This is a genomic window from Gilvirhabdus luticola, assembly GCF_040117515.1.
Classification (GTDB): Bacteria; Bacteroidota; Bacteroidia; order Flavobacteriales; family Flavobacteriaceae; genus Gilvirhabdus; species Gilvirhabdus luticola.
In genome coordinates this window covers 1-230,686 of sequence record NZ_JBEEEN010000006.1, presented here as the reverse complement: position 1 = coordinate 230,686, position 230,686 = coordinate 1, and the positions used below count along the sequence as shown (strand labels likewise).

The following is a 230,686-nucleotide window of genomic DNA, read 5'->3' as shown; positions in this document are numbered from 1 at the left end:
AAACCAAGAGTTCCAATTGCTGCTAAATTGGTGGCCAAGATGTTAGAGGCTGCAGGTGCGACAAGGATTATCACAATGGACTTACACGCAGATCAGATTCAAGGGTTTTTTGAAAAACCTGTTGACCATCTATTTGCTTCTACAATCTTTTTACCATATTTAAAAGATTTAAATCTTGAACAACTTACTATAGCTTCTCCAGATATGGGAGGCTCCAAAAGAGCTTATGCTTACAGTAAGGCTTTAGGAAGTGATGTTGTTATTTGTTATAAGCAAAGAGCAAAGGCTAATGCTATTTCTCATATGGAATTAATTGGTGATGTAACAGGAAAAAATGTTGTCTTGGTTGATGATATGGTAGATACCGCTGGTACTCTGACAAAAGCGGCCGACCTCATGATAGAACGTGGAGCATTAAGCGTTAGAGCAATTTGTACGCATCCTATATTATCAGGTAATGCTTATGAAAAAATAGAAAAATCAAAATTAGAAGAACTTATAGTAACAGACTCAATTCCTCTAAAACAACAAAGTGATAAAATTAGAGTCTTAAGCTGTGCAAAATTATTTGCGGGCGTCATGTACAATGTGCATCACAATAAATCTATAGCTTCAAAATTCATAATGTAAATACATAATTAATATAAACACAAACAATGAAATCAATTACAATCAATGGATCTCAAAGAGAAAGCGTGGGCAAGAAAGCAACAAAAGCCTTACGTAATGCTGGTCAGGTTCCTTGCGTATTATACGGAGGAGATAAGCCAGTACATTTCTCCGCAGACGAACTGGCATTCTCTAAACTTGTATACACGCCTAATGCGCATACAGTTGTGATTGCTTTAGATAATGGTGAAACTTTTGATGCTGTACTACAGGACATTCAGTTTCATGCAGTAACAGACAAAATTCTACATATCGATTTTTATCAATTATTTGAAAACAAGGAAATTGCATTAGACATTCCTGTAAATCTAATTGGAAACTCACGAGGTGTAAAAAATGGAGGTGTATTAAGACGTAACAACAGAAAACTACGTGTTAAAGCGTTACCTGTAAACTTACCAGACTTTATAGAAATTGATATCACACCTATGAAAATTGGCGATAAAGTTGCTATAGAGGATTTAAAAACAGATAAATATACTTTCTTGCATTCAGACAATACAGTTGTATGCCAAATTAAAACGGCTAGAGCTGCGATTGTTGATGAGGTTGATGAAGAGGAAGAAGGTCTTGAAGGAGAAGAAGGAGCAGAAGGAACAACTGCTGAAGGAACAGAAACTGCTGCAGAAGCTACTCCAGCTCAAGAAGCCACTCAAGAATAAATTTAGATTCTATTTTATAATGAAAAGCATCTTGTTAAAATCAGGATGCTTTTTTTATTTTTACAAAAAACAAAGTATAAATGTTTAATTGGTTACAAAATTTTTTCAGAAAGCCTAATAAAACATTTAGTGTAGAAGAAAAAGATTCTATGAAGAAATTTCTTATCGTTGGTTTAGGGAATATTGGTGAAAAATATCAAAATACACGTCATAATATTGGCTTTAAAATCCTTGAGCATCTTGCTACTAAAAATGATTTGATCTTTGAAACTCATAAACTGGGAGACCTAACCAGTTATAAATTTAAAGGCAGAACTTTTATTTTGCTTAAGCCAAGCACGTTTATGAATTTAAGTGGTAAATCGGTTTTGTATTGGCTCACAAAAGAGAAAATTCCATTAGAAAACTTATTGGTTATCACAGACGATTTAAATTTACCTTTTGGAACACTGCGTATTAAAACAAAAGGAAGTGATGGTGGTCATAATGGATTGAAAGATATTCAGGAAAAATTAAATACAACTAATTATAATCGTTTTAGATTTGGCATTAGCGATGCTTTTGGTAAAGGACAACAAGTGGATTATGTATTAAGTAATTGGACTGAAGAGGAAGAAGAAAAGCTTTCTGAACGTTTAGACAAATCTATAGAAATCATAAAATCTTTTGGTACTGCAGGAATCAAACATACCATGAATGATTATAATGGTAAATAAAAAAGTGGCTGAAAAGCCACTTTTTATTTAATACAATGTTACTACTATTTAACAATTACTTTTTTCACTTGAGTACTTAATCCATCAGAAACGTGTATCAAATAGATACCTGATTGTACCTGCCCTAAATCAATAGCTTCATTAAAATACCCAAACTGCTCAAAACGGTTATTATAAATTTTTCTACCTCTTATATCATAGGCATTAATAGTTATAGCTTCACCAGAAGTAGAATTTAAACGCACATTAAACTCACCCCTATTTGGATTAGGATAGACAGAAAAACCAGTTAACGTATTATTTTCTATTGAGAGTGGTTGGTCTTCACATAACTCAATAGTAAACTCATCTATAGAACCACCATCTCCTGCTTCTAAATCTTCAACAGTTAATGTCCAATCGCCTGCGGACATTTCACCATAAATGGTTGAAAGATCACCATCTGGAATAAATGTGCCATTAAAAGGAGGTGAACCACTTGCAATTGGCGTTGTAGCTTCTTGATCAAAAACTGTAACGGAATAATTAAGATTTGGTCTGCTATTATTTCCATGCTTATCTGTAAGAATTACATCTGTACCATTGGGACTAGTTAGAGTAATCACTAATTCTTTAACCCATGTATGAGAGATATCAATAGTGACATTTATATCTGCTATAGAAAAATCTTCAGCAACTGTAATAACAGACTCAAATGTTCCTGGGCTTGAAGTTCCCATAGCTATTGGAGTGTCCGTAGCAGTGTATGGGTTACAATCCAAATTAACGGTAGTGAAACTATATGTTGGTGATGTAGTTCCAGTAGCACAAGTATTGGAAGGTGTTACACGCCAGTAATAGGTCGATGCAGTATCTAACTTGTCAGTGGTAAAACTATTAAAAGGAGTATTACTGGTTTGAACAATATTACTAAACCCACTGTCTGTAGCTATTTCTAGTAAATATGAAGTTGCATTAACATCTAAATCCCAAGAAAGTTCTGGTTTAATCCAAACACCACCTGCGCCATTAATTGGGCTAGATAATGTTGGTGCCGAAATCGTAGCGCCAAATACATTAAGAGTAAGACTAATATCACGAGTAACAGCACCAGAATCTCCTGTAACTGTAAGAATGTATTCCCCAGGTGCAGCACTTCCAAAATTACTTAGCGACATGGTGGTGGTTCCATTTGCGCTCAAAGACGTTGGCGAAAAACTAGACGAAACACCAGTCGGTAAATTAATAACGCTAAAGTTAGCTGTCCCTGCAAATGCACCTATAGTATTAAGATCTATGTCAATATCAATATTGGAGTTTGTACATACTTCATAACTAGCACATAAATCTGACTTATCTATTAAGAATGAAGCCGATTTAGGTGAAGTAATTTGTAGATCTGCGTCAGAAATATCAAAGAAAATATTATCGGCTGCTTCAACCATAATGCGGCATGCTGCACTAGCATTGTTGGGCACAACAATGGGTTCTGAACCATCATTTGGAGTATCACACGCCAATAAAATAGGATAGGTTAAACCACCATCGGTTGATAATCTGATATTTATTTTTTGACAGTTTATAATCTCATTTGCTGTTTCACCTACATCCCAAGTAATTACTTGTTCAGTACCAGGATCCCATTTTATTCCTGGAGTATTTTGTGAAGTCATGGTAAAAGGTGTGCCATCAACAACCGTTATTTTCATGTTATCAAAACTTGATTGGCCACCTAAACCCATGGCTGTGGCTTCTCTATCTCTTACTGTTAATGCCCAATTTAAATCTCTCGCAACTGTAGAAACAGTTTCCCAATCACCACCTGATGGAGGATTTATTTCGGTGAGTTGACCAGCAACTACTCTATTTATATTTGGGATATAACGATCTGAAGATGTTGTTGGTGGTAAGGACCTAGTCATAGTACCTGATGTCAAAGTTGGACCAAAATTGGCAAAAGTTACTTGACCATTATCGGTCTGTTCCCAACAGTACATTAAGGTATCACCACCATCAGGATCGATAGCAGAACCTCTTAACACATAGGCTGTACCTTGTGGTATGACATAATCTTTTCCAGCATCAGCATTAGGAGGATTATTGGATATTGGTGTACTTGTCCAACAGGTTCTATTATCAAAATTATCGGTTATTTGTTTAAGACTATGGTAGTGAAAATATGGATCTGCGGTTGATTGTACAGCAGGAGGGTTTCCAGCGTAACTCATTATGGTTGATCCTGTAGAAGGTTCTGAGTTTGTTCCAGCACCTTCTACAACGTCTGAAAATGTGTGTGTGGCCCCTAATTGATGACCTAATTCATGACTTAATATTTGAATATCAAAATTATCTCCTTCAGGCACTCCACTTCTAGACCAGGCGCTTCCTTTAATATTATCTACACAAATACAACCAATACAACCAGCATTTCCTATAACACCATTTCCAGCTAATCGAGCAAACAAATGCCCAATATCGTAGTTAGCCTCTCCAATCGTACTTGTAAGTGTAGTTTGCACATCTGAATTCCATGTACCTTGTGAATCAGGATATGGGTCAGTCACAGCACTTAAGAAAATAACATCTTCAGTGTTAGCAACAACCTCTAAAGTTAAGGCAACGTCGGTCTCTAAAACTTCGTTGGCTCTAGACACAGAGGCATTAATTCCTGCAAGGGCACCAGCTTTGGTGCCACCAAAATATGCAGTATATTCACCATTAGTTGAAACAGCTAATCTTAATTTTCTTAGTAATTGATCTTCTGCAGCTTTATTTGACAAAGCCCTGTTACTACTATCATTTTTATGAATTATTTCATCCAAAGTACCACACTCAAATACATCTTCAGAAGTTGTTTTAGCATAATTGTTATAAGAGACATGATTTTTAGAACCATGTGAAACAGGCTGCATATATAACGTTGGCTTATTAGGAAAAGACACCATGGTTTGCACACCTAGGTGTGACACACTCATGCGCAATCTCATGGATGGATTATTTATACTAAAACCAACATAGGATTTTATTTGAGGATATTTTGCAGACAATTCAGGTGCCAAAACAGGAGCTTCGTAAATTCTAAAAGTTTCAAACACACCATCATAAACAGGTATTTGAACAAAGGTTTTAGAGGGTGATATTTTGTTATTAGATGTATTATCTAGTTGACGTAAAGGAGCACCTTGTAAATCTTGCTTTAAAGATTCAAAATCGAGTTCATAAAATTGGGTTTTATCCTTATCTATATTATAATTTAAGAGATTTTCAACATTAGACACATTTTGTTTTGGAATCCAATTGTTTGTTTGTGCATGAATTAAAAAAGAAGACAAGAAAATAGTATAGCATAGCGCTTTGAGGAGTAGTATGTTTTTCATAGTAAATTTTTAAAAATTAGGCCGTTAGAACCTAGCTAACAAATTTAATCTTTTTAATTGAAAATAAAAAGAGGGCCGAAACCCTCTTTAATAGTTTTATAGGAAGTTTTTAATTAATGATAATTTTTTTACTACCATTTCTTTCACCATCACTTACATGAACCAAATACATTCCAGATTGTAGATGGTTTAAATTCATGATTTGACTGAAATTAGATGAGTTCTTATAGTCGTTTGTAAACAATTTACGGCCTCTCATATCGTATACAGCAACTTTAATATCATTATCTGAAAACGATTTCAAACTTATAGTAAATTCACCATTGTTTGGGTTAGGGTAGATTGAAAAATTAGCCAAATTAAAGTCATCAATACTTAAAGGAATAAATGCATCATAACAAATCGTAACTGACCACCCATTCAATGTGCCGGTATCTCCTGTGCCAAAATCACCCACACCAATAATCCAAGATCCAGAGACTTCTTCTCCATTCCAATCGCTTAAAGACGCATGTGTTGATTGCATAGAAATATCACTACCTGTTAGATTACAATCAAAAGCCACTCCATCATCATCAAATGTAACGATCAAATCATCTTGTTGTTGACATGGATTAAAAGGGTCCATCAATTGCAAAAAAGTAAAATCAGGACTTTGAACCGCAACATCAAGATCACCAACCCAAGTGTGGGTAATGTCAATACTAACATTAACATCTGTTATGGTTCCTGATTGCCCAACAAGTATTCCTGTTTGAACATCATAAGCGCCTCCATTGTCAGGAATGGAAATAGGAAGATTAGGGTCTGTAGAGGCAAATTCGGTACAGACATTTGAAATTGTACCACCAATAGAAAAATCTTCAGTGTTAATGTTAAAGAAAATGTTGCCAACAGCTTCTACCATGACTCTGCAAAACCCTTCCTGAATATTAGGAAGTGTCACATTTTGAGAACCATCATTTGGAGTATTCATTGCTAAAGGAGTGTCATATGTTAAACCTCCATCTGTAGAAAGCCAAATATTGACGTTAGATACATTAAAAGGAGCTATGTCAGTTCCTGCTACATCCCATTCGATTGTTTGAGAAGATCCACTAGGGTAAGATATATAAGTAGATTGTGATGTTACTAAAAAAGGACCTCCAGCATTATTTGTTGTCACGGTCATACCATCCGAATCTGTCTGACCACCATCTGCATCATTATCTCTAACAGTTAATTGAAAATTGATATCTCTATTAATAGATACTAATTTTTCCCATGTTGTAGAAACACTTCCATTGCTTAATATATCTGTAATTCTTGGAATATACCTTATAGGATTTGTAGTTCCTTCGAAAGAACGCACTATAGGACCAGTTGCTGTTGTTTCGGTTGGTAGTTTGCTACCATCTGCTGGGTTGCTTAAATCATATTGCTCCCATGTATAGGTATGTGCATTTTCTGCCAAGGCTCCATCAGCGTCAGAAGAATCACCGGTCAATTTATAAGGTGTCGAGATAGGAATTGTATAATTATTTCCCGCATCAGCCACTGGAGGATTATCATTGTTGGTATCCATTTGAGAAGCACATTGGCTTAAGCCTGTCGTAATATTATCCCAGATCATTTGTAAACTTTTTTGATGAAAATATGCATCACTATTATTTTGCACATTTTCGGGAGAACAAATACCAGCATAAGCCATAATGGTACTGCCACTACCTGGCTCATATGCATTATCATCCACTCTTTGACCACCACTACCGCAAAAACCGGCAGTACTATTAAAGGTATGCGGTGCACCATATTGATGACCCATTTCATGACAGACATATTCTATATCAAACACATCGCCTACTGGATTTGGCAAGCCCGTAACCCCTTGTGCCTTTACAGAAGCTCTACATGGGGATTGTAATATTGCAACACCACCTCCGCCAGTACCAAAGACATGGCCTATATCATAATTTGCAGTGCCTATTTTAGTATCTATTTCTGTCTGATTTTCACCGAGCATTGTTGACTCATTATTATTTGTGTAAGGATCAGTGGCTCCGTCTAAATAAATAATACTTGCGTTTTCTACCATGCTCATCGTAAGTGATAGGTCTCTCTCATATATTCCGTTGACACGTGTCATAGTTACTGCCATGGCTGCTTTAACCGAAGGCACCGAGCCTCCATGGTAAGTTCCATATTCACCAGTACAAGCTAAAGCTAACCTAAAAGTACGCATCATGCCATCGTTGGCATTCATCACTTTATTATAAGATTCTTGAGTTTTGCTGGAGACCTCTTTGTTCTCTTCAAAATGACAAATGAATTTCTCTTTTAAAGGCGACAAGTCTTTTTTCAGGTAAGAAATATAACTTAGACCATCTTTAGTATATGGGTCCATATATTGTGTGCCTTGCCCAGATGATAAAGTCATGGTATGTAATCCTAAAGGCGTTACACTAAAACGTATCAGTTTTGACGGATTTTGAATGCTCTGCCCAACATAAGACCGTAAATCGGGATGATTCGCCTGCATCTCTGGAACCATAACTGGAGCTTCTTTGACACGAAATGATTCCATTTTTCCATCTTTGTTTGGAAATTCAATGACCAGATTTGAAACTTTGGGAGAATCTCCTCGTAATGGCGCATTTAACAATTGTGTTTTAAGGGCTTCTATATTTAATTGAAAGAAAATAGCTTTTTTAGGCTCTGATTTTCTTAATACTTTTTCAGTGGTACCAATTTTTTCTTTTGTAATTTTAGTCCAGACGGAGTTGTTCTTTTGAGCATTACTTTGTAGTATTGAAAATAATACGACTACAAGTATTAATTGAAGTTTTGAGTAGTAGTTTTTCATAGTAAAATTAATTAATAGGCGATTAAATTTACTTTGATATTTATTAAATAGCAAAAAATTCATTTAAATTTTATGGAATTTTATTGAATATGAATTACTTATCGATATTATTTATCTGTATAACGATGTTTAGTTGTAAGGTGAAAAAAGATTCATTTGAACTCAACCAAGACCAAACGGTTGCAACTCAATGCCCGGAAGATGGTAATTGCACCTTTGAAGTTTTAGAAAACAAGTCATTAGAAAAACTAAAAGGCAGTTTAGGAGAGTCCTATTACAAAGTTGTTGAAGGGAAAAATCTTCTTTTAAGATTTCAGTATGAACGCAACCAGATACCAAACACGGTTGATGGGCATTATATTGAGCAAGTTTTTGTAGAACTTGATAAAAATAATTTGGAAGTAGAGTTAAATTCTGTTAACTCAAAAAAAATTAGAGTAGTTTTTGCCAGATTTTGCTATTGTAAAGGACAAACAGGATATTATGATATAGATAAAGGAAGTTTAATTATAAAAAAGGTTGAAGGCAATAAGTATCAACTTGATTTTTACTTCAAGATAACTGAAGTCCCACAAATTATTACCGAAATTCATGAAATTTTCACCTTAAACTAAAATAATTTGAGCTAGGCCAATTTTTTAATAGTTACATTATAAGTAAATTTGCTTTTAAAAATATTTATAATTGAAAATCATAAGTAATTTCAATTCCTTTTCTCCAAAAAATAAAACAATTGCCACAATTGGCACCTTTGATGGCGTTCATATTGGTCATCAAAAAATAATTCAGAAATTAGTTCAAACTGCACACAAGAAACACCTTAACGCTGTTGTTTTAACTTTTTTTCCTCATCCTAGAATGGTGTTGCAAAAGGATGCCAATATTAAACTCATCAATACTATAAATGAGAAAGCTCAACTATTTGAAAAACTTGGAGTAGATAATCTGGTGGTCAAAAAATTTACTAAACAATTTTCACGCCTTTCTGCCGAAGATTTTGTAAAGCAAGTTTTAGTTGATAAATTAAAAATTGAGACTATTATTATAGGTTATGATCATCATTTTGGTAGAAATAGAAATGCTAACATAGACGACTTAAGAGCATTTGGTGAAATTTATAGTTTTGATGTTGAAGAGATTTCGGTTCAAGACATTAATGAGGTTGCAGTTAGTTCGACTAAAATTAGAATTGCACTTAATGAAGGTGATGTACAAACTGCTAATGCATTTTTAGGTTATAATTTTATGCTTACTGGAATTGTTGTTGAAGGCAAAGGTATGGGTAAAAACATAGGTTTTCCTACAGCAAATATTTTTATTGAAGAAAACTATAAACTAATCCCGAAACAAGGTGTTTATATCGTTCAATCAGAAATTGAAGGAAAAACTATTTTTGGGATGATGAATATTGGTAAGAATCCAACTCTTGGTGATAATGAGCAGAGTATCGAAGTCCATTTTTTCAATTTTTCGAAATCCCTTTATAAAGAAAATATTCAGGTTGAATTAATACATCGAATTAGAGATGAACAGAAATTTGAATCCTTGGAAAGCTTAAAAGAGCAATTGAAAAAAGACAAACAAACATCTTTAGATTTTATAGCATCAAACAATGCTTAACCAATTATTATTTAAACGTATTGATAATTCTGCACTTATTGTTTTCAGGATTATCTTTGGGCTTCTTTGTTTTTTAGAATCAATAGGAGCAATTTTAACAGGTTGGGTAAAACGTACTCTAGTTGATCCGCAATTCACATTTTCATTTATTGGATTTGAATGGCTGCAACCGCTTTCTGGAAATTGGATGTATCTATATTATGTTGTGATGGGTGTTTTTGCTTTTATGGTCATGATTGGTTACAAGTACCGCTTTAGTATTATTGCGTTTACCTTGATGTGGCTTGCAACCTACCTTATGCAAAAATCATCTTACAACAATCATTATTATCTGTTGTTCCTTTTAAGCTCAATAATGATATTTTTACCTGCAAATAAATACCTTTCGGTTGATGCAAAATTAAACCCAAACAGTGTTAGGTATTCAATGCCCAAATGGTGTAGTTTGGTATTTATTCTTCAGATGTTTATGGTTTATACCTATGCTTCTGTTGCTAAAATATATCCAGGTTGGTTAGATACTTCTGCATTAGAAATTATATTAAAAGGAAAACAAAATTATTTTTTGGTTGGAGATTTCCTTCAAAATAAAACATTGCATTATGTTTTAGCTTATGGAGGTATTTTGTTCGATGGATTAATTATTCCGCTATTACTTTTTAAGTCTACCAGGAAATGGGCCTTTATCATATCTATTTTCTTTCACTTATTCAATTCGGTGATTTTTCAAATAGGTATTTTCCCTTATATGTCTTTAGCATTTTCTTTATTCTTTTTTGAGCCAAAAACAATCCATAGCTTGTTCTTAAAAAAGAAGACTTTTTATAAGGAGAATGAAGTTATTATTCCTAAACAAAATCATATAATTATAAGTGTATTTACTATCTACTTTAGTTTACAGCTTTTACTTCCTTTAAGGCATTATGCAATAAAAGACAATGTACTTTGGACAGAAGAAGGCCACAGACTATCTTGGAGAATGATGCTACGTACTAAACATGGGTATGCAAACTATAAAGTAATAAACAAGGATACAGGAAAAGAAATACCTATCACTTTACAACAATTTTTGACGCCAAAACAAGAACGAGTAGCAAGTAGCAAACCAGATGTTATCTGGCAGTTCTCACAATATTTAAAAGAACATTTTAAAAACCAAGGACAAGAAGTTTTAGTATTTGTTGATGCTAGAATAAGTGTAAATGGAAAACCTTATAAAAAATTAATTAATAGCAAAGTAGATTTGGCTAATACTGAATGGAATGCCTTTAAGCATAGCGATTGGATTTTGCCGTCTAATGAAGAATAAATGTTGTTGTAATTCATTAAATTTGCGACTTAAATTTTAATACATGTTACAAGTATCTTTTATTAGAGAAAATAGAGATTTAGTCATTAAACGATTAGCAAAAAGAAATATAGATGTTAGTAGTTTGATTGATGAGGTCATTGTTTTGGATGAAGACAGAAGGCGTTTACAGACAGAATTGGATAAAACATTGGCAGAATCTAATACTCTATCTAAAGAAATAGGACTTCTTTTCAAATCTGGTCAGGTCGACAAAGCCAATGAAATGAAACAAAAAACCACAGAGTTAAAGGATACATCTAAAATAGTTTCTGAAGCGTTAAACAAAAAGGCAGACGATTTAAATGAACTATTGTATAAAATACCCAACATTCCTAACGAAATTGTTCCTTCAGGAAATACAGATGAAGATAACGAAGAAGTATTTAGAGAAGGCGATGTTCCAGAATTACATGGTGATGCGTTACCTCATTGGGAACTTGCAAAGAAATATGACATTATAGATTTTGAATTAGGAAATAAAATTACAGGCTCTGGTTTTCCTGTTTACAAAGGGAAAGGAGCAAAACTTCAACGAGCTTTGATAACTTATTTTCTAGATAAGAATACTGCTGCAGGTTATACAGAGTATCAATTGCCTCATTTGGTTAATGAAGCTTCTGGTTTTGGTACTGGTCAAATACCAGACAAGGAAGGGCAGATGTATCATGTAACAGAAGATAATTTGTATTTGATTCCAACTGCCGAAGTTCCAGGCACCAACATTTTTAGAGACGTAGTTTTAAATGAAACTGATTTACCAATTGGGATTACAAGTTACACTCCTTGTTTTAGAAGAGAAGCCGGAAGTTATGGCGCACACGTTAGAGGATTGAACAGATTACACCAATTCGATAAGGTGGAGATTTTACGTGTTGAGCATCCAGATCATTCTTATGTGGCTCTTGATGGAATGGTAGATCATGTCAAAGTGATTTTGAAGGAATTAAAATTACCGTACAGAATTTTAAGATTATGTGGCGGAGATTTGGGATTTACATCTGCATTAACTTATGATTTTGAAGTGTTCTCTACTGCACAAGATAGATGGCTTGAAATTTCTTCAGTTTCTAATTTTGAAACATTTCAGGCAAACAGATTAAAATTACGCTTCAAAAATTCAGACGGTAAAAATGAATTGGCTCATACGCTTAACGGCAGTTCTTTAGCTTTGCCAAGAGTTTTAGCAGGTATTTTAGAAAACTATCAAACAAAAGATGGTATAAAAGTACCAGAAGTGTTAATTCCATATACAGGGTTTGACATTATTAATTAATAAGAAAAAGCTTACAAAATATATTGATTATTTTCATTTTTATCGATGAACGGTAACAAATGAACGTCATTTAACGATTTTCTACATATTTTTTTTGCCTGTTTCCAAATTATTTAGAAGTTAGTAGTCCCAAATATCATAAACTAACGAACTATGAAAAACTTTAAGCGTATTTTACTACTTATTACCTTGGTTGTAATTGCTCATAAGGTTTTGTTATCTGATTCAGATTTTTTTAAATCAGAATCTAAAACAGAAATTGTAATAGCAAATAGATAATAAAAAAATTTCGTCAAGAAATGTCCCGATCGAGTAATTGAATCATTTTTAAATTTACAATGGTTAATAGCACATTTATTTTGGTTGGTTAATGCCCGAATTCTTTTCGGGCATTTTTTTATAATAATATTTACAATTTCTGCTTTACACATTTGTTATATTTACACAAACTCTACAAATGAGATTTCTTTTAACAATAACTTTTTTAATATCATGTGTTGCATTTGCACAAGATGATATTTTAGCAAAAGAGTATTTTAAGAAAGGAGAATTTGAAAAAGCTCTATCGTCTTTCCAAAGATTGCATGATGCAAATCCTGGTAATGTAAGTTATTTAGTTCAGCTGGTAAAGACTCATCAGCAACTAGAACAATATGATGAATCGGAATCTTTAATATTAAATCAACTAAAACGAATTAACTATCCATCATTGTATGTAGAATTAGGGTATAATTATCAGCTCAAAGATGATATTACTAATGCAAACATAAATTATAATAAAGCGTTAGAGAGTCTTAACATAAACGCACGCTATGTGTTTTCTGTAGCACAGTCTTTTGTTGATCATTCATTATTAGATCTAGCTATTACCGCTTATGAGAATGCCATGACATTGGCTCCAGATCTTAACTTTGATATGCAACTAGCCCAAATTTATGGAGAGCAAGGAGACATTGAAAAAATGTTTACAGCTTATGTTCAATTTGTTAAATTCAATCCATCTTACTTAAACAATATTAAACGTGTTATAAGTGATTTTATTAGTGAAAATAGCACTAATGAAAACAATGCAACCCTTCGAAAAATACTTTTGAAGAAAATCCAGGAAGAACCTGATTTATTATGGAATGAAATGTTAAGCTGGCTGTTTATTCAACAAAAGGATTTCAGAAAAGCCTTTATGCAAGAGAAAGCTATCTTTAACCGCCAACCAGAAAGTTTGGACAGAATTGAAGAACTAGCTTCTATTGCTGTAAATGAAAATGAAAACGAAATTGCCAATGAAATATTCCATTATTTAATTGATACAGCTCAAGATATAGACACAAAGCTTGACGCACATTATAATTTACTTCAGTTGGAACTAACCTATGGACATGAAGTAGATTATAATAACATTCAACAAAAGTTTTTAACATTATTTGATGAATATGGTAAATTCTCTCAAACGCTTCAATTACAAATAGCCTATGGACATTTTTTGGCTTTTTATATGAACGAACCAGATAAAGCTACTTCCTTTTTAAAAGAAACCTTATTATTACAACTTTCTACATTTCAACAAGCCCAAGTTAAAATAGAGCTTGGAGATATTTTGGTGCTACAAGAAAAGTTTAATGAAGCACTCATTTACTATACACAAATACAACGTAACTTAAAAAACAGCACCATTTCTCAAGATGCAAGATTTAGAGTCGCAAAAACGAGTTACTACAAAGGAGACTTTCAATGGGCCGAATCTCAATTAAAGATTTTAAAATCTTCCACATCACAATTAATAGCCAATGATGCCTTGGATTTAAAGCTTCTTATTTCTGATAATAAGTACGATGATTCGTTACAGGTTGCTTTAAAACTATATGCTAAAGCAGACTTATTGGCATTTCAAAACAAGAATGATGAAGCAATAGTATTATTAGATAAAATTTTAGAGGAGCATAAAACGGAAACTATAATACCGCAAGCATTATTAAAGCAAGCACAATTGTTTGTTAAAAAGCAGGAATTTGAAAAAGCTGATAACAATTACAATAACATCATTAAAAATTATAGCGATAGTATTTTGATAGATGATGCTATTTTCTCGTTAGCAGAACTATATGCAAACAAATTAGATCAGCCAGAAAAAGCCAAGGAACTTTATGAGCAAATCATCTTTAATCATGCAGATAGTATCTATTTTGTAGATTCCAGAAAAAGTTTCAGGGCACTTCGTGGAGATGCGATAAATTAGTTCATGAAATGTGTGTAGCTGAAACCGAAAGACTCTTTGTAAAAAAATTCACCAAGAACGACGCATCCTTTTTTTTAGAGTTGGCTAATTCTCCTAATTGGATAAAATATATTGGTGACAGAAATTTGAAATCGGTAAAAGATGCTGAAGAGTATCTTAAAAATGGCGCTATTAAAAGCTACAAGGAATTTGGATTTGGGTTTTACAAACTGGAGTTAAAATCAGAAAGGAACAAAGCAATAGGAACTTGCGGAATAGTAAAGAGAGAAGAATTAGATGACGTAGATATCGGTTTTGCAATGTTACCTGAATATGAAGGAAAAGGGTTTGGATATGAGTCGTCTGTAGAAATTTTGAATATAGCAAAGCGACAATTCAATTTAAAAAGAATTGTTGCCATAACATTACCAACCAACAAATCATCTATTCATTTGTTAGAAAAGGTTGGTTTGTCTTTTGAAAAAAAGATAAAACCCTTTGAGAATGATGAAGAACTTTTGTTATTTTCAAAAAAACTTTAAAATGATAATTTACAACGTTACAGCCAATATTGATGAGAGTATCCATGACGAATGGCTAGCTTGGATAAAAGAACACATACCAGAAGTATTAGCTACCGGCAAGTTCGATAAGGCAATACTCACCAAAGTATTGGTAGAAGAAGAAATGGGAGGACATACCTACTCAATTCAATATAGATCCTATTCTCGAGATGCTTTGGATGCGTATTATAAAGAAGATGCTGAAAGATTAAGAAATGATGGTTTAAAGAAATTTGCAGACAAAATGCTAGCCTTTAGAACAGAACTTCAAATAGTTGATGAATATACCGTAAACTTCAACTAAAAATCTATGTCTGTAAGAGCAAAGAAACATTTAGGACAACATTTTTTAAAGGATGAAAACATTGCAAAAAAAATAGCTGACACCTTATCATTTTCTGGTTATGAGCATGTTTTAGAAATTGGTCCAGGAATGGGAGTACTAACAAAATACCTGCTACAAAAAGATATTATTACTCATGTTATAGAAATAGATTCAGAATCGGTTGAATATCTTAAGAATGAGTATCTCAAACTTGCTGATAGAATTATAGAGCAAGACTTTTTAAAATATGATTTAAAGCAAGTTTTCAAAGAAGAAACTTTTGCTATAATAGGAAATTTCCCTTACAATATTTCGTCACAAATTGTTTTTAAGGTTTTAGAAATGCGAAATCAAATACCTGAATTTTCAGGTATGTTCCAAAAGGAAGTAGCACAACGTATATGTTCGAAAGAAGGAAATAAGGTGTATGGAATACTTTCGGTATTAACACAAGCCTTTTATGAATCATCGTATTTATTTACAGTGCCTCCACAAGTTTTTAATCCACCACCTAAAGTAGATTCTGGAGTTTTATTGCTAAAAAGAAAAGAAAACTTCATCTTACCATGTGATGAGACATTATTTTTTAAAGTAGTAAAACAAGCATTTCAGCAAAGACGTAAAACCCTTCGTAATAGTTTAAAAACATTTAATTTGTCAGATAATTTAAAAGCAAATGTTATATTTGGCAAACGTCCAGAACAATTAACTGTTGATGAATTTATTGCACTTACGCAATTAGTTGGAGTGGACGATTTAAACCGTTAAATCTTTTAAAGTTGTCTGAAGAAAACGAGAAAATATTATTTGAATTATCTGATGAACTAATCAGCCAGGTAGAACAACTTATTGTAGAAAAAAACGATAAAGAACTTCATCATTTATTAGATGATTTCCATTACGCCGATATTGCTGAAATTCTTGACGAACTAGATTTAGAAGATGCTATTTATATCATTAAACTTTTAGACTCTGAAACCACTTCAGATATTTTAACGGAGCTTGATGAAGACATTAGAGAAAAAGTTTTAAAAAACCTTTCAGCAAAAGAAATAGCTGAAGAGATAGAGGAACTAGATACAGATGATGCGGCAGACATGATTGCCGAATTGCCTGAAGATCGCCAGAAAGCTGTAATTTCTCAAATTGAAGACGAAGAGCACAAAGCTGAAATACAAGAACTTTTAGCCTATGATGAAGATACAGCTGGTGGACTTATGGCAAAAGAACTGGTTAAGGTGTATGAAACTTGGACGGTTGCTGGATGCATGCGAAGAATTCGAGGGCAAGCCAAAGATGTAACCAGAGTACATTCCATTTATGTAGTAAATAAAGAAGAAAAACTGATAGGCAGATTGTCCTTAAAAGACCTTATTACTGCTAAAAGTGAACAAAAAATTGCTGAAATCTCAAACGCAAATGTAGATTCAGTAAATGTAAATGATGATGTTGAAGACGTTGCAAAAGTGATGCAAAAATACGATTTGGAAGCTATTCCAGTTGTAGACGATAATCAAGTGTTATTAGGACGAATCACTATTGACGACATCGTTGATGTCATGAAAGAAGAAGCTGAAAAGGATTATCAATTAGCAGCTGGTATAACTAGCGATGTAGAGCATGATGATAGTATTTTTCAGCTTACAAGAGCTAGATTGCCTTGGTTGTTTCTTGGGCTTTTAGGAGGAGTTGGCGCATTTTTAATTATGGAAGGATTTCAAGAATCCTTCAGCAAGTATGCCGTTTTATTCTTCTTTACACCATTAATTGCAGCTATGGCTGGAAATGTAGGTGTACAATCTAGTGCAATTATTGTTCAAGGTTTAGCAAACGATGACGTTAAAGGAAGCATAAATAGCAGATTATTGAAAGAGATGTTTCTAGCTGCTCTCAATGGATTTATTCTTGCGATTTTTTTATTCTTATTTGTTTGGGCCACAAAAGGCGATATGAATACAGCACTAGCTATTTCTATTTCTCTGGTAGCAGTAATTATTGTTGCTGGCTTAATAGGGACATTTGTGCCTTTGTTTTTAGACAAACGCGGTATAGACCCAGCAATTGCAACGGGGCCATTCATTACTACAAGTAATGATATCTTTGGAATCCTAATTTACTTCTGGATTGCTAAAATGATTCTCGGTATTTAACCCATTCGTCATTACGAGAAACGAAGTGACGTCGTAATCTGTTTATGATTCTCGTTTACTTTCATGAGGTTACTTTATTACATTCGCATTGACAGGAAAATGTGTAATTTTACAACATGAAACCAATAAACATCCAAGAGAAGTTTACAAAGTTTAGTAAAAACTGGCATCCACATCAAATTGCAGTGGTAGACGATATGCAGGTAATTCTAGCAAAAGTTAAAGGTGAATTTGTATGGCATAGTCATGAAGATGAAGATGAATTGTTTCAAGTTGTAAAAGGAACATTATATATGCAATTTAGAGATAGGACAGAAGTGGTTAAGGAAGGAGAAATTATTGTAGTCCCTAAAGGAGTAGAGCATAATCCTTGTACTAAAAAAGGCGAAGAAGTTCATGTGTTGCTCTTTGAAAAATTGCATACAGCGCATACTGGAAATGTACAACATGAAAAAACACAAACACATTATCCTGAAATCTAGATGAAAATCCTTCACCTTGATACCAATCATCCTTTATTAATTAATCAACTAAATGATTTAGGTTTTACTAATCATGAAGATTACACATCTTCAAAACAAGATATTGAAACTAAAATTCAGGACTATGATGGTATCGTCTTAAGAAGTCGATTTACCATAGATAAAGCATTTTTAGACAAAGCAGTCAACTTAAAATTTATTGGTCGTGTTGGTGCAGGATTAGAAAATATTGATTGTAATTATGCTAAAAAAAAGAGCATTGCTCTTATTGCTGCTCCAGAAGGCAACCGAAATGCGGTTGGCGAACATGCATTAGGAATGCTTTTGTCTTTATTCAACAAACTTAACAAGGCAGATCATGAAGTTAGACAAGGTAAATGGCAACGAGAAGAAAATCGTGGTATCGAACTCGATGGAAAAACAGTTGGATTAATAGGTTATGGCAATATGGGTAAGGCCTTTGCAAAAAAATTAAGAGGCTTTGATGTCGAGCTTATTTGTTATGATATTAAAGACAATGTTGGTGATGAATACTGTAAGCAAGTATCTTTGCAACTGCTCCAGAAACATACTGATGTTTTGAGTTTGCATACACCAGAAACACCATTAACATTAGGAATGGTAAACAAGACATTTATCAATCAATTTTCTAAACCATTTTGGCTTATAAATACTGCTCGTGGCAAAAGTGTTGTTACCCATGATTTGGTTGATGCTTTAAAAACTAAAAAAATTCTGGGAGCTGGTTTGGATGTTTTAGAATACGAAAAATCATCTTTTGAAACTTTATTTTCTTCAGAGTTACCAGAAGCTTTTCAATATTTAATAAATTCAGAAAACGTAATGCTATCACCTCATGTAGCTGGTTGGACCAAAGAGAGTAAAGAAAAATTAGCGCAAACAATTGTAGATAAAATTAAAGCTAAATTTTGTTAACTTTCAGGTGTGAAGAAAACCATTCTTGTTTTTGCTTTATTGATTTTTGCTTTACTCTTGCTGTTTCAGTTAAGTAATTATGCTATGATTTCTGGCAACTTAAATGTAGAAATTGTAGTTGCTGTTATTGCAGTTGTTTTCTTTTTTATAGGTGTATATTTAAATAAGAGAAGTTTAAATAAACAGATGAATTCTTCTACAGAAATAAACTATAAGAAAATTGAAGAATTAGAGATTAGTAAACGTGAATATGAAGTTTTGCTGGCAATTTCAGATGGGTTATCAAATAAAGAAATAGCTAATAAATTATTTGTTTCCGAAAGTACTATAAAAACTCATGTCTCGAATCTTTTGGTAAAACTGAATGCCAAACGTCGCACACATGCGCTTCAAATAGCAAAAGACTTACAAATCATTTAAAATAAGTACTTTTAGACTAAAGTATGAGCACTTTAGTACTTTAGTATGAATAGATTTCGATCAACTCAAAGTACTTTTGGGGATCAATTTAAAAATGAATATTTATGAAAAGCACAGTAATTAAATATGGTCTTTACGGACTTTTAACAGGTGCAATTATTTTTACTTTGCATCTGGTTTTAGGCATTAATAATTTAGACTATTCTACAAATGAAATTTTAGGATATGTGTCTATATTTCTGTCATTATCATTTGTCTTTTTTGGGATTAAACATTATCGAGATAAAATTAATAATGGAAGCATTACTTTAGGTAAAGCCATAGCTATTGGTGTTCTTATTTCTTTATTAGTGGGAATTGGTATTGCCATAGCAGATTTTATTTATACAAAATTTATAGATCCTTCTTTTTTCGATAATTATGAAAAAATGCTAATTGAACAAGGAAGAGAAGACGAGGTTTTTGAAATGACCAGTGGTACAGCAGCAATATTTATGCTTATACTAGTTACTATAATAGGATTTATTATTTCTTTAATTTCAGGATTAATTCTACAACGTAAATAGGTTTTTAAAACAATAAAAAATGAGTAAACCTGTCATACATTTTAAAATTGGCTGTGATAATTTACCTAAAACGATTGCATTTTACAAGAATGTTTTTGGTTGGGATATTGTCACAAATAACAATTTAGCATCAATAAATTCAAACCCAGAAAATGGAATTCCAGGGCATATCACTGATTTGGTAAGCGAAGTTGACAATTACATTACTATCTACATTCAAACTGAAACTATAGTTCAAGATCTAAAGCTAATCGAATCTAAAGGTTGTAAAGTTCTTGTCAATCCAATAGAATTGCCAAATGGTCGAACATTTGCTTGGTTTCAAGACGTAGCGGGAAATACAGTTGGACTGCTTACCCCTTTAAACAATGACTAATATTAAAATAAAACTAGAAATATGAGTTTAGGAGCATTTTCAATGAGTTTAAGTGTTAAAGATATTAACGCTTCAAAAGAATTTTACGAGCATTTAGGATTTTCCGTTTTCGCTGGAGACATTAAAATGAATTATCTCATTATGAAAAACGGGAAGGCGTTAATAGGATTGTTTCAAGGTATGTTTGAGCAGAATATATTAACCTTTAATCCTGGTTGGGATGAGAGCGCTAACAAGTTAAATTCCTTTACTGATGTAAGAAAAATTCAGCAAGAACTCAAAAGTAAAAACTTAAAACTTGAAAGAGAAGCAGACGAAAATACTTCTGGACCTGCAAGCATTGTATTGTATGATCCAGATGGAAACACCATATTAATAGACCAACACGTATAAGTTATGCAATATAAAGCAACATCAGCAGAAGATTATATTTCTCAAGTTCCAGAAGAGCGACAAGAAGCTTTAAAGAAACTTCGCAAGACTATCAATAAGAACCTGCCTAAAGGTTTTGAAGAAGGTATTCAGTATGGGATGATAGGTTATTATGTGCCTCATAGCATTTATCCAGATGGATATCATTGTACACCAAGTGAACCATTACCATTTATGAGTTTTGCGTCTCAAAAAAATTCAATTAACCTCTATCATAGTGGCATTTATACCATCCCAGAGCTGCACGATTGGTTTGTTGGTGAATATCCAAAACAATGTAAAAGGAAATTAGATATGGGAAAAAGCTGTATAAGGTTTAAAAATATGGAAGAAATTCCTTTTGAACTTATTGGTGAATTGTGCCAAAAAATGACAGTTGATGAATGGATAAGTGTTTATGAAACAGCAATTAAAAAAAATAAATGAAAAATAGAGTTACAGGCATTGGAGGTTTGTTTTTTAAAGCCAAAGACCCAAAAGCTACAAAAGATTGGTACAAAAAACACCTTGGGTTTAATACAGATGATTATGGTTGTACATTCTGGTGGAAGGATAAGCATGGAGAAGATTGCTCTACGCAATGGAGTCCGTTTGCGGAAGACACTAAATATTACAAGCCTTCAAAAAAGGATTTTATGTTCAATTATCGTGTAGAAAATTTAGTACAACTTTTAAAAGTCTTAAAAGATGAAGGGGTAACCATTATTGGAGATATAGAAGAATACGATTATGGAAAGTTTGGATGGATAATGGACAACGATGGAAATAAAATAGAACTTTGGGAACCAATAGACAGTGCGTTTCTTTAGCAGTGTATAAGTAATAAACTTTAGTGATTTACATAGAGATACTTCAATCTTATAATTTAACTGTATTTCAATGGGCGGCCGTTGGTTGTGCAGTTTTTTTATTGGGATTATCAAAATCTGGTATAAAAGGGATAGGTATTATAATTGTAGTTATTCTGGCTTTTGTTTTTGGTGAAAAAGCGTCAACAGGCATCTTACTTCCAATGTTAATTAGTGCTGATATTTTTGCAGTTGTTTATTACAACAGGCATGCACAATGGAAGTATATTAAAATACTTATTCCATGGATGATCATAGGTGTTTTGGTAGGTGTATGGATTGGTAATGATATTTCAGAGATAATCTTTAAAAGGCTTATGGCCATTATTATAATAGGTTCGGTTATTATCATGTTTATATCAGAGAACAGAAAATCTGACAAAGTACCAACAAACAAGTTGTTTTCAAGTGGAATGGGTTTCTTAGCAGGATTTACAACAATGATAGGTAATTTGGCTGGGCCCATTTCTAACATTTACTTCCTTGCAATGCGTTTTCCTAAAAACGAATTTATTGGTACAGCTGCTTGGTTATTTTTTATTATAAATGTTTTTAAATTGCCATTTCATTTTTTTGTCTGGAAAACAGTTACTAAAGAAACACTTATTTTAAATACTGTTTTAATTCCTGTAGTTGTCTTCGGATTTTTATTGGGAGCTTTCATTGTTAAGTTCATTTCAAATATAAATTATAGACGTTTTATATTAATAGTAACAGCAATTGGAGGTGTAATTTTATTCTTCAGATAAAATAAATTGTAACGTTATATTAATTTGAAATACTTATAATATGTAGAGAATTGAATTTTCACTACCTTTAAAATCACTAATCAAAAAGTACTATCATGTCTGACGAAAAAAAATTAAGCGATGACCTTAACGAAATGTTAGGCGACGCAAAAGAAGGAGCGAAAAAAGCTGCGGATAAAGCAGAAGAATTTGCAAAAGAAGCCAAAGAAAAAGCTAGTGAGTTTGCTGATGACGCAAAAGAAGTTTTAAGCGATGGAAAAAACATAGCTATAATTGCGCATATTACTATTATTGGCTGGATAATCGCTTTTGTAATGAATACCAATAATAAAACCGAGTTTGGTTCTTTTTATGTTAGACAGACTTTAGGGATTTTTATTCTAGCTTTTATTGTAAGCTTTATTCCGCTAATAAACGTTATAGGCTGGATACTTGTACTTATACTATGGGTTATGAGTCTGATAGGAGCAATTGGAGGAAACACTAAACCGATTTTTTTACTCGGAAAGCAGTTTCAAGATTGGTTTAAATCTTTATAATATTAATAAGCTGAAAAAACTAATTTCAGCTTATTTTAAATATTTTGATATCGTAATATTGCAATATTAAAATATTTTTGTATATTTGTACCATTAAATGTTAGATTATGGGAACTACAAAAACACAAATATTTACACAGAAACAAAATGAACTTGCGCAGTACTTTAAAGTTTTAGGCCATCCAGCAAGAGTTGCTATACTGCAATATGTTAGTCAGCAAAACGCATGTATATGTAATGATCTGGTTGAAGAAATAGGGTTGGCACAAGCCACAATTTCACAGCACTTAAAAGAATTGAAAACAATTGGTTTACTAAAAGGTGAAGTTGAAGGCAAGCGCATGTGTTACTGTATTAACTTGGAATTATGGACGACCTTGCAAAATGAATTAAACACATTTTTTAATACAACAAAATCTAATTGTTGTTAACCTTTAAAAACAAATATTATGAATACAATAAATAAAAGAACGAAAAAAGAACAATTGAAAGCTTTAAAGAATAAAACAAAAGTAGTTTATAAAAAGTGTTGTGAAAACATTAATAAATTTTCGATTGGATATTTTGAATCAATGGTCTTAACTAAATAGTAACAAATCTTTAAAAAATATAAAAATGAGAACACAAGAATTATTTAACATTTTGCAACAACATCAAGATAAAGCGTTGTTATTTGAATATGCACCTAATGAGTTTGTAGGAACAAATTATCATATCACCGAAATAAAGCACACTTCAATTGATTCGGTTGATTGTGGAGCTAAAACAGATGCATGGAATGAAACTGTAATCCAGCTTTGGGAAAGTCCTCTAGAAATTGGTAAAAGAAATTTCATGAAAGTGAACAAGGCGTTATCAATTTTAGAAAAAGTAGGTACCATAAAACCTTATTTTTTAGACGCAGAAGTAAAGTTTGAATATAGCAACGCAACATTTCATACAGCACAACTATTTGTTAACGATTTTGAAATACAAGGCAACAATTTAATTTTTAAGTTAGTTGTTGAAAAAACAGATTGTAAAGCAAAAAGTGTTTGTTGCAATGAAGAGGAAAAAGAGGTTGTAGCAGTTGAATCAGAACCTTGCTGTTCTCCCGATGGAAATTGTTGTTAGGCCATTAACAAAACAAGATTGGACTTCAGTTTCAAAAATTTATGCTGATGGGATTGCCACAGGAATAGCTACTTTTGAAACTGAAGTTCCTGATTTTGATACTTGGAATAAAAAGTACGTTGAATCTTGCAGAATTGTTGCAACTCTATATAATGAAGTTGTTGGTTTTGGGGTATTGTCATTAGTTTCTAAAAGGCATGTATACCGAGGTGTTGCAGAAGTCACACTTTATGTTGATAAAGATTATCAAGGAAATGGTATTGGTAAAATATTATTGGAAGAGCTTATTAAGCAAAGTGAAGTTGCTGGTTTTTGGACATTGCAGGCATCAATTTTTTCAGAAAACGTAGTGAGCATTAATTTGCACAAAAAATGTGGTTTTAGAGTCGTTGGTGTTAAGGAAAGAATAGGTCAAATAAATAATAAATGGTACGACAATCATTTTCTTGAAAGGCGAAGTAAAATAGTGAATTAAATACAATGTGAAGCTTATATGAAGATTGGAAAAGAGAATAAAAATAAATTAGAAATTTTACAGATTAGTATCTGCACCGTTGTTTTCAGTATCATTTTGCTCTGAAAACCTCTGCTCTAGCTCTGCTTGGAACTCTTCCATAACAGGTCTTACTGTGCTTTCTGGTAAATCGGCAATTTTTATATACATCAATCCATCAACAGCATTATTAAATAATGGATCAACGTTAAAAGCAACCAACCTTGCATTTTGTTTAATATACTTTTTAAGTAAAACGGGTAATCGTAAAGCTCCTGGCTCAACCTCGTCTATGATTTTATCAAATTTGTTAAGATCTGCTTCGGTTTCATCAAACACAAAATCTTTATCAGCATCTTTTAGTTTTACCTTAAATTCTTTTTTTGGGTGTACATATTGAGCAATGTAGGGATCGTAATAATGAGATTTCATAAACTCTATCATTAACGATTTTGAGAAGTTAGAAAATTGATTACTGATACTCACACCACCGATTAAAAACTTGTGTTCAGGATAGCGCAGTGTAGTATGTACTATACCTTTCCAAAGTAAAAATAAAGGCATAGGTTTTTGTTGGTAATCTTTAATAATGAATGCTCGTCCCATTTCAATGGATTGGCTCATCATTTTATAGAGTTCGGGTTCAAACCTAAAAAGGTCTTGAAGATAAAAACCATCAATACCATACATTTCAAAAATTTTAGACCCTAAACCCATACGATAAGCGCCGACTATTATGTTGCTATCATTATCCCAAAGAAACATGTGGTGATAATAAGTATCAAATTTATCTAGATCGATGGCCTCATTGGTGCCTTCTCCTACTTCTCTAAAAGTTATTTCACGTAATCTTCCAATTTCACGTAAAATATTTGGGACCTTATTTGCAGGAGCTAAATACACTTCATAGTTTTTGCTTTTTAGTAGTCTAAAATCGCCACTTTGCAAATCTTTAATTTCCTTAATCATGTCATCCAAACTCACAGGAGTTACAATTTTCTTTGGAATTTTAGGAACTTTAAGTGTAGAAGAAATAGTTTCTAATCTTTTGGGTGTTTCAAATGCATTGGAAAGCATATAAGTTTTTCTACGTAAGAATTCTGAAAATTCCTTGAGAGAAGTATGCTCTTCTTGATCAGCTACAGGGATTGGCCTTCCAATTCGCACTTTTATAACTCTTCTTTTTTGAGTTAAAAGTTCTGATGGTAATTTGGCCGTTCTAAACGTGTCACTAATTTTAGATAACTGATAAAACAACCTACTATTTTTTGCATGAAAATATATTGGAACTACTGGGACTTTAGATTTTTGAATAAGTTTTATAGCAGCTTCTTCCCAAGGTTTATCTACAACAAGTTTTCCATCTCTGTAGGTTGAGACTTCACCAGCAGGAAAAATGCCCAAAGGCTTTCCTTCATTTAAATGTAAAAGTGAATTTTTAAAACCAGTAATACTAGACTTTACATCTTTTCTGTCTTCAAAAGGATTAACAGGCATAATATATGGTTTCATTGGCTCTATTCGATGAAGTAAGAAATTAGCAATAATTTTAAAATCCTCTCTTTGCTCGAGCATGAGTTTTAAAAGCAAAATACCATCAATACCTCCTAAAGGGTGATTGGAAATGGTAATATAAGCGCCTTCTTTTGGCAATCGTTTTAGGTCTTCGTCAGGGATTTCAAATTTAATCTGGAATTCGTTTAAAATTCCATCTAAAAATTCTAAATGATTTAAATGCTTATTTCGGTTGTAAATTTTATTAAGAGTAGAGATTTTAAGTAGTTTCATGAGTATCCAACCAAAAAAAGTACCCATAAACCCATACTTATCAGCATGAATTGCAATGGCTACTTCTTTAGCGGTTACCAATCCCATAGTTTCTTAATTTGAGAGAAATACAAACCTAATTAAAATTTTTTACATTAATTGGAATGAAATTACTATGCTTCTTCTCTATTTTGTAACTATTTGAACGGTTTCTTGTGTAATTTGTTTTAAAAAAACTGTCTTATCTTTCTCAAGTTGATCAATAACACTTTGATTGTAATGTCTAATCGTGTATAAGGATACGTTTTCATTGCAGGTTACTTTAAATTTGGCTTTTAAATGCTGAAGTAACTTTTCCAAATTATTGTAGATATTATCCACACAAACAGAAAAACTTATCGCTGAATTCTGAATAACATCAACTTTCATTTTATAGTCATGTAATAAACCAAAAATATGACTAATATTCTCTTCTACGATATATGAGAAATCTAACGAAGATAATGAGATTAATACTTGATCTTTTTTAACAATCAGGCAAGGTACAATCGGATCTATACCTATGCCTTTTCCTACCATTGTGCCCGGTTCTAAAGGATTTAGAAAAGATTTTACAAACAAAGGAATCTCTTTACCCTGAAGCGGTTGTAAAGTTTTTGGATGAATTACTGATGCTCCATAAAATGCCAATTCAATGGCTTCTCTATAAGAGATTTTGTTTATGAGTTGAGCGTTTTCAAAATAACGAGGATCGGCATTCAAAACTCCAGGAACATCTTTCCAAATGGTGACACCAGTAGCATTTAAACAGTAAGCAAAAATGGCTGCAGTATAGTCACTTCCTTCTCTGCCAAGTGTTGTTGTAAAGTTGTTGGCATCACTACCTAGAAAGCCTTGGGTAATGTTCAAAACACCGGTATTAAAATTTGATGATATCATTTGTTGAGTAAGATTCCAATCAACATTAGCTCTTCTGTAATAATTATCAGTTTTGATAAACTCACGAACATCTATCCAATTGTTCTTTAGATTGATAGTGTTTAAATATTCGCTAATTATTGTGGTTGAAATCAATTCTCCATAGCTAATGGTTTGATCATAAATAAAGTTATAATCTGGTGATTTGTTCCTTCCTAAAAAGCTGTCTAATTCCTGAAAAAGAGTTGAAACTTTATTAAATGCCACATGATTTTCATCATCAAATAAATCTAGTAAAATAGCATTATGATACTTCTTTACTTCTTGCAGAGAACTTTGTAATTCACTTTTATTTTCAAAATAGTTTTTAATTACAGCCTCTAAAGCATTTGTTGTTTTGCCCATAGCAGAAACAACTACCAAAGTATTGTTATAGCCTACGGTTTTTAATACTGATGCTAAATTTTTTACCCCATTAGCATCTTTTACAGATGCTCCACCAAATTTAAATACTTGCATTATACTGTTTAATTACCTCGATTTGATATATATTGTATTAAACTGTTTTGATCCATTTGTACTGTTTCCCAACCTTCTAAAATTTTAGCACCAGAATTAATATAGAAATCTCTTGCTGGAGTATTCCAATCTAATACCACCCATTCTACTCGACGTACATTTTCTTTATAGGCTTGTTTTAATACGGCATCATATAATGCGGTCCCTATGTTTTGCTTTCGCATGTGTTCATACACGATTAAATCTTCCAGATGAATAGTTTTTCCTTTCCAAGTGGAATATCTATAATAGTAGAGTGCCATACCAACAACATCACCATCTTTTTCTGCTAGTAACGTTTGAAATAAAGGGTTTTTACCAAATCCATCTCTTTCTATTTCTTCTACGGTAACCTCTACAACTTCAGGTTCCCTTTCAAAATGTGCTAAATGTTGTATTAAACTTAAAATAGTTTGTGCGTCTTTTTTTTCCGCTTTTCGTATACTAAAACTCATAATTTTTAAATCAACGCAAAGATAGTTTAAACAGTTTTATTAAATACTATTTTAATTTTACGAAAACGTTGTAGTAGTTTAAAAAAAAACCAATATTTGCAAAAGCAAATTTTAATGTTATGTCTCAAAAAAACCAGACTCTTGGTGAATTTATTATAGAAAATCAATCATCATTTAAATATACTTCTGGCGAATTGTCTAGACTCATTAATTCTATCAGACTTGCCGCAAAAGTTGTTAATCATGAAGTAAACAAAGCTGGTTTAGTCGATATTATTGGAAATTATGGAGAAACCAATGTGCAAGGAGAAGATCAACAGAAATTGGATGTTTATGCTAATGATAAATTTATTCAAACACTTACTAATAGAAATATTGTTTGTGGTATTGCCAGCGAAGAAGAAGACGATTTTATCAGTATAAACAGTCAAGACGAAAATAATCAGAACAAATATATTGTCTTAATAGATCCGCTTGATGGCTCTACCAATATAGATGTAAACGTTTCAGTAGGCACTATTTTTTCGGTTTACAGACGCGTCACACCTGTAGGAACTCCAGTAACCATTAAAGATTTTTTACAGAAAGGAAGTCAACAAGTGGCAGCAGGATATATTATTTATGGTACGTCGACCATGCTTGTTTATACTACAGGACATGGTGTTAATGGCTTTACATTAAACCCAGCCATGGGTACATTTTATTTATCACATCCTGATATGACGTTTCCAGATGAAGGGAAAATTTATTCTGTTAACGAAGGTAACTATGTCCATTTTCCACAAGGCATAAAAAATTATATAAAATATTGCCAGATGGAAGAAGGAGATAGGCCTTATACAAGCAGATACATTGGCTCTTTAGTTTCAGATTTTCATAGAAATATGATAAAAGGAGGAATTTATTTGTACCCAACAACTTCCAAAGATCCAAATGGTAAACTGCGTTTGCTTTACGAGTGTAACCCGATGGCATTTTTAGCAGAGCAAGCCAATGGAAAAGCCAGTGATGGTTTTAGAAGAATAATGGAGGTAGAGCCAACGGAACTGCACCAAAGAGTACCTTTTATTTGCGGGAGCAAAAACATGGTTGAAAAGGCTGAAGAGTTTATGCAATCTTTATAGAGCTTCTAAAATTATTGTTAATAGAATTATCGTGTTTACTATTAGACCAAATGTTATAACATTTATTTTTTTAGATTCGATTGTTTTCATAAGTTATAGATTTATACATGATTTCTTTATAACATTTCACATGCCAATATCATAAATAATTGATAATCAATTATATAAATCCAATTCTCGATTTGTTTGAATTACTAAAAATAGCTTAAAAGCGATATTTCGTAACCGAGGCTACGACATTTCGTTAAATTTTAGAAATTTGAATGTGAGGAATAAAAAAAGCGAACAAATAGGTTCGCTTTTTATAATTTCTAAATAATTATTATTTATTCATGTTTTTCATTTCATCAATAAAGGTATCAAGACCAACGCCATAGGATACAACTGTTAAAGCTTTATCAACTATGTATTCTACATTTTCTGGAGTAAATCCTAAACCAACAGCTATTTTTTTTAATAGAATTCTTTCGTTATCATCTTTAATATGATCAACATGGACCATTCTAGCTAAATCATAAAGACGCTCTAACCTATGGTCGTAAGAAATAGGTGGATTAATGGGATGGGATTTATAATCTTTTAAAATTTCTTTATAAGTTGATTCTGAAATATCTAAATTTCTAGCTAATCGGTCTAAAAATTCCTTTTCATCTTCGGAAATAATACCATCATCCATTGCAACTCTAACAATCGCAGCAAAGTGGTCTTGATTTCTTTTTCTAAATCCACTATCAAATAAATCTGAAATTGACATAAATTCTTTTTTTAAGTGGTGCAAACCTACATATTATTTTTCTTTTTTTAATAATTAAGAAGCAATAAAGTAGGTTCACTCAATCCTAAATATTTATTTAAAATTTTCAGAGTAAATATAATTTTATTAATAGTTTTTATCAATAAACTCATGAACAAAATTTTATATTTGCCTAAAATTTAGTTGAGTGAGTAAATGGGTTCTCTCGCAAACTTATGCACAGACTTTGCAAACGCAAAATCTGCAAACTTCTATTGCAAAAAATGAAAGCAAAACCTTTCTAAAAGGCCTAACAGGATCTTCATTATCATTTGTAGTTATTGAAGCTTTTAAAGAGGCGAACAAACCATTCCTTATAGTTTTTAATGATAAAGAAGAGGCGGCCTTCTATTTAAATGACCTGGAGATTTTACTTAATGATAAGGACATTCTTTTTTATCCAGGAAGTTATAGAAGACCTTATCAAATTGAAGAAACAGATAGTGCCAATGTGCTATTGAGAGCAGAGGTTTTGAATAGAATTAACTCACGAAAAAAACCTGCAATAATTGTGACCTATCCAGACGCCCTTTTTGAAAAAGTAGTAACTCGTCGAGAGCTGGAAAAAAATACGCTGAAAATTTCTGTAAATGATAATCTTTCTATCGATTTTGTAAATGAAGTTTTATTTGAATATCAGTTCAAACGTGTAGATTTTGTTACAGAACCAGGAGAGTTTTCTGTTCGTGGCGGTATTGTTGATGTGTTTTCTTATTCGCATGATGAGCCTTACAGAATTGAATTTTTTGGGGATGAGGTGGATAGTATAAGAACGTTTGATGTTGAAACCCAACTATCAACAGAACAGATAAAGAAAATAAATATAATTCCTAATGTTGCTAATAAGTTTTTGGAAGAAAAACGACAGAGTTTTTTAAATTATATAGCTTTTAAAACAGTTGTTTTTGTTAAAAATTCAGATTTATTCTTTTCAAGAATTGATGACTTTTATAGTAAAGCAGGAGAAGCATTCAAAAATCTTAGTTCAGAAATAAAACATGCAGAACCTGAAGAATTGTTTTGTAATTCAGGGTTGTTAAAAAAGCAATTATTAGATTTCAATTTAGTGGAATTTGGAACCACGTCATTATTTTGTCATTCAGAGCGAAGAGAAGAATCTATTGATTCAACAGAGATTACCACGACACTAGCTCCGCGCAATGACAAGACCATAGAATTCAACACTACACCACAGCCTTCATTTAATAAGCAATTCAATTTATTAATTGATAATTTGAATATAAATCATGATAACGGATATACCAATTATATTGCTTGTGTAAGTGAGCAACAAGCCAAACGTTTTCACGATATTTTTGAAGATGTAGAACAGGAAGTTTATTACAAAACCATTGTATTATCCTTATATCAAGGATTCGTAGACCATGATAATAAAATAACCTGTTACACAGACCATCAAATCTTTGAGCGTTATCATAAGTTCCATCTTAAAAATGGTTATGCCAAAAAGCAAGCCATTACCCTTAAGGAGTTAACAAATCTAGAGATTGGTGATTATGTAACCCATATTGATCATGGTATAGGCAGGTTTGGCGGGCTCCAAAAAATTGATGTTGAAGGTAAAAAACAAGAAGCCATTAAATTGGTTTATGGCGAACGCGACATCTTGTATTTAAGTATTCATTCTCTTCATAAAATCACAAAGTTTAATGGTAAAGATGGTAAGCCACCAAAAATATATAAGTTAGGAAGTAAAGCTTGGAAAACCCTTAAGCAAAAAACCAAATCTAGAGTTAAAGAAATTGCATTTAATTTGATTAAGGTTTATGCAAAACGAAAGCTAGAAAAAGGTTTTCAGTACAATCCAGACAGCTATATGCAACATGAGCTTGAGGCCTCTTTTTTGTATGAAGACACTCCAGATCAGAGTTCAGCGACCGATGATATTAAAGCCGATATGGAAAGCGAACGTCCAATGGATAGATTGGTTTGTGGAGATGTAGGTTTTGGAAAGACAGAAGTGGCTATTCGCTCAGCTTTTAAAGCTGTAGATAATGGGAAACAAGTAGCAGTTTTAGTGCCGACAACCATTTTGGCCTATCAACATTACAGAACGTTTACAGAACGTTTAAAAGATTTTCCAGTTACAGTTAATTATTTAAACAGATTTAGAACCACAAAACAAAAACGTGAAACATTAGAGCAACTTGAAAGTGGAGGTTTAGATATTATTATTGGCACGCACCAATTGGTGAATAAAAATGTAAAGTTTAAAGATTTAGGACTTCTTATTGTAGATGAAGAACAAAAATTTGGTGTTGCAGTTAAAGAAAAACTAAAAACTTTAAAAGAAAATGTAGATGTCCTTACGCTTACCGCGACGCCAATACCAAGAACGCTTCAATTTAGTTTAATGGCAGCGAGAGATTTGTCTGTAATTACAACGCCACCACCAAATCGTTATCCAATAGAAAGTCATGTTATACGTTTTAATGAAGAAACCATTAGAGATGCTATCTCATACGAAATTCAACGTGGAGGTCAAATATTCTTCATTCATAATCGTATAGAAAACATTAAAGAAGTGGCTGGTCTTATTCAGCGTTTAGTACCTGATGCAAAGATTGGAATTGGTCACGGACAGTTAGATGGCAGAAAACTGGAGCAATTGATGCTTGCTTTTATGAATGGCGAATTTGATGTTTTGGTTAGTACAACTATTGTAGAAAGTGGTCTTGATGTTCCAAATGCCAATACTATTTTTATCAATAATGCCAATAATTTTGGATTGAGTGATTTGCATCAAATGAGAGGTCGCGTAGGACGAAGTAATAAAAAAGCATTTTGTTATTTTATTACTCCGGAATATTCTGCAATGACCAATGATGCAAGAAAACGAATTACTGCTTTAGAACAATTTACCGAATTAGGAAGCGGATTCAATATAGCAATGAAGGACCTTGAAATTAGAGGTGCTGGTGATTTACTAGGAGGAGAACAAAGTGGCTTTATTAATGATATTGGTTTTGACACTTACCAAAAAATACTAAATGAAGCCATAGAAGAATTAAAAGAAAATGAATTTAAAGACCTGTATCAAGACGATGGTAAAGACAAAGAATATGTAAAAGACATTACTATTGATACAGATTTTGAGCTATTATTTCCAGATAATTACGTAAATAATATCACAGAACGGTTAAATCTATACACACAACTAAATAATATTAAAACAGAAGAAGAACTTCTTAAATTTGAAACCGAAATTATTGACCGTTTTGGAGAATTACCAATTCAAGTTGTTGATTTGTTAAATAGTGTTCGTATAAAGTGGTTGGCTACAAGAATTGGGTTAGAAAAAGTGGTAATGAAATATGGTAAACTAGTTGGCTATTTTATTAGCGACCAAAAAAGCCAATTTTACAACAGTAAAGATTTTACCAAGGTCTTACAGTTTGTTCAAAATAATCCAAAATTATGTAAAATTAAAGAGAAACAGACTAGAGTAGGATTGAGACTTTTAATTACTTTTGACCATATAAAAACCATACAAAAAGCATTGGATGCGATGCAATCAATTGTGGCTTGATTCTTGTCGTCATTAATTTTAAAATGTGACCTTTAAAATTTTATTGAGTCTTTAATAAAAAAACAGTGTTTAAAAAAATAGTGCTATTTGCAGTTTTAATGCCAGTTTGGATGTTTTGCCAACATTCAATAAAAGGGAACATTTCTCCAAATATTGGATATAAAAATGCTATAATTTATAAAATCAGCCCAGCCCAATTACATTATATCACTCATGCACCAATAGATGAAAAAGGTTCATTTAATATAGTATTAGATTCAACGGCTTCGAGTGGCATGTATAAATTGGTATATGCCATTCCTGAAGAAGAGTATAATTTCGATATTATTTATAATGCAAAAGAAGATGTAGAATTCAAATTCAATACTGAAACAGGGATATCATATCAAAAATCTATTGAAAACCAATTAGTGACGTCTTATACTATAAGTATGTCTTTAATAAGTCAAGACATTGGAAATTACTTTGTTGAAGACAGCAATGATACTTTGGTACTGAAAGACATTTTCAAGAATCAAAGAAAAACACAATCAAAGTTTGAAACAGATGCCAAAGGCACAATAGCTTATCATTTTATAAAGGCAAACAAGCCTTATATTCCAAAAAAATATGAGACTTATGATGAATACATTAACAATTTAAAAATTCACTTTTTTGATCATGTAAATTTTAACGATACTATTCTACAAAGCTCAAATTTCTTGATTGAAAGAACGCTTAATTATGTTTTCGGTATAACAACAGAAGATAAGGATGAAGCTTCAAATTATATAACCAATATCGATGAAGTTAATAAAGCATTGAAGAGTGCAAAACCTATTATTAAACAAAAAATTTTAGAAGTGTTATGGCAACAAATGGCAGATGCTGGTTATGATAGCGTTGCCAATCATATTTCAGATAAGTATTTAGGTCAAATAGCAAAACAGTTGAATAATACTGAACTATTAAACAGAATGGCTTTGTTTAAAAGCCTTTCAATTGGCAATAAAGCTCCAGATTTTACTTTAAGAATTAAGCAAGGTGAAGAGTTTGTTTCTAAACAATTAAGTGAAATTGACCTTGCTGAAAATTACATTGTCCTGTTTTGGAGCAGTATGTGTTCTCATTGTTTAGATGAAATACCTCAATTACAATCACACGTTAAAAAGCTTCCAAAGGGAAAAATAAAAGTTATCGCTATTGGTCTTGAAGATGTAGCAGAAAATTGGAAAAAAGAAGCCATTAAGTATCCAGAATTTTTACATGTTCTCGGGTTAAACAAATGGGAAAATAAAATAGCAAAAAGCTATAATGTTAAGGCAACACCTACATATTTTTTATTGAACAAGGATAAAAAAATTATCGCCAAACCTTTTGACTTTGAAGTATTAGAAGCTACTCTATCTGTGAAACTTTAAAAATGATAAAAAGCATTTTCTATATGCTCAATATTGAAGTTCTGTTTTTCTTTTACAATAGCAATAATATCAAAACGAACCTCAACATCCAATTCGTTAACAGTTACATATTCATGAACAGCTTTTACCAAACGCTGGATTTGTTTGGGTTTTACAAAGTCCTGTGGTTTTCCAAATTCTGAAGTCGAGCGTGTTTTAACTTCAATAATTGCAAGTGTACCTTCTTTTTTTGCAATAATATCAACTTCGGCTTTATCAAATCTGTAATTGCTTTCTATAATTTCGTAACCACTTTCCAATAGAAAATTTACTGCAAGTTGTTCGCCTATTTTCCCTAGTTGATTGTGTTGTGCCATATTATTTCGCTTAAAGCCAAAAAAGTAATCAAATAAACCAAAAGTTTAATAATTTTTGACACTTTTTTGACATTTTTAAGTAGTGATTAATCTAAATTTACACTAGATAAAAAATTAAATATGGTAAGATACCTGTCATAAATAATTCTGTGCTTATTAATTTTTAATTCTTGTAAACAAGAGCTAAAAGAAGTAGAGATAGATTGGGTTTTCGTCAAAGGAGGAACTTTTAAGCAAGGTAAAAATTAGTTTATTATAAGCCCATCAAACGATACTGTTTATGGATTCACAAGCCCAAAACGTATGATAGAATTAAGTGACTTCTATATTAGCCGATATGAAATTACTGTGGCACAATTCAAAGAATTTTGCAAACAAACCAATAGAGAAATGCCAGAACCGCCAATTGAAACTGCTTTTGGTAAAGAAAGCACATATACATGGGAAGACAACAGTCCAATGTTGGCTAATTGGGATGAAGCCAATGCCTATGCAAAATGGGCTGGAGGAAGATTGCCTACCGAAGCTGAATGGGAATATGCTGCAAAAGGTGGACAAAAAAGTAAAGGATACAGGTATAGTGGAAGTAACGATCCTGTTGAAGTAGGTTGGGTTGCAGAAAATTCAGATAGTACATTTCACGATGTTGGCTTACTCAAACCAAATGAGTTGGGAATATATGACATGACAGGAAATGTCAGCGAATGGGTTTCTGATTGGTATAATCCTGAAAAGGATAGCTTGGTGAGTAAAATAAATCCACAAGGACCTGAAGATGGCACTGGTAAGATATCTAAAGGCTTAAGTTGGTTTTATGATGCTTATGGTCGAGATGGGCAACCATTAGAGTATGGCATTCATCTTCCTGAAGTAAGGTACCAGCCACCAAAAAACACTAGAAATGATGGTTTTGGATTTAGAATTGCAAAGGATAAATAAGACTTTTAGTTAGTAAGGTTTGAAGGCAGTTATTTTAATAACCTTTTCTCCAAATTGATTGTGTTGGGCCATTACTCTTTAAAAACAATAGTCGATTTATCTTTTTGAACTATTAATTCAACTGTTCTCCCAAGTATCATAGCACGATTATCTTTTTCGTGCCCAGCTGGCATATTAAAGGAAATTGGGAAATAGTATCCAGACAAAGCATCTAAAATTAATTGTTCAACAGACGTTCCCCAAAGGGTCGTATTTTTGCGCAGGTTGGTCATATCGCCAACAATAACACCTTTACAATTCTCAAAATAACCAGCACGTTTTAAGCTTTGTAACATTCGGTCTATATGGTATTTGTATTCACCAATTTCTTCAATGAACAATATTTTTCCAGAGACATCAATACTTTCTTTAGAACCTAGCATTGTGTGTAATACTGTAAGATTACCACCAACTAATGGTGCAACGCTATTCCCAGCTTTATTGTATTTAGAGCCTTCTAAAGTATATGATAAGGGTTTTCCAAAAATAGCATCTTTAAACGTTGCAATGGTTTCTTCAATTTCTAATAAATCATCGGTTAAGCTTGTACACATCAACGCATGAATACTTTCAATTCCTTCATTGTGAAACTGATTGTGCAAAGCGGTTATATCACTATAACCAATTAACCATTTAGGGCTTTGCTTTAATTTAGAATAATCTAATTTATCTAAAATCCGAACAGTTCCGTAACCACCTCGTGCACACCAAATAGCTTTTATTTTTGGATTATCAATTGCTTTTTGAAAATCTTCACAACGTTCATCATCTGTTCCAGCAAAATGATTGGCTTTGCTAAATACATGCTTGCCAACAACTACGTTTAAACCCCAACGTTTTAACAATTCTATAGCTTGATTAACTTCTTTTTCCCGATGGCTCAAAATACCTGAAGGCGCAACAATAGCAACAGTGTCACCAACTTTAAGATATGGTGGTTGAATAAGTTTTTTATTCATAGTTGAATCGGTATTAAATAAAATTGATTCATGTGCTTCTGCTGTTTTAGGGAGCAATAAAACTATACAAATAACAAAAAATATCATGCGATTTAAAAACATAAAATAGGCTTTTTGTAAATATAACGAACTTCTCAAGAATTCCTTTTCTAATTCGCTTTCAAATTATGTATTTTTACCCCTTCAAAAGAAACCAAATGTCAAAACGATATACAATTACTGCTGCACTTCCTTACACCAATGGACCTATACATATTGGGCATTTAGCTGGTGTGTATGTGCCGGCTGATATTTATGCTCGTTATTTACGATTAACAGGAAATGATGTGGCATTCATTTGCGGAAGTGATGAGCATGGAGTTCCTATTACTATAAAAGCAAAAAAGGAAGGTGTATCGCCTCAAGATGTAGTAGATAAGTATCATGCAATAATCAAAGAGTCGTTTGACGAGTTTGGAATTTCTTTTGATAATTATTCGCGCACTTCGGCAAAGATTCATCATGAAACCGCTTCAGAATTTTTTTTGGATCTCTATAAAAAAGGTGAGTTTGTAGAAGAGATTACAGAACAGTTATATGACGAAGAAGCCAATCAGTTTTTGGCAGATCGTTTTGTAACAGGAACTTGCCCTAGATGTGGAAATGAAGAAGCTTATGGCGACCAATGTGAGAATTGTGGCTCGAGCCTTAATGCAACAGATTTAATAAATCCGAAATCTGCAATTACAGGAAATGTACCAACTTTAAAGCAAACTAAACATTGGTTTTTACCATTAGACAAACATGAAGCCTTTTTAAAAGAATGGATTCTTGAAGGGCATAAAAATGATTGGAAATCGAATGTTTACGGACAGTGTAAATCTTGGATTGATGATGGTTTACGTCCGCGAGCAGTAACTCGTGATTTGGATTGGGGAATTTCTGTTCCGCTTCCAGAAGCAGAAGGCAAAGTTTTGTATGTTTGGTTTGACGCGCCAATTGGGTACATTTCTTCAACCAAAGAATGGGCTGAACGCGTTGGTAAAGATTGGAAACCTTACTGGAAGGATAAGGATACTACATTGGTTCATTTTATAGGTAAAGACAATATCGTATTCCATTGCATTATTTTCCCTGCAATGTTGAAAGCTGAAGGCGGCTATATTTTACCCGAAAATGTGCCAGCAAATGAGTTCTTGAACTTAGAAGGTAATAAATTATCTACTTCAAAAAACTGGGCCGTTTGGTTACCAGAATATTTGGAAGAGTTTCCAGAAAAGCAGGATGTTTTGCGTTATGCGTTAACAGCAAATGCGCCAGAAACTAAAGACAACGATTTTACTTGGAAAGATTTTCAAGCGAGAAACAATAACGAATTAGTAGCCATTTTCGGGAACTTTATAAATAGAGTGGTTGTTCTTACTAATAAATATTATGGCGGAATTGTCCCAATACCAAGTGAATTTTCAAAGGTTGATAACGAAACTTTGGCAACTGTAAAAACATTTCCAGGAATTATTTCAAACTCCATCGAACGCTTCAGATTTAGAGAAGCAAGTCAAGAATTGTTAAACCTTGCAAGATTGGGCAACAAATATCTGGCAGATGAAGAGCCTTGGAAAGTTATTAAAGTAGATGGGACCAGAACACAAACCATCATGTTTGTAGCTTTACAAATTGCATCGGCATTAGCGACATTGTGTGAGCCTATTTTGCCGTTTACCTCGGTTAAGTTGAAAGAGATTTTGGATGCCAATTCTAGTAAAGTTGATAACTCTTGGGAAGACATTTCATTAAAAGAAATTTTATTGCTATCTGGTCATAGAATTGGAAAAGCCGAATTACTTTTCAGTAAAATTGAAGATAAAGAGATTGAAGTGCAATTAGAGAAACTTGAAGCCAGTAAAAAGGCAAATGAAGCTGAAAGCAAAACAGTGGAGCCTCAAAAAGAAACCATTACGTTTGATGATTTTACAAAACTAGATATACGTGTTGGAACTATTTTGGAAGCTAAAAAAATGCCAAAGACTAAAAAACTTATTGTTTTAAAAGTTGATACAGGAATTGATGTTAGAACCATTGTTTCTGGTATTGCTGAAAGTTTCACCGCCGAGGGCGTTGTTGGTAAAAAAGTCACTGTTTTAATAAACCTTGCACCAAGAAAACTGCGTGGCGTAGAAAGCGAAGGCATGATTCTAATGACCGAAACTCTTGATGGGAAATATGTGTTTATAAATCCAGATGACAATAGTGTTCCCAATGGCTTACATATAAGTTGATTTATTATCATTTAAAATGGAAATTATATAATCAAAATTCATAATCATATAATATGAAATTTCAATAGGTGTTGCACCTTTGTGCCATATTAAATGTTTAAAATTATGAAAAGAATAATATTAATTTTTTTGGCAGTTGGCTTGATTGGTTGTGGTTCTTCAAAAACGGTAAGAAATTCAAAAACAGCCATTAAAGGGAATTGGACATTAAATTCAATAACCTATAGCGAAGCCGGAAAATATAATGTAACGCTACTTAATGACACTTCAAAAAATTGCTTTGAAAACAGTACATGGCAATTCATTCCAAATAATAACACAGGAACATATACCATTAACGATTCAACTTGCTCTACAGGAGTGCGTAATTTTGTGTTTACTATTCAAGAAGTAAACGCTGAAACGGGGCTTTACGATTTCTTATTGAAACCAACAGACAACAAAAATAAATCTAAAACAAATCAAGGATTTAGATTAAAACTAATGTCTTTAACCGAGATAACCATGCAATGGCAACAAACCGTAAATGTAGATGGACAACCATTCAATATTCAAATGAATTTCACTAAACTTTAATCATTATGAAAACAATTTTAAATAAAATAGGATTGATATTTTTTTCACTTATCTTAACTGACTGCAAGGCAGTAGATAATGCAAATAATAAACAAAAAGGTGCCGTAATTGGAGCTGCTAGTGGTGCCGTAATTGGAGCCATTATTGGAAACAATGTAGGAAAGGGAGGAAATGGTGAACTTGGTGCCGTTATTGGCGGTGTCGCAGGCGGTACAGCTGGTGTGTTGATTGGTAGTAAAATGGATAAGCAAGCACAAAAGATCGAAGAAGAAATTCCTGGTGCCAAAGTAGAACGCATTGATGATGCTATTGTTGTGACGTTTGATGAAACTAGCGGTGTTCATTTTGCGACAGATAAATACAATATTAATGCAGCTTCCCAACAGACATTAGATAAACTTGCAGGCGTATTTGTAGAATATCCAGATACTAATATTCTAGTAGTAGGACATACAGATAGTGTTGGTACTGAAGCGTATAATATGACACTTTCTAAAAACAGAGCTTATGCCGTAACAAATTATCTTACAAATAAAAGATTGAGCGCTGGACGGTTTACTACCAATTGGTTTGGCGAAGCGCAGTCATTGTATGATAATTCAACAACTGAAGGACGAGCTAAAAACCGAAGGGTAAACGTTGCTATTTTACCAAACGAAAAAATGATAGAAGACGCTAAACAACAGTCAGGAAACTAACGCTTATTAAATATTCCTTTTAATAATTCAGCTACATAAAGACACTAAAAGTGGAATACGGCATAAAACGAAGTACTTTGTTTTATGCCGTAATAGTTTTAACTTTTTAGATTCTCTTTAATCCACATAGTACATTCTTTAAATGTACTGAAAATATGCTCTTCAGGAATAAAATCTGGAATAATATCAATACGCTCCATCATATATCTGGGTTGATTTAATATATCCACAAATAATACTTCAATGTTTTGTTTTTTCAAATCTTGCAGCATATCTTCCATCGCATATAATCCGGACTGATCCATATATTGCATACGGTCTAAACGCATAATAACATGTGATGCCGTAGATGGTATTTGAGCTGTTAGCTGTTGAAAATTACTGGTATTTCCAAAGAAAAGAGGACCTTTAATATGTTTAATAAAGACTTTCTCTTTAAGTTGTTCTGGAAACCCTATTTCATCATCCCATGCTTCTTCTTTTATTGGTTTTACATCAGAACGCTCTGCACTTAAATCTCCAATTTTCTTCATAAACATGAGTGAAGCAATAACCAACCCAATTCCAACTGCATATACTAAATTCCAAAACGTTGAAAGGAGCAATACAATTATCATTACTATGACTTCTGAACTGAATTTCAAAGGTCCAATCTTCATGTCTTTTGGTAAACTTGGAATAGCTTTCAAACCTTTATAATCCATAACACCAATACCAACTGTGATCAGAATACCTGCTAAAACAGCTGCAGGAATTTTTGATGCAACTGGCCCTAATCCTAGTAAAATTATTAAAAGCATTAACCCAGAAATCATTCCAGAAAGTTTGGTTTTTCCTCCAGATGTGATATTGACAACAGTTCTAATTGTGGCACCAGCACCTGGAATACCTCCAAAAACTGCAGCAATACTGTTTCCAATGCCTTGACCTACCAATTCTTTATTTGGTTTGTGTTTAGTTTTGGTCATGTTATCGGCTACAACACTTGTTAATAATGAATCTATAGCACCCAGAAGTGATAATGTGAGTGCCGTAAATATGTATGGTGTAATACTGGCCAAACTAAATTGAGTAAATATTTCTAAATTTGGGATTGGTAAGCCACTAGGAATTTCTTCAATAGGCCTATAATTTAAACCAAAACCAACTGCAATTCCAGACATGATAATCAATGCGACAAGCGTACTAGGAACTGCTTTAGTAATGCGTTTAAAACCATAGATAATAAAAATAGTACCCAAGGCAAGAATTAGCTCTAACCAGATTATATTTTGTAAAGCTCTTGGAACGGCTTTTAAAGCTCCAAAAGCCCCAGACGCATCTTTTGCAGCCAGCGTTTGTGATTCTTTAAGAATATCCTCTTGGGTTATTAATTCTGCACGAGAAATGGTTTCTTTAAAATTCTCAAGCACTAAAATGCCTTCTCCTGCTTCTTCTTTCAAAATGTTTTCAAGGATAAGTTCTTCTGCTTGCGGTTTAAACTGATTTACAAATTCTATATCCTCTTTTGGGTAATATCCAAGAGAAGGCAAAATTTGTGTTGCCAAAATAATGACTCCTATGGCAGTCATAAAACCAGAAACCACGGGATAAGGTATGTACCTGATATATTTTCCCAAACCTAAAGCTCCCAAACCTATTTGCATCAAACCGGCAAGTAAGAACACAGTTAAAATTATTGGAAGAGCTTTATTAACATCACCGTCATTTGCAGCAATTATTCCTGCAATGATGACCATACTTACAGCAGTCATTGGAGCTGTAGGCCCAGAGATTTGAGTGTTTGTGCCTCCGAAAAGAGAAGCAAAAAAGCTTATAAAGATTGCGCCATACAATCCCGCAGTTGGCCCTAAACCACTGGACACTCCAAAGGCAAGTGCTAAAGGAAGTGCAACTATACCAGCTGTAATTCCACCGAAAGCATCACCTTTAATATTAGAAAATAATTTATTCATATTTCTATTGATTTTTTTGATTAAACTTATTAAAAAGTAAAGAATGTTATTATGTTAAATTGATCTCTATTTGTTGTTTCAAAAAACTGGTTCATATAACCAGCTTCGAGTTTTAAATTATTATTGATTTTATATCCAATTCCCGCATATAATCTATTTCTGTCAAAAATGGAGCTTTTACTATTCAAAAATATTTCGTTGTATGCCGAAAAGTAATATTTATTGGATTCTGATTTAGAAAAAGGAACGTTCAATCCAAGAAAATATCTAAATCGCAGCTTAAAATCTGACTCTACAAAACGTTGTTCAAACCTGTATCTGTGGTTTAGTGTTACATTTCCAATGCTTTGTTTTGAAATAAATTGCTGAAATATTCTATGCTCATTCACAGATGACTTATCATCAGAATTTGGGATGTAGTTTTCAGACAGAATGTATCCATAACCCAACAAAACGTTACTCTTGTTTTCATTGAAACTATATCCTAAACCAGTTCTTAAAAGAAGTTGCTCTAAATCACCTATAATATTATAATTACGATATTGAACTTCATGATGGATATTCCATTTGGTATCTATTTGTTTATTACCAAGATAAATTAGCCAGTTTCCGAAATTACTGTCTTGTGCATTATTTAAGTTAGGAAGCACTAATAAAAAAGTTAGTGCGACCAAACTTAATTTCTTTTTCATAATTAATTTTTGTAACCTCATTATTAATTATTCATAAAAAGTAACAGAGCCATCGCTAATGTCGTACATAGCACCAATAATCATGATTTCACCATTCTTTTCCATTTCTGAAAGAATAGGACTTTCTGAATGAATTCTATCTATGGTAAGTTCTACATTCTTTTTTGAAACTGAATCCACAAATTCAATATTTTTTGAATTTCTTAAATTGTCATCTTGAGGTTCTGATACAGCATTTACTGCTGGAGTTATTTTTTCAATAAGTTTGGTTAAATTCCCGAGTTTTGCGTCATCACACGCACCCTTTACTGCACCGCAACTTGTATGACCAAGAACAACTATGAGTTTTGTTCCAGCAAGCTTACAAGCAAATTCCATACTGCCTAAAATATCTTCATTTACAAAATTACCTGCAATACGAACGCTAAAAATATCGCCAAGACCTTGGTCAAAAACAAGTTCGGCTGAAACTCTGGAGTCTATACAACTTAAAATTGTTGCAAACGGAAATTGTCCTTCACTAGTGTCATTAACTTGCTCTAATAGGTTTCTATTTGCTTTTAAATTATTTTGAAATCTAATATTCCCTTCTTTTAAATATTGTAAAGATTTTTGAGGAGTCATTGTTGCTTGAGTCTCTCTAGTATGTGCTTTCATAATATGTTTTTAATTTTTATTACCAGTTATGTTATGTTTATTTTATGTTAAATACAAATTTATCCATATTTATTTTAGCTAAATATTAGCTAAAATGAAACTTTTTAAGACAGTATTTGTTTTTTTGATTTCTAAAAAAAGTTTTACATAAACTTTTTTTCTAATTTATAATAATTCTGGAGGAGGAGAATGTAAAATAATATGAGAGGAATTATAAGCCATTGCATAAAAAACGAAATTAGCTTTGTTTTCTTTTAAAATGAAATTATGCCTAATAATTTGAGGTTGAAAATCATCAAATTCAAAGAGTTTATTTAATTCATTTCCTTTATTCTCTTCTTCATTTAAATCAAAAGACATAGTAAAATTAAAATCTTCATGTAAAGAAGATAATATCGCAGGAGTTATTATTAGCGATAAAAAAATTAATGATAGGAAAAATGCAATTCTACTTTTTTTCATCTTAAAATATGAAATGCAAATATATAATTTGCAATTAAATGTTTTGTTAAAAAAATTTAAAATTAAACTCTAGGCAAATCGTTATCATCTTTTAATGGAAGATTAGAATGCCCCATTAAATAAGTATCAACATAGTGAGCTGCTTGTCTTCCTTCTGAAATTGCCCAAACTATAAGTGATTGTCCTCTTCGCATATCTCCTGCTGTAAAAATACCTGAAACGTTCGTCATATAACTATTGGTTGTTGCCTTAATGTTAGTTCTAAAATCTGTCTCTAACCCAAGTTGTTCAGATAATGTTGATTCTGGCCCAGTAAATCCTAATGCTAAAAGTGCCAAATCACAATCCCAATTCTTTTCTGTGTTTGGCAATTCCTTTAATTGAGGCCTTTCACCTTCTTTGTAAATCCATTCAACTTCAACCGTTGTAAGACCTTTTAAATTTCCATTTTTATCACCTATAAATTCTTTTGTAGAAATACTAAAGAAACGTTCTACACCTTCTTTATGTGATGAGCTGGTACGAAGTCGCATAGGCCAATATGGCCAAGGCTGTTCAGCTGGTCTACCAGTTGTTGGTTTACTCAATATTTCAAAATTTGTAACAGATTTTGCACCATGTCTGTTAGAGGTTCCTATACAATCTGATCCGGTATCACCACCTCCAATAACAATAACGTTTTTATCTTTTGCAGTTAATACTTCATCAAATTTGGATAATCCATCTACACGTTGATTGTTTTGTTTTAAAAAGTCCATAGCTTGATATACGCCTTTTAAATGAGCACCTTTTATAGGAATCGAACGCTTTACAGTAGCACCACCACAAAGAACAATGGCGTCAAAATCACTCTTTAAAGTTTCTACACTTACATTTTCACCAACGTGGGCATTTGTTTTAAATACGATTCCTTCTTCTTCAAGAACTTTTAATCTTCTATCGATAATATGTTTTTCAAGCTTAAAATCTGGAATACCATAACGCAAAAGGCCACCTGCTTTTGCATCACGTTCAAAAACGTTAACGAGATGTCCAGCCCTGTTGAGTTGTTGGGCAGCTGCTAATCCTGACGGACCAGAACCAATTACGGCAACCTTTTTTCCTGTTCTTTTTTCTGGTTTTTGAGCGGTTATCCAACCTTCCTTGAAGGCTGTTTCAACAATATTTTTTTCAATATTTTCTATACTCACAGGGTCTTCATTAATACCAAGCACACAGGCCTCTTCACAAGGCGCTGGACATAATCTTCCAGTAAATTCGGGAAAATTGTTTGTAGAGTGAAGAATTTGAGATGCTTCTTTCCATTTGCCTTTATATACCATATCATTAAAATCTGGAATCAAATTCCCTAAAGGACAACCACTATGGCAGAATGGAATACCACAATCCATACATCTTGCGCCTTGATTTTTTAGAGCATTTTCTTCCATAGGAATCGTAAATTCCTTGTAATTTTTCACCCTTTTTTTAACAGGTTGATAAGTTTCAACCTCTCTAGTATATTCCAAAAATCCTGTTATCTTTCCCATAATCACTATTTTATAATAAGGTTTTCAGCTTCTAATCTCATGAGAGCTTGTTTATATTCTTCAGGTAGTACTTTGATGAATTTTGGCAATTCAACTTCCCATTTTTCAAGAATACGTTGCGCCAGAGGACTCAAAGTTGCATTATAATGATTTTCAATTAAATCTTTTAAAGTTTGAATATCTTCTTGTTCAACAACCGGATCTAGATTAAGACCTTCAGTATTACAGTTCCTTTTAAATGAATTATTTTTATCATAAATATATGCTATTCCACCACTCATACCGGCTCCAAAATTCCTACCAACTTCACCCAAAATAACGGCAATTCCTCCGGTCATATATTCGCAACCATGATCTCCAATGCCTTCTACAACAGCTTTAGCACCTGAATTTCTAACACAGAAACGTTCTCCGGCTTTTCCATTTATATAAATCTCTCCTGAAGTAGCACCATACAATGCTACGTTACCAATAATAATATTTTCTTCTGGAATTATAGTGGCTTCTTCAGGAACTTTCACAATTAATTTGGCTCCAGAAAGACCTTTGCCTAAATAATCATTGGTATTGCCACTAACAACTAAAGTCAAACCATACGTAGCAAAAGCCCCAAAACTTTGCCCTGCAGATCCAGTAAAATTAATTTTCAACGTATTTTCTGGTAATCCTTGAGCGCCATAAATTTTAGATATCTCATTACTTAATATTGCTCCAAAAGCTCTGTGTCTATTTGTTATATTAAAGTCTAAAACTGTTTTTTCTTTTCTAAAAAGTGCTGGATGGGCTTTATTAATGATCTCAAAATCCAATGATTTTTCTATATAATGATCTTGTAGTTCAGTATGATATAATTTAGTTCCACTCGGAACAGATATCTTATGTAAAATTGGAGACAAATCAATGCCTAAAGCCTTATAATGTTCTATGGTATTATTTCTATCAAGTTTGTGAACCTGCCCAACCATTTCATTGACTGTTCTAAAACCAAGTTGAGCCATTATCTCTCTTAATTCTTGAGCAATGAAGTACATGAAATTAACAACATGCTCTGGTTTGCCTTCAAACTTCTTGCGCAATTCTGGGTTTTGGGTCGCTATTCCTACAGGACAAGTATTTAAATGACATACACGCATCATTATGCAACCTGATGCTACCAATGGTGCAGTCGCAAAACCAAACTCTTCGGCACCAAGTAAACAAGCAATAGCAACATCACGTCCAGTCTTTAATTGTCCATCACATTCCAAAACCACCCGATTTCTCAAGTTATTCATCACTAGAGTTTGTTGTGCTTCCGCAAGTCCAAGTTCCCAAGGTAAACCAGCATGCTTTAATGAGGTTAATGGAGAGGCTCCTGTGCCTCCATCATGTCCAGAAATTAAAATAACATCGGCTTTAGCTTTTGCAACACCTGCTGCTACTGTACCAACTCCAACTTCTGAAACTAGTTTTACATTAATCCTTGCTTCTCTGTTAGCAGATTTTAAATCATAGATTAACTGTGATAAATCTTCTATAGAATAAATGTCATGATGAGGTGGAGGCGAAATTAAACCAACATAAGGTGTAGAATTTCTGGTTTTGGCAATTGATGGGTTTACTTTTGGACCTGGTAATTGACCTCCTTCACCAGGTTTTGCACCTTGAGCCATTTTTATTTGAATCTCTGAAGCATTGGTAAGATAATTTGAAGTTACGCCAAAACGACCAGAAGCTACTTGCTTTATGGCACTATTTTTCCAGTCACCATTAGCATCTTTGTAAAATCGTTCTTGATCTTCACCTCCTTCACCAGAATTACTTTTGCCACCAATTCTATTCATTGCAATGGCTAGATTTTCATGTGCTTCCTTGCTTATAGAACCATAAGACATTGCACCAGTTTTAAAGCGTTTTACAATTTCTGTCCAAGGCTCTACTTCGTCAACAGGAATAGGATCATAGTTTGTAAATTCAAACAAACCTCTAATAGTCATTAATTTTTTGGTTTGATTGTTTACTAATTCTGAATATTCTTTATATGTTTTTGGTTTGTTGCTCCTTACGGATTCTTGAAGTTTGGCAATAGTTAATGGATTAAACAAATGATGTTCTCCATTTCTCCTCCATCTGTATTGACCTCCAACTTCTAGATCTAATTCGGCAGCAATATTTTGATCTCGATAGGCTTTTTTGTAACGCTTACTTATTTCTTGTTCAATTTCTAACAAACCAATTCCTTGAATCCTGGTTACTGTATTTGGAAAATATTTGTTTACTGTTTTGGTATTGATGCCTATACATTCAAATAATTGAGAGCCTCTGTAAGAATTAAGTGTTGAGATTCCTATTTTATTCATGACTTTTAAGATGCCTTTCCCAACGGCTTTGTTGTAGTTTTGTATGGCCTCTTCTGTTGTGATACTCGAAGTTTCTAAATCATTAATTCTATCTTCGATAATTTCATTGACCATATAAGGGTTTATAGCACTTGCGCCATACCCAAACAGTAATGCAAAATGATGAACTTCTCTTGGTTCGGCAGATTCAATGATAACACTTATTTTAGAACGTTCTCCTAATTTTTGAAGCCCATTGTTTATATACGAACAAGCTAATAAAGCTGGAATTGGAGCATTTTCTTTATCAACAGCCCTATCAGATAGTATAATAATGTTGGTTCCTTGGTCTATAGCAATAGATGCCTCATGTATTAAATTCTCTAATGCTTCAACTAAACCATTGTGGCCTTTTACAACTGGGTAAGTAATAGATAAGGAAGAGATTTTAAAATCTGGATTTTTATAACTTTTTATTTTATCAAGATCCTGTTTAGAAATTACAGGATTATTAATTTTTAACTTCTTACAATGGTTATCATTTATATCAAAAATGTTATAATCTTTTCCCAGAGTAAGACTAATATCCGTAATTAATTCTTCTCTAATGCCATCTAAAGGTGGATTTGTTACTTGAGCAAAAAGTTGCTTAAAATAATTATAGATTAATTGAGGGCGTTCTGATAATACGGCAATAGGTGTATCACTTCCCATTGAACCTATTGGCTCTTTACTATTTTGAGCCATTGGCAAAATAATTGTGTTTATATCTTCTTGAGTATAACCAAAAACCGTCATTCTTTTATGGAGATTTTCCTGATTATAAAATACAGGACAATCATTATAAGGAATACTTTTCAACAGCACTAAATTATTATTTAACCATTTTCTGTATGGATGTTTAGACGCTATATGTTCTTTGATCTCTTCGTCATTAATTATTCTTCCTTGATTCATATCAACCAAAAACATTTTTCCTGGTTCAAGCCTACCATGATATTCAATGTTTTTTGGATTAATATCTATAACACCTGTTTCTGAAGACATAATTACATAATCGTCTTTAGTAACTGTATACCTAGAAGGTCTTAATCCATTCCTGTCTAAAACAGCACCTATATAATCGCCATCGGTAAATGGAATTGATGCAGGGCCATCCCAAGGTTCCATTAAACAAGAATTATATTCATAAAATGCTTTTTTTGAATCAGACATTTCTTCATTTTTTTCCCATGCTTCAGGAATTAACATCATCATAACTTCTGGAAGAGGTCTGCCAGTCATTAACAAAAGCTCAACTACCATATCCATAGATGCTGAATCTGATTTTTTTGGTAATACTATTGGAAGGATTTCTTTAATCGAAGAACCAAACCAATCACTTTGCATTAGTTCTTCTCTAGAATACATTCTAGATACATTTCCTCTTAAAGTATTTATTTCGCCATTGTGACACATATACCTGAATGGTTGTGCTAAATCCCACGTTGGGAAAGTATTGGTTGAGAATCGTTGATGAACTAAAGCCAGTCTTGTAACGAGTGATGGATCTTTTAGATCTTTGTAATATAGCTTTATGTCTTCAGGAATTAATAACCCTTTATAAATAATAGTTTTTGAAGAAAGGCTTGGAAGGTAGAAAAATGAATTTTCTGATAATTTTGAACCATAAATAGCGTGTTCAGCTTTTTTTCGTGCAATGTATAATTTTAAATTAAACTGGAAACTATCTTGTTTGGCATTAGATTTTCCTATAAAAATTTGTTTAGTGTAAGGTTCTGTAACAGCAGCAATTTCACCCAATACAGAAACATCTACTGGCACATCGCGCCAACCTATAATATGAAGCTCTTGTTCTTTTATAAACTTTTCAAAAATATTGATGCAGTACTGCCTTTGGTTTTCTTTTTTTGGTAAAAAAACATTACTAACCGCGTAATCTCCAGATTTTGGCAGTTTAAAATTACAGTTCTTAACAAAAAAATCATGAGGAATATCTATTAAAATTCCAGCACCGTCACCTGTTTTACCATCTGAACTCACAGCACCTCTATGGTCTAATTTTTCAAGAATCTCTAAAGCCTTATGTATAATATTGTTAGACTTTGTACCCTTCAAACTACAAATAAAACCTGCCCCACAATTTTCATGTTCAAATTCTGGTAAATACATCCCTTGTTTCTTCAACATAATCAAAAAAATTTAGCTTAAAACACACACTAATAATTAACTAATATATGTACTAGTAATAAAAGAACAATAATACCTATTCTAGAATTATGGGATTTGGAAATAATTTAATTAATAATGCTAATTCTTCAATTATATCAAACCCATTTTATGAAAACCTCAATTGTCATTTCTGTACAAAATATCAATACTTAATGGAAAATACTTGCAATTGAAGATAATATAATAAAGAAATAACACAAGTGAGAGATATAAAGTAAAAATAATTCAACATCAAAATTTACAAATTATGAAATTTTATCTACTATGAATCATGTACCCATAAAAAAATAGGGCATAAAATATTAAATTAATAAAAATACACCACAATACCCTTAAAATTTATGGGGTAACTATTTTTTTATATAGTTTTGAAGCTTCAAAAATAAATATTAACACTTAATAGATTAATTATGAAAAAAATTATTACACTTTCTATGTTTTTAATAGCATTTAGTTTAATTGCCCAAGAAGACAGTGAAGAAAAAAAGAAATTCAGTTTTAGCGGAAGTGTGGATGCCTACTTTCAAACATACCTAACTGCTCCAGATAATGAAGAAGTATCTTTCGGTACCGCTTTTGCTGATCAGTCTGGTTTTGCCTTGGGCATGGGAAATGTTATTATTAGCTACGAAGGAAATAAAGTAGGAGCAGTTCTTGATTTAGTTACGGGACCAAGAGGTTCTGCTGCCACTTTTAATTCTGATATAGTTGATGGTATTGTGAATCAAGCATATGTTTACTGGAACGTATCTGAAGGAACAACCTTAACATTTGGACGATGGAACACTTTTTTAGGTTATGAAGTCATAGCTCCGGCTGCAAACTTTAACTATAGTACTTCTTATTTATTCTCAAGCGGTCCATTTTCACATCTTGGTTTAAAGGCAGATTTTGCTTTAGGAGATGATTTCAGCTTAATGTTAGCCGTTACCAATCCTTGGGATACTAACAATATTTCCATGACAGGAGAATATGCATTAGGAGCTCAATTAGGTTATTCTGGACAGTATTTAAACTTGTACTATGACAGTGGTGAACATGGTGGTTTAGGGTTTGAAATTGACTACACAGGTGGTTTTGATCTGACTGACAGTTTCTATTTAGGCATCAATGCTGCTTACAATGATAATGATGGTTCAGGTTTTTATGGCGCGGCACTTTACCCACAGTTAGCTACTTCTGATAGTTTTTCAATAGGCTTAAGAGGAGAATACTTTAGTCTGCATGGTGATGGTGATGATTTACCAAGTGTATTTGCCACAACATTAACTGGGAGCTATACTATAGAAGACTTTATTATTAAGCCAGAAATTAGATTAGATTCTTGGAGTAATAGCATGCCATATATTGATAATGATGGTGAAGCAACGGACAATTTAGCTGCATTTACATTAGCAGCAATCTACACATTCTAACAACTAAAATTTTATAAACAATGAAGAAAATTGAAGCAATAATTAGAAAATCAAAGTTTTCTGCTGTCAAAGAAGCTTTACACGATGTTGGAGTAAATTTTTTCTCCTACTGGGATGTAACTGGTCTTGGAAACGAAAAAGAAGGTCATGTATACAGAGGTGTTTCATATAGCACTAGTGATATACAACGCAGGTATTTATCTATTGTGGTTAATGACAGTTTCGAAGAAATTGCTATAAAAGCAATTATAGAGTCGGCTTCTTCAGGTGAAGTAGGCGATGGGAAAATTTTTGTAAGTGACATCAAAGAAGCATATAGAATACGAACTGGAGAAAAAGGAGGAAAAACATTAAACTAGAAACTATGGAATTATTAACAACAAATAACGTATGGATGATGATCTGTACAGCACTCGTTTTCTTTATGCACTTAGGGTTCGCATTTTTAGAGATCGGGTTAACAAGACAAAAAAACACAATTAACATTTTATTTAAGAATATTTTTATCATTACAACTGGCTTGCTATTATATTGTTTGGTAGGTTTTAACTTGATGTATCCTGGGGAATTTAATGGTATTCTTGGGTTTGCTGGATTTGGTTTAGATGCACCGTTAGTCGATGGAGCTCTTGATTTAGCTTACAATGAAGGCTATACCTATTGGACGGATTTCTTGTTTCAAGGCATGTTTGCAGCTACAGCAGCGACCATAGTATCAGGAGCGGTAGCTGAACGCATGAAAATAGGGCCTTTTATGGTATTTACAATAATCTATGTTGGCCTTATATATCCAATAGCAGGTTCATGGAAATGGGGCGGTGGATTTTTAGATAACCTAGGGTTTTACGATTTTGCTGGATCTACTTTAGTACATTCAGTTGGCGGTTGGGCTGCTTTGGTTGCGGTCTGGTTATTAGGATCTCGAATCGGTAAATTTAAAGATGGAAGAATACAAGCAATACCTGGTCATAATATACCATTAGCTACAGCAGGTGTTATAATACTTTGGTTAGGATGGTTTGGGTTTAATGGAGGTTCAGTGCTTTCGGCAGATCCTGGATTAACTTCCTTAACACTTGTTACAACATGTTTAGCGGCAGCAGCTGGTGGAGTTGTGGCAGCTTTAGTATCATCAGTTAAGTATAAAAATCTTGATCTAACCATGTTCTTAAATGGTATTTTAGGAGGGCTAGTTGGTATTACTGCTGGAGCAGACCAGATGAATCCTACAGATGCAATAATTATAGGAGCCATTGCAGGTGCTATCATCGTATTTGCAGTTTCATTAATTGATAAATTAAGACTTGATGATCCAGTTGGGGCAATTGCAGTACATTTAGTTTGTGGGATATGGGGAACATTAGCTGTTGGTATCTTTGGTGCGTTAGCAGGATTTGATCAATTCTTAAGTCAGTTGGCAGGTGTAGGATCATACGCGTTAATATGTATATTATCTACGTTTGTAATCCTTTATATTTTGAAGAAGACTGTTGGAATAAGAGTTTCTGAACGCGAAGAGCTCGAAGGTCTAGATGGTTTTGAACATGGTATGGATGCCTATCCAGATTTTAGAATGAACGAACATTAACCTACGTTAGCTATTAGTCGTTATGAAAAAACCTCGAAGTATTACTTCGAGGTTTTTATTTTATAAAAAAGAAGATAGCTTTTTAAGCTGAATTTCTACTAGCGTTAATATTTCCAAATAGTGAACGCGTCACTATTTTTTCAAAAATGGCTATTTGTTCAAGATCTTTTGGCTTTTCAGCATTCAATTCCTGAATCTTTCTTAAAGCGTATTGCTGTATGGTTAATAAAGGTAATACTATTGATTCTCTAATATCGATTGAAGCTTTTCCAGCAGGTTCATTTTCCATCAATTCTTTATAGCCTGTTAATTTTAAGAGTAGTGTTTTTGTAGTAGTGTATTCTTCGAATATAATATCCCAAAATGCACCAAACTCTTTATCTTCAGACATGTATTTGGTCAAATCAAAAAATGATTTGGACAAAGACATCATACTATTTTCTATAAGAGTTTTGAAGAATAAAGAACTCTTATAAAGTTTTACCACTTTATCAAATTCATGATTGTCTTCGTATGATTTTAATGCGGTTCCAACTCCAAAAAATCCTGGGACATTCTGTTTAAGTTGACTCCAGGATCCTACAAAAGGTATTGCCCTTAAGTCGGAGAATACCAATTTGTCGGATTTAGATCGTTTTGATGGTCTACTTCCTATATTGGTTTTAGCATAATACTTTAATGTACTCATCCTTTCCAGATAAGGTATAAACATAGGATGGCTTTTAAAATCTTTATAAGCAGTATAACTTTTCTGTGCTAAATCGTCCATCACAGCATTATCTTCTTCGGTCATGGCAAGCTCATGATGGCTTATTCTATTTATGATACCCGAACTAATCAACTGTTCTAAATTATATTGAGAAGATTCTAATGTTCCAAAATTTGAACTTATAGTTTGGCCCTGTATTGTAAGTTGAATTTCTTTGTCTTCAATAGATGGTCCTAATGAAGCATAAAATTGATGTGTTTTACCACCACCTCTTGCTGGAGGACCACCACGTCCATCAAAAAATATGGCAGTAATATTATATTGTCTGCTAATCTCAGTTAGTTGCTGTTTAGCTGTATAAATCGCCCAATTTGCCATTAAATAACCGCCATCTTTTGTGCCATCAGAAAAGCCAAGCATAATAGTTTGCTTATTGCCGCGATGTTTTAGATGTGCTCTATACTGTTTGTTGGTATAAAGTTGTTCCATAACCATTTTAGCATTTTCTAAATCTGTTATAGTTTCAAAAAGAGGAACGATATCTAAAGTCAATTTATCATTAAAAGCAACAAGCTTAAGCATGGCGAATAATTGCATTACATTTAACGCCGTTTGATTATTGCTTATAATATATCTGTTAGCTCCTTTTTCACCATTCTTTTCTTGAATTTCCTTAACTGCTACGATTGTCTTTAAAGTGTTAACGACCATTTCGTCACTAAACAAATCAATGTCAATTTCTGTATTGATTTCAGATAAAATATTAATTTGCTCTGCTTCCGAAAGGCTGTTGTAGTTTTCAGGGAAAATATTACTGCCAATACTGATTAATTTTTCTACAATATCTGTAAACACAGCATCATGAATTCTACTATCTTGCCTTATATCTAAAGTGGCAAAATGATAACCAAAAAGGTGAGTTTTATTAATTAAAGAATCAACTTCTTGAAGGTAAAGTGATTCATGTTCTTTAACTATTATTTTTCTTATCTCCGTTAATTCTGACACGAATTCATCAAAATCAATAGCGTTTTTGGAGATTAAATCTATACTGTTCATATAAATTTTAAATTCCAAATTGGTAATAAGCTCTTGTACACCTTTAAAAGTTAACCTGCGTCTTAAAATTTTTAAATCTCTATGATAATTTTTTAAAATAGTTTGCTTTAATCTTTTAGCTACTTTTAATGTTGTTTCGGGTAAGACGTAAGGATTTCCATCTCTATCACCACCAGGCCAGAAACCAATATTTATGATTTCGTTTTCAATGATTTTATAATCAAATATATTATGTTGGATATAATCATAGATTTTTCCAAAAGAATCGTAAAACACATTTTCCAAATACCAAATTAGATTTACGGCCTCATGGTATGGAGTTGGTTTTTCGTGTTTGAAAAAAGGGGTTTTGCCAAGCTGTGCTAGAAGCGAATTAATAGTATCGAGATCATTTTTTTTAATAGCTTCAGAAAGATCTGTAATGATACCTAAAACACTTCCTGGATAAAATTGAGTTGGATGTGCCGTTAATACAATACGAACTTTAAATTCTTGTAGATATTTTTGTAACTCTTCAAGTTTATTTTCTGAAACGGCAGATTCCTTGAGGCTTCTTAACGTACCTATACCATCCATATTGTTAACAATAGGGAATGCGGCATCTTCAATAGCATCAAAAAGTACAACTTGTCTTTCTATGTATTGTATAAATCTAAACAACAAATTTATCTGACTTTCTTTAGATCGTCTAGCTTGATATTTTTTAAAGAAAGTGTCGACAATAGTTGTAGGATTATCACCATTCAAGTATCCTTTTTTACATGTTTCATGAAACAATGGCAATAAAACACCAGTTTTTGTAATGGTGTTGAAAGGCAGTGTCATAAAAATACTATTGTAAATATTGTATTTTGACAATACACTTTGTTTAAATCTTGCTAATTTAGGCTGTACAGGCATGTATCAATTCTCTTATAAACAAGAAGTAAAAGTAATAAAGCAAATTTAAAGCTATACACTTTTAATTTATTTTTGCTAAAAAAATAGTATCGAACGATTTATTTATCAATGCTTTAATGAAAAGGCTTTATTACTAAAAATAAATTATTATGTTTTTAAAATTAATATTTTATATAATAAAAAAAGAGCTGCAAATTGCAACTCTTTTTTTGATTTGGGTTACTTACCTAACATAAGTAATTCATTACAGACTATTTCGGTTATATATCGTTTTTCACCTTCTTTGTTTTCATAGCTTCGTGAGGTTAATTTGCCTTCAATAGCTACTTCTTTACCTTTCATTAAATATTTTTCGGCTAAAGTTGCTGTTCTACCCCAAGCCACGACATTGTGCCATTGCGTATCTGTTATTTTTTCACCATTGGCATTTTTATAGCTGTCGTTTGTTGCAATAGAAAACTTTGCCAATGTTTTTCCTGATTCAAGATTGATAATTTCCGGGTCGTTACCTAAATTTCCAATCAACTGTACTTTGTTTCTTAATGAGTTCATAATAAATAATTTTAATGTTAAACAGTTAATACTATTGAACCTTCAATGATTCAACACTGCAAATATGACATGAGTTCAAAATAATATTCGGTATTTACATATTTAATTTCGTTTGTAAATGTTTGTAGTCGTTTGTAAACGAATATTTTGTATCTTGCATTCCATGCAAAAACAATGTTTGGAATGCGGCGAAAAAATTGTTGGTAGAATTGACAAAAAATTCTGTAGTGATGGTTGTAGAAATTCTTACAACAATAGAATAAATAAAGATTCTAAAAACTTAATTAGAAACGTTAACAATCGTTTGCGTAAAAACTATCGTATTCTAGAAGAGTTAAATCCTGATCAAAAAACCAAAACTACAAGGTCTAAATTGATAGAAAAAGGATTTGATTTTAATTATTTAACTACAGTCTACACTACCAAGTCTGGTAAAGTATATTATTTTGTGTACGACCAAGGCTATCTGCCTTTGGAAGATGATTATTATGCTTTGGTGAAAAGGTGAGTTGGTTATTTCCAGGTTTGTCCTTTCATTTTTAAAGCAGCTTTTAGGATGTCTTTTTGACTTATTTGTCCAACCAACTTGCCATTTTCAACTATAGGGAAACGTCTGTGCTTGGATTCTAAAAATTTATTGGCTGCATCAAAAATATTCATATCACCATCTATGGTATCCACATTTTTAATCATGTGGCTTTCAACTGTTTTGTTATCCGCAGGCATATTATAATAACGACTTTCACTGATATGTTTAATACAATCTCCTTCTGAAATAATTCCAATGAGTTCATTTTTATCGTTTACAACTGGAGCACCAGATATCCTGTATTTAATTAATGCGTCTATGACCTTTTCAATTTTTTCGTCAGATCTAAAGGTTATTAGTTTTCGGGTCATATAGTCACTTACCTTTACTGGAATGTCTTCAGAACTTTTTTTTTGATTTCGTCTTGAGGCTAGAAAACTTTTTATTCCCATAATTCCTAATTTTTAGAATTTTAAATATACTTATTTTTGTTAAGTTTTCCTATTTGAAATTTTAAGTCTATAAAATTGTTTTAAATAATAATTTAAATAAGGTTGAAAGTTTGTTGTTTTTAAAACAAAAAGAATTAGCATTTTTTTAAAGGTTTAAGTACTAATTTTTTATAGTTTTGGCGCAACAAAAAAATAAGGTAAGATGAAACGATTAGTAATTTTGATTTTGGTAATGAGTTCTCTTCAAATAAATGCACAGGACTCTTCAGAATTAATTAAACATTATGATGCTTATTATAAGCAAATGAGAGCTCAAGGTGATATTCAAGGCATGATAAATGGATTAACACATTTAAATATTTTGAAACCTTCTGAAGCTAGAAAAGATACTTTAGCTTACATCTATATGAGCGAAGGGAAAGATGTACAAGCATTAAATACTATTGGTATTGATAAGAAAATTGATGATTCTGATATTGCGGTACAGGTAAAGGCAGTTTGCTTAAAAGCTGTTGGTCAACCAGAAAAGGCGTTAATACATTTTGAAGAAATGTTTAAGAGAAATCCTAATGCAAAGATTGCTTATGAACTAGCGGAATTAAATATGCAAATTCAGAAATTTACAGAAGCAGAAAAGCATGTTTCTTATGGTCTTGCAAACGCTAAAGATGATATGACAAAAGCTTATTATGAAACTCAAAACCCATATCAAGTGCCATTAAAAGCCGCTTTTATGTATCTAGATGGTTTAATTACCTTTAACAAAAACAAAACTGCAAATGTAGATGCTGCAGTTGATATTTTAGATGAGGCATTAAAAATAGCACCTAACTTTAACATGGCTCAAGTTGGTAAAAATGCGCTATTACAGCAAAAACAAGCTGCTGCTGCGCAAGCACAACAACCTAAAAATTAGTTGATACAAATAACTCAAATAAAAAAGCAGCTAAAAGGCTGCTTTTTTTTGTGTACTAAATCACCAGATTTTAACTCTTTTATCTGGCTCAAGATATAATTTATCTCCTTCTTGAACATTGAATGCGTCATAAAAAGCATCCATATTTAATAAAGGTTGAACTGCTCTGTAGATTCCCGGAGAATGCGGATCTGTTTTTATTTGATTTATTAATGCATCATCTCTTATTTTAGTTCTCCAGATGGTTCCCCAAGAAATAAAGAAACGTTGTTCTGCGGTCAACCCATCAATATCTTCAGGTCTACCAGTTTCTTCGTAGTTTAACATCAAAGCATCATAAGCAGCATTTATACCACCTAAATCTCCAATGTTTTCACCGAGCGTAAAAGGACCATTAATAAATACATCTGGTAATACTTCAAGCTCACTATACTGATCTGCCAATTCTTTTCCTAATGCTTCAAATTGTTCTAAATCTTCATCTGTCCACCAGTTATTCAAATTTCCGTCTTTATCATAACGTGAACCTGAATCATCGAAAGCATGAGAAATTTCATGACCTATTCCAGCTCCAATGGCACCATAATTTACAGCATCATCTGCATTAAAATTAAAAAAAGGAGGTTGCAAAATTGCTGCAGGGAATATAATTTCATTGTAAGGCGGTAAATAACCAGCATTTACGGTTTGAGGAGGTATGATCCATTTTGTTTTATCTACAGGGTTACCTAGATCTTCCAATTGCTTATTGTGACTCCAAATGTTTGCATTGATCATATTCTGAATATATGAACCACCATTTTCTACACCTTTAACCTCAAGCTTGGAGTAGTCTTCCCATTTGTCTGGATCTGGATATGCAATCTTAACTTTAAGTGCCAGTAGTTTTTCAGTGGCTTTTTCTTTAGTTTCATCTGTCATCCAAGGCAAAACCTGTATTCTATTTTGAAAAGCTTTAATGACATTTTGAATCATTTTTTCTGCTCTTACCTTTGCCTCAGGCGGAAATTTCTGATCCACATACAATTTACCAAGAGCTTCTCCAATAGTTCCATTTAAAGTTTGAATAGCTCTTTCATCTTGTGGGCGTTGTTCTATACTGCCCTGTAATTCTTTGCTGTAAAAATCCCAGTTAGCTTTTTCAATTTCAGTGCTTAACAATGGAGAAGCCCTATTAAAAGCTGTCCATTTGAGATAAGCTTTCCAATCAGACACATTATTTTGTGCTAAAATATTCTGTAGAGCATCCATGTATTTTACTTCGCTAACAATTATAGTATCAAGCTCCTTCACACCAATTCCTTTAAAATAGTTTTTCCAATCTATAACTGATACCATCTTCTGTAAATCATCAATTGATCTCGGATTGTAACGTTTTCTTGCATCGCGACGATCCACTTTATCCATTTGAGGTTCAGCTAATTGAGTTTCAAAAGCCAGAATTTGGTTTGCTTGTGCATTGGCACTGGTTTCACTTTCACCCAAAAATTGTAGCATTCGGGTAATATGTCCTACATATTTCTCCCTTTTTTCTTTCGAATCTTCATCATTTTTTACATAGTAATCTCTGTCTGGAAGTCCCAAACCTGATGCTCCTAAAAATGCCGCATTAATATCACTATTCTTAGTATCTGGACCAACACTAAAATCAAAAAATCCAGCTCCACCTTTTGGCTCCATTTCAATTAAATAGTGTTGTAAATCATCAATATTCTCTATTGCCTTAATCTTGGTTAAATATGATTTAACGGGTTCTATATCTTGTTCGTTTCTGCCAACTGTATCCATAATGGTTTGAAAAAGTTGTATGGCTTTTCCTTGGTCTGACCCTGGTAATACATTTATCTTGTTCAGGTCTTTGTTGTCTGACATTGCAGAATTTAAAATAGATAGAATATCTTCATCAGTTTTTTGACGCAGTTCATCAAAACTTCCCCATCTTGGTCTATCTTCAGGAATTTTTGTACTATCTAACCATTTTCCGTTTACATAGGTATAAAAATCCTCTTTAGGACTTATATCTTGATTCATCCAATTCAGATTAATTCCTGGAGTTTTTTCAATTTTTGCGATTTCTTCTTTTACTTCATTCTTACATGCAACGAATAATAGAACACAGGTAAGACAAGTTGTTATTAACTTAAGATTTGTTTTCATTGAATACAATAATTTATTTGCCCAATTTACCAATATTAGTAGATTCTGACAGAGATTTTAGATTTATCTTAACAGTTTAGTTAAAAGAATTTACCTTAAGATTAGCTTTTTTGTAGTTTGAAAACCTTCAGAAATTATTTTTAACAAATATATGCCTGATGACAGATTGGTTAAGTCTAATTGGTATTCTCTGTTTGCTGGAATTATGTTTTGTTCTTGATCAATCAATTTCCCAGTAATATCATATAGATCATAATCAAACTCGTTTATGGCAGCCATCCTGATATTGAAAACATCCTTTGAAGGATTAGGGTATATTGAAAAATAATTAGCATCAAAAGGCTCTGCACTTAATGTGCCTTCTATAACAAAATCATCTACTATTACGCCTTCTTGGCTCTCTAATGGATCTGAATGGAAAACAAATCTAAAAATAATGTTGGTCTCATTACCTAAAGCTGTTAAATCATAGCTATATTCCTTCATTGTTGCATCGGTTCCAGTCCATTGTGCTCCAGGACAATTTTGACAATCTTGACCACCAGAGCTACCATAAGTTCTATCACTGTTATACCAATTTGGGTCACTGGCTGTACCTAAAACATTCCAGTTTGCTCCAGAGTCTGTAGAATATTCTACATAAACAATATCAAAATTTAACTCAAGGTCAAACGCCATGTTAAATTTTATGACTGGATTTGTTAAAATAGAAAGATCATAACATTTACTCACCAAATGACTTTTAATATAATTTGCATGGTTACCACTTAAGTTGGTGCCATATACATTACTCCCAGAACTTGCAGTATCCAACAAAGTTCCAGAAGGAACACCACGTTCCCAATAGCCACAGATACCTCCGTCAGAAACAATTAATTCATCGTTCTGAGTTTCAAAATCATTAGGAGTGTTAAGAAGACCAAGACTGTTTGAATAAAACTTTTTCATCAATTCGTTATTAACTGAATAAGTGTCTCCAGCAATTGTTGTTATAATTTTCAATTCATGAATATTAGACCCTATAGGGCTTAATGTTGGAATATCTATCAATACGGATTCATTGGTTGCCAAAGAACTTTCTGCCCAAGTAAACGAGTTGGATACGCCATCCAAAACATATTGTACATCAATAGAATTTACAGTATTGGTTCCAAGATTTTTTACCCGTGCTTGAATCCCAGAAAAATCTCCACAACCCAAAGAAAAGTTTAAATTTTCTATATTCTCTAAACTCAATTCATTGGTAAGTGTTTCTACAGGTATGGATGATTGCCAAATTCCTCTTCCATAGGTTGCAGCAGTAATATTGTTATCGTTCAAGTTTAATTCTAAATCTCTCACCGTAACAGTAGGCAAATTGTTTTCAAATAACTCCCAATCACCTAAAGTATCATCATAACGATATACACCCAAACTGGTTCCCAGAAATAATGGATTTAAAGAATGTAGATTTTGATGTTTTATAACATTTTTTGTGACGTTTGGGAGACTTCCCGTAATATCCGTTGATGTTGCAGCACCAATTTTTTTAAACACCTTGCCTCCAGAACCAGAAGTCGTAATATAAACGATATTACTATCATTATTGTTAACTTCAATAGAGGTAATATCTGAACTAAAAGTTTCAAGATTTGAAAAATTGAAACCGCCGTCTGTGCTCTTCCATAAGACATTGTTTAGACCGACATAGATATTGTCAGAATTTAAATCATCAATTTCAAGAACATCAATATCGGATCCGAAACTTGATGAAATAGCTTGCCAGCTTCCTCCACAAAATTTATAGAGCTTTGAATAGCCGGCATACATTTCTCCATTCTTGCTCATAACTAAAGGGGTAATCCAATTACCTCCAGAATCGTTTGTTCCTGTTTCGTCTGTAGGAGCTCCTATTTGATTATTTAAACTACCTCCAGAACTTGTTGAGATATTTAAGCTTCCTCCAAATTGAGTAAATCCATAAAATAAATCCGAGTTAAATCGATCTATAGCTGTGTCCATACCATCTGCTCCATAATACACTTGCCATTGTCCTTCGTTGAGAGCAAAACCACCATTATCTTGTAAACCACCAACCATTTTTTGCGAAGACTCATTAGATACAGTAATTCTGTAAAATTGCCCTATTTGCATACCTTCAGTAAGGTCGGTAAAATTACTACCTCCATTAGACGATTTATAAAAACCGCCATCAGTACCAGCAAATAATTCACCATTATAAAAACGTAATAAATGAATATCTGCATGCGTGTACGATGGGCTACTAGGCGAACTCCAGTTATTTAATTTTGTAAAGTTCGCTCCTCCATCAGAAGATTTCCATATGTTTAGAACACCAGTGTATATTTCATCTTCATCAGTATCAGAAACCGCTAAAGCCATATCGTAATAAGCTTGTGTACTACCATCAAATATATCACTTGTTACACCTGCACTGGTTTCAGTAAAAGTTAAACCAGAATTGGTCGATTTATAAACACCCTGAAAATTGTTACTCAATGAACTCAAAACATAAACAACATCAGGATTGTCGGGAGTGATATCAATAACCATACGATTTGAAGATGCTGGCAGTCCTGAAGAAATATCTGAAAACGTTTCCCCAAAGTCCGAAGAAATATAGAATGTATTTGTTGTAACCGCATATATTGTACTAGGATCTCCAGGTTTTAATTTAATATCTTTAATGTTTCCATTTAATTTTTCAACCCAATTAGTGCCACCATCAATGGTCTTGTAAACACCTCCATTAGTTGCTACCCAAAGCATGTCTGAATCGTTTGGATTCATGTAAATATCGTTCATACTAGTTGGAGAATTTGAAGTATTGAGACCTGTGGTATTCCATATAGCACCACCATCAATAGATTTCATAACACCAACACTATAAGAATCATTGGCGTCATCATCTCCTGTAGCAATGTAAATAATATTAGAATCGTTGTAGTCTATAGCTATTCCAGAAACACCAATTTGAGGTAGTTGATCTGAAAGCGGACTCCAAGTTACTCCTGAATCTGTAGATTTCCAAATGCCTCCAGCAGGAGCACCTGAATAATAAGTTGTAGGTAAAATAGGGTCTACAATAATGGCATTTACTCTGCCTTGACCAGAAGACCATGAACCTGTATTCACATGATCAAATGGTCCAACAGGTTGCCAATTGCTTAAGTCTACAAATGAAGATTTATTTTCTTCTTGTGCTTTGTACTTAAGCCAAGTATTCCAAAGCTCTGCTTGGGTTGGTAATGTACCATCTTTTTTTACAAAATTTTCCCAAAAAACTTCCCAACGTTTAAATGGTTTATAGCCACTTCCTTTAATATTTGGATCTTTATTTGCCCAATACGCATTAAATGAATCTACAATTTCTTGAAAAGTCACGGGATTTACTGACCTTCTCTGCTCGACGTTTAGGTTTTCTATCCAAGGAGCATCTTGGTTAAATTGAGCTTGGACAGAACAAAAAAAGAGTAAAAAGGAGAATAGTAAGATTCTTTTCATAGTTAGGACTTTTTTCAAAAATAAATAAATACAATCATTATTTATATAAAGAATAAATACTATTTAATATTAAATGGTATTTAAAAAATGTTTTTATGGTTTTTGAATATTTTGAGCTTCTTTTTCAAATTTCTTATTTATTTGAAGGTTGAAATTTGAAAAAGCTATAAGTAGTTCTTTAATTACAGGTAAAACGTGAGTTTTATCATTATTGAATAAACGAGAATTACTTTGCAATTTGTATATTTTCGTTTCTAATTCTTTAATTCTTGCTTGTATTGCAGGTGTATTTATTTCTTCAGGAAGAGTTTCTTTAAAGTCTTTAATTAATGCATCTAAAAGTTCAGGATTTTCAGAAAAAAAAGCAATATTTCCTTGTTTTAAATTATCTATATGGCCTTCTAAATCTGTATAACTTGTCCAGCTAATGAATAAAGCTTGGGCTTTTTGATCTAGAACAAATTCAATGTAGTCAAGTTTAGAAATATCATTTTTAGAGATTTTTAGAGTATCTATCAAATCTACAGAACTATCTTGGCCTTCATCTTTTACCTGGTTACAACCAACAAATAGTAATAAAGAAAAAAGTATATATAAAAGCTTCATTTTATAAAGTTGAATGAATTACAAATATATCGTATTAGTTAGGTAATCTTGAATGCTTTTTAAGTTAATTTTTAAACAGCTTCTGTAAAATCTTTATATTTTTACAGCTATTAAATTATTTATATGTCTTCTAAAATATTAATCCTTGGAGCTTGTGGACAAATAGGTTCTGAATTAACCCAAGAGCTCCGTTTAATATATGGCAATGAGAATGTGATTGCTAGCGATATAAGTTATTCTAATTTAGAAGTTGTTAACTCTGGAATTTTTGAGATTACTGATGCTACTGATTATGCTTCGGTAAAAGTTTGCGTTGAGAAACATCATATTGATACAGTTTATTTAATGGCGGCTATGTTGAGTGCAGTTGGCGAAAAATACCCAATGAAGGCTTGGGATTTAAATATGAGTTCACTTTTTAATATTTTGAATCTGGCCAAAGAAAAGTTTATCAAAAGAGTTTTCTGGCCATCGAGTATTGCGGTTTTTGGACCTTCAACGCCTAAAGAGCATACACCACAATTTACAACTATGGAACCAACAACGGTTTATGGAATTACAAAACAAGTTGGTGAAAGATGGTGTGAATATTATTACAATAAATACAATGTTGATGTAAGAAGTTTGCGTTATCCTGGCATTATCAGTTGGAAGACATTGCCTGGTGGAGGCACAACAGATTATGCAGTAGAGATTTATCATAAAGCCATAACAGATGGACATTATGAATGTTTTTTGTCTGAAGAAACCAAATTGCCAATGATGTTTATGGAAGATGCCATAAAAGCAACTGTAGATATTATGGCTGTTGATACAGAGAGAATCAAAATTCGATCTTCTTATAATTTGGCAGCCATAAGCTTCACGCCAAACGAAATTGCGAATTCAATTAAAGAAAAATTAAAAGAATTTACTATCAGTTATAAACCTGATTTTAGACAACAGATTGCCAATAGCTGGCCTAAAAGTATTGACGATTCTTATGCAAGAAAAGATTGGAATTGGAGCCATAGTTACAGTTTGTCGAAAATCACAGACAAAATGCTTTTAGAGTTAAGGAAAAAGTATCATCAAAATCTCCAAAAATCTAAATAATTGTATATTTGAATCAACTTGTTTAACCTATTTACGATGTTCGAATTTTTTTGGTTTAATGTACAGTATGGAATAAATCATGTGTTAGATATTAATGCGTACGATCATGTCTTGTTTTTAATTGTCTTATCTGTCCCTTATGTATTTAAAGATTGGAAAAGAGTTTTATTTTTAGTTACTGTTTTTACTTTAGGGCATACTTTATCACTTGTTTTAGCAGCATATGATATTGTAAAAATTAGTAGCCAATTAGTTGAATTTTTAATTCCAATAACCATTTTAATAGTGGCGCTGTTCAACCTTTTTACCGCTAGAAAAGGAGCCCAAAAAAATAAGATTGGAGTATTATTTTTTTCTACACTTTTCTTTGGTCTGATTCATGGACTCGGATTTGCCCGTGAATTTCAACTCATGGTTGGAAAATCTGAAAGCAAGTTGGAAACACTCATAGAATTTGCTTTAGGAATAGAGATAGCCCAAGTAATTATTGTTTTTATAGTATTGTTTTTAGGATATTTGATTCAAACTATTTTTAGATTTTCAAAACGCGATTGGATCATGGTAATTTCTGCTGTTGTTGTTGGGTTGGTAATTCCAATGGTAATAAACAGTGAGTTTTTATCTTAAATAAATTAAGAAACCTAGTTTAACTTTGATAAAACTTTAACTTACAAGCATTGTAATTGAAATACTAACGGATTATCTTCGTTATACTAACGAAAAAAATGTCAAGAAAAAAACAACTCAAATACGATAAGGCTTACTTAAGAATAGCAGAAGAATGGGGTAAACTGTCATATTGTAAACGCAAGCAAGTTGGAGCACTTATTGTTAAAGACAGAATGATTATTTCTGATGGTTACAATGGAACACCAACTGGTTTTGAAAATTTTTGCGAAGATGAAGATGGTTATACAAAATGGTATGTGCTACATGCAGAAGCAAATGCCATTTTAAAAGTAGCTTCATCAACTCAATCTTGTAGAGGTGCTACATTGTATATAACCATGTCGCCTTGTAAAGAATGTAGCAAATTAATTCATCAGGCAGGTATTGTAAGAGTTGTTTACGGACAAAGCTACAAAGACGATTCAGGCTTAAAGTTTTTAGAAAAAGCGGGTATTGATCTTGAATTGATTGAGGGTTTAAATTAAAAATAGATGTCTTTTAAAAAATTCTTACCACTTATTTTGGGAGTTGCTATTGCAGCAGGAATTTTTATTGGTGGTAAATTAAATTTTACTGATGCTCCAGATAGACTTTTCTCTTCTAATAGTAAAAAAGACAAACTTAACAGGCTTATTGATTATATAGACTATGAATATGTAGATGAAGTTAATACAGATAGCATCGTAGATGTTACAGTTAACGGGATTTTAGAAAATCTTGACCCTCATTCGGTCTATATTCCTAAGGAAGATATGCAACAATCTACAGAGAGCTTGCAAGGAGACTTCGTAGGTATTGGGATTAACTTTTATACTTACAGAGATACCATTACGGTAATTAGGGCAGTAGAAAATGGACCAAGTGATAAAGCGGGAATTAAGGGAGGAGACAGAATAGTATATGCTAATGGCGATTCTATTTTCGGTAAAAATTTAACAGACGAACAAATAGTAAGCCACCTTAAAGGACCAATAAACTCGAAAGTAGATTTGCAAGTTTATAGACAAGGAGAACCAGAACTTTTAGAGTTTACAATAAAGCGTGATCATATTCCAATTGTAAGCGTAGATGCTGCATATATGTTAAATGATAATTTAGGTTATATTAAGATTAATCGTTTTGCTGAAAGTACGTATAAAGAGTTCAAAGTAAAATTAGATGAATTGATTAATGAAGGAGTTTCAGAAATCGTAATAGATTTAAGAAATAATCATGGCGGATTTCTTCATATAGCAGAACAAATACTTGATGAATTTCTTGAAGACAACACCCTAATGCTTTTTACTAAAAACAAACGGGATAAAGTAGAAAAAAGATTTGCAACAAAAAAAGGTGATTTTGAAGAAGGAAGAGTTTTTGTTTTAATAGATGAAAATTCAGCGTCTGCCAGCGAGATTGTGGCAGGTGCACTTCAAGACAACGACAAAGGTATCATTGTTGGAAGACGTTCTTACGGCAAAGGACTTGTGCAACGAGAAATGGAGCTTGGTGATGGAAGCGCGGTAAGATTAACGGTTTCTAGATATTATACACCAACAGGTCGTTCTATACAGCGTTCTTATGAAAATGGTAATAACGATTATTACCATGATTATTTTGACAGGTTGGATAGTGGAGAACTTCTAGATTCAGCCAAAATTAAAGTAGCAGACTCACTAAAGTTTAAAACACCAAAAGGGAAAATTGTTTATGGAGGCGGCGGCATAATTCCAGATATCTTCGTGCCAATAGACAATAGTATGCACAACGAAACATTGAGGTTTTTACAACGACGAGGTTTTATAAGTTATTTTGTTTTTGAAGAATTAGAAAAAGACAGAAAACGTTATGAAGGAATTTCAAAAGAGGATTATATTAAAAACTTTGAAGTTTCAGACGATTTTGTAGTGGCTTTTCAAGACTACTTAAATATAAGAACAGAATCTGAAATTACTTTTGTTGCTTACAACAAAGAAATTAAGCAGTATATTAAAGCAACACTTGCAGATCAACTTTTTGGTGATGGTGCTTATGAAGAAATAATCAATCAAAACGATTTAATGATTGAAGAAGTTATTAATTATAGCAAAGAGCATTCACAAGATTAGACTTTATCATGTACTTTAGTGTGTTCGCCATTATTCCAAAAGGTTAAAATATCTGTAGCTACTTGCGCACCACTTCCTGCTGCTATTGCAAATTGACTTCGCCAACCAGCAAGAGTACCTGTTACATACAAACCATCTTCAATAATATGATCATTGTTTTTCAACCAAATTCTACTTTTTTCGGCTTTGGCTCTTGGATGAGGTTCTATATATTTTTCTAATCCTTCAATTGAAATAAGTTCTAAATACCCAACAGCAATCACAACAATCTTTGAAACATAAGTGTTTTTATTGGTTTCAATTTCAAACCCATTGACTATACGAGATAATTTAAAAACCTTTTCTTTATCAATTTGATTAATATGAGAATATTGAGTTTTTAATTTTTCTTTCCCACTTACTAAAATACTTTTTCCAGGTGTTTTTTCAGGAATTCCCAATACATTATTTAGTAAAGCATCATGTAGATGAGAAGTTCTTTGATGAACAATAATTCCAATTTTTTTGTCTTTAGCAAAAACTTTTTCTTTTGCGGAACCCAAAATCAAGGCACAAGACAAACCTGATACGCCGCCACCTATAATCAAAGCATCAAACATCACCTTTTGTTTTTAACATGATTTTCTATCCGTTTAGAAAGGCGAAGTATTTGCAATAAAATTATTACACAAATCGATGCTAATATGGTAATCAGAGCAATAATACTATCTCCTTTAAAAGGAGCGTCAAAATTTATTTTTGTAAGATTAAAGACAATCAATCCTATAGCTATAATATGAAATACAATAGTTACTATCTTCATGATTAAACAAAAATAAGTTTAATGTTATGAGTAAACAATTTTACAGCTATGGCTAATAAAATTACACCAAAAATTTTCCTTATAATATTAATACCGTTTTGACCTATAAAACGTTCAATTCGAGCAGATGTTTTCAAAACAATATATATAACAATAACATTTAATACTACAGCAACAATAATATTTTGAATAGCAAATTCGGCCCTTAATGAAAGCAAAGTTGTAAGACTTCCTGGTCCAGCAATCAATGGAAATGCCAACGGGAAAATGGTTGCACTCATAGGATTAATATCATCCTGTTTATAAAGTGTAATGCCCAATATCATTTCTAGTGCAATAAAAAATATAATAAATGAACCAGCTATTGCAAAAGAATTAACATCTATTCCAATAAGCTTTAAAATGCTCTGTCCTAAAAACAAAAACAAAATCAAAATCACACCTGAAATTATTGATGCCTTTTCACTTTGTATGTGCCCAACCTTTTTACGTAAATCTATAACGATAGGGATGTTTCCAACAATATCTATTACTGCAAATAAGACCATGAAAGCAGTAAATATTTCTTTAAAGTTTAATTGCATTAGACTAATTTAAAAATTTTGGCAAAGGTCGTTATTTATTAATGAATTTTCGCATTATTTAAATGCAAATTTTGACTTGATATTTATTATAAAGTGGGTCATAACATTATCTTTGCTGTATGTTTCAATTAGGTAAAACCATAGTTTCAGAAGACATTATTAAAAAAGATTTTGTCTGTAATTTATCTGCGTGTAAAGGTGCTTGCTGTGTTGATGGAGACGCTGGCGCTCCTCTGGATAAAGATGAGGCGAATATTTTAGAAGAAATATACCCTAATGTGAAACCTTTTTTAAGAAAAGAAGGGATAAAAGCCATTGAGCTTCAAGGCAAGTATGTTAAAACGGATGAAGGTGAATATGAAACGCCATTGATTAATGGAGTCGATTGCGCCTATGTTATTTTTGATGATAAAAAAACTGCACTTTGCGGTATTGAAGAAGCGTACAACCAAGGCAAAATTAAATGGAAAAAACCAATTTCCTGTCATTTATACCCAGTTAGAGTTAAAGATTATTCTGAATTTTCGGCTGTTAATTATCATGAATGGCAAATTTGTGATGATGCTTGTGTTTTAGGAAAAGAACTGCAAGTGCCAATTTACAAGTTTGTAAGAGAAGCACTTATCAGAAAATTTGGTATGGATTGGTATGAAGAACTCGAAAAAATTGCTCAATCCTATTAGTTTATTTCGGTCCTAAATATTATAAATATTTTTAGATTTTTTATACACACTTTTCATTTTAAAAGTCATCGTAAGCTCTATTATTTTCATGAATTTAAAAACTCTTGTTTTATAGGGCTTAAGCGATTTTTGTATAATTTAAAAATTTGATAATCAAATAGATAACAATTCAACAAATAATGCCCTCAAAAATTGACAATGTTAAAGGTTGTTAAAAACTTGTTGACAATGTTTATAAAATTACCTTTCATTTTCAATCTCATTTTTCAATATTTGTTACTCTCAAATCGAGAGCTTTTTTCGCCCATTTTTTCAACGAATAATAAAAACAACTAATGTCACAAGCTATTGAACCCATTTTACAAGAAAACAAAAACAGATTCGTCATTTTTCCAATTCAACATCACGATATCTGGGAATGGTATAAAAAGCAAGAGGCAAGTATTTGGACTGCAGAAGAAATAGATTTACAGCAAGATATTGTAGATTGGGAAAACAAATTAAGTGACGACGAGCGTTATTTCATAAAGCATGTACTTGCGTTTTTTGCGGCTAGCGATGGTATTGTGAATGAAAATTTGGCTGAAAACTTTGTTTCTGAGGTTCAATATACAGAGGCCAAATTCTTTTATGGCTTTCAAATCATGATGGAGAATATTCATTCTGAAGTGTATTCATTACTGATTGATACCTATGTAAAGAATGATGTTGAAAAAGATCAGTTATTTAGAGCGATAGAGGTTTTTCCAGCAATAAAGGAAAAAGCTGATTGGGCACTTAAATGGGTAGATTCACCTAGTTTTGCTGAACGTTTAATAGCATTTGCAGCGGTAGAAGGGATCTTTTTCTCTGGTAGTTTTTGCTCCATTTTCTGGCTTAAAAAGCGTGGATTAATGCCTGGACTCACATTTTCTAACGAATTAATTTCGAGAGATGAAGGCTTACATTGTGATTTTGCTGTTCATTTGCACAATAATCACATAATCAATAAAGTTCCTAAAGAACGAATTACAAAAATTTTAACCAACGCATTAGATATTGAGCGTTCATTCATAACAGAATCTCTTCCTGTTAGCTTAATTGGTATGAACTCGAAGCTAATGACACAATATTTAGAATTTGTTACCGACAGATTATTAGTAGAATTTGAATGCGAAAAAGTATACAATTCTACAAATCCTTTTGATTTTATGGACATGATCTCTCTTCAGGGAAAAACCAATTTCTTTGAAAAACGTGTGTCTGAATATCAAAAAGCGGGAGTGCTTAAAAAAGAAGAAGAAGCAGACAAATTCAGTTTTGATGCCGATTTTTAATCGGATTTATTACTAATTCTATATAGACATTTAAAGTTGAATTGATTTTTCTGTTATTAAATCATAACAGAAGTAAAATTTTGACTTAAAAAACAGATTAAGACCAATGAATTTCGTGTTTTTACACAAAATTTTAACCAACTAATTAACCCATTATCTGAAAATAATTTCAGAATTTAAAACTTAAAAATAGTATGTATGTAGTAAAAAGAAACGGTCGCAAAGAGCCAATGATGTTCGATAAAATCACTTCCAGAGTGAGAAAATTATGTTACGGATTAAATGAACTAGTTGATCCAGTAAAAGTAGCAATGCGTGTCATAGAAGGTTTGTATGATGGAGTAACAACAAGTGAATTGGACAACCTTGCAGCAGAGATTGCAGCAACTATGACTACAGCCCATCCAGACTATGCAAAACTTGCGGCGAGAATATCAGTTTCTAATCTACATAAAAACACCAAAAAGACCTTTAGCGAGGTCATGGAAGATTTATACAAATACATCAACCCTAGAACAGGCAAAAAGGCACCTTTATTATCTGACGAAGTGTACAAAGTTATAATTGATAATAAAGAAATACTAGATTCTACCATTATTTACAATCGTGATTTTGGATATGATTATTTTGGGTTTAAAACATTAGAGCGTTCGTATTTATTAAAGTTAAATGGCCAGATTGCAGAGCGTCCACAACACATGCTTATGCGTGTTTCTGTAGGTATTCATTTAGATGATATAGATTCCGTCATAGAAACCTATGAGTTGATGTCAAAAAAATATTTTACTCACGCTACTCCAACACTTTTTAATTCAGGTACGCCAAAGCCTCAAATGTCTTCATGCTTTTTATTAACCATGAAGGAAGACAGTATTGATGGTATTTACGATACTTTAAAACAAACAGCCAAAATTTCGCAATCTGCAGGAGGCATTGGATTATCTATTCATAATATTCGTGCTACAGGAAGTTATATAGCTGGCACAAACGGTACTAGCAATGGAATTGTACCTATGCTACAAGTGTTTAATGATACAGCTAGATATGTAGACCAAGGTGGTGGAAAACGAAAAGGAAGTTTTGCTATTTATATCGAGCCTTGGCATGCTGACATTTTCGATTTTTTAGATTTAAAAAAGAATCATGGAAAAGAGGAAATGCGTGCTCGTGATTTATTTTACGCCATGTGGATGCCAGATTTATTTATGAAACGTGTTCAAGAAGATGGACAGTGGACATTAATGTGTCCCAACGAATGTCCGGGATTGTGTGATGTGCATAGTGAAGAATTTGAAGCGCTTTATACAAAATATGAATCTAAAGGTAAAGGGAGAAAGTCTGTAAAGGCAAGAGAGCTTTGGGAGAAGATTTTAGAATCTCAAATCGAGACAGGCACTCCATACATGCTTTATAAAGATGCAGCCAATAGAAAATCTAATCAGAAAAATTTAGGAACTATTCGTTCATCAAATTTATGTACTGAGATATTAGAATATACATCTCCAGATGAAATAGCAGTTTGTAATTTAGCATCTATAGCTTTGCCAATGTTTATTAAAAATGGGGAGTTTGACCATAAAGAATTATTTAGAATCACAAAGCGTGTTACTAAAAACCTTAATAGAGTAATAGATAGAAATTATTATCCAGTAAAAGAAGCAGAAAACTCTAATTTTAGACACAGACCAATTGGTCTTGGTGTACAAGGTTTGGCTGATACATTTATTAGTTTGCGTTTGCCTTTTACCAGCGATGAGGCTAAAAAACTAAACCAAGATATTTTTGAAACCCTTTATTTTGCAGCAGTAACTGCTTCTATGGAAGAAGCTAAAAAAGATGGCCCTTATCAAACATATAAAGGTTCTCCAATAAGTAAAGGAGAATTCCAGCATAATCTTTGGGGAATTAAAGACGAAGAGTTAAGTGGTAATTGGGATTGGGTTAAATTACGCAAACAAGTCATGAAACATGGCGTTCGAAATTCTCTTTTAGTAGCGCCAATGCCAACAGCAAGTACATCACAGATTCTAGGTAATAATGAGTGTTTCGAGCCATATACTTCAAATATCTATACTCGTAGAGTTCTCTCAGGAGAGTTTATAGTGGTTAACAAACATTTACTTGAAGATTTAGTTAAGCTTGGATTATGGAACGATAATTTGAAACAAGAAATTATGCGAGCCAATGGGTCAATTCAAGGCATTGATGGTCTTCCAGAAGATATTAAAGAATTATATAAAACAGTTTGGGAATTGAGCATGAAAGACATTATTGATATGTCCAGACATAGAGGTTATTTTATAGACCAATCTCAATCGCTTAACTTATTTATGGAAGGTGCAACTATGGCAAAATTAACCTCTATGCATTTTTATGCATGGAAAAGTGGTTTAAAAACAGGAATGTACTACTTAAGAACTAAGAGTGCTGTAGATGCTATTAAGTTTACATTAGATAATAAGAAGAAGGAAGTGCCAATTTCGGTAGCTGCCGAGGCTGAAGCTGAAGAAATTGTTGTTAAGCAACAACAGAAAGCTCAAAAAACAGCTGAAAAATTTGCCCAACAAACTACAGAAGTTCAACCTATGACTCCCGAAGAGATGAAGACGCTAATTGAACAAGCTAAAGCTTCTGAAGGTGATGACTGCCTTATGTGTGGATCATAATTAATTAAGTGTTATATTTAAAAAAAGCACCTCATTCGAGGTGCTTTTTGTAATTCATAAGAGTAAATCAAATGGAAATATTATAATCTCATTATTTATTTTTTGTAGTTTTAAGGCTATATTTTTAGTCGACAACCTGAAATAGTATATGAGCTACGGTTTTACTGACATTTTGCAATTAATAGGGTCATTAGGACTCTTTCTTTTTGGTATGAAAGTGATGAGTGATGCACTTTTAAAACTGGCAGGAAATAAAATGCGCTCTATACTTGCAACAATGACCTCCAATAGATTTTTTGGAATATTGACAGGTTTTTTAATTACATCTGTAATACAATCTTCATCAGCGACTACACTTATGGTTGTGAGTTTTTCAAACGCTTCTTTGTTAACTCTGGCCGAATCTATAAGTGTTATTATGGGAGCAAATATAGGTACAACTATTACAGCTTGGTTAATTACAATACTCGGTTTCAAGGTTAGTATGAGTGCCATTGCTCTTCCATTGGTTGGATTTGGATTTGTCTTTACATTTTCTAAAAAAGAGCAATCTACTCATTGGGGAAATTTTATTATTGGTTTTGCATTACTTTTTATTGGGCTTCAATTTCTAAAGGAAGCAATGCCAGACATAAAGAACAATCCAGAAATTTTAGCATTTTTATCCCGATATACTGATTTAGGATATCTTTCTATTCTTTTATTCTTATTTATTGGTACACTGTTAACCGTAATAATACAATCGTCAAGTGCAACCATGGCATTAACTTTAATTATGTGTGCACAAGGTTGGATACCTTTTGAATTGGCAGCAGCTATGGTTTTAGGCGAAAATGTAGGTACAACAATTACGGCTAATCTAGCAGCTTTAGTTGGAAATTACCAGGCAAAACGAACGGCAAGAGCTCATCTTATATTTAACTTAATTGGAGTATTATGGATGCTAGTTCTATTTTATCCATTCTTGAGATTTATAACTTGGATTACTTCTCAATTGGGTTCAGACTCACCATATGTAAATGCGGCAGCTATTCCTGTTGCAATTTCGCTGTTTCACACAATGTTTAATATCATTAACACATTTCTTCTCGTTTGGTTTGTTAATCCAATAGCTAGGTTAGTAGAAAAATTCGTTCCTGCTAAAATTGAAATGGACAAAGCTATTGACGAACCCAAATTTTTAGATAAAAAAGCATTGCAGTTTCCTGAAACAGCAATCGCATCTTTAATAAAAGAGACTAAATATTTGTTTAAAAATGCCATTTTCGAAATTGTGTCACACACTATGAATATTCATAGAGAAGATATAATGTCTGATGAGAAAATTAAAAAAGTAATTAAAAAATCACAGGAAGATTTAAAAACAAATGTGAGAGAACTTTATGTAAGTAAAGTAAAAACCATTTATGGAGAAATTATAAGGTTCGCAACAACTGCTCAAAGTACTTTAAGTCTAACAAAAGAGCAGCATAATCAAGTTTCTGAAATAAAAGTTGCCAACAGAAAGATGGTGGAGTCTATTAAAAGCACTTCGGAGCTTGGTAGAAATGTGTCGAAATATTTAAATTCTGATAATAAGTACATTAAAAAGGAGTATGATAAGTTTAGAAAAAAGGTAGCTAAAGTTTTAAGAATAATCTATTTATTTAGAACCGAAGAGAATAATGCGGATTATTATCAAAAGTTACAAGAGCTAAAGCAAGAAGCCAAAGACAACATACACAAGAGCACCAAGCAAATAGATAGGCTCATAAGAAAAGACCTTATCGATGCCGAAATGGCTTCGTCTTTAGTTAATGATAACGACAATGTTAACGACACCGTTAAACAATTAATAGAAGTAGCAGAACTACTGTACGGTAATAGAGATTCAATTTTAGAAAATAATGTAGATTCTCAATGAAAAATTCACAAAAAAAACTCTCATATTTGAGAGCTTTTTTTAAAAGAATATAATTATATTTTAATGATTTTATTCTTCTTTTTCTTGAGATTTACCATCGATAATTTCTTCATCATTAACCTGGATAGTAGCAGGTTTTATTGATGAGTCATGGGCTTCATGATACTCTTCAACTAGATTCATAGTAGCATTTAATAAATCCTTGGTCTCTAACAATAAGCTAAAATAAAGCGTAGTGTTTTTTGGGCTTGATTCTTCACTTCTCGTACGTTCTACTTGAGTTTGGATTTTTTCTTTCACCATACTGTAAAGTTCAACCTTTTCATTTAGGATGGCTCCAATTTCTTCAAAAGAACGAGATTTAAAAGCATTCTCTGTATCGGCAAAAAGTATTTCTAATTTATCATCAATGACTTTTAATTCTTTGATTTGATTGAATTTTAGTTTTTTATGATTGTTATTAATATGCTTATGGCTTATTTTAGAAATATACTCTAATGATTGAGCCATATCCTGCAAATAACCTAGAATATTAATATAAAAATTGCTAGCTCCAACACTTGAATCATCTAAATTTTTAATAAAGTAAAAAATGTTATCACGCAACTCATCGATCTCACCAGACAGTTTAAGAACTTGCTTTTTACTCTTTTTAAGCAATGCCAAGTCTTGTTTGGCAAGACCAACAATAGCATTTGAATAAATTCTATTACCGCGTTTTACAACATGTGCAATATTGCTGGCACTTTCCTGAATAACTCCTTGAATAGAACTACTTTCTGCTTTCTTCAAACGATCTTCTTCCTTAATTTCTTCAGATTTTCTTTTATGCGAAATATAATTTCTGACCAATATCAAAATAGCAATAAATAACAAAATCGCAATAGCTGTTGGTCCACCTAAATGAATAAGATATGCCATAATAGCAGAAGCAAGAAATGCACTAAATGCAGTAAAGAACCAACCACCAATAACATTTAATACTCCTGCTACTCTATAGACCGCACTTTCACTTCCCCAAGCTCGATCTGCCAATGATGTACCCATGGCAACCATAAAGGTTACATAGGTGGTAGATAAAGGCAATTTATATGATGTTGCAATCGAGATTAGAACTCCAGCTACCATAAGATTTACTGAAGCCCGAATAGCATCAAAAGCAGGAACTTTAAAATCTTTATTTCTTGCCAACTGAATGACTGGCTTTTCAAATTTTAAATTAATTGACTCTTGAACAGATTTTGGTAAAATTGCACCTACATAAGCATTCGCATTTTTCACACCTCTAACAACAAGTCTTGAAAGTAAATTTGGCTGAAATTTTTCCCTTGTCTCTCCTTGAGTAGATAATCCAATTTCAGTATCCGTAACTGTACGAGCCTTTTTTGAAAACCAAAGAGTTAGTACCATAACACCACCTGCAATAAGTAAAAGCATTGGTTCTGCTGGTACTTTTTTAGCCAAATCAACCATAGCAAAAGAAGAAGCATCTATTCCTGAAGTTATCCAGGCTTCATAGGAGTGGTATGCCGCCATTGGAACACCAATAAAGTTCACTAAATCATTACCTGCAAATGCAAGTGCCAAACCAAATGTTCCTATTGTAATTATAAATGCTAAAATATTTCTTTTTATCACCCTGATGTATAATAAAGAAAATAAAAACCAAAGAATAAAACTGCCAGCAATAACTATTAATTCGTTACCTTCAATAAAACCTTGTAAGTCATTATAATAAGGAGTGCCTTTAAGACCTTTGAAGAAAATAAAGTAGGTTATTGAAGATAAGGCTATGCCTCCAAAAAAAGCTCCAAAATTCTTAATCTTATTTTCAAAATGAAATGAAAATATCAATCTAGATATCCATTGAACTAAAGCTCCGACAGTAAAGGCAATTACCACCGAAAGGAGAATACCCGAAATAATTTGAATGGCTTTGTCAGAATTAATATACTTGGCCAAATCAGAAATTGTCTCGGTGTCAATTGCACTAATTTTGATTAAAGCCATGGCAACAGAAGCACCTAACAATTCGAATACAATTGAGACCGTAGTTGATGTTGGCATTCCTAATGTATTAAAGAAATCGAGTAATAGAATATCTGTAATCATGACGGCCATAAAAATGTACATGATTTCATCAAACATAAATGCACCAGGATTAAAGATACCTTTACGGGCAACCTCCATCATCCCACTTGAAGATATAGCCCCAATGAAAATGCCTAAACTGGCAACAATCATAATAGTTCTAAAGGAAATTACTTTAGAACCAATTGCTGAATTTAAAAAATTTACCGCATCATTGCTTACCCCAACAACCAAATCGGCAATGGCCAAACCAGCCAAAGCAATAATCATTAATAAATATATATTTTCCATAATTTAATTAGAAATAGTTTGCAAATATCTTAAGTCTTTTTGAATAAAATGTTACTAAAAGGTTATATTTTAAAAATGTATGTCGAACTGTAACCTATACATTAAAAAGTTGTTTTCTGTATCAACATCCAAATAGCTAATATCTGTTTGAACTTTTAGACTATGTCCCACAATATATTTGGACAACCCCAACGTATATTGGTTTTCTGGATTTTTTCCAGTAATATTTTTATCTAACTTTATATTAGAGTATCGACCAGAAATCTCCCAATTGTTTTTAAATAAGTAACCTGTTTGAAGGTTTAAACCCGTACCAACTTGAACTATATCACCCGTTTCTGTTCCATCAGAGTTTTTTGCTATAGGGTCTGAAGCATCTCGATCTGCATATTCTGCCATCAAACTATATCCTTTGTATTTAAACATCGCATCAATAAAAAGTGTGTTAGTATTAGTTTCAAAAAAGCGTCCACTAACACCTTCATCTTCAGTATCATCAATAAACATATAGCTTCCTAAATTACTTCTTGTTTTTACCGCATTATTGTTATGGTCAAATGTAAATCCAATTGATAGTTTTGGAGTTTGTTCTCTTTTTAAGTCTGAACCAAAATAGTCCCCTTTACCTTCAAATTTACCGAATGGTAAAAATTCAATTCTACCAGTATATTGATGACCACCTAAATTTCCTGATGTTACGTTACGTCCCTCACCTTGAGAAAGCGCAAAAATTTCTCTCATTAAAAATTTTTCAGATAAGTAAGTATGGTGTCTTAATTGAATACCAATATCCCGATCAATATTAAACCTGCTATTTAAAAGAGATCTATCAACCTGTTGCATGTTTGCCGAAGATATGACCCTTTCTCTATTTCCAGGTAGTTTTGTTTGACCAAACCACAATTCAAAATTTTCATAGAAATTCCATTTCATAACGGCATCAAGGATATACCTTGGAGCATTACTTGTAAATTCTGATGCTCCTGAAATATCTCTATTGGATAACCCTAATTCAATTTTATACTTTAGTTTAGGACTAAATGCATAACCATCAAATTTTAAACGAGATCTCCTAATTAATATATTTGTTTCAGGATTAATTAATTTACCATCTTCATTTTCCCAAAGTGCTAGACTTGAAATTTGAACTCTTGCACCAATTTTCATAGTCCAAGAACTATCTTGCCCTACAAGATTAAATAATCCTTTACCAAATTTTGGAGATTTGATTTCTTGAGCATTAAGGTTAAAAAGAAATAAGATTAATATTGCTGTGAGTGAAGCTTTAGATGTCATTTATAAGTATTAGTTTTTGTCGCTGCAAAGAACTAAAACTAGTGTTAATTGAATGTTTCCAAAACATTAAATTTAAATCATAAAAAAACTGCCTTGGCCAAAGGCAGTCATTTAGAAATCATGATAATATAGTCGACAAAAACTAATAGATTATATGAAATACTAATATTTGTCTTAAGACAAGAACAAAAATCATGATTTGGAATGACATAAATGTAAACCAATCATTAACTAATTATTAAACTTTACTATTTGTGTTTTATAATGAAATAGCTTGAAATCAATGTGATACATGCACAATGTTAATTTAATGTTATGTAAATATTGATTTAATGTTAATTAATATTTACATTTGTATTTAAATATAAACCCATAATTATGAAGAACATTTGTTTTGTTTTTGTCTTTTTAATTACTGTGGCTTCTTTTGCTCAACAAAAGAGAGATTTAAAACTTAATGAAGACACTAATCTTATTGAGGTAGTTTATTATCATGACAATGGAGAAGTAAGTCAAACAGGGACTTACACTTTAGATGGTAAGTTGCAAGGTGAATGGTTAAGTTTTGACACAGAAGGCAAAAAAATTGTTTCTGCAAATTACGATAATGGGAAGAAAGTCGGCAAATGGTTTTATTGGAATAATGATGAAACCGTTAAAATAGTAGATTATAATGAAAATAAGATTGCAAGTGTTGAATAAGCCTTGTTTAACAATCTTTAATAAAAAAAAGCATCCTTTTTTAAGGATGCTTTTTTAAGGATCATAAGTTATAGATTTATTCAATGGTCCATCCAGCTCCCCAAGAAGCATAGTCAGTACCTGTACCATTTCCGTCACCAGAAATAAAATCTGCTTCAGTAAAAGTTTCTCCAGTATCGTTTTTTAATTTTGTTGTTACATCTGTGAACGTTACATCTGTTACATGTAAATCGCCACTTAATACACCTGCGCCAGTTGGGTTGTCTCCTTGGTCACCATCAAGATCAAAACCTTCCTCAAAGCCTACAATTAGTACATTATTAAAGATTCCTTGTGTTCCAGCTCTTAATCTGATAGCTTCATTTCCTGTAGAAGACCCTAAACCAACAATATGAAGATTAGTTACTATAGGTTTAGAAAAATATCCACCTTCGTTACTAAAATCTGTATTGTAACCATCGGCCTCAATACCTTTATCGTGATCCTCACCATGTTTTACATAAGCATCAGTAATGGTTCCTGTAAATCCTTCAGTCCAATCAATAGAATCATCTTGATTGTTAATTGCTACTAAATGATCAACATTTACGGTTCCGCCAAAAAACTCGAAGCCATCATCTTTTCCTTCAAAAGATTCTACATGAGAAACAAAAGTTCCGTTACCAACGCCGTAAAAAGATAAACCATTGTTTTCAGATTGTCCATCTGCAGCGCCACCAGAATATTCAACTCTTAAATAGCTTATTGAACCTGAATCATCTGCCGAGTCTGTACCACCGTAAGGTAAACTAGCAATTTCAGAAGTTGAGGTTGCGCTACCTGAAACCGAGTTAATAGGTGCTTTACCTAGTATTATTAATCCGCCCCAATCTCCAGCAGCAGGTGAAGACGCATCAGAAGTTAAAACGATTGGTTCGTTTGCAGTTCCGTTGGCTATAATTTTTGCGCCCTGCGCTATTGCAATATATACATTTGCTCCAGTAGCTAAACCTTTAATTGTCATACCAGCAGGAATTGTAAGTGTGGTTCCTGAAGCCATAATTAGAGAACCATTAATTTTATAAGTGTTAATTGGATCTAACGTTAAGTTTTCTGTGTAGGTTCCGGATAAGAAAATAGTTTGACCAGTATTTGCGCCACCTCCGGTAGTATTATTATTGACTACACTGTTATCACTGTTATCATTTATAATAATATCAGCAGTATCATCAGTAGTACAAGAGAAAAGCATCGTTGCTATTGCTAATCCTAGAAATAAGTTATTTTTCATCATTTTATTGTTTAATTAATTTTTGCTTTTTGTTTATTAAAATTTATATTTGAGCTGAAGACTTAAGTCCATGCCTCTTTTATAGTTTGATATTCCTTTTCCGTTTGCCGAGTTTACAACAACATCACCTAATGTTGTTTCTCTAACATATTTTATTGTTGGGTTTAGTAAATTTTTTGCACTTAAATTAATTTCAAATCTATTATTGAAATTATTTTTCCAGACGAAATCTAAAGTTGAAACACTTTTTTCAATAACGTTTCCTAGTTGACCAGAACCTAATGCATCAATTCTATCTGAAAAGTATGAATACACGAAGTTGATTACAGGCTTATAATTATTGAATACAGGTGAATAATTAATATCGGCATTTATTAATAAGGGAGAAGCACCTTGTAAATCGTCTTTTCTTCTATTAAAGGATAAGTTGTAAGTTCCATTTATCTCACTGTACAAATCTTGTTCAGTTTTCATATAGGTTGCATTAAAACCTAAAGAAAGTTTTGCATCATCATTCGTTTTAATCAAGGTTTTTCTTATTTCAATTTCTGCACCATAAACTCTGGCTTTATCACCAGTTCTGAAATAACGCTGTGTTCCAGTTGCATCTGCACCAACTACTAAATTGATTGGATTTTTTATTTCTTTTGAGAATGCTGCAATTGAAATTATTTCACTTTTGCTATAGAACCACTCATATTTTAAATCGAAGTTTAAAATTTTAGAATATGATTTATCACTTACATTTAGAAAATCTGGATTTGATGAACCCAATAAATCTGGGTTACCACCAATACGTGTTGCAATATCTTCGTAGACAAATGGAGCTACTTCTTTAAATTCTGGAAGAGACACTGTTTGACTTGCTGTAAAACGTAGATTTTGATCATCGTTTAATGCATATTTTATATTTAGACTTGGTAAGAAAAAATTTTCATAAGAGCGAATGGTTGCTTTACCATTATTTCCAAGGTTAATGACATCATAACTTATTTCTTGATCAACAGATTCTACTCGTATTCCAGGAACAAACAACCATTTTTCACCTGCTTTAATTTCAGCATCAACATAACCGGCATATATGTTTAGTGTTCCGCTGTATGTGTTTTCTGGGAGTCCAGGCCTGTTGGTATTTGATAAATTTGGAATTGTGTTGATAACTTTAATTAAATAAATACCAGTATCATCGTTAGGATTTACTCTTAAATTCTCTAGGTTTATGACATCATTAAAATTGTGTACATCTGTAATAGGATAATCAGAATCAACAATATCGTAACCATATCTTATGTTTTCAAAATCTCTGGTTTTATATTTTCCGTTATAACCAAAATTTAGTTTTACAGATTCAGAAAGATTATAAGCTAAATTCAATCGACTGTTGAATTCTTCATCTTCAATATTTTGAAAATAACGTTGGTTATCAAAAACCACATTACTATAGAATGTTGGATTGGTGTTTGAATCGTTATCTAAAGCGTATTGATAGTTTTCTAAACTAATTCGTTTTCTGTCTGGCTGATCGGCAAAGACAATGTTATACCCTAAACCCCAATCGAAATCAAATTCGCCAGATGTGTGCTTTCCTTCAATTTGATTGACAAACATTCTGGTTTGATCAAATTGAACATTCATTTGATAAAACCCTTCATCAGTATTTAATTGTGCATCTCTATTTCTTCCGCCTCCATCAATGCCGAAATAACCAACAACATCAGATGAATTATTAATAAATAAGCTGTTATACTTTAATTCGTTATTTTCATCTATTCTATAAATGACATTAGCCATAGCTGTAGTTGTAGTAGAATATTCATATTCTTCTGCGGCATCAAAAGCTTTTTTCTCTGTAAGTGTATAATCAACTGCTTCTCCTTTTCTATATTCATAACCATTTTCAAAAGATGCAGTTACAAATAGACTTAAACGAGAACTGTTTTTAAAAACAAAAGATTTACCTGCTGCTGCTCCATAGTTAATATTTAATGGAGTGCCACCATCTACTGGATCAATTCCGTGTGAAAGGATTATTGCAAAGGGATTGTGTTCATATCTTCCATAATACCCAAAATAACCAGTACCTTCACTTCTTACAAAATCTTTGCCTGATGCATTTGTATTATACCCAATACCTGTTGTAGTATCAAAAAAACCATTTCCATTATAATTTTTTGAAGAGATATCTACATTTCCTGCTGAAAAATCACCATAAAATTTTGATGAATATGATTTACTTACTGATACATTTTCTATGATGTCTGAAGAAAATAGGTTTAAATCTATATTTTTCTTATTCACATCATTTGAAGGTAAAGACAACCCGTTTAACATTGTGTTTAAGTATCTGTCGCCTAAACCTCTTACATAAACATTACTAGAACCCTCTTGTTTTGATATACCAGAAATTTTTGATACCGCTTCTGCAGCATCACTAACACCTTTTCTTGAAAGCTCTTCTGCACCAATACTTTGTTTTATTTCAACGGCTTTTTTCTGCTCTAATAAAAGTGCTACTTCGCTTTCTCGTTTTGTTGTTGTGGTAATAACAACCTCATCAAGAGAAGCTGCACTGGCACCCATAGGGACATTAATTTCGGTTATTGTGCCTGCTTCAACATTAGCTTCAATTTCTACTGTTTCATAACCAACAAAACTAAAAATTAGAGTGTATTGACCTACTTCTAAATCATTAAATGCATAAAGACCATCTATATCTGAAGTTGTTCCTGTGGTTGTTCCTTTTATTAAAACATTGGCAAAAGCCAAAGGTTCATCATTGTATTCTTTATCTATTAATTTTCCTACTATTGAACCAGTGTTTTGAGCTTGCAAAACTGTGGTTAAGAATATTGAAAATATTAGTATGTTTTTTTTCATTTCCTTGTTTAAAAACTTGGCACAAAGAAAGACACATACTGTAAACAAGATGTTACCTAAGAATTAAACTACAGTAATGAAAAAGTTATTTAAAGGTTAACAGGTTATAACTAAAAATACAATCTGTAAACATTAATTTAACATGAAATGGTAATCCATTAAAGGTCAAAAGCTACAATAATTTATAAAGAGAACTAAATTGAAAGTTTTAAAAAGCTTAAAAATTGTAGTTGATTTATAGCGAAGCCTTATCCTCAATATTTGCAGTTGCTGTACTACCATTTCCAATTAAAGAAGCAAGGTCGTTAAGGGAAACACTACTAGCAATTAGTGAAGCGTCAACTATAGTTTCTTTATTTGAAACTACTTGAATCTGTATTTCTTTTGTCTCATAACCTACAAAATCGAAAAGCAAAGTATGAATGCCATTTTCGATGTTTTCAAAATAGAAATATCCATTTTCATCCGAAGTAGAGGTTATATATGTGCCTTCAACTGAAATATTAGCAAGTATTAAAGGAGCGTTATCCATTTCGCCATCTAGAACCATGCCTGTTATAGCTCCAGTATTTTGAGCAAAACAAAATCCTGAAAAAAGCATAACTAAAGAAATTAAAAGTGGTTTCATATAACACCTGAAATTATTAAGCAAATAAAGAACATTACTGTTTTTAAAATGTTACCTAATTATTAAGCAACTGTCATTAAAATGTTATCTTAATGTTACCAAATTTCAATTTTATTTTTACTGAATTTGGTTATCTTGCCAAGGCTTAATTTTAAACTATGAATTGGGAACAATTATTATCATTAAAACGTTTTGGTGACACAAATAAAAGACTTCGAAAAGAGCAAGACGAAACACGTTTAGGGTTTGAAGTAGATTATGACCGTATTATTTTTTCATCAGAATTTAGAAGTCTTCAAGATAAAACGCAAGTTGTTCCGCTATCTAAAACAGATTTTGTTCATACTCGCCTTACGCATAGTCTCGAGGTAAGTGTAGTAGGTCGTTCTTTAGGTAGAAAAGTAGGTCAAAAGTTACTACTCAAACACCCACATTTACAAAGTGTTCACGGATATCAAGCTAATGATTTTGGTGCTATTGTAGCAGCTTCATCTTTGGCTCATGATATTGGTAATCCGCCTTTTGGACATTCAGGAGAAAAAGCCATAGGCGAATTTTTTAAGACAGGAAAAGGTAAAGTATTTAAAACTGAACTGACTGAAAAAGAATATCAAGATTTATGCGATTTTGAAGGTAACGCTAACGGATTTAAAATTTTAACACAAAGTAGAGATGGCAGAGAAGGTGGCTTACGCTTGAGTTATGCAACACTTGGAGCCTTTATGAAGTATCCTAAAGAATCATTACCTAAAAAACCTACCAATCATATTACAGATAAAAAATATGGCTTTTTTCAAAGTGACAAAGAAGCATTTTCCGAAGTTGCAAATGAGTTAGGATTAATAAAAAGAGGAAAAAGAGATAACGCAAGTTTTTCGCGACATCCATTAACATTTTTGGTCGAAGCCGCAGACGATATTTGTTATACGATAATTGATTTTGAAGACGGTATAAATTTAGGGTTAATTCAAGAAGAATTTGCTCTTGAATACTTAATCAATTTGGTAAGAGATACCATAAATACTAAAAAGTATCATCAATTAAAGAACACTCAAGACCGAGTAAGTTACTTAAGAGCTTTAGCAATAAATACATTAATTTTTGAAGCCGTAGATATTTTTATAAAAAACGAAGAGGCTATTTTGAAAGGTGAATTTAATACGGCGTTGTTAGACAGAAGTAAATATGAAGCACAAATAAATGATATTATAAAAATGAGTGTTGAAAATATTTATGAATCTCAAGAAGTCGTTGATAAAGAAATTGCTGGTTATGAAGTCATAAACAAATTACTTCATGTATACATAACAGCAGTTCAAAATAAGTTTAATGATAATTTATCAAACTATGACAAGCTTATTTTAAAACAGCTTCCAAAAACAATCAATACAGATCATAAAAACCTTTATGACCAACTGCTAAATATTTGTCATTATGTTTCTTTATTATCAGACAGCAAAGCAATAATGAGCTATAGAAAGATAAAAGGGTTTGATTTTTAATTTTAAAGTTTAGCGCATTTTATCGAATAAATTTGTATTTTATCGATAAATTAAATATGTTTACTACGCCTTAAATTATAAATTAACCAAAAATGAAAAAAAACCTACTAGGTGCTATTGTTATTTTTTTTGTGACTTTTGCGTGTCTATTAGCTATAAATGAGGCTAACAATAAGGACACCTCTGAAGCTGAAGTAAATCAATATTATACTCAAAATTAGAGTAGACTAATGATTTGTTTTTTTATACTTTCAGAATTTAATTGAATAGATTTTTGAAGTTGATCTACACTACCATGCTGGATAAAATTATCCGGTATTCCTAAAACTTTTATGGGATTTGTATAACCATTCTCTGATGCAAATTCTAATATCGCACTGCCAAAACCACCTTTAATGACACCATCTTCAATAGTAACAATGTGTTGGTATTTTTGAAAGATTTCATGTAGCAAGAATTCATCCAATGGCTTTAAAAAACGCATATCATAATGTGACACATTGAGTTCTTCAATAGCTTCACTCACATTTTTTGCGATTGAGCCAATACTTAAAACAGCTAGAATATTCCCTTTTTTTATTTGTACACCTTTACCAATTTCAATTTTAGAAAAATGTTGTTTCCAATCAATTGTGACACCTCGACCTCTTGGATAGCGAATGGCAATAGGATTTGTTAATCCTAGTTGAACTGTGTACAAAATATTCCTTAATTCAATTTCATTTCTAGGCGCAAAAATGATGAGGTTAGGAATACATCTTAAGTAGGCCAAATCAAAAACACCATGATGTGTGGCTCCATCTTCGCCAACCAAACCTGCACGATCTAAACAGAAAATTACAGGAAGATTTTGTAAAGCTACATCATGAATGACTTGGTCGTAAGCACGTTGTAAAAATGTAGAGTAAATATTGCAATATGGAATAAGCCCTTGAGACGCCATTCCTGCTGCCAAAGTAACAGCGTGTTGTTCGGCTATACCAACATCAAAGGCACGTTCAGGGATTTCTTCCATCATATATTTTAAGGAACTTCCAGTTGGCATTGCTGGCGTAATTCCAACAATATTTTTGTTTTCTCTTGCAAGTTCTACAATTGTATATCCGAAAACATCTTGATATTTTGGAGGCTCAACGGTTTCAGATTTTACAAAAATTTCACCAGTTTTAGAATCAAATTTTCCAGGAGCATGATATTTAACTTGATTTTCTTCGGCTTGTTTTAAGCCTTTGCCTTTAGTGGTAATGACATGCAAAAATTTTGGGCCTTTTACTTTTTTAAGTCTTTTTAATTCTGATATAATAGCTTCAATATCATGTCCATTAATTGGTCCAGAATAATCAAAATTTAGTGCTTCAAAAATATTATCTTGCTTTTGAGTTCCTTTTTTTACATTGGTTAAGTATTGTTTTAAAGCACCAACACTTGGGTCAATACCAATAGCATTATCGTTTAGGATAACTAGCAAGTTTACATTGGTAACACCAGCATGATTGAGCCCTTCAAATGCCATTCCGCTTGCGATACTTGCATCACCAATTACTGCTATATGATTTTTGCTAAAATCACCTTTTAATTGCGAAGCAATGGCCATACCTAATGCTGCTGAAATAGATGTAGAAGCATGACCAACACCAAAAGTATCATATTCACTTTCATCTCTTTTTGGAAAACCACTTATACCACCAAGTTGTCTGTTAGTATGAAAAATCTCCTTTCTACCGGTTAATATTTTATGTCCATAGGCTTGATGCCCAACGTCCCAAATCAGCAAATCTTCAGGCGTATTAAAAACATAATGCAAAGCAATAGTCAATTCTATTACACCTAAACTAGCTCCTAAATGACCTTCTTTTGTTGCAACAATATTGATAATAAAATTGCGTAATTCTCGAGCAAATTGAGGTAATTCCTTTGGATTTAAAAGACGGAGGTCTTTAGGCGAATTAATATGTTCTAACAGATTATTTTGCACAAAGCAAAAGTACGAGAATGAATTTGTATTTTAGCAATTATGGTAAATCCTTTTGACGATACATATTTTATGAAGAAAGCTATTCAGGAAGCTGAATTGGCTTATGAAAAAGGAGAGATTCCCATTGGAGCAGTTATTGTTATCGACAATAGAATTATTGCTAGAGCGCATAATTTAACCGAAACATTAAACGATGTTACGGCACATGCAGAAATGCAGGCAATCACTGCAGCAGCTAATTTTTTAGGAGGAAAATATCTTATAAATTGTACACTTTATGTGACTATCGAACCATGCCAAATGTGTGCTGGAGCCTTGTACTGGAGCCAAATAAGTAATATAGTGTATGGCGCAAGAGATTTGAATAGAGGATGTATAAATATGAAAACTAAATTACATCCAAAAACTCAAATAAAAGGAGGCCTTTTAGAAGAAGAAACTGCAAATCTTTTGAAACGATTTTTTATTGAACGCCGAAATTTGAATTAATTAGTTTTTGTCTTTAAACTCGCGCATCTTATCTAGGTTTTCTTTCGTTATCATATAATCTTTCAGGTCTTTGTTTTTCCATCTATAATATGAAAACAAAGGAAATACAATTACAAACAAACCAACAACACCAAAACCAATAAGTTTTTCAGAATATTTTACGTCCAGAAAATAGCCTGCTAGAATACTGCCTAAAGTTATAATTAGAAAAAACGCGATAATATATTTCATTTTATTTTGTAAAATTAATAAGCTCTCTTCTATAAGCTGTAAGAAGTTTAGATTTTGATACAAACCCATAATATTTCTCATTTTTAATAACAGGAAGGTTCCATGCACCAGAACTTTGAAACTTACGCATTACTACTTTCATCGAGTCTTTTTCAAATTGAATAAAATCTGGAGGACTTTGCATAAAGGTTTCTACAGTTGTTGATTCATAAAGAGATTGATCAAACATGATATCTCTAATATGATCTAACAAAATTATACCAACAAGTTGTTTGTTTTCATTGATAACAGGAAATAAATTTCGGCTGGATTTTGCAACTCCTTTATGTAACATTTCACCTAAAGTCATTTCTGGATGTAATGCCACAAAATTCTTCTCAACTACACTATCTAATGTCATTAAAGTTAAAACACTTTGATCTTTATCGTGAGTTAAAAGTGCTCCTTTTTCTGCTAATTCTTTAGTGTATATAGTATGTTCAATAACATTTTTAGTAATAATAAAAGACATCGAAACTGTAATCATTAAAGGAACAAAAAGCTCATATCCACCAGTAATTTCAGCAATTAAAAAGATCGCGGTTAATGGCGCATGAAGAACTCCAGCTATAAGACCTGCCATACCAATTAGTGTAAAATTTGCTTCAGAGACATGGAAATTTAAACCTATATTGTTGATGACTTTTGCAACTACATTTCCTAATGCACTACCCATAACTAAAGTAGGTATTATGATTCCACCAGCGCCACCAGCTGCAAAAGTTGTAGTCATTGCGATAGCTTTAAAAATTGTAATACCAATTAGTAATGCAATTACCACCCAAATATTATCTAAATGTGAATCAAAAGGTGTTTTACCTAAAGCATGTATATAGTTATTATGCAATAAATCATTTATAAAACCAAATCCTTCACCATAAAGTGGTGGAATAAAATATAACATAACGCCAATAGTCAAACCACCAACAATAAGACGTTGTTTGCTTGTTTTAAATCGATTGAAAAAAGAATAAACTAAAAAATATATTTTATAAAAATAAATGGAACCAATTCCAGTACCAACCCCTAGAGCTATATAAAACAATGTATCTTTTAGAACAAATTTATCTGAAACATCAAAACTAAAAAGTACACCATCTCCAACAAAAAAATAAGAAGTTAAAACTGACGAAACGGAAGCCAATAGCAAAGGTAGAAGTGATGCAAAAGTAAGATCTAAACTAAAGACTTCTATGGCAAAAATAATGGCTGCAATGGGTGATTGAAAAATCGAAGCAATTGCACCTGCCGCTGCACAACTTATTAATAACGTTCTTGTTTTTCTGTCAATATGAAATAATTGCCCGATGTTAGAACTTACCGCGGAAGCTGAAGCTATAGCAGGGCCTAACAATCCAACTGAACCACCAAAACCAGCTGTAATAGGCGCAGTAATTAATGGGAGATAAATTTTGTTACGTTTAAGTAAACCATCTTTTTTTGAAAGAGAAAATAATATGCTCGGAATCGCATGCTCTATACGTTGTTTAGAAATATGCTTGACAAAAAGATAAACCAGCCATAAGCCAATTATTGGAAAAATAAAATAAAAACTATTATTAGAAAAAGTTATAGTTTCCAAAAACCATTCAATTCCAAAGGTGATGTTTTTAATGATAACAGAAATTAAACCAGCGAGTAATCCGATTATTATACTTAATAAAAAAACAAAGTTCTTTTGCGAGATGTGTTTATATCTCCAAATTAAAAATCTTTTTAATAATGTTTGGTTTGGCATATACTAAAACTACTAAAAAATCCTGCCATGGCAGGATTTAATATTTATGATTTTAAATTAAGTTTTAGATTCAATTCTTTAAGTTGTTCATCATCGATTGGAGCAGGAGCATCTATCATCACATCGCGCCCTGAATTGTTTTTTGGAAAAGCTATAAAATCACGTATGGTTTCTTGACCACCTAGTATGGCTACCAATCTATCCAACCCAAATGCCAAACCACCGTGTGGTGGCGCGCCATATTCAAAAGCATTCATTAAAAAACCGAATTGTGCTTTTGACTCTTCTTCAGTAAATCCGAGATAATCAAACATTAATGCCTGAGTCTTTTTATCATGAATTCTTATAGATCCACCACCAATTTCATTTCCGTTTAACACCAAATCATAAGCATTTGCTTTTACTTCTCCAGGATTAGTTTTTAACAATTCTAATTGTCCAGGTTTTGGTGAAGTAAACGGATGATGCATCGCATGGTATCGTTCTGTTTCTTCGTCCCATTCTAGTAAAGGGAAATCCATAACCCACAGAGGTGCAAATTCTTTAGGATTTCTTAAACCTAAACGTTCAGCTAACACCATACGTAAAGCACTTAATTGTGCACGCACCTTATTTGTTTCTCCAGACAAAACACAAATTAAATCTCCAGATTGAGCTTGAGTAATTTCAGCCCATTTTGCTAAATCTGTTTGGTCATAAAATTTGTCGACAGAAGATTTATACGTGCCATCTTCATTACATCTGCAATACACCATTCCTAAAGCACCAATCTGTGGGCGTTTTACCCAATCGATCAAATTATCAATTTCTTTTCTAGTATAGCTATTTGCACCAGGAACTGCAATACCGACAACCAATTCGGCATTGTTAAATACACCAAAATCTTTATGTTGTGTTACTTGATTCAGTTCACCAAATTGCATTCCGAACCTAATATCTGGTTTATCATTTCCATACAAACGCAAAGCATCATCATATAACATTCTTGGGAATTGTGCTACCTCAATACCATTAATTTCTTTCAATAAATGACGCGTTAATCCTTCAAAAGCATTTAGGATGTCTTCCTGTTCGACAAAAGCCATTTCACAGTCTATTTGCGTGAACTCTGGTTGTCTGTCGGCGCGTAAATCTTCATCTCTAAAGCATTTTACAATCTGGAAGTACTTATCCATGCCACCAACCATAAGTAATTGCTTAAAGGTTTGTGGAGATTGTGGTAGCGCATAAAATTGACCTTCATTCATTCTACTTGGCACTACAAAATCGCGTGCACCTTCCGGAGTAGATTTAATGAGATATGGCGTTTCTACTTCAATAAATCCTTCTTTAGATAAATAATTTCTAACTTCTTGAGTTACTTTATGCCTGAAAATTAGGCTGTTTTTTACTGGATTACGGCGAATATCTAAGTAACGATATTTCATTCGTAATTCTTCACCTCCATCTGTTTCATCTTCAATTGTAAAAGGTGGCAATAAAGCCGCATTTAAAATAGTTAATTCTGAAACTAATATTTCTATATCTCCAGTTAGAATATTAGGGTTTTTTGAAGCTCTTTCAATAACCTTTCCTTGAACTTGAATCACATATTCACGACCTAGTTTTTGAGCTTTTTCGAATATTGCTTTAGGTGTTCTTTCTGCATCAAAAATAAGTTGAGTTATGCCATATCTGTCTCGTAAATCTACCCAAACCATAAACCCTTTATCTCGAACTTTTTGGACCCAACCAGATAATTTGACTTCTGTATTAATATCCGATGCTCTTAATTCACCACAGTTATGACTTCTATACATAGTTAAAAATTGATGTGCAAATTTAGTAAGATATGATGTTATATTTTAAAGAATTAGGGTCTTATTTTCAAAATATTAAATATCTAAAAATCGTGATTAAATGTTGTAAATTCAATAAAATCAGACTATGTTTTTTAACAAAAAATTGGTTAATAGTTATTTTTTTCGCAAATTACACAATATTAACTAATCCAATTTAACTATGAAGAAATTATTACTTTCCAAATTTTTCATGCTTTTTTTAATGTTAAGTTCCGCAGTAGTTGTTGCTCAAGAAACAATTACCGGAACAATTACTGAAGCAAGCACAGGAAACCCTCTACCTGGAGCAAACATTATTATTAAGGGGACAACAACTGGAACTACTTCCGATTTTGACGGAAATTTTTCTTTAAATGTAGATGGTTTTCCAGTTACAGTTGTCGTGTCTTCTGTAGGTTTTGATACTGCAGAAACAGAGGTAACATCCTCGCAAAGTGTTTCAATTGCATTGCAAGACGGCGTGGCACTTGAAGAAGTTATTTTATTAGGTAATAGGTCAAAACCAAGAACTATTTTAGATTCTCCAGTTCCAATAGATAATATTGGAATTGAAGAATTAACCGGTGGAGGTCAATCTACAATTGAAGCAATGTTGACCTACAAAGTGCCTTCCTTTAACGCACAAAACCAAGCTATTTCTGATGCAACGGCTCATTATGATCCTGCAGATTTAAGAGGATTAGGACCTAGTAGAACTCTGGTATTGGTTAATGGTAAAAGAAAAAATCAAAGTGCACAAGTGTACTTAAACAGAACGCCGGGGAAAGGTGAAGTTGGAATCGATCTAAAAAGTATTCCTATTGCAGCAATAGAGCGTGTAGAGATATTAAGAGATGGTGCTTCTGCACAATATGGTTCAGATGCGATAGCTGGTGTTATGAATATGGTACTAAAAAAAGATGCACAATTTTCAACATTTTCTGCAAGAACCGGTATAACATCTGAAGGAGACGGATTTAATTTTGCTACAGATTTTAATACTACTTTACCTTTTGGTAATGGTGGTACAATTAACTTTACTTTAGGGTATTATAACCAAGAACTTACAAATAGGGCTGGTACACCAGGTGTTGCTGATTTACCAGCTGATGCAAGACCAAATGAAATTGCATGGGCTCAAAACAATCCTGATTTAGGGATGCATGTTGGCCAACCTGATTTAGAAAAAGGAGATGTTTTTGTGAACATTTCACATCCTATTGGTGAGAATTCTGAATTTTATACTTTTCATGGTTATACATTAAGAACAGGGCGAAGTTTTGCATACTATAGAGCTCCATATTGGAGACGAGATGTTGCAGACGCTAACTTTATTACACCTTCAGAAAATTTTCAGGGGTATCAACCAACATTTGAAACAAGAATTAAAGATCATCTTGATGTAATAGGTTTAAATATGGATCTTGGAGGTCATTGGAATGCCGATGCTAGTCTTACTTATGGGAAAAATATTGTAAGCTATACTGTAAATAATTCTGTTAATAGAGATTATTTAGCGGAGCATGGAACTTCACCAAGAACTTTTAATCCAGGTGGTTATAGTTTAGCCAATGTTATTGGAAATTTAGACTTCTCCAAAGTTTTTTCTGATATGATAAGTTTCTCTGGAGGATTTGAGTATAAAAAAGAATATTTTGATGCTAATGAAGGAGATCCTCTGTCTTATTATGGTGCTGGTTCTGATTCGTTTGCAGGAATTAAGCCCGAAGAATCTGGCGAGTGGAACAGAAACAACTTCGCGGCTTATGCAGGTTTAGATTTTGATATCACAGATGCTTTATTAATAGGAGCAGCATTACGATATGAAGATTTTTCTGATTTTGGTGATAATACTTCTTGGAAGATTAACGGACGTTTTAAACTTGGAGATAAAGGAGCAATAAGAGCATCTTACAGTACTGGTTTTAGAGCACCAACACTTCACCAACGTCATTTAACTAATAGCCAATATATCATCGTTGCTAGCTCTCCAGAACCATTATTACAAGGGACATTAGCAAATAATAACCCAGCGGTTGAAGCTTTAGGAGTACCAAATTTGTTTGCTGAAACCTCTAAAAACTTTTCAGCAGGTATAACCTATAAGTTTAGTAACAATTTTACTGCATCTGCTGATTTTTATAATATTAAAGTTGATGATCGAGTTTTATTCTCTTCTCAAATTGGATATAAAGATGGATCGCCTGGGAACCCAACAAATCCAGTTGAAGATATTCTTGATCAGTACGGTGTAACAGCAGTGCAATTCTTTATTAACGCAGGAGACACAAAAACTACTGGAGCAGATATTATTTTGAATTATAGAAACATTGCGATAGGAGCAGAAGGTAGGTTACATTCAAGTTTGGCTGCTAACTTTAATAAAACAGAAATTGATGCAATTACCACTCCGGACCAATTAGCTGCTGAAGGATATAATATTTTTGAGAGAATAGAGAAAGGTTTGATTACAAGCGCAAGACCAAAGTCTAAAATTATTTTTGCTTTAGATTATGAGTGTAATAAATTAGGTATTGGGCTATATAATACACTATTTGGAAAAGTAACTATTACTTCACCTAATGGACCACAGTTTGATCAAGAGTTGTCTTCAAAATTAGCAACAGACATTAGAGTGACTTATGATTTTACTAATAATTTTAGTTTAACAGGCACAATCAATAATTTATTTGATGTATATCCAGATGTAACTAAAGCGTCTACAGGAACTGCACAGGCAGGAAGTAGATTTGTTTATTCTTCTGAAGTTCAGCAATTGGGCCAATTAGGTACTGTGTTTAATTTAGCACTAAACTATAAATTCTAATAAAAGAATTTTAAACAGGGTTATAAATAAAGCCGAAGTAATTGCTTCGGCTTTATATTTTTTTGAAATGAAGATTGACACAAAAACTACACGCTAATTTGTTTTCTAAAGAATATTTTACGTTTTAGTTTATTAACCAAAAAGAATAATATAGGTACAATAATTAAGGTTAGGAAGGTCGCAAACACTAGCCCAAAAATAACAGTCCAAGCCAACGGTCCCCAGAATATGACATTATCTCCACCAAGATAAATATTCGGGTTAAAGTTATTAAACAGTGTAAAGAAATCTATATTAAACCCAATTGCCAATGGGATTAATCCAAAAACAGTAGTTATGGCTGTCAATAATACGGGTCTTAAACGGGCTTTTCCACCTTTTATAATGGCTTCTTTAATATCTTCAACTGGTAATCGTTCAGCGACATTAATTCCTTCCATTGAAGCTCTTTTTCTATCAATTAATAGTTGTGTATAATCGAGTAATACTACACCATTGTTCACCACAATTCCAGCGAGGGAAATAATTCCCATCATAGTCATCATAATAACAAATGACCAACCAGTTGTAACCAACCCTAAAAATACGCCAGCGAAACTTAAAAAGATAGCTCCCATTATTATGGTTGGTTTTGAGATAGAGCCAAATTGAAAAATTAAAATGAGCATAATTAAACCTAAACCAGCCAAAAGCGCCTTATTTAAGAACGCTTGCTCTTTAGCTTGCTCTTCTAGTTGGCCTGTATAATCTATATTAACATTATTAGGAAGCTCTCCATAAGTATCACTATAGGATTCCATTTCTACTTTAATTTGGTCTACAACAACGTTAGCATCAATAAATCCAGGAGCTAATGCTGAATAGACCGTTACAACTCTTTTATAATCTCGATGTTTTATAGAACTAAATGATGAGGTATTTACCTGCTTAGCAACTGCTGATACGGGAACTTCTTTTATTTGCCCTGAAGCTTGATCTCTAAAAATGATGTTCTGATTAAACAAAGCACTTGTGTTATATCTAATATCTTCATTGAATCGCACATTGATATCATAATCTTCTCCATCTTTTTTATAAACACCAGCTTTTGCACCAAAAAGAGAGTTGCGTAATTGTTGACCAATTTGCCCTGCCGAAACACCTAATTCGCCTGCTTTTTCACGATCAATATCAACTCGAGTAACTGGTTTTCCTCTGTTTACATCAATTTTCAATTGATCAATACCAGGCACATTTTTGCTGTCAATAAATTTCTTGATATTTTCTGCTATAGTTATTAATTGGTTATAATCCTGACCTTCAATTTCAATGTTAATTGGATAACCAGCTGGTGGTCCAACGGGATCCTTTTCAACTGAAATGGAAACACCTGGATAAACACCTTTTAGAGCATCTTGAATGTCTTTTCGCAGTTCTTCGCTGTCAATGATGTTATTATTGGCATCTCTACGGAATTTATATTCACGCATGGTAGCGGTGATTTTACTTCTGTTAGGCATTTCAGCTGCAGAACCACCATCTGTAAATGGGTTTCCAGCACCTTCACCAACTTGCGACACTACAGATTCTACCAGGAAATTTCTACTATCATCGTCTGAATCTGTATATTTTTCGCTTCTAATAATGCCATATACTCTGTTTTCAATGTCTTTGGTAATTTCGTTCGTCTTTTCTATAGCTGTACCTTCTGGATATTCTATATACACCATAATTTGCTTTGGCGTATTGTCTGGAAAGAATTCAATTTTAGTACGTTTACTTTCTACAGACAGACCAAATGTAATAAATGAAATAATAAGAATTATAACTGTCCCAGCAATATAAATGTAGGGCATTCTTCCTCTTAATGCAGATCGTAATCGATTTTCGTACCAATTTTCTAAACGTGGTAAAACCTTGTCTTTAAAAGTATGAGTTAATCCTTTAATTACATATTTATAACCCCAAAGAAGTGCTGCAATAAATATGAGTAAGGTACCTATACCACGATATGCGCCTCCAACAAAATAGATAATTAGCCCTAGAAAGACAAAAATTATAGATATTTTTATTAGAGTTTTCATTGGAATGGTGTCTTCTTCAATTTTCATAAATTGTGACACCATTACAGAGTTAATGAAAACAGCAACAAATAAAGAAGACCCTAAAACTATAGACAGTGTAATTGGGAAATAAATCATGAATTCGCCCATCATTCCAGGCCACATGCCCAATGGTATAAAAGCCGCTACAGTTGTTAAGGTTGAAATAATAATTGGCATGGCAATTTCTCCGATTCCTTTTTTTGAAGCTTCAATACGACTCATGCCTTCTTCTTCCATTAAGCGATAGACATTTTCAACAAGTACAATTCCGTTATCTACCAACATACCAAGTCCCATGATTAATCCAAAAAGAATCATAGTATTCATGGTATAGCCTAATATTTGTACAATCATAAAGGCCATAACCATAGACATTGGTATCGCAAACCCAACGAATAGTGCATTTCTAAACCCTAGAAAAAACATCAAAACTGTCGTTACTAGAATTATTCCGAAAATAATACTGTTTACTAAATCTTGTACCTGGTTTAGGGTGATTTCAGACTGGTCATTTGCTGTTGTTATATTAACATCTTTAGGGATAGCATTGGTTTCTTGTAAATTATCAATGATTTTATAAATAGCTTCTGTTGCAGCTACCATGTTTTTGCCAGAACGTTTTTTAACGTCTAACATTACTACATTTTTACCAAAATCTCGAGCAAATGTTGTATGGTCTTCATCAATAAAAGAGACTGTGGCAATATCACGCAAATAGACAGCTCCTTTATCAGATTTTACCACAAAATTTTCTAATTGTTTAGGTTCATCTATTTCACCAATGACACGTACAGTTCTACGTTGTCCGCTTGTAATAAGATTTCCACCACTCAAAGTAACGTTACCATTTTGTATAGCTGAAATAACATCATTAAAACTTACTTTGGCAGCCATCATTTTATATATGTCAACTGCAACTTCAACTTCTTTTTCTTGAGCGCCTCGAATATCAGCTGCCTTAATTTCTTCTAAATCTTCAATATCGTCTTGAAGAATTTCAGCAAATTCTTTGAGTTTATCAACAGGATAATCTCCTGTTAGATTAATATTTAGAATAGGGATTTCTTCAGAGAAGTCAAGATCAAATACGTTAGGCTCTACTTTAGCGCCATTAAATGTTGGCCAATCTTCTGATGCTTTTTCACTATCTACTTCATCTTTTACTCGTTGCTTGGCATCTTCGACTGTAATGTTTTCGTCAAATTCAACCACAATCATTCCGTAATCTTCTTGAGAAGTTGATAATACTTCAGTTATATTACTAATGTTTTTAATTCTATCTTCTAAAGGATCGACAATAAGCTTTTCTATATCTTCGGCAGTATTTCCAGGATATGGAGCACTTACATATATTTTTGTTTCTTTTACTTCAGGAAAACTTTCTCGTGGTAAACTAAAATATGCTGAAATTCCTAAAAACAGGAAAATGGCAATGATCACATAAATAACAGTTTTGTTGTTTATGGCCCAAGATGAAGGCTTAAATTCTTTATATAATTTGTTACTCATTTTTTTTTAGTTTGAAATTTCAACCTCTTGTTGGTCTTGAACACTTCTAGCACCTTCTTTAATTACTTGACTACCATTTTCTAAACCTGATAGGACTTCAATAAAATCACCTTGAGTTTTTCCAGTTGTAATAATCGCTTTCTTTGCTTTACCAACATTGTTTTCGTCAAGGCTATCAACCACAAAAACATATTGTTCACCAGTACTATTCTCTGAAATAATACTTTGTGGAATCATAATTGCTTTAGGATTGGTGTAATCATTAATTTTAAGCTTACTTGTTAAATTAGGTTTAATATCTCCACCTTGGTTTGGCACTCCAACTTCAATTCTAAAGGCACGATTATTAGGATTAATAGAATTACCCACTTGACGAATTGAAGTTTCAATAGTTTTACCTAATACAGGAAAATCTACTTCTACTTTTTTGCCTTTAGTAACATTGGGTAAATGGCTTTCTGGAACCTCTGCTTCTATATACATATTGTCTAGGTTGACAATATGAATAATTTGAGATTGTCCTGGCGCAACGACAGAGCCTTGTTCAGAAATCACATTTTCTATTATACCACTAAATGGAGCTTTTATAAATGTTTTATCTAATTGAGATTGAAGTTGTTTTACAACATCTTGTTGCCCTTTATATGTTGCTTCTGCTTGTAGAAATTGTAATTCTGAACCTATTTTTTGCTCCCATAGTCTTTTTTGACGCTCAAAAGTTGTTCTAGCTAGTTCTTCAGATATTTTTGCTTGAGACAGTTGTTGACTCAATCCGCCGTCATCTATTTTTGCTAATATTTGTCCTTTTATTACACTTTGGCCTTCTTTAACATAGACGTTAGATAATATACCCGCAAATTGGGCATATAGAATGATGTCTTCTTTTGTTTTTACACTGCCTTGAATTTCCAGATAATGATTAAATTCTGATTCTTCAATAGAAAAAGCAGTGACAATTGGCAGATTTTTTTTACCGTTAAGTTTGGATAACTCTGCTTCAATTTTTTCTAAATCATCAGCAATTTCATGTTGTGTTTTTACTAATTCGTTTCGTTTCGCTTCAATGGCTGCTTTATCTTTAGATGCAATAATATCATCTATTGTTTGTGATTTATTTCCACATGAAGCCATTAGTAATGCTATAGTTATAAGTGAAAGTATTTTTTTCATATTTATTTTTTGATTGAATTAATTTATGGTGTTTAAAACTGTTTCTAATTCTGCTTTGCTACTAATGACATTAAACATAGCCTCTAAATATTCTCTTTGAGCAGAATACAATTGTGTTTGTGCTTGTCTTAAATCGAAGCTTGAGCCAATACCTTCAAAAAACTTGGTTTGATTTTTTCTCTCTATGCGTTCGGCAAGATTTAGATTTTGTTTTTTGTTTTGATATTCTTCTATTGCAAATTGATAATCACTTTTAGCTCGAGTGATTTTAAAACTTAATTGTTGCTCAACGAGCTGAAGATCTGTTTCGGCTTTTTCAAGATTAATTTCAGCTCTTTGAGTAGCAGCACTGCGTTCTAATGAACTAAAAATTGGGATATTCATGCTTACCCCAAACAGTGAGGAGCCAAACCAATCTTGGTTCTTGTTCAAAAAGTTAAATTCGTCGTTAAAACCAGAATACCCACCATTTAAAAATGCGTTTAAGGTTGGTAATGCTTTACTTTTTGCCAGCTTAACCAACAACTCTTTAGACTCTAAATCGTTTTCAGCGATTTTATAATCTATTGTGTTTTCAACATTTTCATCTGCATTTAATAATTCTAAATCCATGTTTTGAAGCGTCAATGCTTCTAGATTATCTGTAAGTGTGGTATTGTTGTTTAAATCAAGACCTATTGTAATATTAAACATTTGATATGCAAGAGCCTTTAGACGTTCAGCATTGCTTAAACTACTTTTTAAAAGCGATAATGTAATTTCTAATTGCTCAACACTTTCTTCTTCTGCCATTCCATTTTCGTAAATTCTTGTGGTTTCATCTACGTTTTTTTGAATAACATCAATATTGTTATTTAAGATGGTTATACTTTCTTCAGCAAGCAGAACATTACCGTAGGCATTTATAACAGCATTTCTTACTTCAAGATCTGTCTTTTCTTTTGCGTTTTCAGAAATTTCTAAATACACTTTTGCAGATTGTAAACCAACAAGATAAGAGCCATCAAATATTTTTTGAGTCACAGTAGCAAATGCACCAACATTTTGTTTTGTACCAAAGGTTACTTCTTCAAAATCACCAGGATTTCCTCCAAAAAATTCTGCAGGAATTAGTGAAACCTGCTGTTTTAAAAAATTTTGATAGTCTATTGTAGCGTTTACTTGCGGTAAACCTGAAGCTGTAGTTTCCCATTTTATTTTTTCAGCAGCTTCTATATCTAATGCTGCATTTTTAGCTTGTTTATTATTTTCCAGCGCAAAATCTATCGCCTCCTGCAAAGTTAAACTTTGAGGATTTTCTTGTCCGATCAGGGCTAAAGAAAACAATAGGCTAAAAATTAATATTACTTTACTTTTCATTTGATGACTAATTTGGATTTGTAAATTTTTGCATTATCTCTATCCCTTTAGGTGTACAAATACCTCTTAAATGATACTCCAAATAATTGTCCATTAAAGAGTTCATTGAAAAATTGTTAAGTGGGAATAAGTCTTTGTCTTTTAAAACCATCATACAACTGAAGTATATTTTTGAAATAAACTCAATATTCATATTATCCCGATAAAGACCTGCTTTTATACCTTTGCTTAAGTTTTGAGTTATACAATCTTGCATCACACAATACTGTTTAGACTTTAATGCATCGTGAATTTTTGGGTAGTACTTTTGTAATTGATATTGAGGTGAGGATTTTTCGTCTTTTAAATGAATCATCAAAAATTTTTTAATTTCATAAATTTCCTCAATAGGATTCAAATTATCATTGCAAATACAATCAATACCAAGCGATATAAAATCAAAAACATATAAAGTAGTTGCTTCTACAAGTTTGATTTTGTTATCGAAATATTGATAAATGGTTTTTTTAGACATGCCAATTTTATTAGCTATATCGTCCATTGTAACACTTTTAAACCCATAGGTTAAAAATAAGTCGGCCGCAGTCTTTAAAATTTTTTCTTTCATAATGAGGGCAAATGTACAACAGGAAACTTTAAAAACAAAAATAGTTTCCAAAGTTTTAACAATATCTTAATATTGGCTTGATAATATGATGACAAATAGCGACTTTTGTTTCATGCAGACAGTCGAATTTTACCAAAAGCAATTTTTGGCCTATTTAGAAGATTTTACAAACTTTCAAGAACCAAAAAATTTATACGAACCAATCTCCTACATTTTAAATTTGGGAGGAAAGCGGTTAAGACCTGTTCTAACTTTAATGTCTACAGAAATATTTGGCACAAATTATAATAAGGCTTTAGATGCTGCTTTGAGTATTGAAGTATTCCATAATTTTTCATTAATTCATGATGACATTATGGATGATGCTCCTTTACGTAGAGGTAAAGAAACAGTTCACGAAAAATGGGATATCAATAGAGGGATTTTGTCTGGAGATGCTATGTTGATTCTTGCTTATAAATTGTTTGAAAATTATGATTCGAACACATTTCAGTCGCTAGTAAAGCTTTTTAGTGAAACCGCATTACAAGTTTGCGAAGGCCAGCAGTATGATATTGATTTTGAAATAAGAGATGATGTAACTATTCTAGAATACATTAAAATGATAGAATATAAAACCGCTGTTTTGGTTGGAGCTGCATTAAAAATGGGAGCAATTGTTGCAAATGCTTCACAGGAGGATCAGGGAAACATTTATCTATTTGGAAAAAATTTGGGTATTGCCTTTCAGTTGCAAGATGATTACCTAGATGTTTTTGGAGACCCAAAGACTTTTGGGAAACAAGTTGGAGGAGACATTATAGAAAACAAAAAAACATATTTGTATTTAAAGACTTTGGAGTTGTCTTCGGATGAGAATAAGACTCAATTAAAATATTTATATGAACTAAATCCAGAAGATAAGCAGGACAAAATAGATACTGTAAAAAGTTTAATTGTTTTAAGCAAGTCTGATGAAGAGACTAAAAAAGAGATTGAAAATTATACTGAAAAAGCATTTTCAATTTTAAATTCTATCAATATTCCTGAAGAAAAAAAGAATAAACTAAAAGATTTTGGTAGACAGCTAATGACCAGAACTATCTAATGAAACTTACTGAAAATTTTGATGCCATAATTACAGAATCCAATGAATTAGGATTATATACAAAATTGATATACCAACTCAATAAAGACCTTGCTTTAGCTAATATCGAATTGTCTTTTAGAGAAGATGTTCTACCAACAAGTTTAAAACTTATACTACAAGAAAAAATTTATCAGCTCATTCAGGAAAAATTTACTGATTATCTTAATTTACTTTACATCATTGATGTTTCAGAAGAAAAAATAAAACGGTTAACAAGCCATGATACTTTAGAAATATCAGAACAAGTAACTTTTTTAGTTTTGAAAAGAGAATGGCAAAAAGTATGGTTTAAAAATCAATACTCTTAAAAATAAACTCGCACAAAAGGAATCCAAGGATCGGCATAAATACTTTTATCTCTATCGTATAAGACATCATATCTAATACCTACAGTTACAGGTCCGCTATTAAAACCAGCACCCAAAAATAAAGCAGGATACCAGTAGTTTTCATCTTTAAATCCAGTTCTGTCATCCCAGTTTCTGCTTACATTTAACTCTTCAAATTCTGCCGATAACTGAACTTCTCGTATGGGATTAAATATGCTAATAATACTTCCACCTATAATGGTAGATCTATAAAAATCTTCACGAGTGTTGTAAGTACCACTTAATCCTACACCTAAAGCAACTTGAGGATTGAACTGATAAATTGCACTTGGGGCCAAAGTACCACTAAAAAAACCATTACCAAAGCTTAATCCAACGCCTCCACCAAAACGTACATGGTTCCAAAAATCCGACGGGCCATTATTATTATTTTGACATATTAGAGATGTTGAAAACAAGTAAAATATGAATAAGACAACATGAAGTTTTATTCTTTTTTTTAATGTGTTTTTCATAGCTTTTCTTTTAGATGAAATATTTCATTCATAAAAATAATAAAAGAATATCTAATTTTACTAAATGTTGTACTTTTGTATAAATTTGCCTGATTGATTCAGTTTTAAAAAATTTATGGATAAATTTTCCTTTTTAAACGCCGCACATACAGCTTATTTCGCTGATTTATACGACCAATATTTAGAAAATCCAGATTTAATCGAACCAAGTTGGAGAGCCTTTTTTCAAGGTTATGATTTTGGTAGTGAAAATTATGGATTGAATGGAGAAATAATTGAAGGGGTTTCTACACAATTTCCAGAGTATGTTCAAAAAGAATTTCAAGTTCTAAATCTTATAGATGGATACAGAACCAGAGGGCACCTGTTCACCAAAACAAACCCTGTTAGGGAACGAAGAAAATATACACCAAGACTTGAGTTAGAATATTTTGGACTATCAGATCATGATTTGGATACTCCTTTCAGTGCTGGTGAAATTCTTGGTATCGGAGTTCAAACACTTAGAGACATTATTAAGCATCTTGAAGCTATATACTGTAGTTCAATAGGTGTAGAGTATATGTACCTTAGAAACCCTGAAGTTATTAAATGGTGGCAAGAACGGTTAAATAAAAATGATAATCAAGCAGATTTTTCCGCTGATACTAAAAAATATATTCTTTCAAAATTAAATCAAGCCGTTACTTTCGAGAACTTTTTACAAACAAAATATGTTGGACAAAAAAGGTTTTCATTGGAAGGCGGTGAATCTTTAATTCCAGCTATAAGTAATGTGTTATTTTATTCTGTAGAAAAATATGGAGTAAAAGAATGTGTGTTAGGAATGGCACACAGAGGGCGATTAAGTACTCTTGTTAATATTTTCAGAAAACCAATGCATGAACTTTTTAGTGAGTTTGAAGGAAAAGACTTTGAGGATGAAAATATTGATGGCGATGTAAAATACCATTTGGGCCTTACGTTAGAAAAAACCTATCAAAATGGGAAGTCTATTAGAATGAATTTAGTACCTAATCCATCACATTTAGAAACAGTTGCTTCTGTTGCTGAAGGTATTACAAGAGCAAAAATCGACACTGATTATGCTGGCGATAATTCTAAGATTATCCCAATTATTGTTCATGGAGATGCGGCTATTGCAGGTCAAGGTATAGCTTATGAAGTTGCACAAATGAGCCTTTTAAATGGTTATAAAACGGGAGGGACTATTCATATTGTAGTAAACAATCAAATCGGCTTTACTACCAATTATCTTGATGCAAGATCTAGTACTTATTGTACAGATGTTGCTAAAGTTACTTTGTCTCCGGTCTTGCATATTAATTCAGATGATGCAGAAGCTGTTGTACATGCTGTCGAAATGGCTTTAGAATACAGAATGCGTTATAAAAAAGATGTTTATATAGATTTGTTAGGATATAGAAAATATGGACATAACGAAGGAGATGAACCTCGTTTCACCCAACCTAAACTTTACAGTGCAATTTCAAAACACCCTAACCCTTTTAAGCTATACTCAAATAAGTTAATCGAAGAAGGAACTATCGATCATACATATTCAAAGAAAATTTCAGAAGAATTCAAAGCAATGCTTGAAAAAGAGTATAATAAGTCTAAAGAATTAAAGGCATCAAAAGTTCGTGAGTTTATGCAAGAACGTTGGACAAACTTTCCAAGGCAAGGTATTGATTCAATGTTAAAATCAGTAGATAGTTCTTATTCATTAGATAAATTAAAAAACATTGCAAAAACTGTTTCTACAGTTCCAGATGGAGTTAAGTTTTTAAGAAAAGCTGAACGAATTTTAGCAGATAGAAATAGAATGGTTTTTGAAACGGATCAGCTAGATTGGGGAATGGCAGAAACTCTTGCTTATGGGAGTTTGCTTGAAGAAGGATTTAATGTGCGGATATCTGGTCAGGATGTAGAAAGAGGAACATTTAGTCATAGACATGCTATTTTAAGAGACGAAATCTCGGAAGAACGCATTAATTTATTAAACACCAACCCTTATAGTAAAGGGCACATGGATATTTATAATTCCTTATTGTCAGAATACGGTGTTCTAGGATTTGACTATGGATACGCCATGGCAAACCCAAATGCACTGACCATTTGGGAAGCTCAATTTGGAGATTTTAGTAATGGCGCACAAATTATTTTTGATCAATACTTGTCTGCTGCTGAAGATAAGTGGAAAACTCAAAATGGTATAGTCGTTTTGTTGCCTCATGGTTATGAGGGTCAAGGTTCAGAACATTCTTCGGCTAGAATAGAAAGATATATGCAACTGTGTGGAGAAGATAATATGATTGTGGCAAATTGTACTACTCCAGCCAATTTTTTCCATTTGTTGAGACGTCAAATGAAACGCAATTTCAGAAAACCTCTTATAGTGTTTACACCTAAAAGTTTATTACGTCATCCATTAGCAGTTTCCTCAATACAAGAGCTTGCAAATGGTCAATTTCAAGAAGTGATAGACGATACAATAGTTGCCGAAAAGGTGACCAAAATGATATTTTGTTCAGGAAAATTCTATTATGATTTGTTTGCAGAACGAGAAAGATTGGAAAGAAAGGATATCGCATTTATAAGAATTGAGCAACTATTCCCATTACACAAAGAGAAAATTCAAAAAATAATAGACCGATATCCAAATATCAACCAATATATTTGGGCACAAGAAGAACCAAAAAACATGGGAGCATGGGGTTTCATGTCAGAACGTTTGGATTTGGTTAAATTAGAACCAGCTACTAGACCTTATAGCTCGGTTCCTGCTCCAGGATCGAGTGCAAGAGACAAAAAGAGACAACAGGCGGTGCTAGATGAAATATTTCGATAAATAATAAAAATTAAAGTTATATATAATGATTTTAGAAATGAAAGTCCCATCTCCAGGGGAATCAATCACAGAAGTAGAAATTGCAACATGGATGGTTGAAGATGGAGATTATGTTGAAAAAGATCAACCAATAGCTGAAGTCGACAGTGATAAGGCTACTTTAGAATTACCTGCTGAAGCAAGTGGTATTATAACTTTAAAAGCAGAAGAAGGCGATGCGGTAGCAGTAGGAGAAGTTGTTTGTTTAATTGATACAAGTGCAGATAAGCCGGAAGGATCTTCTTCTAAAACAGAAAAGAAAACAGAAACTCCAAAAGTTGAGACAACAAAGGAACCTTCTACCAATACCACATATGCAACTGGTACTGCTAGTCCTGCTGCAAAAAAGATTTTAGCAGAAAAATCAATAGATGTTGATCAAGTCTCTGGAACTGGAAAAGATGGACGCATTACAAAAGAAGATGCAGTAAAGGCTGTTCCTTCAATGGGAACAGATATTCCAGGAGGTACCAGAAAAGAAACGCGTACCAAATTATCAATGCTCCGTCGTAAAGTTGCAGAACGGTTAGTATCGGCAAAAAATGAAACAGCAATGCTAACAACCTTCAATGAGGTTGACATGTCTCCAATTTTTGCTATTAGAAAAGAATATAAAGAAACCTTTAAGGAAAAACACGATGTAAGCCTTGGCTTTATGTCGTTTTTTACTCTAGCTGTAGTAAGAGCACTTAAAGAATATCCTGCAGTAAATTCGATGATAGATGGAAAAGAAATGATAAGCTATGAGTATTGTGATATAAGTATAGCGGTTTCAGGGCCAAAAGGATTAATGGTTCCAGTAATTAGGCATGCCGAGAATTTATCTTTTAGAGGAGTAGAATCTGAAGTTAAAAGATTAGCCATTCGAGCCCGAGACGGCCAAATAACAGTTGATGAAATGACAGGTGGTACGTTTACTATTTCTAATGGAGGTGTTTTTGGCAGTATGTTGTCTACGCCTATTATCAATCCTCCGCAATCAGGGATTCTAGGAATGCATAATATAGTAGAAAGACCAGTTGCTGTAAATGGAAAAATAGAAATTAGACCAATAATGTATGTAGCATTATCCTACGACCATAGAATTATAGATGGTAAAGAAAGTGTAGGATTTTTGGTCGCGGTAAAAGAAGCTATAGAAAACCCAGTTGAACTCCTGATGAATAATGATATTAAAAAATCTTTAGAATTATAATATAAAGTCGTCAGTAAAATCAATGTAAAAGCTCTGTATTTTTAAGTACAGAGCTTTTTAATTCTCTCCTAAAGAACTTAATTAATAACATCTTATACTAACTATATAATCAATTTAAAATATGCAGAAATAGGCATTCTTATAAAAAAAGAAAGCTCCAAATTTTTTACAATTTAAGAGCTTTCAATAATTCTCCCTAAGAACTAATTAATAGCATTGTAAATGTAAGAAAAGTAGCGCTTAAATAAAACTCTTATTTTAAGTTTTTTTAAGATGGTAACAATTATTTAACGTTAGAAGAATATCCTATCGATCTTATAAATTATATAGTGTTGAAAATAAGAAATTTACAGTTCATTCTAATTTTTTAAATACAAATATTTTTTTTCATAATCAATTACAGCACTTCCTTTTTTTAGAATATCTGCACCAATAATGCCATCAACAGGTGTCGAATTATGATTAATTAAAGCTGTATTTACATGGGTTAAATTAAATAGGATAAGAGCAACTTTTTCTTTTTTCCACTTCCCAATTTTCAAACTGTTTGTTTTTGCAATTTGAGTTAACATATCTGTAGCACCAGCACCAGCAGCTTTAATATCTGAATCTTTAGCATCAAGCTTAAAAGTTTCCACCGAATCCAAACCTACACAAGAACTAGAAGCTCCAGTATCTAAAATAAATACACCTCTAACGCCATTGATTGTTGCTCTAATCTCAAAATGATTTGTTTTCGTAAGATGAAGTTTGATCTTGGTGTAACCTTTTTCTAAAAGAAATTCCTGTAAAGTTTGCATGGCTTTTATTTAATGCAAATATAATCATGTAAAAAGAATTATTTTAGCATTATGATAATTACAGACACACATACGCATCTATACAGTGAAGCATTTGACAATGATAGAGAAGAAATGATTCGCCGAGCAATAGATTTGAATGTAACTAGGTTTTTTATTCCTGCCATAGACTCAACATATACAAAGGCGATGTTTGAATTGGAAGCTAATTTTCCGGAGCATGTGTTTTTAATGATGGGATTGCACCCAACATCTGTTAAAAGTAATTACATGGAAGAATTAAGACATGTAGAAGAATTGTTAGCAAAAAGAAAGTTCTATGCGATTGGAGAAATAGGGATAGACTTATATTGGGATAAATCGACTTTAGAAATTCAAAAAACAGCATTTCGCCATCAAATCCAATTAGCAAAACAATACAAATTACCTATAGTTATTCATTGTCGCGAATCTTTTAATGAAATATTTGAAGTTTTAGAAACTGAAAAATCTGAAGAATTGTACGGAATATTTCATTGTTTCACTGGGAATTTGGAACAAGCTCAACGTGCAATCTCATATAACATGAAATTAGGAATTGGTGGTGTAGTAACGTTTAAAAATGGTGGCATTGATAAGTTTGTAAACCAAATAGATATAAAACACATAGTTTTAGAAACAGATTCACCATACTTGGCACCAAAACCATTTCGTGGAAAACGAAATGAAAGTGCATACATTATAAAGGTATTAGAAAGATTATCTGAATTGTATGATATGCCTAAAGAAAATATTGCAGAAATTACTACTCAAAATTCTAAAGAAATTTTCAATGTTTAAATATGGAAAATAATCATCCAAATATTCTTTTAATTTACACAGGAGGCACAATAGGAATGATAAAAGATTCTAATACTGGCGTATTAAAATCTTTTGATTTCAATAACCTACTTAAATATATTCCAGAACTTAATTTGTTAAGTTGTAATATCTCTACAATTTCATTTGACGAACCTATAGATTCATCAAACATGAACCCAAAATATTGGGTTCAGATTATAGATATTATAGAGAAAAATTACGACATCTTTGATGGTTTTGTTGTATTGCATGGCAGTGACACAATGAGTTATACGGCTTCTGCATTAAGCTTTATGCTTGAGAATTTGGCAAAACCTGTAATTCTTACGGGTTCTCAATTACCAATAGGCGATTTAAGGACGGATGCCAAAGAAAATTTGATAACATCTATACAAATGGCTTCATTACAAAAGCACAATAAACCAGTTATTCAGGAAGTAGGTCTGTATTTTGAATATAAATTGTATAGAGGAAACAGAACTACTAAAATTAACGCAGAACATTTTCAAGCTTTCGAATCATTAAATTATCCTGTCCTAGCTCAATCAGGTGTTCATCTTAAAGTTAATCACGAATTTTTATTCAAACCAAACAAAAGAAAAAGTCTGATTACTCATAAAAATTTTGACACCAATATTGCTTTAATAAAATTATTTCCAGGACTATCTAAATCTATTTTAGAGTGTATGACAAATAATCCAAGTCTTAAAGGAGTCATTTTAGAAACCTATGGTTCAGGCAACGCTACAACAGAACAATGGTTTGTTGATATTTTGAAACAATTAATCAAAAAAGGAATACAAATCATTAACGTGACACAGTGTTCTGGAGGAAGTGTAAGCCAAGGGCAATATGAAACTAGTCAGCAGCTAAAATCTATTGGTGTTGTATCTGGCAGGGATATTACTACAGAAGCAGCTATAACAAAATTAATGTATATGCTAGGCGAAGGGATTTCATCTAAAACATTCAAAACCATATTCGAATCGTCATTAAGAGGTGAAATGACTTAAAATTAACTTTTAAAATTTTAACATTTAAACTTTTTTTTGTTATTTGAGAGCTGTAATAGATATACTAAAAGATATATATTACAGAGAGGTGGCCGAGTGGTCGAAGGCGCACGCCTGGAAAGTGTGTATACGCCAAAAGCGTATCGAGGGTTCGAATCCCTTCCTCTCTGCTGTTATTTTTATTTGAGAATTGTATTTTTTTTATATCTTTAACACATTAACTAATAAAAACACATTAACTAATAAAATTAAGATCAAGAACTATGAAAAGATTATTTTCTATTCTAGCCATTGCTTGCATTATGGCATTCGGAACTGTAAATGCAACTACAAACACAACTACAGCTACTGTTGTTAGCGCAATACAAGAGGATGCCGCAGATGTAGCAGCAGAAGAATCTGCTGGATTTCACCAAGAACTTAAGAAACGTTTTATTGAAGGTGGACCTGGATTTATGGGAATTGTATTATTATGTTTAATTCTAGGTTTAGCAATTGCTATAGAAAGAATTATCTTTTTAAACCTTTCTACTACAAATACAAAAAAATTAACTCAAGATGTTGAAGACGCATTAAAATCAGGTGGTGTAGAAGCAGCAAAAGAAGTTTGTAGAAACACAAAGGGACCTGTTGCATCTATTTTCTATCAAGGTTTAGACAGAACAGATGAAGGTCTTGAAGCCGCCGAAAAAGCAGTTGTTGCTTATGGTGGTGTTCAAATGGGACAGTTAGAAAAAAATGTATCATGGATTTCATTATTTATTGCATTAGCTCCAATGTTAGGTTTCATGGGTACGGTAATAGGTATGATTCAGGCTTTTGATAAAATTGAAGCAGCTGGAGATATGCAGCCATCTCTTGTAGCAGGTGGTATTAAAGTAGCACTTTTAACTACTGTATTCGGTTTGATTGTGGCTATTATACTTCAAATTTTCTATAACTATATCGTTGCAAAAATTGACAGTATTGTAAACGATATGGAAGATGCATCTATTACTTTAATGGATCTTTTGATTAGAAATAAGAAGTAATAACCCAGTTTAATTAATTAAATTATGAATTCACAAAAATTATCAACCATAATAGTAGGAATTGTAGGAGTTATTTCTATTTTCTTTCTTATTAGGATTATTGGAGTTGGAGACGAGGCCATAAAAGCTGGCGAGTCTGGAGGAACAGTAGATACATTCATGTATATAGCATATTTAATTCTGGCTGTTACGTTGCTCTTTGTCTTGTTTTTTACCCTCAAGAATGTTTTATCAAATGGAGCTACTTTAAAAAGTACTCTTACGAGTCTAGGAGCATTTCTTTTGTTAGCACTTATTTGTTATTTCGTTTTTGCAAACGGTGTTGAAACGCCATTAAGAGATGGAGAAGTTTTATCAGCTGGTGGTTCTAAAATGGTAGGAACAGGGTTATATATGTTCTACTTTTTGGTGCTTATTGCTGTAGGAGCAATGCTATTATCTGGAGTTAAGAAAATGATAAAAAAATAATTAAATTATGGCAAAAAGATCAGCACCAGAAGTTAATGCAGGGTCAATGGCAGATATTGCCTTCTTGTTACTCATATTTTTCTTGGTGACTACGACTATTGAAACAGATTCTGGTTTGAATAGAAAGTTGCCTCCAATGGAAGATCAAGTTGATCCACCAATTATAAAAGAGAAAAACATTTTTCAATTACAAGTGAATAGAAATAATCAATTGTTTTTGAAGACAGGTGGCGAAGAAAAAGTTATTGAGATTAAAAACTTGCGTCAGGCAGCTGTAGATTTTCTAGATAATGGTGGAGGTCAAGGAGAAGATGCATGTAAGCGCTGTCAAGGGAAAAGGAATCCACGCTCATCTGATAATTTTGATAAGGCCATCATTTCTTTGCAAAATGATAGACAAACCAAGTATAATGTATATATAGCGGTTCAAAACGAAATTATTGCAGCTTATAATCAATTGAGAAACAGAGAATTTGAGAGAGAATATCCTCAATTATCTATGAATTTTGTAGAAGCTGAAAAGAAATATAACGACCCTAGAACATCAGCTGGAGAGAAAGATAAATTAAAAGAAAAACTTGAGAAGATAAAACTTCTTATTCCTCAAAAGTTTTCTGAAGCAGAACCAAAAAAGTCTAATTAGATAAAATAAAAAGAATGGGTAAATTTAATAAGAAGAAAAGTGGTGATCTTCCAGCAATATCAACAGCATCGTTACCAGATATTGTTTTTATGTTATTATTCTTTTTTATGGTGGCAACTGTAATGAGGCAAAATACTTTGAATATTGAGAATAGATTGCCAGCAGCTGACCAAATTGAAAAGCTGGACAAGAAAGATTTGGTAATGTATATATATGCAGGTAAGCCAAGTAGTCGCTTTCAATCACAATTTGGTACTGAAGCTAGAATTCAACTCAATGATAAGTTTGCAGAAGTAAGTGATATAGCTGCATTTATCAATGCTGAAAGAGCTGCAAAACGTGAAGAGTTAATCCCTTTTTTAACTACTGCTCTTAAAGTAGATAGTGAAGCCAATATGGGATTAGTTTCAGATATCAAACAAGAATTACGCAAAGTAAATGCATTAAAAATTAATTATACCACTAGACAAGGTGATGCATTAGCAGATTTAAACAGATAATTTATTTCTTAATTTTATTAATATTAAAGCGTTTTGAGAAATCAAAACGCTTTTTGTTTTTAATTACATGCAATTTATTCATTATTGTTTAGTTATTTTGCATAGATGAGGAACTTACTATATACCATAATTTTTATTATTACTTGTCAACCTATTGTTTCTCAAGTTGAAACTGAAGAGATAGTTGTAGATTCTTTATACAAAGAAGACCAATTTTATGTTGGAATAACATATAATTTACTCGGTAATAAACCAGAAGGCATTAATCAAAGTGGTTTTTCTAGTGGATTTCATATTGGCACCATAAAAGATATGCCAATCAATAAAAAAAGAAATGTAGCAATAGGAATTGGTATAGGTTATTCAGGAAGTTCTTATAATCAAAACATGTTGATTAATAAAAATGAGACAGGTCATTTTACTTATACAAATTTAAGAGATATAGATGCAGAGTACACAAAGAATAAATTCGCTACTCATATGGTAGAGTTCCCCATAGAATTTAGATGGCGAACATCAACACCTTCTGAATATAAATTTTGGCGTATTTATACAGGTTTCAAACTAGGTTATGTATTTGCTAATACAAGTAAATTTAAAGGTGATTTAGAGACACTTACTTTTAAAAACAACAAAGACTTCAACGATTTTCAATACGGTTTAACATGTAGTTTAGGATATAATACTTGGAATCTATTTTTTTATTATGCTCTAAATCCAATTTTCTCTTCCGATGCTAAAATAGATGATGTTTCTATTGATATGAGCGCCATAAAAATCGGATTGATGTTCTATATTTTATAACCAATAATTAATAACTATTAATTGAGGTAGAAATCCAATAAAAAAGCCAATCGCCAATTCTTTATAGTTATGTGCATTAAGATAAAGCCTTGACGTAGCAATAAGACCTATAATTATTGACAGCAATGCCAGAGTACCATTTATATTTATATTATAATGAATACTTAACGCAACAAAAAACATAAAAATACCAGAAATTCCGGCCATGTGCAGGCTTACTTTGAACTTAAAAAAAGCTAAAAATAAACATGATAAATTAGTAATTAAAACCCCAATAAAAAAATAGTATAATTCCAGAATATCATTTTGAGGAAATATCTTTCTTAAAACCAGAAATATAATTACCGAAAAAAGAACTAGTGGCATAATGCGCTCTTGAGTTGTTTTTAAATGTATGGAATGGATTGTTTTAAGAGATTTCAATAAAAAAAAGAGCAGAATAGGAAGAATTAAAGTAAGAATAAATACCGAAATAATTTTAGCTTGAATAATCTCTGTTGGAATATATCTTGGAGATTTGGCGTAATAGAAACTAACAGCAATTATCGGCATGAATAAAGGATGAAATACATACGATATGCTTTTTAAAAAGAATTTCATCAAATCTTTTTACGTAATCTAGCTACTGGAATATCCAATTGTTCTCTATATTTTGCAACGGTTCTTCTGGCAATAGGATAACCTTTATCTTTTAAGATTGATGCCAACGTCTCGTCTGTCAGAGGTTTCTTTTTATTTTCTTCTTCAATTACGGTTTCCAAAATTTTCTTAATTTCTCTGGTTGAGACTTCTTCACCTTGATCATTGGTCATAGATTCAGAAAAGAATTCTTTGATAAGTTTGGTGCCATAAGGGGTATCTACATATTTACTATTAGCAACTCTAGAAACCGTTGAAACATCCATATTGATTTCGTCTGCAATGTCTTTTAGAATCATTGGTTTCAATTTACGCTCATCGCCTGATAAAAAATAATCTTTTTGATAGTGCATAATAGCACTCATAGTTACAAAAAGAGTTTGCTGGCGTTGTTTTATGGCATCTATAAACCATTTGGCTGCATCTAATTTTTGTTTAATAAATAATACAGCTTCCTTTTGTGATTTAGATTTATCTTTTGAGTCCTTATAGGTCTTAAGCATATTATTGTACTCTCTGGACACATGAAGTTCTGGTGCGTTTCTTCCGTTTAAAGTCAATTCTAATTCACCATCAACTATTTTTATTGCAAAATCTGGAATAATATGTTCAACAATTCTATTATTACCTGAATAAGAACCACCAGGTTTCGGGTTTAAATGTTCTATTTGATTTATTGCACCTTTTAATTGCTCTTCATTTACATTAAACTTCTGCATTAATTTTTTATAATGCTTTTTGGTAAACTGATCAAATGCATTCTCAATAATATCTATAGCAAGCTCTGCATTAGGACTGCTTGATTTTCTATGAAGCTGAATTTTTAAACATTCCTGCAAGTTTCTCGCACCAACTCCTGCTGGATCCAGATCATGAACAATATGAAGTATTTCCTTAATTTTCTCTTCAGTAGTATAAACATTTTGAGTGAAAGCAAGGTCGTCCATGATATCTGAAATTGAACGACGTATATAACCACTTTCATCAACACTACCTACTAAAAACTCTGCTATATCACGTTCTTCATCATTTAATCTGAACGTGTTCAATTGATTTATTAAGTGTTGAGTAAATGAAGTGCCTGATGCATAAGGCATGCTTTTTTCTTCATCATCAGAACTGTAATTATTGGCTTGAGTTCTGTAATCAGGTATTTCATCATCACTCAAATATTCATCAACATTGATGTCTTCAGAATTAATAGTTTCACTGTCACTATAATCCTCATTTGAATTGTCAAGATCATCATCAAATTCATCTACGGTTTCTTCTTTACCACCTTCCAAAGCAGGATTTTCTTCAAGTTCCTGCTTAAGACGTTGTTCAAAAGCAATGATAGGCAACTGTATCAATTTCATTAATTGAATTTGTTGCGGTGAAAGCTTTTGTGATAACTTAAACTGTAAATGTTGTTTTAACATTAATAATAATTTATTATACTAAAGATAATGAATAGATAACAAGTTTAATACTTTAAAATTCTGCATTTTGTGGAGTTCTCGGATAAGGTATTACATCTCTAATATTATTCATTCCTGTTACAAACATCACCAAACGCTCAAAACCTAAACCAAAACCAGAATGTACTGCAGTACCATATTTACGTAAGTCTAAATACCACCATAACTCTTCTTCATCTATATTTAAAGCAGCCATTTTTTCTTTCAATACATCAAGTCGCTCTTCACGTTGAGAACCTCCAACAATTTCTCCAATAGCAGGAAACAAAATATCCATGGCTCTAACGGTTTTTCCGTCTTCATTTAAACGCATATAAAAGGCTTTAATTGTGGCAGGATAATCAAATAAAATAACAGGACATTTAAAATGTTTTTCTACCAAAAATCGTTCATGTTCACTTTGTAAATCTGCTCCCCAATCTTGAATAATATACTGGAACTTTTTCTTCTTATTCGGTTTGCTATTTCGTAAAATGTCTATGGCTTCGGTGTAGCTGACACGTTTAAAATTATTGTCAACCACAAAGTTTAATTTTTCAATCAAACTCATGTCGCTTCGCTGATCCTGTGGTTTTGTTTTTTCTTCATCCATTAGCCTTTTTTCGAGAAACTCAAGATCTTCAAGATTATTATCCAAAACATATTGAATAATAGATTTCATAAAATCTTCAGCTAAGTCCATATTGCCAACCAAATCCATAAAAGCGACTTCAGGTTCAATCATCCAAAATTCTGCCAAATGTCTTGATGTATTTGAGTTTTCGGCTCTAAATGTTGGCCCAAAAGTATATACTTTACCCAATGACATAGCATAGGTTTCGGCTTCTAGTTGTCCTGAAACCGTAAGATTAGTTTCTTTTCCAAAAAAATCTTCAGAATAATCTACATGTCCGTCTTCGGTTAATGGTGGGTTTTTGGTATCCAATGCGCTTACGCGAAACATTTCTCCTGCACCTTCGGCATCGCTTCCTGTAATGATAGGAGCATGCATATAATAAAAGCCATTGTCATTAAAATATTTGTGAATGGCAAAAGATAAGGCAGAACGCAAGCGCATTACGGCACTGAAAGTATTGGTTCTGGTTCTTAAATGAGCATTTTCTCTTAAAAATTCCAATGAATGTTTTTTAGGTTGTATAGGAAAGGTTTCAGGGTCAGAGTCACCTAAAATTTCTATAGAGTCAACCTGTATTTCAACGTTTTGCCCTTTGCCTTGACTCTCTACTAGTTCACCCTTCACCTTAATAGCAGCACCAGTTGTAATACGCTTTAAAATTGAATCTTCTGTATTTTCAAAATCTATAACACATTGAATATTATTAATAGTAGAACCGTCATTTAGAGCTATAAAACGATTAGCTCTAAAAGTTCTTACCCAACCACTAATTTCAATTTCATTTAGAGTTTTATCCTGTGATAATAATTTCGCTACTGTAATAGACTTCATTTTTTAAAATTTAAAGTGCAAAGATAAAAAAAGCCACTAGCTTTCAAGAGAGAAAACGTAAATATAAAAGCAAATTTTGCTCTAACAAAATACCAGATTAAAGATAAATTTTATTCTGCTTCATCTTCTTCAGGAATAATATTTATAGCAGGTTCTTTAAGTACTTCTTTATTAGCAATACTTCTCTCTAGAGACAGTAATAATGAAGGAAGTAATAATAAGTTAGATAGCATTGCGAACAAAAGTGTAGCTGAAACCAATGCGCCAAGTGCTACAGTACCTCCAAAACTTGAAATGGTAAATACTGAAAACCCAAAGAACAAAACTATTGATGTATAGAACATACTAACGCCTGTTTCACGCAAGGCTCCATAAACAGATTTTTTAATTTTCCAATGGTTTGCTTGTAGTTCTTGACGATATTTAGCTAAAAAATGTATGGTATCATCAACCGAAATACCAAAAGCTATACTAAATACAAGTATTGTTGATGGTTTTATAGGAACACCCAAATATCCCATTAATCCTGCTGTAACGAGTAATGGCAATAAATTTGGTATTAAAGAAATAATGATCATTCTAAAAGATCTGAACATATATGCCATAAATAATGATATAAGAAAAATAGCAAGAGATAAAGAAATAGCTAAATTTTTAACCAAATATTTAGTCCCTTTTTGAAAAACCAATGCTTTCCCAGTCATAGATATATTATAACGTTCAGTTGGAAAAACTTTATTTATTTTATTTTGCAATTGCTCTTCAATACGTTCCATTTTATCAGTCTCAACATCTTTCATGAATGTTGTAATACGCGCATATTGACCAGTGCTATCAACAAAATTCTTTAGTAAATCAACATTTGAAGAAGAGTTTTTTGCATAAGAAAGTATAAAGCTATTCTCTTGAGAAGTAGGTAATTGGTAATGCTTTGGATTGCCATTGTAATACGCTTGTTTAGAATATTTAACCAAGCTAACAACCGAAATAGGCTTTGATAATTCTGGCGTTTCAATAATGAGATCCTCAAGTTCATTCATACGTTTTAAGGTGGCTAGTTTCATAACACCTTTTTTATGTTTGGTATCAACCATGATTTCCAATGGCATAATACCGTTGAATTCTTTTTCAAAAAACCGAATGTCTTTAAAAAATTCCGTTTTTTTAGGCATATCCTCAATCAAGCTTCCTGAAATCCTTATTTGATAAATACCGATGATACTTACAACAAGAAGAATTAATGATGTTGAGTAAATAGCAATTCTTTTTTGTCGCACCATCTTTTCCATCCAATTTACAAATCCCTCAATCCATCTTTTATTTAAATGCTCTAAATGTCTGTCTTTTGGGAATGGTAGAAAAGTGTATATAATTGGAATAATTAGTAAACACAAAATAAAGATGGCCAAAATACTCAAAGATGCTACTGTACCAAATTCTTTCAAGAGTTTACTTTCAGTAAGAATAAATGTTGCAAAACCTGAAGCTGTTGTAACATTGGTCATTAAAGTGGCATTGCCAATTTTTGTAATAACACGTTGTAAAGATTTTACCTTATTACCATGCAGTTTTACCTCATGCTGGTATTTGTTTATTAAGAATATACAATTAGGAATACCAATAACGATAATCAATGGTGGAATGAGAGCTGTAAGAACAGTAATTTCATAATTCAATAATCCTAAAATACCAAAGGTCCACATCACACCAATACAAACAACAACTAGGGAAATGATAGTAGCCCTTATAGATCTAAAGAAAAAGAAAAATATTAACGACGTAACCAATAGCGCTGCGACAATAAACAAACCTATTTCGTCAATGATATTTTGGGAGTTCAGAGTTCGTATATATGGCATACCAGACACATGCACGTCTAAATTTTGTTCTACTTCAAAGGCATCAATCTTTTTCTTTAAAACATTGATTATAAAATCTTTTCTTGCAGATGTATTTACAATATTTTTATTCAAATAAATTGCAGAACGAACCGTTTTGGTGTTTTTATTAAATAAGAAATTATCATAAAAAGGATATTTTTCAAACAATTCCTCTTGAAGTGATTCAATTTGTGAAATTGATGAAACAGAATCTTTAATAAATGGTTCTAGGTTAAACTTTTCGTTGACATTGTCCTTTACTAATTTTTGCAAATCCTTTATTGAAACTACCGTTTCTACTTCATCGTAGTTTTTAAATTCATCAGCGAGTTTATTCCAGGCGTTAAGTTTATTGATTGTAAAAAGAGTAGAATCTTTCACGCCAATTACAATAAGATTACCTTCTTCCCCAAAAATTTCTAAAAACTCATTATAGGTAATGTTCACTTCATGATCGTCTGGCAATAAATTAGCTTCTGTGTAAGTAAAGCGCATGTTTTCCCACTGCGAGCTAAAAAAAATTGTAGCAAGAGTTATTGCGATAAGGATAGCGATTTTGTTGCGAAGAATGACTCTGGCTACAACGTCCCAAAACTGATTTGTAAAAAGCTTAAACATACCTTTTTATAAGAGAGCGCAAAGGTAGAAAAAACCTAGATAGAACAGATAAAATTTACCTATAATGTAATGTTAAAGGTAAACTTAAGAGCAACATTATCACCGAATTCAGGTAGATGATAAGCTCCATAACGGTAAGCAAGACTTAATCCAAATCCGAATAATAATTTATTGATTTCTAATCCAGATTCAGTAAACCCTTTCTCCAATGTTCCAAATGTAGCATTTTGATGTCTATCAATATGATCCATATTTCCCAGAGCATATCTCGTAATGAGTACCAGTTGTGGATTAAAATATTCTGAAATACGGAATGGTTTAAAAAAATACTTGTATTGTAAGGTTATAAATCTATCTGAGAAAAACTCATTAAAAAACATAGTCTCAAAACTTGTTATTCCAGCAACCGAAAATCTTTGTAAAATAGTTTCTTTATTAATATTGTTAGGATATACGTGATACAAATGCGTAAGTGGAGTATGTCCTTTAGCTATACCAGATGTAAATGTAAGTTCAGAAATGGCCGTATTTCTATGTTTAAGTTGATGAATGGTTTTAAAATCTAATTTTGTAAATTTAAAATCACCACTAAAAAGATTCTTAACACTTTGAGTAAATTGTAAAGTTACTATGGGGTAGCTAATTCTTTTTATTTCTTTATTAGTTTTTATTCCTGGAAACCACTGTAAGCTACTAGTTATAGTAGTCAAGCTGAAATCATGATATGCATTATCATCTACTACAAATTCATAATTATAAGTTGGGCGTATTTCACTTGATCCAATTTGAGTTTTATTTAAAAGGTTTGATAGTATATTATGTTCAATAGATAGTGCACTGGTATAGTGTCTATGAAAAAGATCTATATTTAACAGTCGAGGTTCAAAAAATTGAAAATTCCTGCCATCTGTTAAAAAAGTAGTGCTTCCAGTTTCTTGTAAATCGTTGGTAAATGAAGCATTTAACCAAGTATTGGTTTTCTCTGCTAATCTAAATCCAGAACCTATCCTGTATTTGTAAGTATGGTCTCTAAAACCATAAGCTATATAAGCATTAATTCTGAATTTCTCCGAAAATTTCTTACTCGTTACGCCACCAAACCCAGCTCTAATACCTTCATATTGGTTGTACTTAATAAGTGATCTTAAATCTATATTAAAATACTTAACAGGAAAATACCCTTGTCCTAGATAATTGTAAAATTCTTTTTTCCGTAAAGAATCACTTTCTTTTTCACTAAATTCTGTAACTGGAGTTTGAGCTCTACTTGAAAAGGCAAAGAATAATAAAATTAAAATAATGCCTAGTTTTCGCATGCAAAGATCTGTAATGAAAGATACTTTTATATCGTAAATGCCTCTTTAAATATAAGAAACGAATGCTTTTAAGAATTGTTATACAACAAAATAAGGATTAAACAGTCATGATCTCTTTTTCTTTGACACTAAAGATTTCGTCTATTTTCTCAATATGTTTATCAGTCATTTCTTGAACATCAATTTCGGCATTGGTTTTCAAATCTTCAGAAACATGATCTAATTTCTTAATTTCATTATTGGCGTCCTTTCTTGCGTTTCTCACACCAATTTTTGCATCTTCACTTTCAGATTTAGCCTGTTTGGCCAAATTAATACGACGCTCTTCAGTTAATGGTGGAACATTTATGATGATGGTTTCTCCATTATTCATTGGGTTAAATCCAAGATTAGCGACTTGGATAGCCTTTTCAATTTCTTGAAGCATCCCTTTTTCCCATGGTTGTACCGTTATTGTCCTACCATCTGGAGTATTAACATTTGCTACTTGTTGTAGAGGAGTAAGAGCACCATAATATTCAACCATAACACTTCCTAGCATTGAAGGTCTTGCTTTACCGGCTCTTATATTTACAAGTTGTTTCTCTAAATGCTTAATGGCATTATCCATAGCTTCTTGAGCCGTGTCTAATATAAATTGTATTTCTTCATCCATGATTTTATAGTTTCAAAAATTAAACCAAAAATTACAAATTAACTTGAGTACCAACATTTTCGCCAGAAAGTACTTTGTATAAGTTACCTTTTTTGTTCATATCAAAAACAATAATAGGCAACTCATTTTCTTGACTTAAGGTAAAAGCGGTAGTATCCATAACCTTGAGTCCTTTTCTTAAGACGTCATCAAAGCTAATATTATCAAACTTTACTGCGGTATTATCTTTTTCAGGATCTGTATTGTAAATACCATCTACTCTGGTTCCTTTCAAAATAACATTGGCCTCAACTTCTATAGCTCGTAAGACAGCGGCAGAATCAGTAGTAAAATAAGGATTTCCAGTTCCTCCTCCAAAAATAACCACACGACCTTTTTCTAAATGCCTCATTGCTCTTCTTCTTATAAATGGTTCGGCCACTTCATTTATTTTAATTGCAGATTGAAGTCTCGTAGGAACGCCTTCATTTTCTAAAGCACTTTGCAACGCCAAACCATTGATTACAGTGGCCAACATGCCCATATGATCTCCTTGTACGCGATCCATACCATTACTTGCTCCAGCAACACCTCTAAAAATATTACCGCCACCAATAACAATGGCAACCTCAACACCTTCTTTAGTTATTTCTTTTATTTCTTGAGCATATTCTCTGAGTCTATCGGGGTCAATGCCATACTGACGATCTCCCATAAGAGCTTCACCAGATAGTTTTAATAATATTCTTTTATATTTCATTTTAGTATTTGAAGTTTAGCAAAACTACATAATTTTTTTGTTATTGATTTGAGAAAATGACGTCAGTTTATGGTATAAAAAAAGCTTCGATGATAGTCGAAGCTTTTCAAATTAAATTATTAAAAGTATTATCCTAAAGCAACACGCTTAAAACCAGTTACAGTCACATCGCCGTAGGTTTTAACATATTGAGCAACACTTTGTTTTGAGTCTTTAATAAAATCTTGGTTTACTAAAGTATTATCTTTAAAGAATCTTTTAAGTTTACCTTTTGCAATATTATCAAGCATAGCTTCAGGCTTACCTTCGGCACGTAATTGATCTTTAGCAATCTCTATTTCTTTTTCAATGACGGCAGCATCTACACCATCTTCATTAAGAGCGATTGGATTCATTGCTGCTGCTTGCATGGCAACATCTTTGGCAGCAACTTCAATACCATCAACAATATCTGATAATCCTACAAGGGTAGCTATTTTGTTACCAGCATGAATATAAGAACCAACAAAAGGCGCTTCAAGTTTTTCAAAAGCATTAATATCTAATCTTTCACCAATAACACCAGTTTGTTCAATTAATTTTTCGGCAACAGACATACCATCAAAATCTGCAGTTAAAAATTCTTCTTTAGATGAATAATTTAAAGCTAGCTCTGCTAGTTGATTTGCCAAATTCACAAAGTTTTCATTTTTACCAACAAAATCTGTTTCACATCCTAAAACAATAGAAACCCCAACAGTATTATTGTCATTTACTTTAGCAATTGCGGCACCTTCTGTTGATGCTCTATCTGCTCTGTTTGCTGCAACTTTCTGCCCTTTTTTACGAAGGATTTCAATGGCCTTGTCAAAGTCTCCTTCGGCTTCTACTAATGCTTTTTTACAGTCCATCATACCTGCACCAGTAGCTTTTCTTAAATTGTTAACCTCTGCGGCTGTTATTTTTGTCATGATTTTTTTAATTTAAAAAGCCATTCAATTGATTTCAGTTTAGAAAAGAATTAAACGACTTGTTATTTTGAAATTAATGTTTTATTTATTCTTCTTCTTCTGATGAAACAGCAGCTACTACAGCTTCTTTTTTAGCTTTAGCTTTAGGTGCATCATTTTCAGCTTTTGAAGCTTCTTTTTCAGCTTTACGTTCCGATAACCCTTCAGTAATAGCATTTGTTACATGCGTTAAAATCTTATCAATAGATTTTGAAGCATCATCATTTGCTGGAATTACATAATCTACCTGACGTGGGTCAGAGTTAGTATCAACCATTGCAAAGATTGGAATGTTTAATTTCTGTGCTTCTTTTATTGCAATATGTTCACGTTTAATATCAACTACAAACAAAGCTCCAGGCAAACGAGTCATATCAGAAATAGACCCAAGGTTTTTTTCTAATTTTGCTCTTAAACGGTCTACTTGTAAACGTTCTTTTTTAGAAAGAGTCATAAACGTGCCGTCTTTCTTCATTCTATCAATTGAAGCCATTTTTTTAACAGCTTTTCTAATAGTTACAAAGTTTGTAAGCATTCCACCAGGCCATCTTTCTGTAATGTAAGGCATGTTTATTGCTCCAGCTTTTTCGGCTACAATGTCTTTTGCTTGTTTTTTTGTAGCAACAAATAAAATTTTGCGGCCAGAATTAGCAATTTTACTCAATGCTTTTCCTGCCTCTTCAATTTTTGCTGCTGTTTTGTAAAGGTTGATAATATGGATACCGTTTCGCTCCATGTAAACGTAAGGAGCCATGTTTGGATCCCACTTACGTGTTAGGTGACCAAAGTGTACACCTGCTTCTAATAATTCTTTTACTTCTACTGCCATTTTGTAATAGTTTACGTTCTGTTGAATTAGCAATGATTAAGTGGTCATTTATTAAAATCGCCTTAATCATTTAGATGCTAAACTAAATCCTGACCTTTTGAGTCATGGACAACAATAACTGGTTATAAATTTTTTAAAATAACTTGATTGTAAAACTGAATAAACAGATCCCGAAATCAAGTCTGGGATTTTAACGTTTAGAGAACTGGAATTTTTTACGAGCTTTCTTCTGACCGAATTTTTTACGTTCTACCATTCTCGGATCTCTAGTTAACAAACCTTCAGGCTTTAATATTAATCTGTTTTCAGCATCTACTTCACACATAGCGCGAGATAATGCCAAACGGATAGCTTCAGCTTGACCTGTTATGCCTCCTCCAAACACATTTATTGTAATATCAAAGTTGCCATCATTGTTAGTCATGGTTAAAGGTTGGTTTACTTTGTACTGCAATGTTGCAGTAGGAAAATAAACCGCCATGTCTTTTTTGTTCACCGTGATGTTACCTTTTCCTTTGGCAACGTACACACGAGCAACAGCCGTCTTTCTACGGCCAATTTTGTGAATTACTTCCATTTAATTAAAATCGTTTAAGTTAATTGTTTTTGGTTTTTGAGCTTCATGAGTGTGCTCTGAACCTACAACAACATTTAAATTGCGGAATAAATCTGCACCTAGTTTGTTTTTAGGCAGCATTCCTTTTACTGATTTTTCGACGATTCTTGCTGGGTCTTTTCCAAACAATTCGGTTGCCGATAAACTTCTTTGACCACCTGGATACCCTGTGTGACGAATGTATGTTTTATCGTTCCACTTGTTTCCTGTTAAGTTGATTTTTTCTGCATTGATAACAATTACGTTATCACCGCAATCAACATGTGGTGTGAAGTTGGGCTTGTGTTTGCCTCTTAAAAGTTTTGCAACTTTAGAAGCTAAACGACCTAATGTTTGACCTTCAGCATCTACCAAAACCCACTCTTTATTTACAGTAGCTTTGTTTGCCGAAATCGTTTTGTAGCTTAATGTGTCCACACTTGTTATTTTTTCGAATTAAACTTTCCTCTCCTAAAAAGAGTTTGCAAATTTACGATTATATATTTGATTACCAAATAGTGTAGAGTGAATTTTATGCAATATTTTAGCTGCCCTTTGATAAGGTAATTTGGTAAGGATTAATTTGCTTAAATTACTTATATGATTTATTCTGAATAAATATAAGGACCGGGATAAAATGCAGCAATCGCAAACCAAAAACTCACTAATGATTTTGGTGTAATAAGATTTTGACCTTCTCTTGAACCAGAAGTAGCTTTTCCGAAAATTGACCAGTTATTCCCTTCATTATCTTTAAAAAAGGTTTCGGTGTAATCAAAACAATATTCATAACACAAATGACTAATGTCGTCGGTCAACTCAAAGGCATTTATAATATTTTCATTGCCTACAACCAAATAGTTTTTTCCATTAAAAGAATCAACAATTGCATTTCCACCTTCAAAATCTGAAAACTGATATACTTTTGCCATATTATTATTTATTATTGCAAAAACCCGTTGTTTATGTGGTAATGTTGAATTTAGTGGAGTAACATTGAAAAGGAAAAAATTATGATTCTCCAAATAGTTACCATAAGGATATCGGTCATAATGTTCAAGATCAAAAGAACCAGATTCTCTACTTAAGACACTTGAAAAGGGATACATGCTTTTCCAGGTTAGCCAATTAGTTTCAATAACACTTACGATCTCTGGAGAATCTCCAATTAAATTGCCATTTACACATTGTAAAAGCATTTGAGACCAATTACTATCAGTTTTTCTATCATATAGTATTAGGTTGGTGTTGTATAGAAGACCTGAAACACCAAAGGTAGATGATGATCCATTCACAATATTTTTCCAACCAAAAGCAGATCCAGTAAGAGGACAATAATTAATAGTAACTGTTTCATCGTTTACAATTTCATGCCAGTCTAAAATAGCATGAGGATAAGCCTTGGCTTCACCATTATGAATCACACCTACAACCAAATCATCATTTTGTAAATGTGTTTGAAATTCGGCAGCTTCAAACTTCGGTGAGTCAATAGAGGCAATACCATCCTTTCCAGGTCCACCATCTTTAACTTCATTTATTGGTATAAGCCATTCTTGATTTGCACTATTATTATTACCATTATTATTTGGCAAATCATTAGGAGTTTCGTTGTTGCCAGAGGAGCTACAAGAAATAATAAAAATTATTCCAAAAATTACTAGTACAGTTTTTTTCATAGCAATTTATTTTATATCAAGAATATTTTTCTTTGGAAGAATTCTGAATAATAATCCAGTAGTTAGTCTATAAGTTGGGGTTAATTGTATTCCATCGACATTGCTGTAAAGTGGAATTTCAACTTGTGTAGAAAAGATAATATTTGGTTTAAAATAAATTGAAAAATCTGGAATTACAGAAATCCAATTCCCTCCAGTATTATCAAAGTCAAAGCCAGAAATCTTGTCTTTCTCTGCATGCCTGTATTTGAAAGAAACAGCAGGATTTGTTAATGCATTAAAAATCAAGAATTGATCTGTAAAACCCAAATACGCCTGAAATTCATTACCAAATTTATAAGAAGAATTTTCTAGATATTCTTTGTTTGTGCCAGTATTTCTATACGTTAGTTGAGACCAAACACTAAACGATGGTCTGAAATTGAAATTTTTAGACATTAATGTCCAAAAGACCAGGTCCCAAACATTGCTTCCCGGTTGTAGATCGGCATTTAAAATAATGCCTTGACTATTAGTTTCTGTTGTGGAGCCCAAGGGAATTTTAGTGCCAATACCTATATTTAAATTACTGTTTTGCCCAAACGTATTTGAAAAATGATACTTTAAAAGTAAAACGGCATCGCCAATACCTGAAGATTGTTCTAAATTTGTATTGTCAAATTGTGATATTTTGCGCCTTTGGCTTACCCAAGTAAATAAACCTTCTATTGAAATTCTTTTGGTGATATCGTAGTTGGCGTTAAGGAGAATAGAATGCGTTATACGTAATCTTGAATTGTCATCTAGCTTTTCAGTTCCAAAATTTAGGGTGTTTAAATTATTGTAGTCATAATGTATACCTAATTGAAGCGTTCCTTTTTCAATAGGTGCCAATCCAATATTATTAGAAAGAGGAATGCCTCCGGAACAACAGGTTTGCGCATTAGAGAGAGAAATAAGACTGAAAAAGCAAAAACAAAATAAAACCCTCTTAAACATAGCAAATGGATAGATGTTGTATTATGGTCGGTTTTGGATTATAGTCCTTACGAAGTTTAACTTTGTATCTTAAAAGAGAAAAGACCTAATGGACTTTAAAAAAGTGACGAACATGGCTTTTTTAATTTGTTACCATAACATTTAGTGAATGGTGTGAATCTCTTTGGATATGCGCTATGAACCTATTTGTTGAAAACATATTTTATTCCTTCAGCATAAGAGACTGGATATGTGTTTTCGTAATCACTATTCGTATATTCCTTGAATTCAAATTGCAACCATTTATATTTAGCGTCCTTAATCAGATCTATCAGTTGGATACATTTTGCACGATCATTACTTGTTGAAAAAGAGTAATGAAGTTTTTTATTCGATTTCTTTTTTGGGAAATCATCCGTACCAATTAATTTAATAATAGTTGAGGCATATTTAGGTGATGGGTCTGTAACAATATAATTATCAAATATTGGATTTTCTGAGTTCTCCATAAACATAGTCATAAGTACAACGCCTGATTCACTTCCCTTACCAATAAATGTCCGGGAAGAATTATTTGTGTAAACGCTGTCTACATAGCTTGACAAATCTTTAAAAATAGAGTAATGTTCTTCAAATTTATGAGGTTCTGCATCAATATCGGGTATGCCATCTAAAGAAACAACCAAAGCGTTAAAATCATTAAGTTGATTTACTCCATCTATCACTTTTTCAAACTCATCAGTAGCTAACTTAAAATGCTGCTCTGTAAAATCTATTAAATAGATAGCGGGCAAATGCTTGTTAACGTTGTAAGAAGACGGTAAATATATTTTACCTTTCATTTCTGTCCCATTTGATGTGAAGGTAAATACCTCAATTTTTGATGAACTGGTATCCGATGCTTGTTTTTGCTGAACAATTCCCGTAAAATGCATGGTTGGGATTCCAAGTGAAACTAGTGTAAATAAGATAATAGACTTCATTTTTATATTAATTTATAGGTTTAAGTCGATCTAGCTTTCTAAAGAATTAATTCTTTTTTCAATTTGTAATGCTGGGCAGTAGGGTCATACCGCAATAATACTCTTTTAGCGTTTTCAGGAATGTATGCAGTTTTATAATCTTCTCCTGCAAAAGTTTTTACAGAATCCAGACAATCAAATTGAAGGACAAGAAAAAATTCTACTTCATTCTTTTTCTCTTTTGTTGAAATACTAACTTTTTCTAATCCAATAACTCCTTTTCCCTTTACGGCTGGAAAAACCTCATTAATTAACATATTTTCATAAACAGGAGCGTTTTCAATAGTAGTCCAGCCTTTCCAGGTTCTAATGATTTTTTCTTTTTTATCCATCAGTTACTTTTCTTTTATGTGGCATAAAGCCACAATGAATTATAGCCATTGTTCGAGCCAGTTTTTTAATTTCCTTTGAGCTGCCTTTCGTATTGTACTGCATCATAAGTTCCAATTGATTTTTGTACTAGTCCTTGGTCATTCATTGTCCACTCCTCAAATCCGCTGAAATCCACTTTATTTCCAGTTCCGTTCAGTCCAGTATTCGTTCCTTTAAAAGTCCAATAATATCTGTAGGTATCATTTTCCTTTGATAGACTGTCCATTGTCAATTCCATATCAGGAAATGCCTCCATATACGATCGAGCAGTTTCGGCTAATTGTTTTCTTCCTACTGCTGGCGTTCCATTATTTACAGTTAGCATTCCATTTTCTGCATAAAATGAAGCCATTTTTTCTGGTTGTTTGCTATTCCATGCGTCAGTATATTTTTGTCCGTGTTCGACCATTTTATCATATTCCGACTTGTCAGATTTACATCCTGTCACTATGGTCAAGATTATTAGTGAAATTATAATAATTGAGAATTTTGGTTTCATAATATTTGGCTCAAATTGTTTACAACATTGTTGTGTGCGGTTTTATTTTTTTAGCTACCAGCAAATGGTGTTCCGAAAATCCCAACAGCAAGTTCAGCCCAAATAAGAAATAGGACCAAGAACAATGCTATGCTAAATAAAATTCTATATCGTAAGGTCTTTATTTTCCTTAAAATAAATTCAAGTGTTATTCCTGTCCCAATCAGTAAAATGCCTGCAACGAGAAAATCAAAATATTTCCAATTGACATTGTTAGTAAAGTTCATCGCAATAAGCGGGATTAATAATATGGCTATCGCGGTGGCCAAAATAGTAACAAGTCTTTTGTTTTGATTAGTGATTTCCATAGTGTCTGTATTTGTTAAATGATAGATGTTTATAACTATATATGATTGAAATAAAAAAATGGCCTCCTTTTTAAAGAGTCGATTTGCTTTGCTGTGATCATATTTTAAAAAATAAGTATTAAACCTGTTCATTAAATCTCCTTCTATTTCTTCTCGAATATCAGGATGCTTAAACCTTTAAAGAATGTCGATAATATTCGTGACGGTTTATCTCTCGCTGATTCATTTAATATATTTTGAATGGAAGTCTTAATGCGCTTCCAACCAATTATCACCAATATCAAGATCTACATCTAATGGAACTGAAAGCTGATAAGCAGATTCCATTTCGGTCTTCACCAAAGTTTTGATGGTATCTAGCTCTGGCCTATATACATCAAAAACCAATTCGTCATGTACTTGTAACAACATTTTGGTTTTATAATTACCTTCCTGTAATTTCTCATAAATCTTGATCATGGCAATTTTAATAATATCTGCAGCACTACCTTGTATAGGTGCATTTACTGCATTGCGCTCTGCCGCACTACGTACAACAGCGTTTCTGGAATTGATATCTTTTAAATACCTACGTCTGCCTAAAACAGTCTGAACATATCCATGGTCGCGCGCAAAATCAACTTGTTTCCCAATATAATTTTTCAGTTTTGGATAGGTTTGATAATAAGTTTCAATCAATTCTTTGGCCTCACTTCTAGATAAGTCGGTTTGGTTACTTAAACCGAAAGCAGATACACCATATATAATTCCAAAGTTTACCGTTTTGGCATTACTACGTTGCTCTCTAGTGACTTCAGAAATGGGAACGTTAAACACTTTTGAAGCGGTTGATGCATGAATATCTTCACCTTGTTTAAAAGCTTCTATCATGGTATTTTCTTCACTCAATGCAGCTATAATACGTAATTCTATTTGGCTATAATCTGCTGCCAATAATGTATAATCTTCATTACGCGGAATAAAGGCTTTCCTTACTTGTCTGCCACGTTCTGTGCGAATAGGAATATTTTGTAAATTCGGATTGTTACTACTTAAACGTCCTGTTGCAGCAACGGTTTGCATATAATCGGTATGTACTCGGCCAGTTGAAGGTTCCACTTGCAAAGGCAAGGCATCAACATAAGTACTTTTAAGTTTAGATAAACCTCTAAAATCTAATATGTGTTGAATTATTTGATGATCTTTAGCAAGATAAGTCAATACATCTTCTGCTGTAGAATATTGACCTGTTTTGGTTTTTTTAGGTTTATCTACCAATTTCATTTTATCAAACAGGATTTCCCCTAGCTGTTTTGGTGAAGCAATATTAAATTCTTCTCCAGCTTCAGCATATATTTTGCTTTCCAAATCTTTAATATCCATATCTAGTTGATAAGATAATGATTTTAGAAATTCTGAATCCAAATTGATGCCTTCTAATTCCATAGCAGCCAATACGCGAAGCAATGGAATCTCAATCTCATCAAAGAGTTTTTGAGTGTTAGCTTCACCCAATTCATTTTGGAAATGTTCTTTAAGTTGAAGTGTAATATCAGCGTCTTCAACGGCATATTCGGTTTGCTTGTCCAAAGGAACGTCTCGCATGGACAACTGATTTTTCCCTTTTTTGCCAATTAGCGTTTCTATAGAAATAGGTGTGTAGTTCAGATATGTTTCAGCCAAAACATCCATATTATGGCGCATATCTGGATTGATGAGGTAATGTGCCAGCATGGTATCAAAAAGTTTCCCTTTTAGCTCGATATTGTATTTTGCTAAAACTTTAACATCATATTTTAAGTTCTGACCAATTTTTTGAATGTCTTCATTTTCAAAAAATGGACGTAATTGCTCGATAAGTTCTTGAGCTTCAGATTTGTCTTCTGGAAATGGCAAGTAAAATCCTTTACCGACTTCCCATGAAAAGGCAATACCAACCAATTCTGCAGTTAGCGGATTTAACCCTGTAGTTTCGGTATCAAAACAAACAGATTTCTGGTTCATCAAATTCTTTACAAACAATTTTGTTGAAAATCCAGTAGCTACGGCTTGATAAAAATGTGAAGTGGTTTCAGCAGTTTTTCTGGTATATTCTGAAATAATTTCCGTTTCTTCTGAAGAATTCGTTCCAAACAATGAAAACTGTCCAGCTCCTGCAGCAACTTTTTCTTTAGAAGTGACTTTTACTTCCTCTTTTGTTGAGGTTGATGTTATTTCAGGTGAAGAAGCAGATGCTTCCACAGAAAAGGTTTTTAAGAAATTTTCTGTCAATCGTCTAAATTCCAACTCCTGAAAAATTTCAGTAACTTTTTGAATATCAGGATGATCAAGCTCAAAATCTTTGGCATCAAATGTCACTGGTACATCAAGCATAATACGAGCCAATTCTTTGGAGAGCATACCTAGTTCTTTAGAAGCTTCAACCTTTTCCTTCATTTTACCTTTCAGTTCATGCGTATTTGCCAATAACCCTTCCATACTTCCATAGGCTTGAATGAATTTTTTGGCAGTTTTTTCACCAACACCAGGCAATCCTGGAATATTATCGGAAGAATCTCCCATCATGCCTAAAAAGTCAATGACTTGCTCGGGTCTTTCAACCTCAAACTTTTTTTGAACTTCTGAAATACCCCAAGTTTCGTAACCACCACCAAACGATTTAGGTCTATACATAAAAATATTTTCTGAAACCAATTGTGCAAAATCTTTATCAGGAGTTACCATAAAAGTTTGGTAGCCTTCTTTTTCGGCTTGTTTAGAAAGGGTTCCAATGACATCATCAGCTTCATAGCCTTCTTTAACCATGATAGGAATATGCATGGCTTTTAAGATCTCTTGTATATAAGGTACAGCTATTTTAATAGCTTCGGGTGTTTCATCTCTATTTGCCTTATAGGCTTCAAACATCTCTACACGGTCAACACTACCACCTTTGTCAAAACAAACAGCGAGATGGTCTGGACGCTCTCGTTTAATCACATCTAAAAGTGAGTTCATAAAACCCATAATTGCAGAAGTATCAACTCCTTTGCTATTAATTCTTGGATTTTTTATAAAGGCATAATACCCTCGAAATATTAAGGCATAGGCATCAACTAGAAAAAGGCGTTTTTGTTCTGACATATTTGTTTTTTGTTGAAGACTATAAAACTACAAAACTTAATTGTGGATTGAAATGCAATTTGTAATTTTCCGAAGTTAATTTTAGTATCAATGAAAACATTTTCAATTGCGATTCATGGAGGCGCCGGAACCTTGGTAAAAGGCATGATGACACCAGAATTAGAATTCAGATATAAATCAGCATTAAAAGTTGCATTAAGCATAGGTTATGCCATATTGGAGCAAGGTGGAACAGCCGTTCAGGCAGTTGAAGAAGCGGTGATCTCACTCGAAGATTCCCCATTATTTAATGCAGGGAAAGGCTCTGTATTTACTGCAAATGGTACCCATGAAATGGATGCAGCTATCATGGATGGCAAGAATCTTATGGCTGGTGCTGTGAGTTTAATCACAGGAATTAAGAATCCAGTTAGTTTAGCCCGTGATGTCATGGAAAAAAGTGAACACGTGTTTTTAGCTGGTGAAGGCGCTTTGGAATTTGCCAAGCAATTAGATTATAAACTTGAAGAAGAAAACTATTTTTATGATGCCTTCCGTTTCAAACAATGGCAGGAAATAAAGGACACCGATAATTTTCAATTGGATCATTCTGTGAAAAAAGATTCAAAATTCGGAACGGTAGGTGCAGTAGCCTGCGACCAAAATGGGAACATTGCTGCAGCAACATCTACTGGAGGCATGACTAATAAAAAATGGGGTCGTGTTGGCGACAGCCCAATGATTGGTTCTGGTAATTATGCTAACAACAAAACCTGTGCTGTGAGTTGTACAGGTAGTGGCGAATTTTTTATTCGTGGTGTTGTGGCGTATGACGTGTCTTGTTTAATGGAGCACAAAGGCTTATCTCTTGAAGAAGCAACAAACGAGGTAATAAACAAGCGTATTCTAGAAATTAACGGCGATGGTGGTTTAATAGCAGTTGATGCTCAAGGTAATATTGCGATGCCGTTTAATACGGAAGGCATGTACCGAGCCTGCAAATCTTCGAACGGAGAAGAAGACATTGCTATCTATAAGTAGGCTTCATTACAATTACCTTGTCATTGCGAAGCAAATTTATTTGCTGTGCAATCTGTATAATGCATACTCCTATTTAAGAGATTACCACGTCTCCCCAATAGTAAATGGGACTTCTCACAATGATGCCAATCTTTAAAAAACTATACAAAAGGAGATTCAATTGGAAGTACTTTTATTTGTCTTGTATCAATATAATAATGATCTCCATTAGCCAAGACATGAATTTTTAAATTGGTCATGGTCATCGGTGTTCCTACCTTAAGAATTTTCTCATTGTTATGAGAAAGGTTGCTACCATCAAAAACAATGGCCATACCCGATCCAATAACAGTGCAATCGTTACCATTTTTTATAATGAGCCCAGTATCTTCAGCTAAACCTATACCAACCAAATCAGGAAATTTTGCAACTGCTTCAGAGATACGACCAAAACGACCACGTTGAATAAAATGCGTATCAACAATAACTTCTGGAATTAAATTTAAACCCTTACGCATAATCACAGCGCCTTTTTTAAAAGCTTTTGTACTACTGCCTCCAGCAATCATTTCGTTAGTCATGGCCATAGCACCAGCACTAGTCCCAGCAATGACAAATCCAGAATCATTTTTATAACGGTCACATAAAATGTTATGTACCGAGGTGTTACCAATATATTTAGAGATTTTTGCTTGATTACCTCCAGAAAACATCACACAATTCGCCTTTTGAATTAGTGATATGGCTTGAGGAGTCTCGGCATCTTTTTTAGTTCTGATATCTAAAATTTCAACATTATTACATCCTAAAGTAGAAAAAGCAGTTGTGTAATTTTTGCCGATTTCAAGAGGAATGCTCGACGCTGTTGGTATAACCACAATGTTTGCATGGATGCCTCCAGCTTCTTCAACCACATGAGATAAAATGCCTTCTTCGATATAATCCAATCTATGAATTTCATCATCTTCAAATCCTTTATCTTCATTTCCACCAATAGGGATTAATGTGCCTTTTATCATATGTATATGGTCTAATCTATTTAAATTATGTGTCAAAAATAAACTAAATATTTTATAGATAAATGCATATATTTATAATCTTTCTCAATAAATAATTAAATCAAAGCAATATGAAAATAAGAGAGATTAATGCCATGAGAGGACCAAATTATTGGTCGGTAAGACGTCATAAATTGATAGTCATGGTTTTAGATCTTGAAGAAATGGAAGATTTACCATCAAACAAGATTGACGGATTTTATGATAGACTGAAAAATATGTTTCCAACAATGTATGAGCATCGCTGTTCTGTCGGTGAACCTGGTGGCTTTTTTCAACGTGTTGAAGAAGGTACTTGGATGGGTCATATTATAGAACATATTGCACTTGAAATCCAGACACTAGCAGGAATGGATGTTGGTTTTGGAAGAACACGTGGTTATGGAGAACATGGAGTTTATAATGTGGTATTCGCTTATATGGAAGAATCAGTTGGGCGATTTGCAGCTGAAGTTTCAGTAAAGATTTGTGAAGCTTTAATTGCTGGAGAAGATTATGATATGACTGATGATATTCAGAAAATGCGAGAACTTCGAGAAAGTTCTAGATTGGGACCTAGTACGGGTTCTATCGTAGAAGAAGCGGAAGCAAGAGGTATTCCTTGGATAAGATTGAATAAATATTCGTTATGCCAATTAGGTTATGGCGCAAATCAAAAACGCATTCAAGCAACAGTTACTAGTGAAACGAGTAGTATTGGTGTAGAATTGGCATGCGATAAGGAAGACACAAAATATTTATTAGAACAGGCTGAAGTAGAAGTTCCTCGTGGAGACATTATCCGTAGAGAAAGTAGTCTAAAAGATGCTTGTCGTTATGTTGGCTATCCGCTGGTAATAAAGCCTGTTGATGGTAATCATGGGCGTGGTATAACTGTTGATATTCAAAATTACGAAGATGCGCTTGACGCTTTCAGACAAGCAAAAGAAAGCTCTCGAAGCGGAGCTATTATAGTAGAAAAATTTGTTACAGGCGAAGACTATAGATTATTGGTAATAAATAACAAATTGGTAGCTGTTGCAAAACGAACTCCAGCACATGTAATTGGCGATGGAAAATCTACAGTCCAACAATTAATAGATGAAGTAAATAAGGATCCAAGACGAGGTTATGGACATGAAAACGTACTAACTCAAATAACGGTTAATGATTTAACAAAAACTATCATAAAAGATGCTGGATACACTCTGGATTCTATAATAGACGAAGGAGAAAGGTTAATCTTAAAAGACACTGCAAATTTAAGCACTGGCGGTACCGCTGAAGATGTAACAGATATTGTGCATCCAGCTAATGTATCTATGGCTGAACGTATTTCCAAGATTATCGATTTGGACATTTGTGGCATCGATGTGATGACAACGGATATCACCAAACCATTATCTGAAACTGGTGGTGCAGTTCTTGAAGTAAATGCTGGTCCTGGATTTAGAATGCATTTGGCACCAACTTCGGGATTACCTCGTAATGTCGCAGCACCTGTAATTGATAAGTTATTTCCAAAGCAAGGAGATACAGGGCGTATTCCTATCATTGCTATTACAGGAACTAATGGTAAAACAACAACCTCTAGACTTATAGCTCATATAGCAAAAATGAATGGGTATCGTGTTGGTTATACTACAAGTGATGGTGTCTATATTCAAAATAGATTATTAATGTCTGGTGATTGCACTGGTCCGGCAAGTGCTGAATTTGTACTAAAAGATCCAACCGTAAATTTTGCCGTTTTAGAATGTGCTAGAGGAGGATTGCTACGTGCTGGTTTAGGGTTTAAAAAATCTGATGTAGCGGTGGTAACCAACGTAGCGGCCGATCATTTAGGCTTAAAAGGAATTCATACAATAGAACAATTAGCAAAGGTTAAAGGCGTTGTGCCAGAAACCGTATTACCTAATGGCTATGCCATTCTAAATGCTGATGATGACTTGGTTTATGATATGCGACGTACAGTAAATTGTAATGTGTCATTATTTTCAATGGATGAAAACAATCCAAGAATAAAAGCACTTCAACGTTTGCACGGCATTACTGCAGTTTACGAAAATGGATATGTTACTATTTGTCGAGGCGAATGGAAAATGCGCATTATGAAAGCAGAAAATATTCCGTTAACCTATGGAGGTAAAGCAACGTTTATGATACAAAATGTTTTAGGAGCAGTTTTGGCGGCGCACGTGCAAGGCATAAGTATTGAGGACATCAAAGCGGCTTTAGAAACATTCATTCCTTCAGCGTCTCAAACTCCAGGACGATTAAACCTGTTTGAGTTTAAAGATTTTACTATTTTATTAGATTATGCTCATAATCCGGCAGGAATGAGAGCTTTACAAAAATTTACAGATGAATTAAAAGCAACAGTTAAGGTAGGCATCATTGCAGGAGTTGGAGATAGACGCGAGGAAGACACTAATAAAATAGGAAGTATCGCTGCCGAAATGTTTGATGAAATAATTATTAGACAAGATAAACGCTTACGCGGAAAAACAGAACAAGAACTTATTAAAATGTTGAACGATGGAATACAAATGAAAGACTCTAATAAGAAAACGACTATTATTCCATCTGAAAAAGAAGCTATTACTTTTGCAGTTAAAAATGCGGTTAAAGGCTCTCTAATTGTTTTGTGTAGTGATGTGATTCCTGAAGCTTTAGAGCTGGTTCAAAAATTCAAGGAAATGGAAACTAAAGGCGAATTAAATTTTGTTTAACAATTTTATAAGACATCTTTGAAAACTTAATAATTAACTTTACAGCTTAATAAAAATTGTTTATGATTCGTTGGGCTATTTTTATAGGAGTCTTTGTTTTGATAGACTTTTATGCTTATCAAGCTGTAAGAACAACCTTTAGAAGTAAAGGCGTAAATATTACATACATTATTATTTCGCTGGCAGTTTTAGCAAACTTTATTTATCAAATACAAACATCCGATAGAAGTCTTGGTATTAGTACGAAAATAAATTTAGCCATAGGGTTATTTCTCACACTTTATATTCCAAAAATACTCATTATGGTCATTATGTTTGGTGAAGATATTATCAGACTACCACAAGCGTGCTACAAATTTTTCACAGAAGGCAATGCAGCTGAAGGAAGTTATTTGCCATCTCGAAGAATGTTCATAAGTCAAATTGCATTGGGTCTTGCCGCGATTCCTTTTGCGTCTTTTTTGTATGGAATGGTAAAAGGGAAGTATAATTTCAAAGTATTGAATTATACTCTACATTTCGATGATTTGCCTGAAGCTTTTGATGGTTACAAGATTACACATATAAGCGATATACATAGTGGTAGCTTTGATAATAAGGAAAAGGTTGAATATGCGGTTGACCTTGTGAATGAACAAGAATCAAACATTATTTTGTTTACAGGTGATTTGGTAAATAATACGGCAAAAGAAATGATTCCTTGGCAAGACACTTTTAAAAGGTTGAAAGCGGAGGACGGTATTTTTTCGATTTTTGGAAATCATGATTATGGAGATTATGTACAGTGGAATTCTGAAGAAGACAAAAAACAAAACCTTGAAGACTTAAAAACTATTCAAAAGGGTTTAGGGTTTAATCTGCTGCTAAACGAGAGCCGATTTATTAAAAAAAAGGATCAACGTATAGCCATTGTTGGTGTAGAAAATTGGGGTAGAGGATTCAAACAAAAAGGTGATTTAAAAAAGGCAGCAATCCATATTGAAAAAGACGACTTTAAAATACTATTGAGTCATGACCCAACACACTGGCAAGAGAGAGTTATAGATAATGAATATCATTATCATTTAACATTAAGTGGACATACTCACGGTATGCAATTTGGTATAGAAATACCTGGATTTATTAAGTGGAGTCCAGTAAAATGGCGATATAAGTATTGGGCTGGTATATACAAGGAAAAAGGGCAATATATCAATGTAAATCGTGGATTAGGATATTTAGCATTTCCAGGACGTGTAGGTATCTGGCCTGAAATTACTGTTATCGAGCTTAAAAAGGGATCGAATAGTGTATAATTACTAGGAAATGTTATATTTACGATACGAATTTTCGTATTTTTATATAAATAGAAGAATCAACCTACTTGACTTACAGTTATTTATAATAAAAAAATTGTAGGTTTGTATTTACGTGAGACCAATAAATGTTAACCTATGTCAAAATTTGGTGAACTAATAGATGTAGATATTCCTGTTCTTTTAGACTTCTTTACAGAATGGAATGAACAATCAACTGCTATGCATCCAGTTTTAAGAGATGTAGCAGCCGCGCTTGGTGATAAGGCTAAAGTGATTAAAATTGATGTTGATAAAAATAAAGAGCTTGCAGAAGCTTTACGAGTAAAAGGATTACCTACATTGATTATTTACAAGGATGGCGAAATGAAATGGCGTCAAAGTGGTGAGCAGGATGCCAATACTCTAATAGGAATTATACAGCAATACGTTTAATCTTAATTGCCTTAAAGTAATATCCTAAATTACTGAAATGTTCTAATACTTTTGGAAGTGCAAATAACATATTTTTTGAAGCTTTAACACTATCGTGAAAGACCACAATACTTCCTTTTGTAGTTTTAGAAATTACATTACTTAAACAAGTCTCTTTGCTTACTGTCTTATCCCAATCTAACGAGATTACATTCCACATGATAATTTGGTAACCATTTTCAATTAATTTTTTACCTTGTTTAGGTGTTAGCTGTCCATAAGGAGGTCTAAAGAGATTTGAGTTAATGACTTTGGAAGCTTCATCTATATTGCCCAAGTAATCTCTTGTTTTGGTTTTCCAACCATTAATATGGTTGTATGTATGATTTCCTAATACATGACCTTCTTCTAGAATTCTTTTAGTAAGTTCAGGATGTTTTATTGCGTTTTCTCCAACAGAAAAAAACGTGGCTTTAGCATTATAAGTTTTTAAAATATCTAAAACTAAATCTGTAACACCTGGAGTAGGGCCATCATCAAAAGTGATGTAAATAGTATTTGTTTCAGAAGGGATGTCCCAAATGTAATTTGGGAACATTTTTTTTACTAATATTGGTATTTTTACAGGAGTTAAGCTCATTAAATCTATTCAATTTGCAAGCCACTATCTGTGCTTAAGTCTGGCTCTTCTCTTAAGTTGTCTTGAGCTTCTGGTTCTTGATCGTAAAAATGATCAAATAGCTTTAAATAATTGTTAAAAGTTTCCATTTCAGTTCTGGCAAACTCTTCGTCATATTGCAACAAAACATCTACTAAACTTTTATAACGCTCAATATCTGTAATAATGTCTTCTGCCTTTCTGTACTGATTTTCAATTTTCAGGTTCCCGTAATACGTTAGAGATTCCTGATATTTCTTTGAAACATCCTTAAACAATTTTTGCGCTTTGTCTTTTGAGTCAACTTCATAATAAGCACTTACATAAGGCTCTAAAAGAGTGTAGTAATTAAAAAATTCAACAGGCATATTGGTCATAGCAATATCTGCTATTTCTTCTGCCTTTTCCAATTGATCCTCGTTAATAAGCTGTTGTATTAATCGAGCTAGATTACCTCTATACGTGATAGAATTTTTTCTTGTTTCGGTGTCATGATATATATCTGAACTACCACTATTACCCCAATCCCATTTTTTTACTTTTTCATACATCAAATCACTATCAACGCGACCCATGTCAAAAGGGTTAGCTCTATCTACAGGAGTTTTTATAGGGACTAATTTATAGCACATACCATCCAGTTGTAAGTAATTTTTCATCCAAATGTAGTCGTCATCACCAAACGCACCACCAGTAAAATATATCGGGCGTTTCCAATTATTGTTAGCAACAATGTCCAGCATTAATAAACGGTTTTTATAAAGAGCACTTTCTTTAATTCTTATATTGATATAAGGAACTATTTTAGCCGAATCTTTTTGTTTTACAATGCCATTGGCTAATGCAGCTTCTTTATCAACGGGAATCCTAACATGTTCCACAGGGAAATAATTGGAGTTCATTAATTGTGTAGGATAAAAACTCGGGTCTTCTCCCTGCTGTTCAATAATATACTTGAATTTTGTTCTAGGGTTATCGCTACTTACAAAATTCAAGAAGTCCTTTATCATCATAGTATCTGCAGAGATCTCTCTTTTCATGATGTAATCTCTAGTGCCATATTTATATTGGTCATGAGTTAGTTGAGAAGGTATAGGATCACTATCATAGGCTTTGCGTTTCATTTGATCTATATACCAATCAGTTTGAAACAAACTTGTGTTAACTACTCTAACATCAGTTCTGTAACCTTCAATTTCCTGTGCATACCAAAGTGCAAAAGTATCATTATCTCCTATGGAAAATAAGATGGCATTTTCAGCGCAGGAATCTAAATACTTTTTGGCCATAGCTTTTGCAGTATATTTACCAGATCTGTCATGATCATCCCAGTTGTTTGCAACAAGAATTCCAGGAACTAATATCAAACATATTAAGGAAACAGCAGGAGCTAGAATCTTGCTTGACACATATTTTTTTAAAGCTTCATAAATAGAATAAACACCAAAACCTATCCAAATGGCAAACACATAAAATGAACCAACAACAGAATAGTCACGTTCTCTAGGTTCAAAAGGTCTTACATTGGTATAAACCTGTATAGCTAATCCTGTAAAAAGGAAAAACACCATCATGACCCAAAATAATTTCTTGTCCTTGTTATAAAGGAAGAAGAGGCCAATTAGTCCTAAAATAAATGGTAAAAAATAATAAGTGTTTCTGGCTTTATTATTTTTCACATCACTCGGAAGATTATCTTGAGAAAGCCCTAAATGCCATTCATCAATAGGTTTTATGCCACTTATCCAATTTCCATGATTATCATATTTACCTTGTATATCATCTTGCCTGCCAACAAAATTCCACATAAAATAACGCCAATACATATAGCCTAATTGGTATTCTAACATATAGGCAATATTGCTCATCAACGAAGGTTTTTCAACATCTATATACTGTGAAAACTGTTTAAGGAAAGTATTATAATCTTCATAATCGACCAAGCCTTGATTTACATCATTTTTAAAACTGGCAATTGAAGACCTTAATTCATTTTCGAGCTGGTATTCTGGTTTTAACTTAAAATCCAAATAACCAGAAAACATCATATAATTTTCGGCATGCTCTGTACTCCACATTCGTGGTAAAATTGAAGCGTGTTCAGAATTATAGTTTTGTTTAGCACGTTTAAAATCATTTACAATAACATACTTTCCTTTTTGGTAATCCTTTTCGTATTTTGGTTTATCATCAACATAAGGATTGTTTTCATCTAAACCAGAATATTGATCTGTATATTGTGGACCATAAAACAAATGGGTTTCGGGATATTGTTCTAAATTATAATATGCCAAAAGTTCTCTCGCACTTGAAGGATTATTTTCATTAATGACAACATTGGCGTTTGCTCTTATAGGTAACATTAACCATGTAGAAAATCCAATGATTATGAATGTCAAGCAAAGTATTCCTGTATTAAGATTTTTGTATTGTTTTTCTCTAGTATATTTTAATCCAAAATGAATTAATAACACAAGTATTATACCCGCTATAATTGAGCCAGAATTAAAAGGAAGCCCAACAGAATTCACAAAAAAGATTTCAGAAGCACTAAATAGCTTCAGAATATTTGGAGCTAATAATTTAAAAATAAATAGTAGGATTGCTACTGCAACTATATTAGCAATTATAAAATTTTTAACCGTAACAGTCTTGTAGTTTTTAAAATAATAAATGAGCCCAATAGCTGGAATGGTCAGCAAGCCCATGAAGTGAACTCCGAAAGAAAGACCAATCACAAAGGCAATTAATATGAGCCATTTATTACCGCGATGTTTATGCATATCCTGTTCCCAACGCAACCCCAACCAAAAAAGGATAGACATTATTAAAGTTGCCATGGCATAAACTTCAGTTTCCACAGCATTAAACCAAAATGAATCTGTAAAAGCGAAAGCTAAACTCCCAACAAAAGCACTTCCAAGAATGGCTAAAGATTTTTCGTTTAACTCATCATCTGTTTTAACTAGAATCTTCTTCAACAATAAGGTAATAGTCCAAAACATAAATAAAATGGTGAACGCACTAGATGTCGCACTCATCATATTTAACATCATGCCAACAAGTTCATTATTACCAAAAGTAAAAATTGAGAAAAAAGCGCCCAACATTTGAAACAATGGGGCACCAGGCGGATGGCCAACCTGTAGTTTTGATGAAGTTAAAATGTATTCTCCAGCATCCCAAAAACTCACAGTAGGCTCAACAGTTAAACTATATGTAATAAATGCGATTAAAAAAGTAAACCAACCTAAAAGGGTATTCCATTTTTTAAAGTTGATAAGTGTCATATAGAAGATTGTTTATTTACCTGGGCGAATTTATTGAATTAATCTTAAACCATGAAGATTTTTAAGTAAACGTTAAGTTTTAAACAATTATTTTGTTCCTAAAATGTTTGTGCAAATAAAACTTTGTATTAAATTTGCACCCTCATTACGCTAATGGCCTATGGTGTAACTGGCAACACGTCTGGTTTTGGTCCAGAAGAGTCTAGGTTCGAGCCCTAGTAGGCCAACAAAACAAAACCTCAATCTTTTTAAGATTCGAGGTTTTGTTTTTTAATTAGTGTTACTTTAAATCTTAAATGTCATTACTGGACGCTTGGCACGGTTTACCAAGTCTTCACTTATACTTCCATTAAAAAAATGTGAGATACCTTGTCTACCATGAGTACTCATGCCTATAAGATCTGCCTTTATAGATTGCGAGAAATTCATAATTCCTCGTTCAACACTTTCATCATTGTAAATATTAATTGTATAATTTTTAAAGTCTGATATATTAACAAAATCGATTATTCTGCTTTTTGCGTCTTTTGTTGTCATAAAACTACTTGCAGTAATTATAATAAGTAAGTGTATTTTCGCATTAAATAGTTTAGCAAACTTTACTGCATTTGTATAGGCAACATGATTTTCTTTTTTAAAATTTGAAGCAAAAACAAAATGGTTAACCTCAAATACCTCATATTCATTTTTTACGATTAATACTGGAGTATTGGATGTTCTCACAACTTTTTCAGCATTTGAACCAATAATCATCTCTCTTAATCCACTTGCTCCATGTGAACCCATGACAATTAAATCTGTTTTAAACTTTTCACAAGCATGAAAGACGCCTTTAAATATTTCTTTAAACTCAACGGCTTCATGCAGTTTGATGCCTTTTAGATAATCTTTAGCCATAAGTTCTTCAAATTGTTTGTGTGCAAGCTTCATAAAGTACATGGCTTCTGGCAAATCGTTGTAAGAGCTTATGGCATCTACCTTGTGCAATGGTAATTCTAGCATGTGCAATAAATAGATATCGCAATCATGGTTTTTTGCCAATTGAGCTGCTACTTTCAAAGCATTTTCTGCTTGTGCAGAAAAATCTGTAGGAACAAGTATATTTTTCATATTTTTAGAATAGGTTGCTATTTATAAATTTAAGCATTAATGCTGGAAAAATCAATTTAAAGTCTTATATTTGCAGCGTTGTAAAGGAAAATGAAAAAGCGAGGGGACGAAAAGTCCCCTCTTTTTATACTGAAAAATGTTGAAAACCACAGTTGAAAAATTGCTTGATGAAGCATTAAACCAACGAAGCGATTTGTTTCTTATCGACCTTTTAGTTTTAGATGACAATCAAATTAAAGTAGTAATTGATGGAGATAATGGAGTTTCTGTAGAAGATTGTATTTTTATTAGTAGAGCAATAGAACATAATCTTGATAGAGAAGAACAAGATTTTTCTTTAGAAGTTACATCTGCTGGGGCAACTGCACCACTAGAACATAAACGACAGTATAAAAAGAATTTAGGGAGAGTCCTAGAGGTTAAAACAATTTCAAATACTTTCGAAGGCAAAATAACAAGCGCTGATGAAAATGAAATTGCTTTAGAATGGAAAACTAGAGAGCCTAAACCAGTTGGTAAAGGAAAAATCACTGTAAAAAAACACGAAAAAATACTTTACAGCAATATTGTAGAAGCAAAAGTTATGATTAAATTTTAATTCAAAGGAGTTATGGAAAATCTTGCGTTAATTGATTCTTTTTCAGAATTTAAAGACGATAAATTAATTGATCGTGTAACGTTAATGGCAATTTTAGAAGATGTTTTTAGAAGTGCATTAAAAAGAAAATTTGGAGATGATGATAATTTCGATATCATCATTAACCCCGATAAGGGAGATTTAGAGATTTGGAGAAATCGTGTTGTTGTTGCAGATGGTGAAGTCGAAGAACCAAATCAAGAAATATCATTATCTGAAGCTAGAAAGATAGAGCCAGATTTTGAAGTTGGTGAAGATGTATCAGAAGAAGTAAAGCTTATCGATCTTGGTCGTAGAGCGATTTTAGCATTGCGTCAAAATTTAATCTCTAAAATCCATGAGCACGACAATACTAATATTTACAAACAGTTTAAAGATTTAGTTGGAGAGATTTATACTGCAGAAGTACATCATATTCGTCATAGAGCAGTAATTTTATTAGACGATGAAGGCAATGAGATCATTCTGCCTAAAGAAAAACAAATTCCATCAGATTTCTTTAGAAAAGGAGACAATGTAAGAGGTGTTATAGAGAGTGTAGAGCTTAAAGGTAACAAACCTGCAATTATTATGTCTCGTACAACTCCTGTATTTTTAGAGAAATTGTTTGAGCAAGAAATTCCTGAAGTTTTTGATGGTTTGATTACTATTAAGAAAGTAGTAAGGATTCCTGGTGAAAAAGCAAAAGTAGCCGTAGATTCTTATGATGATAGAATAGATCCAGTTGGTGCATGTGTTGGTATGAAAGGTTCAAGAATTCATGGCATTGTGCGTGAGTTAGGTAATGAAAATATCGACGTTATAAACTATACAAATAATCTACAATTATATATTACAAGAGCGTTAAGTCCAGCAAGAGTAACGTCTATCAAAATAGATGAAGAAACAAAAAGAGCCGAAGTTATACTAAAACCAGAAGAAGTAAGTAAGGCCATTGGACGTGGAGGGCACAATATTCGTTTGGCTGGACAAATGACAGGCTATGAAATAGATGTCTTTAGAGAAGGTGCCGAAGAAGATGTGGAATTGAGTGAATTCTCTGATGAAATTGAGGGTTGGATTATAGAAGAATTTAGTAAAGCTGGTCTTGACACTGCAAAAAGTATTTTAGAACAAGATGTTGATGATCTGGTAAAAAGAACGGATTTAGAAGAAGAAACAATAAATGATGTTATTAGAATTCTGAAAGAAGAGTTTGAAGAATAACAAAAAATAGGGTTATATTAAAGGCAATTTATGGCTGAAACAATTAGATTAAATAAAGTATTACGGGAACTAAACATTTCTCTTGATCGTGCTGTTGAGTTTTTAGACTCAAAAGGTGTCGAAATTGAAAAACGTCCTACAACAAAAATTTCTCAAGAAACTTATGATATCTTGGCGGGCGAATTTCAAACTGATGCCGTCAAAAAAATGGCATCTCAAGAAGTAAGTGAAGCAAAACAAAAAGAGAAAGAAGCCTTACGTGAGCAAAGAGAGAGAGAAGAGTTAGAACGTGAAAAGGCAAAAAACAAAGAAGTCATAAAAGCCTCAACTACACTTTCTGGCCCCAAACAGGTTGGTAAAATTGATTTGGATGCTGATAAAAAGAAAGTTGTAAAACCAAAAGAAGAAGTAGAAAAAGTTCCAGAAATACCGAAATCTGTTGAGACTGAAAAACCTGTCAAAGAAGTAAAAGAGGAAAAAGTAATAGAAAAAACTTCTCCAAAAGAAAAAGTTGAAGAATCTGCTCCAGAAGAAAAAGTAAAAACTAAATACCAAAAACTTTCAGGGCCTAAAATTTCAGGCAATAAAATTGATCTAACTCAATTTAATAAACCAAAAAAGAAAAAGGAAGAGAAAAAAGAAGATGCCGATAAATCTACTTCTACCAATAAGAAAAAAAGACGTCGTATTAGCAAGGCAGGGTTACCACAATCTGGCAATGGATCTTTCAATAAAGGAGCAGATAGATTCAAAGGCAAAAAACCCGGAACAGGAAGAAGACAAATTGTTAAGGAAGAACCTAGCGAAGAGGAAGTTCAAAAGCAAATTAGGGAAACCCTTGAAAAACTTCAAGGAAAATCAAGTAAAGGTAAAGGAGCAAAATATCGTCGTGAAAAACGTGATTTACATAAAGAGCAATCAGAAAAAGAACAGCAAGCAGAAGCAGCCGAAAGCAAAATTCTAAAAGTTACAGAATTTGTAACAGCAAGTGAGGTTGCTACTATGATGGATGTTTCTGTTACAGAAATCATTTCGGCGTGTATGTCACTTGGTATGATGGTAACTATGAACCAACGTCTTGATGCAGAAACACTTTCTATTGTTGCTGAAGAATTTGGATACGATGTTGAATTTGTAACAGCAGATATCGAAGAGTCTATTGAAGAAGTAGAAGATAAACCAGAAGATTTAGAACCTCGTGCACCAATTGTAACTGTAATGGGACACGTAGATCATGGAAAAACCTCATTACTTGATTATATTCGTGAAGAAAACGTAATTGCTGGTGAGTCAGGTGGAATTACTCAACATATTGGTGCTTATGGAGTAACATTAGAGAATGGCCAAAAAATAACATTTTTAGATACTCCAGGTCACGAAGCGTTTACGGCAATGCGTGCTCGTGGTGCACAGGTAACAGATTTAGCTATTATTGTTGTAGCTGCTGATGATGATATCATGCCGCAAACAAAAGAGGCCATTGCACATGCACAAGCAGCCAGTGTGCCTATTGTTTTTGCAATTAATAAGATAGATAAACCAAATGCAAACCCTGATAAAATTAAAGAAGGGTTAGCTTCAATGAATTTATTGGTTGAAGATTGGGGTGGAAAAATTCAATCTCATGATGTTTCAGCTAAAACAGGAGAAGGAATTAGTGAGTTACTAGAAAAAGTATTACTCGAAGCAGAATTATTAGAACTAACTGCTAATCCAAACAAACAGGCAAATGGAACAGTAGTTGAAGCATTCCTAGATAAAGGAAGAGGTTATATATCTACTATTTTGGTTCAAGCCGGGACTCTTAAAATAGGGGATTATGTTCTTGCTGGAAAAAATAGTGGTAAGGTCAAAGCAATGCATGATGAAAGAGGGAAGAATGTTACAGCTGCAGGACCTTCAACTCCAGTATCTATTTTAGGATTGGATGGAGCGCCTCAAGCTGGAGATAAATTCAATGTGTTTGAAGATGAGCGTGAGGCAAAACAAATTGCTACAAAACGTACGCAATTACAGCGTGAACAATCTGTAAGAACACAAAGACATATTACATTAGACGAGATTGGCCGAAGAATTGCTTTGGGAGACTTCCAGGAATTGAACATTATACTTAAAGGCGATGTGGATGGATCGGTTGAAGCATTAACAGATTCTTTCCAAAAGTTATCAACTGAAGAAATACAGGTTAATATTATTCACAAAGGTGTTGGTGCTATTACAGAGAGTGATGTCTTATTAGCATCAGCGTCCGATGCAATTATTATCGGATTTAATGTACGACCGATGGGTAATGCAAGGTCTATTGCAGATAAAGAAGAAATAGATATCAGAATTTATTCAATTATTTATGATGCAATTAACGATCTTAAGGATGCAATGGAAGGTATGCTTTCGCCTGAACTTAAGGAAGAAATTACTGGTACTGCTGAAATCCGTGAAATCTTTAAAGTTTCAAAAATCGGGTCGATTGCTGGTTGTATGGTAACTAATGGTAAAGTTTTCAGAAATTCTAGTGTAAGATTAATTCGTGATGGTGTTGTAGTTTATACTGGAGAATTGGCATCTTTAAAACGTTTTAAAGATGATGTTAAAGAAGTTGCTAAAGGTTATGATTGCGGTATGCAAATAAAAAATTATAACGATATTAAAGAAGGCGATGTTATTGAAGCCTTCCATGAAGTAGAAGTTAAAAAGAAATTGAAATAAAAAAAAGAGACTCAATTGAGTCTTTTTTTTTATTTTTCAGGTTTTAGAATAAAGGCGCTTGGAAACTCTTTCTTGATTTTTAATAAGGCCCTATCTGCTTCCAATTGAGTTCTAAAACTTCCAACCCAAATTTTATAGTTAGGTGTTTGAAAAATCAATGATGTTTTCCAATTGACAAATGTTGTCTTGACTTTAGACCTTGCGGTTTGTGCATCATTAATATTACCAGAATATACTTGAATTTTATATCTATCAGAAGTGTCTTCCGATCCGTTCATTTGTTTCTTAATTGCCAATAATAAATCTATATCCTTATCTTGATTAATAGTTACAGTTCCTTCCTGTGCGATAATATTATTGGATAACGCCAAAAAACAATAGCTTAATAAGATGGCCGATGTATAAGGTTTAAAATTCAAAATTTTAATTTTTAAATTAATTTATGCAAATGTATAAGTTATAAACTTAATGTTAGTGCAAATTATTATTTAGAATTTCTCTAAATTAGCAATTAACAGTTCGCTAACATTTCTAAAATCGACTTTAAGTATTACTTTTGCCTGAGTTTAAAACTGTGTTTTTTATTTTTATTTAAATGAAAAAACCGTACCAAAGTTTAGAAGTTAATTTAACCAATAATATGAAACAGGTGATTCACCGTAAATTAAGTCAAAGCCTTCTTCGTTTTTGCTTAATTATTTTACTCGCGTTTTCAACCTCACTTTCCGCTCAAGAAGGAGACCCTGTAAAAGGGAAATCGTTATTTAATGCTAATTGCGCAGCATGTCATCAACTTGATAAAAAAATGACAGGACCTGCATTGCGAAATGTGGAACAACGATTGGCAGATGATGAAGGACTTGATCGAGAATGGTTATCTGCATGGATTCGTAATAGTGCAGGTCTAATTAAGTCTGGAGATGCTTACGCTAACAAAATATATAATGAGTACAACGGTGCTGCAATGACACCTATGCCACAATTATCTGATCAGGATATTAGTGATATTTTAGCATATACAGCTGAAGTAAAAGCAGATCCTATTGATACTTCTGGAGGAGGAGCGGTACAACCTCTTCAATCTACTGAATCAGGCATTTCAAACGAAATTTTACTAGGAGCATTAACCATATTGTTTATGCTTTTAGCATTTGGTTTGTATTTAGTAAACAAAACCCTTCGTCGTTTTGCAGCAGCTCAGAATATTGATTTGCCAGAAGAATCAAAAGGTATTCCTCTTTGGAAAGCTTTTGTTAAAAATCAGTTTTTAGTATTGGTAACCTGTATATTCTTGTTGCTGGCTAGCGGCTATTATGTGTTTGGTTATTTAATGCAAATAGGTATTGATCAAGGTTACCAACCTGTTCAACCAATACATTTTTCACATAAGATTCATGCAGGAGATAATGGTATTGATTGTAAATATTGTCATTCATCTGCCAGAGTTAGTAAGCATTCAGGTATTCCGTCTTTAAATATATGTATGAATTGTCATAAATCAATTTATGAATACAACGGAGAAATTTCTCCAGAATATAATAAAGAATTCTATGATGGTGAAATTCAGAAATTATATGCAGCAGCAGGATGGAGTGATGCAGATCAAAAGTATACTGGTGAATCTCAACCTGTAAAATGGGTTAGAATACACAATTTACCAGACTTTGCCTATTTCAACCATTCGCAGCACGTCAGTGTTGCTGGAGTTGAATGTCAGACATGTCATGGACCTATTGAAGAAATGGAAATTGTATCACAGTTTGCGCCGCTTACGATGGGATGGTGTATTAACTGTCATAGAGAAACCAATGTAAAAGTTCAAGACAATGAATACTATACAAAGATACATGAAGAGTTATCTAAAAAGTATGAAGTTGACCAATTGTCTGCTGCTCAAATGGGTGGTTTAGAATGTGGTAAGTGTCATTATTAATTTTATCAAGAAGTAATTCATATATAATATGTCATCAAACAAGAAATACTGGAAAAGTGTTGAAGAGCTAAACCAAAATAGCTCTATTGTTGAGACGCTAAAGCAAAACGAATTTGTTGAAGAAATTCCAGTTGATGAGTTTTTAGGAGATAAAAAAACTTTAGAGTCTTCTAATACTACACGTAGAGATTTCTTAAAGTATGTTGGTTTTAGTACTGCTGCAGCATCTTTGGCTGCTTGTGAAGGTCCAGTTATAAAATCTATTCCTTATGTGGTTCAGCCTGAAGAAATAGTTCCTGGAGTTGCTAATTATTATGCAACTACTATTGCAGACGGTTTTGATTTTGCAAGTGTATTAGTAAAAACTCGTGAAGGTCGTCCAATCAGAATCCTTAATAATAGAATGGCTACTACAAACGGAAGTGCCAACGCTAGGGTTAATGCATCTGTACTAGGACTGTATGATAGTTTAAGAGCTCAAGGGCCTACAAAAGATGGCCAAGCTATTTCTTGGGGTGAATTCGATAAAGAAACTATAGAAAAGCTCACAAGCATTGCTGCTGCAAGCAAAGATATTGTATTATTAACACAAACGTTTGCTAGTCCATCAACAAGCAAATTAATTTCAGAATTCTCTACAAAATTTGGTAATGTTCGCCATGTAGTTTATGATGCAGTTTCAGAATCAGCTGCGTTAGACGCTTACCAAGCAAAATATGGAGAAAGAGGTTTAGCAAATTATGATTTCTCAAAAGCATCAACGATTGTTTCTGTTGGGGCAGACTTTTTAGGAGATTGGCAAGGAGGTGGATTTGATTCGGGTTATGCTAAAGGACGAGTTCCTAATCACGGTAAAATGTCTCGTCATATTCAGTTTGAATCTAATATGTCTTTAACTGGAGCTAATGCAGACAAGCGTGTGCCATTAACTCCAAGCCTACAGAAAGTAGCTTTAGCAAAATTATATAGTCTAATTGTTGGTGGTTCAGTTTCAGGTGATTTGCCAGAACACATTGATGATGCAGTTCAAAAAGCAGCTTCTCAACTAAAGAAATCAGGAAGTAATGGTGTTGTTGTAACTGGAATTCAAGATGTTAATGCTCAAACCGTTGTTCTTGCTATTAATGAGGCTTTAGGAAGTAAGGCATTCGATTCAGAAGCACCAATAAAAATAAGACAAGGTGATAATAAAGCGGTTGCTGAATTAGTAGCCGATATGAAAGCTGGTAAAGTTGGTGCCATTATCATGAATGGCGTTAATCCATTATATACATTACCAAACGCTTCGGATTTTGCTGAAGGGTTAAAACAAACTGAATTATCAATTACATTTTCAATGAAAGCTGATGAAACAGCTTCTGAAACTCAATATTTAGCTGCTGCTCCACACTATTTAGAATCTTGGGGAGATGTTGAGTTTAAAAAGGGACACTTTGCCTTAACGCAACCAACAATTCGTCCTTTGTTTAATACAAGACAATTTCAAGATGCTTTGTTAGAATGGATTGGAAGTCCATTATCTTATCATGATTATATAAAACAAACTTGGGATGAAAGTGTTTTAGGAGGTTCTTCATTTAATCAAGCTCTTCATGATGGGTCATTTGTTTCAGGTGGAAATACATCTGTAGCTACTGAAGCATTACATGAAGAAGATAAAACTTGGGTTGGCGGAATAATTGAAGATGTTGCTGAAGGTCTTGGACTCAAAGAAAAAGATAGTAATAATTCAAATGAATCTGCTAGTACATCATTAAATTCTATTTCGGCAGGAGCAGCTGCACGAGCTTTGGCTTCTACACCAGCTTCAGAAGGTTTAGAATTAACACTATATACTAAAGTAGGAATGGGTGATGGTCAACAAGCCAATAATCCATGGTTACAAGAATTTCCAGATCCAATTACAAGAGCGTCCTGGGACAATTATTTAACAGTCTCAAAAGCCGATGCCGATGCACTTGGTTTGGTAAACACCTATGTTGCAAACGGAGCATTAAATAGTAATTATGCTAATGTATCAGTAAATGGTGGAGAAGCCATTACAGTTCCTGTAATTATTCAACCAGGACAAGCAAAAGGTTCTGTTGGATTAGCATTTGGTTACGGAAAGACTAAAGGTTTAAAAAGTGAAATGCAAACAGGCGTAAATGCTTACACTTTATACCAAAATTTTAACAATGTTCAAACAGTAAGTATTAGTGCTGTATCTGGAGAACATGAATTTGCATGTGTTCAGTTACATAGCACATTAATGGGAAGAGGAGATATTGTTAAAGAAACCACACTCGAAATTTTTAATACTTACGATAGAGAAGATCATGAACATGGCTGGAACAAAGTGCCTAAAGTTTCATTAAATCATATTGAAACTCCAGTAACTTCTCCAGATGTTGATCTTTGGGATGAGTTTGATCGTTCTATTGGGCATCACTTTAATCTATCTATAGACTTAAATGCCTGTACGGGATGTGGTGCGTGTGTGATTGCATGTCATGCAGAAAACAATGTACCAGTAGTAGGCAAAACTGAAGTAAGACGTAGTCGCGATATGCACTGGTTACGCATAGATAGATACTATTCGTCAGAAGATTCTTTTGAAAATGATAACGATAAGAAAGATAGTATTTCTGGACTTGGAAGCTCACTAAATGAATTTGCTGAAATGGAACGTGCAGCTGAAAACCCTCAAGTGGCTTTTCAACCAGTAATGTGTCAACATTGTAACCATGCGCCTTGCGAAACGGTTTGTCCGGTAGCTGCAACTTCACATAGTCGTCAAGGTCAAAATCATATGGCATATAACAGATGTGTAGGGACAAGGTATTGTGCAAATAACTGTCCTTATAAAGTACGTCGTTTCAACTGGTTCTTATACAGTAATAATGATGAGTTTGATTACTATATGAATGACGATTTGGGTCGAATGGTATTAAATCCAGATGTGGTAGTGCGTTCTCGTGGAGTGATGGAAAAATGTTCTATGTGTATTCAAATGACACAAAAAACTATATTAGATGCCAAACGTGATGGGCGTCAAATTAAAGATGGAGAATTCAAAACAGCTTGTTCTGCCGCATGCAGTAGTGGTGCAATGACCTTTGGGGACATCAATGATAAAGAGAGTAAGGTAGCACACCTTAAAAAAGATAATCGTATGTATCACTTATTAGAAAGTGTTGGGACAAAACCAAATGTGATGTACCAAACCAAAGTGAGAAATACAACTGAAGCATAAATTAATTAAGAAACAATTATAAAAGGATTATGGCGTCTCATTACGAAGCACCTATTAGAAGACCTTTAGTTACAGGGGAAAAATCATATCACGATGTATCTGTTGATGTGGCAAGACCTGTAGAAGGGAAAGCCAATAAATCATGGTGGATAGTTTTCTCTATTTCACTTGCTGCTTTTCTCTGGGGAATTGGATGTATCATTTATACAATATCTACAGGTATTGGTACTTGGGGTTTAAATAAAACCGTAGGTTGGGCTTGGGATATTACTAACTTCGTTTGGTGGGTAGGTATTGGTCACGCAGGAACACTTATTTCTGCTGTACTTTTATTGTTCCGTCAAAAATGGAGAATGGCTATTAACCGTTCTGCAGAAGCAATGACCATTTTCTCGGTAATTCAAGCAGGATTATTTCCTATCATACACATGGGTCGTCCTTGGTTAGGTTATTGGGTATTACCAATTCCAAACCAATTTGGGTCACTTTGGGTGAATTTTAACTCACCATTACTTTGGGATGTATTTGCAATTTCAACGTACTTATCAGTATCACTTGTTTTCTGGTGGACCGGATTACTTCCTGATTTTGCAATGATTAGAGATAGAGCTATAAGACCATTTCAAAAGAAAATATATTCATTATTAAGTTTTGGTTGGACTGGTAGAGCAAAAGACTGGCAACGCTTTGAAGAGGTGTCTTTAGTACTTGCAGGATTGGCAACTCCACTGGTGCTTTCAGTACATACTATTGTATCGTTTGATTTCGCAACGTCTGTTATTCCTGGTTGGCATACCACTATTTTCCCACCGTACTTTGTTGCAGGAGCTGTTTTCTCTGGATTTGCAATGGTAAATACGCTACTAATCATTATGAGAAAAGTGTGTAGTCTTGAAGATTATATTACTGTTCAACACATTGAATTGATGAACATTGTTATTATGATTACAGGATCTATTGTAGGTGTGGCTTACATTACCGAATTGTTTATTGCATGGTATTCTGGAGTTGAATACGAACAATATGCATTCTTAAACAGGGCAACAGGACCTTATTGGTGGGCATATTGGGCAATGATGACCTGTAATGTGTTCTCTCCGCAGTTTATGTGGTTTAAGAAATTAAGAACAAGCATAATGTTCTCTTTCTTTATTTCTATTGTTGTAAATATTGGAATGTGGTTTGAGCGTTTCGTGATTATTGTGACTTCTTTGCATAGAGATTACTTGCCATCATCTTGGACGATGTTCTCACCAACATTTGTAGATATTGGTATTTTTATAGGAACCGTTGGATTTTTCTTCGTCTTATTCTTATTGTACTCAAGAACATTCCCAGTAATAGCGCAGGCTGAAGTTAAGACTATCTTAAAATCTTCTGGAGAGCGCTATAAAAATATTAGAGAAAGTGGAGGAAGTTTAGTTGGCACTGGTGCAGATAAAAGAACATCTGGTGGGAAAGAAAGTAAAACAAAAAACAAAAAGTAGCATATGGAAACTTCAAAAGTAATTCACGCTATTTATACAGATGATGATATTTTAATGTCTGCAGTTAAAAAAGTAAAAGCAGCAAAGCATCATATTGAAGAAGTTTACACGCCATTTCCAGTACATGGTTTAGATAAAGCTATGGGACTTGCACCAACACGTATCGCAATTACATCATTTATGTACGGTTGTGTTGGATTAGCAGTAGCTATATTAATGATGAATTTCATAATGATTGAAGACTGGCCTCAAGATATTGGAGGTAAACCAAGTTTTAGTTATATAGCAAATATGCCTGCATTCGTTCCCATTATGTTTGAAATGACTGTTTTTTTTGCTGCTCATTTAATGGTAATCACTTTTTATTTGCGTAGTAGAATGTGGCCATTTAAAAAAGCAGAAAACCCAGACCCAAGAACTACAGACGATCATTTTTTGATGGAAATAGCGGTTCATGGAAATGAAAAAGAACTTAAAAGTTTACTTGAAGAAACAGGAGCTGTCGAAATAAATATAGTTGATAAAGAAGAAGCGCATTAATTATGATGAAAAGCGTATTAAAAATAACAGTTGTTGCATTAGTTTTGGTTGTAATTGTGTCCTGTCAAAAAGACTCTAGACCTAACTATCAATTTATGCCGAATATGTATGAACCTGTTGGTTATGAAACTTATGGAGAATATAACATTTTTCCTAATGAGCAATCAGCAATGTTACCACCTCAAGGATCAGTTGCTAGGGGATATGTGCCATTTGACATTGAAAACACAACTGAAGGGTATGAATTAGCAAAAGCAACATTAACCAGTCCATTAGATTCTACCAGCGTAGATTTAGTAAGAGGAAAAGAATTATACGATATTTATTGTGGTATTTGTCATGGTAATAAAGGTGATGGACAAGGTAATCTTGTAAAACGTGAAAAGATTCTTGGTATACCAAGTTACTCTGATCCAGGAAGAGCAATAACAGAAGGAAGTACTTATCATACTATTTATTATGGTAAGAATGCAATGGGTTCTTATGCAAATCAATTGAACGAAGAAGAACGCTGGCAAGTAGTTGCTTATGTATTAAACTTAAAGGCAGATTTAGAAAAGTAAGATTATATAGATATGTACGATTACAAGTTTTCAAATAAATTAAAGACATTTTCAATTGCATTGATGATTTTAGGATTGTTGGGTGTTGGATATGGTTTTATGACATCTCATAAATCTTTTGAAGAAGTTGAGATGATACTTGCAGAAGAATCTGCTCATCATGGTGGTGATCATGCCGAAGAGACGACTCATGAGGAAGCATTACATGATGAACACACGACCAATACGCATGGAGAAGATGCAGCTAGTAGCACACATGACGCTCATGCAGAGCATGTAGAACACGTACAGCATCAAATCGCAAACAGACCTTGGGCGGCATTATATGTTGCTGCTTTCTTTTTTATGATGATAGCTTTGGGAGTTTTGGCATTTTATGCAATTCAGATTGCATCACAAGCTGGTTGGTCTCCAGTACTATTTAGAGTAATGGAAGGGATAACATCTTACTTATTGCCTGGTGCTTTAATTGTTTTATTAATTGCTATTGCTTCAGGAACTATAGGCCATTATAATTTATTTATTTGGATGGATCCAGAAGTTGTTGAGCATGATAAGTTAATTCAAGGAAAATCGGGGTTTTTAAATTTACCTTGGTTTGTTATACGAGGATTAATATTCATTGCAGGTTGGAGTTTATATCGTTACATTTCTAGAAAATATTCTACTGCTCAAGACACTGCTGAAGACAACAGTAATTTTAAAAAATTGTTTCGTTGGTCTGCAGGATTTTTAGTTTTCTTTATTTACACGGAATCTATGATGTCTTGGGACTGGGTAATGAGTGTAGATCCACATTGGTTTAGTACTTTGTTTGGATGGTATGTTTTTGCAAGTATGTTTGTAAGTGGCATTACTGTAATAGCATTAATGTCAATATACTTAAAATCTAGAGGCTATTTGGAGTTTGTAAATGAAAACCATCTACATGACGTAGCAAAATATATGTTTGCCTTCAGTATTTTCTGGACATATCTTTGGTTTTCACAATTCATGCTTATTTGGTATTCAAATATACCAGAAGAGGTTACCTATTTTGTAACAAGATTTGAAGATTATAAGTTACCATTTTTAGGAATGGTTGTTATGAATTTTGTTTTTCCATTTTTAATGCTGATGAATGCAGACTACAAGCGCATACCTTGGTTTGTAATTATGGCCGGACTTGTAATTTTAGCTGGACATTATATAGATATATTTAATATGATTATGCCAGCTACTGTTGGAGACAGATGGTATATGGGTATTCCTGAAATAAGCTCAATATTGCTATTTGCTGGATTGTTCATTTTTGTTGTGTTTACAGCATTAACCAAAGCTCCATTATTGGCGAAGAGGTATCCATTTATGAAAGAAAGCGAACAATTCCATTATTAATTAAAAGTAAAGAAGAACGACAACAATGACTGCTTTTTTAACAATTTTAGTTTTAGTTTTTATTACCGTTGCAATTTGGCAAATGGTCAAGATTTTTGATTTAGCTCAAGCTAATGCAGAAAACACTCAAGTTGCCACAGATAAAGACAACAAGGTTAATGGATATTTAATGTTAGGCTTTTTAGCATTTATTTACATTATCACTATAGTTTGTTTTGTAAAATGGGGTGATTTACCATTGGTTTCTAACTCTGCATCCGAACATGGACCAGGATTAGACAATTTAATGATTATATCTTTTGTAATCATTTTTATTGTTCAAACTATTACACAGTTTTTATTACACTATTTTGCGTTTAAGTATAAAGGCGAAAAGGGGAAAAAAGCCTTGTTTTTTGCCGATAATAATATGCTTGAAGCCATTTGGACTATTATACCAGTTATTGTACTTGCAGGTTTAATTATTTATGGACTTTTCACTTGGAATAACATTATGAATGTTAATATGGATGACGATCCTTTAGTTGTAGAACTCTATGCCCAACAATTTAACTGGAAAGCTAGATATGCTGGTGACGATAATGTTTTAGGTAAAGCGAATGTTAGATTAATTGATATAGATAGAGCTAATATTTTAGGTCTTGATGAATCAGATCCTAATGCTCAAGACGATGTGATTACAACTGAATTACATTTGCCAGTGGGAAGACCTATTTTATTTAAGATGCGTTCTCAAGATGTATTGCATTCAGCTTATATGCCACATTTTAGAGCACAGATGAATTGTGTTCCTGGAATGGTTACTCAATTTGGTTTTACTCCTACAATAACTACAGCTGAAATGAGGCAGACTCCTGAAATGATTGAAAAAGTTGCCAATATTAATAGAATAAGAGTTGAAGAAAGTAATAAATTAATTGCTAATGGAGAAGATGCGCTAGACCGCTATGAATTTGATTATTTATTGCTTTGCAACAAAATTTGTGGTAAGTCACATTACAATATGCAAATGAAAATTATTGTAGAAACTCAAGAGGAGTATGACGCTTGGATAAAGGAGCAAAAAGTATTTAAAAACTCTCTAATTAACTAAAAAGAAAACGTTATAAGATTATGTCAGCACACGAAGATACACACGCTCACGACGATCACGGACATCATCATAAAGAAACTTTCGTTACTAAATATATATTTAGTCAAGATCATAAAATGATTGCCAAACAGTACCTGATTACAGGTACAATCATGGGTGTAATAGGTGTTTTAATGTCTTTACTGTTTCGTATGCAAATTGCATGGCCAGAACAGCCAAATGTCCTGTTTGAAGCACTGTTGGGAAAATGGGCTCCAGATGGTGTCATGGATGCAGATATCTATTTGGCACTTATTACTATTCATGGAACAATCATGGTTTTCTTTGTACTTACTGCTGGATTGAGTGGTACATTTAGTAACCTTTTAATTCCATTACAGATTGGAGCACGAGATATGGCTTCAGGCTTTTTGAATATGCTGTCTTACTGGATGTTCTTTTTGTCTAGTGTTGTTATGGTCATTTCTTTATTTGTTGAGGCTGGCCCGGCTGCAGCAGGTTGGACTATTTATCCACCATTAAGTGCTTTACCATTAGCACAAGCTGGTTCCGGTGCTGGGATGACTTTGTGGTTAGTGTCTATGGGAATTTTTATTGCATCATCGTTATTAGGTTCACTAAACTATATAGTTACAGTTATAAACTTAAGAACTAAAGGAATGTCTATGACAAGACTTCCTCTTACTATTTGGGCATTTTTCATTACGGCTATTATTGGAGTTATTTCGTTTCCAGTATTACTGTCAGCTGCATTACTCTTAATAATGGATAGAAGCTTTGGCACGTCATTCTTCTTATCAGATATATTTATTCAAGGAGAAGTATTGCACTATCAAGGTGGTTCTCCAGTTTTATTTGAGCATTTGTTCTGGTTTTTAGGTCATCCTGAAGTTTATATTGTATTACTTCCTGCACTGGGTATAACATCAGAAATTATTGCAACCAATTCCAGAAAGCCTATTTTTGGATATAGAGCCATGGTGGCATCCATTTTGGCAATTGCGTTCTTGTCAACTATTGTTTGGGGACATCATATGTTTATATCTGGAATGAATCCATTTTTAGGTTCTGTGTTTACGTTTACAACATTATTAATTGCAATTCCTTCAGCTGTAAAAGCATTCAATTATATTACTACGTTGTGGAAAGGAAATTTACAATTAAATCCAGCAATGTTATTTTCTATTGGTTTAGTATCAACATTTATCACAGGTGGTTTAACAGGAATTATTCTGGGAGATAGTGCTTTAGATATTAATGTTCATGACACGTATTTTGTTGTAGCTCATTTCCATTTAGTTATGGGAATTTCGGCACTTTACGGAATGTTTGCTGGAATATATCACTGGTTCCCTAAAATGTTTAAAAGAATGCTGAACAAAAATTTAGGATATGTTCATTTCTGGGTGACGGCAATATGTGCTTATGGTGTGTTTTTCCCTATGCATTTCATTGGAATGGCTGGTTTGCCAAGACGTTATTATACCAATAGTAACTTTCCATTATTTGACGATTTATCAAATGTAAATGTGATAATTACAATATTTGCATTAATAGGTGGAGTATTCCAAATTGTATTTCTGTGGAACTTCTTCTATAGCATTTTCTACGGAAAGAAAACAGTTCAAAATCCATGGCGTTCAAATACATTGGAGTGGACAGCACCAATAAAACATATACATGGCAACTGGGAAGGTGAAATACCTCATGTACATCGTTGGGCTTACGATTATAGTAAACCAGGACATGATGACGATTTTGTGCCTCAAAACGTACCTTTAAAAGAAGGCGAAGAAGAATTACAGCACTAATTAACGCTTCAAAAAAATATAATTGAAAGCCCTTTCAAAATAGAAAGGGCTTTTTTTGTATATATTTATATTGTAACTAATTTTTCTTTTGCTCGTCTAATTATTTTAAATAATAAAACTCTTTCAATGAATAAATTAACTATTACCAACTTATCAAAAACATATTCTAATGGCGTTAAGGCTTTAGATGATGTCTCTATAGAAATTGAAAACGGGATTTTTGGTCTACTGGGTCCAAATGGAGCCGGAAAATCTTCACTTATGCGGACTCTAGCTACACTTCAGGAAGCAGATTCTGGAACAGCAACTTTGGGTGAAATAGATATTATTAATGAACCAGCAGAATTGCGCAAAGTATTAGGCTATTTACCACAAGAGTTTGGTGTTTACCCTAGAATTACTGCAAAACAATTATTGGATCATATGGCAATTTTAAAAGGCATTGTTAACAAATCTCAAAGAAAAGAGTTGGTTAATTATTTACTAGATAAGGTTAATTTATATGATAAGAGAAACAAAAGTGTAAAGAGTTTTTCTGGTGGTATGAAACAGCGCGTAGGAATTGCTCAAGCTCTTATTGGAGCTCCAAGGTTAATAATAGTTGATGAGCCTACAGCTGGATTAGACCCAAGCGAGAGAAATAGATTTTATAATCTATTGGCAGATGTTGGTAAAGATGTTATAGTAATTCTTTCAACCCATATTGTTGATGATGTCAGGGAGTTATGTACAAAAATGGCTATTATGAATTTAGGCCAAATTGTTTATCAAGGATCTCCACAAGAAGCAATCAATGAGTTAGACGGGAGAGTTTATAGAAAGCTCGTTGAACGTGAAGAACTTAAGATATATGCAAATGATTACAATATTATTTCTAATAAGATGTCTGGAGGCAAACCTCTGATTCATGTATTAAGTGAATCTCATCCAGAGAATGGATTTGAATTGGTAACACCCAATTTAGAAGATGTATTCTTTTCAAGAATAAATACATCTAACATTCTTGTATAACTAATTAGACTTAATACAATGTTTAAAACTTTCCTTTTTTCTGAATTAAAATATACTTTAAAACAACCAATGGTTTATATATTCTTATGTATAATAAGCTTATTGGTTTTTTTTGCTATTGTAAGTGATAATGTTACAATAGGCGACTCTTTTGGTAATGTCTACAAAAATGCACCACATGTTATAACTATTTATATAAGTGTTATGACAATTTTTGGATTATTAATAGCAACGGCATTTTTTAATAATGCGGCTTTAAGAGATTTTAATAATAATTTTAACGAAATAATTTTTAGTACACCCTTAAATAAATTCGGATATTTTTTCGGTAAATTTTTTGGAGCACTTTTATTAGCAACCGTCCCATTGCTTGGAGTTTATATAGGGGTATTAATAGGTTCTTTTACGGCTCCAGTTTTTGGTTGGATAGATACAGAGCGGTTTGGTAGCTTTTATTTAGAAACATTCATAAATAACTATTTAATATTTGTTTTACCCAACATGTTTTTTGTTGGGGCAATTATTTATGCTATTGCTAATAAATGGCGAAGTACTGTAATTTCTTTTGCCGGAACCTTAATTATAATTGTTGCATATATTATTTCAGGAACCTTAATGTCTGATGTTGATAATGAAACATTAGCTGCACTCACAGATATTTTTGGCAACAGAACGTATTCAATACACACACAATATTATACACCAATTGAAAAAAACACAATTAGCCCAAGTTTTGAAGGTTTAATCTTATGGAATAGAGTTATTTGGGTTTTGGTAGGTTTTGTAATATTGTTAATGTCATATTTTAGTTTTTCTTTTCAGGAAAAAAACAAAAAAATCAAACAAGAAAAGAAAGATTTCAAGGATCCAGGTGAAGTATTTTCATTACCTAAACTTCATTTTCAATATAACAATAAAACGAATTGGTTACAATTTAAAAGCTTTTTCTATGTTAACTTCTTGAGTATTGTAAAGAGTGTTACGTTTAAGATCCTATTTATTTTTAGTGCCATTATTCTAATTTCTAATTTAGTTGGTGGTTTTGAGTATTTCGGCTTGCAATCTTATCCATTGACTTATAAACTTATTGACCTAATAAATAATGCCTCAAGTATATTTGTAGTAATAATCCTTGTGTTTTTCAGCGGTGAGTTAATTTGGAGAGATAGAGATAATAAAATAAACGAGGTAATTGATGCTACGCCACACCAATCGCTCATATCGTTATCAGCCAAAGCACTTTCATTGGTTGGAGTTACTACTATATTGCATGTCTTTTTTGTTTTTTGTGGCGTGGTATACCAACTAATAAATGGTTATACCAGAATCGAACTTGATGTTTATTTTCTAGATTTTATTTACTCCAACTTAATGATATATATTATTTGGAGCGGTGTTATGATAATGATTCAGGTGGCAACGAACAATAAATATGTTGGGTATTTTGTGTCAATTACGGTCATTTTTATTTGGGAAATCATTCTTGCCATTTTAGATATACAGAGTAACATGGTCGAAATAGGCGCTGGGCCTTCTTTACAGTATTCTGACATGAATGGATTTGGTCCTGGCTTCAAAGGTGCTATGTGGTTTAATCTCTATTGGATATTATTTGCAATTATTTGTTTATTAATTGCAGGAGCTCTCTGGAATAGAGGTGTTATGAGTTCATTAAAGGAAAAAATTAAAACTGCTAAAAAAGATGTGCCTAAAAGTTATAAGTTTTTAACTCTAGGATTTATTATAGCTTGGGTTTTTGTAGCTGGATATGTTTTTTACAACACACAAGTTTTAAATACGTACAGAACTTCTGATGAGCAAGAGATTTTATCTTCAGAATATGAAAAAAAATATAAAAAGTACGAAAATGTTAACCTTCCTAAAATTACTGACGCCAAATACTTTATTGATATTTTCCCATACAAGAGAGATGTGATGGTAAAATCAAAATTGCAACTCACTAACGAAACCAATACTACAATAGATTCACTTCACTTTATTATTGATGAAAGATGGGAGCCAGAAATTAATATTCCTAATTCCAATTTGGTTTTAGATGATGAAGAATTTGGATATCTGATTTATAAATTAAATAAACCATTAGAACCTGAAAGCACCATTGTGATAGAAATAGATGCAAATTATATTACTAGAGGTTTTGAAAATGGAAGAGGAAGCACCAATGTTATTAAAAATGGAACGTTCTTAAATAATTTTGAAATTTTACCTTCATTAGGCTATAATTCAAGTCTTGAATTAAGCGACAAAAATACGCGTAAAAAATATGGATTGAAGCCTAAAGATAGAATGCCAGAGTTAGAGGAAAACTGTTCAGAAAAATGTATGATAAATTATTTGTCTGATGGACGTTCAGATTATATAAATGTTGAAACGGTAATTTCAACATCAAGTGATCAAATAGCAATAGCTCCTGGGTCATTAAAGAAACAATGGACAGAGAACAATCGCAATTATTATCATTATAAATCAGATCATCCTTCTCAAAACTTTTATTCGTTTATTTCTGCTAAATATGAAATAGCCAAACGCAAATGGAAAGGCATTGACATAGAAGTTTATTATGATGAAAAACACTCAATGAATGTTGATATGATGCTAGATGCCGTAGAACGTTCTTTAAAATATTATACTGAAAATTTTGGACCATATTATCATAAACAATGCAGAATAGTTGAGTTCCCAAGATATGCCTCCTTTGCACAAGCATTTCCTGGGACAATGCCTTATTCAGAAGCTATTGGGTTTATAATTAATTTAGAAGATGAAGAAGATAATAATGTGGTTGATGCTGTGATCGCTCATGAGATGGCACATCAATGGTGGGCACATCAAGTAGTTGGCGCATTTATGCAGGGAGGAACGATGTTAAGTGAAAGTTTTTCTGAATATTCAGCATTGATGACCATGAAAGGGATATCTAAAACACCAATGAAAATGAGAGAATTCCTTAAATATGATCATGACAGATATTTACGGGGAAGAAGTGTCGAAGTAGAAGATGAGTTACCATTATATAAAGTAGAAAATCAAGGACATATCCATTATGGTAAGGGCAGTGTTATTTTATACGCTTTACAAGATTATATTGGAGAAGAAAAAGTAAATAAGGCAATGAAAGATTTTCTAACCGAATATAGGTATAAAGAGCCTCCATATCCAACCTCCCTAGATTTTTTAAAATATCTTGAACCACAAGTTCCAGATTCTTTAAATTATTTAATTAAGGATTGGTTCAAGGAAATCACACTTTATGATAACAGGATGAAAGAAGCCAATTATGAGAAACTAGATAATGGAAAATATAGAGTATCAATGAATGTAGAATCTTATAAAATCAAAGCAGATTCTATTGGAAATGAAACTAAAGTAGATATAAATGATTGGATAGATATAGGCGTGTTTTCAGACACAGACGAAGAACATTTGATATTTGATAAACGAGTAAAAATTAATAAGCCAGAAATGACTTTCACTTTTGAAGTTGATACATTACCTAAAAAAGTAGGCATAGATCCTAGACACCTTTTAATTGATAGGGTTTATGACGATAATATAAAGACTATTTCTCTTAAAGAATAAACAAAAAGCCTTTCTAATTTAGAAAGGCTTTTTGTTTATATTTGTGTTATATGAATGAGAACCTTGACCCAACAAACGAACATTTTTCTCCAGAAGAAATTGATGTTGAAAGAAAATTAAGACCATTGTCTTTTGATGATTTTACAGGTCAAGATCAAGTGTTGGAAAATCTTCAAGTATTTGTACAAGCAGCAAATGGTAGAAATGAAGCATTAGATCATACTTTGTTTCATGGACCTCCAGGTTTGGGAAAAACAACATTAGCACATATTCTTGCTGCAGAATTGACAGTCGGAATTAAAGTCACCTCAGGTCCTGTTCTAGACAAACCAGGTGATTTAGCAGGATTATTGACAAATCTGGAAGAGCGTGACGTTTTATTTATTGACGAGATTCATAGATTAAGTCCTATAGTAGAAGAATATCTTTACTCTGCAATGGAAGATTATAAAATTGATATTATGATCGAGTCTGGACCAAATGCTAGAACTGTTCAGATTAATTTGAATCCATTTACACTTATTGGCGCCACAACACGTTCAGGGTTATTGACGTCTCCAATGCGAGCGCGTTTTGGAATTCAGAGCAGGTTACAATATTACAATACAGAATTATTAACTACCATAGTGCAACGTAGTGCAAGTATTTTAGATGTTCCAATTTCTATGGAAGCTGCGGTAGAAATAGCAGGTAGAAGTAGAGGAACGCCAAGAATAGCGAATGCCTTGTTGCGTCGTGTACGCGATTTTGCTCAAATAAAAGGAACTGGAAATATTGATATTAAGATAGCCAAATTTGCATTAGAAGCACTGAACGTGGATGCTCATGGTTTGGATGAAATGGATAACAAAATTTTATCAACCATTATCGATAAGTTTAAAGGAGGTCCAGTAGGTATAACGACGCTAGCTACTGCTGTAAGCGAAAGTGCAGAAACTATAGAAGAAGTGTATGAGCCTTTTTTAATACAACAAGGGTTTATTATGCGCACACCTCGAGGCCGTGAGGTTACAGAACTTGCCTATAAACATCTGGGTAAAATAAAAGGTGGTATTCAAGACAGTTTGTTCTAACCCGGATGTCTTTTTTTGTAATATATGCCTTATTACTACGCCTTAAAAATTGCTTTTTAACAATTAAATCAACCTGTTAGCAAACATTCAATTGGTTAATAGATAGGATTTTGTATATTTATATATACCTGCTCCAAATCCTATTTACTATTGTACCAATATTATGAACTTAAAGATAAGTTTTTATCATTTAAGATTTTTTTTAATGCAAAATCTTTATTGCATTACAGTCCTGCTTTTTTATTTATTTACAAATTTAGGCTTTGGTTTTCAGCAAACCAAGTATGATAATATTAGAATAAAAAGCTTCAATGTTGAAGATGGTCTCTCCGATAATCGTGTTTTTTCTATTATTAAGGACAAGGATAATTTTTTATGGATAGGAACAGAATATGGGTTAAGCCGATTTGATGGAAACTCATTTAAAAACTTCTATTATAATGAAATGAATTTCAATTCAATCTGCGGTAATGTTATTACAAAACTTCTTGAAGACAGTTACTTAAATATCTGGATTGGTACCTTTGGAGGCGGACTATGCTATTTAGATAAAAAAGGAACAACCTTTGTCAAGGTTAAGTTCAAAAATTTTACTGATAACATAACCGAATACATTACAGATATGGCATTGGATAAGGATGGAACCATATGGGTAACCTCAACTTTAGGACTACACAAGCTAAAGTTTTCTCTGGACGGAAGTTTATATCAAAAAAACTACTTGTATGGTAAGGGTTTAAGGAGTCTTTTTTTAGATAATTCGGATACGCTTTTAATAGGGGCAATTGGAGGTTTGATTTATGAACATGATATTCATAGCAATGAACAACCAAAAGAATTAACAAACAATCCCTTTGGAAATTCTGTTTCTTTTTTTAAGCATGGAAAAGAATTATTTTTAGGGACCAGCAATGGCTTATTTGTAAAAAATATTGAAACGAATGAGTTAGAAAGAATTTATTTTGATAAACAAAAAGAATTTAGAATTTCTATTAAGGATTTTGTTAAAGTTAGGGAAAATCATATTTGGATGGCGACAAGTAACGGATTGTACTTGTTTGATATAAATGAAAAAAGTACCGTATTAAAATTAGATTCGGAGCATTCTAAAGGCACCGATTTAAGTGATAATTATGTAAATTGTCTGTATAAATTTTCCGACGATAAACTGTTTATTGGGACAGATAATGGGTTGGACCTCCTCGATTTTTCTTCTAGACCTTTTAATAACATATCAAAAGATATGCGGGGAACTTACCTGTTAAATGATAATACAGTCAGTTCAGTTTTTAAAGATGGTGAAGACTTATGGGTAGGAACAGCTAAAGGAGGTTTAAATTTAATTAGATCTGGAGAACCTTATTATTTTCCTATTGAGTTATGGGATGCCAGGGGTTATAAAAATGTAGATGTAAATACCATTGTTAAAGACTATAATAATAACAGACTATGGTTTGCGACAGGAGGCGGATTGGGAATGATCAATTTGGACAGCTTTGATCCCAACAAACCAAAATTTAGGATGTTTTATTATGATTATTATGATCCTAACACGATTAGTGGCAATAACGTAAGAGATATAGATATAGACAATTTTGGAACCATTTGGGGAGCTCCTTATGGGGGTGGGTTATTTTCGTTGACATTGTCATCCAAGAACGAATTGAAAGTCATGAGGTATAGTGATTATATGGGTGAAAATTCAATTAGTGCTCTATTGTGTGTTGCTGTTGACCAGAAAAACAATGTTTGGGCAGGAGGATTAGAGGGTTTAGTTAAATTGAGTTTTAAAACTAACAAGAGGAAGGATCCCTTTATTGAGTATTACCAAAAGGAATCGGATAATAGAAAATCGTTGTCACACAATATAATCTATGACATTTTTGTTGACAATAAGAATAGGGTTTGGCTTGGGGCCTTTAATGGTCTAAATCTGTATAAAGGGAATAGTGAATTTAAATCCTGGACTTCTAGTAAAGGATTTCCTGGAGTTATTGTGTATTCTGTTCAAGATGATGGTTATGGTAATCTCTGGTTGGGAACTAAATTGGGGATAGTAAAGTTTAATCTAAAGAATAAAACATTTACTCAATATACAGCTAATGAAGGCCTTCAGGGAAATTATTTTTTCCCTAAAGCTATTTTTAAAGGTGATTCTGGAACTATTTATATGGGCGGTATTAATGGCTTAACATATTTTAACCCTCGCCATGTTCGTGAAGAAGGCATCCAAAAACCATTATATTTTTCTGAATTAAGAGTCAAAGATTCAATAATAGAACCAGCGTCAAGTGTAAATTCTATCTTAAAAAAATCACTTTTTCATACCTCAAAGTTGACATTTAACTATGATAGCTTTCCTTTTTTTCTCGGCATTTCTTCCATTGATTATCGTCTGAATAAGAATGTACAATATGTGTATAAATTATTACCAACTGATACAGAATGGCAAAAATTAAATAAACCAGAAATTCAATTTGCACATCTTAAACCGGGAGATTATACTTTGCAGGTATCGGCTATGACCCACGATAAAATTTGGGATCAGGCACCTTTGGTTATGAATATTCAAGTGTTTCCTCCTTGGTACACTTCATGGTGGGCCAACTTTATCTACACAACATTAGTACTTATAATTATATTTATTATTTACAGGGTCAATCTTATAAGGCAGTTAGCAATAAAAGAAGTAGAAAAAAGACAGGCTTTGGATACTTTAAGATCTAAAATGTTTAACGATATCTCTCATGAATTTAGAACACCACTCACCATAGTTAAGGGCTTGTCCGCTCATTTAGTTAAAGAAAGCTCTTCACAAGAAGATAAAAAATTAGTAAAAGGAATTCAGGACAGCAATGATCAACTACTGAATTTAGTTAACCAAATGTTAGATTTGGCATCATTGGATGCAAACAAAATGGAAGTACATTATAAGAATGGAGATGTTATTAAGTTTATTGAAAAAAGTATAAACTTATACAGATCATATTCAGATTCAAAATTACAGACTTTAGATTTTAAGAGTGATGTGCAAGAATTGTTTATGGATTTTGATGATGATAAGCTCCAAAAAATATTAAATAATCTGGTATCTAATGCGATTAAATTTACACCCGAAGGCGGTAAAATTTTAGTCAATGTACAAGCCAAAAACAACGAGCTAACTATAAGAATTTCAGATACGGGAAGAGGAATTAGCAAAATAAATTTACAACAAGTGTTTGAGCGCCACTTTAAAACTCTAGATATTCAAGGTATGGAAGGTAGTGGAATTGGTTTAGCTCTTACCAAAGAATTAGTTGAATTGATGGAAGGCAATATCAATGTGAAGAGCAAAGAAGGTAAAGGTTCTGTGTTTACTGTAAAACTTCCAATTAAAAATGAGGCCATAAATACTGATATTGATTATCATATTCCATTTATTAAAGAGCCTATGGATGTAATCGAATCACCAGTTAGAATTAAAACAGATGTAATGAAGCCAACCATATTGGTAGTAGAAGACAATCAGGATATTCAAAACTTTTTATTAATGCTATTAGCAAATGACTATAATATAATTACAGCTAAAGATGGCGTTGAAGGTCTTAAAATGGCTTCTAATAAAGAGATTGATTTTATTTTGAGCGATGTGATGATGCCAGAAATGGATGGGTTTGAATTTTGTAAACAGATAAAAGACAATATAAACACCTCACATATACCGTTTATTATTATAAGTGCTCGCACTGAAAGTAAGGGCAAACAGGAGGCATACAAATTAGGTGTTGATGCGTATTTAACCAAGCCCTTTGATGGCAATGAATTGCTAGTTATTATTAAGAGTCTTTTAGAAAAGCAGCACAAACGTTTAAAATATCTTAAAGATCTTTTACACTTAAAAAAGGATTACAAAAGTACCCCAGATATAAATGAATTAGATCTTAACTTAATAAAGAATCTGCAAATGTTGGTATTGAATGATAAAGACAAATTATCTGTTGATCAACTTGCCAAAAAATTATATATAAGCAGAGCACAATTGCACAGAAAATTAATTGCTCTAACAGGGATGTCGACAACTCAATACATAAATTATATCAGAATAGAAAAAGCAAAACTTTTGCTATCTACAACAAACCTCACAGTTAAAGAAATAGCTTATATCATAGGGTTTCAATCAACTACATACTTTTCGAAAGTATTTAAAAAAGAACTAGGTAAAACGCCAGAATCCTACCGTATCAAAAGCAAATAAATATCAATCTCATAATGTTGAGACAATAGTTCAGTTCAATGAGACAATAGTACAATCTGGAGCAATAATTTCCTTCTACATTTAACTCATATAACAATTATAGCTTTTGATTAGTGGCTGAATAATAGAAATTAATCTTAAATCTTTTAATTATGAAAACATTAAACCAATTATTCTTTAAAAAAGGCTTAATCAACTTTGGAATGACACTTTCTTTATTGTTTATTATGGTACTTTTTACGTTTGTATCCTGTAGCAAAAATGAGGATGGAATTATGAAAGAATCCATTTCAGAAGCTAATTTGGTGACATCACAAAGAATTGAAAATGCACCAGAACAATCTGGCGCATTCCTATTTAGAGATGACTATTTATTTGTTGGAAAAACCTTTATAGATGCTAAAAGCGAATTAATTTTAACAGTAGGACATCCCGACCCTTTACCAGTATTTTGTGGTGGAAATTTTTATGATGATATTATTCAATATCAAGACATCATTGCAGCGAGTAATTTTGAACGTATAGTTACTTTAGGGCAAGGTGAAGTTCAGGTATACGTTTATAGAGGTACACTTGAAAATATTTACGACTTTCCGAGTTGGTGTCCTTTTTTTTCTACTGCACCAATAGAAGCGGAGGGAATGGCGACTGTAACAGAAGTCATAAATGATTATGGATTTTTTGGCAACACAAATAATAATGTCTCTTGGTCAATTCAGGTAATTGGCAAAATATTGTCCCCTGAAAATGAGATAAAACACTTATCAGCAAGGATTTTGTTTTCGTGGGATAAGGAAGAACCTATTAGTTCTCTTTTAGATATTGTAACTAGTGTTACCGTGCGCCTCAATTAGAATTTGAATCTAAATAGATATGCCCTCCTTGCTTTTTATTTAATCATTAATGATTTTAATTGATTAATAGCTCGTTAATGAATATTAATTTTAAAACATTTTATTATGAAAACATTAAACCAATTATTTTTTAGAAAAGCCCCAATCAGATATGGAAGGCCATTTTTAGGTATAGTGATAATGATATGTTTTACTATCATATCATGTAGTAATGAGAATGCCGAAGCTAATTCCAATGAGGAATTAATGCTAAGCGAGACATCCAATTTAAGCAAACAAATGGTGCCAGGTTCACCGCAGTTATTGGCAGCTTTGCCCGACCTATCAGTTGGAAGCACTGTTGGTCCCGATGGCCACTTATATGTTGGTCAAACGGGGCCGTCTGGAAGCATTTTAAAAGTAAATAAAGATACAGGAGAGATTACAACATTTGCAAGCGAATTACCAACCTCTGTCGTGCCTATCGGTGGTGTTATAGATGTTGCTTTTATTGATGAAACAGCCTATGCTTTAGTTACACTTGTTGGACCTTTGGAGTTTTTTGGGACTGACTTTATTAATGGTATCTATAGAATAGATGGTCCAGATAGTAATACACTAATTGCAGATATTGGTACGTTTGCAACAGAAAACCCACCTACGGGCTTTGATTATTTTCTTCCTATGGGTTTGCAATATGCTATGCAAACCTATCGCGGTGGATTTTTAGTGACTGATGGTCATCATAACCGCATGTATCATGTTACACTTGCCGGTGAAGTAAGTGAATTTAAAGTATTTGGCAACATTGTTCCTACCGGACTTGAAGTCAGTGGTAATATGGTGTATATGACTGAAGCTGGGACATCCGCGGAGTCTAATTTAGATAGTAGGGTAATAGCAATCAATTCACATACCAAAGAAGTTAACCAAGTTGGTTCAGGAATCCCTTTTCTTGTGGACGTACAAATGAATAGAGGACAAACATTATATGCACTGTCACAAGGAATTTGGACTGGAGGAAATGATGGCGATTCTGCCGAACCAAACACGGGCTCATTAGTAAAAGTAAATTCTGACGGTAGCCTAACAACGGTAGTTGAGGAATTGGATAGACCTACATCTCTCGAATTTATTCAAAATACAGCTTATATCATTACCCTTACAGGCGAAATTTGGACTATAGATAATGTGGCTGGACCACCATATGGTAATTAAGGAGGGAGTACAGATAAATTATACTTTTATTTGAATTATTCATAAAACTGGTAGTATCTACCAGTTTTATTTTTTACTAAAGCAGATTGTCATAAATTAGATGTGTGGTAAAAGAACATTATTCTGCTTTAATTAAAACCGAAGCCAAGCGTCTCGGTTTTTTATCTTGTGGTATTAGTAAAGCTCAATTTCTAGAAGAAGAAGCTCCAAGACTAGAACAATGGTTGAAGAATAATATGCATGGAGAAATGCACTATATGGAAAATCATTTCGACAAAAGATTAGATCCTACCAAACTTGTGGATGGAAGCAAAAGCGTCATTTCATTGTTGTTGAATTATTATCCATCTGAAACTCAAAATAAAGAAAGTTACAAGATATCTAAATATGCTTTTGGAACTGACTATCACTTTGTAATTAAGGACAAATTAAAATCTTTATTACATTTTATTCAAGACGAGATTGGAGAGGTTAATGGTCGAGCATTTGTAGATTCTGCTCCGGTTTTAGATAAGGTCTGGGCGGCAAAATCTGGATTAGGTTGGATAGGTAAACATAGTAATTTATTAACTCAACAAGTGGGCTCATTTTATTTTATAGCAGAATTGATTGTAGATTTAGAATTAGAATATGATACACCATCTACAGACCATTGTGGCAGCTGTACTGCTTGTATTGATGCTTGTCCAACTGAAGCTATAGTAGAACCTTATATGGTTGATGGTAGCAAATGTATTTCTTATCTAACGATAGAATTAAAAGATAATATTCCTATCCAATTTAAAGGACAAATGGATAGTTGGATGTTTGGCTGCGATGTTTGCCAAGATGTATGCCCTTGGAATAAGTTTTCAAAACCCCATAATGAACCTTTATTCAACCCAAAACCTGAATTACTATCAATGACAAAAAATGATTGGGAAGAAATTACAATGGAAACATTTAATAAGGTTTTTAAGAAATCCGCTGTTAAGCGAACAAAATTTTCAGGACTGAAAAGAAATATTGATTTTTTAAAAAGTTAGCAGGACTCTCTGATGACCAATTTTGTATCTAATACAACAGTTTTATAAGATACAGTTTTACCTTTATATTTATTGTTAATCTCATCTAGTAAAATCTTCGCAGATTCTTTCCCCATTTCAAACCCTGGTTGATGTACTGTTGATAAGGTAGGTGTAATAACAGAAGACATAAACCAATCACTAAAACCGAAAAGCGCTATATCTTCAGGGACTTTGATACTATTATCCCTAAAATACTTAAGTGCACCAGTTGCTACAACATCAGTTATGCAAAAAATGGCATCGACAGAATCACCAAAATTTTTGTGCAATATTTTGGCTGCATTATAACCATCTTTAAAATCATTATTATTATTACACATAAAAACCAACGAAGCATCATAAGGTATGTTATTGTCAATAAGTGCCTGCTTATAACCTAAAAACCGATCAATTGAATTTTGAGGGATTAAATCTCCTCTAAAATGCGCTATTTTCTTATGACCTTTTTTTATTAAATATGTAACAGCGTTATAGGCTGCTGTTTTATCATCAATAATAACTTTTGAACAATTTACACTTTTAGATATTTTATCAAACAAAGTTAAAGGTATTCCAAAATCCAGAATCTTTTTGATATGAGAAAAGTTATTTGTTTTATTAGATAATGACATTAAAATACCATCAACATTTTTATTAATTAATAAATCTACATGCCTTTTTTCAAGCTCATAGTTTTCATTAGATTGCATTAATATAACTAAATAGCCTTCCTTTTCTGCGACCTCCAAAATACCATTAATTACATTCGAGAAAAAATGATGTACAGTAGCAGGTATAATAACGCCAATAGTTTTTGATTTTTGAGTTCTTAAATTTACAGCGGATGGATTAGGAACATAATTAAGCGATTTTGCTAAATCATTTACTAGTTTTTTATTTTTCTCACTAACATCAGGATAATTTCTTAAAGCTTTTGAAACAGTAGCAACAGATAAGCCTAAAGTTTCAGCAATTTGCTTTAAAGTTACAGGTTTCATAAACGTATTGATTAATGAGAATCAAAAAATATAATATAGATAATACTGATAGTAAAAGTAATACTTTTTTAAAAGTTTAGCCATTAACATTACAGTATTCTTATCTTTGCTAATTAAATTAATCCAATTTTATGAGCAAGCAAAGTAAACGCAGAGAAGCTTTAGTATATCATGCCAAACCGATACCTGGTAAAATAAAGGTAGTGCCTACAAAAAAGTATGCTTCTCAAAGAGACTTGTCTTTGGCATATTCTCCTGGAGTTGCAGAGCCTTGTTTGGAAATAAGCAGAAAAAAAGAAAACGTTTATAAATATACTACTAAAGGAAATTTAGTAGCAGTTATATCAAATGGTACAGCAGTTTTAGGGCTTGGTAATATAGGACCAGAGGCATCCAAACCAGTCATGGAAGGAAAGGGCTTATTATTTAAAATTTTTGCCGATATAGATGTTTTCGATATTGAAGTAGATACCGAAAACATTGAAGAGTTTATACAAACTGTAAAAATGATTTCTCCAACTTTTGGAGGAATAAATCTTGAAGATATCAAAGCTCCAGAAGCTTTTGAAATTGAAAGACGGTTAAAAGAGGAATTAGATATTCCAGTAATGCATGATGACCAACATGGTACGGCGATTATTTCGGCAGCTGCATTGATTAACGCATTAGAACTTGCAGAAAAGAAAATAGATCAAGTTAAAATTGTAATAAGCGGTGCAGGAGCGGCAGCTATCTCGTGTTCAAGATTGTATCAGGCCTGTGGTGCTAAACGAGAAAATATGGTTATGCTAGACAGTAAGGGCGTAATAAGACAAGACAGAGAAAACCTCTCGTTAGAAAAAGCAGAATTTGCAACTCATAGAAAGATTGACACTTTAGATGAAGCCATGAAAGATGCCGATGTTTTTATAGGTCTCTCAACCTCAAATATTGTTTCTCCAGAAATGTTAAAATCTATGGCAAAAGTGCCTATAGTATTTGCCATGTCTAATCCAGATCCAGAAATAGCATATGATTTGGCTGTTGCTACAAGAGAAGATATCATTATGGCAACAGGACGTAGTGATCATCCTAATCAGGTTAATAATGTTTTAGGTTTCCCATTTATATTCAGAGGAGCTTTAGATGTACGTGCTACAAAGATCAACGAAGAGATGAAGATGGCTGCTGTGTATGCATTAGCAAATCTAGCTAAAGAACCAGTGCCAGAACAAGTCAATATCGCCTATGGAGAAACGCGTCTTACTTTCAATAAAGATTATATCATTCCAAAACCCTTTGATCCAAGACTAATTGCAGAAGTTCCACCGGCCGTGGCAAAAGCAGCAATTGAGTCTGGTGTGGCAAAGGAGCCAATTAAAAATTGGGAAGAATATAGGGACTCACTTATGGAGCGTTTGGGTTCTGATAACAAAATCGTTAGACTGTTACTCAACAGGGCAAAAATTAATCCAAAGCGAGTAGTTTTTGCGGAGGCAGACCAATTAAAAGTGCTTAAAGCTGCTCAAATCGCTCATGAAGAAGGGATAGCTCACCCTATATTATTAGGGCGTAGAGATATCATTAAGGCTCTAATGGACGAGATTGAATTTGAAGCAGATGTACCAATTATAGATCCAAAATCTGATGAAGAAATAGAAAGAAAGAATAATTATGCCAAATGTTACTGGAAACAACGAGGTCGAAGAGGTATAACCTATTATTCGGCACAAAGATTGATGCGTGAACGGAACTATTTTGCTGCAATGATGGTAAACGAAGGTGATGCAGATGCGGTTATTACTGGATACTCAAGAGCCTACCCTACAGTTGTAAAACCTATTCTCGAACTTATTGGCTTGGCAAAAGGAGCTACAAGAATAGCTACTACAAATATTATGATGACCCAACGAGGGCCAATGTTTTTAAGCGACACCTCAATTAATATTAATCCTTCAGCAGATGATTTGGCTAAAATCGCTGTTATGACCTCTAAGGTGGTGAAGATGTTTGGAATGCAGCCTACAATTGCCATGCTTTCTTATTCTAATTTCGGATCTTCAGACAATCCTGGAGCAACAAAAGTTAGAGATGCAGTTTCAATTTTACACAAAAATTATCCAGATTTATTAGTAGATGGTGAACTACAAATAGATTTTGCATTAAATGTTGATGTTCATAAAGAAACTTTCCCTTTTTCTAAATTAGCAGGCAGAAAAGTAAATACTTTAATTTTTCCCAATCTTGAATCAGCAAATATTACATATAAACTCTTAAAGGAATTAAACAATTCCGAATCAATAGGTCCAATTATGATGGGTCTAAGAAAACCCGTTCATATTTTACAATTAGGAGCTAGTGTAGACGAAATTGTAAATATGACAGCAATTTCTGTTATTGATGCCCAGCAAAAAGAAAAATGGGAGCTTGAACACCCTGAAGCAAAGTAATTTTAATGTAAATAATTTTATTACATTTGGGATGTAAATAGGGATAATTAAATGATAACATATATTCAAGGAAAACTTGTTGAAAAAAACCCAACGGATGTTGTTATCGATTGTAACGGAATAGGCTATTTAATACATATTTCCTTACACACTTTTTCTCAAATCCCTAATCAAGAAAACATTAAGCTATATACTTATCTTCAAATAAAAGAAGATTCTCATTCATTATTTGGTTTCTCGTCTTTAGCTGAAAGAGAAATTTTTAAACTCTTAATTTCTGTAAGTGGCATTGGCTCTAGTATAGCAAGAACTATGTTGTCTTCTTTAACTCCAAAACAAGTTAGAGAAGGTATTGCTATGGGAGATGTAGTTCTTATTCAGTCTATAAAAGGCATTGGAGCAAAAACTGCTCAACGAGTAATACTAGATTTAAAGGATAAAGTTCTAAAAATTTACGATATTGATGAAGTTTCAGTAGCAAAAAACAATACCTGTAAAGATGAAGCGTTATCTGCTTTAGAGGTTTTAGGTTTTGCAAGAAAGCAAGCCGAAAGAGTTGTAGATAAAATTTTAACTACACAACAAGATGCCAATGTAGAAACCATTATTAAATTAGCTTTAAAAAATTTATAATAGATTTTGAATACTACTAACCTAAATTTTTATAAATCAGTTAAAAAATATACGTTTTCGGTTCTGTTCTTATTGGTTTCAGTAGCTGTATGGTCGCAACAACCAACAGATCAAGATACAACGCAAACAGGATTTGGTTTAGGAAATTTAAAATTCCCAAATCCTGAAAGTATTGTTTCTAAATACACATACGATCCTATAACAGACAGATATTATTATACAGAATCTATTGGAAACTTTAATATTAATTATCCCGTAATATTAACTCCAGAAGAATACGAACAGCTTGTTATAGAAGAAAACTTAAAATCTTATTACAAACAAAAAATTGACGCATTTGATGGAAAAAAAGAAGGAACAGAGGATGAACAAAAAAACCTTTTGCCAGAATTTTATGTAGATTCAGATTTTTTTGAAACCGTTTTTGGAGGCAACACTATTGAAGTGGTACCTCAAGGTTCTGTTGAAATGGATTTGGGAGTTTTGTTTTCTAAACAGGATAATCCTGCTTTTTCTCCGAAGAATAGAAGTAATTTCACTTTCGATTTTGATCAACGTATTAGTTTGAGTTTATTGGGCAGAGTTGGCACTAGACTTCAAGTAACGGCTAATTATGATACGCAATCTACTTTTGACTTTGAAAATATAATTAAACTAGAATATACACCAACTGAAGATGACATCATACAGAAAATTGAAGTTGGAAATGTGAGTATGCCACTCAATAATTCTTTAATTACTGGAGCTCAAAGTCTTTTTGGTGTAAAAACACAATTACAATTTGGAAAAACCACAGTAACAGGAATTTTTTCTGAACAGAAATCTGAAACAAAGACCGTAGTTGCTCAAGGTGGTGGTACGTTAGAAGAATTTGAATTATTCATTAGAGATTATGATGAAAACAGGCATTTCTTTTTAGCTCAATATTTTAGGGATAATTACGATAAGGCACTTTCAACATATCCTTTTATAAATTCGAATATTCAAATTACTAGATTAGAAGTTTGGGTAACCAATAGAAATAATCAAACAGACAATGTAAGAAACGTCATTGCTTTACAGGATATTGGAGAAACAGATAAAGTAGGAAATCCATCTGTAATAGTAAATGGAAGTCCAGGAACATTACCTGACAATCCAAATAATGCCCTGGATCCAACTAGTATTGGAGTAGGAACTTCTCAATTAAACGATTTAATAAGAGATGTTGCAACGGCGCAATCAGGTATAACCGTTCCTGGTGCAAACGAAGGGACAGATTATTCAAAATTAGAGAATGCCCGAAAGCTTATTGAAGGATCAGAATATATTTTAAACTCACAATTAGGCTATATTTCATTAAATCAGCGTTTGAGTAATGATGAAATACTTGGTGTGGCATTTCAGTTTACCGTTGGAGGGCAAGTATATCAAATAGGTGAGTTTGCAAACGATGGTATAGATGCTACTGGTATTGGTACAGATATAGATGGGAATGTTACATCAGTAACTAATAACACATTGATTGTAAAAATGCTTAAAAGCAGTATTACCAATGTGAATCAACCAGTTTGGGATTTAATGATGAAAAACATTTATGATACTGGTGCTTACCAACTAAGTCAGGATGATTTTAAATTAAATATTTTCTACACAGAAGCATCACCTTTAAATTACATAACTCCTGTTTCAGGCACACCTTTCCCAACTCCAGGGTCAGGAGAAGACGAATTACAAGAAACACCACTTTTAAGGGTTTTCAATTTAGATAAGTTAAATTTTAACAACGACCCACAAATTAATGGTGATGGATTCTTTGATTTTGTTCCAGGTATCACTGTGTTACCTCAAAATGGTAAAATTATATTTACGTCTGTTGAACCATTTGGTGAATATCTGTTTGATGTACTTTCTCTTGATCCATTAGAAGATTATAATAATGAGGCAACATATAATGGGAACCAACAAAAATATGTTTATAGCATTTTATATAGCAGTACCAAAACAGCAGCGTTAGAAGAAGTAGAAAAAAATAAGTTCCAAATAAAAGGACGATATAAATCTTCAGGTGGTGATGGTATTCCAATAGGATCTTTCAATGTCCCAAGAGGTTCTGTTAAAGTAACTGCTGGAGGACGTGTGCTGGTTGAAGGTATAGACTATACAGTTAATTATCAACTTGGGAGAGTGCAAATTTTAGACGAAGCCCTAAAAGCGTCAAATACTCCAATACAAGTGTCTACTGAAAATAATGCAGTTTTTGGCCAACAAACAAAAAGATTTACAGGAATAAATGTTGAACACCAGTTTAACGAAAACTTCCTTTTAGGTGCCACTTTCTTAAACCTGAACGAAAGACCTATAACACAAAAGGCAAACTACAATAGCGAACCAATCAACAATACTATTTTTGGGTTTAACGGAAATTATTCTACTGAAGTTCCATTTTTAACACGTTTAGTAAACAAACTTCCAAATATTGATACAGATGTACCATCCAACATTTCTGTAAGAGGTGAGTTTGCTTATTTAGCACCTGGAGCACCAAAAGGAACAAATTTTAATGGTGAAGCAACATCTTACGTTGATGATTTTGAAGGAACGCAAAATGCTATTGAATTAAAATCCCAACAATCTTGGTTCTTATCGAGCACACCTTTCGATCCTAATTTGGGTTATATAGATGTTAACGACCCAGATAGCGATATCAATTTGCAAAATGGCTATCAAAGAGCAAAACTAAATTGGTATTCTATCGATCCCATTTTTTATAGTAGCCAAAGGCCAAACGGTATTACAGACGATGATGTTTCTAGTTTGTATACAAGTCGTGTCTTTATTCGTGAACTGTTTCCAAATAGGGATTTAGTACAAGGTCAAGTTTCTGTACAAAACACTTTAGATTTAGCATACTATCCTGCAGAAAGAGGGCCCTATAATTTTAGCCCTAATGCTAATGGTAACACCTTGCCAAATCCAGAACAAAACTGGGCAGGTATAACAAGGCAATTAACATCTACAGATTTAGAACAAGCTAATGTAGAATACATAGAATTTTGGTTGCAAGACCCTTTTCAGGAAAATCTTTCAAATCCAGGAGGGAAACTGGTATTTAACCTCGGTAATATTTCTGAAGATGTACTACCAGATGGACGTAAGCAATATGAGAATGGTTTACCAGATGCAAACAATAATGTGTTTACAACAGAAACTTCTTGGGGTCAGGTGCCTGCTAATCAGTCTTTGGTTTATGCCTTTAGCACTACAGGAGCGGAAAGAACTCTTCAGGATGTAGGTTATGATGGGTTGAACGACATAGACGAAGCTTTAAAATTTCCGAATTTTGCCGGACTAGATGATCCAGCAAACGATAATTACACCTACTTTTTACAGGCGGAAGGAAATATCTTTGAACGTTATGCTCAATATAATGGTCAAGAAGGTAACTCACCAGACACTTTTACAGACACAAACAGAGGTTCGACAACACAACCAGACGCAGAGGATATTAATCGGGACAATACAATGAATACGATTAATAGTTATTTTGAATATGAATTAGAAATAACAAGACAAAATTTACCGGAAAACAGTTTAGATGAAATTTCACCAACAAATCCTATAGGAGAATTTATTCGAGATATAAAAATTCAAAATAGAGAATTAGCAAACGGACAAACGGCTCAAGTTAGGTGGTATCAATTCAGGATTCCTGTTGAAGGAGACCATGTTCAGGCAATTAATGGTATCTCTGATTTTAGATCGATACGTTTTGTTCGTATGTACCTCAAAGAGTTTACAGAAAATACAGTATTCCGTTTTGGAACACTTGATCTGGTGAGAAGTGATTGGAGACGATATACACAAGCCCTTGATAAAAACGATCCAACACCAGAAGATCCTCAAACCGAATTTTCGGTAGGAGTTATTGGAACCATAGAAAATGAAGGAAGTTATGCCTCACCTCCAGGAGTTGAACCTGAACAGTTATTTAATAATAATACAGTTGTAAGACAAAATGAGCAATCTTTAGTAGCCAATATTTGTGATTTAGAAACATTAGATTCAAAAGCAGTTTACAAGAACATTAATGTTGATATGCGTCAGTATAAACGCATTCGAATGTTTATGCATGCTGAAGATGGAGAGTCTGGAACATTAGCTAGTAATGATCTTGTTGGATTTATTAGGATGGGAAATGATCTTACAGAAAATTTTTATCAAATAGAAATTCCGCTTCAAGTTTCAACAGGAGTTTCAAGAGAGGCTTTGTGGCCGGAAGAAAACGAGATCAATCTTCCAATTGAAGTCTTGGCTCAAATTAAATCTTTAGGTATTGCCAATGGATCTTTAAGCAATGAAGATCCAACATTTTACGATGTTATAGATGGAACTTTAATAGACATTCCTGTTTCAGACCCATTTTCTGGTTACACTCCAGGTCAGCATCGTGTTGCAATAAAAGGGAATCCTAATTTTGGAGACATAAGAACGTTGATGATAGGAGTAAAAAATATTTCTAAAAATCCGCAATGTGGTGAAATCTGGTTTAATGAGTTAAGAATGTCAGATTTAGACAATAAAGGAGGTTGGGCAGCTATAGTAAGTGTAGATTCAAATTTAGCAGATTTTGCAAACGTTAGCGCAACAGGAAGAAAGAGCACTTCAGGTTTCGGTGGAATTGAACAAGGGCCAAACGAACGTAGTATAGAAGATGTTGAACAATATGATGTAGTGACGAATATAAATGTCGGGCAACTATTACCAAAAAAGTGGGGAATTCAAATACCTTTCAATTATGGTCAAAGTGAAGAAATTATTACCCCTAAATATGATGAATATTATAGAGATATTGAGCTTCAGACGCAATTAGATAATAATGCCAATCAAGATTCAATACTTAAAGTAAATGAAAATTACACAAAACGCAAGAGTATTAATTTTATTGGCGTAAGAAAAATAAAAACTAATGAAGAAGCTAAACCACATTTTTATGATGTGGAAAACTTGACATTAAACTATTCCTATAATAAAGTAGAACATAGGGATTTTGAGATTGAAAATTCATTAGACCAAACTATAAGAACAGGTGTAAATTATGCTTATAATTTTGATCCAATTAGCGTTGAACCTTTTAAAAAGAACGATTCTCTATTTACGGGGAAATATTGGCAAATTCTTAAAGATTTTAATTTTAACCTTTTACCATCAAGCTTTACTTTAAATACCAATATCAACAGACAGTTTAATAAACAAAGATTTAGAGAAGTAGAATTAGGCGGGAATAATATTGGTTTGGAAGAATTATTTAGGAGAAATTATACATTCGATTTCCAATATACCGTAAACTATAACCTAACAAACTCATTGCAATTAAACTTTACGGCATCAAATAATAACATTGTAAGAAATTATTTTAAAGATAATATCATAAACGGAGAACAAGATCCAACACTAAATGTTTGGGATGGTTTCTTTGATGTCGGCGACCCAAATAGGCAATACCAGCAATTAGGCGTTAATTATGAAATTCCTCTTTATAAAATACCAACCTTTAGCTTCTTAAGTGCAACATATTCTTACACAGGAGATTTTCAATGGCAAAAAGGATCTGATTTATATGGCAATTTAGAGCTTGATGGTCAAACCTATGATTTAGGAAATACTATTCAAAATGCCAATACTCATAATATCAATTCGTCTTTAGACATGAATAGGTTTTACAGATATATTGGGTTGGTTAAAAAACCAGTTAGAGGTTCTAGAACAAGCAGGCAACAAATTTCAACACCTCCAACTGGCGGAACTCCAAACGCTAATAAACCTAAAAAGACCAATAAGGCGGGAACTAAATTATTGAATGCTGGAATAGATATATTAACAAGTGTGAAGAGAATTCAATTCAACTATTCTGAAAACAACGGAACATTCTTGCCAGGTTATTTACTAACACCCGGATTTATAGGTACTCTAAAACCGACATTTGGATATACTTTTGGTAGCCAAAAGGATATAAGGTATTTGGCTGCAAGAAAAGGATGGCTAACAGTTTTTCCAGATTTTAATGATCAATATACCGAAGTCCATACAAGACAAATGGATATTTCAGCGAATATTGAACCCGTTAGAGATTTAAAAATAGATATTGTCGCCAACAGAATGTATTCTGAAAATTCTACAGAAAATTATAAAATACATGATTATTTATTAGGAGATGGGACGCCAGGCTCTGACGGAATTTTAGATTATCAACCTCTTACACCAAATACGTTTGGAAACTTTAATATTTCAACACTTTTAATCAAAACTGCATTTAGTAAAAGTGATGAAACTAGCTCGGATGCCTTTGATGATTTTAGAGCAAATAGGTTAATAATTGCACGCAGATTGGCTCAAAAGAACGGTGTAGATATGACAAACCCTTCCAACTTTGAAGATGCTGATTTAGCAGGCTATCCAAAAGGATTTGGAAAAACAAACCAAGCCGTTTTATTACCAGCGTTTTTATCAGCTTATTCCGGAAAAAGTGCTGATAAAGTATCGTTAGGCGCTTTTAGAGATACACCAATACCAAACTGGGACTTGAAATACACGGGCTTTATGAAGTTTAACTGGTTTAAAAAGAATTTTAAACGGTTCTCTATAAATCATGGCTATCGTTCAGGTTATACTATAAATCAGTTCAGAACAAATTTAGATTATGTAGAACCTGATGATTATACTGATTATGATACGCAACCTAATCCAGATGTTTTTGACCAGTCTGGGAATTATAAAAATGAAACGCTTTACAGCAATGTGAGTTTAACTGAAATGTTCAGCCCATTAATTCGAATAGATTTTGAAATGAACAACTCTGTTAAAATATTGGCAGAAGTTCAAAAAGATAGAATGTTGTCGTTGAGTTTTGATAATAATTTAATGACTGAAATAAAAGGTAACGAATATGTGTTAGGATTAGGTTATCGCATCAAGGATGTGCGATTTAAATCAAAATTAGCTGGTCCTCGACAAGTCGTAGTAAGTGACTTGAACATGAAGGCAGATATCTCAATACGAGAAAATAAAACCATTATTAGATATCTGGATTTGGAGAATAATCAAGTAACATCTGGGCAGACGATTTGGGGATTAAAATATACTGCAGACTATGCGTTTAGTAAGAATCTGACAGGTATCTTTTATTTCGATTACACATTTTCAGAATATGCCATTTCAACCGCATTTCCACAAAATACAATTAGATCTGGAATTACTTTAAGATATAATTTCGGAAATTAATTTTTTGTCTTGAATTTTATATTTTGAATAGATACATTTGCCAAAACATATTAAAATTATAAAATGAATATTCCGTCTGAATTAAAGTACACTAAAGACCACGAATGGGTTAAAATAGAAGGTGAAATAGCTACTATTGGCATTACAGATTTTGCACAAGGTGAATTAGGAGATATTGTTTATGTTGAGGTAGAAACACTAGACGAAACTCTTGATGCAGAAGAAATATTTGGAACTGTTGAAGCAGTAAAAACGGTTTCAGACTTATTTTTACCTCTTTCTGGTGAAATTGTAGAATTCAACGAATCTCTTGAGGATGAGCCTGAAAAAGTAAACAGTGATCCTTATGGTGAAGGATGGATAATAAAGGTTAAGTTATCTAAAGAATCAGAAATAGATAGTTTGCTTTCAGCTGACGACTACTTAAAACTTATTGGTGCTTAAAAAAAATATTTTATTTATCACAATTTTATACACTATTGCTCTTGCTTGTGTAAGTCTTATTAAAATAAATGATATTTCAGATTATGTTCCGTCTATTACAGACAAAGTTTTCCACTTTTTAACTTATGGGATATTGGCAATTCTTTGGTATTTAACATGGTTTACCAAATTAGAAAGAAAGAAAACAACCGCTCTTTTTTTAGCAATGGTTATATCTATTGGTTTTGGTATAATTATTGAAGTACTACAACATAGAATAACAAGTACTAGAATATTTGATCTTAAAGATATTTTAGCCAATATTTTAGGTGTAATCCTTGCAGTTGGTATTATAACTTTAAAAAACAGATTTGAAGTTAAAAAATAATAATCACTTGTTTTTTTGCAAAATAAATGGTTATTTTAGCAATCTAGTTAAAACAGTAAAAAATTATGGAATCCAAAAAAAATCCTAGTGCAAACGTTGGTAGAAATAGTTCTCTGTATTTTGCCATTGGTTTAGCATTAATGTTGTTCTTAACAAATTACGCCATTAATTATAAAACTTATGACAAATCTAACATTGATATAGGTCAGCTAAATTTAGATGAAGAGTTAGAAGAAGAAATTCCAATTACTGAACAAATACAAACGCCACCACCACCTCCTCCTCCTCCAGCTGCTCCAGAGGTTATCGAAATTGTAGAAGATGAAGCAGAAGTTGAAGAGACTGTAATTGAGTCTACAGAATCTGATCAAGAAGAAGAAATTGTAGAAGTAGAAGATGTAGAAGTAGAAGAGGTAGAAGAAGATATTGAAGTACCTTTTGCTGTTATCGAGAATGTGCCAATTTATCCAGGATGCGAAAGTGGCAATAATGATGCAAAGAAAAAATGTATGTCTGAAAAAATTGCTCAATTTGTAAATAGAAAGTTTAATACAGACTTAGCTTCAGATTTAGGACTTTCAGGAAGACAGCGTATTAACGTTATCTTTAAAATAGATAAGAATGGTGATATTGTAGGAGTTAGAGCAAGAGCTCCACATCCAAAATTAGAAGCAGAAGCGGCAAGGGTAATTAACTTATTACCAAAAATGAAACCAGGAAAACAACGTGGAAAAGCAGTAACAGTGCCTTATTCTTTACCAATTTTATTCCAGGTTCAGGATTAAGAAATAATTAATTTTTTAAAATATAAAATCCCGTTACAAACATTGTAACGGGATTTCTTTTTTGGTATGCTTATTGTGACTTTAGCATAATATTAACATTTAACAGAACATATTATGAAACTTCAAAAGAAATTTCACGAACTCATTCGGCAAAATGAGAAAAACGCGAAAAAGCCGCAGAAGCATGATGCCAATGTACAAAAAAATTCAACACTCTTTTTCCAGATAGGCTTAATATTGAGTCTACTTACAGTTTACAGTCTGTTCGAAATGGAATTTGTTACGAAAGAACTTTCTGATCCTTATGAGATGTCACAACTAGAAGAAGATGTAGTTGTAGTTCAAAGAGAAGTTAGAATCTACGAGGAAATCCCTGAAAAGGTTGAAAGAAGAAAAGATTCAAGAACCTTAAATGAGCCACCATTAATTGATAATGGAGATACAAGAGAAGAGACACCAAAGATTTTCACGACACCAGCAATTTCTGATAACCCAGAAATAGAACCTGTTATAAAAGTTATTCCGCCTCCAGAAGAGTACGATATTTTAGGAGTAGAACGAGTTCCTATTTATCCTGGCTGTGAAAAAACCAAAAACAATGATGAACGTAGACAATGCATGTCTGAAAAGATTTCAAGATTGATCCAGAAAAAATTCAATGCAGATTTGGCTTCTCCTTTAGGTTTATCTGGCAGACAAAAAATTGATGTACAGTTCAAAATAAATAAAACAGGTAAAGTTACAGATATAAAAACCAGAGCTCCTCATCCTAGGCTAGAAAAAGAAGCTGAACGCGTTATTAAGATCATACCAGAAATGACTCCAGGTAGGCAAAGCAACAAGAATGTAGGTGTGATATACACGCTACCTATAATTTTTCGGGTTCAGGATTAAAACAAAATTCAAACAAAACCATTATCGCTATTGGTAACGGTTTTTTAATGCTTCCATTCTCAAAAAAATAGTATCTTTCTGCCTGAAACCAATTCTATATAAATAAATGAAGAAACTGTTTGTTTTTATTCTTCTAATTTTTGAATTACACACCTACGCACAAGAGGCATTACAATTGGATAAAGCTCCAGTTTTTTTAGATTGTGAAAACCTTGAAATAGATGCACTTCAATACTGTTTTGATAATAAGGTATTCTCTTTAATTTATGAAAATCTAAAAGTACCACAGAAAGTTTTTGACGAAAACTATTCTGGAAAATTAGTTGTATTGTTTGAGGTTGATAAAGAAGGACAATTTAGAGTACTTTATACAGATGCCATGTATCAAGAGTTAAAAGATGAAGCTTTACGTGTTTTTTCTGAATTTCCAAAAGTAAAACCTGGCACTTATAATGGTAGACCTACGTTTAAGCAATACTCCATGGAAATTAAGATTCCATTAGAAAAGCAACAAGTAGCAACCAAAGATTTATCTAAAACAGATGAATACGGAAATTCACCTATAGAACAACAAGTTAAGAAAGAAATTGATAGCTTAAATCAAACTTTAGTTCCTTATAAAGACAGAGAATTTAACAGCCAATTGAATATTCCTTTTACGCATAGTTATTATTCAAAGTTTGATAGAAGTATGAATCTTGTTGGTACTAATAGCCATACAGCTGCAAAACCTTTTTTGTATGATGAGGTCTCGAATTATCAAGATTTAGAAGCCGAAAAGAAATCCCTTTTGCAGGACAGACAAACTTGGGCAGGCAGAAAATTATGGAATGAACATTTGGTACAACTTCAAGGAAAAGACTATTGGTTTACTATAGACCCAATTTTCGATCTGCAAGTAGGAAAAGATTTTGATGCAGATTTTGATACAACATTTAATAATACAAGAGGATTCTTAATTCAAGGAGGATTAGGTAAGAACCTTAATTTTTATTCCTCGTTTTTTGAAAGCCAGGGAAGATTTGCACAATATGTAAATAGCTATGCAGAAAGCTTGAAAGCCTATGGTCCAGATCCAGCAATAATTCCTGGTAGAGGCATAGCCAAAGCGTTTAAAGACGATGCTTATGATTATCCTGTTGCCGAAGCTTATTTGTCCTATACACCTGCAAAGTTTATTAATCTTCAGTTTGGACATGGCAAAAATTTTATAGGTGATGGTTATCGTTCATTATTTCAAAGTGATGTTACAAATCCGCACACCTTTTTTAAAATTAACACCAAGTTCTGGAAAATTAAATACACAAATACGTGGACATGGTTGAAAGATGTGAGACCAGAAGTGGTTGAAGATGACGCATTTTTAACCAAATACATTGCAAACCATTATTTAAGTTGGAATGTTTCAAAACGATTGAATATTGGTTTGTTTGAATCGGTTATTTGGGCCAATACCAACAACAGAGGTTTTGATGTTAATTACCTGAACCCAATCATATTTTTTAGAGCTATAGAATTTGAAACTGGGCAAGGTGCAGGAAACGCTATTTTAGGAGCTTCAGCAAAGTATAAAGTAAACGACAATGTTAATCTTTATGGACAATTTATTCTTGATGAATTTTCTTTAAATGATATTAAAGGCGGTGAAAAAAGCTGGAAAAATAAATATGGTTATCAGATAGGCGTTAAATATTACAATGCCTTTAAGGTCGATAATTTAATGCTACAAGCAGAGTATAATCGTGTGAGACCTTATACGTATTCTCATAATACCATTGTGTTGAATTATGGACATGCCAATCAGTCTATGGCTCATCTTTGGGGTGCAAACTTTAGTGAACTGGTTTTGATTGGGCATTATTTCTACAACCGTTGGTTTGCAGATGCTAAATTTATTTTTGGAACTCGAGGATTGGATTTTAATGACGGAACAGATAATTTTAGTTATGGAGGCGATATTTACAGAGATTATAACGACAGACCAAGTGATACAGGAATTGAAGTTGGTCAAGGTAATAAGACAAATACCTTTTATGCTGAATTACAATCAGGATATTTAATAAACCCTTCTACAAACTTAAAATTGTTTACGAACATTAGTTACAGAAGCTTTAATCCAGAAGCACAAACGATTTCAAAGTTTGATAACAATACCTTTTGGATAAGTATAGGGGTAAGAACAGATTTATTTAACTGGTATTTTGATTTTTAGTTTTTTAGACTTTTAAAAAATGTTCTTCTAATTTTTTCACTATTAATATAACCCGAACCAAACCCTATATCGTCATAGGCTTTAGTAATATCCTTATTGTTGGCAACTTCATCCTCTGTTTTACCTGCTTCAATCTCTTTTTCAACATGTGTTTTCAAAGTTGCGAGCATTATTAGAAAATCTTGGTATTCCTTTTTATTTGAGACAGAACCATGACCTGGAATAATTTTAGTATCATCATCAATAATAATCAAGACTTGTTTTATGGCTTCTATGTAGCCGTTTACCGAACCGCCACTATTTAGGTCAATGTAAGGATACCTATCCTTAAAATAAATATCTCCTGTGTGTAATATATTGCTTTTTGTGAAATACAGCATCGAATCTCCATCTGTATGAGCATTATCTAGATGAAAAACAAGAACCTGTTCACCATTAATATAAACACTCATTTTATCATTGAATGTTAAGACAGGTAATGCCTCTTTTGGTTGGTCTTCCAGATGCTTTCTAACATTATCATGAGCTATGATAGTTGCGCCTAATTTTGAAAGATTCTCATTGCCACCAGTATGATCACCATGATGATGTGTGTTAACAACATATTTAACAGGTTTGTCGCTTATGGTTTTTAATGCAGCAATAATCTTTGGTGTTAAAGGAGCAAATTGATCATCAATAATAATAATACCATCATCTCCAGCCGAAACTCCAATGTTTCCACCTTGACCAATTAACATGTATAATTTATCAGATAGTTTTTGAACTTCTATATTCACGTCCTGACCAAAAGTCGATAAAAAGAAAAATGTAAAAATGAACGAACTAATGAAGTTTAAAGTTTTCATGGGATGTAATTGAGATTGTTAGTGTGTTTTATAAAAATACAAAATTACATTTAAAAGCATTGCTCAAATTACATGAATAAAGTATCTTTGCAGTCGCATTTTAAGGCAATTAATGAAAACCGTATTGCAAACTACAAATTCTTCTTTTTCAATAGCTTCAGCGATTTCCGATTTTAAGGAGATTACTAAAATAAGGTTGGCTTTAAGTGTAGTGTTTTCATCTATTGCTGGTTATTTACTAGGTGTAGATGTTGTTGATTTTAAGACCTTAATCCTATTAGCTTTTGGTGGTTATTTTATGGTTGGTGCATCCAATGCATTTAATCAAATCATTGAAAAAGATTTAGATGCCTTGATGGATCGCACAAAGAACAGGCCAATTCCAGCAGGAAGAATGTCTGTGACTACTGCCTTTATTATAGCTTCTGTCTTTACGATTTTAGGTGTTATAATTTTGTATATTATCAATCCGCAAACAGCAATGTTTGGTGCAATCTCAATATTTTTATACACTAGTGTTTATACACCATTAAAGACTAAAACGCCTTTGGCTGTATTTGTTGGAGCTATTCCTGGAGCCATCCCGTTTATGTTAGGTTGGGTTGCAGCAACAGACGATTTTGGTATTGAACCAGGCACATTGTTTATGATTCAGTTTTTTTGGCAATTCCCTCATTTTTGGGCTATAGGTTGGTTTCTGTTTGAAGATTATAAAAAAGGAGGCTTCTTTATGCTACCAACCGGGAAACAAGATAAAGGAACAGCAGTTCAAATAATTATGTACACAGTTTGGACGTTGATAGTTTCATTAATTCCCGTTTTCGGATTTACAGGAAAATTACATCTATCTCCTGTTTCAGCAATAATTGTTTTAGGTTTAGGTTTAGGCATGCTTTATTATGCTATCCAGTTATTTAAAAAAATGACTGAAGAGGCAGCAAAGAAATTAATGTTGGTAAGCGTGTCTTACATCACATTACTCCAAATTGTTTATGTGTTAGATAAATTTATTAGATAGACTTATGGATTTAACAAAAGGTACTTTTGAAGAAAAACAAATAAGAGCAAAAAAAATGATGCTTTGGTTTGGCATTATCTCATTAATTATGTCATTTGCTGGTTGGACTAGTGCTTTTGTTGTTAGTAGTACAAGACCAGATTGGTTGAAAGATTTTCAGTTACCACAAGCATTTACTTTAAGTACGATTATAATTATATTCAGCAGCATTACTTTTATTTTAGCCAAAAAATCTCTAAAAAGAGGTAACAATAAAACAACAATGGGTTGGTTATGGACGACTTTAATTTTAGGAATTGCATTTATTTATAATCAATTTATTGGTTTTAATCAAATCTTGGAATTAGGCTATAATTTTACTGGACCAACAAGTAATGTTACCATGTCTTATATTTTTTTAATAGCTTTCGTCCATATATTGCATATTGTTGCTGGATTAATTTGCTTGCTGGTAGTAATTTATAATCATTTTAAACAAAGATATAATGCAACAAATATGCTTGGTTTTGAACTGGCAGCAACATTTTGGCACTTTGTAGATATACTCTGGTTGTATCTCTTTTTATTTTTATATTTCGTTAGATGAATAAATTGATTATTTTTGTGCAACCTTTAAAAACTATACCATACTATGAGTAGTACAGCAGTTGTAAAAACTGGAACAGAAGGAAAAGCTTGGGGTGGAGGTAAGAAGCCTCTTAACGCAAGTTACGGTAAATTGATGATGTGGTTCTTTATTGTTTCAGATGCACTTACATTTTCTGGCTTTTTAGCTTCCTACGGATTTTCAAGATTTAAATTTATAGACTCATGGCCAATTGCCGATGAGGTATTTACTCACGTTCCATTTTTGCATGGGCAAGAGTTACCAATGATCTATGTGGCATTTATGACATTTGTTTTAATTATGTCTTCTGTAACTATGGTGCTTGCTGTAGATGCTGGACATCACATGCAAAAAGGAAAGGTAACTTTTTATATGTTCTTAACCATTATTGGTGGTTTGATATTCGTTGGATCTCAAGCATGGGAATGGGCAACATTTATTAAGGGAGATTATGGTGCTATACAAACCAAAGGTGGAAATATTCTTCAGTTTGTTGACACGGATGGACATCGATTAGCATTACGGGATTTTGCAGTGAAAGGTCATGGAGAAAGGGTTAGGAACGAACGTAATAATGGTATTTGGTTTTTAAGTGAAGGAACATTACCAACATATACTGTAGGTGAAGTAGTAAGTGGTTTTGAGGCTAATGAAAATGTGTTGGTAAGAACACAATTATTGGACGAACATGGAAACAAAACTGTACTATCTAGAGAAGAGTCTCTTAAACAATTAAAAACAAATAGCACTGCAGTAATTGAAGGTGCCAATTTACATGCAAATGAGTATGGGTCACCACTCTTTGCAGACTTCTTTTTCTTTATTACTGGGTTTCACGGATTCCATGTTTTTTCTGGAGTTATTATAAATATCATTATTTTCTTTAATGTTATTTTAGGAACTTATGAAAAGAGGAAGAGTTATGAAATGGTTGAAAAAGTTGGGTTGTACTGGCACTTTGTAGATTTAGTTTGGGTATTTGTATTTACATTCTTCTACCTAGTTTAATAAATTAATTTAAAATGGCACACGCACATAAATTAGAAATTTTAAGAGGTTTGATTAAGTTTAAATCAAACACACAAAAAATTTGGGGAGTTTTAATTTTATTAACCATAGTGACTGCAGTAGAAGTTGGTCTTGGTATATACAAACCGGAATCACTTTTTGTAAAAGTTCTTGGAATGAAAGCCCTTAACTGGATATTCATAATTTTAACAATTGTAAAAGCTTACTACATTACTTGGGATTTCATGCACATGCGAGATGAAACTAAAGCATTAAGACGCATGGTAGTATGGACAGCAGTATTCTTAATTTGCTATCTGGTATTTATATTACTTCAAGAAGGCGGATACATAGAAAGTATTTATTCTTCAGGGTATGTTAAAAGAGATTTTTAATTATAAAGTTAAACATATATAAAAAGGCGGTTTTTTAAACCGTCTTTTTTATTTTTGCAGCATGAACAGGAAGCAGATAAAAAGAAATTTAGTGCTCGGAATTTTATTTTTCCTACCGGTAACTTTTTTGATGTTTTTATATCCTTCTACACATAACTACAATACTTTAGATATCGTAGATGAAAAGGTAAAAGAGCTAGACCATTTTAAATCAGATTCTGATGAAGTTGTAGTACTGCAAGATCATCTTACCGTTTTAGGCTTTTTTGGCAAGAACCCACTAAATAATGCAGTCGCAGCATCCAATTTAAAGGAGCTTATATATGATAAGTTTAAAGGGTTTAAGAGATTTCAAATAGTAATTGTTGTCCCGGAAGCTTCAGAAGATGAAGCAATGCAATTAAAAAAGGATATAAGCTTGTATGAAGACTTAAAATATTGGCATTTTGTTTATGGTAACCAGAATCAAATCCAAGAAGTTTTTGATAGTCTAAAAACAGATATAACGCTTAATGACCAATTGAGCACTAATAACGTTTTTATAGTTGATAAAGAATTGAGTCAAAGAGGAAGAATAGATGATAGGTTGGATAATGAAATATCCAAAAACTTACCTATCTATGGTTTAAGTTCTTACAATTGTATTGAAGTAGCTGAAATCAAGAACAAAATGAGCGAAGATTTAAGAATCTTATTTACAGAATACAGACAAAAAAGAAAAGGAAATTTTGATTCTTCATCAAGAAGAGAAAGTGATTTAAAGAAGTCAAATGAGCAAAACTAATTATTCATATATAGGAATTTCGTTTATCATTCTGATTTTTGGCATTATTTTTATTCCAAGAATAGTAGAAAGAATAAGTAATAAGGATATTTCCAGAGAAGAAAGTAGAAGTGAGGATATTTCAAAACAGGCTTCGAAAACATCAGATTTAGCATTCTTGACCATAAATGGAGAACCAAAAAAAGTTCCAGATTTTAGCTTTACAAATCAAAATGGTAAAACCATAACCAACAAAGATTATGAAGGCAAGGTTTATATAGTTGAGTTTTTTTTTACAACATGTCCAACCATTTGTCCAAGAATGAACTCGAATCTAGTTCAGATTCAGAATACGTTTGAAGGCATTGAAAATTTTGGTGTAGCTTCATTTACTATCAACCCAGATTATGATACTAGTGAAGTTTTAAAAGATTATGCCGAAAAATATGGCATTACAAACCCAAATTGGCATTTATTAACTGGCGATAAAGACAAAATATATGAGTTAGCCAATGTTGGATTTAATTTATACACAGCAGAAGATAGTGAAGTAGTAGGTGGCTTTGAGCATTCAGGCAACTTTGCTTTAATTGATAAAAACGGATTTATTCGTTCAAGAATTCAAGATGGAAATCCACTTATTTTTTATAATGGCATGATTTCAGAATCAGAAGAAATGGATGACGATGGTAAAACGCAAGAAATAACAATGCTTAAAGAAGACATAGAAAAACTACTTAATGAATAAAACATCAATAAATAAAGAGCAAAATAAATACAATAAAATAATAGTTGTTTTATCAATATTTATTCCATTGGTTGTTGCTGTTTTGTTTGGTGTTAAAATCCCAAATGTAGAACCGTTAATGTTTTTACCTCCAATTTATGCCTCCACAAATGCCATTACAACTTTTGTATTGATTTTTGCATTTCTCGCTATTAAGAATAAAAACATTAATCTACACAAGAGATTGATGAAAATTGCAATTCTATTATCTGCATTATTTTTAGTTATGTATGTTGCTTACCATATGACAAGTGATTCAACAAAGTTTGGAGGAGACGGAATTCTGAAATATATGTACTACTTTATTTTAATAACACATATTTTATTATCTATTCTTGTGATTCCGTTTGTCTTAATAACCTATGTTAGAGCAATTACAAATGATATTGAAAGACATAAGAAAATTGCGAAAATCACGTTCCCTTTATGGTTGTATGTAGCCGTTTCAGGTGTATTGGTATTTATTTTAATTTCACCATATTATCAATATTAGAATAAAGTGAAAAGAAAAATGTTATTCATAATGTTATTCATGCTTTTAGCTATAAATACTGAAGCTCAATGTGCTATGTGTCGTGCTGTTTTGGAAAGTGAACAAGGCCAGTCAACTGCAAAAGGAATAAATGACGGGATTATTTATCTCATGGCAATTCCGTATATTCTTGTTGCAGGATTAGGATATATAATTTATTGGAAATTCTACAAAGTGAAAAAATCAAAATCAAATTAATATTTACTGTAACACTTCATTTTTTTAATCGTCTTAATAATATCAATCAAAAATAAATTCTTAACAGTTTGTTAGTACAAATTGTGGCACGTTTTATGTTGCTTTGTTAAGAATTAACCATTTCTAGTATGATACAAATAAAAGATTTGCACAAATCTTATCAAGTTGGGACCAACAAGTTACATGTTTTAAAAGGTTTAAATTTTGAAGTAGAAGAAGGAGAACTTGTGTCTATAATGGGTTCTTCAGGTTCCGGAAAATCCACGTTTCTTAATATTTTAGGAATGCTGGACGAAGCAGATTCTGGCGACTATATCCTTGATGGTTTTCCAATTAAAAAATTGAACGAAAAAATCGCCGCTAAATATAGAAATGAATTTCTTGGTTTTGTTTTTCAATCCTTCAATCTTATCAACTACAAAAATGCATTAGATAATGTTGCATTACCATTATATTATCAAGGAATAAAACGCAAAGAGCGTATTGAAAAAGCGGAGTATTATCTTGAAAAAGTTGGTCTTATAGAATGGGCCGAACATTTGCCAAGTGAGCTTTCAGGAGGCCAAAAGCAGCGTGTAGCTATTGCAAGAGCTTTAGCGAGCAACCCCAAAGTTTTATTAGCTGATGAACCAACAGGAGCATTAGATTCTACAACCTCTTATGACGTTATGGAATTGTTACAAGGCATAAATGATGAAGGAAAGACCATTTTAGTTGTAACTCACGAGTATGATATAGCAAACATGACAAAACGCATTGTACACCTTAAAGATGGTGTTATTGTAAGTGACGAAAAAGTTATTCAAAAAAGAGTACTACAAAATGTTTGATTTAGAGCGCTGGCAGGAAATATTTGAAACCTTAAAGAAAAATAATCTTCGAACTTTTTTAACGGGACTTTCTGTAGCTTCAGGGATTTTTATTTTAGTAATTCTTTTGGGATTTAGTAAAGGAATTGAAAATGGAGTGAAGTCTGAATTTCAGAGAGATGCAACCAATACAATAACAGTCTGGACTGGTGTTACATCTAAAGAATACAAAGGCAATAACCCAGGAAGATACATTCAACTTAAAAATGATGATTTCAATTTAATTTCCAAAAAGTATAATGATTACATCGAGTATAAAGCACCGCTATATCAAAGATGGGGTTCTACAATTACTTATAAGAATGAAACGGGAAATTATAATGTAAGAGGAGCAGTGCCCGATTATCAATTTATAGAAAATGCAGATATTAGTAATGGTAGGTTTCTCAATCAATCTGATATTGATGAATTCAAAAAAGTAATTGTTATTGGGAATAACATTAAAAAGGATTTGTTTAAAGATGAGGATCCTATAGATAAAAATGTTCTCATTTTTGGCATCAACTTCAAAGTTGTTGGCGTGTTCTATGATCCAGGAGGATGGGAAGAGAATATAGGGTATATACCAATTACTACTGCCCAAAGAGTATTTAATGCAGGTGGAAACATTAGAAATATGCTCTTCACAACAAAAATGTCCGAAAATTTTAATGAGTCGGTAATTCTGTCAAGTAATATTGCTAAAGGCATTGAAGATGATCTCAAATTAATGCATTCAGTTGCTCCAGATGATACAAGCGCTATAAGAGTTAACAATACTTTGGAAGATGCGGCCAAAATCTATGCTTTAGTAGATACAATTGCCGCTGTATTTTGGTTTGTCGGGATAGGAACAATTATAGCTGGTATAGTTGGTGTTGGAAACATTATGCTCATTATTGTTAAAGAGCGTACAAAGGAAATTGGTATTAGAAAGGCTTTGGGAGCTTTACCAAGCTCGATCATTGGGATGATTCTTCAAGAAGCAATCTTTGTAACAATGTTTGCTGGATTATTTGGATTGATTGCTGGTTTAGGATTGTTAGAACTCATTGGTCCTCAAATTCAAAATGATTACTTAAAATATCCTCAAGTAAATTTTAATGTAGCGCTAACGACAGTTTTTTTACTAGTATTTGCAGGGACTCTGGCAGGCTTTATTCCTGCATTTAGAGCGGTTAAAATAAAACCCATAGAAGCTTTAAGAGATGAATAGTCAATTTAACAAAGACCGATGGGATGAAATTTTACAGGCCTTAACGGCTAATAAGTTTCGTACTTTTTTAACAGCATTTGGCGTCTTTTGGGGAATCACCATTTTAGTTTTATTGCTAGCTTTAACCAATGGACTTAAAAATGGAGTAACAGCAGATTTTGGAGATTTTGCTACAAATTCTATGTGGATGTGGTCTCAAAGAACTTCAAAATCTTATAAAGGACATCCAAAAGGACGCTGGTTTAGTTTTAAGCTAGACGATGTTGCAGCTTTAAAATCTGAAGTACCAGGACTTCTATATGTTTCACCAATTAATCAACTAGGTGGCTTTAGAGGGTCTAATAACGTTATACGGGGAACTAAAACAGGAGCATTTGAGATTTACGGTCATTATCCAGAATACATAAATCAAGATCCAATGGATATTACTGAAGGTAGATTCTTGAATTATTCGGATATAAATGCAAATAGGAAGATTTGTGTTATTGGTACAGGAGTGGTCAATGGATTGTATGATTTAGGAGAAGAAGTTTTGGGTAGCTATATTAAAATCAATGGGGTTAATTTTCAAGTTATAGGAACCTTTAAAAAGAGTAATGGGCAAGGAGATAGAGAGCAAGATGCCAGTACAGTATATATTCCATTTACTACTTTTGGGCAGGCCTTTAACAGAGGAGATCGTGTAGGTTGGATGGCTATTACGGCAAAAGATGATGTTATTATTACTGATATAAAACAACAAGTTTTTAACATAATAAAATCGAGACATACCATAGACCCTACAGACGACCGTGCAATTGGTCATAATGATTTAGCAGAACGTTTTGAACGTGTTAATGGTTTGTTTACAATACTTACCATAGTTGGATATTTTGTCGGAGCATTAGTACTCATGTCTGGTATAATAGGTATAAGTAATATTATGCTTATTGTAGTTAAAGAACGAACAAAAGAAATAGGAGTAAGGCGTGCATTAGGAGCTTCTCCTTGGGCTATAAAAGGACAGATTTTACAAGAGAGTCTTATTTTAACCATATTATCTGGTATGGTAGGTATTTCTTTTTCTGCTTTCGTGATTTGGGGATTGAATTACCTTTTAGATATGAATGGCCCAGTTGATATGTTTTCAAATCCAAGCGTAAATATGACAGTTATATTTACGGCGTTAATTATATTAGTTGTTTCAGGATTATTAGCTGGATTAATTCCTGCTAATAGTGCCACTAAAATGAAACCAGTTGATGCATTAAGAATAGAGTAAAATTTAATTAGAAAATAAAAAATGAAAAGAACCAAAACCATAATCACATTATCCCTTATAGTTATAGCATTTTCTGCGGCACTATTTTATTTATGGCAAAAAAATAAAGAAAACCCGATAAAATATTCTACTGAACAAGCTACCGATCAGACCATAGTAGTAAAAACTGTGGCAACTGGAAGTATCGTTCCTAAAGAAGAAATACTTATAAAACCCAATATTTCGGGTGTTGTAGAAGAAGTTTATATTGAGGCTGGAGAATATGTTAAATCGGGTGATTTAATAGCAAAAATTAGAGTTATTCCTAATGTGTCTTCACTGGCAAGTGCCCAAAATAGTATTGCAAGCAATCAAACAGCATTACAAACTGCCAGAATAAATCTAGAAACTCAACAAGCAAATTACGACCGTCAGAAAGCATTATTTGAAAAAGGGGTTATTTCTGCTAATGATTTTGAAGCCATTAATAATACCTATTTGCAAACCAAGCAAAGTGTTGAACAGGCAAGAATTAATCTAAATTCTGCTAAACAAAACTATGATATCATTAAGACTGGTACTACTAGTGGTTTAGGCAATATTGCTCAAACTCAAGTCAGAGCTACAGTTTCCGGTATGGTGTTGGACGTTCCTGTAGAAGCGGGTAATCAAGTCATAGAAGCTAATAATTTTAATGAAGGAACCTCAATAGCTTCGTTAGCAGATGTAAAGAAAATGATTTTTGAAGGGAAAGTTGATGAGAGTGAAGTTGGAAAAATAAAAGAAGGCTTACCTCTCGAAATAACAGTAGGTGCTATTCAAAATAAAAAATTTGATGCTGTTCTAGATTATATAGCGCCTAAAGGTGTTGAAGAGAATGGAGCTATACAATTTGAAATTAAAGGCTCAATTAAAAAAATTGATTCTACATTTATAAGAGCTGGTTTAAGTGCAAATGCATCTATTATTTTAGAAAAAGCAGAAAATGCCATGGCTATTAGAGAAGCATTGGTGCAATATGATTCTGAAACTAAAAAGCCATTTGTTGAAATTGAAACTGGAGACCAGCAATTTGAACGACGAGATGTTGAGCTTGGTATTAGCGATGGCATTTTTGTTGAAGTAAAAAATGGCATCACCAAAAAAGACAAAATAAAAGTTTGGAATCAAATTCAAGGAATTCCAAGTTATGCCCAGAATTAATTTTATTTTTCTGTAACACTTTATCATTTACATAGACTTATTATTAAATTATGAAAAAAAACTTTATCATATTTTTTGTTTTGTTGGGAATTATATCTCAAGCTCAAGTAAAAAAATGGACGCTACCTGAATGTGTTGAATATGCATTAGAAAACAATATTACTGTTAAGCAAAGTGAACTGGATTTAGAAGAAACGGAGTTGAATAAAAAAGATGCTTTTGGTAACTTTCTTCCTTCACTCAATCTTAATTCTTCACATAGATGGAATATTGGACTTACAGGAGATCCTGTATCTGGTACAAATGTTAATGCTACAACCCAAACTAGTCAAATAGGGATAGGAACTAATGTTGATATATTTCGAGGCAGGCAAAACATTAATCAAATGCATAGAGCTAATTTAGAGATATTGTCAAGACAATATCAGTTGGATGATATGAAAGATGATATTTCACTGTTTGTTGCTAATGCATTCCTACAAATACTTTTCAATAAAGAACAATTAAAAGTTTTAAGAGGTCAGCAGCAAATTTCTAGTCAAGAGTTTAAGCGCACAACTGATTTAGTTGAAGCTGGTGCCTTACCAAAAGGAGATTTATTAGAAATTCAAGCAACAATTGCGTCGCAAGAACAACAAATAGTAAATTCAGAAAATGCGCTACAAATATCTAAAATAAATTTAGCACAAATCATGCTAATTGAAGATTATGAAAATTTTGATATTGAGGATGTTGAGTATACAATTCCGCCTTCTTCAATTCTTAATGAATCTCCAAACACCATTTTTGAGAAAGCTAAAGAAACGAGATATGATATAAAAATTGCAAAAACAAGTGTTGAGATAGCCGAACAAAATTTAAAAATAAATAAAGGAGCATTGTATCCTTCACTAACAGGATTTTATAACTTTGGGACGAGTTATTTTTATAATAAATTAAATCCAACACTTCCTAGTTTTAAAGATCAAATATCAGATAACAAAGGTCATTCTCTTGGTTTGCAATTAAACGTACCTATTTTTAATGGGCTTTCTACAAGTAACAACGTAAAAAGAAATCAAGTGAATGTTGAACGAACTAAAAATAGACTAGAGCAAGCAAGTTTAGACCTTCAAACCTCTATATATCAGGCATATAATGATACTAAAGGAGCATCAAAAGCCTATGAAGCAGCTATAAAAACTCTAGAAGCTAGAGAAGAAGCATTTAAATACTCTCAAGAACGTTATAATGTAGGATTATTGAATGCTTTTAATTACAGCCAGTCTCAAAACAGATTTGAAGCAGCTCAAAGCGAAGTGATAAGAACCAAGTATGATTATATATTTAAACTTAAAGTATTAGAATTTTATTTTGGAATACCGATAACGGATATTAATTAAATAAAATGAGCAAGAAAAAATTAACCATCATTGTTTTATCAACTGTAGCAGTTTTAGCGCTTTTAATAGCTGGGAAAAAGGCTGGATGGTTTGGTGATCATGGAAACTACAAAGAAGTTTACACTCAAATAATATCCAAAATGGATATTATTGAGAAAGTATCTGCCACTGGTAAGATCCAACCAGAAGTTGAAGTTACAATTTCAAGTGATGTTTCAGGAGAAATTATTGAACTTCATATTGTAGAGGGACAGCAAGTTGAGAAAGGTGATCTTTTGGTAAAAATAAATCCGGATATTTATCAATCTAGTTTGAATCGAGCGGAAGCTACTTTGCAGAATATGCGAGCTGGCTTAAATCAAGCAGAGGCAACACTTAAAGAAGCAAAATCAACATATAATAGAAATCAGAATCTATTTGAAAAAGGGGTCATATCCAAAGCTGATTGGGATAATGTTGTTTCAGCATATGAAATTGCTGAAGCTAATAAACAATCAGCATACTTTGCAGTTCAAAGTGCTAATGCTTCATTGAATGAAGCCCGTAATTATTTGAACAGAACTAGTATTTATGCTCCAATATCTGGAACTATTTCTAAATTGGATGCCGAAATAGGTAATCGTGCCCTAGGAACGCAGCAGTTTATGGGGAATGAGATTTTACGTATAGCAAACTTAAATAACATGGAAGTTGAGGTAGATGTTAATGAAAATGATATTGTTAAAGTTGAGTTAGGTGATTCAGTAATTGTTGAAGTTGATGCATATCTTAAAAAGGAATTTAAAGGTTTAGTGACCGAGATTGCCAACTCGGCTTATGGTAATTTAACATCAGATCAGGTTACTAATTTTAAAGTAAAAGTTAGAATTTTGAAAGAATCTTATTTAGATTTGATTGAAGGTAAACCAGAACATTATTCACCTTTTAGACCTGGAATGACTGCTACAACAGATATTATCACTAATACACGCAAAGATGCTATTGCTATACCAATTAGTGCTGTAGTCATTAAAACAGATACGACTGCCAGTAATACTTCAAATACTAAAACAACAAGTTCTCAAAGTAATGTCGACGAGAAATTTGAATGTGTATTTGTAAAAGAAGGAGAAATAGCAAAGCTGAAGGTAGTTGAAACTGGAATTCAAGACGATTCTAATATTGAAATTTTAAGAGGTCTTGAAGTAGGAGATGAAGTTATTACTGGACCATACAATATAGTTACAAAATCTCTTAAGATAGGAAGTAAAGTAAAAATTAAGAAAGAAGAAGTAGAAGGTGAAGAAGAAGAATCTAATGATGTTCAAGTGACTGTAAATTGATATCTTTGATGCAATTTAAAATGTTTTATTGTCACTTTTACTATCTATAGAAACTGCTACAACCAATTGTTCTGTAAGTCTTTCAGAAAATGGAAAAACTCTTGCTCTTAAAGAAGATTATAGCAACAATTTTTCACACGCCGAAAAATTACACGTTTACATAGATTCTCTATTAAAGGAGAATAATATTAAACCAAATCAAATAGATGCAGTAGCTGTGAGTAAAGGACCAGGATCTTATACAGGATTGCGGATAGGCGTTTCAGCAGCAAAAGGACTTTGTTTTGCGCTTAATAAGCCACTTATCTCTATTCCAACATTAACCTCTTTATCTCATCAAATAAGAATAGAAAAGGGTAAAATAGTATCTATGCTTGATGCAAGAAGGCTTGAAGTTTATTCTGCTGTTTTCGATAGTAGTCACATTCAAATTAGGGATACCCAAGCTGAAATTGTAGATACTAATTCCTATAATATATATTTAGATAAAGGGAAGGTATTTTTTATTGGTACGGGAGTTCAAAAAACTAAAGAACTTCTTAACCATACAAATGCCATATTTATTGAGGATAAACTACCATCTGCCAATGAAATGAGTGAGCTCTCCTATCAAAAATTTAAAACAGGCGAATTTGAAGATGTTGCGTACTTCGAGCCTTATTATTTAAAAGATTTTGTGGCTATTAAACCTAAAAATTAACCTTCTTTGTGTATTTCAACATGATGTGGATATGGAATTTCAATCTCTGCTGCATCTAATGCTTCTTTAGTATTTTCTGTAACATCAAAATAAACAGTCCAATAATCTTCAGTTTTGCACCAAGGTCTAACAGCAAAATTTATGGAGCTGTCAGCTAACTCCATTACGGTTACAGATGGCACAGGATCTTTTAAAATTCTTGGATGAGATGTTAAAACATTCATTAATACATTTTTAGTTTGTTTAATGTCTGAATCATAACCTACTCCAAAAACTAGATCCACCCGACGAGTTCCCTCGGTTGAGTAATTAACAATATTTCCATTAGATAGTGCTCCATTCGGGATTATAATTTCTTTGTTAGAAAGTCCTGTAAGTTTAGTTGTAAAAATCTCAATTTCTTTAACTACACCTATTTCACCTTGTGCTTCGATCAAATCTCCAATTTTTATTGGTCTAAAAATCATAAGTAAAACACCTCCAGCAAAGTTTCCCAAAGAGCCTTGAAGTGCAAGACCAACTGCCAAACCAGCTGCAGCTAAAATAGCAGCAAAAGAAGTTGTTTCTATACCAAGCTTGGCTAATATAACAAGGACTAATAAAATTTTAAAAGTCCAGCCCAAAAGGTTTAATAAGAACTTCTGAAGACTTTCATCAAAGTCTCTCTTGATCATTATTGCTTTTGTTCCTTTGAGCATCTTTTTAATTACCCAGGAGCCAATAATCCAAATAATTATGGCTGCCAATATTTTGATGCCATATTCTGTTGCTAATTCTAAACCTTTGGTTGTCAATTTTTCCAAATCCATATTAAAATATTTTGATGAATGATAAAATTATAAAAAATAATCTTTTTATAAGTGTTATTAAATGGTTATACTAGAAAAGATAATATTAGGGTAACAATGGCAGGAACTGACTGAATATAAAAAAGTTTTATTTTTTTTGTTGAATAAGCACCATATATACCTGCAATTGCAATACAAATTAAAAAGAAAACAGTAGAGTTTGAATTATTAATAACTAACGAATAGATTAAACCTACTGCTAAAAAACCATTATAAAGCCCTTGATTTGCAGCCAAAACCTTGGTATCTTCTGCAAACTGTTTAGATTTTAACCCAAAAGTTTTAATGCCTTTAGGTGAGGTCCATAGAAACATTTCTAATATTAAGAAATAAAAATGTTCAAGTGCTATTAGCAGAATTAGAATAATATGTAGTAATTTCATGTTACTACAAATATAGAGATTTAGAATATTAATTTAGGTTGTAAACTTCAACAAGAGATATTAACTATTATTTTTATAAAGAATTTAAATATCCAAATAATTGAGTTAAACTTTCTTCTTTCTTAAGTTTTATCTTTTCACTTTTTAAATAAGCTAATACTTCTTTTTCATGATCTGGGAAAAGCTTTGCAAACTCTTTTTTACTATTAGGAATTACAATAGCATTTTCTTTTCCTTTTTTAATGAAATACTTATCAGCTAAACGCTTGTATTTAGCGTCTTGTGGAGTATCGTAACCTGTAACTTGCACTTTCTCATCAAAAAATTTTACAACTTCTTTTTTAAGCAGTTTAATGTTTGCCTCTGGGTTACTAAGATGAACAAAATATCCAAAAGTTTGATTATTATCACTATCAACATACATGAAGTTTTGGTAGGTCTTTTTTTGTGCAATTAATTGGATTGTTATGTCTCTTCTATACTTATTTAAGGCATAAGCCGAATTACGTTCACCTTTTACTTCAATCTCATCATTCACAGCGTTATATCTTACATAAAAAATATTATTTTCTGAAGCAGAAATAACTGCTGGAGCAAACTTCTCATTAATATAAGGTGTCCCATCTACTCGGTCATTCAAGACCACTGGAGTAGTGGATAATAACTGCCCAGACCCAGAATTTCCGGACCCATGACCTCCTATTACAGTCAATTCCTGAGCATTTAGAGAGGAAGAAAATAATAAAGTAATTATTAGAAATACATAAGTATTTTTCATAGTAAAATTTTTTTAGCGAAAATAATTAAAAATGAATATTATAAAAACTTTAAAGTGTTAAGATTTTGTATTTGAATTTAATAAGGAACTGAACTTTAATCTTCTAATAAATCAATAGCTTTTTCTACATCAGAGACTGGTAGTTTGCACGAGTTATTAACGCATACATAAATTAAAGTTTTATCTTTAAAAAACCGGTTCGCTAGAAGAGGCATATTACTTTCTTTTTTACTTCCTGCAATTAGTATATTTGGCAGGTATATTTCGTTTAATTCACTAATTTTTTCATTAACTTCATTTCCTACTATGGCAACTTCATAAAACGGATTTGAATAATTGAGCATTAAATCTAACCAATTAGAAAAGCTTGAGCCATACTCTTCAATTTCTGGTTTAACATTGTTTAGCATACTTGTTGCAGTTTTTAGATAATGCTCATTTTCAAAATAATGTGAAAGTTTAAATAAGTTTTTCGCCATAATAGAATTGCTTGCCGGTATTACATTATCTCTATATTCTATATTCCTAGTTAACAGTTTGTCATCTTTATGAGATGTGAAATAAAACATTTTGTTAGAATCATCATGAAAATAATCAAAAACGTAATTAGTCAAATCTCTTGCAGTAAGGAGCCATTTGTTTTCTAAAGTGTTTTCATAAAGAGAGATAAAGGCTTCTATGGCAGCTGCATAATCTTCAAGATACCCATTTATAGTACTTTTGCCATTTTTATAATTGTGATTTAATCCGCCATCTTCACGAAGTTGATTATGTATTATAAATTCTGCATTCTTTTTTGCAGTCTTCAAATAACTTTCATTCTTAAACACTCGATAAGCATCTACATACCCTTTAAGCATGAGAGCATTCCAAGAAGTCAATGATTTATCATCTAATCTTGGTTTAGGTCTTTGATTTCGAATGTTATATAAAGTGGTTTTCCATAGTTTTTTCTTTTGATTGAGTTCCTCAATTGATATATTGAATTTCTTTGAGATTTTTACATCATCATCTTTTCTAATCAACACATAATTTTTGTGCTCCCATAAACCATAATTGTTAATATTGTAATATTCAGAAAAAAGGTCATAATCCTCCTTAAGGATAGTTTTTAATTCTTCTTTTTGCCATACATAAAAAGCACCTTCTTCAAGCTCACCTTCTGCATTATCACTATCGGCATCATAAGATGAATAGAAAGCACCATTTTCTGTAGTCATTTCACGTTCAATAAATGCTAACGTTTCTGTGACAATCTCTTTATATAATGCATTCTTTGTAATTAAGTAGGCGTCACTGTAAAGACTAACCAATTGACCGTTGTCATACAACATTTTTTCAAAATGAGGCACATGCCATGTGGTATCAACAGAGTATCTAGAAAAACCACCACCTACATGGTCGTAAACACCACCATAAGCCATTTTTGTTAGGGTTAAATTCACAAATTCTTTAAGTTTTTCATGATTGTTTTGATATGCATATCTCAACAAAAAATGATAATTATTAGGCATCATGAATTTTGGAGCTCTGTTCAATCCTCCAAGATTATTATCAAATTGTCTTGACCACTTTTTAATGACGGTTTCAATAAAATCATTATCAAAAGTAGGGTCATCTGTATTTAAGGAAACTATATCTAAAGATTTTATTCCTTTTTCTAACTTGTTTGCGTATTCAATAAGTTTTGCAGGATCTTTTTCATACAATTCTGAAATTTGATTTAAAACATCAATCCATTGCTCTTTCTTAAAGTATGTGCCTCCAAAAATTGGTCTTCCATCAGGAAGAGCAATAACATTTAAAGGCCAACCACCACGTCCAGTCATGAGTTGTACGGCATTCATATAAACTTGGTCTACATCAGGACGTTCTTCTCTATCTACTTTTACATTTATGTATTTTTGGTTCATAATTTGAGCCACCAAACTATCTTCAAAACTTTCATGTTCCATAACATGGCACCAGTGACAAGCTGCGTAACCTACACTTATAATCATCAATTTTTTTGAAGCTTTAGCTTCTTCTAGTGTAGTTGGATTCCATGCTTTCCAATTTACAGGATTGTGAGCATGCTGTAAAAGGTAAGGACTTGTTTCGTTTATTAGATCATTAGTGAATTGATGAGTCATGGTATTAGAATTTTGCCCTTTACATGCAAATAAAGTTAATATAATGATGATAGAGAAATATCGCATAAATCAAAGGTAATGAATTATAGAAATAAAAAAAGAGGTCAAAATATTGCCTTTTTTATTAAAAGATAATTACTATCCATTAATGGCTTCTACCATGCTAACTTTATCTTTAAGCATTTCTTTTAACATATTTTCAATCCCGTTCTTGAGTGTAAAAGTGGAAGAAGGACAGCCACTGCAAGCACCTTGAAGGATAACTTTTACTACTTTACTTTCCTGATTGTAAGAATCGAAAATTATATTGCCACCATCACTGGCTACTGCTGGCTTTACATATTCCTCAAGTATGTTTATTATTTCTTTTGAAGTATCGTCTAAAGATTCAAAGGCTTTATCAAGCCTTTCAGTTTCTTTTTTAGGATCTGATGAAGTATTGATAATCTCTTTGCCGTCTTCAATATAACTTCTGATGAATTCACGTAATTCCATGGTAATATCATTCCAATTGGCAACATCGTATTTTGTAATAGAAATATAGTTTTCGTCAATAAACACACTTTTTACAAATGGAAATTGAAATAATTCAGTTGCTATAGGAGAATTCTTTGCATCATCGATAGTAATAAATTCATTAGGTGAAACGACCAGTTTCTTATTTGCTACAAACTTCATGGCAGACGGATTTGGAGTGCTTTCTGCATAAACTGTAACAGGAACTTTTTTGTTTTCAGAGGATTGTATAATAACAATACCGTCATCATTAAGATAGTTTTCAAGTTGCTCTGCTACTTCTTCCTGAACATCTTCCCAAGAAACAATATTAAAGCGTTCTACAGCAATAAAATTACTTGATATGTAAACTTTCTTGACAAAAGGAAGATAAAATAATTGTTGAGCTAAAGGTGAAGATGTCGCTTCATCAATATTACTAAATTCAAAACTTTCATGATTAGTGATAAATTGATTAAGCTCAAATTTAACAATATTATCGTTTGATGTCCGTTGTATGTTGACTTTATATCTTGTCATTTAAACTAAATTTTTACAAAAATACTAAAAGAAAACTTCAGATATCCATATATTTGGAATTCTTGAAAAATAAAGTACTAAAAAAAATGCTGTGAAAAATTACGTTTTCTGTGATTTTTAGACTTTATCATTAAGACATAATTTTTAACAGATCGAGACGTTTAAATTAAACTATATTTGTCTTGGAAATAAAAACGTATGAAATTTAAAAGGATTTTTGTTTTATTTGTAATCTCGTTACTTACACAAGTTACTACAGCACAAGAAGGACTGCCTATATATACAGATTATTTAACAGATAACTATTATTTGATTCATCCGTCAATGGCAGGTATTGCAGACTGTTCTAAAATAAGACTTACTGCTAGGCAGCAATGGTTTGGGCAAGATGATGCGCCTAAGCTTTTAACGATGAGTGTAAATGGACGAATAGGAGAAACTAAATCTGGAGTAGGAGCTATTTTTTATGCAGATAAAAATGGTTATCATTCGCAGAATGGAGCCTATTTAACCTATGCCCATCATATTTTATTTTCAAGAAATTTTGTTGACTTAAATATGCTTTCGTTTGGATTAAGTGCTGGTGCAATTCAATATAAGTTGGATGAAACGTCCTTTTTATCTGAAGGATTTGATCCAATAATTGCAGGAATTGAACAAAGTTCCACCAATTTTAATGTAGATATTGGTGCATCTTATCATTTTTTAGATTTTTATGCACATGCAACTGTTAAGAATCTTTTAAATAATGATGGTATAAATAACGATATAGAGATTACCAGTAATTTAAGACGATATTTATTTTCAACCGGATATGTGTTTCATAAATTAGGAAGCGAATGGAGTTATGAGCCTTCTATTATGTTTCAATACAAAGATGGCACAGGAGAGTCTTCAATTGATGTTAATGGAAAAGTATATAAGAAAATGGAGTTTGGAAAACTTTGGGGAGGCATATCTTATAGAAGAAGTTTGGATGGTGCAGAATATTTAGATGGTTCTGGTGTAAGTAGTCAAAAATTACAACATTTCACACCAATTTTAGGCATGGATTATAATGATTTTGTTTTTGCATATACATATACTTATCAATCTAATTCTTTAGTTTTTACTAATGGAGGCTTTCACCAGATTACTTTAGGATATAATTTTAATTGTCGAAGAGAACGATATGATTGTGAATGTCCAGCCGTTAATTAATTTTAAAAAGATTTTATTTTATAATCGCTTGATAAAATCAAATGGCACTTATTAAATCTTTAAACGGAAAATCTCCACAAATACCAGATGATTGCTTTATTGCTGAAAATGCTACCATTGTTGGAGAAGTTACCATGGGGAACCAATGCAGTGTATGGTTTAATGCCGTAATAAGAGGTGATGTGCATTATATAAAAATGGGTAACAAAGTGAATGTTCAGGATGGAGCTGTCATTCATGCCACGTACCAAAAATCACCTACAAATATTGGTAACAATGTATCTATTGGTCATAATGCAATTGTTCATGGTTGTACTTTACATGATAATGTGTTGATAGGTATGGGAAGTATTGTTATGGACGATTGTGTAGTTGAAAGCAACAGTATTATTGCTGCTGGAGCAGTGGTCACTCAAAACACCAAAGTGGAAGCTGGAAGTATTTATGCAGGAGTGCCAGCTAAAAAAGTAAAAGATATTAGCAAAGAATTAATTTCAGGAGAAATTGATAGAATAGCTAATAATTACGTTAAATATTCAAGTTGGTTTATGTAAACTGTCATTCCTGCGTAGGCAGGAATCCACTTTTAATTGAAAAATAGATTCCGAAATCAATTGCGGAATGACAGAGGGACTTAAAAAGCTAAAAAATTAACTTCAAAAGGGTTATTCAATAAGCTTTTTAAAATACCGATATTCCCATTCGTATAAAATTCATTTTTTGAATTTGTATTTTGATTATTCAATAAATTATGCTTTTCTAAAATAGTTTTAGTTTGTCTGGCAACTGCTTCACCAGAATCTATAATTTTCACATGACTTGGAAGTATGTCGATTAATAAAGGCATTAAATAAGGATAATGTGAACAACCTAAAACCAAATAGTCTATATTGGCTTCAATCATGGGTTGAAGATATTTTTTTAATAGAATTTTGGTTTCTTCACTATCAACTTTTCCTTCTTCAATTAACTCAACAAGACCTTCTCCAACTTGTTCAATAACCTGTTGACCATTGGTGTAAAGCGAAGACGTTTTTTGAAATAACTCACTTGAGAGCGTTCCTTTGGTAGCCAGAATGCCTACAGCCTTATGTTTGCTTTGTAAAGCAGCAGGTTTTATAGCTGGTTCAATACCAATAAAAGGTACAGCGTAAGTTTCTCGTAATTCTTTGATGGCATTTGTGGTAGCTGTATTGCATGCGACAACAACAAGTTTACAGCCTTTTTTGAGTAAAAATTCCGTATTCTTTTTGCATAATTCAATGATTTGTTCTGTGCTTTTATGTCCATAAGGAGCATTAGCACTATCGGCGATATAAATGTTGTTTTCTAAAGGTAATAATTTATGAATCTCTTTCCAGATTGATGTACCGCCAACACCAGAATCAAAAACTCCAATAGGTTGTTCGCTCATACTACAAAAGTAAAAAAGCTGCATTGAAAAGCAGCTTTTTTAAATAAATATGTTCACTTATTAAAATTAGAAACCTAATTCTTTTTTTACGTCGTCCAGTAAATTTTTGCCATCAGCCATAATGACTCCACCGCCTTGCGTAGAATCCAGAACGTAATCGAAACCTTGAGCTCTTGCCACTTTTAAAATGGCTGTTTTAGCTTTTTCAGTGATAGGTTTTAATAATTCTAGATTTTTGTCCTGCATATCCTGTTGTGCTTGCGCTTGATACTGACGAATATTTTGCTCCATACCTTGAACTTCTATAAGGCGTTTTTGGTTTTCTTCGTCTGTTTTGGTTGAAGCTTCAGCATCATATTGTTTCATTTTGTTTTGAAGTTCGGTTGACATACCCTGAATTTCTGTTTCATAGGTTTTACCTAGTTTTTCAAGCTGTGCTTGAGCAGATTTCATCTCTGGCATAGCAGTGATTAATTCTTGGGTATTAATATGTGCAACTTTACTTTGTGCATGAGTAAAACTCATAGCTCCAACAAATAATATTGCGATAAATAAAAGTGTTCTTAATTGTCTCATTTTTAATAGTATTAATTTAGATGTTATAAATTGTTAATTGTTATCTTCTTCGTTATCTCCGTCCGGATTATTGTTGTTTTGTTCTCTTTCTTCTTTTGCTTTTTGACGTTCTTCAAGAATTTTTTGTTTTCTTTCTTCCAACTCTTTTTTGCGAGCTTCTCTATCAGCTAATTTTTTTTGTCTGTTTTCTTCTATAAGCTGTTCTCTTGTTTTCTCTTCAGGCTTTGTTTCAGAAACTTGATTGCTTTTGGCTTCTGAATTATCTTCGGCTACTTTATTGCTTTCAACATTTTCCTCTTTACTAGGCTCAATTTTTCTTTCCTCCAACTTATCTTCCTTTGCTTGTGCTCTTGCTGCCACAATGCTATCTCTTCGCTTTTGTGCTTCTAATTTTTTTGCTTCACGAGCAGCTAGAATTTCTTGTCTGCGTTGTTCTGCAGCAGTGGCACGTTCTTGTTGTTTTGCTTCTAATGCTTGTTCCCTTGCTTCTTGTTCTTCATTAATCTCTGGCACTAGTTCTTCACTTTCAGCAGCTTTTCTTTCTGCTTTAGATTGTGCTTGTTTACGTTGTGATGTCCTTGATATAGTACGTAAAACCTGTTCGCTTATGTCAAACCTATCTGCAGAATAAAGCATAACAACATCTGCAGATTTATCGAAAATGAAATCATATTTTTTTGTTTCTGCAATATCCTGAACTGCAGCAAAAATTTGATCTTGAACAGGTTGCATTAACTGCTTTTTCTGAATCATTAAATCTCCATTTGCACCAAATCGTTTCTGTTGATAATCAAGAATCTCTTGTTCTTCAAAGGCAATATCTTCTTCTCGCTCTTCAATTAATTCTTTTGTCAATAAAGCTTTTTCATTACTCAAGTCTTTTCTTTTTTGTTCAACAGCATTGAGACGTTGTTCTATTTCGCCTTTCCATTTTTGAACTTTAGACTCAAGTTGCGTTGATGCTTCTTGATATTCAGGAACGTTTTGTAAAATGTATTCTGTATCTATATATGCAATTCTTACACCACGTTGTGCATATATTGATAACGATAACATAAACGTTAGAGTCAGTAAAAAAAGAACTTTAAATTTCATCTGTTTAATATTTTATAATTTATTGACTGTTAAATTCTAAAACGACAGATGATTTCCTGATTCTGTCAATTTTTGAATTAATATTTTCAAAATTAACGAATTTTAATCTTAAAAATTTTAATTCTTGTTTAAATCATTAAACCATGTATAGAAAATATCGTGCCAAAATTAAAATTGTTGTCCAATTATGAAATGAGTTTCCCAACCATTCTTAACTGTTTCTCCTGGTAATGCATCGAAACCATATCCAAAATCAATGCCCAATAATCCAAAAGCAGGCATAAAGATACGAATACCTAAACCTGCTGAACGTTTTAAATCAAAAGGGTTATAATCCCTAAAATTATTAAACGAAGCACCTCCTTCTAAAAAGGTAAGTGCGAATATTTTAGCCGAAGCTTTTAAGGTAATCGGATAGCGAAGCTCTAAAGAGAATTTATTATAAATGGCATCTCCATCTTGGCCTGAAAGTGCTTGATTGGGATAACCTCTTAACGCAACGGCTTCCCTTCCATCTAGACTATAGGTTCCAAGACCATCACCACCCAAGAAAAAACGTTCAAATGGAATAACCCCACGATCTTGATTGTAGGCTCCTAAAAACCCAAACTCTACACTTGGTCTTAAAATCAATCTATCAACAACTCTTGTATACCAATCTGCCTTAAATTGAATTTTATAAAACTCCAACCATTTAAAGCGTTCTTGGTCAATTTCAGCTATTCTATCAAATGCATCTTGGTCTCCAGGATTTTCTTGTAACTCTTCTTCAAGATCATCTCTTTCGTCTGCTAATGCTTCATAATCTACGTTATTAAACAAAGAGTATGGCAAAGACATTTTTGCACTTATAGAGAAGTTAGATCCACCTTCTGGAAAGATAGGATCATTAAATGTATTATTTCTACTTAATCCAACACTGTAAGATAAGTTGTTAGAATAACCATCTCCGAAGGTAAAAAGACCTGTATTATAATTTTTTAGGTTATAATGTTGATAACTTACCGCTTGAGAAAGAGTGAAATAGTCATCAGGAACGGTTAATCTCTTTGCTAATCCAACAGAAATACCTGTTATATTAAAACGTCTACTTTTATCAGCATTTCTAGTAATTGGGTTATATAAAAATTGTTTAGTATGTGATAGAGATGTAGAAAATTGTACAGGTCTTTTGCCACCCATCCATGGTTCTGAAAAAGAAAAACTATAAGTTTGATAAAAGCGACTTGCTTGTAAACGAAGTGCTAGCTTTTGTCCGTCACCCATTGGTATAGGTTTATAAGCTTCTTTATTGAATATGTCTTTTATAGAAAAATTATTGAATGATAATCCTAATGTGCCTATAAAGCCACCACCACCATAGCCACCTTGTAACTCTATTTGACTAGCACCTGTTTCCACCACAGAATATTGCATATCTATAGTGCCTTCGTTAGGATTAGGGTTTAAAAAGTCCGGACTTATTTGCTCGGCATCAAAGTATCCTAACTGACTTAATTCTCTTACAGTTCTTACAACATTTTGTTTACTATATAGGTCACCTGGTCTTGTGCGTAGTTCTCTGTAAATAACATGATCATTGGTTTTTTCATTACCAACTACAGTAACACTATTAAAATGAACCGGTTTTCCTTCAGATATTCTAATTTCCATATCAATCACATTCCCTTCAGCATTGGTTTCTACTGGATTTATCGTAGAGAATAAATAACCATTATTTTGGTAAAGGTTGGTTAAATCATCAGCATCAGGCTTCGTATTATCAGCAATTCGTTTTTCTAAAAGAACGCCGTTATATGTATCTCCTTTTCTTAACCTTAAGACTCTACTTAATTGCTGATTGGAATAAACTGTATTACCAATAAAAGTAATATCCCCAAATGTGTATTTGCTTCCTTCTTCTACTTCTATGTTGACCGAAATGGTTTTGTCATTATTAATAGCAATACTGTCAATAAGAACTCGGGCATCTCGGTAACCGTTTTCTTTATATTTGTCTATTAAACTCGTAAGATCTTCCTTGTAGTCTTCTTCAATATATTTCGATCTTTTGTAAAATCGCAATGTTTTCTGTTTTTTAGTATTCTTCATTGCTTTTTGAAGTTTTTTATCGCTTAAAACTTCGTTGCCATTGATTACAATTTCTTTAACCTTAACTTTTTCTCCTTTATCAATTTTAACAAGCATATCTACTCTTTTCTTTTGAATAGAATCTATAACTTCTCTTGTAGTAATTGTTGTTTTAGCATTATAAAACCCTTCTTTCTTGTACTTATTTGCAAGATAATTTTTTGTGGTTGTTATTAGGTTTTCGGTTACTTTAACACCTTTAGCAAGTTTGTTTTCTGAAAGAATTTTATCGATTTTAGATTTCTTAATACCTAAAATGGTGACTTCATTAAGTTCAGGTAAATCTGCCAACTTAATTTCTAGATATACTGCATCACCCTCAATTTTGGTAATGTATAGTTCAATATCACTGAATAAATTAGAATTCCATAATTTTTTAATAGCACTACTAATTTCATCTCCTGGAATCAAAATCTCTTTTCCTTTAATTAAACCTGAATAGGTAATTATGGTTTGAGGACTGAATGTTGTATTTCCAGAGACAGATATATCAGCTACAGTATATTTTTTACTATTACTATATTCTAAATCTTGTGCCTGAAGGGTTATGCTACCTAAAAGAAATAATAAAATGCTTAAATGATGTAAAGATGTTCTCAATAAAAATATCTTAAATAAGTTGTTCACTTGTTTTCCCAAATCTTCTTTCTCTTTTTTGATATTCAATAATAGCTTCATACAAATGTTCCTTTGTAAAATCAGGCCAAAGGACTTCTGTAAAATATAATTCGGCATAGGCAATTTGCCAAAGCAAAAAATTGCTTATCCTTTGTTCTCCACTTGTCCTGATAAGCAAATCTACGTCTGGTAAATTGCGGGTGTAAAGATGCTCATTTATAATTGATTCATCAATATTTTCTTCTGAAATTATATTATTTTTAACTTTATTACTTATGACTTTAATTGTATTTATTAATTCTTCTCTAGAGCCATAACTTAAGGCCAATGTTAGAGTCAATCTTGTATTCTGTTTTGTTTTTTCAATAACTTCAAAAAGTTCTTTATATACTTTTTTAGGTAATAAGTTTAAATTTCCTATGGCTAGTAACTTAATATCGTTGTCTTGAAGTGTTTTAATTTCTTTTTTCAATGAGGACACTAAAAGCTTCATTAAAGTGTCTACTTCTAGTTTTGGTCTACTCCAGTTCTCAGTAGAAAATGCATAAAGTGTGAGATTTTCAACTCCAAGTTCAGCAGAGGATTCAACTACTTCTCTAACAGATTTGGTGCCATTTTCATGGCCAAATACTCGAAGCATGCCTTTTTGCTTTGCCCATCTACCATTACCATCCATGATAATGGCAATATGTTTTGGTAATGACTCTATATGTATTTGTTGTTTTAAATCCACTTTAATCTGTTGGGCAGTAACATGGGTTTATACCAAATGTATAGGTAAGTGTAATACCACTGAATACATACCAATCGTTATTATTTAAATTTCCAAAACTATAAGGTTCTCTAAAAGGGTCGTCAGGGACACTACCATCAATTTCATCAGAAAACGTATATCGTGCACCAACTTCTATGCCTAAAATTAAATCATCTGTAAAAGTAGTCTTAAATCCTAAAACCATTGGTATACCGTAAGCCCAACTGGACGTGTTTTCTGGAGTATATACATCATTTAAAAAATAATAATTATCATGATGAGCAACACTTATTCCAGTATAAAGGTATGGTGTCCCTAGTTTTTTACCTGTATGTAAATCGAAATCAAAAAAGGTGAATTCCATACCGGCAGATATTTCTATAATTTTATTGTTAAACTCGTAGTTTCTTTGTTTTCTCCTAGGATCATCAGATTTTGAGTCAGTTCCTTCTAATTCGGAATATATAATAGAAGCTCTAAATGAATGCCTTGGACTTCTATTCCATTTATAAACTCCACCAATTGCCAATTGATTTGGAGAAATATAGTTTGTTGCCCCAACGTCTCCTATAAAGTTACTTCCACCTATAAAACCACCAATTTCGTGAATTTGTGAAAAACTAACCTCTGAACTAAAAAAACAAATTAAAACTACGGTTAAATACCTCATAAATGTTTAAAAGTTTGCAAATATAATAAATAACATTAGCCTATAATAATTTGAGCTAAATAGTATTAGTTAAAAACAGTTTTTCGATTAAATTATTGTTTAATTACGCTTGTCTTCGCCCCAAAGTAGTTTTTTTCGAAGTGTATCTAAAAAGCTTTCGTTATAAAATTCTATCATATTAATTTTAAAATTAGCCTTTTGTATGGTAATAATTGTGTCGTTGTGAAATGTTGCCAATCTTGAATCTAAAGAAACTAAATACTGGTCTTCCCTACCATCTACTTTAAGCTCTATTATCGTCGAGTCTGAAATCACAAGTGGTCTTGCACTTAAGTTATGAGGTGCAATTGGAGTTAATATAAAATTATTAGAACTAGGTGTTATTACTGGTCCACCACAACTTAAAGAGTAACCTGTAGAACCTGTTGGTGTTGAAACAATTAAACCATCACTCCAATAGGAGGTTAGATACTCTCCATCTAGTTTTGTTTTAACAGTAATCATTGAGGTTGTATCCTTTCTGCTTATTGCAATTTCGTTTAAAGCAAAGTTTAAAGTAGAAATATCTTTATTTTCAGGATTACTTTTTATGGCTAACAAACTTCTTTCAGATATTTTATAGTTATTATTTAAAATATCGTCTATCGCACTCTCAATGGCATTGTTTTGAATTGTTGCTAAAAAACCTAATCTACCAGTATTAATACCAACAATGGGTATACCTAAATCCTTGACATATGTGATGGCTCTTAAAATTGTTCCATCTCCACCAATGCTAATAAAAACATCGTAGGAACGATCAAGCTCGTTAAATGTCTTAAATTTATTAAAGTTCTTTTCGAAATTGATAAGGCTAAAGAAGTCAGATTCGATAAAAACTTCCACTTCTTTTTTTTGTAGATATGTTAATAAAATATCAACGGAAGTATCAGTGTTTCTATATGTTTGACCAAAAACAGCAATTTTCATAAGGTTACATGTTTAAGTAACGTTTTAGATAATCTGAACGGTCTTTTAGGCTTTCTAAATAATTGTCTTCTTCATGGCCAGAAACAATATTATAACTATATCTTCTGAACGTTTGGATAATATCGTTTAATCCCGTATTTCCTATTTTTAAAGTAATTTGTACAATATCGTTTTCGATTTTAGAAATAAAGGCACCCAGTAACTTTCCGTCATTAGATTCAACAATCTGACTTAATTCACTAAAGGAATAATCATTTAGTCCTTTTTCTATAATTAGGATACCTCCAGTTTCAGAAAAGAAAGGAGTTTCATTAAACAAACCAATAATATCATTAAGTTCGTAATATCCTAAATAGGTATTCTTATCATCGAGTACAGGCATGATATTACTCGAGTTTTCAGCAAAAACTTCCAAAATGTCCAACCAATTAGTTGTCTCCCTAACAAAAAATGGCTCAAAGACATAACTAAAGTCGTTTATGGCTTTATCGCTTTCAAAACAATGCGCATCTGTTTCAGATATACAACCTAGATAAACATTATCATCATTTTTTATAGGAATATGTGAATAGGTTAATTGCGAAAACAATAACTGTAAATCGCTAATCTTACCATTTCTGTTAAGTGGTTTTATATCATTTATAATATATTTTGAAAGATTCATTTAGTTAAATTAATAGAATGCAAATTAATCAAAAATAAGTACAAAAAGCCTGATGTAGTTTGTATTTTTGTGTTTTAAATATCATTAATGACAAAGTTAAGTGTAAATATTAATAAGATAGCAACTTTAAGAAATTCAAGAGGAGGTAATATGCCAAATCTTATACAATTTGCTAAAGATGCTCAACGCTTTGGTGCTGAAGGCATCACTATTCATCCAAGACCAGATGAAAGGCATATACGTTACCAAGATGCTTATGATTTACTTCCTGAAATATATACGGAATACAACATTGAAGGCAATCCAATTGACAAGTTTGTTGATTTGGTGATAAATGTTAAACCAACACAGGTTACTTTGGTGCCAGATTCAGTGGATGCTATTACTTCTAACGCTGGTTGGGATACTATTAAGCACAAAGATTTTTTAGTTGAAGTTATCAAAGAATTCAAACAAAATAATATTAGGACTTCAATTTTTGTAGACCCAGATTTGAAGCAAGTTGAAGGAGCAAAAGCCACAGGAACAGATAGAATAGAATTGTACACTGAAGCTTTTGCTCATCAGTATGGTTTAGGAAATGCTAGTGCAGTTAAGCCATATAAAAAATGTGCTGAATTGGCTTATAACATTGATCTTGGTATTAATGCTGGACATGATTTGTCGTTAGATAATATTGAGTTTTTTAAAAATAATATTCCTAATTTATTAGAAGTTTCTATTGGCCATGCGTTGATTTCAGAAAGCCTTTATCTAGGTATAGAAAATGTTATTAATATGTACTTAAGAAAGCTTGAATAATGCTTTTACATTCTAATATTATTGGAGAAGGTCCAGCATTTGTAATACTTCATGGCTTCCTAGGTATGGGCGATAACTGGAAAACTCTTGGTAAACAATTTAGTGATGAAGGATATCAGGTGCATTTGGTAGATCAGCGTAACCATGGTCATAGCTTTCATGATGAAGAGTTTAATTATCAAGTTTTGTCTGATGACTTAAAAATGTACTGTGAAACTCATAAACTTAATAATATAATACTTCTCGGACATTCCATGGGTGGAAAAGCCGCCATGCTTTTTGCGGTAGAACACCCAGAAATGGTATCTAAACTTATTATAGCAGATATTTCGCCAAGGTATTATCCAGGGCACCATAAAGATATTTTAGATGGCTTAAGTGCTTTAAATTTTGATCAAATATCAAGTAGAGGTGAAGCAGATAAAATATTGCAAGATTATATTCCAGAATTTGGTATTAGACAGTTTTTACTTAAAAATCTGTATTGGAAAGAAAAAGGAAAATTGGATCTTCGAATCAATCTCGATGTTTTAAAAGAAAACGATTCTGGAATTGGAGAAGAATTACCAATGTATACTGAATTTCAAGGAAAAACTTTATTTTTAAAAGGCGCAAAATCTGAATACATTGTAGATCAAGACAAGACTTTAATAAAGAAACATTTTCCAAACGCTCAAATTATAACTATTCCTAATGCAGGACATTGGTTACATGCAGAAAACCCAAAAGATTTTTTTCAAAGCGTAATGGCGTTCGTTAAATGAATTTTGTACATTTAACATATCTAACTAATTAACCCTTTTACTATGAATCTCATTATTCGACTTTTATTAAACGCATTAGCTGTGGTTATTTTGGCAAAAATATTAACTGGCGTTCATGTAGATAGCTACGTTACTGCTATTATAGTCGCAGTAGTTTTAGCAATATTAAATTTAGTAGTGAAACCAATATTGGTAATTTTCACATTGCCTGCAACTATCTTAACTTTAGGCTTGTTCTTGTTTGTCATTAATGCCTTAATAATATTGTTGGCAGACAAACTTGTTGATGGATTTTCTGTTGCAAATTTCTGGATAGCACTACTTTTTAGTATTCTACTTACTATATTACAGTCCATACTTCATACGTTATTAAAGGAAGATAAAAAATAAGCTGAAATACAATAACTTAAAACTTTGTTGGGTTGTGAAAAAGTTATATTTTTGCAACCCAATTTTTATGTCAAAATAGAATGAATATAACAAGAGAAAACATAGATACTTTAAACGCTGTTGTTAAAGTAGAAATTGCAAAGGAAGACTATAGTGATAAAGTTGAAAAAATCTTATCAGATTATCGTAAAACAGCTAATATTCCTGGCTTTAGAAAAGGTCATGTGCCAATGGGAATGGTAAAGAAGCAATATGGAAAAGCAGTTTTAGTTGATGAGGTAAACAAGTTATTACAAGATGCTTTAAATAAATATTTGACTGAAGAGAAGTTAGATGTTTTAGGGCAACCATTACCAAAACCTCAAGATGCCATAGATTGGGATTCTGAAGAGTTTTCTTTTGAGTTTGAATTGGGTTTAACACCAGAATTTGATGTGGATTTAAACTTTAAAAAACCAATCACGCATTATACTATTGTTGCAGATAAGAAAATGATTGATGAGCAAGTAGAACGCATTCAAAAGCAATATGGTAAATTGGTATCTCAAGATGTTGTTGCAAAAGACAGTGAAATAACTGGAACTTTTAAAAATGAAGAAAAGGAAATAGATAACACTGTAAGTTTAACTCTGGATAAATTTAAAGGCAAAACAACTGAAAAGAAATTTGTTGGTGCAAAAGTTGGTGATGTCATTTCATTAAAGACAAAAGGTTTGTATGGCGATGATCATGAATTGATGCACGCCTTAAAATTAGGTCATGATGATGTTCATGGGTTAGATATTGAAGTTACATTTACTATAACTGAAATAAATAAAAGAGAACTTGCAGATTTAGATCAAGATCTATTTGATAAGCTGTTTGGTAAAGGTACTGTAACTACTGCAACAGAACTGAAAACAAAAATTAAGGAGGATGCTGAAAAGCAATTTATTCAACAATCAGATCAAAAACTTTTGAATGATGTAACCGAATTTTTGGTTGAGAATACGAAATTCGATCTTCCAGTAGAATTTTTACAAAAATGGATGCAAACGGCTGGAGAAAAACCATTAGATGAAGCACAAGCAAAAGAAGAATACGAAAAGTCTGAAAAAAGTTTACGGTATCAATTGATTGAAGGAAAATTGATTACTGAAAACAATATTCAAATTACACTTGATGACATAAAAGATCATGCTAGAAATATGGTTAGAATTCAAATGGCACAATTTGGACAACTAGACCCTTTAGATAAAGAATTGGATGATATTGTGGCACGTATTTTATCAAACAATGAGGAAGCTAGAAGAATATCAGAGCAATTGGTTAGCCAAAAACTTCTTCAATTATATAAAGAAAAGGCAAACATAAAAGGCAAAGAAGTTACTTATGAAAACTTTGTAAAAGACGTCTACGGCGATAAATAGACTTTTTATCACATAAAGAATAAATCATTATATTTAGGCGTTTAATTTTTATAATTTTACGCCTAAATTTTATCACAGTATTTAAATACAAAATATGGATTACGCCAAAGAATTTGAAAAATTCGCTATAAAAGATCAAGGGATTAGTAGTACTTATTACAACAAGATAATTAGTAGTATGTATCCAACAAGCCTTACTCCGAATATTATTGAGGAGCGCCAAATGAATATTGCAATCTTTGATGTGTTTTCTCGTTTAATGATGGATCGCATCATTTTTATGGGTACAGCAATTAATGATCAAGTTGCAAATATTATACAAGCACAGTTGTTATTTTTAGAGAGCACGGACTCTTCAAAAGATATACAGATTTATATCAACTCGCCTGGAGGAAGTGTATATGCAGGATTAGGAATTTATGATACTATGCAGTTTATAAAACCTGATGTTGCAACAATATGTACTGGTATGGCAGCATCTATGGGAGCAGTGTTATTGTGTGCAGGAAAAAAAGGAAAGAGAAGTGGATTGACGCATTCTCGTGTCATGATACATCAACCTTTAGGCGGAGCTCAAGGGCAAGCCAGTGATATTGAAATTACTGCAAGAGAAATATTGATTTTAAAGGAAGAACTTTATAGAATTATTAGTAAGCATTCTGGCCAGAGTTACGACAAAGTTTATGAAGATAGTGATAGAGATTATTGGATGAAGGCTGATAAAGCCAAAGAATACGGAATGATTGATGAGATTTTATCTCGGGACTAAACTAAAGTTCTGTAAAAACTAAATATAATGGCAAAGGAAGAATTAGAATGTTCATTTTGTGGAAGAAAAAAGCCAGAAACCAATTTATTAATTGCTGGTTTAGACGCACATATTTGTGATAGATGCATTGAACAGGCACATGGTATAGTTATAGAAGAATCTAAGCAAGGAGATAATACAGATTTGGCGGCCGAATTAAAACTTCGCAAACCTCAACAAATTAAAGCATTTTTAGATCAATATATTATTGGGCAGGAAGCTACCAAAAAGGTAATGTCAGTTGCTGTTTATAATCATTACAAAAGATTATTACAACCAATTACAAAAGATGATATTGAAATTCAAAAAAGTAATATCATAATGGTGGGTCAAACAGGTACTGGTAAAACCTTAATGGCCAAGACGGTTGCAAAGATGTTAAACGTTCCTTTAGCTATTGTAGACGCTACAGTTTTGACGGAAGCTGGTTATGTAGGTGAAGATGTTGAGAGTATCTTAACAAGATTATTACAAGCAGCAGACTATAATTTAGAGAAAGCCGAAAAAGGTATTGTCTTCATAGATGAGATAGATAAAATTGCTCGTAAAAGTGATAATCCTTCTATTACACGAGATGTTTCTGGAGAAGGTGTACAACAAGCATTGTTGAAATTATTGGAAGGAACTGTTGTTAACGTACCACCAAAAGGAGGAAGAAAGCACCCAGATCAAAAATTCATTGAAGTTAATACAGAAAACATTTTATTTATTGCTGGAGGTGCTTTTGATGGTATTGAAAAAGTAATTTCCAAACGCTTGAACATGCAAGCTGTTGGATATAGTGCTTCTATATCTGATGACGTTGTAGATCATGATAATTTATTGCAATATATCATTCCGAAGGATTTAAAGGATTTTGGTTTAATTCCAGAAATTATTGGTCGTTTACCAGTGTTAACATATATGGACCCTTTAGACGCAAGCACTTTACGCGCCATTCTAACCGAACCAAAAAACGCCATTATAAAGCAGTATAAAAAGCTGTTTGAAATGGATGAAGTTGATTTTAGTATTACAGATGGAGCTTTAGATTATATAGTAGAGAAAGCTATTGAATATAAGCTTGGTGCCAGAGGATTGCGCTCTTTATGTGAAGAAATTTTAACCGATGCCATGTTTGAGATGCCAAGCAACGACGAAAAAGTATTGAAAGTTACAAAAGTATATGCCGAAGAAAAGCTTACAAAATCTACTTTAAAAAAGCTAAAAGCTGTTTCTTAAGACTTTTTATGAATTGATTTAAAATATTCAAACATTTCAATATTTAAAAAAACAAGTAGCATTCCGTATACCATGTCTTCAATAGGAATGTTAATGATTCTAAACCCTAGATTTTCAGCATCATTATACCAAACAATAGGATCGACAAGAAAACTTCCGGTTAAAATACCATTACTAATAAAGAAGAAAGGTAAAATAAATAAATAACTTAAATAGTGATAAGATAAATTTATCTTTTTAAGTTTAAAAATGATCAATAATATACACAAACTAATAAATGTAATTGAAGTGTATAGTTTATTGAAATTTAATAAGCCCACAATTAATAAAAAAGCAATAATTGAATAGGTTATTACCTTATGAATGCTTTGAAAAGGATTCTTTTTTATAAGAAACTGAAAAGCAAAATAGGTAAATACGCATGCATATGGAATACAAAAGAAAAATAAAATTTCTTCTATGGGTAAATTGGTAATATAAAAGCCTGATAAATACTCCGGATTAAATCCCCAAACACCTGCTCTAGTAAATAAATAATCCCATATTATAAATAGAAATGCAACAATTATATTGGCTTTAAAAAAAGGTTTCCAGTTTTTGTAAAAAGCATGTTTTGGGTAAAAACTAGCTAAAAAGGGAATAATGAAACACGTTAAATTAACTAATAAATAGGTATAAGGTTTCATCCTTATTTATATTGTTTGTGATATTTTTTTGGAACATATAACATCCCAAAACATTCACCATCATGTTTATCCAAATGTTTATGATGCACTTTGTGAGCCTTCCGTAAGGCTAATAGAAATTTGTTTTTGGTGCTTTTAAACCATTTAAAACGTTGATGAATTAATACGTCATGGACTAAAAAATAGGTAATACCGTAAAACAAAATTCCTAAACCAATAAAAAACAAAAAATTTAAATTTGGAATGGCTCCAAAGTAAAACAATACGATGCTTGGTGCGGCAAAAATGACAAAGAATGAGTCATTCTTTTCAAATCCGTTAGGATATTTTGGCTGGTGATGGTCTTCGTGCAAATACCATAAAAAACCATGCATAACATACTTGTGGGTTAGCCAGGTAATCACTTCCATAAGTGTAAAAGTGCCTAGTGTAATTATTATGTATAGGAAAATCTTCATATAGTTATTAATATAAGCATTTTATAAGATTTCACAAAGCATTTAATTTATATCTAATATACGATTTAGTAAGTATAAATAACTTTAATCCATTCGAAACTCTAACACGTCCATTAAGTATTTTTTGTGCATCGGCATTTTTAAGTTTTTTAAGTAGTTTTGAATAATATCTGTAAGCAATATATACACCTAATCTACTTTCTAATGGTAATTGAATTATACCTTTGTAAGCTTCTTTTAAATCTTTTTCAATATCTGCAATGATGTCTTCTTTATTAGAATTATTAAGGGTTTGAAATGTCAGATTTGGAAAATAAGAACGCCCTAAATATTCAGTATCAGCTTTAATGTCGCGTAAAAAGTTTACTTTTTGAAATGCTGAACCTAGATATCTGGCTGATGCTCTTAACTTATTGAATTTTTCTTCATTATTATTTACAAAAACGCGCAAACACATTAAGCCTACAACATCTGCAGAGCCGTAAATATAATTTTCATAATCTTCTTTTGTAGTGTAGGTAGATACTTTTAAATCGGCTTCCATTCTTTTTAAAAAGTCTGCCGTATATTCATAAAGGTTGAATTTATGAACTACATGTTGAAATGAATTTATTATTGGATTTAAACTAATTTTTTGATGAAGTGCTTTGTTGTAATCATCTACAAAATCATAGAATAAATCTTCTTGATTATATTCATGGAAAGTGTCTACGATTTCATCTGCATACCTTACAAATCCATATATTGCATAGATATGTGGGCGAATTGAAGGAGCAAATAATTTGATTCCTAAAGAAAACGAAGTACTGTAAGAATTAGTAACAATTTTGCTACACTTAAGACTGGATGTATCAAATAACGCTTTCATTTTTTATGCTGAATATTTCAATATTAATTCGCTAACAATTTTTCCAGATATTATAGATGGTGGCACACCAGGTCCAGGAACAGTGAGCTGGCCGCAAAGATATAAATTTTCTACTTTACTACTTTTTAGATTTGGTCTTAACACATGCGTTTGGGAAAGTGTATTTGCTAAACCATAGGCATTACCTTTATAAGAATTGTAATCGTCTTTAAAGTCTTTCACACAATATGACTCTTTAAATAGGATGCTGTTTTTTAAAGATTCTCCTGTTATGTTTTCGATTCGTTCTATAAGCTGATTAAAATAATGTTCTCTTATTTCTGGTTTATCTTCGGAATCTGGAGCAATAGGAATTAAAAAAATACCTGCTTCTTTGTCTTTTGGAGCAGCTGATACATCAGTTATACTTGGAAAACTAGCATAGAACAGTGGTTTTTTGGCCCATTCTTTGGTATCATAGATTGTTTTGGCGTGTGCTTCAAAATCGGTATCAAAAAACAAAGTATGATGTGAAACATTATCAATTTTTTTGTTGAATCCTACATAGAATAGAAGTGCAGAAGGCGCAAAGGTTTTTTTATCCCAGTAGGTTTCAGAATATTGTCTTAATTGTTTTGGCAGTAAAGTTTCTGTATGATGATAATCGGCACCACTTAGTAAGATGTCACAAGAATAAAAATCATTAAAAGTTTTGACACCTCTTGCTTTTTTATCCTCTATTTCAATATATCTTACTTCACTATTAGTTATAATCTTTACGCCTAAACTTTTAGCCAATGTGGTCATAGCTTTTACAACTTCATACATGCCACCTTGAGGATGCCAAGTGCCTAATTTAAAATCGGCATAATTCATAAAGTTATAGAATGAAGGTGTGTTGCTTGGTTTGGCCCCAAGAAAGAGCACAGGAAATTCTAATATTTTTTGAAGTTTTTTGTTTTTGACATATCCTGAAACCTGTTTTTTAATGGTTAATATAAACTCATATAATTTAAAAAAGGTTTTTTTGTTAATAATTTCAAAAACATGTTCACCAGGTTTATAGACTAAATCTTTAATGGCTATGTTGTAGTTAATATTTGCTTTATTAATAAATTGTTGAAGTTTTTCACCACTTCCTTTTTCAATTTTTTCAAAGGTTTTTTTAATGTCTTCAAAATTATCTGCAATAGAGATTGAATCTTTTTTTCCGAAATATATTTGATATGCAGGATTTAATTTGTTTAGATTGTAATAGTCTTGAGTAGTTTTATTAAAGTCACTAAAAAATTTTTCAAAAACGTCTGGCATCCAGTAAAATGTCGGACCGATATCAAACACAAACCCTTCTTTTTTAAATTGTCTTGCGCGACCACCAACTGTACTATTTTTTTCCAGAATGGTAACATCAAACCCCTTTTTTGCTAGATAGCATGAAGCTGAAAGCGAGGAGAAACCTGAACCTATGATAACAATTTTTTGAGTATTCATAAAAAGTTTATAATATTATGAATTAAGTAAGCCGATAACAAATATAGTTATCGACTTACATAACAAACCAACCAACTAAAACTAATTCAAATTTTTTAATTTTATTTTTTTAATTGCTCCCTTAAATATTTCATTAAGAGAGCAATTTTTAACTCCTCTTTTTCATAGATTATATACTAGGGAGTAGAACTTTATTTATAATATGTACAACACCATTGCTAGTTGCTACATCTGCAGCAGTAACTTGAGCATCTGTATCAGTTGCATCTTGAATGAATACACCACCTGTTAAACTAACAGTTATTGATTCACCTTGAGCTGTTTCTATCATTTGCCCATCAGATAAATCTGTAGAATAAGCAGCAGCACCAGCTACAACATGATATGT

Annotated in this window: 196 protein-coding genes and 2 tRNA genes (1 of these 198 cut by a window edge); 117 read left to right on the top strand and 81 right to left on the bottom strand. The window is 32.6% G+C overall.

What is annotated here, in order from left to right; translation table 11 throughout:
* From AAFP94_RS11525 to pth, 3 genes are all read left to right on the top strand, one after another.
* Window positions 1-630, top strand: the 3' portion of a protein-coding gene (locus AAFP94_RS11525; protein WP_316662886.1) for a ribose-phosphate pyrophosphokinase. The gene continues 312 nt to the left of window position 1, outside the view; 630 of the gene's 942 nt are visible here — the last part of the coding sequence; its start codon lies beyond the left edge, outside the window; it ends in the stop codon at window positions 628-630.
* Between the two features lie 26 nt (window positions 631-656).
* Window positions 657-1,331 carry a 50S ribosomal protein L25/general stress protein Ctc gene (locus AAFP94_RS11520; protein ID WP_316662885.1) on the top strand — a complete coding sequence of 225 codons (675 nt, stop codon included), beginning with the start codon at window positions 657-659 and terminating at the stop codon, window positions 1,329-1,331.
* Window positions 1,332-1,411: 80 nt separating this feature from the next.
* Window positions 1,412-2,047, top strand: a complete 636-nt coding sequence (gene pth, locus AAFP94_RS11515) for an aminoacyl-tRNA hydrolase (RefSeq protein WP_316662884.1) — start codon at window positions 1,412-1,414, stop codon at window positions 2,045-2,047.
* Between the two features lie 44 nt (window positions 2,048-2,091).
* Here pth and AAFP94_RS11510 read toward each other — a convergent pair whose 3' ends face one another.
* Together AAFP94_RS11510 and AAFP94_RS11505 are read right to left on the bottom strand one after the other, a co-directional pair.
* Entirely contained in the window at window positions 2,092-5,403 is a 3,312-nt protein-coding gene (locus AAFP94_RS11510; RefSeq protein ID WP_316662883.1) for a zinc-dependent metalloprotease, read from the bottom strand.
* A gap of 109 nt (window positions 5,404-5,512) precedes the next feature.
* Window positions 5,513-8,245: a reprolysin-like metallopeptidase gene (locus AAFP94_RS11505; protein ID WP_316662882.1), complete on the bottom strand. Its 2,733-nt coding sequence runs from the start codon at window positions 8,243-8,245 to the stop codon at window positions 5,513-5,515.
* Between the two features lie 140 nt (window positions 8,246-8,385).
* Between AAFP94_RS11505 and AAFP94_RS11500 the strand changes: the two genes are divergently transcribed.
* From AAFP94_RS11500 to AAFP94_RS11390, 23 genes are all read left to right on the top strand, one after another.
* On the top strand, window positions 8,386-8,859 hold the full coding sequence (locus AAFP94_RS11500; protein ID WP_316662881.1) for a hypothetical protein: 474 nt from the start codon (window positions 8,386-8,388) through the stop codon (window positions 8,857-8,859).
* A gap of 70 nt (window positions 8,860-8,929) precedes the next feature.
* Window positions 8,930-9,865, top strand: coding sequence for a bifunctional riboflavin kinase/FAD synthetase (locus AAFP94_RS11495; protein ID WP_316662880.1), 936 nt, complete (start codon window positions 8,930-8,932; stop codon window positions 9,863-9,865).
* The gene (locus AAFP94_RS11490) at window positions 9,858-11,174 is read left to right on the top strand and encodes an HTTM domain-containing protein (protein ID WP_316662879.1); all 1,317 of its coding nucleotides are present in this window, start codon (window positions 9,858-9,860) and stop codon (window positions 11,172-11,174) included. The genes AAFP94_RS11495 and AAFP94_RS11490 overlap by 8 nt, the downstream gene beginning before the upstream one ends.
* Before the next feature lie 43 nt (window positions 11,175-11,217).
* Window positions 11,218-12,489: a serine--tRNA ligase gene (serS, locus tag AAFP94_RS11485; protein ID WP_316662878.1), complete on the top strand. Its 1,272-nt coding sequence runs from the start codon at window positions 11,218-11,220 to the stop codon at window positions 12,487-12,489.
* Between the two features lie 153 nt (window positions 12,490-12,642).
* The gene (locus AAFP94_RS11480) at window positions 12,643-12,768 is read left to right on the top strand and encodes a hypothetical protein (protein WP_316662877.1); all 126 of its coding nucleotides are present in this window, start codon (window positions 12,643-12,645) and stop codon (window positions 12,766-12,768) included.
* 178 nt (window positions 12,769-12,946) lie between these two features.
* A complete protein-coding gene (locus tag AAFP94_RS11475) occupies window positions 12,947-14,722 on the top strand; it encodes a tetratricopeptide repeat protein (protein ID WP_316662876.1) in 1,776 nt (591 codons plus the stop codon).
* Between the two features lie 8 nt (window positions 14,723-14,730).
* The gene (locus AAFP94_RS11470; RefSeq protein ID WP_316662875.1) at window positions 14,731-15,243 is read left to right on the top strand and encodes a GNAT family N-acetyltransferase; all 513 of its coding nucleotides are present in this window, start codon (window positions 14,731-14,733) and stop codon (window positions 15,241-15,243) included.
* A gap of 1 nt (window position 15,244) precedes the next feature.
* Window positions 15,245-15,568 (top strand): DUF4286 family protein, encoded by a 324-nt coding sequence (locus AAFP94_RS11465; protein ID WP_316662874.1) that lies wholly within the window; start codon window positions 15,245-15,247, stop codon window positions 15,566-15,568.
* A 6-nt stretch (window positions 15,569-15,574) separates the two neighbouring features.
* Complete coding sequence (rsmA, locus tag AAFP94_RS11460; RefSeq protein WP_316662873.1) at window positions 15,575-16,357, top strand: 16S rRNA (adenine(1518)-N(6)/adenine(1519)-N(6))-dimethyltransferase RsmA; 783 nt, start codon at window positions 15,575-15,577, stop codon at window positions 16,355-16,357.
* Window positions 16,358-16,368: 11 nt separating this feature from the next.
* Window positions 16,369-17,739 carry a magnesium transporter gene (mgtE, locus tag AAFP94_RS11455; RefSeq protein ID WP_316662872.1) on the top strand — a complete coding sequence of 457 codons (1,371 nt, stop codon included), beginning with the start codon at window positions 16,369-16,371 and terminating at the stop codon, window positions 17,737-17,739.
* Window positions 17,740-17,855: 116 nt separating this feature from the next.
* Entirely contained in the window at window positions 17,856-18,221 is a 366-nt protein-coding gene (locus AAFP94_RS11450; RefSeq protein WP_316662871.1) for a cupin domain-containing protein, read from the top strand.
* Window positions 18,222-19,157, top strand: a complete 936-nt coding sequence (locus AAFP94_RS11445; protein WP_316662870.1) for a 2-hydroxyacid dehydrogenase — start codon at window positions 18,222-18,224, stop codon at window positions 19,155-19,157.
* Between the two features lie 9 nt (window positions 19,158-19,166).
* The gene (locus AAFP94_RS11440) at window positions 19,167-19,577 is read left to right on the top strand and encodes a response regulator transcription factor (RefSeq protein WP_316662869.1); all 411 of its coding nucleotides are present in this window, start codon (window positions 19,167-19,169) and stop codon (window positions 19,575-19,577) included.
* Window positions 19,578-19,681: 104 nt separating this feature from the next.
* Window positions 19,682-20,143, top strand: a complete 462-nt coding sequence (locus tag AAFP94_RS11435) for a DUF4199 domain-containing protein (RefSeq protein WP_316662868.1) — start codon at window positions 19,682-19,684, stop codon at window positions 20,141-20,143.
* Window positions 20,144-20,162: 19 nt separating this feature from the next.
* Entirely contained in the window at window positions 20,163-20,519 is a 357-nt protein-coding gene (locus tag AAFP94_RS11430) for a VOC family protein (protein ID WP_316662867.1), read from the top strand.
* Window positions 20,520-20,540: 21 nt separating this feature from the next.
* Complete coding sequence (locus AAFP94_RS11425) at window positions 20,541-20,912, top strand: VOC family protein (protein ID WP_316662866.1); 372 nt, start codon at window positions 20,541-20,543, stop codon at window positions 20,910-20,912.
* A 3-nt stretch (window positions 20,913-20,915) separates the two neighbouring features.
* Window positions 20,916-21,377 (top strand): DUF1801 domain-containing protein, encoded by a 462-nt coding sequence (locus tag AAFP94_RS11420; RefSeq protein ID WP_316662865.1) that lies wholly within the window; start codon window positions 20,916-20,918, stop codon window positions 21,375-21,377.
* Window positions 21,374-21,760 (top strand): VOC family protein, encoded by a 387-nt coding sequence (locus AAFP94_RS11415; protein WP_316662864.1) that lies wholly within the window; start codon window positions 21,374-21,376, stop codon window positions 21,758-21,760. The genes AAFP94_RS11420 and AAFP94_RS11415 overlap by 4 nt, the downstream gene beginning before the upstream one ends.
* Window positions 21,761-21,783: 23 nt before the next feature.
* Window positions 21,784-22,548 carry a sulfite exporter TauE/SafE family protein gene (locus AAFP94_RS11410; RefSeq protein ID WP_316662863.1) on the top strand — a complete coding sequence of 255 codons (765 nt, stop codon included), beginning with the start codon at window positions 21,784-21,786 and terminating at the stop codon, window positions 22,546-22,548.
* Between the two features lie 95 nt (window positions 22,549-22,643).
* Window positions 22,644-23,087: a DUF883 domain-containing protein gene (locus tag AAFP94_RS11405; protein WP_316662862.1), complete on the top strand. Its 444-nt coding sequence runs from the start codon at window positions 22,644-22,646 to the stop codon at window positions 23,085-23,087.
* Window positions 23,088-23,194: 107 nt separating this feature from the next.
* On the top strand, window positions 23,195-23,518 hold the full coding sequence (locus AAFP94_RS11400) for an ArsR/SmtB family transcription factor (protein ID WP_316662861.1): 324 nt from the start codon (window positions 23,195-23,197) through the stop codon (window positions 23,516-23,518).
* A 184-nt stretch (window positions 23,519-23,702) separates the two neighbouring features.
* Entirely contained in the window at window positions 23,703-24,200 is a 498-nt protein-coding gene (locus AAFP94_RS11395; protein WP_316662860.1) for a DUF6428 family protein, read from the top strand.
* Window positions 24,157-24,675, top strand: coding sequence for a GNAT family N-acetyltransferase (locus AAFP94_RS11390; RefSeq protein ID WP_316662859.1), 519 nt, complete (start codon window positions 24,157-24,159; stop codon window positions 24,673-24,675). Before AAFP94_RS11395 ends, AAFP94_RS11390 begins: the two co-directional genes overlap by 44 nt.
* Before the next feature lie 57 nt (window positions 24,676-24,732).
* On the opposite strand, the gene AAFP94_RS11385 is transcribed toward AAFP94_RS11390, so the two are convergent.
* The 3 genes from AAFP94_RS11385 to AAFP94_RS11375 form a co-directional block, all read right to left on the bottom strand.
* Window positions 24,733-26,568 (bottom strand): lysophospholipid acyltransferase family protein, encoded by a 1,836-nt coding sequence (locus AAFP94_RS11385; RefSeq protein WP_316662858.1) that lies wholly within the window; start codon window positions 26,566-26,568, stop codon window positions 24,733-24,735.
* A gap of 78 nt (window positions 26,569-26,646) precedes the next feature.
* Window positions 26,647-27,897: an aspartate kinase gene (locus tag AAFP94_RS11380; RefSeq protein WP_316662857.1), complete on the bottom strand. Its 1,251-nt coding sequence runs from the start codon at window positions 27,895-27,897 to the stop codon at window positions 26,647-26,649.
* 8 nt (window positions 27,898-27,905) lie between these two features.
* Window positions 27,906-28,391, bottom strand: a complete 486-nt coding sequence (locus AAFP94_RS11375; protein ID WP_316662856.1) for a GNAT family N-acetyltransferase — start codon at window positions 28,389-28,391, stop codon at window positions 27,906-27,908.
* 119 nt (window positions 28,392-28,510) lie between these two features.
* On the opposite strand from AAFP94_RS11375, the gene fbp reads away from it, so the two are divergent.
* On the top strand, window positions 28,511-29,515 hold the full coding sequence (gene fbp, locus AAFP94_RS11370; protein ID WP_316662855.1) for a class 1 fructose-bisphosphatase: 1,005 nt from the start codon (window positions 28,511-28,513) through the stop codon (window positions 29,513-29,515).
* 322 nt (window positions 29,516-29,837) lie between these two features.
* Here the strand turns inward: fbp and AAFP94_RS11365 are convergent, their stop codons facing one another.
* Window positions 29,838-30,269: a tellurite resistance TerB family protein gene (locus AAFP94_RS11365; RefSeq protein WP_316662854.1), complete on the bottom strand. Its 432-nt coding sequence runs from the start codon at window positions 30,267-30,269 to the stop codon at window positions 29,838-29,840.
* Between the two features lie 187 nt (window positions 30,270-30,456).
* Between AAFP94_RS11365 and mfd the strand changes: the two genes are divergently transcribed.
* A complete protein-coding gene (mfd, locus tag AAFP94_RS11360) occupies window positions 30,457-33,858 on the top strand; it encodes a transcription-repair coupling factor (RefSeq protein ID WP_316662853.1) in 3,402 nt (1,133 codons plus the stop codon).
* A gap of 65 nt (window positions 33,859-33,923) precedes the next feature.
* Window positions 33,924-35,258, top strand: coding sequence for a TlpA family protein disulfide reductase (locus tag AAFP94_RS11355; RefSeq protein WP_316662852.1), 1,335 nt, complete (start codon window positions 33,924-33,926; stop codon window positions 35,256-35,258).
* Here AAFP94_RS11355 and AAFP94_RS11350 read toward each other — a convergent pair.
* Complete coding sequence (locus tag AAFP94_RS11350; RefSeq protein ID WP_316662851.1) at window positions 35,255-35,614, bottom strand: YraN family protein; 360 nt, start codon at window positions 35,612-35,614, stop codon at window positions 35,255-35,257. The genes AAFP94_RS11355 and AAFP94_RS11350 overlap by 4 nt on opposite strands.
* Before the next feature lie 303 nt (window positions 35,615-35,917).
* On the opposite strand from AAFP94_RS11350, the gene AAFP94_RS11345 reads away from it, so the two are divergent.
* Window positions 35,918-36,553, top strand: a complete 636-nt coding sequence (locus AAFP94_RS11345; RefSeq protein WP_316662850.1) for a formylglycine-generating enzyme family protein — start codon at window positions 35,918-35,920, stop codon at window positions 36,551-36,553.
* Between the two features lie 71 nt (window positions 36,554-36,624).
* On the opposite strand, the gene AAFP94_RS11340 is transcribed toward AAFP94_RS11345, so the two are convergent.
* Window positions 36,625-37,551, bottom strand: a complete 927-nt coding sequence (locus AAFP94_RS11340; RefSeq protein ID WP_316662849.1) for a S66 peptidase family protein — start codon at window positions 37,549-37,551, stop codon at window positions 36,625-36,627.
* A gap of 197 nt (window positions 37,552-37,748) precedes the next feature.
* On the opposite strand from AAFP94_RS11340, the gene metG reads away from it, so the two are divergent.
* The 3 genes from metG to AAFP94_RS11325 all read left to right on the top strand — a co-directional run bounded on the left by metG (window position 37,749) and on the right by AAFP94_RS11325 (window position 41,083).
* Window positions 37,749-39,809 carry a methionine--tRNA ligase gene (gene metG, locus AAFP94_RS11335; protein WP_409628594.1) on the top strand — a complete coding sequence of 687 codons (2,061 nt, stop codon included), beginning with the start codon at window positions 37,749-37,751 and terminating at the stop codon, window positions 39,807-39,809.
* A gap of 105 nt (window positions 39,810-39,914) precedes the next feature.
* The gene (locus AAFP94_RS11330; protein WP_316662847.1) at window positions 39,915-40,385 is read left to right on the top strand and encodes a lipocalin family protein; all 471 of its coding nucleotides are present in this window, start codon (window positions 39,915-39,917) and stop codon (window positions 40,383-40,385) included.
* 5 nt (window positions 40,386-40,390) lie between these two features.
* Window positions 40,391-41,083 carry an OmpA family protein gene (locus tag AAFP94_RS11325; RefSeq protein WP_316662846.1) on the top strand — a complete coding sequence of 231 codons (693 nt, stop codon included), beginning with the start codon at window positions 40,391-40,393 and terminating at the stop codon, window positions 41,081-41,083.
* Between the two features lie 98 nt (window positions 41,084-41,181).
* Here AAFP94_RS11325 and AAFP94_RS11320 read toward each other — a convergent pair whose 3' ends face one another.
* From AAFP94_RS11320 to gltB, 6 genes are all read right to left on the bottom strand, one after another.
* Complete coding sequence (locus tag AAFP94_RS11320; RefSeq protein ID WP_316662845.1) at window positions 41,182-43,038, bottom strand: SulP family inorganic anion transporter; 1,857 nt, start codon at window positions 43,036-43,038, stop codon at window positions 41,182-41,184.
* Between the two features lie 29 nt (window positions 43,039-43,067).
* A complete protein-coding gene (locus AAFP94_RS11315) occupies window positions 43,068-43,730 on the bottom strand; it encodes a DUF2490 domain-containing protein (protein ID WP_316662844.1) in 663 nt (220 codons plus the stop codon).
* A gap of 27 nt (window positions 43,731-43,757) precedes the next feature.
* A complete protein-coding gene (locus tag AAFP94_RS11310) occupies window positions 43,758-44,387 on the bottom strand; it encodes a carbonic anhydrase family protein (protein ID WP_316662843.1) in 630 nt (209 codons plus the stop codon).
* Window positions 44,388-44,552: 165 nt separating this feature from the next.
* Window positions 44,553-44,849 carry a hypothetical protein gene (locus AAFP94_RS11305; protein WP_316662842.1) on the bottom strand — a complete coding sequence of 99 codons (297 nt, stop codon included), beginning with the start codon at window positions 44,847-44,849 and terminating at the stop codon, window positions 44,553-44,555.
* 62 nt (window positions 44,850-44,911) lie between these two features.
* Entirely contained in the window at window positions 44,912-46,378 is a 1,467-nt protein-coding gene (locus AAFP94_RS11300; RefSeq protein WP_316662841.1) for a glutamate synthase subunit beta, read from the bottom strand.
* Between the two features lie 5 nt (window positions 46,379-46,383).
* Window positions 46,384-50,886: a glutamate synthase large subunit gene (gltB, locus tag AAFP94_RS11295; protein ID WP_316662840.1), complete on the bottom strand. Its 4,503-nt coding sequence runs from the start codon at window positions 50,884-50,886 to the stop codon at window positions 46,384-46,386.
* 452 nt (window positions 50,887-51,338) lie between these two features.
* On the opposite strand from gltB, the gene AAFP94_RS11290 reads away from it, so the two are divergent.
* Genes AAFP94_RS11290 through AAFP94_RS11280 form a run of 3 tightly spaced genes read left to right on the top strand, consistent with a single transcriptional unit; the run spans window position 51,339 to window position 53,931 of the window.
* Complete coding sequence (locus AAFP94_RS11290) at window positions 51,339-52,343, top strand: outer membrane beta-barrel protein (protein WP_316662839.1); 1,005 nt, start codon at window positions 51,339-51,341, stop codon at window positions 52,341-52,343.
* Window positions 52,344-52,363: 20 nt separating this feature from the next.
* Complete coding sequence (locus tag AAFP94_RS11285) at window positions 52,364-52,702, top strand: P-II family nitrogen regulator (protein WP_316662838.1); 339 nt, start codon at window positions 52,364-52,366, stop codon at window positions 52,700-52,702.
* 5 nt (window positions 52,703-52,707) lie between these two features.
* Window positions 52,708-53,931, top strand: coding sequence for an ammonium transporter (locus tag AAFP94_RS11280; protein ID WP_316662837.1), 1,224 nt, complete (start codon window positions 52,708-52,710; stop codon window positions 53,929-53,931).
* An 82-nt stretch (window positions 53,932-54,013) separates the two neighbouring features.
* Here AAFP94_RS11280 and AAFP94_RS11275 read toward each other — a convergent pair whose 3' ends face one another.
* Both AAFP94_RS11275 and AAFP94_RS11270 read right to left on the bottom strand, forming a co-directional pair.
* Window positions 54,014-56,599, bottom strand: a complete 2,586-nt coding sequence (locus tag AAFP94_RS11275) for a phosphoenolpyruvate carboxylase (RefSeq protein ID WP_316662836.1) — start codon at window positions 56,597-56,599, stop codon at window positions 54,014-54,016.
* 219 nt (window positions 56,600-56,818) lie between these two features.
* The gene (locus AAFP94_RS11270; RefSeq protein WP_316662835.1) at window positions 56,819-57,151 is read right to left on the bottom strand and encodes a single-stranded DNA-binding protein; all 333 of its coding nucleotides are present in this window, start codon (window positions 57,149-57,151) and stop codon (window positions 56,819-56,821) included.
* A 163-nt stretch (window positions 57,152-57,314) separates the two neighbouring features.
* Between AAFP94_RS11270 and AAFP94_RS11265 the strand changes: the two genes are divergently transcribed.
* Window positions 57,315-57,659 carry a hypothetical protein gene (locus tag AAFP94_RS11265; protein ID WP_316662834.1) on the top strand — a complete coding sequence of 115 codons (345 nt, stop codon included), beginning with the start codon at window positions 57,315-57,317 and terminating at the stop codon, window positions 57,657-57,659.
* A gap of 5 nt (window positions 57,660-57,664) precedes the next feature.
* Here AAFP94_RS11265 and AAFP94_RS11260 read toward each other — a convergent pair whose 3' ends face one another.
* The gene (locus AAFP94_RS11260; RefSeq protein WP_316662833.1) at window positions 57,665-58,132 is read right to left on the bottom strand and encodes a CBS domain-containing protein; all 468 of its coding nucleotides are present in this window, start codon (window positions 58,130-58,132) and stop codon (window positions 57,665-57,667) included.
* A gap of 202 nt (window positions 58,133-58,334) precedes the next feature.
* Between AAFP94_RS11260 and AAFP94_RS11255 the strand changes: the two genes are divergently transcribed.
* Entirely contained in the window at window positions 58,335-59,048 is a 714-nt protein-coding gene (locus tag AAFP94_RS11255) for a hypothetical protein (protein ID WP_316662832.1), read from the top strand.
* A gap of 60 nt (window positions 59,049-59,108) precedes the next feature.
* Here AAFP94_RS11255 and AAFP94_RS11250 read toward each other — a convergent pair whose 3' ends face one another.
* The 3 genes from AAFP94_RS11250 to AAFP94_RS11240 all read right to left on the bottom strand — a co-directional run bounded on the left by AAFP94_RS11250 (window position 59,109) and on the right by AAFP94_RS11240 (window position 65,315).
* The gene (locus tag AAFP94_RS11250) at window positions 59,109-61,205 is read right to left on the bottom strand and encodes a M13 family metallopeptidase (RefSeq protein ID WP_316662831.1); all 2,097 of its coding nucleotides are present in this window, start codon (window positions 61,203-61,205) and stop codon (window positions 59,109-59,111) included.
* A 90-nt stretch (window positions 61,206-61,295) separates the two neighbouring features.
* Window positions 61,296-64,709 carry a T9SS type A sorting domain-containing protein gene (locus tag AAFP94_RS11245; protein WP_316662830.1) on the bottom strand — a complete coding sequence of 1,138 codons (3,414 nt, stop codon included), beginning with the start codon at window positions 64,707-64,709 and terminating at the stop codon, window positions 61,296-61,298.
* 93 nt (window positions 64,710-64,802) lie between these two features.
* Entirely contained in the window at window positions 64,803-65,315 is a 513-nt protein-coding gene (locus AAFP94_RS11240) for a hypothetical protein (protein WP_316662829.1), read from the bottom strand.
* A 123-nt stretch (window positions 65,316-65,438) separates the two neighbouring features.
* Here AAFP94_RS11240 and AAFP94_RS11235 point away from each other — a divergent pair, with 123 nt between their 5' ends.
* The 4 genes from AAFP94_RS11235 (at window position 65,439) to AAFP94_RS11220 (ending at window position 69,166) form a co-directional block, all read left to right on the top strand.
* Window positions 65,439-66,410 (top strand): NAD-dependent epimerase/dehydratase family protein, encoded by a 972-nt coding sequence (locus AAFP94_RS11235; RefSeq protein WP_316662828.1) that lies wholly within the window; start codon window positions 65,439-65,441, stop codon window positions 66,408-66,410.
* A gap of 36 nt (window positions 66,411-66,446) precedes the next feature.
* Window positions 66,447-67,037: a HupE/UreJ family protein gene (locus AAFP94_RS11230; protein ID WP_316662827.1), complete on the top strand. Its 591-nt coding sequence runs from the start codon at window positions 66,447-66,449 to the stop codon at window positions 67,035-67,037.
* 98 nt (window positions 67,038-67,135) lie between these two features.
* Window positions 67,136-67,564 (top strand): deoxycytidylate deaminase, encoded by a 429-nt coding sequence (locus tag AAFP94_RS11225; protein WP_316662826.1) that lies wholly within the window; start codon window positions 67,136-67,138, stop codon window positions 67,562-67,564.
* Window positions 67,565-67,570: 6 nt separating this feature from the next.
* On the top strand, window positions 67,571-69,166 hold the full coding sequence (locus tag AAFP94_RS11220; RefSeq protein ID WP_316662825.1) for a S41 family peptidase: 1,596 nt from the start codon (window positions 67,571-67,573) through the stop codon (window positions 69,164-69,166).
* On the opposite strand, the gene AAFP94_RS11215 is transcribed toward AAFP94_RS11220, so the two are convergent.
* Genes AAFP94_RS11215 through AAFP94_RS11205 form a run of 3 tightly spaced genes read right to left on the bottom strand, consistent with a single transcriptional unit; the run spans window position 69,163 to window position 70,552 of the window.
* Complete coding sequence (locus AAFP94_RS11215; RefSeq protein ID WP_316662824.1) at window positions 69,163-69,765, bottom strand: NAD(P)/FAD-dependent oxidoreductase; 603 nt, start codon at window positions 69,763-69,765, stop codon at window positions 69,163-69,165. The two genes, AAFP94_RS11220 and AAFP94_RS11215, sit on opposite strands and share 4 nt — an antisense overlap.
* Window positions 69,765-69,968, bottom strand: a complete 204-nt coding sequence (locus tag AAFP94_RS11210) for a hypothetical protein (protein WP_316662823.1) — start codon at window positions 69,966-69,968, stop codon at window positions 69,765-69,767. The genes AAFP94_RS11215 and AAFP94_RS11210 overlap by 1 nt, the downstream gene beginning before the upstream one ends.
* A gap of 2 nt (window positions 69,969-69,970) precedes the next feature.
* The gene (locus AAFP94_RS11205; protein WP_316662822.1) at window positions 69,971-70,552 is read right to left on the bottom strand and encodes a MarC family protein; all 582 of its coding nucleotides are present in this window, start codon (window positions 70,550-70,552) and stop codon (window positions 69,971-69,973) included.
* 119 nt (window positions 70,553-70,671) lie between these two features.
* Here AAFP94_RS11205 and AAFP94_RS11200 point away from each other — a divergent pair, with 119 nt between their 5' ends.
* From AAFP94_RS11200 to AAFP94_RS11185, 4 genes are all read left to right on the top strand, one after another.
* Entirely contained in the window at window positions 70,672-71,235 is a 564-nt protein-coding gene (locus AAFP94_RS11200) for a DUF3109 family protein (protein ID WP_316662821.1), read from the top strand.
* A 335-nt stretch (window positions 71,236-71,570) separates the two neighbouring features.
* Entirely contained in the window at window positions 71,571-72,551 is a 981-nt protein-coding gene (locus tag AAFP94_RS11195) for a ribonucleotide-diphosphate reductase subunit beta (protein WP_316662820.1), read from the top strand.
* A gap of 194 nt (window positions 72,552-72,745) precedes the next feature.
* On the top strand, window positions 72,746-75,217 hold the full coding sequence (locus AAFP94_RS11190; RefSeq protein WP_316662819.1) for a ribonucleoside-diphosphate reductase subunit alpha: 2,472 nt from the start codon (window positions 72,746-72,748) through the stop codon (window positions 75,215-75,217).
* A gap of 148 nt (window positions 75,218-75,365) precedes the next feature.
* Complete coding sequence (locus AAFP94_RS11185) at window positions 75,366-77,120, top strand: Na/Pi cotransporter family protein (RefSeq protein WP_316662818.1); 1,755 nt, start codon at window positions 75,366-75,368, stop codon at window positions 77,118-77,120.
* Window positions 77,121-77,189: 69 nt separating this feature from the next.
* Here the strand turns inward: AAFP94_RS11185 and AAFP94_RS11180 are convergent, their stop codons facing one another.
* Entirely contained in the window at window positions 77,190-79,502 is a 2,313-nt protein-coding gene (locus tag AAFP94_RS11180) for an inorganic phosphate transporter (protein ID WP_316662817.1), read from the bottom strand.
* Window positions 79,503-79,571: 69 nt separating this feature from the next.
* Window positions 79,572-80,798 (bottom strand): porin, encoded by a 1,227-nt coding sequence (locus tag AAFP94_RS11175; protein ID WP_316662816.1) that lies wholly within the window; start codon window positions 80,796-80,798, stop codon window positions 79,572-79,574.
* A gap of 378 nt (window positions 80,799-81,176) precedes the next feature.
* Between AAFP94_RS11175 and AAFP94_RS11170 the strand changes: the two genes are divergently transcribed.
* Window positions 81,177-81,500: a toxin-antitoxin system YwqK family antitoxin gene (locus AAFP94_RS11170; RefSeq protein ID WP_316662815.1), complete on the top strand. Its 324-nt coding sequence runs from the start codon at window positions 81,177-81,179 to the stop codon at window positions 81,498-81,500.
* Window positions 81,501-81,576: 76 nt separating this feature from the next.
* On the opposite strand, the gene AAFP94_RS11165 is transcribed toward AAFP94_RS11170, so the two are convergent.
* The 3 genes from AAFP94_RS11165 to AAFP94_RS11155 all read right to left on the bottom strand — a co-directional run bounded on the left by AAFP94_RS11165 (window position 81,577) and on the right by AAFP94_RS11155 (window position 86,275).
* Window positions 81,577-82,770, bottom strand: a complete 1,194-nt coding sequence (locus AAFP94_RS11165; RefSeq protein ID WP_316662814.1) for a multidrug transporter — start codon at window positions 82,768-82,770, stop codon at window positions 81,577-81,579.
* Window positions 82,771-82,806: 36 nt separating this feature from the next.
* Complete coding sequence (locus AAFP94_RS11160; RefSeq protein ID WP_316662813.1) at window positions 82,807-85,647, bottom strand: TonB-dependent receptor; 2,841 nt, start codon at window positions 85,645-85,647, stop codon at window positions 82,807-82,809.
* A gap of 235 nt (window positions 85,648-85,882) precedes the next feature.
* A complete protein-coding gene (locus AAFP94_RS11155) occupies window positions 85,883-86,275 on the bottom strand; it encodes a carboxypeptidase-like regulatory domain-containing protein (protein WP_316662812.1) in 393 nt (130 codons plus the stop codon).
* Between the two features lie 158 nt (window positions 86,276-86,433).
* Here AAFP94_RS11155 and AAFP94_RS11150 point away from each other — a divergent pair, with 158 nt between their 5' ends.
* A complete protein-coding gene (locus AAFP94_RS11150) occupies window positions 86,434-87,777 on the top strand; it encodes a deoxyguanosinetriphosphate triphosphohydrolase (RefSeq protein ID WP_316662811.1) in 1,344 nt (447 codons plus the stop codon).
* 92 nt (window positions 87,778-87,869) lie between these two features.
* Window positions 87,870-87,998: a hypothetical protein gene (locus AAFP94_RS11145; RefSeq protein WP_316662810.1), complete on the top strand. Its 129-nt coding sequence runs from the start codon at window positions 87,870-87,872 to the stop codon at window positions 87,996-87,998.
* Here the strand turns inward: AAFP94_RS11145 and dxs are convergent.
* Window positions 87,995-89,752 carry a 1-deoxy-D-xylulose-5-phosphate synthase gene (gene dxs, locus AAFP94_RS11140; RefSeq protein WP_316662809.1) on the bottom strand — a complete coding sequence of 586 codons (1,758 nt, stop codon included), beginning with the start codon at window positions 89,750-89,752 and terminating at the stop codon, window positions 87,995-87,997. The genes AAFP94_RS11145 and dxs overlap by 4 nt on opposite strands.
* A 39-nt stretch (window positions 89,753-89,791) precedes the next feature.
* Here dxs and AAFP94_RS11135 point away from each other — a divergent pair, with 39 nt between their 5' ends.
* Window positions 89,792-90,241 (top strand): nucleoside deaminase, encoded by a 450-nt coding sequence (locus tag AAFP94_RS11135; protein ID WP_316662808.1) that lies wholly within the window; start codon window positions 89,792-89,794, stop codon window positions 90,239-90,241.
* Here AAFP94_RS11135 and AAFP94_RS11130 read toward each other — a convergent pair whose 3' ends face one another.
* Genes AAFP94_RS11130 through aspS form a run of 3 tightly spaced genes read right to left on the bottom strand, consistent with a single transcriptional unit; the run spans window position 90,242 to window position 94,048 of the window.
* Window positions 90,242-90,472, bottom strand: coding sequence for a hypothetical protein (locus AAFP94_RS11130; protein WP_316662807.1), 231 nt, complete (start codon window positions 90,470-90,472; stop codon window positions 90,242-90,244). It lies immediately after the preceding gene.
* Between the two features lies 1 nt (window position 90,473).
* Window positions 90,474-92,249, bottom strand: a complete 1,776-nt coding sequence (locus AAFP94_RS11125; RefSeq protein ID WP_316662806.1) for a chloride channel protein — start codon at window positions 92,247-92,249, stop codon at window positions 90,474-90,476.
* A gap of 44 nt (window positions 92,250-92,293) precedes the next feature.
* Window positions 92,294-94,048 carry an aspartate--tRNA ligase gene (gene aspS / locus AAFP94_RS11120; RefSeq protein WP_316662805.1) on the bottom strand — a complete coding sequence of 585 codons (1,755 nt, stop codon included), beginning with the start codon at window positions 94,046-94,048 and terminating at the stop codon, window positions 92,294-92,296.
* A gap of 202 nt (window positions 94,049-94,250) precedes the next feature.
* On the opposite strand from aspS, the gene AAFP94_RS11115 reads away from it, so the two are divergent.
* Entirely contained in the window at window positions 94,251-96,896 is a 2,646-nt protein-coding gene (locus AAFP94_RS11115) for a TonB-dependent receptor (protein WP_316662804.1), read from the top strand.
* An 86-nt stretch (window positions 96,897-96,982) separates the two neighbouring features.
* On the opposite strand, the gene AAFP94_RS11110 is transcribed toward AAFP94_RS11115, so the two are convergent.
* From AAFP94_RS11110 to AAFP94_RS11095, 4 genes are read right to left on the bottom strand one after another with little or no spacing between them, the layout of a single operon-like run.
* Complete coding sequence (locus AAFP94_RS11110; RefSeq protein ID WP_316662803.1) at window positions 96,983-100,489, bottom strand: efflux RND transporter permease subunit; 3,507 nt, start codon at window positions 100,487-100,489, stop codon at window positions 96,983-96,985.
* A 6-nt stretch (window positions 100,490-100,495) separates the two neighbouring features.
* The gene (locus AAFP94_RS11105) at window positions 100,496-101,659 is read right to left on the bottom strand and encodes an efflux RND transporter periplasmic adaptor subunit (protein WP_316662802.1); all 1,164 of its coding nucleotides are present in this window, start codon (window positions 101,657-101,659) and stop codon (window positions 100,496-100,498) included.
* Window positions 101,660-101,677: 18 nt separating this feature from the next.
* Window positions 101,678-103,018, bottom strand: coding sequence for a TolC family protein (locus AAFP94_RS11100; RefSeq protein ID WP_316662801.1), 1,341 nt, complete (start codon window positions 103,016-103,018; stop codon window positions 101,678-101,680).
* 7 nt (window positions 103,019-103,025) lie between these two features.
* On the bottom strand, window positions 103,026-103,625 hold the full coding sequence (locus AAFP94_RS11095) for a TetR/AcrR family transcriptional regulator (RefSeq protein ID WP_316662800.1): 600 nt from the start codon (window positions 103,623-103,625) through the stop codon (window positions 103,026-103,028).
* A gap of 112 nt (window positions 103,626-103,737) precedes the next feature.
* On the opposite strand from AAFP94_RS11095, the gene AAFP94_RS11090 reads away from it, so the two are divergent.
* Both AAFP94_RS11090 and AAFP94_RS11085 read left to right on the top strand, forming a co-directional pair.
* Window positions 103,738-104,712 (top strand): polyprenyl synthetase family protein, encoded by a 975-nt coding sequence (locus AAFP94_RS11090; RefSeq protein ID WP_316662799.1) that lies wholly within the window; start codon window positions 103,738-103,740, stop codon window positions 104,710-104,712.
* Window positions 104,712-105,062 carry a hypothetical protein gene (locus tag AAFP94_RS11085; protein ID WP_316662798.1) on the top strand — a complete coding sequence of 117 codons (351 nt, stop codon included), beginning with the start codon at window positions 104,712-104,714 and terminating at the stop codon, window positions 105,060-105,062. The genes AAFP94_RS11090 and AAFP94_RS11085 overlap by 1 nt, the downstream gene beginning before the upstream one ends.
* On the opposite strand, the gene AAFP94_RS11080 is transcribed toward AAFP94_RS11085, so the two are convergent.
* Window positions 105,059-105,598, bottom strand: a complete 540-nt coding sequence (locus AAFP94_RS11080; RefSeq protein ID WP_316662797.1) for an alpha-ketoglutarate decarboxylase — start codon at window positions 105,596-105,598, stop codon at window positions 105,059-105,061. The two genes, AAFP94_RS11085 and AAFP94_RS11080, sit on opposite strands and share 4 nt — an antisense overlap.
* Before the next feature lie 115 nt (window positions 105,599-105,713).
* Between AAFP94_RS11080 and AAFP94_RS11075 the strand changes: the two genes are divergently transcribed.
* Both AAFP94_RS11075 and odhB read left to right on the top strand, forming a co-directional pair.
* Window positions 105,714-108,449 (top strand): 2-oxoglutarate dehydrogenase E1 component, encoded by a 2,736-nt coding sequence (locus AAFP94_RS11075; RefSeq protein WP_316662796.1) that lies wholly within the window; start codon window positions 105,714-105,716, stop codon window positions 108,447-108,449.
* 25 nt (window positions 108,450-108,474) lie between these two features.
* Window positions 108,475-109,683 carry a 2-oxoglutarate dehydrogenase complex dihydrolipoyllysine-residue succinyltransferase gene (gene odhB / locus AAFP94_RS11070; RefSeq protein ID WP_316662795.1) on the top strand — a complete coding sequence of 403 codons (1,209 nt, stop codon included), beginning with the start codon at window positions 108,475-108,477 and terminating at the stop codon, window positions 109,681-109,683.
* 359 nt (window positions 109,684-110,042) lie between these two features.
* On the opposite strand, the gene AAFP94_RS11065 is transcribed toward odhB, so the two are convergent.
* Entirely contained in the window at window positions 110,043-110,483 is a 441-nt protein-coding gene (locus AAFP94_RS11065; protein WP_316662794.1) for a retropepsin-like aspartic protease family protein, read from the bottom strand.
* A 51-nt stretch (window positions 110,484-110,534) separates the two neighbouring features.
* Between AAFP94_RS11065 and AAFP94_RS11060 the strand changes: the two genes are divergently transcribed.
* From AAFP94_RS11060 to AAFP94_RS11025, 8 genes are all read left to right on the top strand, one after another.
* On the top strand, window positions 110,535-111,302 hold the full coding sequence (locus AAFP94_RS11060; protein WP_316662793.1) for a TatD family hydrolase: 768 nt from the start codon (window positions 110,535-110,537) through the stop codon (window positions 111,300-111,302).
* Between the two features lie 2 nt (window positions 111,303-111,304).
* Window positions 111,305-112,336, top strand: a complete 1,032-nt coding sequence (locus AAFP94_RS11055; RefSeq protein WP_316662792.1) for an asparaginase — start codon at window positions 111,305-111,307, stop codon at window positions 112,334-112,336.
* A gap of 82 nt (window positions 112,337-112,418) precedes the next feature.
* A tRNA-Ser gene (locus AAFP94_RS11050) sits at window positions 112,419-112,506 on the top strand.
* Window positions 112,507-112,599: 93 nt separating this feature from the next.
* Entirely contained in the window at window positions 112,600-113,367 is a 768-nt protein-coding gene (locus AAFP94_RS11045) for a MotA/TolQ/ExbB proton channel family protein (protein ID WP_316662791.1), read from the top strand.
* Between the two features lie 24 nt (window positions 113,368-113,391).
* Window positions 113,392-113,835, top strand: coding sequence for a hypothetical protein (locus AAFP94_RS11040; RefSeq protein ID WP_316662790.1), 444 nt, complete (start codon window positions 113,392-113,394; stop codon window positions 113,833-113,835).
* 7 nt (window positions 113,836-113,842) lie between these two features.
* A complete protein-coding gene (locus AAFP94_RS11035; protein WP_316662789.1) occupies window positions 113,843-114,478 on the top strand; it encodes an ExbD/TolR family protein in 636 nt (211 codons plus the stop codon).
* Between the two features lie 14 nt (window positions 114,479-114,492).
* Window positions 114,493-114,978 carry an ExbD/TolR family protein gene (locus AAFP94_RS11030; protein ID WP_316662788.1) on the top strand — a complete coding sequence of 162 codons (486 nt, stop codon included), beginning with the start codon at window positions 114,493-114,495 and terminating at the stop codon, window positions 114,976-114,978.
* Between the two features lie 105 nt (window positions 114,979-115,083).
* Window positions 115,084-115,782, top strand: a complete 699-nt coding sequence (locus tag AAFP94_RS11025; RefSeq protein ID WP_316662787.1) for a porin family protein — start codon at window positions 115,084-115,086, stop codon at window positions 115,780-115,782.
* Here the strand turns inward: AAFP94_RS11025 and AAFP94_RS11020 are convergent.
* The 18 genes from AAFP94_RS11020 to polA all read right to left on the bottom strand — a co-directional run bounded on the left by AAFP94_RS11020 (window position 115,777) and on the right by polA (window position 134,927).
* On the bottom strand, window positions 115,777-116,382 hold the full coding sequence (locus tag AAFP94_RS11020; RefSeq protein WP_316662786.1) for a hypothetical protein: 606 nt from the start codon (window positions 116,380-116,382) through the stop codon (window positions 115,777-115,779). The two genes, AAFP94_RS11025 and AAFP94_RS11020, sit on opposite strands and share 6 nt — an antisense overlap.
* Complete coding sequence (gene rpoN / locus AAFP94_RS11015; RefSeq protein ID WP_316662785.1) at window positions 116,382-117,842, bottom strand: RNA polymerase factor sigma-54; 1,461 nt, start codon at window positions 117,840-117,842, stop codon at window positions 116,382-116,384. Before rpoN ends, AAFP94_RS11020 begins: the two co-directional genes overlap by 1 nt.
* Before the next feature lie 52 nt (window positions 117,843-117,894).
* Entirely contained in the window at window positions 117,895-119,328 is a 1,434-nt protein-coding gene (gene asnS, locus AAFP94_RS11010) for an asparagine--tRNA ligase (protein ID WP_316662784.1), read from the bottom strand.
* A gap of 110 nt (window positions 119,329-119,438) precedes the next feature.
* Window positions 119,439-121,826: an efflux RND transporter permease subunit gene (locus tag AAFP94_RS11005; protein ID WP_316662783.1), complete on the bottom strand. Its 2,388-nt coding sequence runs from the start codon at window positions 121,824-121,826 to the stop codon at window positions 119,439-119,441.
* A 59-nt stretch (window positions 121,827-121,885) separates the two neighbouring features.
* A complete protein-coding gene (locus AAFP94_RS11000) occupies window positions 121,886-123,142 on the bottom strand; it encodes a hypothetical protein (RefSeq protein ID WP_316662782.1) in 1,257 nt (418 codons plus the stop codon).
* A gap of 97 nt (window positions 123,143-123,239) precedes the next feature.
* Window positions 123,240-123,797 carry a ribosome recycling factor gene (frr, locus tag AAFP94_RS10995; RefSeq protein WP_316662781.1) on the bottom strand — a complete coding sequence of 186 codons (558 nt, stop codon included), beginning with the start codon at window positions 123,795-123,797 and terminating at the stop codon, window positions 123,240-123,242.
* A gap of 31 nt (window positions 123,798-123,828) precedes the next feature.
* Window positions 123,829-124,536, bottom strand: a complete 708-nt coding sequence (gene pyrH / locus AAFP94_RS10990) for a UMP kinase (protein WP_316662780.1) — start codon at window positions 124,534-124,536, stop codon at window positions 123,829-123,831.
* A gap of 128 nt (window positions 124,537-124,664) precedes the next feature.
* On the bottom strand, window positions 124,665-125,486 hold the full coding sequence (gene tsf / locus AAFP94_RS10985; protein WP_316662779.1) for a translation elongation factor Ts: 822 nt from the start codon (window positions 125,484-125,486) through the stop codon (window positions 124,665-124,667).
* Window positions 125,487-125,571: 85 nt separating this feature from the next.
* Window positions 125,572-126,354 carry a 30S ribosomal protein S2 gene (gene rpsB, locus AAFP94_RS10980; protein WP_316662778.1) on the bottom strand — a complete coding sequence of 261 codons (783 nt, stop codon included), beginning with the start codon at window positions 126,352-126,354 and terminating at the stop codon, window positions 125,572-125,574.
* Window positions 126,355-126,544: 190 nt separating this feature from the next.
* The gene (gene rpsI, locus AAFP94_RS10975) at window positions 126,545-126,931 is read right to left on the bottom strand and encodes a 30S ribosomal protein S9 (protein ID WP_316662777.1); all 387 of its coding nucleotides are present in this window, start codon (window positions 126,929-126,931) and stop codon (window positions 126,545-126,547) included.
* Window positions 126,932-127,387, bottom strand: a complete 456-nt coding sequence (rplM, locus tag AAFP94_RS10970; protein ID WP_316662776.1) for a 50S ribosomal protein L13 — start codon at window positions 127,385-127,387, stop codon at window positions 126,932-126,934. It lies immediately after the preceding gene.
* Window positions 127,388-127,554: 167 nt separating this feature from the next.
* Entirely contained in the window at window positions 127,555-128,628 is a 1,074-nt protein-coding gene (locus AAFP94_RS10965) for a DUF3179 domain-containing protein (RefSeq protein ID WP_316662775.1), read from the bottom strand.
* A 6-nt stretch (window positions 128,629-128,634) separates the two neighbouring features.
* Window positions 128,635-129,606, bottom strand: coding sequence for a hypothetical protein (locus AAFP94_RS10960; protein WP_316662774.1), 972 nt, complete (start codon window positions 129,604-129,606; stop codon window positions 128,635-128,637).
* A gap of 182 nt (window positions 129,607-129,788) precedes the next feature.
* Window positions 129,789-130,568 (bottom strand): hypothetical protein, encoded by a 780-nt coding sequence (locus AAFP94_RS10955; protein ID WP_316662773.1) that lies wholly within the window; start codon window positions 130,566-130,568, stop codon window positions 129,789-129,791.
* 38 nt (window positions 130,569-130,606) lie between these two features.
* Window positions 130,607-130,939, bottom strand: a complete 333-nt coding sequence (locus AAFP94_RS10950; RefSeq protein WP_316662772.1) for an antibiotic biosynthesis monooxygenase — start codon at window positions 130,937-130,939, stop codon at window positions 130,607-130,609.
* A 65-nt stretch (window positions 130,940-131,004) separates the two neighbouring features.
* Entirely contained in the window at window positions 131,005-131,478 is a 474-nt protein-coding gene (locus AAFP94_RS10945) for an ester cyclase (protein WP_316662771.1), read from the bottom strand.
* 50 nt (window positions 131,479-131,528) lie between these two features.
* On the bottom strand, window positions 131,529-131,825 hold the full coding sequence (locus AAFP94_RS10940) for a hypothetical protein (protein ID WP_316662770.1): 297 nt from the start codon (window positions 131,823-131,825) through the stop codon (window positions 131,529-131,531).
* A 249-nt stretch (window positions 131,826-132,074) separates the two neighbouring features.
* Complete coding sequence (gene polA / locus AAFP94_RS10935) at window positions 132,075-134,927, bottom strand: DNA polymerase I (RefSeq protein ID WP_316662769.1); 2,853 nt, start codon at window positions 134,925-134,927, stop codon at window positions 132,075-132,077.
* 90 nt (window positions 134,928-135,017) lie between these two features.
* Between polA and AAFP94_RS10930 the strand changes: the two genes are divergently transcribed.
* Entirely contained in the window at window positions 135,018-135,947 is a 930-nt protein-coding gene (locus AAFP94_RS10930) for an isoaspartyl peptidase/L-asparaginase family protein (RefSeq protein WP_316662768.1), read from the top strand.
* Window positions 135,948-136,087: 140 nt separating this feature from the next.
* Here AAFP94_RS10930 and AAFP94_RS10925 read toward each other — a convergent pair whose 3' ends face one another.
* On the bottom strand, window positions 136,088-136,945 hold the full coding sequence (locus AAFP94_RS10925) for a cyanophycinase (RefSeq protein ID WP_316662767.1): 858 nt from the start codon (window positions 136,943-136,945) through the stop codon (window positions 136,088-136,090).
* Window positions 136,946-137,055: 110 nt separating this feature from the next.
* On the opposite strand from AAFP94_RS10925, the gene cphA reads away from it, so the two are divergent.
* From cphA to AAFP94_RS10910, 3 genes are all read left to right on the top strand, one after another.
* Window positions 137,056-139,695 (top strand): cyanophycin synthetase, encoded by a 2,640-nt coding sequence (gene cphA / locus AAFP94_RS10920; RefSeq protein WP_316662765.1) that lies wholly within the window; start codon window positions 137,056-137,058, stop codon window positions 139,693-139,695.
* 62 nt (window positions 139,696-139,757) lie between these two features.
* A complete protein-coding gene (locus AAFP94_RS10915; protein ID WP_316662763.1) occupies window positions 139,758-140,990 on the top strand; it encodes a metallophosphoesterase in 1,233 nt (410 codons plus the stop codon).
* Window positions 140,991-141,128: 138 nt separating this feature from the next.
* Entirely contained in the window at window positions 141,129-141,425 is a 297-nt protein-coding gene (locus AAFP94_RS10910; protein WP_316662761.1) for a thioredoxin family protein, read from the top strand.
* Here AAFP94_RS10910 and AAFP94_RS10905 read toward each other — a convergent pair.
* Window positions 141,406-142,044 carry a polysaccharide deacetylase family protein gene (locus tag AAFP94_RS10905; RefSeq protein WP_316662759.1) on the bottom strand — a complete coding sequence of 213 codons (639 nt, stop codon included), beginning with the start codon at window positions 142,042-142,044 and terminating at the stop codon, window positions 141,406-141,408. The two genes, AAFP94_RS10910 and AAFP94_RS10905, sit on opposite strands and share 20 nt — an antisense overlap.
* A gap of 5 nt (window positions 142,045-142,049) precedes the next feature.
* Window positions 142,050-145,352: a DUF2723 domain-containing protein gene (locus tag AAFP94_RS10900; RefSeq protein WP_316662758.1), complete on the bottom strand. Its 3,303-nt coding sequence runs from the start codon at window positions 145,350-145,352 to the stop codon at window positions 142,050-142,052.
* A gap of 154 nt (window positions 145,353-145,506) precedes the next feature.
* Here AAFP94_RS10900 and AAFP94_RS10895 point away from each other — a divergent pair.
* A tRNA-Gln gene (locus tag AAFP94_RS10895) sits at window positions 145,507-145,579 on the top strand.
* Between the two features lie 58 nt (window positions 145,580-145,637).
* Here AAFP94_RS10895 and AAFP94_RS10890 read toward each other — a convergent pair.
* Entirely contained in the window at window positions 145,638-146,462 is an 825-nt protein-coding gene (locus tag AAFP94_RS10890; protein ID WP_316662756.1) for a universal stress protein, read from the bottom strand.
* A gap of 136 nt (window positions 146,463-146,598) precedes the next feature.
* Between AAFP94_RS10890 and rimP the strand changes: the two genes are divergently transcribed.
* From rimP to infB, 3 genes are read left to right on the top strand one after another with little or no spacing between them, the layout of a single operon-like run.
* On the top strand, window positions 146,599-147,060 hold the full coding sequence (gene rimP / locus AAFP94_RS10885) for a ribosome assembly cofactor RimP (protein ID WP_316662755.1): 462 nt from the start codon (window positions 146,599-146,601) through the stop codon (window positions 147,058-147,060).
* A gap of 12 nt (window positions 147,061-147,072) precedes the next feature.
* Window positions 147,073-148,305, top strand: a complete 1,233-nt coding sequence (gene nusA, locus AAFP94_RS10880; protein ID WP_316662753.1) for a transcription termination factor NusA — start codon at window positions 147,073-147,075, stop codon at window positions 148,303-148,305.
* Between the two features lie 30 nt (window positions 148,306-148,335).
* The gene (gene infB / locus AAFP94_RS10875; protein WP_316662752.1) at window positions 148,336-151,011 is read left to right on the top strand and encodes a translation initiation factor IF-2; all 2,676 of its coding nucleotides are present in this window, start codon (window positions 148,336-148,338) and stop codon (window positions 151,009-151,011) included.
* Window positions 151,012-151,040: 29 nt separating this feature from the next.
* Here infB and AAFP94_RS10870 read toward each other — a convergent pair whose 3' ends face one another.
* Window positions 151,041-151,430 (bottom strand): SPOR domain-containing protein, encoded by a 390-nt coding sequence (locus AAFP94_RS10870; RefSeq protein ID WP_316662751.1) that lies wholly within the window; start codon window positions 151,428-151,430, stop codon window positions 151,041-151,043.
* A gap of 221 nt (window positions 151,431-151,651) precedes the next feature.
* Between AAFP94_RS10870 and AAFP94_RS10865 the strand changes: the two genes are divergently transcribed.
* The 15 genes from AAFP94_RS10865 (at window position 151,652) to queG (ending at window position 176,047) form a co-directional block, all read left to right on the top strand.
* Window positions 151,652-152,944: a c-type cytochrome gene (locus AAFP94_RS10865; protein WP_316662897.1), complete on the top strand. Its 1,293-nt coding sequence runs from the start codon at window positions 151,652-151,654 to the stop codon at window positions 152,942-152,944.
* A 28-nt stretch (window positions 152,945-152,972) separates the two neighbouring features.
* Entirely contained in the window at window positions 152,973-156,179 is a 3,207-nt protein-coding gene (locus AAFP94_RS10860) for a TAT-variant-translocated molybdopterin oxidoreductase (protein ID WP_316662750.1), read from the top strand.
* Between the two features lie 29 nt (window positions 156,180-156,208).
* Window positions 156,209-157,666, top strand: a complete 1,458-nt coding sequence (nrfD, locus tag AAFP94_RS10855; protein ID WP_316662749.1) for an NrfD/PsrC family molybdoenzyme membrane anchor subunit — start codon at window positions 156,209-156,211, stop codon at window positions 157,664-157,666.
* 3 nt (window positions 157,667-157,669) lie between these two features.
* Window positions 157,670-158,206, top strand: a complete 537-nt coding sequence (locus AAFP94_RS10850; protein WP_316662748.1) for a DUF3341 domain-containing protein — start codon at window positions 157,670-157,672, stop codon at window positions 158,204-158,206.
* Window positions 158,207-158,211: 5 nt separating this feature from the next.
* Window positions 158,212-158,769: a c-type cytochrome gene (locus tag AAFP94_RS10845; protein WP_316662896.1), complete on the top strand. Its 558-nt coding sequence runs from the start codon at window positions 158,212-158,214 to the stop codon at window positions 158,767-158,769.
* Window positions 158,770-158,781: 12 nt separating this feature from the next.
* Window positions 158,782-160,146, top strand: a complete 1,365-nt coding sequence (locus AAFP94_RS10840; RefSeq protein ID WP_316662747.1) for a quinol:cytochrome C oxidoreductase — start codon at window positions 158,782-158,784, stop codon at window positions 160,144-160,146.
* Between the two features lie 25 nt (window positions 160,147-160,171).
* Window positions 160,172-161,239: a cytochrome c oxidase subunit II gene (locus tag AAFP94_RS10835; protein WP_316662746.1), complete on the top strand. Its 1,068-nt coding sequence runs from the start codon at window positions 160,172-160,174 to the stop codon at window positions 161,237-161,239.
* Window positions 161,240-161,259: 20 nt separating this feature from the next.
* Window positions 161,260-163,050 (top strand): cytochrome c oxidase subunit I, encoded by a 1,791-nt coding sequence (locus tag AAFP94_RS10830; protein ID WP_316662745.1) that lies wholly within the window; start codon window positions 161,260-161,262, stop codon window positions 163,048-163,050.
* Between the two features lie 126 nt (window positions 163,051-163,176).
* Window positions 163,177-164,061: an ABC transporter ATP-binding protein gene (locus AAFP94_RS10825; RefSeq protein ID WP_316662744.1), complete on the top strand. Its 885-nt coding sequence runs from the start codon at window positions 163,177-163,179 to the stop codon at window positions 164,059-164,061.
* A gap of 18 nt (window positions 164,062-164,079) precedes the next feature.
* Window positions 164,080-167,661, top strand: coding sequence for an ABC transporter permease/M1 family aminopeptidase (locus AAFP94_RS10820; RefSeq protein ID WP_316662743.1), 3,582 nt, complete (start codon window positions 164,080-164,082; stop codon window positions 167,659-167,661).
* Window positions 167,662-167,711: 50 nt separating this feature from the next.
* Complete coding sequence (gene ruvB, locus AAFP94_RS10815) at window positions 167,712-168,734, top strand: Holliday junction branch migration DNA helicase RuvB (protein ID WP_316662742.1); 1,023 nt, start codon at window positions 167,712-167,714, stop codon at window positions 168,732-168,734.
* Window positions 168,735-168,939: 205 nt separating this feature from the next.
* Window positions 168,940-172,971, top strand: coding sequence for a hybrid sensor histidine kinase/response regulator transcription factor (locus AAFP94_RS10810; protein WP_316662740.1), 4,032 nt, complete (start codon window positions 168,940-168,942; stop codon window positions 172,969-172,971).
* A gap of 152 nt (window positions 172,972-173,123) precedes the next feature.
* On the top strand, window positions 173,124-173,825 hold the full coding sequence (locus AAFP94_RS10805) for a hypothetical protein (RefSeq protein WP_316662739.1): 702 nt from the start codon (window positions 173,124-173,126) through the stop codon (window positions 173,823-173,825).
* Between the two features lie 105 nt (window positions 173,826-173,930).
* Window positions 173,931-175,022, top strand: coding sequence for a ScyD/ScyE family protein (locus tag AAFP94_RS10800; protein WP_316662738.1), 1,092 nt, complete (start codon window positions 173,931-173,933; stop codon window positions 175,020-175,022).
* Between the two features lie 104 nt (window positions 175,023-175,126).
* A complete protein-coding gene (queG, locus tag AAFP94_RS10795; RefSeq protein WP_316662737.1) occupies window positions 175,127-176,047 on the top strand; it encodes a tRNA epoxyqueuosine(34) reductase QueG in 921 nt (306 codons plus the stop codon).
* Here queG and AAFP94_RS10790 read toward each other — a convergent pair.
* Window positions 176,044-177,066: a LacI family DNA-binding transcriptional regulator gene (locus AAFP94_RS10790; protein ID WP_316662736.1), complete on the bottom strand. Its 1,023-nt coding sequence runs from the start codon at window positions 177,064-177,066 to the stop codon at window positions 176,044-176,046. The two genes, queG and AAFP94_RS10790, sit on opposite strands and share 4 nt — an antisense overlap.
* Before the next feature lie 131 nt (window positions 177,067-177,197).
* On the opposite strand from AAFP94_RS10790, the gene AAFP94_RS10785 reads away from it, so the two are divergent.
* From AAFP94_RS10785 to AAFP94_RS10750, 8 genes are all read left to right on the top strand, one after another.
* Window positions 177,198-179,495 carry an NADP-dependent malic enzyme gene (locus tag AAFP94_RS10785; protein ID WP_316662735.1) on the top strand — a complete coding sequence of 766 codons (2,298 nt, stop codon included), beginning with the start codon at window positions 177,198-177,200 and terminating at the stop codon, window positions 179,493-179,495.
* Between the two features lie 51 nt (window positions 179,496-179,546).
* Window positions 179,547-180,128, top strand: coding sequence for a Holliday junction branch migration protein RuvA (ruvA, locus tag AAFP94_RS10780; RefSeq protein WP_316662734.1), 582 nt, complete (start codon window positions 179,547-179,549; stop codon window positions 180,126-180,128).
* Between the two features lie 6 nt (window positions 180,129-180,134).
* Window positions 180,135-187,388: a T9SS outer membrane translocon Sov/SprA gene (gene sov / locus AAFP94_RS10775; RefSeq protein WP_316662733.1), complete on the top strand. Its 7,254-nt coding sequence runs from the start codon at window positions 180,135-180,137 to the stop codon at window positions 187,386-187,388.
* 63 nt (window positions 187,389-187,451) lie between these two features.
* The gene (gene gcvH, locus AAFP94_RS10770) at window positions 187,452-187,832 is read left to right on the top strand and encodes a glycine cleavage system protein GcvH (RefSeq protein WP_316662732.1); all 381 of its coding nucleotides are present in this window, start codon (window positions 187,452-187,454) and stop codon (window positions 187,830-187,832) included.
* Complete coding sequence (locus tag AAFP94_RS10765) at window positions 187,825-188,199, top strand: VanZ family protein (RefSeq protein ID WP_316662731.1); 375 nt, start codon at window positions 187,825-187,827, stop codon at window positions 188,197-188,199. The genes gcvH and AAFP94_RS10765 overlap by 8 nt, the downstream gene beginning before the upstream one ends.
* Before the next feature lie 65 nt (window positions 188,200-188,264).
* A complete protein-coding gene (locus AAFP94_RS10760) occupies window positions 188,265-188,984 on the top strand; it encodes an energy transducer TonB (protein ID WP_316662730.1) in 720 nt (239 codons plus the stop codon).
* Window positions 188,985-189,098: 114 nt separating this feature from the next.
* On the top strand, window positions 189,099-189,878 hold the full coding sequence (locus AAFP94_RS10755; RefSeq protein ID WP_316662728.1) for an energy transducer TonB: 780 nt from the start codon (window positions 189,099-189,101) through the stop codon (window positions 189,876-189,878).
* Window positions 189,879-189,984: 106 nt separating this feature from the next.
* Window positions 189,985-192,090: a gliding motility protein RemB gene (locus AAFP94_RS10750; protein WP_316662727.1), complete on the top strand. Its 2,106-nt coding sequence runs from the start codon at window positions 189,985-189,987 to the stop codon at window positions 192,088-192,090.
* Here the strand turns inward: AAFP94_RS10750 and AAFP94_RS10745 are convergent.
* Complete coding sequence (locus AAFP94_RS10745; protein ID WP_316662726.1) at window positions 192,087-192,938, bottom strand: MBL fold metallo-hydrolase; 852 nt, start codon at window positions 192,936-192,938, stop codon at window positions 192,087-192,089. The genes AAFP94_RS10750 and AAFP94_RS10745 overlap by 4 nt on opposite strands.
* Before the next feature lie 112 nt (window positions 192,939-193,050).
* On the opposite strand from AAFP94_RS10745, the gene cyoE reads away from it, so the two are divergent.
* The 15 genes from cyoE to tsaB all read left to right on the top strand — a co-directional run bounded on the left by cyoE (window position 193,051) and on the right by tsaB (window position 206,157).
* The gene (gene cyoE, locus AAFP94_RS10740; RefSeq protein ID WP_316662725.1) at window positions 193,051-193,956 is read left to right on the top strand and encodes a heme o synthase; all 906 of its coding nucleotides are present in this window, start codon (window positions 193,051-193,053) and stop codon (window positions 193,954-193,956) included.
* Window positions 193,957-193,960: 4 nt separating this feature from the next.
* Window positions 193,961-194,542, top strand: coding sequence for a cytochrome c oxidase subunit 3 (locus tag AAFP94_RS10735; RefSeq protein ID WP_316662724.1), 582 nt, complete (start codon window positions 193,961-193,963; stop codon window positions 194,540-194,542).
* Between the two features lie 45 nt (window positions 194,543-194,587).
* Entirely contained in the window at window positions 194,588-195,571 is a 984-nt protein-coding gene (locus tag AAFP94_RS10730; RefSeq protein WP_316662723.1) for a cytochrome c oxidase subunit 3, read from the top strand.
* A gap of 14 nt (window positions 195,572-195,585) precedes the next feature.
* Window positions 195,586-195,966: a cytochrome C oxidase subunit IV family protein gene (locus AAFP94_RS10725; RefSeq protein ID WP_316662721.1), complete on the top strand. Its 381-nt coding sequence runs from the start codon at window positions 195,586-195,588 to the stop codon at window positions 195,964-195,966.
* A gap of 91 nt (window positions 195,967-196,057) precedes the next feature.
* On the top strand, window positions 196,058-196,750 hold the full coding sequence (locus tag AAFP94_RS10720) for a hypothetical protein (protein WP_316662720.1): 693 nt from the start codon (window positions 196,058-196,060) through the stop codon (window positions 196,748-196,750).
* A complete protein-coding gene (locus AAFP94_RS10715) occupies window positions 196,737-197,477 on the top strand; it encodes an SCO family protein (protein ID WP_316662719.1) in 741 nt (246 codons plus the stop codon). The genes AAFP94_RS10720 and AAFP94_RS10715 overlap by 14 nt, the downstream gene beginning before the upstream one ends.
* Window positions 197,470-198,009: a DUF420 domain-containing protein gene (locus AAFP94_RS10710; RefSeq protein WP_316662718.1), complete on the top strand. Its 540-nt coding sequence runs from the start codon at window positions 197,470-197,472 to the stop codon at window positions 198,007-198,009. Before AAFP94_RS10715 ends, AAFP94_RS10710 begins: the two co-directional genes overlap by 8 nt.
* Before the next feature lie 39 nt (window positions 198,010-198,048).
* Window positions 198,049-198,246, top strand: a complete 198-nt coding sequence (locus AAFP94_RS10705) for a hypothetical protein (RefSeq protein WP_316662717.1) — start codon at window positions 198,049-198,051, stop codon at window positions 198,244-198,246.
* Between the two features lie 128 nt (window positions 198,247-198,374).
* Window positions 198,375-199,076: an ABC transporter ATP-binding protein gene (locus AAFP94_RS10700; RefSeq protein ID WP_316662716.1), complete on the top strand. Its 702-nt coding sequence runs from the start codon at window positions 198,375-198,377 to the stop codon at window positions 199,074-199,076.
* Window positions 199,069-200,310, top strand: coding sequence for an ABC transporter permease (locus AAFP94_RS10695; RefSeq protein ID WP_316662715.1), 1,242 nt, complete (start codon window positions 199,069-199,071; stop codon window positions 200,308-200,310). The genes AAFP94_RS10700 and AAFP94_RS10695 overlap by 8 nt, the downstream gene beginning before the upstream one ends.
* Window positions 200,303-201,571: an ABC transporter permease gene (locus AAFP94_RS10690; RefSeq protein WP_316662714.1), complete on the top strand. Its 1,269-nt coding sequence runs from the start codon at window positions 200,303-200,305 to the stop codon at window positions 201,569-201,571. The genes AAFP94_RS10695 and AAFP94_RS10690 overlap by 8 nt, the downstream gene beginning before the upstream one ends.
* 21 nt (window positions 201,572-201,592) lie before the next feature.
* On the top strand, window positions 201,593-202,753 hold the full coding sequence (locus AAFP94_RS10685) for an efflux RND transporter periplasmic adaptor subunit (protein WP_316662713.1): 1,161 nt from the start codon (window positions 201,593-201,595) through the stop codon (window positions 202,751-202,753).
* Window positions 202,754-202,803: 50 nt separating this feature from the next.
* Window positions 202,804-204,135, top strand: coding sequence for a TolC family protein (locus tag AAFP94_RS10680; protein ID WP_316662712.1), 1,332 nt, complete (start codon window positions 202,804-202,806; stop codon window positions 204,133-204,135).
* A 5-nt stretch (window positions 204,136-204,140) separates the two neighbouring features.
* Window positions 204,141-205,457: an efflux RND transporter periplasmic adaptor subunit gene (locus AAFP94_RS10675; protein ID WP_316662711.1), complete on the top strand. Its 1,317-nt coding sequence runs from the start codon at window positions 204,141-204,143 to the stop codon at window positions 205,455-205,457.
* A gap of 28 nt (window positions 205,458-205,485) precedes the next feature.
* Complete coding sequence (gene tsaB / locus AAFP94_RS10670) at window positions 205,486-206,157, top strand: tRNA (adenosine(37)-N6)-threonylcarbamoyltransferase complex dimerization subunit type 1 TsaB (RefSeq protein WP_316662710.1); 672 nt, start codon at window positions 205,486-205,488, stop codon at window positions 206,155-206,157.
* On the opposite strand, the gene AAFP94_RS10665 is transcribed toward tsaB, so the two are convergent.
* The 5 genes from AAFP94_RS10665 to AAFP94_RS10645 all read right to left on the bottom strand — a co-directional run bounded on the left by AAFP94_RS10665 (window position 206,154) and on the right by AAFP94_RS10645 (window position 211,333).
* Window positions 206,154-206,966: a mechanosensitive ion channel family protein gene (locus AAFP94_RS10665; protein ID WP_316662709.1), complete on the bottom strand. Its 813-nt coding sequence runs from the start codon at window positions 206,964-206,966 to the stop codon at window positions 206,154-206,156. The genes tsaB and AAFP94_RS10665 overlap by 4 nt on opposite strands.
* A 65-nt stretch (window positions 206,967-207,031) precedes the next feature.
* Window positions 207,032-207,388: a DUF1304 domain-containing protein gene (locus tag AAFP94_RS10660; RefSeq protein ID WP_316662708.1), complete on the bottom strand. Its 357-nt coding sequence runs from the start codon at window positions 207,386-207,388 to the stop codon at window positions 207,032-207,034.
* Between the two features lie 73 nt (window positions 207,389-207,461).
* A complete protein-coding gene (locus AAFP94_RS10655; protein WP_316662707.1) occupies window positions 207,462-208,166 on the bottom strand; it encodes a hypothetical protein in 705 nt (234 codons plus the stop codon).
* Between the two features lie 95 nt (window positions 208,167-208,261).
* Window positions 208,262-210,298: a thioredoxin domain-containing protein gene (locus tag AAFP94_RS10650; RefSeq protein ID WP_316662706.1), complete on the bottom strand. Its 2,037-nt coding sequence runs from the start codon at window positions 210,296-210,298 to the stop codon at window positions 208,262-208,264.
* Between the two features lie 138 nt (window positions 210,299-210,436).
* Window positions 210,437-211,333, bottom strand: coding sequence for a NifU family protein (locus tag AAFP94_RS10645; protein ID WP_316662704.1), 897 nt, complete (start codon window positions 211,331-211,333; stop codon window positions 210,437-210,439).
* 198 nt (window positions 211,334-211,531) lie between these two features.
* On the opposite strand from AAFP94_RS10645, the gene AAFP94_RS10640 reads away from it, so the two are divergent.
* Both AAFP94_RS10640 and AAFP94_RS10635 read left to right on the top strand, forming a co-directional pair.
* Window positions 211,532-212,533: a PorP/SprF family type IX secretion system membrane protein gene (locus AAFP94_RS10640; protein ID WP_316662703.1), complete on the top strand. Its 1,002-nt coding sequence runs from the start codon at window positions 211,532-211,534 to the stop codon at window positions 212,531-212,533.
* 41 nt (window positions 212,534-212,574) lie between these two features.
* Window positions 212,575-213,087: a gamma carbonic anhydrase family protein gene (locus AAFP94_RS10635; RefSeq protein WP_316662702.1), complete on the top strand. Its 513-nt coding sequence runs from the start codon at window positions 212,575-212,577 to the stop codon at window positions 213,085-213,087.
* A gap of 80 nt (window positions 213,088-213,167) precedes the next feature.
* Here the strand turns inward: AAFP94_RS10635 and murI are convergent, their stop codons facing one another.
* From murI to AAFP94_RS10595, 8 genes are all read right to left on the bottom strand, one after another.
* Window positions 213,168-213,947, bottom strand: coding sequence for a glutamate racemase (gene murI / locus AAFP94_RS10630; protein ID WP_316662701.1), 780 nt, complete (start codon window positions 213,945-213,947; stop codon window positions 213,168-213,170).
* 66 nt (window positions 213,948-214,013) lie between these two features.
* A complete protein-coding gene (locus AAFP94_RS10625) occupies window positions 214,014-214,523 on the bottom strand; it encodes an OmpH/Skp family outer membrane protein (RefSeq protein ID WP_316662700.1) in 510 nt (169 codons plus the stop codon).
* A 33-nt stretch (window positions 214,524-214,556) separates the two neighbouring features.
* On the bottom strand, window positions 214,557-215,618 hold the full coding sequence (locus AAFP94_RS10620) for an OmpH family outer membrane protein (RefSeq protein ID WP_316662699.1): 1,062 nt from the start codon (window positions 215,616-215,618) through the stop codon (window positions 214,557-214,559).
* Window positions 215,619-215,786: 168 nt separating this feature from the next.
* Window positions 215,787-218,426 carry a BamA/OMP85 family outer membrane protein gene (locus tag AAFP94_RS10615; protein ID WP_316662697.1) on the bottom strand — a complete coding sequence of 880 codons (2,640 nt, stop codon included), beginning with the start codon at window positions 218,424-218,426 and terminating at the stop codon, window positions 215,787-215,789.
* Window positions 218,359-219,099, bottom strand: coding sequence for an isoprenyl transferase (locus AAFP94_RS10610; RefSeq protein ID WP_316662696.1), 741 nt, complete (start codon window positions 219,097-219,099; stop codon window positions 218,359-218,361). The genes AAFP94_RS10615 and AAFP94_RS10610 overlap by 68 nt, the downstream gene beginning before the upstream one ends.
* A gap of 1 nt (window position 219,100) precedes the next feature.
* Window positions 219,101-219,790, bottom strand: coding sequence for a type IX secretion system protein PorG (gene porG, locus AAFP94_RS10605; RefSeq protein ID WP_316662695.1), 690 nt, complete (start codon window positions 219,788-219,790; stop codon window positions 219,101-219,103).
* A gap of 99 nt (window positions 219,791-219,889) precedes the next feature.
* The gene (locus AAFP94_RS10600; RefSeq protein ID WP_316662694.1) at window positions 219,890-220,759 is read right to left on the bottom strand and encodes an NAD kinase; all 870 of its coding nucleotides are present in this window, start codon (window positions 220,757-220,759) and stop codon (window positions 219,890-219,892) included.
* Window positions 220,760-220,763: 4 nt separating this feature from the next.
* The gene (locus AAFP94_RS10595; protein WP_316662693.1) at window positions 220,764-221,423 is read right to left on the bottom strand and encodes a CBS domain-containing protein; all 660 of its coding nucleotides are present in this window, start codon (window positions 221,421-221,423) and stop codon (window positions 220,764-220,766) included.
* Between the two features lie 87 nt (window positions 221,424-221,510).
* Between AAFP94_RS10595 and AAFP94_RS10590 the strand changes: the two genes are divergently transcribed.
* From AAFP94_RS10590 to clpX, 6 genes are all read left to right on the top strand, one after another.
* Complete coding sequence (locus tag AAFP94_RS10590; RefSeq protein ID WP_316662692.1) at window positions 221,511-222,224, top strand: pyridoxine 5'-phosphate synthase; 714 nt, start codon at window positions 221,511-221,513, stop codon at window positions 222,222-222,224.
* A complete protein-coding gene (locus AAFP94_RS10585; RefSeq protein ID WP_316662691.1) occupies window positions 222,224-222,988 on the top strand; it encodes an alpha/beta fold hydrolase in 765 nt (254 codons plus the stop codon). Before AAFP94_RS10590 ends, AAFP94_RS10585 begins: the two co-directional genes overlap by 1 nt.
* Before the next feature lie 42 nt (window positions 222,989-223,030).
* Window positions 223,031-223,378, top strand: coding sequence for a phage holin family protein (locus AAFP94_RS10580; protein ID WP_316662690.1), 348 nt, complete (start codon window positions 223,031-223,033; stop codon window positions 223,376-223,378).
* Window positions 223,379-223,458: 80 nt separating this feature from the next.
* Complete coding sequence (gene tig, locus AAFP94_RS10575) at window positions 223,459-224,787, top strand: trigger factor (RefSeq protein ID WP_316662688.1); 1,329 nt, start codon at window positions 223,459-223,461, stop codon at window positions 224,785-224,787.
* A 94-nt stretch (window positions 224,788-224,881) separates the two neighbouring features.
* Complete coding sequence (gene clpP / locus AAFP94_RS10570; RefSeq protein ID WP_316662686.1) at window positions 224,882-225,556, top strand: ATP-dependent Clp endopeptidase proteolytic subunit ClpP; 675 nt, start codon at window positions 224,882-224,884, stop codon at window positions 225,554-225,556.
* 27 nt (window positions 225,557-225,583) lie between these two features.
* Complete coding sequence (gene clpX / locus AAFP94_RS10565; protein ID WP_316662685.1) at window positions 225,584-226,816, top strand: ATP-dependent Clp protease ATP-binding subunit ClpX; 1,233 nt, start codon at window positions 225,584-225,586, stop codon at window positions 226,814-226,816.
* Here the strand turns inward: clpX and AAFP94_RS10560 are convergent.
* The 5 genes from AAFP94_RS10560 to AAFP94_RS10540 all read right to left on the bottom strand — a co-directional run.
* Window positions 226,813-227,502 (bottom strand): lycopene cyclase domain-containing protein, encoded by a 690-nt coding sequence (locus tag AAFP94_RS10560; RefSeq protein WP_316662684.1) that lies wholly within the window; start codon window positions 227,500-227,502, stop codon window positions 226,813-226,815. The genes clpX and AAFP94_RS10560 overlap by 4 nt on opposite strands.
* Window positions 227,503-227,504: 2 nt before the next feature.
* The gene (locus tag AAFP94_RS10555) at window positions 227,505-227,960 is read right to left on the bottom strand and encodes a sterol desaturase family protein (protein ID WP_316662683.1); all 456 of its coding nucleotides are present in this window, start codon (window positions 227,958-227,960) and stop codon (window positions 227,505-227,507) included.
* A gap of 31 nt (window positions 227,961-227,991) precedes the next feature.
* On the bottom strand, window positions 227,992-228,828 hold the full coding sequence (locus AAFP94_RS10550; RefSeq protein WP_316662682.1) for a phytoene/squalene synthase family protein: 837 nt from the start codon (window positions 228,826-228,828) through the stop codon (window positions 227,992-227,994).
* Window positions 228,829-228,831: 3 nt separating this feature from the next.
* The gene (locus AAFP94_RS10545) at window positions 228,832-230,298 is read right to left on the bottom strand and encodes a phytoene desaturase family protein (RefSeq protein ID WP_316662681.1); all 1,467 of its coding nucleotides are present in this window, start codon (window positions 230,296-230,298) and stop codon (window positions 228,832-228,834) included.
* A gap of 169 nt (window positions 230,299-230,467) precedes the next feature.
* On the bottom strand, window positions 230,468-230,686 hold a 219-nt coding region (locus AAFP94_RS10540), incomplete at its 5' end, for a fasciclin domain-containing protein (protein WP_316662680.1).

What these genes read in the sequence shown, in the direction of transcription:
- AAFP94_RS11520 (WP_316662885.1), top strand. Translation starts at nt 657, where the DNA reads ATGAAATCAATTACAATCAATGGATCTCAAAGAGAAAGCGTGGGCAAG.
- pth (WP_316662884.1), top strand. Translation starts at nt 1,412, where the DNA reads ATGTTTAATTGGTTACAAAATTTTTTCAGAAAGCCTAATAAAACATTT.
- AAFP94_RS11510 (WP_316662883.1), bottom strand. Translation starts at nt 5,403, where the DNA reads ATGAAAAACATACTACTCCTCAAAGCGCTATGCTATACTATTTTCTTG.
- AAFP94_RS11505 (WP_316662882.1), bottom strand. Translation starts at nt 8,245, where the DNA reads ATGAAAAACTACTACTCAAAACTTCAATTAATACTTGTAGTCGTATTA.
- AAFP94_RS11490 (WP_316662879.1), top strand. Translation starts at nt 9,858, where the DNA reads ATGCTTAACCAATTATTATTTAAACGTATTGATAATTCTGCACTTATT.
- serS (WP_316662878.1), top strand. Translation starts at nt 11,218, where the DNA reads ATGTTACAAGTATCTTTTATTAGAGAAAATAGAGATTTAGTCATTAAA.
- AAFP94_RS11480 (WP_316662877.1), top strand. Translation starts at nt 12,643, where the DNA reads ATGAAAAACTTTAAGCGTATTTTACTACTTATTACCTTGGTTGTAATT.
- AAFP94_RS11475 (WP_316662876.1), top strand. Translation starts at nt 12,947, where the DNA reads ATGAGATTTCTTTTAACAATAACTTTTTTAATATCATGTGTTGCATTT.
- AAFP94_RS11470 (WP_316662875.1), top strand. Translation starts at nt 14,731, where the DNA reads ATGTGTGTAGCTGAAACCGAAAGACTCTTTGTAAAAAAATTCACCAAG.
- AAFP94_RS11465 (WP_316662874.1), top strand. Translation starts at nt 15,245, where the DNA reads ATGATAATTTACAACGTTACAGCCAATATTGATGAGAGTATCCATGAC.
- rsmA (WP_316662873.1), top strand. Translation starts at nt 15,575, where the DNA reads ATGTCTGTAAGAGCAAAGAAACATTTAGGACAACATTTTTTAAAGGAT.
- AAFP94_RS11450 (WP_316662871.1), top strand. Translation starts at nt 17,856, where the DNA reads ATGAAACCAATAAACATCCAAGAGAAGTTTACAAAGTTTAGTAAAAAC.
- AAFP94_RS11445 (WP_316662870.1), top strand. Translation starts at nt 18,222, where the DNA reads ATGAAAATCCTTCACCTTGATACCAATCATCCTTTATTAATTAATCAA.
- AAFP94_RS11435 (WP_316662868.1), top strand. Translation starts at nt 19,682, where the DNA reads ATGAAAAGCACAGTAATTAAATATGGTCTTTACGGACTTTTAACAGGT.
- AAFP94_RS11430 (WP_316662867.1), top strand. Translation starts at nt 20,163, where the DNA reads ATGAGTAAACCTGTCATACATTTTAAAATTGGCTGTGATAATTTACCT.
- AAFP94_RS11425 (WP_316662866.1), top strand. Translation starts at nt 20,541, where the DNA reads ATGAGTTTAGGAGCATTTTCAATGAGTTTAAGTGTTAAAGATATTAAC.
- AAFP94_RS11420 (WP_316662865.1), top strand. Translation starts at nt 20,916, where the DNA reads ATGCAATATAAAGCAACATCAGCAGAAGATTATATTTCTCAAGTTCCA.
- AAFP94_RS11415 (WP_316662864.1), top strand. Translation starts at nt 21,374, where the DNA reads ATGAAAAATAGAGTTACAGGCATTGGAGGTTTGTTTTTTAAAGCCAAA.
- AAFP94_RS11405 (WP_316662862.1), top strand. Translation starts at nt 22,644, where the DNA reads ATGTCTGACGAAAAAAAATTAAGCGATGACCTTAACGAAATGTTAGGC.
- AAFP94_RS11400 (WP_316662861.1), top strand. Translation starts at nt 23,195, where the DNA reads ATGGGAACTACAAAAACACAAATATTTACACAGAAACAAAATGAACTT.
- AAFP94_RS11395 (WP_316662860.1), top strand. Translation starts at nt 23,703, where the DNA reads ATGAGAACACAAGAATTATTTAACATTTTGCAACAACATCAAGATAAA.
- AAFP94_RS11385 (WP_316662858.1), bottom strand. Translation starts at nt 26,568, where the DNA reads ATGGGATTGGTAACCGCTAAAGAAGTAGCCATTGCAATTCATGCTGAT.
- AAFP94_RS11380 (WP_316662857.1), bottom strand. Translation starts at nt 27,897, where the DNA reads ATGCAAGTATTTAAATTTGGTGGAGCATCTGTAAAAGATGCTAATGGG.
- AAFP94_RS11375 (WP_316662856.1), bottom strand. Translation starts at nt 28,391, where the DNA reads ATGAGTTTTAGTATACGAAAAGCGGAAAAAAAAGACGCACAAACTATT.
- fbp (WP_316662855.1), top strand. Translation starts at nt 28,511, where the DNA reads ATGTCTCAAAAAAACCAGACTCTTGGTGAATTTATTATAGAAAATCAA.
- AAFP94_RS11365 (WP_316662854.1), bottom strand. Translation starts at nt 30,269, where the DNA reads ATGTCAATTTCAGATTTATTTGATAGTGGATTTAGAAAAAGAAATCAA.
- AAFP94_RS11350 (WP_316662851.1), bottom strand. Translation starts at nt 35,614, where the DNA reads ATGGCACAACACAATCAACTAGGGAAAATAGGCGAACAACTTGCAGTA.
- AAFP94_RS11345 (WP_316662850.1), top strand. Translation starts at nt 35,918, where the DNA reads ATGATAGAATTAAGTGACTTCTATATTAGCCGATATGAAATTACTGTG.
- AAFP94_RS11340 (WP_316662849.1), bottom strand. Translation starts at nt 37,551, where the DNA reads ATGAATAAAAAACTTATTCAACCACCATATCTTAAAGTTGGTGACACT.
- metG (WP_409628594.1), top strand. Translation starts at nt 37,749, where the DNA reads ATGTCAAAACGATATACAATTACTGCTGCACTTCCTTACACCAATGGA.
- AAFP94_RS11330 (WP_316662847.1), top strand. Translation starts at nt 39,915, where the DNA reads ATGAAAAGAATAATATTAATTTTTTTGGCAGTTGGCTTGATTGGTTGT.
- AAFP94_RS11325 (WP_316662846.1), top strand. Translation starts at nt 40,391, where the DNA reads ATGAAAACAATTTTAAATAAAATAGGATTGATATTTTTTTCACTTATC.
- AAFP94_RS11320 (WP_316662845.1), bottom strand. Translation starts at nt 43,038, where the DNA reads ATGAATAAATTATTTTCTAATATTAAAGGTGATGCTTTCGGTGGAATT.
- AAFP94_RS11315 (WP_316662844.1), bottom strand. Translation starts at nt 43,730, where the DNA reads ATGAAAAAGAAATTAAGTTTGGTCGCACTAACTTTTTTATTAGTGCTT.
- AAFP94_RS11310 (WP_316662843.1), bottom strand. Translation starts at nt 44,387, where the DNA reads ATGAAAGCACATACTAGAGAGACTCAAGCAACAATGACTCCTCAAAAA.
- AAFP94_RS11305 (WP_316662842.1), bottom strand. Translation starts at nt 44,849, where the DNA reads ATGAAAAAAAGTAGAATTGCATTTTTCCTATCATTAATTTTTTTATCG.
- AAFP94_RS11300 (WP_316662841.1), bottom strand. Translation starts at nt 46,378, where the DNA reads ATGGGAAAGATAACAGGATTTTTGGAATATACTAGAGAGGTTGAAACT.
- gltB (WP_316662840.1), bottom strand. Translation starts at nt 50,886, where the DNA reads ATGTTGAAGAAACAAGGGATGTATTTACCAGAATTTGAACATGAAAAT.
- AAFP94_RS11290 (WP_316662839.1), top strand. Translation starts at nt 51,339, where the DNA reads ATGAAAAAAATTATTACACTTTCTATGTTTTTAATAGCATTTAGTTTA.
- AAFP94_RS11285 (WP_316662838.1), top strand. Translation starts at nt 52,364, where the DNA reads ATGAAGAAAATTGAAGCAATAATTAGAAAATCAAAGTTTTCTGCTGTC.
- AAFP94_RS11280 (WP_316662837.1), top strand. Translation starts at nt 52,708, where the DNA reads ATGGAATTATTAACAACAAATAACGTATGGATGATGATCTGTACAGCA.
- AAFP94_RS11275 (WP_316662836.1), bottom strand. Translation starts at nt 56,599, where the DNA reads ATGCCTGTACAGCCTAAATTAGCAAGATTTAAACAAAGTGTATTGTCA.
- AAFP94_RS11270 (WP_316662835.1), bottom strand. Translation starts at nt 57,151, where the DNA reads ATGAACTCATTAAGAAACAAAGTACAGTTGATTGGAAATTTAGGTAAC.
- AAFP94_RS11265 (WP_316662834.1), top strand. Translation starts at nt 57,315, where the DNA reads ATGCAAAAACAATGTTTGGAATGCGGCGAAAAAATTGTTGGTAGAATT.
- AAFP94_RS11260 (WP_316662833.1), bottom strand. Translation starts at nt 58,132, where the DNA reads ATGGGAATAAAAAGTTTTCTAGCCTCAAGACGAAATCAAAAAAAAAGT.
- AAFP94_RS11255 (WP_316662832.1), top strand. Translation starts at nt 58,335, where the DNA reads ATGAAACGATTAGTAATTTTGATTTTGGTAATGAGTTCTCTTCAAATA.
- AAFP94_RS11250 (WP_316662831.1), bottom strand. Translation starts at nt 61,205, where the DNA reads ATGAAAACAAATCTTAAGTTAATAACAACTTGTCTTACCTGTGTTCTA.
- AAFP94_RS11245 (WP_316662830.1), bottom strand. Translation starts at nt 64,709, where the DNA reads ATGAAAAGAATCTTACTATTCTCCTTTTTACTCTTTTTTTGTTCTGTC.
- AAFP94_RS11240 (WP_316662829.1), bottom strand. Translation starts at nt 65,315, where the DNA reads ATGAAGCTTTTATATATACTTTTTTCTTTATTACTATTTGTTGGTTGT.
- AAFP94_RS11235 (WP_316662828.1), top strand. Translation starts at nt 65,439, where the DNA reads ATGTCTTCTAAAATATTAATCCTTGGAGCTTGTGGACAAATAGGTTCT.
- AAFP94_RS11230 (WP_316662827.1), top strand. Translation starts at nt 66,447, where the DNA reads ATGTTCGAATTTTTTTGGTTTAATGTACAGTATGGAATAAATCATGTG.
- AAFP94_RS11225 (WP_316662826.1), top strand. Translation starts at nt 67,136, where the DNA reads ATGTCAAGAAAAAAACAACTCAAATACGATAAGGCTTACTTAAGAATA.
- AAFP94_RS11220 (WP_316662825.1), top strand. Translation starts at nt 67,571, where the DNA reads ATGTCTTTTAAAAAATTCTTACCACTTATTTTGGGAGTTGCTATTGCA.
- AAFP94_RS11215 (WP_316662824.1), bottom strand. Translation starts at nt 69,765, where the DNA reads ATGTTTGATGCTTTGATTATAGGTGGCGGCGTATCAGGTTTGTCTTGT.
- AAFP94_RS11210 (WP_316662823.1), bottom strand. Translation starts at nt 69,968, where the DNA reads ATGAAGATAGTAACTATTGTATTTCATATTATAGCTATAGGATTGATT.
- AAFP94_RS11205 (WP_316662822.1), bottom strand. Translation starts at nt 70,552, where the DNA reads ATGCAATTAAACTTTAAAGAAATATTTACTGCTTTCATGGTCTTATTT.
- AAFP94_RS11200 (WP_316662821.1), top strand. Translation starts at nt 70,672, where the DNA reads ATGTTTCAATTAGGTAAAACCATAGTTTCAGAAGACATTATTAAAAAA.
- AAFP94_RS11195 (WP_316662820.1), top strand. Translation starts at nt 71,571, where the DNA reads ATGTCACAAGCTATTGAACCCATTTTACAAGAAAACAAAAACAGATTC.
- AAFP94_RS11190 (WP_316662819.1), top strand. Translation starts at nt 72,746, where the DNA reads ATGTATGTAGTAAAAAGAAACGGTCGCAAAGAGCCAATGATGTTCGAT.
- AAFP94_RS11185 (WP_316662818.1), top strand. Translation starts at nt 75,366, where the DNA reads ATGAGCTACGGTTTTACTGACATTTTGCAATTAATAGGGTCATTAGGA.
- AAFP94_RS11180 (WP_316662817.1), bottom strand. Translation starts at nt 79,502, where the DNA reads ATGGAAAATATATATTTATTAATGATTATTGCTTTGGCTGGTTTGGCC.
- AAFP94_RS11175 (WP_316662816.1), bottom strand. Translation starts at nt 80,798, where the DNA reads ATGACATCTAAAGCTTCACTCACAGCAATATTAATCTTATTTCTTTTT.
- AAFP94_RS11170 (WP_316662815.1), top strand. Translation starts at nt 81,177, where the DNA reads ATGAAGAACATTTGTTTTGTTTTTGTCTTTTTAATTACTGTGGCTTCT.
- AAFP94_RS11165 (WP_316662814.1), bottom strand. Translation starts at nt 82,770, where the DNA reads ATGAAAAATAACTTATTTCTAGGATTAGCAATAGCAACGATGCTTTTC.
- AAFP94_RS11160 (WP_316662813.1), bottom strand. Translation starts at nt 85,647, where the DNA reads ATGAAAAAAAACATACTAATATTTTCAATATTCTTAACCACAGTTTTG.
- AAFP94_RS11155 (WP_316662812.1), bottom strand. Translation starts at nt 86,275, where the DNA reads ATGAAACCACTTTTAATTTCTTTAGTTATGCTTTTTTCAGGATTTTGT.
- AAFP94_RS11150 (WP_316662811.1), top strand. Translation starts at nt 86,434, where the DNA reads ATGAATTGGGAACAATTATTATCATTAAAACGTTTTGGTGACACAAAT.
- AAFP94_RS11145 (WP_316662810.1), top strand. Translation starts at nt 87,870, where the DNA reads ATGAAAAAAAACCTACTAGGTGCTATTGTTATTTTTTTTGTGACTTTT.
- AAFP94_RS11135 (WP_316662808.1), top strand. Translation starts at nt 89,792, where the DNA reads ATGGTAAATCCTTTTGACGATACATATTTTATGAAGAAAGCTATTCAG.
- AAFP94_RS11130 (WP_316662807.1), bottom strand. Translation starts at nt 90,472, where the DNA reads ATGAAATATATTATCGCGTTTTTTCTAATTATAACTTTAGGCAGTATT.
- AAFP94_RS11125 (WP_316662806.1), bottom strand. Translation starts at nt 92,249, where the DNA reads ATGCCAAACCAAACATTATTAAAAAGATTTTTAATTTGGAGATATAAA.
- aspS (WP_316662805.1), bottom strand. Translation starts at nt 94,048, where the DNA reads ATGTATAGAAGTCATAACTGTGGTGAATTAAGAGCATCGGATATTAAT.
- AAFP94_RS11115 (WP_316662804.1), top strand. Translation starts at nt 94,251, where the DNA reads ATGAAGAAATTATTACTTTCCAAATTTTTCATGCTTTTTTTAATGTTA.
- AAFP94_RS11110 (WP_316662803.1), bottom strand. Translation starts at nt 100,489, where the DNA reads ATGAGTAACAAATTATATAAAGAATTTAAGCCTTCATCTTGGGCCATA.
- AAFP94_RS11105 (WP_316662802.1), bottom strand. Translation starts at nt 101,659, where the DNA reads ATGAAAAAAATACTTTCACTTATAACTATAGCATTACTAATGGCTTCA.
- AAFP94_RS11100 (WP_316662801.1), bottom strand. Translation starts at nt 103,018, where the DNA reads ATGAAAAGTAAAGTAATATTAATTTTTAGCCTATTGTTTTCTTTAGCC.
- AAFP94_RS11095 (WP_316662800.1), bottom strand. Translation starts at nt 103,625, where the DNA reads ATGAAAGAAAAAATTTTAAAGACTGCGGCCGACTTATTTTTAACCTAT.
- AAFP94_RS11090 (WP_316662799.1), top strand. Translation starts at nt 103,738, where the DNA reads ATGCAGACAGTCGAATTTTACCAAAAGCAATTTTTGGCCTATTTAGAA.
- AAFP94_RS11085 (WP_316662798.1), top strand. Translation starts at nt 104,712, where the DNA reads ATGAAACTTACTGAAAATTTTGATGCCATAATTACAGAATCCAATGAA.
- AAFP94_RS11080 (WP_316662797.1), bottom strand. Translation starts at nt 105,598, where the DNA reads ATGAAAAACACATTAAAAAAAAGAATAAAACTTCATGTTGTCTTATTC.
- AAFP94_RS11075 (WP_316662796.1), top strand. Translation starts at nt 105,714, where the DNA reads ATGGATAAATTTTCCTTTTTAAACGCCGCACATACAGCTTATTTCGCT.
- odhB (WP_316662795.1), top strand. Translation starts at nt 108,475, where the DNA reads ATGATTTTAGAAATGAAAGTCCCATCTCCAGGGGAATCAATCACAGAA.
- AAFP94_RS11065 (WP_316662794.1), bottom strand. Translation starts at nt 110,483, where the DNA reads ATGCAAACTTTACAGGAATTTCTTTTAGAAAAAGGTTACACCAAGATC.
- AAFP94_RS11060 (WP_316662793.1), top strand. Translation starts at nt 110,535, where the DNA reads ATGATAATTACAGACACACATACGCATCTATACAGTGAAGCATTTGAC.
- AAFP94_RS11055 (WP_316662792.1), top strand. Translation starts at nt 111,305, where the DNA reads ATGGAAAATAATCATCCAAATATTCTTTTAATTTACACAGGAGGCACA.
- AAFP94_RS11045 (WP_316662791.1), top strand. Translation starts at nt 112,600, where the DNA reads ATGAAAAGATTATTTTCTATTCTAGCCATTGCTTGCATTATGGCATTC.
- AAFP94_RS11040 (WP_316662790.1), top strand. Translation starts at nt 113,392, where the DNA reads ATGAATTCACAAAAATTATCAACCATAATAGTAGGAATTGTAGGAGTT.
- AAFP94_RS11035 (WP_316662789.1), top strand. Translation starts at nt 113,843, where the DNA reads ATGGCAAAAAGATCAGCACCAGAAGTTAATGCAGGGTCAATGGCAGAT.
- AAFP94_RS11030 (WP_316662788.1), top strand. Translation starts at nt 114,493, where the DNA reads ATGGGTAAATTTAATAAGAAGAAAAGTGGTGATCTTCCAGCAATATCA.
- AAFP94_RS11025 (WP_316662787.1), top strand. Translation starts at nt 115,084, where the DNA reads ATGAGGAACTTACTATATACCATAATTTTTATTATTACTTGTCAACCT.
- AAFP94_RS11020 (WP_316662786.1), bottom strand. Translation starts at nt 116,382, where the DNA reads ATGAAATTCTTTTTAAAAAGCATATCGTATGTATTTCATCCTTTATTC.
- rpoN (WP_316662785.1), bottom strand. Translation starts at nt 117,842, where the DNA reads ATGTTAAAACAACATTTACAGTTTAAGTTATCACAAAAGCTTTCACCG.
- asnS (WP_316662784.1), bottom strand. Translation starts at nt 119,328, where the DNA reads ATGAAGTCTATTACAGTAGCGAAATTATTATCACAGGATAAAACTCTA.
- AAFP94_RS11005 (WP_316662783.1), bottom strand. Translation starts at nt 121,826, where the DNA reads ATGTTTAAGCTTTTTACAAATCAGTTTTGGGACGTTGTAGCCAGAGTC.
- AAFP94_RS11000 (WP_316662782.1), bottom strand. Translation starts at nt 123,142, where the DNA reads ATGCGAAAACTAGGCATTATTTTAATTTTATTATTCTTTGCCTTTTCA.
- frr (WP_316662781.1), bottom strand. Translation starts at nt 123,797, where the DNA reads ATGGATGAAGAAATACAATTTATATTAGACACGGCTCAAGAAGCTATG.
- pyrH (WP_316662780.1), bottom strand. Translation starts at nt 124,536, where the DNA reads ATGAAATATAAAAGAATATTATTAAAACTATCTGGTGAAGCTCTTATG.
- tsf (WP_316662779.1), bottom strand. Translation starts at nt 125,486, where the DNA reads ATGACAAAAATAACAGCCGCAGAGGTTAACAATTTAAGAAAAGCTACT.
- rpsB (WP_316662778.1), bottom strand. Translation starts at nt 126,354, where the DNA reads ATGGCAGTAGAAGTAAAAGAATTATTAGAAGCAGGTGTACACTTTGGT.
- rpsI (WP_316662777.1), bottom strand. Translation starts at nt 126,931, where the DNA reads ATGGAAGTAATTCACAAAATTGGCCGTAGAAAGACGGCTGTTGCTCGT.
- AAFP94_RS10965 (WP_316662775.1), bottom strand. Translation starts at nt 128,628, where the DNA reads ATGAAAAAAACTGTACTAGTAATTTTTGGAATAATTTTTATTATTTCT.
- AAFP94_RS10960 (WP_316662774.1), bottom strand. Translation starts at nt 129,606, where the DNA reads ATGTTTAAGAGGGTTTTATTTTGTTTTTGCTTTTTCAGTCTTATTTCT.
- AAFP94_RS10955 (WP_316662773.1), bottom strand. Translation starts at nt 130,568, where the DNA reads ATGAAGTCTATTATCTTATTTACACTAGTTTCACTTGGAATCCCAACC.
- AAFP94_RS10950 (WP_316662772.1), bottom strand. Translation starts at nt 130,939, where the DNA reads ATGGATAAAAAAGAAAAAATCATTAGAACCTGGAAAGGCTGGACTACT.
- AAFP94_RS10945 (WP_316662771.1), bottom strand. Translation starts at nt 131,478, where the DNA reads ATGAAACCAAAATTCTCAATTATTATAATTTCACTAATAATCTTGACC.
- AAFP94_RS10940 (WP_316662770.1), bottom strand. Translation starts at nt 131,825, where the DNA reads ATGGAAATCACTAATCAAAACAAAAGACTTGTTACTATTTTGGCCACC.
- polA (WP_316662769.1), bottom strand. Translation starts at nt 134,927, where the DNA reads ATGTCAGAACAAAAACGCCTTTTTCTAGTTGATGCCTATGCCTTAATA.
- AAFP94_RS10930 (WP_316662768.1), top strand. Translation starts at nt 135,018, where the DNA reads ATGAAAACATTTTCAATTGCGATTCATGGAGGCGCCGGAACCTTGGTA.
- AAFP94_RS10925 (WP_316662767.1), bottom strand. Translation starts at nt 136,945, where the DNA reads ATGATAAAAGGCACATTAATCCCTATTGGTGGAAATGAAGATAAAGGA.
- cphA (WP_316662765.1), top strand. Translation starts at nt 137,056, where the DNA reads ATGAAAATAAGAGAGATTAATGCCATGAGAGGACCAAATTATTGGTCG.
- AAFP94_RS10915 (WP_316662763.1), top strand. Translation starts at nt 139,758, where the DNA reads ATGATTCGTTGGGCTATTTTTATAGGAGTCTTTGTTTTGATAGACTTT.
- AAFP94_RS10910 (WP_316662761.1), top strand. Translation starts at nt 141,129, where the DNA reads ATGTCAAAATTTGGTGAACTAATAGATGTAGATATTCCTGTTCTTTTA.
- AAFP94_RS10905 (WP_316662759.1), bottom strand. Translation starts at nt 142,044, where the DNA reads ATGAGCTTAACTCCTGTAAAAATACCAATATTAGTAAAAAAAATGTTC.
- AAFP94_RS10900 (WP_316662758.1), bottom strand. Translation starts at nt 145,352, where the DNA reads ATGACACTTATCAACTTTAAAAAATGGAATACCCTTTTAGGTTGGTTT.
- AAFP94_RS10890 (WP_316662756.1), bottom strand. Translation starts at nt 146,462, where the DNA reads ATGAAAAATATACTTGTTCCTACAGATTTTTCTGCACAAGCAGAAAAT.
- rimP (WP_316662755.1), top strand. Translation starts at nt 146,599, where the DNA reads ATGTTGAAAACCACAGTTGAAAAATTGCTTGATGAAGCATTAAACCAA.
- nusA (WP_316662753.1), top strand. Translation starts at nt 147,073, where the DNA reads ATGGAAAATCTTGCGTTAATTGATTCTTTTTCAGAATTTAAAGACGAT.
- infB (WP_316662752.1), top strand. Translation starts at nt 148,336, where the DNA reads ATGGCTGAAACAATTAGATTAAATAAAGTATTACGGGAACTAAACATT.
- AAFP94_RS10865 (WP_316662897.1), top strand. Translation starts at nt 151,652, where the DNA reads ATGAAACAGGTGATTCACCGTAAATTAAGTCAAAGCCTTCTTCGTTTT.
- AAFP94_RS10860 (WP_316662750.1), top strand. Translation starts at nt 152,973, where the DNA reads ATGTCATCAAACAAGAAATACTGGAAAAGTGTTGAAGAGCTAAACCAA.
- nrfD (WP_316662749.1), top strand. Translation starts at nt 156,209, where the DNA reads ATGGCGTCTCATTACGAAGCACCTATTAGAAGACCTTTAGTTACAGGG.
- AAFP94_RS10850 (WP_316662748.1), top strand. Translation starts at nt 157,670, where the DNA reads ATGGAAACTTCAAAAGTAATTCACGCTATTTATACAGATGATGATATT.
- AAFP94_RS10845 (WP_316662896.1), top strand. Translation starts at nt 158,212, where the DNA reads ATGAAAAGCGTATTAAAAATAACAGTTGTTGCATTAGTTTTGGTTGTA.
- AAFP94_RS10840 (WP_316662747.1), top strand. Translation starts at nt 158,782, where the DNA reads ATGTACGATTACAAGTTTTCAAATAAATTAAAGACATTTTCAATTGCA.
- AAFP94_RS10835 (WP_316662746.1), top strand. Translation starts at nt 160,172, where the DNA reads ATGACTGCTTTTTTAACAATTTTAGTTTTAGTTTTTATTACCGTTGCA.
- AAFP94_RS10830 (WP_316662745.1), top strand. Translation starts at nt 161,260, where the DNA reads ATGTCAGCACACGAAGATACACACGCTCACGACGATCACGGACATCAT.
- AAFP94_RS10825 (WP_316662744.1), top strand. Translation starts at nt 163,177, where the DNA reads ATGAATAAATTAACTATTACCAACTTATCAAAAACATATTCTAATGGC.
- AAFP94_RS10820 (WP_316662743.1), top strand. Translation starts at nt 164,080, where the DNA reads ATGTTTAAAACTTTCCTTTTTTCTGAATTAAAATATACTTTAAAACAA.
- ruvB (WP_316662742.1), top strand. Translation starts at nt 167,712, where the DNA reads ATGAATGAGAACCTTGACCCAACAAACGAACATTTTTCTCCAGAAGAA.
- AAFP94_RS10810 (WP_316662740.1), top strand. Translation starts at nt 168,940, where the DNA reads ATGCAAAATCTTTATTGCATTACAGTCCTGCTTTTTTATTTATTTACA.
- AAFP94_RS10805 (WP_316662739.1), top strand. Translation starts at nt 173,124, where the DNA reads ATGAAAACATTAAACCAATTATTCTTTAAAAAAGGCTTAATCAACTTT.
- AAFP94_RS10800 (WP_316662738.1), top strand. Translation starts at nt 173,931, where the DNA reads ATGAAAACATTAAACCAATTATTTTTTAGAAAAGCCCCAATCAGATAT.
- AAFP94_RS10790 (WP_316662736.1), bottom strand. Translation starts at nt 177,066, where the DNA reads ATGAAACCTGTAACTTTAAAGCAAATTGCTGAAACTTTAGGCTTATCT.
- AAFP94_RS10785 (WP_316662735.1), top strand. Translation starts at nt 177,198, where the DNA reads ATGAGCAAGCAAAGTAAACGCAGAGAAGCTTTAGTATATCATGCCAAA.
- ruvA (WP_316662734.1), top strand. Translation starts at nt 179,547, where the DNA reads ATGATAACATATATTCAAGGAAAACTTGTTGAAAAAAACCCAACGGAT.
- gcvH (WP_316662732.1), top strand. Translation starts at nt 187,452, where the DNA reads ATGAATATTCCGTCTGAATTAAAGTACACTAAAGACCACGAATGGGTT.
- AAFP94_RS10760 (WP_316662730.1), top strand. Translation starts at nt 188,265, where the DNA reads ATGGAATCCAAAAAAAATCCTAGTGCAAACGTTGGTAGAAATAGTTCT.
- AAFP94_RS10755 (WP_316662728.1), top strand. Translation starts at nt 189,099, where the DNA reads ATGAAACTTCAAAAGAAATTTCACGAACTCATTCGGCAAAATGAGAAA.
- AAFP94_RS10750 (WP_316662727.1), top strand. Translation starts at nt 189,985, where the DNA reads ATGAAGAAACTGTTTGTTTTTATTCTTCTAATTTTTGAATTACACACC.
- AAFP94_RS10745 (WP_316662726.1), bottom strand. Translation starts at nt 192,938, where the DNA reads ATGAAAACTTTAAACTTCATTAGTTCGTTCATTTTTACATTTTTCTTT.
- cyoE (WP_316662725.1), top strand. Translation starts at nt 193,051, where the DNA reads ATGAAAACCGTATTGCAAACTACAAATTCTTCTTTTTCAATAGCTTCA.
- AAFP94_RS10735 (WP_316662724.1), top strand. Translation starts at nt 193,961, where the DNA reads ATGGATTTAACAAAAGGTACTTTTGAAGAAAAACAAATAAGAGCAAAA.
- AAFP94_RS10730 (WP_316662723.1), top strand. Translation starts at nt 194,588, where the DNA reads ATGAGTAGTACAGCAGTTGTAAAAACTGGAACAGAAGGAAAAGCTTGG.
- AAFP94_RS10725 (WP_316662721.1), top strand. Translation starts at nt 195,586, where the DNA reads ATGGCACACGCACATAAATTAGAAATTTTAAGAGGTTTGATTAAGTTT.
- AAFP94_RS10715 (WP_316662719.1), top strand. Translation starts at nt 196,737, where the DNA reads ATGAGCAAAACTAATTATTCATATATAGGAATTTCGTTTATCATTCTG.
- AAFP94_RS10710 (WP_316662718.1), top strand. Translation starts at nt 197,470, where the DNA reads ATGAATAAAACATCAATAAATAAAGAGCAAAATAAATACAATAAAATA.
- AAFP94_RS10705 (WP_316662717.1), top strand. Translation starts at nt 198,049, where the DNA reads ATGCTTTTAGCTATAAATACTGAAGCTCAATGTGCTATGTGTCGTGCT.
- AAFP94_RS10700 (WP_316662716.1), top strand. Translation starts at nt 198,375, where the DNA reads ATGATACAAATAAAAGATTTGCACAAATCTTATCAAGTTGGGACCAAC.
- AAFP94_RS10695 (WP_316662715.1), top strand. Translation starts at nt 199,069, where the DNA reads ATGTTTGATTTAGAGCGCTGGCAGGAAATATTTGAAACCTTAAAGAAA.
- AAFP94_RS10690 (WP_316662714.1), top strand. Translation starts at nt 200,303, where the DNA reads ATGAATAGTCAATTTAACAAAGACCGATGGGATGAAATTTTACAGGCC.
- AAFP94_RS10685 (WP_316662713.1), top strand. Translation starts at nt 201,593, where the DNA reads ATGAAAAGAACCAAAACCATAATCACATTATCCCTTATAGTTATAGCA.
- AAFP94_RS10680 (WP_316662712.1), top strand. Translation starts at nt 202,804, where the DNA reads ATGAAAAAAAACTTTATCATATTTTTTGTTTTGTTGGGAATTATATCT.
- AAFP94_RS10675 (WP_316662711.1), top strand. Translation starts at nt 204,141, where the DNA reads ATGAGCAAGAAAAAATTAACCATCATTGTTTTATCAACTGTAGCAGTT.
- AAFP94_RS10665 (WP_316662709.1), bottom strand. Translation starts at nt 206,966, where the DNA reads ATGGATTTGGAAAAATTGACAACCAAAGGTTTAGAATTAGCAACAGAA.
- AAFP94_RS10660 (WP_316662708.1), bottom strand. Translation starts at nt 207,388, where the DNA reads ATGAAATTACTACATATTATTCTAATTCTGCTAATAGCACTTGAACAT.
- AAFP94_RS10655 (WP_316662707.1), bottom strand. Translation starts at nt 208,166, where the DNA reads ATGAAAAATACTTATGTATTTCTAATAATTACTTTATTATTTTCTTCC.
- AAFP94_RS10650 (WP_316662706.1), bottom strand. Translation starts at nt 210,298, where the DNA reads ATGACTCATCAATTCACTAATGATCTAATAAACGAAACAAGTCCTTAC.
- AAFP94_RS10645 (WP_316662704.1), bottom strand. Translation starts at nt 211,333, where the DNA reads ATGACAAGATATAAAGTCAACATACAACGGACATCAAACGATAATATT.
- AAFP94_RS10640 (WP_316662703.1), top strand. Translation starts at nt 211,532, where the DNA reads ATGAAATTTAAAAGGATTTTTGTTTTATTTGTAATCTCGTTACTTACA.
- AAFP94_RS10635 (WP_316662702.1), top strand. Translation starts at nt 212,575, where the DNA reads ATGGCACTTATTAAATCTTTAAACGGAAAATCTCCACAAATACCAGAT.
- murI (WP_316662701.1), bottom strand. Translation starts at nt 213,947, where the DNA reads ATGAGCGAACAACCTATTGGAGTTTTTGATTCTGGTGTTGGCGGTACA.
- AAFP94_RS10625 (WP_316662700.1), bottom strand. Translation starts at nt 214,523, where the DNA reads ATGAGACAATTAAGAACACTTTTATTTATCGCAATATTATTTGTTGGA.
- AAFP94_RS10620 (WP_316662699.1), bottom strand. Translation starts at nt 215,618, where the DNA reads ATGAAATTTAAAGTTCTTTTTTTACTGACTCTAACGTTTATGTTATCG.
- AAFP94_RS10615 (WP_316662697.1), bottom strand. Translation starts at nt 218,426, where the DNA reads ATGAAGCTATTATTGAATATCAAAAAAGAGAAAGAAGATTTGGGAAAA.
- porG (WP_316662695.1), bottom strand. Translation starts at nt 219,790, where the DNA reads ATGAGGTATTTAACCGTAGTTTTAATTTGTTTTTTTAGTTCAGAGGTT.
- AAFP94_RS10600 (WP_316662694.1), bottom strand. Translation starts at nt 220,759, where the DNA reads ATGAAAATTGCTGTTTTTGGTCAAACATATAGAAACACTGATACTTCC.
- AAFP94_RS10595 (WP_316662693.1), bottom strand. Translation starts at nt 221,423, where the DNA reads ATGAATCTTTCAAAATATATTATAAATGATATAAAACCACTTAACAGA.
- AAFP94_RS10590 (WP_316662692.1), top strand. Translation starts at nt 221,511, where the DNA reads ATGACAAAGTTAAGTGTAAATATTAATAAGATAGCAACTTTAAGAAAT.
- AAFP94_RS10585 (WP_316662691.1), top strand. Translation starts at nt 222,224, where the DNA reads ATGCTTTTACATTCTAATATTATTGGAGAAGGTCCAGCATTTGTAATA.
- AAFP94_RS10580 (WP_316662690.1), top strand. Translation starts at nt 223,031, where the DNA reads ATGAATCTCATTATTCGACTTTTATTAAACGCATTAGCTGTGGTTATT.
- tig (WP_316662688.1), top strand. Translation starts at nt 223,459, where the DNA reads ATGAATATAACAAGAGAAAACATAGATACTTTAAACGCTGTTGTTAAA.
- clpP (WP_316662686.1), top strand. Translation starts at nt 224,882, where the DNA reads ATGGATTACGCCAAAGAATTTGAAAAATTCGCTATAAAAGATCAAGGG.
- clpX (WP_316662685.1), top strand. Translation starts at nt 225,584, where the DNA reads ATGGCAAAGGAAGAATTAGAATGTTCATTTTGTGGAAGAAAAAAGCCA.
- AAFP94_RS10560 (WP_316662684.1), bottom strand. Translation starts at nt 227,502, where the DNA reads ATGAAACCTTATACCTATTTATTAGTTAATTTAACGTGTTTCATTATT.
- AAFP94_RS10555 (WP_316662683.1), bottom strand. Translation starts at nt 227,960, where the DNA reads ATGAAGATTTTCCTATACATAATAATTACACTAGGCACTTTTACACTT.
- AAFP94_RS10550 (WP_316662682.1), bottom strand. Translation starts at nt 228,828, where the DNA reads ATGAAAGCGTTATTTGATACATCCAGTCTTAAGTGTAGCAAAATTGTT.
- AAFP94_RS10545 (WP_316662681.1), bottom strand. Translation starts at nt 230,298, where the DNA reads ATGAATACTCAAAAAATTGTTATCATAGGTTCAGGTTTCTCCTCGCTT.